Below are 222254 nucleotides of genomic sequence, written 5' to 3' on the forward strand. Positions count from 1 at the left end.
AAGAGTGGGAGGAGCTCGAGTCCGGCTACCGCCATGACACGGAACTCTGGCTCGCCACGCACCCGGACCACCCCCAAGCCGCCGAGACCGCGACCGAGTCGACCGCCAACGATCTTCCTGGGCCAACGGCTACCGCAACGTCCTCGGCATCACGTACCTGACTCTCGTGCCGGTCACGAAAGGCTGAATGCTGCGGAGGCATGACGTGGCGGCCAGGTCGGCACCGACAGCACCGGGGCGCTGCTCGACGGCACCAAGGCCCAGACTGCGCAGACGATGGGCAACGTGTTCACCGTCGTTGCCCTGACTGAGACCCCGGCCGCTGACACGTGTGCGAGCCAGAGAGCCACGTGGTGCTCCAGAGTCAGCCACAGACTCGCCATCGCGCGCCGGCAACCGGTGGTGCGGAAGCGGCAGTCGGCAGTCGACCACCGGGCACTGGACTCTGGCTTCCGGTCCGTCAGTTGCTGAACGCCAGCCTCATGCCGAAGACCCCGATGACCGTCCCGGTGATCCGGTCCAGGAGACGGCGGGCCTGTGGCTTGCGGAGCCATCCCTGTAGGACGCGGGCGCAGCCGATGGGGACGGCGGACCAGAGCAGACCGATCAGGACGTGGACCGCGGTGAGCAGGAGGCCCATGGTGAAGTGCGCCGTGCCCGGTGGGATGAACTGCGGCAGCACGGCGACGTAGAAGCGCCCATCTTCGGGTTGAGGAGGTTGGTGAGTGCTCCCTGCCGCCAGCCGCCGCCGAACGAGTCGGCGGCGGCGCCTGGGGCGGATGCCTGACTCGCATCGTCCGTGTCCGCTGGGGGCCGCCCGCGGAAGGTGTCGCGCAGCATGCGGGCCGCCATCCAGATCAGGTAGGCGGCGCCGATCCAGCGCAGTGCCGTGTAGGCGAGATGGGAGGCGGTGAGAAGGGCGGTCACCCCGAGGGAGGTGAACGCACCCCACACCAGGGTGCCGGTCTGGATGCCGGGGACCACTCCCCAGGCCCTCCTGCGCCGGCCGAGGGCCGAGGTGCGCAGGATCAGCGCCGTGTCGAGTCCGGGAGTCAGAGTGAGGAGCCTACTACCGGGGCGAAGGACCAGAGGGCGGAGCTTATTGCCATGGAGTGCCAGGTTACCTCGGCTGATCGCCTGCCTGGTGAGCGGGTGTGGTTCGACGTTCTTTGGCTGGTAGCCGGCCGCCTCACGCGGGGCGGTGGCGTCAGGATGAGCGTTGCGCCAGGTTCTCCAGGACGGTCACGGCACGGTCGGCGTGTTCGTAGGGGATGAACAGGTGGTCGTGGTGGAACCCGGCCACGACGTTGCAGCTCAGGCCCGCGTCGGCGAGCTCCGTCGAGACCGCGGCGGTGAGTCCGATCGCCGCGAGCGCGGAGTGGATGCGCAAGGTGATCCAGCCGGCCACGTAGTCGTACGCCAGACCCGCCGCGTCCGCCTCCTCGCGCGGTACGACGAGGGTCAGACCCTCGCGTTCAGTGACCGTGACCACCGGGGAGACGCCGGACGGCACACTGCCCTCGACGGTCGTGAACACGTACTGGCCCGCGTTGAGTTCGGGGCGCATGCCGCTCAGCAGTTTTCCGAGATCGCTCTCGCCCGTCATGTTCTCCACCCTTCTCTTCTGCGTTTCTCTTCTTCTCTTCATCTCGGCGTGGTGCTGAGTGGCCCTCGTCCTCCTGGCCCCCATCGTCCTCCTTGAGCTCCGTCGAGCCGGGGCGCAGGCCGCCCTGGCCTTGGGCGACGACCCGCGTCTGTTCAGCGCTGCTCGGTCGGCGTCGTGTCCGCCTCCCGGAACGCGAGCCGGAACAGTGCCCGCCGCGGCGCCGCCTCTGCCGTGAGGCGGGCTCCGTGGGCCTGGGCGATCTGGCGGGCCATCGCCAGGCCCAGGCCGGATCCGGGCGGCGCGCGACGCCTCGGCGCGGTAGAAGCGGTCGAAGACGTGGGGGAGTCTCGGGGGCGATGCCGGGCCGTGGTCGCGGACGGTCACGTCGCTGGTGGACAGGGCGACGTCGACGTCCGCGCCGGGCGGGCTGAACTTCGCCGCGTTGCCGAGGAGATTGGCCAGGAGCCGGGAGAGGCGGGACGGGACGCCGGGGAGCGTCGTCGTCAGCGCGCTGCGGGGCCACGGTCAGGGTGAAGCCGACCTGGGGCCAGTGGGCTCGCGCCGCGTCGACCGCGTGGGTGACCAGCGGGGCGAGTGCCACGTCCTCGACCAGCGCCTGGGGCGGTCCTCGTCGCGAATGGCCAGCTCGATCAGGTCGTTGACGAGGGAGGTGACCTCGTGGATCTGGCGGCGCAGGGACGTGGAGGCGCGGTCGCGCTGGGCGGGTGTCAGGCGTTCGGCGCGGCGGGGAGCTCGGCGTTGGTGCGCAGCGCGGTGAGCGGCGTGCGGAGCTCGTGGGAGGCGTCCGCGACGAGGCGCCGGCGAGCAGTCACCGAGTCCTCCAGTTCGCCCAGCATCGTGTTGAACGAGGCGGCCAGGCGGGCGACTTCGTCGCGTCGGCCCTGCGGCAGGTCGATGCGCAGCCGGGCGTCGTGCGTCGCCGCGATCCGCTCCGCCGTGGCCGTGAGGTGCTCGACCGGGGCGAGGCCGCGCCGTGACACCCAATACCCGCCGGCCAGGGCGAGCGCGACGCCTGCGCGCGCTGATCACGGCGAGCATCACGGTCGCCTGCCGCAGCGACTTCGTCGTGGTGTCGAACGCAGCGCCACCTGGAGGGCCTTGTCCTGGCCCGCGGTGTACGGCGTCGTGAGCATCCGTACACGCGTGCCCCTGGAGGGTGAGGTTCGTGTAGTACGGGGCGTGCGTGCCCGCGGCGACCTCGCGGGTGGTGTCCGTGACGGGCAGCAGATACGGCTGCGGATCGTCTGGCCGCGTCGGCCGGGACGAGCTGGGCGCAGGCGGGCGCGGCCAGATAGCGGCACTCGGCGGCCCGAGTACGCCGGGCGGCTCGTCGCGGTTCTGTTCGGGTGGCCAGGGTCGCGGCCTGGGTCAGCTGGAGGTCGAGCTGGTGGCCGAGCTCGTGGCGGATGACGGCGTACGCGGCGGCGCACACGCCCAGGGTGATCAGCGCGACGGTGGCGCAGGCGAGCAGCGCGAGGCGGGTCCGCAGCGGGAGGCGGCTCACGGCGTGCCGAGCCGGTAGCCGACACCGTGGACGGTGTGCACGAGGCGTGCCTCGCCGGGCGTCTCCAGCTTGCGCCGCAGATAACCCACGTACACGGCGAGGGAGTTGGAGTCGGGCCCGAGTCGCGGCCCCACACCGTCTCCTGGATGACGCCGCGCGGCGAGCACCTGTCCGGCGTTGCGCACGAGGACCTCAGGACCGCGAACTCGGTGCGGCTGAAGTCGAGCGGGCGTCCGGCGCGCTGTCCCGTCCGCGTCGCCGGGTCCAGGACCAGATCGCCGTACGTGAGGGTGCGGGAGTCGCCGGCTTCCGGTCCGGGAGCGGCGCGGCGCAGCTGCCCGCACCCGCCGCCAGCTCGTCCAGCGCGAACGGCTCACGCAGGTAGTCGCCGGCGCCCGCGTCCAGAGCCGTCCACGCGCTCGGTCACCGAGTCCAGGGCGGTGAGGACGAGGACGGGTGCGGTCTCCTATGGCGCGGATCCGGCGGCAGACCGCGAGTCCGTCGAGGACCGGCATCATCACGTCGAGGACCACCGCGTCCGGTTCCCGGCGGGCCAGTGCGGACAGCGCCTGCTGCGCCCGTCGGCCGCGGTCGTGACCCGGTAGCCTCTCGACGGTCAGCGCGTCCGCGACCGCCGAGCGGACGTCCGGGCCGTCGTCCACGACAAGGATCCGGGCCGCCTCTGTCCTGCGCACTTCCTGCTGTCGCTGGCACAAAGGCTGCCAAAGCCGGCTCTTAAAAGTCTCTTAGACCACTCCGTGACGCTCTCTCCTGTCATGAGAAGCAGCTCTGACGAGACCGCCTCGCGAACACCGCTGTCCGTCGTCATCGGCGCGGGCGGCACCGGCGGCCACATCTATCCTGGTCTCGCCCTCGCCGACGCGCTGCGCCGGGCCGTCCGGACGCGGTGATCTCGCTCGTCGGCACCGAACGCGGTCTGGAGACCCGGCTGATACCGCAGGCCGGGTACCGGCTGCACACCGTCGACATGATCCCCTTCGACCCCGCGCTCGGGGCCCGCCGCTATCTGCTCCCGGCGGCGCTGATGAAGTCGGGCGCGCAGTGCCGGGCCATTCTGCGCGAGCAGGGCGCGCACATCGCCGTCGGCATGGGCGGCTACCCCAGTGCCCCTGCCGTCGTCGGCGCCCGCATGGCCGGCCTGCCCAGCCTCATCCACGAGTCCAACGCGGTCCCCGGCCGGGCCAACCGGTTCGCCGCACGCCTCACCCGCACATCGCGGTCGCCTTCGACCGCAGCCGCGCCCATCTTCCGGGCGGAGAAGGGGCGTTGACGACGGGCATGCCGATCGCGGCGTCCTCGCCACCCTCGACCGGACGGCCCTGCGGGCTTCGGCCCGGGCCGCGCTCGGCGTCCCCTGACGGCGCCCGGCTCGTCTCGTCAACGGTGGCGGCAGCCTGGGCGCGGCACGGCTCACCGAGGCGTCGGTGGGCCTGGCGGCACGCTGGCGCGGACGCGACGACGTCCACCTGCTCATCAAGACGGGCCCGGCCGCCCTGGAGGACACGCGCCGCCGCCTCCTCGGCACCCCGGCCGTCGCCGTCCCCTACCTCGACCGGATGGACCTCGCCTACGCCGCCGCCGACCTGGTGGTGTGCCGCGCCGGGTCCGCGACGGTCGCCGAGCTCGCCACCACGAGGGTGCCCGCGGTCCTCGTGCCCTATCCGCATCGCGCCCGGCGACCACCAGACCCACAACGCCCGGGTGCGGTCCGACGCAGGAGCGGGCTGCTGCTCGCCGACGCGGACACCACCGCCGAGGCGCTCGCCGCCCTCGCCGAACCCCTGCTCGCCGATCCGGCGCGACTCGCCGCCATGTCGGCAGCGGCGCCCGCAGGACTGCGCACGCCAGGGCGGCCGATCTCCTGGCCCGCCACGTCATCGAACTCGCAGGAACACAGAGGGAGTTGCAGTACTCATGAATGCCACGTCCAGTTGGGCAGACCGCACCGTTCTCGTCACCGGAGCGGAGGGATTCATCGGCTCGACGCTGGTCGACCTGCTGCTCGCGGAAGGCGCGGACGTGCGGGCCTTCGTCCACTACAAGCCGTACGCCGAGAAGGGCCATCTGGCCCATCTGCTCGACGACCCCCGCGTTCAGCTCCTCGCGGGCGACGTCCGTGACCCCGGCCGGGTGTCTGGACGCCGTCGAGGGCTGCGACACGGTCTTCCACCTCGCGGCGCTGATCGGCATCCCGTACTCGTACGACTCACCGGGCGCGTACGTCCAGACGAACGTCGTCGGAACGGAGAACGTGGCGGAGGCCTGCCGCCGCCATGCGGTGCGCCGCATGGTTCACACGTCGACCAGCGAGGTCTACGGAACGGCGCGCACGGCCCCGATCGACGAGTCCCACCTCGCTGCAGCCGCAGTCCCGTACTCCGCTTCCAAGATCGGCGCGACATGACGGCACTGTCCCACTGGCACGCTCTTCGAACTGCCGGTGACGGTGGTACGCCCCTTCAACACCTACGACCCCGGCAGTCGGCACGCGCCGTCATCCCGACCATCCTGGCCCAACTGCACGCGGGTGCACAGGAGATCAAGCTGGGCTCCCGCACGCCGACGCGCGACTTCACCTACGTGACCGACACGGCGCGCGGCTTCAGCGGCGGCCGCCGACTGCGACTCCGGGCCCTGCGGGTCCTCAACCTCGACCGGCCGGGAGATCTCGATCGGCGACTCGCCCTCGCGCTGATCGCGGCCTCCGGGCGCGACGCGCGCGTGGTGGCGGACCCGTCCCGGCTTCGCCTCCCTCGGGCAGCGAGGTCCACAGGCATAGCTGTCCGAGCAACTCCCGGGCGCGGGAGTGGACGGGCTGGGAGCCGCAGGTGTCGCTGGAGGACGGCCTCAAGCAGACGTCGGAGTGGGTGGCGGCGCACTTGCACCTAGTTCGCCCCGGACCGCTACCAGGTCTGATCGAAGTCTCTCAACTACCGTCGCGGTGACATCGGTTCGGATACGGCGGATGGCCGGATTCTGAACCTGGCGTCCTCGCGATTTTGGAGACCGCGCGCGCTCGACCGCCGCGCCACACCCGCCACTGGGCATGAGGTTACCCGCCGGCACCCGCATCGCGCTGCCCCTCGCACTGGGCGATGATGTCCCGTCAGTACAACTCCTGTGGGGGGACGATGAACCATCGCACCAATTCCTTCTCGCGGCACTGCTCGCCGCCGCGGCCCTCGCACTCACCGCCTGCACCGCCGACAACACGCCGGTCGAGGCCGAAGCCCAGGCGGGCCCGACGAAGTCCGCCGCTGCGCCGTCTCGACGTGAGCACCGCGGAGCGGGCGGCCCACATCCCGCCGGAACCGACCGGTCAGGAGCGCGCATCGCTGCTGAAGATCCTCACGCCGCGGCCAACCCCGACATCGTGAAGTACGAGGACAAGGCCGTCGACGCCGCCCGCAACCTGCGCGCGGCCATCAACGGCGGTGCGGGCAAGCTGGATTGGTCGGCCGGTCGGCGCTTCACGTACAAGGACGTGACGACGCCGACCGCGCAGGGCGCGCAGATCAACTTTGACTCGCTCAGGCCGAGCAGGTTCTGTCAGTCCTGATCCGTGCGGGGCAGGATGCCCGAGCGGTCCGACGAGCGCGGCCCGGCCGGCGAGGGCGCCGATCGGGCCGCGGTGCGTGGTGGCGCGCGTCAGGCGGTCACCGCGGTCTTCGCGGTGCGCGTCATGCGGAGCGCGGAGACCAGAAGAAGACGCCGCCGAGGTGAAGCTAGCGTAGCCCGCGAGGCTGCTCAGTGAGGCGTCGTCGCCGCCGGCCTGGGCGATGAACGAGGCGCCGGCGAGCGTGGAGATGGCGCCGCTGGCGATCATCGCCCACTGGCCGCCAAGACCGCGACGCGGAGAGCGCCGACGACGAGCTGGATCGAGCTCCTGTCGTGATGGCCCTCCAGGCGCCCCAGACCCGCAGGACCGCGGACAGTGCCGGAGGTGGCGGCGAGTGCCAGGCCGATGCCGGTCATGCGCGCTCAGCGCGATGTTCAGGTGCAGTGCGGAGCGGGCCGCCGTTCGCCTTGGCGGACCGGACGTCGACGATCGCGGCCGCCGCGTCGAACGGCGGGTAGATCACCAGCAGGGTCACGCTCGGCGGGCCCAGTCTCGAGGCGACGCTCGAGAAGAGGAGCCCGGCCCACACCGCGGCGAACGCGAAGCGCAGGAAGCTACAGCTTGCGCAGGTACCGCTGGCGCCGGGAGTGGTGGAGACGCGATGAGGGTGTCCATGGGAGTGCCTTCCTGGGGTGGGGCGAGGATCCGGCTCTGGCAGCGCGCGACCGTGGCAATCCGTGCCAGGAGAACGTTCTGTCTCCCTAGAAATGATGCGCTCGCACTGGCCACTCCCGATCAAGCACCGAACGTTCTCCCCGTGTTGCGTAGAGTGGGGACATGACGCGGACCACCACCCACAACGGCGGCGCCGGCAAGACCTCGGAAGCGCGCACGCGGCTGCTCGGCACGGCGACTCCGGATCTTCTACGCGGAAGGCATCCACTCCAGTCGGCGTCGACCGGATCATCGCCGAGCGCAGGTGACCCGCGCGACGCTCTACCGGCACTGCTACCGGCAGGAGGACCTCGTCCTGGCCTACTCGACTTCAGGCCGACCAGATGATGCGCGGGCAGATCTCCGGCCCTGGAGGACGCCGGATCGGCGGTCGACGCGGTGCGCCGTCGCGAGGGCGACGCCACCGTGCGGCATCCGGTCCGAGGGGTTCCGGTGCGCGTCTCTCTCAACGCGGTGTCCGAGTACCCGGATCCGGCCCATCCGGTCTCCAGGCCGCACTGCGGCACCGGCAGTGCCCTCTCGACGACCGCCACGGGCCTGCTGGCGCGCATCGGTGACGCTCCCTGCGGACGCCGATGGGCGCCACATGGTCATGCGCTGAGGGACGGCGCGATGGTGGCGCGCTGCCTGTTCGACGCGGCGCTGATCTCCGAGACCTTCCTGCGGGGAGTCGAAGGCATCGTGCAGAGCCGGGTGCGGGCGGCGCCGTCGGTCGGCTGAGTCGGCGGGGCGAGAGGGTCGGCTTGGTAGCTCAACGCCGCCTCGCGCTCGGCTCTCCTCGTCAGCCGGCCCGGCTCGGCGCCGCGACGCCAGTGAGGCGTTCGGCCTCTGCCCACAGGCGCGCCGCGACGGACCTGTCCCGCGCGCTGCGGCGCGCGGGAACCGCCTTGGTCGGGCCGACCATGGCCCAGCGCGGGCCGTAGTAGCCGCCGGGCGTGGTGTCGGGGCTGGTCGCCGCGTACAGGAGGGTTCCGCGCCCTGCTCCGGGCCCTGGGACGGCACGATCTCGTACAGGATCGTCGACTCGAGGAGGCCGGGGCGGCCGCCGTTCAGGGTCGGGCCGGACGTCATCAGGTTGGTGCGGGTGTAGCCGGCGCGCGCCGGCCGACACCAGGGAGCCAGCCGTGTTCGGCGGCGAGGTCGGACAGGTGCAGCATCGTACTCAGCATGTCGGCGAGCTTCGAGCGCTGGGCGTGTCAGCGCGGGTGCTGTAGCCGCGGGCCGACTGCAGGTCGTCGAAGTCGATGCGGGCCCGGTTCGCGGTGCCGCTGCTCATGAGTGGTGCCACTCGCGGGGCGGGTGCGGCGAGCGGCAGGCAGGAGTTTCTCGGACGGTGAGGGCGAACGGGCCGAGGAAGTTGCTGCCCAGCTGGAGTTCGAAGCCGTCGGTGGTCTCCGTGCGCTGGGGCACGTCTCGCTGACTCCGGCGTTGTTCAGGAGCAGGTCGAGCGGCCGGCCCTCGGTGATGAGGTCGCCGGCGAACGAAGCGGACCGATCGGTCCGGCCGGCTGGTCGAGGCGGCGTACCTCGACCTGGGCGCCGGAGATGCGTGGCGAGTGATGTCGGCGCGGGCCTGCTCGCCCTTGGCCGAAGTGCGCACGGCGAGGACGACATGGGCTCCGGCGCGGCCAGCCGCTTGGCGGCCTCCTTGCCGGTGCCGCTGTTCGCGCCGGTGACGACGGCGAGCTTTCCGCGCTGGTCAGACCTGATACATGGCGAACCTCGTTAAGTACTGGCGGTATCTTGTCTCCGTTCCACGGCAACGTACCACCGGTCACTTATCAAAGTACCGCCAGTCTGTAATATGGCTGCGTGACCTTCCAGCGCGCTCGCACCGATGAACAACGCAGTCAGCGACGGCGTCAGATCCTGGACACCGCGGCCGCGATGCTCACGGAGATGCCGGTCGCGAAGCTGAGCCTGAACGAGCTGAGCCGACGCGTGGCACTGGCCAAGGCCAACGTGCTGCGGTACTTCGAATCGCGCGAGGCTGTGCTCCTCGACCTCCTCGACGCCGAGATCCGGGACTGGATCGCCGAACTGGAGACGTCACAGACCGAGCGGTGACGCTGTCGGCGGCGGCACTGCACGGAAGCGCGCGGAGACCGGCTGGCCGACACGCTGGCCACCTCCATGGCGCGCCGGCCGGTCCTGTGCGACCTGCTCAGCGCCCAGGGCGCGGTCACTGGAGCACTGCCTATCTCCACCGAGGTCGCCATCATCGCTGCATCCGGCACAAGCGCGCGGCCCGGGACGCCCTGCGATCCCTGATCCAGGATCAGTGCTGCGCCACGTACCCGAACTCGGCGCCGGGGGCTGCCGCCGCACTCTCGTGGAATCGGCCCTGCTGATGGCCATGACGGCGTGGCAGTGCGCGCCCGTCGGACGCCATGCTCGCCGCGTACGCCACGGCCGAACTGGCGAGCATGCGGCTGGACTTCGGACCGACCTGGTCCGCCGGACGACGGCGGTCACCACCTCGGGCCTGCTCGCCCGGCGGGAGCCGTCGGCCTGAGCCGCGGTCTGTGACTTCTCGATCTTTCGGGCGCGATCGAGCAAGATGCGGGTCCGCCGCCGCTTGCGCGGAACGGCGGGACCCGATCTGAGGAGCATCGGCCGTGGTGTGCACCCGTGCGGACCGGCCTCTCACGTGGTTCACGGCCGTACGTCTGCTTGTAACGACGCGCGCAAATGCCACGTTCTGCCAAGGGTGCTCTGGTTGACGGGTCTCCACGACATGGTTTCGGGGCGGCTCACAGGAACCCATGTTCCGGGCGGCCGATTGTTTTCGAGGCGGTGCATCCGAGGACCGCCCACCGCCGGTAGTAACGGAAAACAGGTGGTCGCCCCAGACCCTGCTGACCTGCCTTGACCAGGCTCCCGCCGCGCCCCGGCTCTGTTCATTACGGGCTCTGCAAGGGGCGCTGGCGAGCTTGACGGCCCTTCGGGGATCTGAGGACACGACAGACACCCGGGGGAGGGGCTGCCTGGTTGCACGCCCGAGCCACCGCGCCCATGCAGGTCATCCGGGGCCGTGGGAATCGCATCGTCGCGCGTTGATGGGCGAAGGGGAGGTCGTCCCGCACGGGAGCTCGGATGACAGGGGTTCGATGGCGCGCTGCCCGGGGCGCGGGGCGCGGCACGCGGTGACCGTCGTTTCTCGCCGACCCGTTCGAGCCAGGTCAGGAGGGCCTCGCGGAGGGCGTCGGCCACCAGTGCCGGTGTGAGGTGAGGCCCGCGAGGTTGTCGAGTTCGTACGGGTCCGATGCCAGGTCGTACAGCTCGGTCTCGACGTAGTGGACGGCCGCCGCGTCGTGCCACGGATCCGCGTCCGGCGCCGTGACGACGTACTTCGCAGCGGTCCGTGCGCACCGCCCGCGCCACCTGGTCCTCGCTGATCTGAACGAGGACCTCGGGCCGTCGGCCGGGGTCCGTGCCGCCGCCGGTGAGCGGCAGGGAACGAACGGCCCTGGACGCCGGGCGGCGCTTCGACGCCGGCAGCGGCGAGCAGCGTGGGCATGAGGTCCGCCGTGCGGGCCGGATGCCGGACCAGTCCGCCGCCGGTGAAACCGGGCCCGTCAGGGCGAGCGGCACCCGGACCTGAGGCGTCGTCGCCCGAGCGCTTGTACTCGCCGTTGCGGGTGCGGAAGTGCGAGCCGTGGTCCGCCGTCCACGCGAGGACCGTGTCGTCCGTGAGGCCGAGGCTGCGCAGGGCGTCGCGGAGCCGGCCGACGCCTCAGTCACCCGCTTGATCTGGCCCAGGTATCCGGCCAGGTGCGGTGGGCGCGCCCTGGGGCGCGTGGAGGGGCTGAGCGCCGCGAGGTCGGGCGGCAGCCAACCATGCCCTGCTGGTGTGCGGTGCTGGCTGTCCGGCGCGGGATAGCGTCGGTCGGCGTTCTGGCGTGCGCTCGATGAGCGAGACGAACAGGAGGAGCGGGGCGGTCGCGGTGGTCGGCGAGGATCCGGATCGCTGCGCGTCGATCAGTGCGTCGGAGCGGTAGCCGGGCAGCCGCACCGGCCGGTCCGACGTGTCGTACAGGACGGTGCGGTACGCGTCCGAGGTGAATTCGAGGGCCTCGACGCGAGCCACTCCTGGTAGCCGCCCGCGCCTCCGCGGAACCGGACCCGGCCGTTCGGGGCTCCGGCCAGATGCCACTTGCCGATGTAGCCGGTCGCGTACCCGGCCGCCGCGAACCAGCCCGCGAGCGTGGGCAGGTCGGCGCAGCGGCAGCCCGTTGCGGTGCACGCCCGCGCGGTCGGCGGTCGGCCCGCTGCAGCGCCGAACGCGGCAGGCGCGCAGACCGGGTTGGGCGTGATCGCCTGCTCGATGAGGGTGCCTTCGCGGGCGATCCGGTCGAACTGTGGCGTCAGTCCGGTGGGTCCGCCGTGCACGCCGGTCGTGTCCCACCGCTGCTGAGTCGGTGAGGATGACGACGACGTCGTGCGGTCGCGGCGCAGCGGGGCTCACGCGGCGGCCGTCGGGACAGGTCGTCGGGGTGCCGGTCGCGGCGGTGGAGGCGCCGGACGCGATGCCGTGCTCCGGCCGGGCACCGACTCCGGGGACAGGAGCGTGACGTACGGCCGTCGACGCCGACTCGGCACGTCCCGCCGATAGTGACCGGGCCAGCTGAAACGCTCGTGGTCGTCGGAGTCGTCGACGCCGTAGTGCCGGGTGGCGCGGTTGTCCCAGATGGCGACGTCGCCGACGCGCCACCGCCAGCGGACGGTGTTCTCGGGGCGCTCGACGTGCCGCTGGAACAGCTCCAGCAGGTCGCGGGAGTCGCGCCCGGTGAGGCCCTGATCCGCTGCAGCACGAAGTTGCCGAGGAGCAGCGTGCGCTCACCGGTCTCGGGGTGGACGCGGACTGACGGGGTGCTCGGTCAGGAACTTGATCTTGGCGAACACGTCGCGAAGCGGGCGAGCGGTTCCGGTATTTCGCGTCGGGGCGCAGGGCCGCGTAGCCGTAGTCGTTGGAGTGCACGGCGCGCAGGCTCTCGGCGAGGTTCCGCAGCTGTTCCGGCAGGTTCTCGTACGCCGTCGCGGTGCTGGGCCCACAGGTGTTGCGCCGTACGGCGGATCGTGCGGGCGTGCAGGATCGAGAACGCGGTAGGCCGGGACGAACGTCACGTCGCTGTGCCACTGGCTGCAGCACGGCCGCCGTAGTCGAGTTGATGGGGAACGAGTAACGGCCGTCGGCGGACGGGACGGTGGGGTGCGCGACCGGGGTGCCCAGCATGGCGGCCGAGGCGCCTCGCGGAGCCGGTGTCGAGGTGGTCCTGGCCGCGGAAGAAGATCGACCTTGTGGGCGAGGAGGGTGTCGCGGATCTCGGTGACGGTTTCGGGGGACAGGTCCCCGCCGAGGCGGAGCGCCTTCGATGACGGCAGCCCAGCCGGCCGCTCGAGGTCCGGGCGACTCGTGAGGAGGTGCGGGTGCAGGAGTGGGTGCGGTGGTGGTCATGAAGGTGCCCTTTCGAGGGTCAGGTACCGATTCGTTTCTGAGGGCAGCCACCGCAGTGCGCGTGGTCCGCTCTGGTGGGAGCGCGCTGGTGGAGTGGATGCCGTCCACGTGTGCGGGGAGCCGCCGAGGGATCACGGTTCCGCGTCCCTCGGGAGTCAGCGGAGGCGACTCAGGGACAGGCGCGGGGACACGTCGTCACGGGCGCATGGGTCAGGCGCGTGGCAACCGGTGCCGGACAGCGTCAACCGTCGACCAGACCGCTCCGACGCCGGTCGCGACGCCAAGGAGGGCGCTGAGCTGGGGAGTTGACGGCCGAGGGGGTGAGCGTCCGTGGTCCGGTGAATCTCACGGCGCCGCACTGTTGGCGGCTCCGCGGCCGGTCGTGGACGCGTAGGCTGCGTGACCGCTCAGCCGCCCCGCCCCGCCGTCAGCCAGGGACCCCACGATGACGCAAGCCGACGAGACCACGGCCCCGCCGCCGCAGCCCCCGCGCATGGCGGGGGACGGCCGGCGGGACGCCAACGCCGCGACGGTGCTGCGGACCGTCCTCGACCACGGGCCCGTGGCGCGCGGCGGCGTCGCCCGGCTCAGCGGTCTCAGCCCCGCCGCCGTCTCCCGGCAGTGCACCGACCTGAGCAGGCGCGGACTCCTGCGCGATCTGCCGGAACTCGCGTCGGGCGGCACCGTCGGCCGGCCTCAGATACCCGTCGACCTGCACACCGGCGAGCTCGGCGGACCGCTGGCGGCGGGGGTGCACATCGGGGTGCCGGCCTCCACGTTCGGGCTGGTGGATCTGCGGGGCCGCATCGTGGCCCGGCGCACCTTCCGGCACGACGGCATCGACCGGAGGACGGAGCTGCCCGGCCGGGTCGCCCGCGAGCTGGGGGAGTTCCTCGCCGGACGGCCGCAGGGCAGGCCGCTGCTCGGGGTCGGCGCGATGCTCGGCGGCTGGGTCGACCCCGGGGCCGGGACCGTCGTGCGGCACGACGCGCTCGGCTGGCACCACCGGACGCTGGCCGCGGACCTGTCCCGCGCACTCGACCTGCCCGTACGTCTGGACAACCACGCCCGGGCCATCGCGCAGTCGGAGATCCTCTTCGGCCTGCCCGCCGCGCGACGCAGCCTCGTCCACCTCTTCGTCGGCAACGTCGTCGACGCGGCCCTGGGCATCGCCGGTGTCGTGCACCGGGGGCCGCGCTCCGGAGCCGGGGACGTCGCCCACCTTCCGGTGCCGGACTCGACCGTGCCGTGTGCGTGCGGGCGCACCGGATGCCTGGAGGCGACCGCGTCCGACACGGCGCTCGCCGCCGTGGCCGTACGGCGCGGCATCATCCCCGAACCGGACTCGATGCTGCTCTGGGACGCGGCGGCCACCGGCGATCCGCGCGCCGACCGGCTGCTGCGCAGCAGGGCCCGCGCCGTGGGCCGGGCCGCCGCGCTCCTGCTCGACGTGCTCGACCCCGACCTCGTGGTGATCACCGAGCAGTCGAGCATCCTCAACTCCGCCTACCTGGAGGAGATCCGGGGCGCCGCCGTCGATCACTCGCACGTCTGTGACGACCCCGAGCGACTCGTCAGTCCCCATGCCGGGCCGGGCGTGCTGCCGGTCGCGGCCGGGACGGTCCTGCTGAATCCGCTGTTCAGGAGCCCCTTGCAGGGGTGAGCTGCTCACGATGCGGACAGGGTCTGTTGACCGCTACCGATCGCCGCTGCCATATTGCTCGCGTGAATCCGGACAAGCGCCTCGTCTCCCGCAGGCACGTCGACCTCTGTCGACAGGCCAGCGCGGTCTGTGCCGCCGTCCGTCTCTGATTCCCCCGGCCTTCGCGCATCACCGCTGATCCCGGCTCGCTGAACTTCCCTGCCGCGTCCTGCCGTTGACGCTGCCTCCGGCTGCTTCCCGGCAGGACGCTCGTGGCTGCCTCCGGGCGGCCGGCTCGCGCCTTCATTCCTGTCGCAGCGGAACAAATTTCCGAGGAACCCTTCTCGACGCCTCCGCTCGCGCCCTTCCCTTCCGAGGCAGGCCCCACGATGACCGACCCCTCTCCCCGTCCCTCGCTCCCGAACGCCCCGACCCGCCGCACCACCCTCCGGGCCGCCGGAGGAGGCGCCGCGCTCCTCGGACTCGGTCTGGCCGGCTGCCGCTCGGCCGTCTCCGACAGCAAGTCCGCAGGCGCGGGCGGCACGTCCGACGCGCCGCGACGCGGCGGAACCCTCGACATCGCGATCAACGCGGACTTCACACCCGCCCTGCTGTTCACCCAGACCGGCCAGTCCCTCCAGAACCGCCTCGTCTTCAACACCCTGACCCGCTACGACGACTCCCTGCGCCCGCAACCGGAACTGGCCACCTCCTGGACGTACGCGAAGGACGGCCGCAGCATCACGCTCCGGCTGCGCGACGACGTCACGTACCACGACGGCCGGAAGTTCACCGCGGACGACGTCGTCTTCGCCGTGAAGAACCTTCAGAACCCGCTCAGAGCAGCCCAGTTGAGGGCCACGGCCCTCGCGGTCAGCGGATTCGAGAAGCGCGGCGACCACGAACTGGTGCTCAAGCTGAAGCACCCCGTCGCCAACCTCTTCGACCTCTTCGAATTCATGATCATCACCGACCCGGACTCCGTCGAACAGGCCGTCACGGGAAAGAAGCTCAACGGCACCGGACCGTTCAAGCTCGCCAAGTGGAGCCCCGGCACCGGCCTCAGCCTCACCCGCAACGCCGCCTACTGGCAGCCCGGCCGCCCCTACCTCGACCGCGTCGAACTCCGCGTCGTCGCCCAGGCCGAAGCCCTCCTCTCCTCACTGCGCACCGGCCAGTCGCAGCTGTCCTACGACGTGCCGGGCAAGACCCTCGCCTCCCTCACGTCCGACGGCACCCTGCGCACCAAGGAGTACGCGGTCGGCGGCGGCGCGGCCTACCTCGGCGTCAACACCACCGTGAAACCGCTCGACGACCCCACCGTCCGGCACGCCCTCGCCTGGGCCGTCGACCGCGAACGGCTCGTCAAGCAGACCCTCGGCGGCTACGGATTCGCCTCCGCCGCCCCGTGGCCCAAGTCGTCTCCCGCCTACACCGAGGCCAACCGCACGCACTACACCTACGACCCGGGCAAGGCCCGAGAACTCCTCAAGTCGGCCGGACACAGCAGGCTCGACCTGCCGCTCCTGCACGTCAACACCCCCGGCGAGACGGCCAACGCCGAGTCCGTCCAGTACGACCTGAAGCAGATCGGCGTCCACACCACCCTGGAGCCGACCGACCCGGCCGTCTCCCAGAAGAAGCTCATCTCCCAGGGGATGCCCGCCCTGTGGGTCCAGGGACACGGCTTCGCCCAGGTCCAGCCCTCCACGCTCGCCGTCAGCGCCTACCCCTTCAACGAGGCCAAGAACACCTCGAAGTACCGCTCCGAGGAGTACACCGCCATCGTGCGGAAGGCCTGGACCGGCACCGGCCTGAGCGGTTCCGCGAGCCGCGCCCTCTACCAGGAGATCTCCGACGTCCTGCTCGACGCGGCGTTCGTCATCGACCTGGCCGTCCGCGGCCGGGTCGAGACGTCGAGCACGAAACTGCACGGCGTCACCATCAACAAGTTCGCCTACCTCAACCTCGACAACGCCTATCTGGCGAACGGGAGTTGACGTGCCGCGCTACCTCCTCAAACGCCTGCCGTCCGCGCTGCTCGTGCTGGCCCTCGCCTCCTTCGTCGTCTTCTCGATCCTGCGGCTCATCCCCGGCGACCCGGCGAGCTCGCTGGCCGGACCCGACGCGAGCGCCGAGACCGTCGCCGCGATCCGCACCCGACTCGGCCTGGACGAACCGCTGTTCACCCAGTACGCGCACTGGCTCGGCGATCTCGTACGGGGCGACCTCGGCCCCTCCTACGCCATCGGCGGGGACACCGCGTCCCTCATCGGCGACGGACTCGCCGCCACCGCCCAACTCACCCTGGGCGCCCTGGTGCTGGTCGTCCTGATTGGCGGCGCCCTCGGCATCGCCGGGGCCACCGCGCGCCGAGGCTGGGTGCGCGGCACCGTACGCGCCGTGACCACCGGCGCGCTCGCCGTGCCGCCCTACGTCACCGGTGTGCTCCTGGTCCTGGTCTTCGCCGTCGGCCTCGGCGTGCTGCCACCCGGCGGCCACGCCTCCTTCCTCGACGCCCCCGACCTCGCCGTCCAGTACCTCCTGCTGCCCGCCCTGTGCCTGGCGCTGCCCAGCGCCGCGATCCTCGGCCGCTACCTCAAGGACGGCATCGAGCATGCCCTCACCGAGGACTACGTCCGCACCGCCAAGGCCGCCGGAGTCGCACCCCGGCGGCTCCTGTGGCGGCACGCCGTCCCCAACGCGCTGCCGCCCGTCGTCACCCTGCTCGGCATGCAGACCGGTCACCTCCTCGGCGGCGCCGTCCTGGTCGAGGCCATCTTCGCCTGGCCGGGCCTCGGCCGGCTCGCCGAACAGGGCCTCACCCGCCGCGACTACCCCGTCGTCCAGGACCTGCTGCTCCTCCTCGTCGCGGTCTTCGTGGTCGTCCAGCTCCTCACCGACCTCGTGTACGCCTGGCTCGACCCACGGATCCGCTGGGAGTGACCACCGAAAATGACCCTCACCACACCAACTCCCCACCAGAGCACGGCACGTGCGCGCAAGAGCCGGCGCTCCCCGTACCTGACGGCACTCGCCACCGCGCGCGGCCGCACCGGCCTGCTGCTCGTCCTGCTGGTCGCCCTCGCCGGAGTCCTCGCACCCGCCCTGTCCGGGCACGCCCCCACCGACCAGAGCGGTGACACACTGCTCCCGCCGCTCAGCGCGGGACATCCGCTCGGCACCGACGACCTGGGGCGCGACCTGCTCAGCCGCGTCCTGTACGGCATCCGGGCCGACCTCGGCATCATCGCGGTCGCCGTGCCGCTGGGCGCCGCAGCGGGCTGCGCCTGCGCCCTGCTGGCCGCCGTCCACCCCGTCGTCGACACGGTCGTCCAGCGCGCCTTCGACCTGGTGCTCGCCTTCCCCGGCCTGATCCTCGCCCTCGCCGTCACGGCGGTGCTCGGCCCCGGCCGCACCCCCGTGATCGTCGTGATCGCGGTGGCCGAGATCCCGGTGTTCGGGCGGCAGCTGCGGGCCGGGATCCTCGTCCAGCGCGGCCGCGAGTACGTCGTCGCCGCGCGCGTGGGCGGCACCGGGCGGGCCCGGCTGCTGACCCGCCACATCCTGCCGAACGCCACCGACCCGCTCATCGTGCAGCTCGCGGTCTCCCTCACCGTCGCCGTGTTCATCGAGGGCGCCATGAGCTTCCTCGGCGTCGGCGTCCGGCCGCCCGCACCGACCCTCGGCGGCGTCCTCAGCCAGTCCATGCCGTACCTGTCCCAGCACCCCAACTACGCCGTGGGCCCCCTGCTCGCGGTGACCGCCCTCGTCCTCGGCCTCTCCCTCCTCGCCGAGGCCCTCAACCGGGAGGTGCGCCGATGACGGCCGAGCCCGCCCTGCTCCACGTCCGGGACCTGAACGTCGAGTTCGCCTCGCCCGACGGCACCCCCCTGCGCGCCGTACGGGACGTCTCCTTCACCCTGCGCCGCGGCGAAACCCTCGCGGTGGTCGGCGAGTCCGGCTCCGGCAAGTCCACCACTGCCCTCGCCCTGACCCGGATGCTGCCCGGCAGCGGCCGGATCACCAGCGGCGAAGTCCGCCTGGAAGGCGAGGAGTTGACGACCGCCCCGGAGGAGACGCTCCGCGCGGTACGGGGCAGCCGCATCGGCATGATCTTCCAGGACCCGATGACCTCCTTGAACCCGGTCCTCACGATCGGCCGCCAACTCGACGAGGTCCTGCGCGCACACGCGCCCCGCAAGGAGCGTGGGCGAGCCGGTGAGCAGACACACCGGGGCGACAGCCGCCCACGCGGCACCGACCGTCGACGGTGGGCGGGCGGCACGACCCGAGCCGCCCGCCGAGCTCGATCCGTCGAACTGCTCCGCCTGGTCGGCATACCCGAACCGGAGCGCCGCCTGGACGACCACCCGCACCAGTTCTCCGGCGGCCAGCGCCAGCGCATCCTCATCGCCCTGGCGCTCGCCGGCGAACCGGATCTGCTCGTGGCCGACGAGCCGACCACCGCGCTCGACGCCACCGTGCAGGAACAGATCCTCGACCTGCTCGCCGACCTCGGCCGCACCACCGGTGTCGCCGTCCTCCTCATCACCCACAACATGGGCGTCGTCGCCCGCTCCTGCGAACGCGTCCTCGTCATGTACGGCGGAACCGTGGTGGAGGAGGGGGCCACCCGCGACGTCCTGACCCGGCCCCGGCACCCGTACACCGCGGGACTGCTCGCCGCCGTGCCACGCCTGGCCTCGCCGTCCGGCACCCGCCTCACCGGGATCCCCGGCAGCCCGCCCGACCTGGAACTCCTCGGCACGGCCGGGCACCAGGGCTGCGCGTTCGCCGCGCGCTGCGCCGTGGCTCAGGAGCGGTGCCACACCGAACCGCCCGTGCTCGTGGCGGCGGGGGCGGGACGCGTCGCCTGCGGACCCGCCACCGACGGAACGTACACCCCGGTCGCCCTGCCCGAACCCGAGCGGATCGAACGCCCGGCACCCGGAGCCGTCGTCCTGTCCGCCGACGGCATCCGCAAGACCTACCGGCGCGGACGGCGCACCTTCGCCGCCCTCGACGACGTGTCGCTCACCCTCCGCGCGGGCGAGACCCTCGGCATCGTGGGGGAGTCCGGATCAGGCAAGTCGACGCTCGCCCGGGTCCTCGCCCACGCCCACCCCGCCGACGCGGGCACCCTGAGCCTGCGCGGCCACGACGTGACCCGGCCGCGTCGCCGCGCCCTGCACGACGTGCGCCGCGAGGTGCAGATGGTCTTCCAGGACCCGTATGCCTCCCTCAATCCGCGCCTGACCGTCGGCGAGATCATCGCCGAGCCACTCATCGCCTTCGGCCTCGCCGCGGAACGGGACGAGCGCGAACGCCGCGTCGCCGCCCTGCTCGGCCGGGTCGGCCTCGACCCGTCCGCGGCGGACCGCCGGCCCCGCTCCTTCTCCGGCGGTCAGCGCCAACGCATCGGCATCGCACGGGCGTTGGCCCCGGAACCCGCCGTCCTCATCTGCGACGAACCGGTCTCCGCGCTCGACGTCTCCGTCCAGGCCCAGATCGTCAACCTGCTCACGGACCTCCAGCGCGACCTCGGCCTCGCCCTCGTCTTCATCGCCCACGACCTCGCCGTCGTACGCCAGGTCAGCCATCGCATCGCGGTGATGCACCACGGCCGCATCGTGGAGACAGGGCCCGCCGACGCGCTCTGCGAATCCCCGACGAACCCCTACACCCGAGCCCTCCTGTCCGCCGCCCCCGACCCCGCCGAACTCGTCCCCGCCTGAACCAGGATCGGCCGTCCTCGCCGCCCCGTCCTCGCCGTCGTCCGGTCAGTCGCCTTCCCCCAACTGGGTCAGGGCGGCACGGAAGTCGTCGAGGGCCGGTCCGAACTCAAGAAGGGCGACGTGGAAGGTCGTCCGGTCGATCAGGGCCCCCGCCAGTGTGCGTGGTCCGGCCGCGGGATCGTGGCGAGCCAGCCGACGGGCCAACTCCACTCCGTCGTCGAACAGGGAGCGCACTCCTTCCGGGAACCGGCAGGCGTGCTCCTGCCAGGAGACGGCGGAGCGGACGGTCAACTGCCTGTGCAGCCATACCAGTTCGGCCAGGTACCGGTCCGGGTCCTCGGCCGCTCGCGAAGTCAGGGCGTCCACGTCTTCACGAAGGGCATCACGGCTGTCGAAGTAGCGACGCCTGACGTCGGGCGACCAATGGTAGGGAGTCGCACCCGACGGGGGACGGGGCTCACCGGGCGCGGGCCGGTCGCCGTCGGTGCGGGACAACATCAGCAGCACGGCCCAGAAGGACCTCTGATAGCCGCTCCAGGACTTCCGCTCACCGGTAGCGGCCAACTCCGTCAGCAGTGCCAGCGCCTCCTGCCGCACGGCGGCAGCCTGCTCTGACCGGCCCTGGGCGTCCAGTACCTGGGCGTACGCGAGGACCGCGTGCAGATGACAGGCGATCGGACCGCGGTCGTTCGCGGCGTCGCCGGCCTCCATAGCGATGAGAGTCTCGAAGGCGGCGCGCGTCTCGCCGGACCGACCGGCGTCATGGAGATTGGCGATCCACTGCAGGAGCGTCCAGGCCAGAGCCCCTTCGCGGGAGCCACCGGCCTGTTCCACCGTTGCCAACTCGGTCAGGGCATCGGCGGCCTCGGCATACCGGCCTTCCTCGGAAAGGCCGGTGGCCCAGGTACCCAGACCGCCGATCGTGGAGGTGCCCGGCCGTTCGGCCTGCGCGCGGCCGATGGCGAGCATCTCCGCGCGCAGGGCGAGCCCCTCGGAGCGGCGGCCCAGGTCGTACAGCTCCCACTGGCACGCGTCGAGGGCCCGGTACAGAACCTGCGCACGGCCGGGCTCGGCCGGATCGATGGCCCGCGCCGCGGCCACCGCCTCCTCACACAGCAGCAGTGAATCGGGGTGCTTCCGGCCGGTGCCGGTGTCGTACCTCATCCGCTGCAACGCCTCGGCCAGGAGTGGGAGATACGAGGCAGGGCTGACCTGAGCGAGAACCCGATAGGCGGCCACTTCCTCACGCGGAGTGCGACGTCCCGACGCGAGCAGGATGTTGCGTGCCCGCACGATGTCGTCCTGATCGACGTTCCCCGATGGATTCATGACGGAGATTCTGAGCTTCCCGGGGAGGGCCGAACAAGGCTGGAAGGCTGTGCCGTTCGTCCTACGAAAACACTCGCTGACCTGTCATGATGGATGTGATGTCACTTCCGCGCGGTTGACCCGGCCGTCGCCTACTCGGTGAATTGCGGATCCTTCTTCTGGTTGTAGACCTCCTTGCCGGACGCGTTGTAGGCGTGGACGTAGGGGCTCGGGCCCGCATAGTGCTGTTCGGGGGGCGTGTCGGGCGAGAGGGCGGCCGCGTAGACGAACGCGCCGCCGGCCATGGCCGCCGGGTACTCCTTCGGGTCGTCCCCGTAACTGATCGTGATCTTGGTGATGCCGGAGGTGTAGTGGCCGGCGCCGAGCATGAGGTACTGCCCCTTGCCCGCGGGTTCGCTGAGGGAGTCGAAGTACTCGACCGTCCGGCCGGTGCCCCACAGACGGTCGTTGATGAACGTGGGCGGAGAGTCCGGACTGGTGCCCTTGTCGCCCTTCGACTCGCACTGCACGTACTGGCCGGCGGAGTCGACGGCGATGACCACGCCGTCCGAGTTCTTCGAGGTGACGGGGGTACGGACCCCGATCACCGGGTGGTAGCGCGAGGCGTCCTTGCCCAGACAGGAAGCGAGGATCCTGGTGATGGTCGCAGCGCCGATCGGGGTGGTCGCCCCGCTGATGATGGTGAAGGCGTCCTGCGCGGACGACGCGTCGCCCGAGGACGAGGACGAGGACGAGGACGAGGACGGGGACGAGTCGGGTCCGCCCGACGCGGAACCGGTCGTCGTGCTCGGAGTCGGGGACGCGGTGCCCGTCGGGTTCCCGGCGGGACCGGCGACGAGCGGCTTGGCATCTCCTGCCCCGCCGAAGGCGGTCACGGCTGCGACGCTCACCGCGACGACACCGGCGGCGACGCCTACCGGCACCCCCCACCTGCGTCGCTGCGAAGCATCGTCCTGCTCCTCCGGGCCGATCTTCATCAAGAGCTCCTCTCGGGTCCGCCGGTGATGCGGCAGATCACGATCAGAAGGAGCCGCGGGAATGCCTCGTGCGTCCTTCACCGTGCGACCTCCTTCGCGTGGACGGGGTTCTGCGAACTGAACGGCGCGGGAAGCGTGGCGTCGCCGACGAGGTCGGCCCCGAGTCTGCGCCGCGCGCGATGCAGCCTGGACTTCACGGTGCCGACCGCGACCCCCAGCGCCACCGCCGCCGCCTGCTGATCCAGACCGGACCACACGCAGAGCTCGACGACCTCGCGTTCGTGCCGCGGCAACCGGGCCAGCGCCCGGTGGATCTCCGACATGCGACGCTCGTCGTCGACGCGCCCGGCGACGCGGTCCGCGTGGTCGGCCACCGACTCGTCGTGCGAGACGAGCCGACGCAGCAACGCCTCGGCTCTCCGCAACCGCCGCCTGGTGTTCGACAACAGGCGATCGGCGACGCCCAACAGCCACGGCAGGGCCGAGTCGCGGTCCAGCACCGTCTCCGACCGCCGCCGCCAGGCGTGCAGGAACACGGTCGAGGTGAGGTCTTCCGCCTCGGCCCAGTCGGCCGTCCGCCGGAACAGATAGTTGTAGACGGCCTTCCCGTGCCGGTCGAAGATCCGGCCGAACGCCTCCCGGTCGCCGTCGACGGCCCGCGCCCACAGCTCGCGATCGGATGTCCCTCCGACCGGTGCGCCGGGACCAGCGTCGTTCAGTTCCATGCTCTCTACGTGTCCGGCACTCGGCCCGAGGTTCCCGCTGAGCCCAACTGATTCCGGCGGAAGGAGTGGGCCCTCATTGCCGCACCGTTCCACGGGCGCCCAGCAGGAGTCGGCTCTGGTGCAGCAGCCGGCGGCTGACTTCTATCCGCTCACGGCTCGACTGGACCAGGAGGCGGCTTCGTTCGACCGAACTGCGCGACCTCCACAGCCGTTCCAGAAAGTCGTAACGGACCACGTGAACTGTCAGCTTCTCGACCCCCCGTTGCGCTGACACCAGGCTCTACCCCTTCACGGCCGCCGCTCCGCTGTCATCAAGACCTGGAGCTTCACTATCGAGGCAGTCGTCCATGACGGGTATGGGAAATCGTAGAACTTCTGACTTTCCGCCGGATGCGCCTGTTGCGCCCCGCGCTCCCCGGTGGGAGAGGTGCAGGTGTGGCGGAATTCGGCGGTCCGCTGGGCAACGACGGCGGCGGGGCGCGGGCGCGGGGCGCGATCGGGAGGCACGTACTTCCTGTGCGGCGTTCAGGTGACCTTGGGCTGGGCGAGCCGATCGATGCGGGCGAACCGGACATGAGTGGGAGACGTCAGGCTCGTCCCGGGGTCCGGTTCTCCCGGGTCTCCCGTTCCGGCGAAGGATCTTCAGATGCGTATCTCTGCTCGCGTTGCCACGGCCGTACTGTCACTCGCCGTCGTGGTCGTCCCCTGCACGGCGCAGGCCACCGAACGGCCGACGGCCCCGCCGCCCCCTTCCTCCGTCACGACTGACTCGTGCGCGGCGGACGTGGTGCGCGGCGGCAGTCCCGCGTCCACGGTGGACCGGGTCGCCGACTTCTACGGCGCGTACATCGACGCCGTCGACGACGGCACCGACCGCCTCCCGGACCAGCTGCGCGCCCACTACCTCACCCGCGACCTGCGGCGGCGGCTTGCGGGCTGGGAGCAGACGAACCATACCGACGGGGTGCTGCGCGCCCAGGACGTTCCCCGGCACTGGGAGGTGCGCCACCAGGGCGCGAGCGCCGGCCACGTCTTCTCGATCGTCACCCTGACCTGGGGCAGCACGCAGCACCCCACGTACACCCGGATCGCGGTCCGAAGCGATCTGCGCACCAAGCTGATCTCGGACATCAGGCAGGCCTGACCGACCACGGGCGAGGAGCGGTTGCGCACCTCGGCTTCGGCGGCGACACAGGTCGCATGAGTCAACGCCGGCGGTGGTTCGGGCGGCCCGTGGGATCGGTGGGTGGGGCTGTCGGCGGCTGGAACGTGCCGAACTGTTCGCCGGAGAAGGTGAATCGGCCACCACTGGTGGGCGCTTCCACGTCGGCCAGGCGCTCGCGTTGGGCGAGGAAGGGGACGTCCACGCTCAGTCGCTCAGGGGCTGAACGGGCACGGTCCGTGGACTGCATGACCATGAGCGGGTCGAACATCACGATGGTTCCGGCGATGACGAGGAAGGCCAAGGGTCCCACCAGCATGGGCACCAGCATGCCGAAGGACGAGCCGGTGGCGTAGACGGGGGCGCTCTGCGCATGCAGGTGGACGTGGAGGGCCGCCATGCCGGTGTAGTGCATGCCGGTCACGGCGACGCCCATGACGAGACTGGCGCCCAGACTCCAGGCGAGGCCCCTGTCCTGAACCGCGCACCACAGTGCGGCAGTTGCCGCCACGATGGCGATGGCGAGGGACAGCGCCACGGTGGGGGCGTCGTAGTCGAACGAGGAGTTGCGTACGGTCATGGCGGACATGCCCATGTAGTGCATGCCCGCGACGCCGAGGCCCGTGATGATGCCGCTGATCACGAGTGCCGGTACGGTCGCTCCCCGGTATCCGACGATGAACACGCCCACACTCACCACGGCGATGGCCACGGCCAGGCTCGCGTACGTCATGGGCCAGTCGAAGTCGACCGGCGCCTCCGCCACGCTGAAGCCCATCATGGCGATGAAGTGCATCGCCCAGATGCCCGAGCCGATGGTCGCCGCCCCCAGGGCGAGCCAGGCCGGGCGGCGCCGCGAGTCGCCGGACTTCAGGGAGCGGGTGGTGCAGCGCAGCCCCAGTGCGCTGCCGAAGTACGCCATGACGTACCCGACGGCGGGTGTCACTGCCCCGTACGTGAACCCGTCGATGGTGCCTTCCATGACAAGAGCAGCCTTCCTTGCCGGTAGTGCGGCCGGGTGGTCAGTTCCGGTCTCGGATGTGGTAACTGCCGCAGGATTCCATGCAGTTGGTGATCGTCGAGGAGTATTACAGGACAGTGTCCAGTATTCGGTCACGAATCCACCACGGCTGGGCCACGCTATCTGCACCGATGAGGTGATCTTGCGTTTATCGTCGATTTGCGTGTTTGCCCTGGCGCACGCGCACGGCTCACCACCCGCTCAGGAGGCGGTAGCCGGCTGCCGGCCCGAGGATCGAACCGTGGCCGCGGCCGGCGCGGGTGCTAGTTTCCTTGCCGTGTTGACTCATCAGGACGAGACCAGGGCGGCCTACGACGGGGTCGTCGACCTGTACGCCTCGATGTTCGCCGATCGGCTGGAGACGCAGCCGTTCGCACGGAACATGATCGCCACCTTCGCCGAACTCGTGCGCGCCACGGGGAACGTGCGGGCAGCCGACCTCGGGTGCGGTCCTGGCCATCTGACCGCCATGCTGCACGAGTTGGGGCTGGACGCCTTCGGGCTCGACCTCTCCCCGGCCATGGTCGACCACGCCCGCCGGGCCCACCCGGCCCTCCGGTTCGACGAAGCGCGGATGGAGGCCCTGCCGGTCGAGGACGGCTCGCTCGGCGGAGTGCTGGCCCACTACTCGATGATCCACACCCCACCCGCGGAAGTGCCCGCGCTGCTCGCGGAACAGGTGCGTGTCCTGGCGCCGGGAGGGCTGCTCATGGCGTCCTTCTTCGGGACAGACGGGCCGGAACCGGTCCGCTTCGACCACAAGGTGGCACCCGCCTACAGCTGGCCGGCGGACCGGTTCGCCGAGCTGTTGACCGGAGCGGGACTCGTCACGGTCTCCCGGTTGCTCCACGACCCCATGTCCGAACGGGGCTTCCTCGACACCCACTTGATCGCCCGTCGGCCCTAGCGGGGGCTCCTCGTGCGCGGGGTCTTCTCGGCGCGGTCCATCCGTCATCGCTTGACCGTGATGTGAGACTTGCCGCATGGACATGGGGCGTGAGTCGCGGTGGGAGAAGGACGCAATGACGGTGGAGATCGTCTTCGCCCTGGTGACTGCCCTCGTGCTGGGTGCGGCCGTCTTCGCCGTCCCGCTGGCTCTCGCATCAGCCTTTGACATCTCGGGATCGGCGAGGAAGGGCGTGCTGGTCGGGGGCGCGCTGCTCGGAGCGACGGCCGGGGCGTGGCGTCTGGTACGGGTGCTGGTCCGGTTCGACAGGCAGCGCCGGATGGGCCGTTGACCGCGGGGCGTCTGCGAGGTCGGGTGCGACATACGCGGTTGCGAGGCTGAGCGGCAACCCATGTGTGACGGTTCGTTGATCGTTTAGGCTGGCGGCCGGGTGCTGGGGAGCGCCCGACAGGGCCTGGGGGACCAGGGGTTGCAGGGGGGGACAGGGATGAGGACGACCGATGCACGGACGCGAAGCACACTGAGACAGGGCGCCCGGCCCGGCCGGGGCAGGCGGATCGGATGTCTGGCGGCCGTGGTGGTGGCGGCGCTCCTGCTGATCGGCGGCGTCACCGTCGCGCTCCTGGAGGCCACCGGGAACCTGCCCGGCAACTCGATGGACACCGTCTGGGAGACACCGGCCGACCCGGCGGCTGCCGAGCATGGCAACGGTTACTGGCAGGCTGGCGACACCCTGGTCCGCAGCCGCTTCGACGCGGTCACCGGCTACCACCTGAAGACCGGGAAGCAGCGCTGGACATACGTGCCGGAGGGGCGGTCCGAGATCTGCTCCACCTCCGCCCCCGACGCTTCGGTGCTGCTGGTGGTCCGCGGGGAGAACGTCAGCGCCGCCGAGGCTGCGGACGAGGGCTGTGCCACGGTCACCGCGCTCGACCTGAAGACCGGACGAGAGCTCTGGAGCAGTTCCCGCAAGGCATCGGCCAAGGCCGCCGCCGGCCGTCCGATGAGCGGCACCGTAGCCGCGGGCGGCGGACTCGGCGTCATCATCGCCGCCTGGACGGACGAGATCGGCAAGCCGGTCGCTGATGGCCGCAGGGCGATCCGCGCCGTCGACCTGCACACCGGCGCACGTCGCTGGACGGCCACCCTTCCCGAGGACTGCGGGCCGTTCAGTGTCGGAGCCGCGAACCGCAAGGTCGCTGCCGTGCTCAACTGCGGCGAGGGCAGGCGGGCCCAGTTGGAGGCCGCCACTTTCGACCCGGCGACCGGCGCGCTGCTCCATCACGAGCCGCTGGACGCACGTCGGCCGGTTGACCCGGTCTCGTCGTCGGCCCCGGTCAAGGCGGTGGTCCTGTCCACCGATCCGCTGGTGGTCTCCGTGCGTCCTTCCGGTGACTACGAGCCCGGCACCGACGCCTTCTTCTCGTTCGGCGCGGACGGTCGGCGACTGGCCCGGATCGAGAGCTCCGGGGACTACGGGAAGATCGTCAGCGGCAAACCCGCCAAGGTTGCCGTCGACGGCGAACACCTCTACGCGGTCGCCCAGCGTGACAGCAGCAGCATCACGAAGTCCCGGGCGGTCGCCATCGACCTCACGTCCGGGCGTCTCGTCTGGCAGGCGGACTACGCCCGGGGGAACACCCTGGCCCTCGCGGCCCGTGACGGCAGGGTCTCCGTGCTGCATGAGCGGGCCCGGCACCAATCCATGGAGAGCCTCTACGTCTTGGACGGCGCCACCGGCGAGGAGATCGACGACCGGAACTTCGCCAAGGACCTCGACCGCAACGACAGATGGCTGGCCGGACTCCTCGACACGGACGGGTTGGTGATCGTCTCTCGCTACGACACTGAGGGGCCCGGCCGTCCCTTCGTCGCCTACGAACGCTGGTGAGCGCGCCTGTCAGGGATGTCGGCCGCCGAGCAGGTCGTTGAGGCGAGGCGGGGCCAGACCGCTCCACCGTAGGTGACACGGCGTACCAGCACCTCGAACGGGCCCCGCCGGCCCCGCCGTTGCATCCAATCGGCCAGCAGCACGGTCGCGAACCAGGTGGCCGTGGCCAGGAGGGCCGTGGTGGCGACCGTCAGGGTTCCGGAGAGGTTCAGCAGGAACGGGGTGAACGTCACGGCCCAGACCACGGACTGTGCGAGGTAGCAGGTCATGGATCGCCGGCCGACAGCAGCGATCGCGCTCACCACGCGCCCCTGCCGTGATGCGACCCTCGTCGCCACCAGGGCCACGAGCGCCGCGTAGCCGAACCCGCCGAGGACACCTGCCGCATCGTGCAGCGGCCCGATCACCTCCAGCGCCTCCCCGCCGGGGACATCGACGACCCCGGCGGCCATCAGCGCGGCGGGCTGAGCCCCGAGGACCGCGATGGTGATCCCGACCGCGGCCGTGATCCGGAGCAGGGTCCGGTACCGCTCGGGTTCCTCCAGGATGCGGCGCCGCCCCGCCCACAGGCCGACCGCCAGCGGGCACAGGAACCCGATCGGTCCCAGAAGCGCCACCACGGGCGCCACCTCCATGCGGGCGGTGAACATCGTGCCCAGGCTCGGAGGCAGCATCGACGGGTCCGGCGGATCCGCGCTCACGGCCGACGAACCGTCGCTCGGTAGTGACACCAGCACGAGGAACAGCAAGGCGGTCAGGAGCAGCCACCGGTCCTTCCAGCGCACCATCCACGCCCCCGCGAGCAGCAGCACTCCGTAGGCGGCCAGGATGTCGCCGACGTACAGCAACATCGCGTGGGCCGTGCCGATGACGATGAGGGCCAGGCCACGCCGCCACAGCAGCCGCCGCACGTCCCGCGGCCGGGACGCGGCCTGCCGGCGCACGATGTGTGCCACCCCGTAGCCGAAGAGTAGGCCGAACATCGGGAACGCCCGGCCGTCGACGAACGTGGAGATCGTCCACGTGGTGGCCGAGTCGACCGCGGACCCGCCCTGCGGGAAGCCCCCGAAGACGTGCGAACCCCGAAGGAAGTAGTGGGAGTTGGCCAGCGCGATGAACAGCAGCATGAAGCCGCGCGCCAGGTCGGGAGCGAGCGCCCGCCCCGCCGGAGTCGTCGGTCCGGACCTTTCCGTCGTCATGACCCCAGTCAAGGACGCGCCGCACCCGTTCGGCATCGGCCGATGGTCGAGCGTGCACCGACTTTCGTCTACGAGCCGCAGGTGCCTCGACTACAGTTCGGCGTGGGCCGTGACTGGCGCTGAGGTGGAGCACCACCGGGGAGCGGTCTGACGAGATGTCGTTGCCGTGCGCCTGGGCGAGTGGTCAGCCACGCCTGGAGGGCAAGATGTCCGCGACTCAGACGGCCCAGCTCATGGACGGCACCGGCCTCGCCGCACGCCTCGTCGCAGAGGCGGCCGCGACGGCGGCGGAGATGTCACGCCGCACGGGAACCAGTCCCTGCCTGGCGACGGTGCTCGTGGGCGAGGACCCGGCCTCGGCGACGTACGTCCGTATGAAGCGGGCGCGGTGCGCGAAGGCAGGCATCCGGTCCCGGCACATCGGGCTGCCGGCCACCACCACGACCGCCGAACTCGTCGACACGCTCAACGGCCTCTCCGGCGATCCGGACGTGCACGGCATCCTGCTCCAGCACCCCTGCGGCCCGCACATCGACGAGCGAGCGGCGTTCGAGGCCATCGCACCGGAGAAGGACGTCGACGGCGTCACGACGCACTCCTTCGCCGCGATGAGCTTCGCGCTGCCCGGCTTTGTGTCGTGCACCCCGGGCGGGATCATGCGGCTGCTGGACGCGTACGACGTCGACCTCGCCGGCAAGCACGCCGTCGTGGTGGGCCGCAGCGCGATCCTCGGCAAGCCCGCCGGGATGCTCCTCCTGGCCAGGGACGCGACGGTGACCTACTGCCACTCCCGTACGAGGGACCTGTCGGCGCTCGTCCGGGAAGCGGACGTCGTCGTGGCAGCCGTGGGGCGGCCCCGGCTGATCCGAGGCGAGGACGTCAAGCCCGGCGCGGTCGTGATCGATGCCGGCTACAACCCGGGCAACGTCGGCGACGTGGACCACGAATCCGCCCTCACCCGAGCTTCTCTGATCACTCCGGTTCCCGGCGGCGTCGGGCCGATGACGATTGCCGTGCTGCTCGCGCAGACCGTGGCAGCGGCCGCGCACCAGCTCGGTGTGCGGCACGACTGACAGGCCGGCAGCGGCTCGTTGACGGCACGTCAGGAAGGCGCATCCGGGAAGGAGACGGCGGTAGAGCCGAAAGGGCGAAAGCCGGGGGCCGCGAGGAGTGTCGCTGCTTGAACGTCTCGCGCGTTCCTATGTTGATCGTATGAATCTGCAGCCATCTCGCGCCCGAACCAGTAGACGTGGCCGCCGTCCCGCGGGATGGCTTGCGGCGACAGGAGCCGGCCTCCTCGGCATGGTGGCGGTGGGTCTTGGCCTGCCCGGTCAGGCGGCGTCGGCGCAGCCGGTGGGAGTGCCGCTGGTCGACGAGACGTTCACCGGGGCCAACGCGATGGCAGGGTTCGAAGCGTTCGGTCCGGCGTGTCTGACCGGCGCACCCGAAGCGGCGGGGGCGCCGGGCACCGGAACCCACCCGCTGACCGGATGCCCGGCCGGTGCCACCGGGCCGGTCCCGCCCAACGACGCGGCGCCGCACGGGTATCTGCGGCTCACGGACGCGTCGAACGACCAGTCCGCCGCGGTCCTCTACAACCACGCACTGCCCGCCAACCAGGGCCTGGTCACCACCTTCGACCAGTGGCAGTACGGCGGCACCAGCCCCAACCCGGCCGACGGGATCTCGTTCTTCCTGATCGACGGCGCCGCGTCCCTGACCGCCCCGGGAGCCTTCGGCGGCAGCCTCGGCTACGCGCAGAAGCTGCCCGACGACGAGCCCGCCGCGACGCTGCTGCCGGGCGTCAACCGTGGCTACCTGGGGGTCGGCCTGGACGTCCTGGGCAACTACTTCGGCGACTGGGAACACCGCGGGAACGGCTGCGCGACCCGTTCACCGGCCGGCACCTCCTTCCGGATCCCCGGCCCGGGCGCCAACATGGTGACGCTGCGCGGCCCCGGCGACGGCAACGAGGGCTACTGCTTCCTCGACGCCACCACCAGCAACAAGACGACGACCGCGCCCTGGCCCTCCACCCTGCCGGGACAGCTGCACGGGCCCACCACGTCCGTGCCGTCCGGCTCCACCCCGCAGGAGGCCGAGGCCCTCCTCGAGCCCTCGCGCCGCACGGTGACCGTCGAGATCTCCCCGTCGCCGAACCCGGTGATCACCGTCTCGATCGACTTCCACGACGGCAAGGGCACCCAGCAGGTGCTCTCGCGGCCGGCTCCCCAACCCGTGCCGAGCACCTACAAGTTCGGCTTCGGCGCCTCGACGGGCCTGTTCACCGACGTCCACCTCATCCGGAACCTCACGGTGCACCCCGCCGCGCAGCTGCCCCAGCTCAACCTCGTCAAGCAGGTCTCGCAGGAACCTCCCCTGGAGACACCGCTGAAGCCCGGCATGAAGGTTCCGTTCGAGTACGTGGCGACCAACAGCGGCAACGTCCCGCTGACCGGCGTGAACGTGACCGACGACCGCGTCGACGACATCAAGTGTCCCAAGACCACGCTCGCCGTGGGCGAGACGATGACGTGCACCGGCACGTACACCGTCACCGAGGCCGACGGCACGGCCGGCTCGGTCACCAACACCGCGACCGCGCAGGGAGAGGCGAACGGCGCCCCCGTCGTCTCACCGCCCGACGACGTCACTCTGCCCGTGCAGCCGGGTCCTGGCGTGCGGCTGGAGAAGAAGGCGGACGACACCAAGGTGTACCGGGCGGGGGACAAGGCCACCTACACGTACACCGTCACCAACACCGGTCCGCAGCAGCTGACCGGGATCCGGATCACGGACGACCACGTGTCCGACGTGACCTGCGAGGAGACCACTCTCGCACCGGCGGGTGAGTCCGGTGACAGCACCACCTGCACCGGCACCTACACGGTCACCGAACAGGACGCGGACAAGGGCGCCGTCACCAACGTCGCCACCGCCCACGGGCTCGACGGCTCCACCCCCGTCGACTCGCAGCCCGACGAGGTGACGCTGGTCGTCGACTCCGGTCTCGGCCTGCATCTGGAGAAGTCGGCCGACGACACCACGACGTACCAGCCCGGCGACAAGGTGACCTACACCTACACCCTCACCAACACCGGCGACCGCCCGCTGACCGACATCACCGTCACCGACGATCTCGTGGACGACGTGACCTGCGAGGCCACCACCCTCGCGCCCGGCGCCCACACGACCTGCACCGGCACGTACACCATCACCGAGGAAGACGCGGAGCGCGGCACGGTCACCAACGAGGCCGCCGGGAGCGGACAGTCCGGCAGCACACCGGTCGTGTCACCCCCCGACCACGTGACGGTCCAGACCGAACCGGCCCCGTCGCCCACGCCCACCCCGACGCCGACTCCGACCCCCACCCCGACTCCCAGCCCCACGGTCACGCCGGAGCCGTCACCGACCCACACCGAGGAGCCGACCCCCAGCCCCGAGCCCAGCCACTCCGAGCCCCCGAACGGCGGCCACCTGGCGGACACGGGCTCAGGGACCACGCTCCTGACGAGCGGAGCAGCCGCAGTCGCCCTCGGTGTTCTGGTGAAGTTCGCACTCGTCATGCGTGCTCGTCGGAGCCGGTCGCGCGGCTGAGCATGGTCCCCGACGGACTCGGTTGACCCTCCGGACCAGGCCGGACCAGGCCGGACCACGCCAAGCGTGGCCCGGCCTGGTGGCCCGGTCGTCCCGACCGCCCCTACGACCGCGGTGTGCTGTCCGAACGCCACGTGGTGAGACGAGGACGCCCCGGCAGCTCGCCGCGACCGGTGGCCCACAACAGCGTGAGCCAGGGATCCGTGTCGTCCGGCACCTCGCGGAAGAGCCGGGCGAGCACCCGCGAGCAGAGCGCGGCCGGCGGGGTCCACTCAAGCCCGAAGCCCTCCGCCACATCGTGCATGTGCACCAGCATCTCTTGCAGCCCGAGCGCCGCGAACCCCTCGGGGCCCGACACTCCGGCCGCGTGGTGGGCGCGGACCTCGGGCGGCGTCGTACGCACCATGGCGACCAGCAGCGCGCCGCTCGCCTCCAGCACCTGCAGCAGACCTGCCGGACCCGCTGCACGCTCCGCGTAGAAGAAGACCGTGGGCGCTTCCGGCCTCTTCTGGTTCAACGCGAACGGCACATGGGTGTCCAACGGCGGTGACTGCGGCCCCAGTTGCACGGCGTAGTAGAACAGGTCGTTGGCCAGGTGCTCGACGGTCTCCCAGCAGTCCCACTCCAGCGAACCGGCCTTACTGCCCCACCCCTCCGCGGGCGCCTCCCGAAGGGCATCCACGGCGAGCCGCACGACATGAGCGACGTCGTCCGCCGTGATGGGAGGCAGGACTGATGCGGTTTCCGTTGATGGTGACATGGCGAAACCGTATCGCGAGGGGAGCGGACGGCCCCTTCCAGCCCGTGAGTTGGCCGTGGGCGGCACCGGCGGACGACGGCGTGCTCATGGGAGCCATGCCGACTCCGACTGGCCGAAGAGTTCAGAGGGCGGCGTGAGTCGTACGGTGCGAAACGCCCTGTCCATCCAGTCGCGATCGACAGCCACACCCATGGTCCGTTCCATGAGCGCAAACGACTCGGCACACAGTGTCTCCATGTGGAAGGCGACGCCTGCTGCCCAGGTGGGGAGCTCCGGCTCCGGGTCCATCCAGGCCGCATCCTCCATCTCGGACGGGTCGAACATCCCGTCCACGTGGCCGTTGCGGGCGTGCATGACCTGGTACCTGGCATTCACGTTCCAGTGGACGCTGAAGAACTCGCCTCCGTCAGCGGATGCACGTCGGGCGATCTCCGGGATGCTGCCGTAGTAACCCCATTCGATGGCGACGACGTGCCGGCCGACGGTGAGCAACTGAAGAAGCGCGTAGTCCTCGTAGAGATGAGCGGCCTGCTCGCGGACGGTCTCGTCGAATGTCATCAGCCGCGACCCTTCGGGATCGCCGCCGAATGCCCGGACCACGTCGTCCTCGGCCTTCCCCGCGACCACCGAGCAGGTGAGGCTATCGGGATCGTCAGCATCCACCCACGCATATCGAGCGACCAGGTCTTCCCAGCGCGTGCTGCTGCGCTTCAAAACCCAGGAGGTGTCAGGCGTCATGATGCCGCAGCGTACAGAGGGGTCAACGATGGGCGGAGAGTCAGGCAGCATCCGGATAGATGCCGTACTCGGCCAACCATCCGAGGAGCTCGTGACGGGAGGTCTGGACGAGCCGCCCCCCGGTGAAGCGAGCATCATCGGTCACCTCTGCCACACACTCGGCAGGGGCCTTGAATGACTCTGCTTCCTCGTCGGTGGTGAACTCGGCCTCGCCGAGCACCAGCCCCTCAAGGCGGCCTTCGAAGACGTCGACGCCCAACGGAGGGACACTGAGGCGGGACTTGGACAGCAGTGACGCCGGCAATGAGGCGAGCACTTCATACTCATCCGGAGACAGGTACGTGTTCGTGATCAGACCCTGAACAGCGCCGGGCCGACGGACCGGCACTTTCTGGGTCAGCTTGATCTCGGAGCGGCCGTCCGAGAATTCAGCCCTCCGTAACCGCAGGCGTGTTCCCAGCAGGTGTCGGTCGGTGATCACACGGCTCACGGTCACCCGTGACAGCGCCGGCCGGTTGGCCAGCAAGAACCGTCGCTCCCGCTCAACCTGGGCGTACTTGCCCGGGCGAACCGTCTGACCTTCGAGTCCACCCGCCTTGTCCGTCATGAGGACAGGCTCTCAGCTTGTCGGGGGCTGTACCTTTCGCGTCCTGCTTCCCGGCCTGTCCGCCGCTCAACAGGCCTCGTCGGCCTGTGCTCGGAACTCCGCACGACTCATGGCCCTTCCCTCGGCCCACCACTGCCCGGGTGTCAGACCGTCGGCGTCCTTGGGTTCGAACCTGGCGACGCCCTTGTAGCGCACCGTGTCGTGAGCCCGGTCGCGAGCAGGGCGAGTGCCACGATCGCACCGGCGCGGGACAGCGCGCGGCGTCTTGCCGGTGCTCGTCACGGCGCCCCCCGTTTGTTATGCGCCAAAGATAGACGCGGGGGCTCGTTCTTGAACTCGTTGCTCGCTCTCCGCTGGGCAGCGCGGGCAGCCTGGGTGGCCGGGCAAGTGGGCCCAGAGCGGTATGGCCTAGCGTTCCGTCGGTGAGTTCACCACGAAGGTGGCTCCGTCCGGATCGCACAGGACCGCCTCGTCCGCCGCTTCCTGCAGTACGCGACCGCCCTGGGCCTGCGCAGCCCACGCGCAGGCCTTCACGTCCTCCACCGTGAAGTGGACCTGCCAGCGTGGCCTGACGGTCGGATCGGGTGCGGAGTCGATCGCGCCCGAGTGGATCCGTGCCACCACGGTCCCCTGGCTGCGCAGCACGACTTCTTCGCTTTCGTAGTGGACTTCGCAGCAGCCGGCGTGCCCGGACGCCCAGTGCAGAACCTCGCCGTAGAAGATCGCCGCATCGAAGGCATCGCGGGTGTGGAGTTCCACGAACGTCGGGGCGGCGCGACGCCACTTCTCCCAGTCGGCCACCAGCTCTCCCTCCCAGACTCCGAAGACGGCTCCGTCCCGGTCGGCCAGTACGGCTGCCCTTCCGGGAGGGAACGAGAGAGGGCCCACCGCCGTCGTCCCGCCCCGCTCATGGCTGCGAGCCACGGCATCGTCCGCACTCGCCGCCGCGAAGAACGGCGTCCACACACCGGCCGCCGCCCCCATGGTCACGGCGGAGACACCGGCCACGGGAACGTCGCCCACGCTCGCGAACCGGTAGTCGTCACCCAGCCTTCCCTGCCGCCAGTCCCACCCCAGCACGGCGTGGTAGAACGTCTCCGCCTTCCCCAGATCCTGTGTGGAAAGGCTGACCCAGCAGGGTGCCCCGAGTACCGATCTGCTGACGAGCTGGGCGCTTTCGGATGCCATTGGCGTGTTCATCTCCGTACCGATCTGACGGGGGCCTGCTCAGAGGCCCGGGCAAGCCTCGCGACCGGCTGGGTCAAGCCAGTCTCAACGGCCGCAGCGCAGCCTAGAGCTTCCTGACGGTCACTGACGGTGAGGACATGCGGAAGGCTGGTGACTGTCGGCCGGTCTTGTTTGCGGGCCGCACCCGAGTGCCCCCATTCCGGCTCCTCAAAATCACCGTGGGGAAACCTGCCCGTCCTCTGACCAGCACCGGAGCGCAATGGCTGGCGGCTTTGACGCTCCTGGGTGCCGGAGGCAACGGAGCGGATGGAGAATCACTCGATGTTGCCCGGGCCGACGATCGCGCCGGTGGACTTCTCGAACCCTGACTTCTCGAACTCTGACTTCTCGAACGCACAGGGTCGGGACTGCTTGCGTCAGCAGGGGCGCCCGCCGCGCCGATGAGTTCCCAGGGCGGGGCCGGTCTGTACAGGTATGCAGACTCACACACTCGAGACAGCCGGCGCGGACCTCGTCTACGACGTTCGCGGGCCGCTGCCGACCGCCGATGGGCGCCCGCCCCTGTTCATGATCGGGCAGCCCATGGACGCCACGGGCTTCGTGGCGCTCGCCGCGCGCTTTCCCGAGCGGACCGTCGTCACCTACGACCCGCGCGGGCTCGGTCGCAGCACCCGCAAGGACGGCCGGGACGACCACACGCCGCAGACCCAGGCCGACGACGTGCACGCCGTCATCGAGGCGCTCGGGGCCGGGCCGGTCGAGATGTTCGCCAGCAGCGGCGGAGCGGTCACCGCACTCGAAGTCGTGGCGAAGCATCCGTCGGACGTGACCACCCTGGTCGCGCACGAGCCGCCGCTCATCACCCTCACGCCGGACGGCCCGGCGGCCGTGCGGGCCCGGGCGGGAGTGACGGACGCCTACGAGAAGCGTGGACGGGGAGCCGGGATGGCCGCGTTCGTGGCCATGACCTCCTGGGAGGGCGAGTTCACCGACGCGTACTTCGCCCAGCCGGAAGCCGATCCCGCCGCGTTCGGGATGCCCACGGAGGACGACGGCTCGCGTGACGATCCGCTGCTGTCGGACCGGTCTTGGGCCGTGAGCAGCTATCGTCCGGATGCCGCCGCGCTCGCCGCTGCGCCGACCCGCATCGTGATCGCTGTGGGGGAGGAGTCCGTGAACGTCGAGACCGGTCGCACCTCCGTCGCCACCGCCGATCTGCTGGGGCAGCAGGTGACCGTGTTCCCGAGCCATCACGGTGGCTTCCTGGACGGTGAGTTCGGATACCCGGGGAAGCCGGACGAGTTCGCGCAGCGCCTGCGTCAGGTCCTCGACGGCGAGTCGTAGGTCAGGGGCGGCGGAGCACGGCGGAGCGGGTGGAGGTCGGACTCCACCCGCTCCGCCGTAAGGACTTGCGCCCAGCCTCGCGTCAGCTGGGGTCACGCGGGACCGAGGGCCGTGCCTTGGAGGCGCGATCGCGCACCTTCTCCGCGGCCTGCTTCGCCTCGCCGCGCGCCTGCTCGACCTTGCCCTCCATCTCCTGCTCCCGGTTGCCGGTGACCTTGCCGGTCACTTCCTTCGCCTTGCCCTTGACCTTGTCCATGCCGCCTTTGCGGGCCATGACTGCTCCTAGTCCGAGTTGTTCCCCCGCTCCACGTAAACAGGTCTGGCAGCGCCCCGCCCGGCGGAGAGTCACGGAGGGTAGTTCCGACTGCTGGGGGCGTGGTGCCGCTGCCGCCAGGTGATACTCGGCGAGTGGAATGGTTCGAACATGCGAGTGCGGCAGAGACGGCCGGCGACTGGGACATCGCCATCGACCTGGTGAGTGCGCGCGCCGAGTGCTGCTCCACCGACTACAACGCCCACGGCAACCACCTGTGGCACATGGACCTGCTCGTCCGCGCGCAACGGCTGGACGAACTGGCGGAACGGGCCGGCAGTGACGTCCACGCGCGCCGACGGCTGAACCGGGCACTTCGCGCTCAGGAGCGCCGTCGAGGGCGTCTGTCAGTGGTAGCCGTGCTGTCGGTGAGCTGCCCGAGGCACGCGGCCATGCTCCTCAGCGGGACCAATCCCATGGACACCTAGACGTCGAACCGGACGGCGGTCGCAGTGCGCCCTCATCCCGTCGACTCGCCGGAGGGACGGCTCTACACGGATGTCGGGACCTGGCTGCCCTGGACCCGCACGGCGTAGCGCTCGACGATGCCCGCCGCGTAGAGCCCGTAGGGCAGGCCGTGGCGGCGCAGTGCGGCGGCCACCTGGAACACGTCGTGAGAGGGAAGCCCGCGGCCTGCGGTCCTGGTCAGCCGGTCGGCAAGCGTGGATCGGTAGGCGCGGTGCAGGGAGATGATCAAATTGGCCAGCTCCGCCGGGGGCAGGTGGAGCGTCAGCCGCAGCGCCGCGTCGAGATCGTGCGTCGAGGCGCCGGGTTCCCGGAGCAGGATCAGTTCCCGCACTCGCTGAGGGAGCAAGGACCGGGGCGCGCACCTGCGGGCGAGCTCCTCGGCCACGCTGTCGTGTCCCGCGGCCCGCAGTCCCGTGACGAGTTCGAGGATCTCGGGCAAGGGGCGGCCCGCCGCGGCGGCGAGTACCGGATGAGCGTCGAGGCCCTGGGTCCTCAGCTCGCTCACCAGTTCCGCGAGCGGGACGGCCGCGCGCCGCGCGCCGGCCAGGTCCAGGAGCCGGCGGGCCAGATCGTCGGCGAGGTCGCGCTGCAGACGGACCAGCAGGTGGGCGACCGATGCGGCGGGCCAGCGCTGTGCAGCGGAGCCCAGGAGCGACTCGATGTCCGAGTGCCAGCCGCGGGCCTGCAGGCGCGGCATCATTCCGGCGAGCAGGACACTGTCCTCACGCCGGATCGGCAGCGCCAGCAGGTACTGGGCCTGATCGCGCTTGCGCTCGCTTCGGAGGCTGTCCAGGGTGGTGAGCAGAGGTTCCACGCGGGCCATGTCGATGACTTCGAGCAGTTGGGCCTGGGCGAGCCAGCCCCGTCGGCGCAGCTCGCGGATAAGCCGCTCCCGGTCGGCGGTGGAGTCCGTCTCTCCGGCGATCTCAAGGAGTGCCGTCGCGGCGGTTTCGTGTCCGGTGATCAGGAGCTGGTCGGCGAGTTGGGCAATGCGTTCGGCCGGCCAGCCTTTGGCCGCGTCGCGCACGAGCCTCTTGGTGGCGCGGTTCTTGGTTCCGGCGACGGCCTGGGCGATCCCGTCGACCCGGGTCTGCCACTCGGCATCGTCCCGGTTGGGCGGAGGGGCCGGAGTGCCGGCCGAGGAGGGCGCGTCTGTAGGTGACGTGCGTGGTGAACTGGCCAAGGAAGCTGCGGTTTGCTGGAGGGACCTGGCGCGGGCCTGCTGCCAGATGTCCCAGTCCTCGGTCGGTACGTTCAAGGTGATGAGGAGCGATTCCAGGAGGCTTCTGGTCGGTAGCCGTTTCTCCTGCAACACGTCGGCGAGTGAGGAGTGCGGAAGCGCGACGCGTCGGGGGTTGCGGAATCGTCTGGCCCGGCGCTCCAGTTCCGCATAGGACACGGTGTTGATGTCCTTGAGTTCGCGCATCAGCCTGATGAGTTGCCCAGGTGTGCCCGCAAGGGCGGCAGCTTGCGACAGCTCCTCCGTCTGCTGCTGGATGTTCTGGGTGGCCGGGCTGTCCGGGATGGGGACAGTGCCCGCGCCGGCCCTTTCGGCGCTGGCTCGTTTCCATTGCTCCCGGATCTCGGTGAGCGTCGTGGTCAGCTTCGCGCCATCGCCGTGCCTCTCCACGTATTCGCGACATGCCAGGAAGTACGCCTCGGTGATGCGCGGGCTGGGAAGGGCACGTCCTGATGCGGCCTTGGACAGGGCAGAGACCGAGTAGCCGCCTTGTGCGGCCATCATGGCGAAGGCGGAGTTCGCGACGCCGGGTTCCTTGGACGCGGTTTTGCCGGCCTTGCGGTGGGCGTCGTGCAACAGAGCCGCGAGCGTGGCCAAGGAAGGACTCCCGGCCTCCTGACGCGCGTCGCGCAGCAGCTGTACGAGGTGCCCCAGGGCGGTGTCGGCTTCGGAGATCGGTGCTTCGTTCCGTCCCATTCCAGCTCCGCTAAGTGATCGACTTCGAGAGCAGCGCCGTGTCCACAGCCCGGGGCGCATCGGCCGACAGCCAGGCTGGCCCTTGCCGTCGGCGCTCGGCGGTCGGTTCTACAGGGAGCAGCGGGGGAGCCCAACTTCTCTACCTGCGCTGTGGTTGGACTCCCCGGCTGCGCGCCGGCCGACGCACTCCTGTCCGTCGGCTCTGGCCGTCACGCTCCCCAACGGGCAATCGGTTGCGGACTGCTCGGGCTCCAGGCCACCGGCGTTGCAAGGTCGAGGGCGACAAAGCCGGCAGCGGCGAGCAGAGCGACCGCGGAGGCAGGGGGCACACCAAGCAGCGTCAGGAGGCTGGCAAGGCTCAGCACGACCACGATGACGACGACCTGTGACGGCCCGATCGTGGTGTGCGGCCACCTCCGGCGGCTTCCCACGCACTGTGCCCGGCGAGTCTCCGGCGGCGGGTTGGAAGAGGGTGCGCGGCGGCGGTGAAGGTACATGATGGGAAGGCTCCGATCTGCTGGTCCAGGTCTTCACGGAGTTGCGTCGTTGCCGCGACACGAACCCCGGCCTGTCGCCATCATCCGCCAACCCCTGTTGGTCACCAAGGAGTTGCAGGGGTGCCGGGCTTCTGCGCGATGTGCCGGGTATGCGCTGCCGAGATGCTGCGCGGGGGCGTTGCCGCAGGTCGGCCCGGTCGGCGGCAGGGGCGGACCGGATTGTTGAATTCTTCATCCGGATTCATCCGGGACGCTGCGCAGAGGGTCGCTCGCGGCCGCAGACTGGAGGTGGCACCTAAAGGTGCCCCGCCCCGCCGCGTCTGCTGGTCCAGGCACAACACGGCAAGGGCGTTCGAGGGTGGGCCCCGTTGCCGCGGGGCCCACCTCCCTGCCGCAGAGGCCGTGCGTACGGCCCGCCCCGCAGAGAGTGCTGCGCCCGCCGCCCGAACTGGGCAGTGCGTGTTCCGAGTTGGAGCAGAGGGGCGCGGTCTGCCATGGTGCCGTCGCCCAGGGGTACGGTGAGGCTGACGGGATGCTGGCCGGGCAGGCCGAACGTGATCCAGACAGACGTCGTAGACCGCACCCCCACGGAGGACTCGACATGCTGCTCGCTGCGGACAAGGGCGACATCACCACGATCATCGGCGGCATCGCCCCCGACTGGGGTCCCTTCGGGACGCTGGGCACAGAGGCGAAGACGATGATCCAGGTCATCATGGCCGTCGCGATCCTGCTGTGCCTCGGCATCGCCATCTGGGGCGCCGCCAAGCAGCGGATCGGCGCGACGGCCCTGCGTGACACGTTCAGCGCGGAGCAGGGCAAGGGGCTGATCATTGCCGGGATCACCGGGGTGTTCCTCATCGGCTCCCTCGGCACCCTGTTCACCATCGTCTACGGGATGGCCGTCTGAGGTCGTCCGACTGTGCGGGCCCCAGCCGTCGGCCCGTGAAGGCCGACGGGCGGCTCGGCGGTGCAGGCGCGGGCGAGGGGCGGCTCGCAGGCGCAGCAGCAGGCGCGGTCTGAGGCGGGCGAGGGCCCGCGTGCGGCAGCGCCCGTAGTACCGGTTACCCTCTTGGTTCGTACTGCCCGACACGGGGTGCCCCGCGACAGCGCCGGGGCTGAGATCACACCCGTAGAACCTGAACCAGTTAGCACTGGCGGAGGGATGTCAGCGATGCCGATACCGCACGCTTCCACGCACCCGGCCACACCCGCGCCCCGGACCGCACTCGACGGGCGGATGCCCGCGGCACCAGGAGACCTGCGGATCGAGGCGCACGGCATCGCCCCCGTACCCGAAACCCACCGCTACGGAGGCGCCGGACGCCTCTTCACCGTCTGGTTCGCGCCGAACCTGACCATGAGCGGCGTCTTCACCGGCACCGTCGGCATCGCGCTCGGCCTGGACTTCGCCACCGCGCTCGCAGCGGTCGTCCTCGGCACGCTGGTCGGCGCCGTGCCGACCGCGTACCTCGGCACCTGGGGCAGCCGCACCGGATCCGGTCAACTCCCCCTCGCACGGCTCGCGTTCGGTGGGGGAGTGGTCCTGCCCGGTACCGTGCAATGGCTGTCGTCGATCGCCTGGGACGCGCTCATCGGCCTGTTCGGCGGGGACGCTCTCGCGCGGCTGTGCGGATGGCCGTTCTGGCTCGGGGCGCTGGTCATGATGGCGGCTCAGGGACTGCTCGGGGCGTTCGGCTACGAGGTGATCCACCGCCTTCAGCAGTGGATGACGGCCGTCCTCGCGGTCGCCTTCGTCGCGCTGGCACTCCGCCTCGCGCACATCGGGGTCACGCCCGAGGCACACGGATCCGTCCATGGCGCCGACCGCGCCGGAGCCTTCGCTCTGACCAGCACGATCGCCCTGAGCCTGGCCCTTTCCTGGGCGCCGTACGCCAGCGACTTCAGCCGCTACCTGCCCCGCGCCACCTCACCGGTCCGCATGTTCTGGTGCACGCTGCTCGGCGTCGTCGTGTCCTTCACGGGCGTGCAGGCGCTCGGCCTGTGGGGCGCCTCGATCTTCACCGACCAGACCGCGCGCGGCGTCGACACCGTGCTCGGCGGGGGAGTGCTCGGATCGGTGGGCCTGCTCGCCGTCGCTCTGGCCGCGCTGTGCAGCAACGCGATGAACGACTACAGCGGTTCGCTCGCCCTGCAGACCGTCGGCGTCCGCATCCCGCGCCCCCTGGCCGCGGCCCTCGCCGCACTCCTCGGCTTTCCCCTCGTGCTGTGGATGCATGCGGCCGACACGGCTGCCCGCTTCCAGAACGTGCTGCTGTTCGTGGGCTACTGGATCCCCGGTTTCGTGGCAGTAGTGGTCGTCGACTGGTGGGCGCGGGGCCGCGAGCGGGGCGGCGCCGACATGGATCTCTCCGTCGAACGCACGAGGACCCGCTCCGCTCTGCCCCCGCTCCTGGCGTTCCTCTGCGCTTTCGCCGCCACCGTCCCGTTCATGAACACGAGCCTGTACGTCGGCCCGGTCGCCGAGGCGTTGCACGGCGCGGACCTCGGCTACTACGTCGCGTTCCTGGTCGGACTCGCGGTCTACGCACCGTTCCGGCTGCGTCGGCGGACGTCGCACGACGGTCCCGCCGGGAGCTGAACTGGGCTGCCCGGCACGGCAGATGGGCTCACCGTGCGTCATGCGTCCCGGTGATGATCCACGGCGGTACAACCTTGTCCCCTCCAAGATCGTCTGAGGGTCGAGGAGTTGGAGCGTCCGGCTCCCCGACACCCCTGGGGGATGTAATGCAGAGAGCCTCCGTCGGCCGCGCCGTGCGGCTTGGCGCGTGCGGAACCGCCGTCGCCGGCCTGTTCGTGGTCGGCCTCGGCGCCGGGACCGCGATGGCTTCGGACACGCTGTGGGTGCAGTCCCCGTACGAGTTGAACGTGCCGCTCGGCGTGGACGGCGGTGAGCCCCCGGCCCGCTCGCTCGACCTCGGGCTCTACCACGACAACAGCAACGTCAAGGTCACCGACGGGCGGCTGACGGTCGACGTGTCCGGGCTCGCCGGCGTGGCGGACGTCGTCTGGCCGGCGAACTGCGCACCCGAGGGCACCGTCGCGGTGTGCACGATCGACGGCGTGATCCCGGTGACCAACGTCGACGCCGTGCACCTGGGGATCCGCGCCGCCGCCGGCGCGCAGCAGGGCGCGCAGGGCACGGTCACGTACAAGGCGACCGCCACCACCCCGTCCGGCACCATGAAGTCGCCGGACGGATTCACCACCACGGTCACCGTGGCGTCGGGGCCGGACCTCGCGCTCGCCGAGCCGGACCCGGTCACGGGTGCGGAGCCCGGCTCCACGACGACAGTGCCGTTCACCGTGACCAACGAGGGCAACGAGACGGCCCACGGCTACACCGTCACCATGAGCGCTTCCTACGGCCTCGACTTCGCCACCACGTACCCGCAGTGCGCCTACCGGCACGCCGGTGGCGACGAGGACGCGCCGATGACGCACGCCACCTGCACCTTCGACGACGAGATCGCCCCGGGCGCGAGCGTGCAACTGCCCGAGCCGCTGCGGGTCGACGTCAATGGCAAGGCGCTGAACGAGCGCCTCGACCTCGACGTGGCCCCGGCCGGTGGCGTCAGCGACATCGACGACCAGGACAACTACGTGGTGCAGTCCGTGCGTGCCGCCAACACCGCGGACTTCGCGGTGCAAGGCGCGGACGTCACGGGCGCGGCCGGCGAGACCGTCACCGCGGAGCTGCGCTTCGAGAACAAGGGCCCGGCCTGGTTCGGCAACCTGGGCTCAGGCGACCCGGCCGCGGTCGTCGAGTTCCGGGTGCCGCAGGGCACGACCGTCACCGGCGCCCCCGCGGACTGCCGCCCGCGCACGCTGACCGGCGGCTACTACCCGGACCGGGTCGGTGCCCCGCGCTACGACTGCAACCTGCCGTACTGGGTGTCGGAGAACGCCGAGCGCGCCTTCGCCTTCCAGTTGCGCGTGGACAGCGTGGTCCAGGACACCACCGGCCCGGTCGTGGTGCGTCCGGTCTTCGGGACGTTCGACTTCGACCCGGAGACGACGAACAACTCCGCGAAGGTCGTGGTGAACGCCGCCCCGCAGGCCTGACCGGCCGGATCGGCTTCGCGCCTGCCCGGGCTGCCCCGGGCAGGCATACGCCGTTGGGTTACGGATCCCGTCCTGCGGCCCGTCGGCGCCCGGCGAGGCGACATTGCAGAGGCCTGATTCTCGGAGTCGTCGCGACGATCGGAACCGTCTGGCGGCAGCTTGTGAGCTGGTGACCAGAACATGGAGCGGGCGGCGTGATGCGGACGGCCCGGCGCTCAGGGGAGCACGCGTGGCCTCGGAGAGCGCCGTGCGCGGGTTCCGGGGCTTCGTGGGCAGGTGCCGGTAATTGCGTCGCGTGCAACGGCGACCGTCGGGATACTGCCCCGGTGACCCGCACCGCACTGCCTCAGCTGCTGCGACCTCGTGCCCTGAGGCCCGGAGATCTCGTCGTCGTCGCGTCGCTGTCCGGGCCGCTCCACGCCGCCTACGAGGCGGACCTCGAACGGGCGGTGGTCGTGCTGGAGCGGATGGGATTCCGCGTGCGCCGGGCACCGCTCCTCGAAGCGGGCCGGCACCGTTGGTGGAGCGCGGCGCGGCCGACGGAGATCGCAGAAGAGTTCAACTGTCTCCTGCGGGATCCCGAAGTGCGCGCCATCATCGCGCACGACGGCGGCCAAACAGCGCTCGGCTACCTCGACCTGATCGACTTCGATGCGATCACCGCCGATCCCAAGCCGATCCTCGGCTACAGCGACATCTCGCTGCTGCATCTGGTGCTCTACGCGCGCACGGGTCTGGTCGGATTCCACACCGATCTGGCCACCCCCGGATTCGGCGGGCACTGGCAGCGCGTGCCCGCAGCACGCAGAGCGGAACTCACGCACCTCTACTCGACGTTGCTGACCAGTACGGAACCGATCGGTGCGCTGCCGACCACCCCGGGGTGGGAGTGCTGGCGCCCTGGACGTGCTGAAGGGCGCTTGCTCGGCGGGGTGATCAACCGTGTCGTGCTGGCGCAGGCGACGCCCTACGCGCTGCCGCTCGAGTGGTTCGACGGAGCGGTGCTGTTCTGGGAGGAGACGGGCGGCCACGCGTCGTACGTGTGGAGCTATCTGCACGTGCTGCGCCACTGCGGCATTCTCGACCGGATCTCCGGGATGGTCGTGGGCATCCCGGAGGCGATCGACGGGCTCGGCTCGTCCGGAGCGTCTCCGACCCTGCGCGAGATCGTCCTCGACGTCCTCGGTGACCGTGACGTCCCGGTCCTGGGCAACGTCGAGTTCGGTCATGCCGGTCCGAACCTCCCGATGCCGGTCGGCATCCGCGTCGCCCTCGATGCACAGGGGCGGGCGCTGTCGGTGCTCGAGCCGGCGGTGCGGTCGCATGCGTTGACGGGGCCGGTCGACTGAGCGACGTGCGGTGCCGGTGCCGGTGCCGGAGGCACGGTGTCGTCGGCACGTTTAGAGTGCACTACCGTTCAATGGAAATGGCGACGGCACGTGGATCGCGCACCTTCCGCTGCCGTCGCCCAGGAAGGGCTTCGCGTGCCGCGCACCCCCGAGGCCGCCGCCGCAGTGCGGGACGCCACGAAGCAGCGCATTCGTCGTGCCGCGGTACTTCAGATGGCCGAGCAGGGCTACCGCGCCACCACGCTGCGCCAGGTCGCCGGACGTGGCCGACCGACGGCGGGAGCGCACACGCGACGCGTTGGCGGAGCTGGCTGACGCCGAGCCTGCGGATCGCCTGCGGGCCCTGGTCCGGTCGGCCCTGTTGATGGCCGGCATCAGAGGCGGCCTCGTTCTCGCGGCGGAGGACCCCTCGTTCCCGTTGCGCGGGCTGGAGGACGTACTGCTCTCCCGCGTCCTGGGCGGTCGCTGACCTGCTGCCGGGTCAGGGGGAGTACGACGTGGAGTTCCGGATCCTCGGAACCGTCTCCGTCTCCGTGACCACTGAGAGCGGCGAACTGATGCTCGGTCCCGCAAAGCGACGCAGTCTGCTTGGTCACCTTGCTGCTCAGGTCCGACACGAGGAGGCGCGGGATACCCTGCGACATCTTGGTGATCACAGGCCCCGCAGCAGTGCGGGCCCGTCCCCATCATCCGTTCCGTCTCCGGGGGAATCCTTCATGCGCCTTGCCGCAGTCCGTCGTGGCTCCGTCCTTGCCGCTGTCGCCGCGCTCAGCCTGACATTGAGTGCCTGCAACGGTGACGAATCGGACGCGCATGCCTCGGGAGGCTCCGGCTCAGGAGCCGGTTCCGGCAATCATGCCGGTGCCAAGCCCTCGGGCTCGGCGGCGGCCGCATTGCCGTCACCCACCAAGGGCGGTACGGAGGACGGCAGTTCCGGCTCGGGTTCCGGGGTCGGCGACGGCGAGAAGGGCGTGGGTACGCCGGTCTCCGACTGCGGTACCGCCGATCTGGGTCTGCGGCTGGTGGTCAGTGGCGAGCACGCCACATCGAAGACCGCCCACAAGACGGCCCAGCTGTTCATGACCAACAGGAGCTCCCGGACCTGTCTCATCAGCGGCTTCCCCACGGTGTCCCTCGCCGACCAGGCCGGTCGCCGCGACCCGATCACCGCCAAGCCGCTGGACGGCGAGCCCGGCGCCGCTTTCCCTCTCCATCCGGGCAAGGCAGCGGTCTCCGAGCTCCGCTACAACGACGTCAACTGGGAGGGTTCCCCTTCCGGCCGCTACACCTGCGGCATGGAGGCCAATACCGTCACCGTGGCGGTCGGCGAGGGCGCCGGTGCGACGGTCGCCGCGGAGGGGCCGCAGGGCGGCAGGGCCACCGTCAACGCCTGTGACGACCTTGTCGAGGTCGAGGACATCCACGAGTACGGCGCTTGATGCGCCTCCGCTTGGACCGGTCACCGCAAGAACGCAAGAGGCCGGAGCCCCAGAGTGCGCCGTCTCCTCACGGCGTGTGGCCGGCATTCGGCGGGGGCTCGGCGGGCCGGTCGGCATCCTCCGCAAAGGTGGCTTGGTGGGCGGCTGTGCGGATGTGGAGTGCTGCTTTCCGGGCCTGGCGGGCAAGGCGGCGGTGGTCCTCCGCAGTGGACGTCTCGCTCTCGGCCAGACGTTCGTGATGTTGGGCCACCATGTCGTGGGCGTCGGCGAGCTTGGCCGCGGCGGTGAGATAGCGCGTATGGAGTTGCTGTACGAAGATCTCGAGATTGTCCTGCCGTGACGGTTCCGCGGTGCCGAGCAACTGGGCGGAGATGGCGAGCTCTTGCTGCGTGGCCCACTTCTCGCGTGCGTCGAGGATCTCCGCGCGGGCCAAGTTCGCGTCAGCGCGTGCCAGCCGGGCCTCGCTGGATGCGAGCAGCAGGCGAGCCCTGGCGCTCGCTTCCTGGGAGCGCTGCAGGAAGCTGGGTGTTGCTTCACCGCGTTGCCGACTCTGCCGGTCCGCTTCCGTTTCGCGGGCGTTCAGGTCCCGTTCGCGTTCGTCGGCGATGGCCTCCCGCTCGTCGGCGATGGCCTCCCGCTCGTCGGCGATGGCCTCCCGCTCGTCGGCGATGGTTTCGCGTTCGGTGGCGGCGGTGTCGCGTTCATTGGCGATATGGGTGCGCTCATCAGCGGCGTCTGCCCATGGGCCGATGACGTCGCTGAAGGTCGACCGGTCTGGCGGTTCAGTGCCCACTTGCCCAGTATCCCGAGGCAGGGCGCGGCCATCAAGCCGCCCCCGGGGCTCCCACCGCGATGCTCCGCAAGCAGCCGCTTCAGCGTCGGTTACGGAGCATTCGTGCCCCGCCGGGATGAAGGCGCGGCGGTTTACGCGTCGCACCGAGGTCGGGTCCCTGCGTAAGGGCCACGTCTCCGATGGCTGGCCTGGGGAGAGCCCCGCCGCGACGGGGGATGCACGGCGGGGCTCTGTAGCGCGGGTACCCCGACCACGGGGTGGCATGCGAGGGAAACTGCGCGGCTCAGTCCGCTTGTTGCGCTTCGCGCTCCAAGGGGGTCTGCGCCATCTTCCGTTCTTCCACGCCACAGCACTTGCGGTTCTGTGAGATGGCGACGAACGTCCGGCGCGCGGGAGTTGAGGGTCGCATGGATCGCCATGGGTGGCCTCGGCCGACAAGTTGGCTCCGGGAGTCCGCGCGCACTCTTCCGCCGCCCGTGCGCCGGTAGCCGTCAGCCGCAACGCTCCCGACAGGCCATGCCATGCCCGAATCGGCGCGCCGCCGGCACCACCCTGCCCGCGGCCTACTGGACGAACGGTAGGAACAGGTCCGCCGTGGCCTCCGCGTGGATCGTGAACTGCTCGCGCGCCTTCGCCGGATCGCTGTGCTCGATCGCCGTGACGAGCGCGCGATGCTGCTGGTCCGGCATCCGGCGCGACTCCACCCCGCCGGGATGGTCCGCGAGGAGCCGGGTCAGCTCGTCCTGGATGCCCTGCTCGGCCTCCAACAGCCGCCGGGAGCCGGAGAGTTCGGCGATGTGGAGGTGCAGTCCGGCGTCCAGGGTGCGATAGGCCTCCGCGTCGGCGACCGCCTGGTCCGTGGCGGTCTCCAGTTCGCGCAGTCTGGCGAGGCCCGCCTCCGAGGCGTGGCGTGCGGCGCGGGCGGATGCCTCTCCCGACACGGCGATCCGCCAGGCCGTCAGTTCCTCGATGTCGGCCTGGGTGTACGGGTGGAGCGCGGTCAACTCCCGGATCCGGCTGAGGACTTCGGGGACCACGAAGGTGCCGGCGCGATGCCCGCGGCGGGTCTCGATCAGCCCGTCCTCCCGGAGGACCGCCATCGCGTGCCGCATGGTCATCACGGCGACCCCGAACATCTCGGCAAGGGCCTTCTCCGGAGGGAAGCGATCACCTCCCACCAGGATCCGCGCGCCGATGAGCTCGTTGAGGCGCCGCGCGATGGCCTCCGCGGCGCCCGCCGAGCGCACCGGCGCAATGTGTTGTGCCCAGCCCTTGTCGTCCATGAAACCTATCCTCTAGATTTCGCACTTCCACCGCAAGTCGCGATCAGCAGGAGAGCCTATGAGCACGACTGAGCCCACGGCACCGGCACCCCTCATCGGGATACCCGTGCGCCTCAGTGACGGGGACGCGCCGGGCGCCGACCAGCGCGTCGTCGAGGCGAATCGCATCTTCGACGACGTCGTCGACCTGATCCGGTCCGCGGGCGCCCAGCCCGTCCTGCTCCGCCCGTCCGCTGACGGAAACCCGCTCGACGAACAGCTCGCCGACTGCCGCGGCTTCGTGGTGCCCGGTGGCGGGGACGTCGACCCGACTCTGTACGGGGCCGATCCGCAGCACCCTGCGCTGTACGACGTCAATCCCGCCCAGGACCGCCTCGACACGGCCGTCATCCGGTACGCCCTCGAGAACCGGAGGCCGTTCCTCGGCATCTGCCGCGGCATGCAACTCCTGAACATCATCCGCGGCGGCACGCTCCACCCCGACCTGCCCAAGACCTCTGTGGCCCACGACCCGGAGAACGGCGAGGGGTGGGCCGTCCACGACGTCGAGCTGTCCGCCGGCAGCGCGGCAGCCCGGGTGTTCGGCCGTGACCGGATACCCGTGTCGTCCGGTCACCACCAGGCCGTGGACCGCGTGGGCGACGGCCTGCGGGTGTCGGCCCGCGCCGAGGACGGATGCGTAGAAGCCATCGAGCCCTGCGACTTCTTCGAGGCAGCCGACTTCTTCGAGGGAGCCGATTCTTTCGAGGGAGCCGAGCCCGCGCAGGTCGGCGCGTGGACGCTCGGAGTCCAGTGGCACCCCGAGGCGTTCGTCCCCAGCGCAGAGCTGCGACTGCCGCTGTTCCGCGCGCTCCTCGAGCAGGTGCGCCCCGAGGCACAGGCAGGGGCCACGTCCTGATGAAGGCGAACGAGACAGCAACACGCCCTCTGGACGCGAGCGACTCGGGGGGCCAGGAGGTCTCGGCGGCCGACACCCCTGCGGGTGGCGGCGCAACGGCCCTGGCGCAGAGCCTGCGCAGCCGCCACATCACCATGATCAGCATCGGTGGTGCGGTCGGCGCGGGACTCTTCGTCGGCTCGGGCGTCAGCATTCAGCAGGCGGGCCCCGGCATCCTGATCGCCTACGCCGTCACGGCCGCCATCGTCATCCTGATCATGCGCATGCTGGCCGAGATGTCCATGCGGCGCCCGGACACCGGAGCCTTCGCCGTGTACGGCCGACTGGCCTTCGGCCGCTGGGCCGGGTTCGCGAGCGGCTGGCTCTACTGGGTGGGCTGGCCCCTCGGGCTGTGCGTGGAGTCCATCGCGCTCGCGCAGATCGTGCACGGCTGGCTGCCCGCCCTGCCGGTCTGGCTCACCGCGCTCACCGTGGTGGCCCTCGTGAGCGCGGTCAACCTCACCTCCGTACGCGCCTACGGCGAGATGGAGTTCTGGGTCGTCTGGATCAAGGTCGCGGTGATCGCCGCGTTCATCGCGGTCGGCATCGTCGCCGTCGCCGGCCTGCTGCCCGGCACACCCGCACCCGGCGTCGGGAACCTCGTCGACCACGGCGGTTTCCTGCCCATGGGGCTCAGCGGTGTCGTCATCGCCATCTCGGGCGCCATGTTCTCGTTCTCCGGCACCGAGATCGTGACCATCGCCGCGGGGGAGGCGCAGGACGCCGCTGCCGCCATCCGCACCAGCACGCGCACGATCCTGGTCCGGGTCTCCGTCTTCTACCTCGGCTCGCTGGCCGTGATCGTCCTGCTCCTGCCCTGGAACAGCACCGCTGTCGGGGAGAGCCCGTTCGCCGCCACGCTCAGCCACCTCGGCCTGAGCGGCGCGTCCACCGTCCTGAGCATCGTGCTCTTCGCGGCGCTCCTCTCCACGATGAACTCGCAGCTCTACGCCAGCTCCCGGATGCTCTTCGCGCTCGCCCGGGACCACGACGCCCCGGCTTTCCTGGCTCGCGTCTCCCGTCGCGGCGTGCCGTACACGGCGATCCTGCTGACCGTCTCGGTCGCGGTGCTCTGCCTGCTGCTCCAGGTCGTCCACCCGACCACGGCCTTCAGCCGGCTGGTGAACATCACCGGCGACACCGTGTACATCACCTGGATCGGCATCGCCGCGTCCCATCTCGTCCTCGGCCGCCGCGACCGTGCCGAAGGGCGCCGCCCCGCGTCCGGGACCGGGGTCTGGCTGTTCCCCTGGCTCACCTGGGCGACGCTGATCGCGCTCGTCTCGCTGTACGCGGTGATGATCTCGCTGCCGGACGCGCGCGAGGACGCCGTGCTGGCCCTTGGCTTCACCGTGGCCACCGCTCTCGTGGGCCTGTGGATGCAGCGAAAGCGGCCCGTAGAGCTCGGCGCCGATCGCGAGCCCCACTGCTCCTGAACCGGGCTCGCCGGAAGGGAACTCCCCACCGCATGTTCCGGGACGGCAAGCGCAGCGACGAACTCGCCGCGCTGCACGCCCCCGGAGCCGTGCGCGAGCCGAGCCCGGCGGACGAAAGCCGGGGTCAGCCCTTGTCCTCGTCCTTGCCGTAGCGGCGCTCGAACGCGGCGACCCGCCCCTCGGTGTCCACGGTGCGTGCCTTCCCGGTGTAGAAGGGATGGCTCTCGGAGGAGATCTCCACGTCGACGACGGGGTAGGTGGCGCCGTCGTCCCATTCGATCGTCTCGTCGCTCCGCGCCGTGGACCGGGTCAGGAAGGCGTATCCGGCGGTCTTGTCCCGGAAGACCACGGCCCGGTAGTCGGGATTCTCCACAGCCATGCCAACTCCTTCGCTTCGGACTGTGCCCATCGTCGTGCACCGGCTGGGCGTACGCCATGCGAGGACCTGTCGCTGAGCGCACGCTGGTCACGGCGCCCTGCCACGCGTTCGTCCGGACGAGTGTGGCGGGGCGCCGTGCCAGGCGGTGCGGTCAGTTCGCTCGGCGCCGTGCCAAGAAGAAGATCGCCGAACCGAGAGCGACCAGCGACACGGCTCCGATGCCCAGCCACCGCTTGTGCGCACCCGCTCCCGTGTCGGCGAGGGCCGGGCCGGTCGGGCTGGGGGCGGGCGGAGCCGGGGCGGGTGCCGTCGGGGCCGGGGACTCGCTCTTGGTCGGCGTGGGGGTGGGCGGAGTCGTGGACGGGCTGGGGGAGGGGCTGGGCAGCGCTTCGATGCGCAGGGAGGCGGCGTTCTCGACGCCGACCGGCTTGCGGCTGCCTCCGTTCGCCTCGGCCGTCAGCTCGGCGCTGACGGACAGCGGCCCGGTCGGCGCTCCGTCGGCGACGGCGAGGGTGAAGGCGGTGGTCGAGGTGCCGGAGGGGTTCAGGACCGTGCTCTTGGGCAGCGCGCCCACGAGGGTTCCGCCGGGGCCGGCGGTCAGGGGGATCCGCCGCCCTGCCACGGTCAGCGTCACCTGGTCGGCGCGGAGCCCGGCGGGGCCCTTGAGCGTGAGGGCCGTGCCGGTGTCCGGGTAGGCGGGGCCGTCGGCCGGGTTCGTGTACGTCACCGAGCCGTTGACCGGCGGGCCGCCCGCGGTGACCCGGTCGGCGACCTTCACCGCTGCCGTGGCCCGTCCTTCGACGGCGAAGTTGTAGGTGGTGCCGGCCACCGTGATGCCGTCCACGTAGGTGTCGAGCGTGGCGGTGTCCGAGCCCAGTCGGCCCACGCGGGCGATGACGCCGAGGGCGCCGTCCCCGGGGTCGGTGCAGGCGGCGGCGAAGGCCGCGAGCGTGGCGTCTCCCTGGGCGGGGAAGCCGGCCACGGCCCGCGACGTCCGCCACGAGGACGTTCCGTCCGGGGCGTAGGCCTGCCAGGTGTCCGGGACGACGCCGGTCCTGCCCGCGGTGTCGGTGTTGCGGCCGGGTTCGAAGCTGAGCGTGGTGAACGTCCCGCCGCAGATCATGGGGAACTGGAGGTTGGCGCTGGTGTTCCCGGCGGTGGATCCGGCCGAGTCCTGGTACGCCGAGTAGGAGATGCCCGAGGCCAGGAGCGAGGTGAGGGTGACCGGGGCGGGGAACGGGTGGGCGGCCTGCGAGGTCTCGCCGCCCCCGATCCCGAGGTGCAGACTCCCGTCGAGCCACTGCGCATCGGCGAACGGGGCGACTTCCTGGGTGCCGTTGGGGATTCCGGCGTTCCCAGGGTCGTCCTGGAGCCTGAACCACGGTCCGGACGGGCCGAGGTCCCCCGGATTGACGACCGTGACGTCAGCGGCGGCCGCGGGCAGGCAGTTGATGCTGCCGATGGACAGTGCGGCGGCGAAGGCGAGGAAGGCGCGCGTTCGTCTCTGACGTCTGCTCGTGGGCAGAACAGCATGTTCAGGCATGCGGCATGTGCTATCAGCTTCTTTATTGTCGACGGCCGCCCGTGATCCGGACACGCGGAGATGTCACGAGGACGGCCGCACGTCCGTTCGTTCTGCCACTGAGGAGGGTGCGGCCGGATCCGGTCCCCTCGGCAGTCGTGCGGCTACCGCGTCCCCGCCGCCCCTGGAAGGGGCTGTCGGCTCTACCGTCGAGCCAGCCAGGCCGCGATCTCGTCCACCACTGCGGCGGCCACATGTCCTGGTCGGGCGTACTCGGCCGGGGTGGGCCGGCCGCTGCCCGAAAAGAAGAGGTGGTTGGCGTCCTTGTGGATGCTGATCGTCACCTGGGAACGGTCCCCCAAGGCGCGCTGCCAGGCCGCCAAATCGTCGGCGACGGTCACTTGGTAGTCCCGCCCGCCTTGAAGGATCAGCATCGGGCAGCGCAGTCGGGCGGCCGTGGCCACGGGGTCGTAGGCGCGCAGGTCGAGCCAGTAAGGAGCGGAGAGCCCGAACGGCAGCAGTGTTGACGGAGTGTCGGGCCCGAGATCCGGGTCCGCTACCGCGGCAGCCTGGCTGACCAGCAGCGACACCATCTCGTCCGCGCTCGGGCCCGGAGCGAGCTCCGCGAGATACCGAGCCACCCGGACGGCCGCCTCGTGCATCGGCTGCGTGTCCGCGGCGAGCATCACCAGACCCGCGATCGACGGGTCGGCTGCGGCGATCCGGGGTGCCACCTTGCCGCCCATGCTGTGGCCGAGCAGGTGAATGTGGTCCGGGGCCACCTCGGGTTGCTGTCGCAGCAGTTGGACCGCTGCGAGGGCATGGGGCAGGTACTCGTCGGCCATATTGTGGTCCGACGGGAGCCGGTCCGGGTGCGCGAACGTCACCTTGTCGAAGCGCAGCACGGCCACCCCCTGGGAGGCGAGCCCCCACGCGAGGTCCTTGAGCGGCTTGTTCGGGCCGCTGCTCTCGTCCCGGTCGAACGGACCGCCACCACTGAGCAGCACCACGGCCGGCCACGGTCCGCAGCCCACGGGAAGGGTGAGTGTGCCGGGGACTGCTACTTCCCCGGGGCTGGGGCTGGGGCTGGGGCTGGGGCTGGTGCCGGTGCTGGGGCTGGTGCTCGCGTCGAGCAGGACGGTCCGCTCAGTGAACCGGTCGAGGTCTGCGTAGTGCGGTCGTTGCCACTCGGCGCCGCCGTGCGCGTCGAGTCGCAATCCCTGCAACAGGCCGTCGTCACCTACGGACGTGACCACGATGAATCCGCCGTCGGAGCAGGCCACCGGTATACGCACGCGCACGGGGTCGGTCTCGCCGGCCTCGGCCACCGGCTCTTCGACCGTCGTGATGCCACCGTGCCCGCCAGCCTCGGCGGTCCATGCGAGCCGTAGTTGCTCGGCGGAGACCGCGGCCCGCAACGGGGGAGCGAACAGTTCCACGGCTTCGCCGAACCGCTCTGCCTGCAGCAGCGCGGCGAAGCGTCGTGCCGTCTCCAGCGCCCCGCCCTTATTCATTCTCATACTTGAGAAAGGTAGCAGTCGTGAGAAGGTTGAGCATGGACTTCCTGGACCTGCTCGCTCACCCCATCCGATTGCGGATCGTGCACGCGATGGGCGGTGGAAGGCTGCTGACGACGTCTCAGCTGTGTGCACGCATCCCAGAAGCCTCCAAGGCCACCGTCTACCGGCACATCGATCTGCTGGCGGACGCCGGGATCCTTGAGGTGGCCGAAGAGCGCAGGGTGCGCGGCGCGGTGCAACGGCACTACCGGCTGCGGCAGGACCGGGCCGTGATCGGCCCCGACGTGGCCCGCACCCTCACTCCCGAGGATCACCGGCGGGCCTTCGCCACCGCGATGACCGCGCTGCTGGCCGAGTTCAGCGCCTATCTCGACCGGGACGGCGCCGATCCCGTGGCCGACCAGGTGGGATACCGCCAGCACGCACTCTGGCTCAGCCCCGCCGAGCTGGAGGAGCTGATCGGCGGACTGCGCGCGGCCATTGCGCCGAAACTCGCCAACGAGCCGAGTCCCGAGCGCACCCAGTACCTGCTCAGCCCCATCCACTTCCCGGTGGAAGGCCCTCAGCCGATCCCTGAACGACCGACGACGGAAGGCGAGCAGGAGACGGACACCTGACCGGCCGGAGGATCGCCCGGACCGGGGCCCGGCCGGCGTCGACTCCACCACGTGCCGGGTCCACCAGCCACCAGCACGCCACCGTAGGCACAAGGAAGGCTTGTCGTCAGAGTTGCGGCAGTCGGTCCGCACCTGTGGGAGTGCGTCGCTCCTCAAGCCAGAAGAGATAGACGCGGAGGTGCGACGCCAGCTGGCCGTCGAGGTAGGCGGCATAGTTCACGGCCGCGGCGGCCACACCTTGCCCGGACTTCGCGTCGTCGGCCTCCCAGTCGGCGCGCCGATGCGCCAGGTACTCCCTGATCCGTCCCCGGTCGTGCCACCACTCGCGGACCGCTGCCGGCGTCCATCGGGTGTCGCCGTCACAGCCGTAGCCGGAGAACGCCTCGGCCTCCGCTGCATCGACCAGCCGCTGAAGCTCCTCCGGCGTGCGGGGCTGCCGGTACACGTACTCGGTGAAGTGGTCGGCCTCGTAGAGCACGAGCTCCGGGGCGTGGATACGGCCCGTCCCGCAGTTGTCGGTGTCGGCCCCGTAGAACGGTCCGGGCACGTTGAGCCACTTCCGGTCCGACCACTGTCCCAAGAAGGCTCCGCGCGCATCGTCGAGCCCGGGCACCGGATCGAAGTAGAGGTCCACGGCGGAAGGTTAGCCAGGTGCCGAACGATTCACCGGACAGACGGCCCTAGTTCGGTGAGACGCCTAGTTCGGTGAGACGCCGAACCACTTCGTGGCGGCCTCCTCGAACATGTCGAGGTCCCGGTTCAGGTCCTCTCCGGCGGCCCAGGCCACAACTCCGTCCGGGCGTACGAGAACGGCGCCGAGGCCGAGGTCGTCACGGGCCTGCCCGGTCGCGTACAGGATGCGGTCGCGGCTCTGCCAGCCCTTGGCCGCACGCCGCAGCGCTGAGTCGCCGCGGAAGTCCAGGAGCACGCCCCCCCGGCCCTGGCGGAGCAGTTCGCCGAGGCGGGTGCCGTCCTCGAAGCGGAAGTCGGGGGCGGAGGTGCCGACGAGCGCGTGTGCGCTGTCCAGGTCGTAGCGGTTGAACAACCCTGTCGTCTGCCGGTAGGCGAAGGTCGTGCCGTCCTTGGTGCTCAGCAACTGGTGGACCAACTGCCGCAGCGCGGAAGCATTGGGGCCCGGCTTCATGGTCGCCACCTGGGCGCGCGACCAGTCCAGTACGGCGGCGCCGACGGGGTGCCGTTCACTGGTGTAGGTGTCGAGCAGGCGCTCGGGCGCGGTGCCCCGCACCGTCGAGGCGAGCTTCCAGCCGAGGTTGGCGGCGTCACCGATGCCGAGGTTGAGGCCCTGACCGCCGAGCGGGGAGTGAATGTGCGCGGCGTCCCCGGCCAGCAGGACCCGCCCGTTGCGGTACGTCGTCACCTGCATCGCACGGTCGGTGAAACTGGACGCAAGCCGAACGTCCTGCAATTCCACGTCAGTTGACGTGAAGCGGTGCAGGACGTCCTGGAGGTGCTCGCGGGTCAGCGGCTTCGACCGGTCGAAGGCGCCGCCGTCGAAGTCCATCATGCCCAGGTGCCCCTCGAAGGGCGTGCGCAGATACATGCCGTTCGGCGTGAGATTGAAGCCGAGCCGGAGCCTGTCGGGGCCGGGGTCGGCGAAGGTGACCTGCGCGACGTAGCCGGTGAACAGCGGCTCGGTGCCCACGAAGTCGAAGCCCGCGAGGCCTCGCACCGTGCTGCGCCCGCCGTCGCAGCCCACCAGGTAGCGCGCCCGGTGTTCCTGTCCGCCGGCGGTGACGGTGACGCACCGGTCGTCCTGCGTGACGGCGGTGACGGGTGCGCCTCGCCGGACGTCCACGCCGAGCGCGACGGCCCGCTCGTTGAGGACCGAGGTGACGGCCGCGAGGCTGGTCATGAAGCCCTCCATCGCCGGGCTGGGCAGTCGGAAGGAGAGCGCGGTCACGTCGATGCAGGCCGCGTCCAGGCTCATGCCCGCGAAGTGACTCACGTCGCGGGGGGCTGGTGCCTTGACGGCATCGGCAGGCGCCCCGACCTTCGCGGGATCGGCGTGCGAGGCGTCGATCAACGCGTCGAGCAGCCCGCGGCGGTGGAGCACCTCGGCCGATCCGGCGCTCAGTCCCCGCAGACCGAGCGGGAGTTCCTTCCACCATGAGGTGATCTCCTCGTCCTGCTCCAGGACCAGGACGGAACACGCGCCCAGAGCGAGCTCCGTGGCCAGGAAAGACCGACCGGGCCGCCGCCCGCGACAACTGCGTCATGCGTGAGGAACGCCTTTCCGAAGCATCTGCCAGGAGGGCCCGGCTCGTCGGGACGGGTGACGGGTCAGCCGAGCCGGGTGAGGCCGTCGATGACGACCGCGATGCCGGTGAGGAACTGCTCGCGGTCGTCGTGCTCGCGCATCTGGCCGGCGATGGCGTGCATGAACGGGTAGTCCTGGGGGTCGAGTTGCTGCCAGGCAGCCGCGGTCGCGGCGAGGAACTCGGCGCTGTCGGGTACGGCGGCCGACGTGTCACCGTCGAGCCGGGCGTTCTGGCTGACGGCCCCGAGGATGTAGTGCACGAGCGTCGAAGCGGCATCGAACCAGGACGCCTGCCGCACCCCCAGCGCTCCGACCTGCCGCCCGATCCTCTCGAAGATCCCCACCGTCACCGGCCCGAACGGCTGCCGGACCACCTGCGACGTCAGCCGCGTCGCCAGCCATTGATGCTCGGCGATCGCATCGAACAAGGCCAGCGCCACGACACGAATCTCGTCCGCGGGTGTGCCCGCGCTCTGCGCCGGATCGGCCGCCAGGGCGGCGACGACGATCGTCTCCGTCGCCGCGTCGAGAAGCTCGTCCCGACCGCCGACCCGGTAGTAGATCGCCCCGGCCCCGGTGGACAGGCGCTCGGTCAGCGCGCGAGTGGTCAGCGCACCCTCACCACCCGCGTCGAGCAGCTCGATCGCGGTGTCGATGATCTGCTCCCGGGAGAGCACCTGGTTCCGCCGCTGGGGTTTGGGGGGTCGCGTCGCCATGGTTCGACCGTGGCATATTTGGAGCGCTGAACCAAATTGGTTCGTTGATCCAAGATGAATCGAGATTCGGATGGCGGCTGGTCGTGCACTGCTCGCAGCGCTGAAGGCTCGTTGGCAGAAGGTCAGTTGACTCTCGCGTGGAGTCGGGCGGCGAAGCGATCCGGGGGTGTTCAACTCTGACTAACTGACTAACTACGCCTGACGGGCTTGCAGTTGGTCGGTAGGTTGCCTGTGTGACGAGCGTTCGGAGTGGGAGCAGCGGCGGCAGGGAGGTCTTCCGTGTCGTCGAGGAGCTGCGCAGCCGGATCGCCGGGGGCGTCTATCCGGTCAGTTCGCTGCTGCCGGCCCAGCGCCAGCTCGCCACCGAGTTCTCCGTGACGCGGGACACCGTGCAGAAGGCGCTGGAGCAGCTCAAGACGGAGGGCTGGATCGAGGCTCGGCAGGGAAGCGGTACACGGGTGGTACAGCGGGTCTCGAAGGAGCAGCAGGTCCAGTCGTACACCGCGAAGGCGGCGGTGGAGGGGCGGGTGTCGCTGCGGGCGTTCTTCGACGAGGCGTTCTCCGGCCCCGAGGTCGTGCTCGACGTCTACACGCTGACGTCGGAAGCCCTGGACACCCAGGTGCAGGGACAGATCGAGCGGATCAGGTCCGGGGAGGTAGCCCCCCGGCGCATCTCGATCCGGATGCTGCTTCCCTCGGAGTCACTCGATCTGCCGTATCCCAGGGCGCTGGAAGATCCGGACGGCGACCTGACCGCGCAGCTGAAGCGGCGGCTCATCGGCATCTCTCGCCGGCACAGCGAGTCCATACGCTTCGCGCTGCTGCAACTGGGGGCGGAGGGGCTGGTCGAGCAGGCCGACATGGAGATCCGCTACGTGGATCTCACCCCGACGTTCAAGCTCTATCTGATCAATGACACGCGGGCGCTGCACGGGCCGTACGAAGTGATCGAGCGGCCGATCGTGCTGGGCGACGAGGCGGTGCGGTCGCTGGACGTCCTGGGTCTCGGCGCGACGCTCACGCACTACGTCGTGGACCCCGGCCATCCGGACGCGCGCGGTTCGGTGTTCGTGAAGTCCTGGCAGACGTGGTTCAAGTCGGTGTGGACGACACTGGCGCGCTGAATCGGTCGTTGCCCGATCGCGAGATCCTCCCGCGATCGGCCCCTGACGTTCGCACGTCGTCGCGGGGGACGGCTGACCGCGGGCCGTGCGCGGCCTCAGTGCCGTACCGGCTGGTGAGGAGGGTGGGGCAGAGCGCCGGGTGGCCATCCTTCACCAGCCGTCGCTGCTCGTCCTGGACGAGCCCAGCACCGGTGTCGACCCGGTCAGCCGTGTCGACCTGTGGCGCCTGGTCTCCAGGGCCGCCGCCGACGGCGCCGCGATCGTCATGGCCACCACCTACCTGGACGAGGCCGAACGGGCTTCCACCTGCCTGGTCCTGGACAGCGGCCGGCCGCTCGCGAGCGGGGCACCCGCCGACATCCTCGACAACACACCCGGCACGCTGACCACCGCAGACTCCCCCACCGGACCACGTGAACTGTCCTGGAGACGAGGCCGGCAGACGCGCTCCTGGCACGCAGGCGGCCCCCGCCCGGCGAGCGGGCGATGGCCGCCGACATGGAAGACGCCGTGATCGCCTACACCCTCGCCGACCAGCAGCAGGAGCACTGACATGAGTGAACGAGCGCCCCTGATCCACGCCGACCGGGTCACCAAGCGGTACGGCTCCTTCACCGCGGTCGACACCGTCTCCCTCGACGTGTTCCCCGGTGAGATCGTCGGCCTGCTCGGCGCCAACGGCGCCGGAAGGACCACGCTGATCAAGAATCTCCTGGGCCTGACCGTCCCCACCGAAGGCGCCGTCATCGCCTTCGGCCGCCTGCCCGATCGCGCCACCCGCGGACGCCTGGGCTACGTACCCCAAGGTCTTGGCCTGTGGCCGACCCTGACGGTCGCCGAGAACATCTCCTTCGCGTCGGCCGCCTTCCAGGCCGAAACCCCCACGCTGGAACCGGCGCTGGCAGCCGTCAGGGCCGACTCGTCGGCGAGATCGGCCTGGGCCTGCAACGCCAACTCGCCTTCACCATCGCCCTCGCCCACCACCCCGAACTCCTCGTCCTGGACGAGCCGACCTCCGGCGTGGAGCCCCTGGCCCGTGCACGCCTGTGGGACACCGTCCACGACCAGGCCGATCAAGGCGTCGCCGTCCTGGTCACCACGCACTACATGCAAGAAGCCCAGCAGCGCGACCGCCTCGTGCTGATGTCCCACGGCAAAGCCGTCGCAGCAGGCAGCGAACGCGACATCATCGGCGACACCACAGCCTGCGAAGTCGACACCCCGCACTGGGCAGCCGCCTTCGCCGCCCTCGACGAGGCAGGACTCTCCGTCACCCTCAACGGCCGCCGCGTCCGCCTCGCCGACACACCACCTGACACCATCACCCGCGCCCTCCGTGGTGCGAACATCACCGCCGACGTACGCGAAGTCCCCGCCACCCTTGAGGAGAAGACGACCGTCATCGATCGTGCGGCAACCCCAGCCTGACCTGACGGCTTGTGCAGTCTTTTGGGTGGCCGCAGCCGGAGAAGGCCCCCTTCCGCGCCGTCGGCTACTTGCACATGGACGGTGCCGTGGCGGCCGGTACCTCGTCCTGCACCGAGTACGACACGGTCGTCGCGCCCAGCACCGCCGCCACGAGCGCCCCGGCCAGCACCGGCCACTGCCACCGCGGAGGCCTCAGCCTCGGCAGCCGGGCCGAGCGGGAGGTGCCCGCGGCCGATTCCACTCGGCGCAGCAGGGGGGCGGTGCCGGCGGTCCGGGCGACTCGCTGCTCGTGCGTGGGAGCCAGGCAGTCCCTCACGATCTCCCTCCAGGTGTCGGGGAGTTCGGGGGAGAGTCGCAGCTGCTCGGTGCCGCGGGCGTAGCGCGTGGCCGCGTCGCAGCGCGCCTCGGTGGTGCCGCCGGGTAAGGGGAACGTCCCCGTCAGGACGACGTGGGTGAGGACGCCGAAGGCCCAGAGGTCGGCGGAGGGGCGGATGCGTGTGCCCCGCTCGTCGATCTCGGGCCAGATCAGCTCGGGAGGGGAGTAGTCACGGGTGGCGAAGGCAGGTGCGTAGGCGTGGGTGCCCTCCAGTTCCGCAGCCGTGTTGAAGTCCGCGAGCCGGGCTGATCCGTCCTTCATCAGCAGGACGTTGGCCGGTTTGAGGTCTCCGTGCACCCAGCCCGCATGGTGCAGCTGGTGCAGGCCCTCGCAGACGCAGGCCAGCAGCGAGGGCCCCGCCTCGGGTTTCGGCGAGTGCTCCAGCAACAGGTCCAGGGAGCCTTCGGCCCGTTCCAGTACGAGGACGGTGGCGCCGTCGAGTTCCGGATGCTCCGGGTTGTCGAGCGTCAGGGTGTCGTACAGCTGGATCAGCCTGGGCGCACGCACCTTGCTCAGCAACTCCACTTCGCGTGCGACCAGTTCACGCAGGTGCTGCAGCTGGCGCGGTGTGCGCGTGCCGGTCGGCAGGATCTTCAGCGCCGCCCTGCCGGGGACGCCGGGACCCCTGTCGCCGGTGTGCCGGGCCGCGTAGACGGTGGCGAACCCGCCGGACGCGAGGGGTCGGCGCACCTCCCAGGGGCCGACGCGGTAGCCCCTCGGGACAAGGACGGCGTCCGGCCCTCCCGTCATCGGGCTGCCTCGCTCGACGCCGGGGAGAGCACCACGAGATCGTCCTCGCGGACGAGGTCGAACCGGAGGGCCAGGGAGACCAGCGACTCCTTGCGCCCGTTGAAGCGCCGGCCCGGTTCAGCCGTGTCCGGGTCAGGGCGCAGCCGTAGCTTGAGGGCGAGGTAGTCGATGTTCCAGTAGACGGCGGAGCGACTGACCGAGTGCCAGGTAGGACGCAGGCGCTCCACGAGCTGCGCGATGCCGGACAGCGGTGCGTGCGGCTCGCCGCGCAACCGGGGCTCGCACAGGGCGGCCAGGACCGCGAAGTAGCGCTTGGTGCGGTCGAGGACGAATGCTGGTGCGGTGACGGTTCCGGTGAGCCCGGCTCGGCTCACACTGCGGAAGGCGTGACGTGGTGCCCATACGTCGAAGGCGAGCAGGTCGCCCGCAGCAGGCAGGACGACGCGCGAGAACTCGAACGCCACGGGGGCGTCCAGCCGCCCCGGCGGGACCTTGACGTGTTCCCCCGCGCCCTCCGGGTTCTCCACCACGTAGGTCTGGTGCTCGCTGTGGTTGCTCAGCAGCCAGAACGTCCGGTGCGCGGTGATCTCGCCGGCGAACCGTGGCACCCCTTCGTGCGCGATGACGAGACCGCCCCGCGTCCTGGCCCTGCCGAAGAGGATCCTTTCACCTGCGGCGATCGTGATCTGCCTGTCTTCACTGCCGCACGACGGCGGCACGACAATGACGCTGTACACGTGGCGTCGTCCCCCTCCTCCGGTGCCCCGGAGGGATCACCCCGCGCCTCGGCCGGGGTCGGTCTGCTGTCAGCTGTCGCTCGGTCCCCACCTTGGTCACACGCAGATGCGAGGCGGCGAGCCCTTCGAACCACGCACGCCTGTGGATCTGCGTGCCACGCGCCTCCCGTAGCGCGTTGGATCGAGCATCGCTGACACGAGCACGGTCAGCCACCGCCTTCGGCCCTGCCTGAAAAGAGCAGGTCAGCAGCAGGGAATTGAACGCTCCGCATTCGATTCAGCGACCTGTACTGATCCGGGCCGCACCTCGACCTGCCGACGCTTCGTGTGGGGGAGGGGCGCTACCCCGGCGAAAGGTCAGGTCGGTGCTGGTGCGTCCATGCGGGTGCTCATCCGCATCTTCGTGGATCCGTGAACGGGCAGCCGTCGTTACTCGGGCATGGATGCACAGACCCGACACTTGATCCCTGCCCAAGAAGCTGCTGTGGCCCGCCGCCTGGAGCTGCTCACCCTCGAGGAGGCACACGACCTGCTGCGCCTGCTCCAGTTGATCGCCGAGGAGGGGCCGGACGAACTGAGCGAGGAAGCCGGCTGGTTCGCCCAGGAAATCGTCGCGCGGATCCCCGCCGAGGAGTAGCGGGAGCCGGCGCAGGGACGCCGGACGAACTGCCTGAGTCGATGCGCTGCGCCACGGGGGAGCAGCGCTACGGCCATCAGGTGAGGATGGTTCGATCCTGACTGGCGCCTCCACCGCCCCAGCGTGGCGCGGGCGCCAACTGCGCCTGCGGCACGCCGGTCCAACCGCTCTTCCAGCGGCTTGTACTTCTGGAAGAACGCTGCCGACTCCCGGGAGTACGCGGCCTGCAGCGGCAACCCGTGCCGCTGAGGTCCAGAACCGGGAGCCTGAGCAACTCCGCACTGCGCGGCGAGCACCGGCCAAGCCTGGTTGACCAGTCCACACGAAGACGGACAAGGGCCGCCTACCGGCAACCCGCCCCCTCGCCGACCCGCATGCGCAGTATCCGTATGCTCCCGGCCATGAGACTCTTCCGGTCGCGCAGCCGAGACGACGGCACACGGATGACGAGAACTCCAGTGGCTGAGGCCAAGGCGCTTTACGAGGCCGGGCGTTACGCCGAAGCGGAGGCCGAAGCGCGTGCCGTGGCCCGGTCGAGGTCACGCGATGACGAGTACGGGGCGGTGGCGCTCTTCATCGCCGCGATCGCCACGGGCGCCCAGGGCCGCCACACCGAATCCGTCGTCACCTACGACAAAGCGCTGCCGGCCTTCCGGCGGGCGTTCGGGGCCAATCACTGGCTGACCATGAAGCTGCGCTCGGACCGCGCCCAGCAGTTGGCCTCGCTGGGGCGGTACGCCGAGTGCGAGGCGGAGTGCGTGGCCGTCGTCGAGGCAGCGAGCCGCGGTGCCGGCCCAGACATGGCAAACCTGACGGCGGCCGCCCGCAACGGACTGATATTCGCCCTCAATGCGCAGGGCCGCCACCAGGAGGCCGAAACCCTGGCCCGGGAGGCGCTGGCCGCCCATCGCGCGCCCGACCGGACGTCCTTGGTCCTACGGCTCGGCCTGGCCCGCAGCCTCAACGGCCAAGCCCGCCACGAGGACGCCCTTGCCGAGGCGCACCGAGCCGACGAGCTGTACAGCGCCCTGCCCGAGAGCCAGCGTCACCCGGACAAGGGCGCCGTCGAACTTGCCCACGCCACAGCCCTGTTGGGGTTGCAGCGCACTCCCGAAGCCCGCCGCCAGGCCGCGGCCGCGCACCACGCCTGCCTGACCTCCTTCGGCCTGGAGCACAGCCGAACCGTCGAGGCCCAAACGCTGCTCGACCGCATCGACGGCACTCGTTCGTAAGATCGCTGGGCGCCGCGCGTTGTCTGGTTGGCCTCGAGTGTGCCGAGATGATCGGCCCAGTGCGGCCCCCGGACCGGATGGGCAGGCATGAGCGACTCGATCCGGTGGTTATCGCCATTTTTCCGGCTTAGGCGGTGATGTTCGGGAATCCTGCCGAGGTATCTCTGAGAACCACTGCAAGGAGCCCCCAGTGCGCCGCCCGCCCCGCAAGGCCTTCGCCGCCCTCATCGCCGCAGCCGCCCTCGCCCTCCCCCTCCTCACCCCCACACCCGCCTCGGCTGCCACCGCCACCAGCCGCTTCGCGAACTACCGCTACGGTGACTGCCTGCGCGAGAACTCCGACACCGGCCTCAAGGGCGACCGCTGCACCACCGGACGAGGCAGTCTCCTGTGGCAGTGGAACGGCCGCCTCAACACCAGCACCACTCTCAAGAACAACTTCTGGGTCCGCTGCCTCGACAGCAATGACCGGGGCGACGTCTACCCTCTGCGCTGTAACGGCGGCTCGTACCAGAAGTGGCGCACCGTCCAGCCCGCCGCCCGCAGCGCCATCATGCTCCAAAGCGTCGGCACGGACCGCTGCCTCTACCAGCAGGACAACGGCTACTACCGCACGGCCCGCTGCGACCGAGGCGCCCAGAACCAGCGCTTCACCATCGGCTGAACGGCTCTCCCGACCGCTTCAAGACGCCGTCGGCGAGCAGCTCTTCCTCTGTGTGCGGCCGGAAGGGACGGCGACGAGGACCTTATGGCGCACGACCGGCAGTCCTGTCGTCGTCGCGGGGCTCCCGCGGCCGACGGCACGGACGGATTCCCGGCCGGAGTGTACGTTCGTACGCTCGATGGGTAAGGTGACGCCCATGCCGACGGACTACTTTGCGCAGGACTCGCGCACCAACCTCGAGCGCATGCTCGCCGGGGAGCTCTACATAGCCGATGATCCGCAGATCGCGGAGCGGCAGCAGCGGGCCGTACGCCTGGCCGCCCGCTACCAGGCCGCGTACATCGAAGACGCGCACGCTGCCGAGCCGGTGCTGGCCGAACTGCTGGGGTCCGTCGGCGACGAAGCGCACGTACGCCCGCCTCTCAACGTCGACTACGGCAGCAACATCACCATCGGCGCGCGCACCTTCGTGAACTACAACCTGACCGCTCTCGACGTCGCCGCGATCGTTATCGGCGAGGACTGCCAGATCGGGCCGAACGTTCAGCTGCTGACTCCCACGCACCCGCTGGAGCCGCAGCCGCGGCGCGACAAGCTGGAGGCCGCGCAGCCCATCATCATCGGCGACAATGTCTGGCTCGGCGGCGGCGTCATCGTCTGTCCCGGCGTGACGATCGGGGACAACAGTGTGATCGGCGCGGGGGCGGTGGTCACCAAGGACGTACCCGCGAATGTCGTCGCCGTGGGCAACCCCGCCCGGCCGATCCGCACACTCTGAGGTACAGCACATGAGCACCGGACACACCGACCCGCAACGCCGCGAGCGCATTCTTGCCGCGACCCTCGACCACATCGCGGAGGAAGGTGTGGCCGGCGTCTCCCACCGCAAGATCGCCACGCGTGCCGGTGTTCCCCTCGGCTCCATGACGTACCACTTCAGTGGCAAGGACGACTTGCTCCGCGAGGCCTTCACCGACTTCGCCGACCAGATCGTGACCGTCTTCGAGAGGTACCTGAGCCGGGCCGAGACCCTTGAGCAGGCCCGAGAGGCCGTGACCGACCTGGTGCACACTCTGTCCGAAGGGCCTCGGCGCGACCTGGTTCTGGCCCAGGAGCTCTATACCCTCGCCGCCCGGCGGCCGGAGTACCAGGAACTGACCCAGGCGTGGATGCGCCGCAGCCGCCAGTTGCTGGAGCGGCACTTCGACCCTGACACCACTCGCCAGCTCGACGCCCTCATCGAGGGACTCACTCTGCACCGCGCGTTGGACAACGGCGCTCCGCACAGCCGCGCACTGACCGCCGAAGCGGTCAGGCGCATCACCACCGCCTGACGGCGGCCACCGAACAGCCCGTGGGGCGCACCCTGACCCGCGCCCCACGGGCCTCTGTGTGTGTCTCTGGGGTCGCGACCGGCAGCATCGCCTGGTCTGGCCTGGCCTGGCCTGGGGTGATCCCACGACCCTGGAGACCATTCGTTGGGTCCTTCTCAGAGCCCGCGGAGTGCCTCGTACAGGTCTCCGTAGGCGGTCCAGCAGTCGATACTGCCGTCGTCGTACAGGCTGCCCATGTACCAGTCGTCGTCATCGGCTGACTTCACCAGGCACAAGCCGTGGAACCCAAGGACGATCTCTGGGCGCAGGGCCTCGTGGGCTCCAGGGCCGGCCACCCACTTCACCGTCCGATCGGTGTCCAGGGCGACAGCCTCTTGATCCCCGGACACGTCACGGATCCTCTGAAGGGTCCACTGCGGGGGCAGGTGGGTGGTCGTCACTCCCAGATGGTCTCATCGCTGAGCGAACAAGCAGCCGGCATGGACGGGCGACCGGACCGCTACCGGGCGGAGATCACCGACCCTCGGACCGCGTTCGCCGACGATGCCGTACTGGTGGCTCTCCAAGCTTCCGTGCTGTACAGCGAGCGGTGGCCCGGAATCGACGTTGTCAGAGTCGAGTTCGTGTAGGTGCCGTCCTATGTGGGCAAGCTCGGCCCCCGTACGTCTCACGTCACGGCTGTATACCGCTCCACGTGCCACCCGACGGCGTCGTACACGGCACGCAGCAGCAATCCGTCCCCACGTCCTGGATGGCTTGCGACAAGCTCACCGAGCGGCAGTGTGCCCAGCCCCGGGGCGTAGTGATCAAGGGCGGTGCGGCGGATTGCCCCCGCTTGAGGGGGAGCCTCGAAGGGGGCGCGCTTCACTGGCGTGAGTCCGGTCATGCGCCCGGACCCCACGGTGACCCCGGGTAGAAATCCTGCCAACAGCGCATGTCCGCGGGTGATGTCGTCGGGCAGCAGATAGGAAGCGAACACCGGAGTGCGGCACGCATGGGCGGCGCTCACTGCCGCGTGATGGACGAGGATGTGGTCCGGATGGCCCGTCAGGCCGTCGCTCGCCACCGTGAGGACGATGTCCGGACTGACGTCCCGGATATGAGACGCAATCGCGTCGGCGAGGTCGCCGGGATTCGCCGAGGTCAAGGAATCACGAGTCCGGCGTGAACCGGTATCGATCCAGCGTCCCTCATCGATCCAGTCCCACGAGTCAACGCCCAGCGTCGCGCATGACGCCGTGAGACGAGGTGCCCGGCGTCGCCGTGCTTCCTCCGTGGACATGTTTGCGGATCCAGGTTCGGCGGCTTCCCCACCGGACGCGATCCTCAGCACGACCCGTGCGCCGCACTCGCTGAATGTCGCTATGGCGGCACCGTGGGCATACACCTCGTCATCAGGGTGTGCTGTCACCACGAGAACGGTGTCTCCCCGCCCCGCGCGAGGCTTCGTCTGCCATTTCACCGTCCGTACCCACCTCTCTTCGCCGGTGCGCGCCGGGTGGCCGGTTGGCTTGCGCCACGCTCGAAGGTCCGCACCTCCTCCTCAACTTGCGCAGCGGTTCCTCGGCCGGCGGTTGCTTGGGTGATCAGTGGTGCCTCACGCTCACCAGTGGTCTTTCTCGCGCCTATGGTGCAGACCTCAGCCCCGCTCACCGCCGTATCCAGCTCCCATCCCGTCTGCAGTCGACGGTGGACGGGATGTCGGGCGCGCAGCGTTCTCGTCGCCGCGGTCAGGCGGCGAACCGCTCGGGGTGGAAGTCCGCAAGCAGCGTGTCTCTCTGCCCGCTGAGGATTTCCGATGCCAGCAGGCGGCCGATCACCGGCCCGAGTGTGATGCCGCTGTGGGAGACGGCTTCGTAGTAGCCGGGTACGGACGACACCGCTCCCACCGAGGGGAATCCGTCGGCGGGGATCGGGCGGTTGGCCACGCGGGTCTGTGCGATGTGACCGCCGCCGAGATCGGGAACGACTTGCCGTGCCGATCCGTGGAGCAACTTTGCGAGCTCCGAGGGATCTTCGCCGGTGTCGATGAGCGCGTCGACCTCGCGGCTGTGGAGGACCACCGAAGAGTTCCCGTCAGGACGGATCTCGACGTGCGGAGCGTGCATGGCCCGGCGAACCGGGACCTGGGCGCAGCCGATCCGCGTGACGACGCCGGGCTCCCGGCGCATCGGCAAGTGCCGTGCGGCGAGCCCGGCCACGTCGGCGGCATCAGGGCCCGCCGCGTTCACGACGACGTCGGCATCGAGGCGGCTGCCGTCGGACAGGGCTACTGACCGGACACTCCCGTCGGCACGCGTGCTGATGTCGCGGACCTCGGTGCCGAATCGGTGCTCGGCGCCGGCTGCGACGGCCTGGCTCACCAGGCGGCTGACGAGATGACGTCCGTGCACCCAGGCTTCGTCGGGGTAGAACAGGACCGGAAGGTCGTCGGGGACGGTGAGCGCAGGTTCGAGGCGGCGACGCACCTCTGCTCCGGTGCACACTTCGACCGGGTAGTTCCAGCTGGTCAAGAGCTCCGCCGTCTTGAGGAGCCTCCCCTCTGCCGCGGGGTCGGCTGCCCACCGGAGGTGGCCGTCGGGGTACCACCAGGAGTCCGGCCCGATGGCCCTGGCGAGCTCGCGGTGTGCTTCCATGCCCGCGACGTTCAGGTCGAAGTAGGCCTTGCTCGCCGTCTTGTTGCTGGCATTGGCCCAGGAGAAGGACCAGTTGGTGACTCCTTCGCCTGGCCGGCCCGCGTCGATGAGGACCACGTCGACGCCGCTCCGGGACAGGTTCCAGCCCACGCTGGCTCCGAGGACGCCCACTCCGACGACAGCAACACGTTGAGGCTTCACGAACGCCTCCTTCCCCCTCCCGATCGCGGCAACCCGCCCCTCGCATGGCTGCCCCTGGGGCGTATCGGCCGGTGAGTCGGCAGACCGCGGGCGCCGGCCGGGGGCGTGTGGCAAGCCCACACCCTCCAGCATGTACGAACGTACACTTCCCGTGGTAAGAATTTAGACCACGTGGTAAGTATTTCTGCCGAGCGTCCCGGACCCGCGCCAGGACGCCGACCTCGTACGGGGACCCCACACCCGTCGGCGGCGCCGCGAACACGCCATCATCGAAAGGACAGGGTGTGGAGAGCATCACCAAGAACAGGCAGTCGACCGCCGTGCTGCGCGCCATGATCGAGCGCGCCTACGGAGCCGGACAGATCCCCGCCGGGGACGAATGGGCAAGCGAACTGGGCCACGGCTGGTTCAACGTCGCCTACCGCATCAGGCTGCGCGACGGCGCCGACGTCGTCCTGAAGATCGCCCCGCCCCCGCACGTGGAGGTGATGACGTACGAGCGCGGCGCCATGTCGATCGAACTGGCCACGCTGGACCTGCTGCGGACGCAGACCTCCGTGCCGGTATCCGCTGTCGACTTCGCCGACCGCAGCCACGAACTGTGCGACGCCGACTACTTCTTCATGCCGTACATCGACGCGGACAACCTCGGCATCATCGCCGAGACGCTGCCCGCGGCCGAACGCAACGCCTACATGGAGCAGCTCGGCGCCGCCAACCGGGAGATCAACTCCATCCGCGGCGACGGCTTCGGCCCGCTGGCCGGGCCCCGCGACCCGAGCTGGCGGCGGGTGTTCACCGGCATCGTCGAGGACGTCCTGGTCGACGGCGAACGCCGCGGTGTCGACATCGGCTGGGACTACGACACCGTCCGCTCGGTGGTCGCCGCCCACGCCGACAGTCTCGACGAAGTGACCGAACCGCGCCTGGTCGAGTGGGACCTGTGGGACAGCAACGTCATGGTCCGCGACGGTAAGATCGCCTGCGTCATCGACCACGAACGCGCCTTCTACGGCGACCCGTTGATCGAGGCCGGCTTCACCGGCACCCAGCTGGCCGCCTTCGGCGATCCGGCTCCCTTCATGCGCGGCTACGGTCAGGCCGAGCTGACCGGGACCCAGCAGGTTCGCCGTCGCCTGTACTGCCTCCACCTGATGCTGATCATGGTCATCGAGACCGTGTACCGAGGTCACACCGACACCAAGCAGTACGACTGGGCCCGCCCCCACCTCGACGAGGCCATGGCACTGCTCGGCCGCACCCGCCGGTGACACGCCAGCACGTCGCCCCCGCCGCAACTGCCGACCACACCTCCCGGCTCGGCACCGAGCCGGTGGGCCGGCTGCTGTGGCGGGCCTGTACCCAGACCACGGCCGCCGTCGGCGTCTACGGCATCTACGCCCTGACCAACGCCTGGTTCGTCGGCCACGGCGTGGGCGACACGGCGATGGCCGCGGTCAACCTGGTCGCCCCGCTGCTGCTGTTGCTCGGCGCGGTGTCCACCACCGTCGGCGCGGGCGGCGCCTCCCTGATCTCCCGTGCCCTGGGCGCGGGGGACCGGCAGGCCGCCGCCCGCGCCGCGGGCAACTCCTTCACCCTGTTCTGGGCCTGCGCCATCGCCACCACCGTGCTCGGCCTGACCTTCCTGAACCCCCTGCTCGCCGTCCTGGGCGCCCAGGGCGAACTCCGCGACAGCGCACGCCCCTACGCCGTCATCCTGCTGTGCGGTGCGCTGGTGTCCACCGGCTTCTCCGGCCTGGTGCGCGCCGAGGGCAGGATGGGCTACTCGACCCTGCTGTGGCTGGTGCCCGTCGCCGTCCAGATCACCCTCGACCCGCTGCTGATCTTCGGTTTCGACATGGGCGTACGCGGCGCTGCCCTCGGCACCGTCGGCGGCCAGGCCGTCTCCGCGGTGATGAGCCTGTGGTTCTTCTTCGCCCAGCGCCACCGCCCCTACCGCATCACCCTGGGGGATCTGCGGCCGCACGGGCCCACGCTGCGCGCCCTGCTGGGCATCGGCCTGCCCTCGTTCCTGGCCGGCACGGGCGTCACACTCCTGGCCGTCCTCGTCAACGCCACCCTCGCGGCCACCGGATCGGCCACCGCCCTGGCGGCCTACGCCGTCTGTGCCCGGCTGCAGACGTTCGTGATGATGCCGCACACCGGCATCAGCCAGGGCCTGCAGCCCATCGTCGGCTACAACAGCGGCCGCTGCCTCGACCACCGCGCCCGGCACGCCCGCAACCTCGCCCTGCGCGCCTCCCTGCTGTACGGGCTGCTCACCGCCGCGACCCTTGCCCTCCTCGCCGAGCCACTGGCCCGGCTGTTCCTGAACGACCCCGACACCGTCACCACCGCCGGGCAGGCACTGCGCGTCATCGCCCTCGGCATGACAGCCGCCGGAATCGGACCTCTGGTAGCGGCCTACGCCCAGGCCCTGGGCCGCCCGGCCCCCGCGTACCTGATATCCATCGGCGCCCTCCTCCTGATCAAAGTCCCGCTCATCGCGACCCTCGGCCAGCGAGGCACCGGCGGAGTGTGGGCAGCACTGGCGGCCGGCGAACTGGCCACCGCCGCCGTGGCGTTGGTGCTGCTGCGGCGGCTGCGTGAGACTACGCCGAAGGCTCCTTGAGGAGCTGCTGCACATAGGCACGCAGGATCCCGGCCATGTCCACCTCGCCGGGACTGGTCAGCCACTGCACCTGCAACCCGTCCATCAGCGCCACGAAGGCCACCGCCGCGGCCTCGGCGTCCACGCTCTCCCGCAACGCCCCCTGGGCGTCCAGCTCCTGGAGCGCACGCAGCACGTACTCGCGCGTCTTCACGTAATGCGCCTGGAAGTACTCGTGCGCGGGATGGTCCTCGGCGATGGCTTCGGCCGCCAGCCGCACGTACAGGTCGACCATGCCGTGACGCCGGGCATTGTGATCGGCCAGATCGACCAGATGCTGCACCGCGGACAGAGGCGAGGAGTCCAAGGGCCTGACCTTCGCGCTGTCCTCCTCGTCCCGGCGCTCCAACACAGCCGTCAGGAGCGCCTCGCGGTCAGGAAAGTAGTAGAGGAGCCCTACGTGACTGATCCCGGCCCGCTTCGCGATCTCCCGCAGCGAAGCACCGTGGTAGCCGACGTCCGCGTACACCGCGGCGGCCGCCGACACGATCAGCTCACGTCGCGCGCGTCCCTTCGCATACCCACCGGGATGGGCAGGCGCCTTGGCTTTACCAGCAGACATGCCCCCATCATCGCAGTCGCGATCAGCCGGTCCCGCATCGTTCGGCAGGGCACGCCCGGGGCGCTTCTCCGGCGGGCGGATCCGGGCACATGTCGAGGCGGCGTCAGCGTGGGGTCCGGCCGTCCTGGTGCTCAGGCACGGCGGCCTGTGGCGGTTTCGGGCCGGGACGACCGTGCCCGGTGGCCAGCGGCCATGCGTCGACGTCCTGGTAGCGCCGCGGACCTGAGTGGCCTCTTATGGTGCTGGCGACGAGGTGGAGGCGTCGGGCCTGCCAAGGGCGTCCGGTGAAGCCGTCGAGGGTCGCGGCCGCCGCCGTGATGGACGCGTTGTCGTAGCGGCGGGCGCGGGCAAGCGTGAGGTGGGGACGCAGCGGACGTTCGACGAAGGCGACGTCGCAGTCCCTGACCCTCGCCCGTACTGCTTCGGCCAGCTCGTGCAGGCGCTCGATGTCGCCCTCGACGCCGCTCCACAGCACTCGCTCGTCGAAGTGGCCGCCACCGAGCAGCGCCAGTTCGGGGGAGGGGTGGGCTGCTGCCAGGTCGGCGAGGGGTGAACGAAGCCGCTGGACGGTCTGCACCGGCAGCTCGCCCAGGAAGGCGAGGGTGATGTGCCAGTCCTCGATGCGGTTCCAGCGCAGGTCGGGATGGGCGGCGTAGGCAGGGCTCAGTGCGTGCGCCAGCTCCTGCTTCGCGTCGTCGGGCGGGGCAAGGGCGACGAACGCGTGCTGGGTGGCGGTCTGGGATGGATCGTTCACGGACGACTTCATACCTCATGCGCCCGCGGGGCCGAGGGTGGAGGGTGCCGCCCGGTTGCCTGGTGGAAGATCACTTCCACCAGGCAGCCCACTGAGACCTAGAGGCCTTCGATGATGCGGAAGTCGCGCTCGACGCCGTCGGACAGGGCGAGCAGCGCCTTCTGATAGGCGTCACTGGCGTGCGCCGCGACGGCCTGTTCGAAGCTGTCGAACTCGATCAGGACGGTGCGCTCGGCGATTCCGGCGTCGTGCGCGACGGTCCGCCCGCCGCGGGCGAGCACCCGCCCGCCGCCGGCCTCGACGGCCGGACGGGCCAGCTCGTTGTAGGCAGCCAGCTTCTCGGGGTCGGAGATGGTGCGGTAGGCGCTGACCCAGTAGCCCTTAGGCATGCGGAACTCCAGTGTTCGGGTAAGTGCACGTGTGAACGTGCGCGTCTGACGTCGGATCGACTGCTGCGAGCGTGCGCACCCGGTCGAAGATCGCCGGGGTGGTTCGCCGGGGTGGTTCAGGGGACGTTCTGGTCAGCGGCCCGTCGTGGTCTCGCCGCTGAGCAGGGGGTGCAGGAGCGGGATGTAGAGGTCGGCGACTTCGTCGGGGGACAGCTGGGTGAGGTGGTCGGCTTGGACGGTCGCGTACAGGGCTCCGAGACCGAGGAGTACGCCGATGGCCAGTTCGGCACGGAGTGCGGCGTCCGGTCCGGGGATGCGGCTGGCGAGCGCGTCGATGACCTGCGTGCGGAAGTTGGCCCGGGCCTGTCCGCCGAGTTCCAGGTGGTGGCGGGAGAAGGCGATGCGCAGGATCGGGTCGCGGGTCTGGCCGCGCTGGGTGGCGAGCAGGTGCAGGACCATGTGCCGGGCGAGGCCGTCCAGGGGGGCGTCGAACAGGGCGGTGGCGTCGGCGTCGAAGGTGAACACCTGGTTGAAGAGGTGCTCCTTGGTGCCGAAGTACTTCATGACGAGGGCCGGGCTGACGCCCGCGTCGTCGGCGATGGCGGCGATGGTCGTGTCGGCGTAGGCGTGGCGCGCGAACGCGCGTCGGGCGGCGTCGAGGATCTCCGCGCGCCGGGCATCCGCGTCACGTGGTCGTGCAGCCGCCGGGTCCGGAGTCGCTCCGGGTGCCGCCGACACCGGGGCCGGCCGGCTCCTCGACGTCGGTCGCGGGCGGCCGTTGCGAGGGGAGGCGGAGCTCGGGCCGGGCGTGCTGTTCAGCGGCGAATCGGTGGACACTGCGCAATCCCCTCAGGAGGTGAATGGCGTTCACCACTGTAGGTGAACGCCATTCACCTCGCAATGGAGTTCTGCGGACGGCACCTGCAACGTGCCTGTGCAGGCACTGAGTTGGCCGTGCTGTCCGTCGGCCGACACGGCTGCGCGGTGTCGCCCGTCGAGCAGGGAGCCGATACGCGCTCCGCGGGCCTCAAGGCTGGGAGCGGGTGCACGAGCTCAACCAGCGGCCGCCGGTGCTTTGCTGACCTCGGGGGCGGTCGGCTTCGCGGTGGCGGGTGGCGTGCGGTAGGCGCGAAGGGGCGCGTTGGTCAGGGTTACGGCGGCGATCGCCGCGACGGCGGACAGTCCGCCGAAGACCAGGGAGAAGGAGGCGGAGGTGGCTGATGCCAGCAGGCCGCCGCGGAAGTTGCCGAGTTCAGGGCCTGCGACACCGATGACGTGCTCTACGGACGAGACGCGCCCCCGGTATGCGTCCGGGGTCTCCAACTGGACCAGGGCGCTGCGGGTGACGACGGACACGGTGTCGGCCGCGCCCGCCACGGCCAGGCATCCGAGCGCCAGCCACAACGGTCCCGCCAGACCGAAACAGGCCAGCGCCAGGCCCCAGACGGCGGCTGCGGACAGCTGAACCAGGCCGCCACGGCGCCACCGCGTCACCGTGCCGGAGAGCAGACCGGCCGTGATTCCCCCGACCGCGACGGCCGAGAGGAACAGGCCGAGGGTCTGTGGGTTGCCCCCGAAGCGGGTTTCGTTGACCAGCGGGAAAAGGGCGATGGGCATGGCGAGCAGCGTTGCGGACAGGTCGGTGGCCATCGAACCCCACAGGGTCGGGCGGCGCAGGACGATCCGCCAACCGCCACGCTCCGGCCGGCGCCTGCCGCCTCCCGTCGCAACCCCTTCGGGCCGCATGGCAGGCAGACGGATCACCGCAAGTACGGAGACTGCCGCGGCCGCGACCTGGGTGGCGTAGGCGGCAGGGAGATCCCAGCGGGCGATGATCAGTCCGGCCAGCGCGGGACCGGCCAGCATCGATGCCTGGAAGGAGACATTGGTCAGGGCGAGACCGGCCGCGACCTGATGGTCGGGCAACAGCCGGACCGGGAAGGTGCGCCGGGCAGGTGCGCCGAGAGCGCTGCAGGTCGTCCCCACGGCCACCAGGGCGAGCAGCAGCAGAACGTTTCGGTTCTGCGCGAGGGCCTGGGTGCACAGCCCCGCGGCGGCCAGCAGTTGGCCCGCGGTGGTGGCCCGCACCACGGTCCGGCGGTCGTAGGTGTCGGCCAACGTGCCGCCGAGCAGCCCGAACAGCACCATCGGCAGACCGGTCGCCAGCCCGATGGCGCCGGTGCCGACCGGGCTGCCGGTGAGGTCCCAGACCTGGGCCAGTACCGCCACGTTGGCTATCTGGCCGCCGAGTTGAGAGGCGAAGGTGCCGATCCACAGGTCTCGGAACGACTGACTGCCGCGCAGCGGACGGGTGTCGAGGAACCGGACACGCGCGCGCCGCCTCATTGCGGCGGTTCGACGAGGTGATGGAGGATCCGCTGCCGCATGGACCGGCGCTGCAGTGCCTGCCGTACGTCTTCGACCACGGCGGTCATGGCGTACGGGACCTCGCTGTCCAGTTCGGCGACGGTCGCGTGGGTGGCGCTCCATTCCGCCTCCAGGAACGGCACCAGTGACCGGCCGCGCTCGGTCAGGTCGATGCGCCGGGTGCGGGCGTCGGGCCCGGGCTCGGAGGTGACCAGGCCCTCCTTGCGCATGGCGGAGATGGTCTGGCTGATCGCCGAGTGCGAGCGGTCCAGGGACTTCGCGAGATCGCGAATGGTGAGGGGTCCGGTGTGGGCGAGCCGGATCAGGGGATAGGCGAACCGCGGTCGCACCCCTTCGATGCCGCGGTCGAGGTAGACCTGCTCGATCTCGGCGTCCAAAACTGCCAGGAGCTCGTGCAGGGAGTGCCAGGGGTCGGGTAGCGCGGTGGGATCGGGAGACGTCACAGCGCTAATATAACAGCGCTGCGATAATGTGGATGCGTGCTCGGTGCGCGGGCGTCGTGATGGTCACGTGGATCTCTGCGGACCAGGCGTCCGCGCCCCTGTGATCTGACGGTCTGCGCCGCCTGTCAGGGGATTCACCGATGAGTTTCTGCGGGCCGCGAGGTCGGTACCGCCATGACTGATCTCAACAATCCGCCGGTCGTCTCCCGCCGGGACTGGCTGACCGCCATCGATGCCCTGCGTGTCCGGGAGAAGGCGCACACCCGGGAGGGCGACGCGATCGCTGCTGCCCGGCGACGGCTGCCCATGACCGAGGTGGACCCGTCGGCCCCGCTCGTCTCGGGCGAAGGGCGCGTCCCCCTGATAGACGTCTTCGCGGGCCGCGCCCAGCTGTTCGTTTCATACCATATGTGGCACGACGGCCACAGCGCCGCCGACCAGTGCGAGGGCTGCACCTTCTTCACCGGTCAGGTGCGCGAACTGTCCTATCTGCACCAGCGGGACGTCACCTTCGCCGTCTTCTGCCAGGGCCCCTACGAGGAGTCCGAGCGCTACCGCCGCTTCATGGGCTGGGACCTGCCCTGGTACTCCGTCCCCGCCGAGTCGCACGAACGGCTCCTCGCGGACCGGCACTTCGGCATGAAGGCGTGCTACCTCCGGGAGGGGGACCGCGTCTTCGAGACGTACTGGACCACTGGCCGGGGCGTCGAGCCCATGGCGCCGTCCTACGGCATCCTCGACATGACCGTCCGTGGACGGCAGGAGACCTGGGAGGACTCCCCGGCCGGCTGGCCGCAACCGTTCGAGACGCTCGGCCAGCAGTTCCGCAAGGACGGACGGCCGACCGCGCAATGGGCACGGATCACCGCCGGCCACGACGACGACCTCCATGGCGAAGAGCCCGGCACGGGGACGGGGGCTTCAGGCTGCTGCTGTTCGTGATCCCCCGTCCCGGCGTCGGTGGCAGCGCAGGTCCCACCGACGGATCACGTCGGTCTGATGCCAGGGAGCCGGTGAGGGGGAGGCGTTGCCGGCCTGGTGGGGCGTGGACCGGGCGGAGCTACCAGCTGCTCTTCCTCACCCCGGGAAGCAGGCCTGCGTGGGCCATCTCGCGTACCCGGATGCGCGACAGGCCGAAGGCGCGCAGGTGCCCGCGGGGTCGGCCGTCCACGGCGTCGCGGTTGCGCAGGCGGGTGGCGCTGGCGTCGCGTGGCTGGCGATTCAACTCGCGCTGGGCGGCGTCGCGTTCGCCGTCGCTGGTCAAGGGGGAGGAGATGGTGGCCTTGAGTACGGCGCGGCGGGCCGCGTGGCGCGCGACGGTGCGGCGGCGCTGGTCGTTCTTCGCGATCTTGCTCTTCTTCGCCATCAGACTGTGCCTCCGCGGGCGCGGATGCGGGCCACTGCGGCTTCGATGCCGATCGTGTCGACCGTCTTGATGCCCTTGGTGGAGAGGGTCAGGCGGACGTGGCGGCCTTCGCTGGGCAGCCAGTAGCGCTTGCGCTGGATGTTGGGGTCGAACCGGCGCTTGGTGCGGCGGTGCGAGTGGGAGATGCGGTGGCCGAAGCCGGGCTGGCGGCCGGTGAGTTGGCAGTGTGCGGACATGGTTCCTCCTTGGGTGAGGGGAGCACCGTATCAGCTAAATGAAAATGAAAACCAATACCGTGTATGGTGCTGCCCATGACTCGTACCGAACTGCGTCCGATCGCGGAGCCGGGGCCCGTCGCGGGTGCCGACAGCTGCCATGTGATCCGCGCGAACCGTCCCGCCGCCCCCGGCCGGCGCGCGCCACACCCGTACGGCCGCGTCGGCGGCCATCCCTGCCTCTCCCGCTCAACGGGCACCGTGGGCTGGGGCGAGCGGCCCGACGGGCGCGGACGGAGCGGGCGATGAGCGAGGGCCCGGCACGGATGCCGGTCGTGATCGTCGCCGGGCTGCACGCGGACGCGCGCAGGGCGGCCGTGGAGGAGATCCTGCGCGCGCATCCGAACTCGGTGGCGCTGCACCACGACCTGACCGGCGCCGTCGATCGTGCGGTGCATCGCACGGTGCGCGACGCGGTCGGCCCGCTGAGCAACGGCGAGGCGCCCCTGGTGAACGGCTGCGCCTGCTGCGCGTTGCGTGAGGACCTGGTGCCCGAGCTGCTGCGGCTTGCAGAGGAGGGGCAACACCGCCTGGCTGTCGTGGAGTTGTGGGACTCTGTCGAACCGCAGGCGATGGCGGCGGTCATCGCCGCCGCGGGTGCGCCGCTGGTCCTCACCGGGGTCGCCACGGCGGTGGACCCCGCGCTGGTCCTGCCGTACCTGGGCAACGGGGACGACCTGGCCGACGTAGGTCTCGCCGCCGCACCCACCGACCAGCGCACGGTCGCCGACACCTTCGCCCGGCAGCTGGAGTACCCCACCGTGATTGCCCTGGCCGAAAGCGGGCCGGACGGGGGAGGGCGCGAGGGCGCCGACGACAGTGACCGCGCGCTGCTCGACCAGCTCACACCGGGCGCGCGCACCATACCGGTGGAGGACGGAAGCGGGCTGAGTGACGCTCTGCTGGCAGGCTTCGACATGGCGGCGGCCGCCGCCCGGATGCATCCCGCATGTGCGCTGCTGCCGCAGGAGTGCGACGAGCACGGTGTCACCACCCTCGTCTGGCGCGGCGAACGCCCCTTCCATCCGGAGCGCCTCTACGCCGCCCTGGAGGACGTGACCTGTGCTGCCGCCCGCAGCCGTGGGCGCTTCTGGCTGGCGGACCGGCCCGACACGTTGCTCGCGTGGGACGCGGCAGGCGGCGCGCTGTGCGTGGAATCCGGCGGACCGTGGCTGGCCGCTCTGCCGGCGGCGGCCTGGGAGATGATCCCGGTCGAGCGTCGCGTCGCCGCCTCATTGGACTGGCATCCCGAGCACGGAGACCGTGGACAGTGCCTCACCTTCACCTCGCCCGGCCTCGACCGCGACGGCCTGCGAGCCCTGCTCGACTCGTGCCTGCTCACCGACGACGAGTACGCGACGGGCAGGGACGGCTGGAGCCAACTCCCGCACGCCTTCGACGGCTTGCTCGACCCAGTGGTCTGAGCGGGACCCCGCCCCTGCCCCTACGCGTTCTGCCGCATCCGAAGAAGAGAGGACCCGCCCCACCATGCCCCGAAGCCAGAGCAACCGCCGCCAGACGCTGAAGCGCCCGCGCGTCAACCCGCTGGACGCCGCCGGCATCACGTACGTCGACTACAAGAACACCGACCTGCTGAGGAAGTTCATCTCCGACCGTGGAAAGATCCGCAGCCGTCGCGTGACCCATGTCAGCCGCCGCCAACAGCGGCAGATCGCACGGGCTGTCAAGAACGCCCGCGAGATGGCACTGCTGCCTTACGGCTCCCGTTGAGCGCTCGGGGACGTAGCGCCGGCCGCCTCATGGGGTGAGGCGCACCCGGGAGTCGGAGCGGCGGCCGGGCCCAACTGCGGCTGCGATGCGGCGCGTTGGTGTGACCTGCGTCATACGTGGGGGTGGCGCGGCAGGTGCGTGGGCAATCTTCGAGCTGACCCGTGACGCAGGGAACGGGGATGCGAGGATGAGGCCGCCATGACTGTCGGGTGGATAGCACGCACGGTACGGGCCGCGGTGTTCGCGGCCGTCTGTGTGCTGCTCGCTGCCCTCGGCCATGCTGTGATGTCGGGGCACGCGGTGCCCTGGTGGGCAGTGGTGCTCGGGGCCTTCTTCATCGGCGCCGTCGTGTGGGGTCCGGCCGGCAGCGAGCGCCGGACCTCCACGGTCGTGACCCTCACCGTGACCGCCCAGGCAGGTCTGCACGCGGCGTTCTCGGTCGCACAGACCTGGGCCGATGCGGCGGAGTCACGGGCGTTCACGGGCACGGTGACGGACATGGACTCCATGGGGTCCATGCCCTCGACGGGTTCCATGGATGCGATGGGTCCCATGGATGCGATGGGTTCCATGCCTTCCATGGGTTCCGCGTCCTCCATGGCGTCCATGGGGCATGACATGGGAGGCATGCCCTCGGCCGGTATGGTCGCCGGGCACCTGCTGGCCGCCCTGCTGTGCGGCGTGTGGCTCGCGCACGGCGAGCAGGCCGCCTTCCGGGTCCTGCGGGCGCTGGCGGGCTGGTTCGTGGCACCGCTGCGACTGGTCGCCCTGCTGCTCCCCATGACCCCGCACCGCCCTCGCGTACGTCGGCGCCGTACCGGCACGGTCCGCAGGCCACGCCGGCTCCTGCTTGCCCACGCGATCACCTCTCGGGGTCCACCGGGACACCCTGCTGTCGTCTGAGCGACCGAAGACAGCTGGTTTCCCGTAGCCGAAGCCGTCACCGTGGCGCCTCGCGCCCTGACGGACGGCCGCGGACATCGGCCCGTACGGGCCGTACCCCTTTCACCGGACCGCGGCTACGCGCACGCGCCCGCGCGCCCGTATCTCGTCTGCGGCTCCGGATCCCGGTTCTCCGAGAAGGACACCAGGTGATCACTCCTGCCCTGCCCCTTTCCTCACGTCCACGTGACGCGTCGATGACGCCGTGGGCGCCGGCGGCCCGTGACGGCGCCTTCCGCGCCGGACGCTGCGTCGTCCTCGCCCTCCATCGTGACGTCCGTCGCCACGTCGTACTGATCAGCGCCGATGTGCAGGCTGTCGAACACCTCGCCCAGGCCAGGCAGTTGCCCGACCTCGACGACCGCATCGCAGGCTGCGAACTCCCCGCAGCACGGGCCGAGCCGCTCCGCGAAGCCCTCGCGGCCTGACCCGGCACAACGGGAGACCGGGCGCGACACCTCGTGCCCGGCCTCGGGAACACCCGTGTCCGTTCCGTTCTCCCTGTGCACAGCTGCCGCACCTGCAGCGCAATCGTCCGTCCCCACGCATCGCGCCCAGCGCGTCATCACCAGGAGTGCCCCCATGTCCGTGACCACGGACCCGTCCGCTCAGCCCACTCCATCCACCACCTCCGCTCCACCATCCGCCCCGTCCCCCTGGAGCGCCCTGCGCCCCGTGATCCTTCGACTGCACTTCTACGCCGGGGTGTTCGTGGCCCCGTTCCTCCTCGTCGCCGCGTTCACCGGCCTGTTGTACGCGGGCTCGTTCCAGGCCGAGAAGATCGTGTACGACCACGAACTGCGGGTCCCCGTAGGCAAGTCCGAGCTCTCCATCAGCGAGCAGGTCGCCGCCGCCCGCCAGGCCCATCCCGAGGGCACGCTCAGCGCCGTGCGCCCGTCGCCGGAACCGGGCGCGACCACCCGCGTCCTGCTCTCCGGAGTGCCGGGCGTGGACGCCGACCACACCCTCGCGGTGTTCGTGAACCCGTACAGCGGAGAGATCCGTGGCGCCCTCGAGCAGTACGGCTCCACCGGGGCCCTGCCTCTGCGCACCTGGATCGACGACCTCCACCGCGACCTCCACCTGGGCGAGACCGGCCGCCTCTACAGCGAACTGGCCGCCAGCTGGCTGTGGGTGATCGCAGGCGGCGGCCTCGTCCTGTGGTTCAGCCGCCGTCGCGCCCGCCGCACGATCCGCGGCACCAGCGGACGGCGCCGCACGCTCGGACTGCACGGCTCCGTCGGCGTATGGGCCGCGGCCGGCCTCTTCTTCCTCTCCGCCACCGGACTGACCTGGTCGACGTACGCGGGAACCAGCATCAGCGACCTGCGCGACGCACTCGGCCAGGCCACCCCGTCGGTCACCGCCACGGTGAGCGCGGGCCACGAGGACCATGCCGCCACCGGCTCGATGCCCGGCATGGACATGGGGCCGGAAGCATCGGACTCCACGCACGTGAAGGTGGGGCTGGACGCGGTCCTCAGGACGGCCCGCGCCCAGGGCCTCTCCAACCCCGTGGAGATCGTCCCGCCCGCCGACACCACATCGGCGTACGTCGTCAGGCAGATCCAGCGCAGTTGGCCCGAGAAGCAGGACTCGATCGCGATCGACCCCTCCTCAGGCGTGGTCACCGACACCCTGCGGTTCGAGGACTATCCGCTGCTCGCGAAGCTGACGCGCTGGGGCATCGACGCGCACACCGGCAACCTGTTCGGCCTCGCCAACCAGATCGCCCTGGCCGCACTCGCCCTCGCCCTGATCCTCCTGATCCTGTGGGGCTACCGCATGTGGTGGCTGCGCGGCCGCGGCACGTCCTTCGGCCGGCCGATCCCACGAGGGGCGCTGAGCGCACTGCCCTGGTACGTGACCGTCCCGGCCGCACTGCTGGTTGCCGCGCTCGGCTACTACGTACCGCTCCTCGGTATCCCGCTTCTCGCGTTCTTCGCGGTGGACCTGGTGCTTGGTGAAGTGGCCCGTTGGGATCAGCCTCGGGAGAAGACGAGCAGCGGCTGATCCGTGCCGCGGTTGGCAGCCACGGCCGTCGGCTCTAGGGTCGGCGGCCATGACGGTTCTGATCACGGTGTGGGGAGCATCTCCCGGCGTGGGCAAGTCGACGCTCTGCGCCGGGCTGTCCCGTTGGCTGGCGGATGAGGGACTGCGGGTGGACCACTTCCGGGAGGAGGAGATCCTGTCCCGGCCGCAGTTCGCGGCGGTGGCCGAGGAGTTCAAGGCGACCGGCACGGTCGCGTTGGGCACGCTGATTGCCGGGACGGCGAAGTTCGTCGACGCGGTCCTGGCGAACGGCGACGACGTGGTGGTCGCGGACGCCCTGATGCCGTTCGTGCCCACGCTGCTGGCCATGGGGCACGAAGAGGCAGCCGTCGACGGCTTCATGACCGACCTCACCGCGGTTCTCGCACCGGTCCGGCTGGTCATGGTCTTCCTCGATGGTGACGCCGAGTCCGCGTTGTTTCGGGCCGCGGCGAGGGACGGCGAGCAGTGGCTGGACTGGTACGTGGGGAAACTCGCGAGATATCAGGTGAGTCCTCCCGTGACCGATGTGGCCTCGGCGGTGCAGTACCTACGGCGTGAGCGTGCAGTGACGCTCGGGGCGGTCCGCCGGAAGGGCTGGGATCTCGTCGTGATCGAGCGAGCTGACGAGTTGCCGCCGGATGAGGTGTTGAGACTCGCGCGACAGGGCCTGAGGCCGTGGGTCGGGGCAGCCGCAGGCGGGGGGAAGGGCGGACGTGGTGAATGACGCCCGCCGGCACACCGGGCGGCTCGCGGCCAGGGCCTACGCGAAGTCGGAGTAGGCGAGGTGGGTTGCGCAGACCCGGCACCGGAAGAGATGTGCCCGTCTCTCGCCGTCCTTGTCCAGTGAGCCCAGGAAGTGCTCGACCTGGTTCGACGGCCAGCCCCAGCCGATCGCCTCGCGTCGCAGCGTGTCCAACGCCTCCGGAAAAGCGGTGAGTTCGTCGGCTCCGGCCGAGCCGACGAACGCGGCCCCATCGCCACAGTGGAAGTACCACTGTGGCTCCTGCCATGCGCGGAATCCCGGTGTGCGCCGGTCGACCGCCGCGAAGATCCCAGCGGGTACGTCGTCGTCGCCCAGGCCTGTTCCCGCCGTGAAGTGGGCGTCGAACCGGTCTGCAGCACTGCCATCTGCAATGCACCACGGGCAGAGCCGCCCCTCAAGGGCCTCGGTCGCGTAGACCGGACCTGTGTAGACGCGTCCGCGTTCCCGGCCGCAGCAGATACAGGCTGAACTCGAAGCTGCGATGACGCCCGTGGCGACGGGGTCCGGGTGGTAGGGGAACGTGGGAAGCAGCTCAGTCACAGGCCAGAACCTAGCAACCGATACGCACGGCCCGCGGCACGGGGCTGCAGGGCCCGTACGCCCGTCCCCGTCCACCACGACGGGGATCGCGGACAACCCGCCGAGGCGAGGAGTCGCGCTCCAGCGGGATCATGGGCGGGTGAGCAATACGCACTCCTCCACAGTCCTCGTCCCTCTCGACGAGCCGCCCGTTCCCGTCGCGGTCGGTGTCGGTATTCACGGGCCGGCGGGGCACGTGGACGACTTCCAGTTGCCGGATCTGTGGCAGTTCCACCTCTACGACTACGAGGCCGACCTCACCGTGGACGGTGTCGCGTACGAGATCCGCCCCGGCAGCGTCAGCCTGGTGCCGCCGGGGACGCCGGTCCGGTATCGGTACCGGGGTCGTTCCGAGCACCTCTACGTGCACCTTCGGCTCGGGGCGGCCGCGGAACCCCGAGAGGTGGCGACCGTTCAGCACGCCGGACGTCAAGTGGCCCTGCTCGAAGGGCAGTTGCGGCAGGCTCTGGCGGCCTGGCCGAGTACTCCGGGGCGAGCGGTGGCCGAGGTGTGGGCGGCCCTGTGGCGGGTGGTCGAACTGGCGCCGGCGCAGGGCGGAGCCGCTCCGGCCACTCACGCGGCGGTGGTGGCGGCGGTCACGTTCATCGAGGAACGCCTCGCGGAGCCGCTCACCGTGCCGGAGATCGCGCGGGCGGCCGGCGTCTCGCACAACCACCTGACCCGGCTCTTCCGCGCGGCAACGGGGGAGACCGTGATCGGCTACCTCCGGGTGCGCAGGATGGCGCAGGCCCGCCACCTGCTGCGGGCCAGCACGCTGTCCATCCCCGCCGTCGCCGCGACCGTCGGCATCCCGGACCTGCAGGCGTTCAACAAGGCGTGCCGCCGTGAACTCGGGGCGTCCCCGAGGGCGGTGCGAGCCGATCTCGGACGACAGTGATAATTGACCAGTAGTGGGTGAGCACGGCCCACCTGTTCCTCCCCCGTCACTCCTAGCGTGACGGTCATGGAAGAAACAGCGAAGACGACCCCGGACGCGGGCAGGCGCCTGCTGAGCTCGGTGCAGATGGCCCGCTTCGTGGCCCGCGGCGCCCTGCGCCTGGACGCGGTGGTGCCGCCCGAGATGAACGCGGAGGCGCTGGGCGTCCTGGCGGACGGCGTGCCCGGCGTGCCGTACGGAACGCCGCTCTCCAAGGCGTACGACCAGGGCTCGTTCGTGGCCAGGCTGCTTGAACTCCCGCAGGTGGCAGGCGCAGTGCACAGTCTGGTCGGTCCCGAGCCGACCATCGACCACCACGCCGTGCACATCCGTGAACCCCGCGGCGGCGAGGCGCAGCCGCTGCACGCCGACGCCATCATCGACGTACGCACCGACGCCTTCGACGTCCAGCTCATGTACTACCCGCAGGACGTCACCCTGGAGATGGGCGGCACGCTCAGCGTGCCCGGCAGCCATCTGCGGCGCACCAACGAGTCGGACACCGGTCGCTACCAGAACCTGCGCGGCCAGGACCGTCTCGTCTGTCCGGCCGGGACCGTGGTGTTTCTGCACCACGGCATCTGGCACGGTGGCCGCCGCAACGAAAGTGACGTCGTCCGCTACATGTTCAAGGTCCGCTTCAACCCGCAGGTCCGCCAGCGACTCCTGTGGGACACCTCGGACCTCGACGATCCGCAGGTACGCGGCGAACTCGACGCGCACTTCCCATGGTACGAGCAGGCCAGCGGCCGCCTCGAGCGTTACAACCGCGTCCTGCTGTGGCGCGAGCTGACCGGTGACGACACCTTCGACCTCGACCACTGGGTGACCAGGGTCGCCAACCGCCCTCAGGAGCCCGCCGCATGAGCACCGGAGCGACGACCACCGACTCGACGACCACCCACTCCGCATCCACCGGCTCGACGCTGCGGCAGCAGGTGCTCGTGCTGTACCTGGCGAACTCGGCCCTGGACTCCTGGGTCGTCGGCTGGTCCCGCTACGACGGGACCGGCCGTACCACCCCTACCTCGGGCGACAGCGACGAGCCGCCCTACGAGACGGGGGTCGCGGCTCTCCTCGACGGCTGGCGGCTGATCCAGGCCTCGCAGCTCGTCCCGCCGTCCCCTGGCCACGAGTACGACGTCTCCTTCCTGAAGCACGAGTTCTTCTTCGAGCGGATCGTGGACACGGCGCAGCCGCGGTCGTGACCGGTGACGACCTGCTTCTCGTGGCTCCAGTGACCCCACCGTGCCCGGCCGCCCTGACATCCGGCCGGGCACGTCCCGTGGGTCACGCCTGCGGCATCGGCTCCGTCGTGAAGTGAGCGTGCAGGCGGCGCCGGTGACCGACCTCCCGGACGGGACCCGACAGGGCGACCCGCGCCGTCAGCAGCGGCGTGGTGCTCGACGCGCTCAACCGCAGCTCCAGGTCGCCGGGCTCGACGATCCGCCGGCCCGCACGCCCGGTGAACGACGCGAGGTCGGCCGGCACGGTGGCCCGGACCCGTACGGCTTCGCCCGGCGCCAGTTCCGGCAGGCGGACGTAGCCGACGAGCCGCTGCACCGGCTGCACCACGGAGGCGACCGGGTCGTGCAGATACAGCTGCACCACTTCGGTGCCGGGCACGGCGCCGCTGTTGCGGACGGTGCAGGCGAGCGTGAACTCGCCATCGGTGGCGGCGAGTTCGGTGTCGACCCGCAGCTCGCTCCAGTCGAACGTGGTGTACGTCAGGCCGTGACCGAAGCCGAACGCCGGAGCCGGGTCGAGGTTGGACACCTCGGTGGCCTGGCCCAGGCGGGGAGCGAGGTAGGTGGACGGCTGGGCGCCCGGCCGGAGGGGGACGCTGACGGGGAGTCGTCCCGAGGGGCGCACCCGGCCGCTGAGCACTCCGGCCAGGGCGGTCGTGCCCTCTTCACCGGGGAAGAAGGTCTGCACGATCGCGGCGCTCTCCTGGACCGCGCGGCCCAGGGCGTAGGGCCGGCCCGCGAGCAGGGTCACGACGACCGGGGTGCCGGTGTCCATGAGCGCGTCGAGGAGCTGCTCCTGGGCGCCGGGCAGCGAGAGGGACGCGGCGTCGCAGCCCTCGCCGCTCGTTCCGCGCCCGAAGAGGCCCGCCCGGTCGCCGAGCGCGGCGATGACGAGGTCGGCCTCGCGGGCCAGGGCGATCGCCGCGTCGAAGCCTTCGGTCCCGGTGGCGTCCGCCGCGGCGAGACCGGCGGTCGTGACGATCTCGCTGTCGGGGAACTCCGCAGCCAACGCCTCGCGCAGCGTCGGCAGGTCGATGCCGAGCGGCGTTTCGGGGGTACGGCTGCCGACGTGCACGGGGAAGGAGTAGCAGCCGAGGACGGCCGTGGGCGTCTCGGCGTTGGGGCCGATCACGGCGATGCGCGCGGGCGCGCGGCCGCCGGTGAGGGGCAGCGTGCCGTCGTTGGACAGCAGGACCACCGATTCCTCGGCGACGCGACGGGCCAGGGCCCGGTTCGGTGCGCCGTCCAGGTCGACGGTCCCGCGGGCGTGCTCGGGAGAGGTCCCCGCGAGGGCGTGCGGGGTCGGGTCCCAGTCCGCGTCGAGCAGGCCCGACTCGATCTTCTGCAGCAGCACCCGGCGGGCGGCCCGGTCCACCAGGGACTCCGGGACGGTGCCCTCGGCGATGGCCTTGCGCAGGGGCTCGCCGAACGTCTTCACCGTGGGCAGCTCGACATCGACGCCGGCGGCGAGCGCCGCTCCCGCCGCGTCGCCGAGCGAACCGGCGACTCCGTGCAGCGTCTTGAGGAACGCGATGCCGAAGTAGTCGGCGACGACGGTGCCTTCGAAGCCCCAGGTGTCGCGGAGCAGTTCGGTCAGGAGTCGCTCGTCGGCCGCCGACGGGATGCCGTCGATGTCGGTGTAGGCGTGCATGACGGACCGGACGCCGCTCTCCCGCACGGCCATCTCGAACGGCGGGAGGATCACGTCGGCGAACTCCCGGCCGCCCATGGACACCGGCGCGAGGTTGCGGCCGGCGCGCGAGGCCGAGTAGCCGGCGAAGTGCTTGAGCGTGGCGACGATCCCGGCGGACTCCAGACCCTGCACGTAGGCGGTGGCGACGGTGCCGACGAGGTAGGGGTCCTCGCCGATGGTCTCCTCGACGCGGCCCCAGCGGGCGTCGCGTACGACGTCCAGGACCGGCGCCAGACCCTGGTGCACGCCGACCGAGCGCAGGTCGCGGCCGATCGCCGCGGCCATCAGCCGGACCAGGTCCGGGTCGAACGTGGCGCCCCAGGCCAGCGGCACGGGGTACGCGGTGGCACCCCACGCGGCGAACCCGGCCAGGCACTCCTCGTGGGCGAACGCCGGGATCCCGAACCGGTTCGCGGCCACCACGCGGCGCTGGGTGCGCGCCAGGGACAGCGCACCGAGCGCGGGGTCGACGGGGGCGGTGCCGAAGGGGCGGGTCAGCTGGCCGAGCCCGTGCGGGAGCAGCTCGTCGAGGTCCACCACCTCTTCCATGTCGTGCTGGTGCGGAGCGACGTCGCCGCCCTCGGCGGAGGCGCCCACCCAGACACCGAAGAGCTGGGCGATCTTCTCCTCGAGGGTCATCTCGGCGAGCAGCGCGTCGGCACGGGCCGCGGCGGTACGGCTCGCGTCACGCCACGGCGGAACGCGGGTCGCGTCGGATTCTTCAGCCGGTGCGGCCATGTGGTCGGTCACTTTCCTCCGACTCCCATCAGCCCCTGGACCAGGGCACGACGGGCGAACAGGTAGACGATCAGGATGGGGAGCATGGACAGCACCACCGCGGCCAGCAGGCCCGGGATGTCGACGCCGTGCTCGGTCTGGAAGTCGTAGAGCCCCATGGTGATGACCTTGGTGCTCGCGGACTGGGTGAGGACCAGCGGGAAGAGGAAGCCGTTCCACGCCTGCAGCGCGGTGAAGACGATGATCGTCGACAGGCCGCTGCGGGACAGGGGGAGGACCAGGCGGAAGAAGATCCGCCGCGGCGACGCGCCGTCCATCGTCATCGCCTCGTAGAGCTCCGGCGTGATGTCGCGCATCGACCCGGTGAGGATGAGCGTGCACACCGGCATGGCGAAGGCGGCCGTCGGCAGGATGACACCGATGAGGTTGTCGTAGAGCCCTGCCTGGCTGATCACGTAGAACATCGGGACGATGACGGCCTGCGCGGGGATGGCGAGGCCGAGCAGGAAGAGCCGGAAGACGCCGCTCGTGAGCCGGCCGCGCCCCCGCACGATCGCGTACGCGAGCGGCGGCACGAGCAGCAGGACGATGCCGACCACGCAGACGGTGACGATGACGGTGTTGACGAAGTACTGGCCGAAACCGTTGTTGAAGTCGTCGATGTAGTTGTCGAGCGTGAAGTGCCGCGGCAGCGACAGGGGGCCGTTCGCCGCGTAGTCCGCGCGGGACTGGAAGGTGGCGACCAGCATCACGTACAGCGGAAGGCCGACCAGGAAGAGCCAGATCAACGACCCGAAACCGGCGAGGAAGTTGGGCCTCTCCCGGCGTACGGTCCGGGGTGCGGCGTGTGTCACAGGCCCTCCATGGTGCTGCGCATCTTGTCGTAGCCCGACAGCCGGACCATGACCAGCGAGATGACCGTGGCGACCAGGACGAGGAGCAGCCCGATGGCGGACGCCGTCCCGTAGTCGAAGCTCTTGAAGGCCTTTTGGTACATGTAGTACGCGCTGATGGTGGTGTCCGTGCCGGGGCCGCCCTGGGTGAGGATCAGGACGGTGTCGAACGTGGTCAGGCCGCCGACGACCATCAGGATCATCGAGGTGATGATGCTGTTGCGCAGCTGCGGCAGGGTGATGTGGAAGAACTGGCGGACCGTGCCCGCGCCGTCGATCTGCGCCGCCTGGTACAGGACCTGGGGCACGGCTCGGGCCGCGCCCTGGTAGATCAGCGTGTGCAGGGGTGTGAACTGCCAGGTGCTGACGAAGACGAGGACGCCGATGGCGCTGGCCTGGTGGCCGAAGAGGTTGCCGTCGCCGAACAGCCAGCTGGCCTGCGCCGGTACGCCGAAGTTCGGGTCGAGGACGGCGCGCCACAGTACGGAGACCGCGGCGACGGACAGCAGCAGCGGCACGAAGTAGATGGCCGACAGGACGGCTCGGTTGCGCTGGTGGCCGGCCGCCCAGACGCCGAGGAGGATGCTCAGCGGGGTCTGCACGGCGACGCCGAGCACGGTCAGCAGGACGCTCAGCCAGAGGCTCTGGATGAGCACCGGGTCGTCGAAGAGCTTCTTCCAGTTGTCGAGCCCGGCGAACTCCGGGTCGCTCAGGCCGTTCCACGTCGCGAACGACAGAACGGCCACCAGGATGAGAGGGACAAGGGCGAACAGGCCGAAGAAGACCGCGGCGGGGGCCGCCCAGCCGAAGCCGGGGCGGCCCACGCCGACGACGCCGTCACGGCGGTCGGTGGGCGTCGTGCGCGGTGCGATCTTTGCGTTCTTCTCGTGCTGTTCGTTCAGGACGAGGGTCTTGGTGCTCATGACGTCGGCAGTGCCTGCATCGCCTTGATGAAACCGCCCTCGTCCAGCTGGCCGTTGAAGAACTGCTGGATCGCCTGGTACATCGAGGTCGCCGCGGACTGCGGGTAGGCCTGGTCCCACGACAGCTGGAAGGCGGGGGCCTTCTCGACCAGCTCGTACTGGAACTTGGCGTAGCCGGGGCTGGCGGCCTTCTGCAGGAAGAGGGGGGTGTTCGTGGTGGTGGGCAGGTTGCCGATGCCGAGCTGCGCCTTCACGAACTCGTCCGAGTACTGGAGCTTGAGGAACTCGGCGACGGCCTCGGGGTGCTCGGTCTTCTTGAGGACCGAGTAGAAGTTGTTGGTGTTGCCGACGAGGTCGCCGGCGTCGCCCTTGCCGCCCTTGACGGTCGGGAAGGCGGTGTACCCGAGGTCCTTCTTGGCGAACTCGGGGTGGGCGTCCTGCTGGGTCGAGTACTCCCAGGAGCCCATCAGCTCGAATCCGGCCTTGCCGGTCGCGAGCAGCGTGGGGGAGCCCTGGTCGGTGAACTTCACCGAGTCGAAGTTGGTGCCGAAGGCTCCGGCGTCCACCAGGTCCCGGATCATGCCGAGCGCCTTCTTGCTGTCGGCGCTCTCCCAGGCGGCCTTGTCCCCGTCGAGGGCCTTCTGGAACAGGCCGGGCCCGGCGACGCGGTCGAAGAGGTACTCGAACCACATCAGGGTCGGCCAGCGGTCGCCGCCGCCGAGCGCGATGGGCGTGACGCCCTTCGCCTTGATCGCCTTGACCGCGTGCAGGAGCTCGTCCCAGGTCTTGGGCGGCTTCACGCCGGCGTCCTCGAGGACCTGCTTGTTGTGGAAGAACAGGACCGGCTGGGTGCCGCGCATCGGGACGCCGTACGGCTTGCCGTCGATCTCCGCGCTGTTGAAGACCGAGGGGAGGAACCGCGTCTTGAGCTCCGGGTCCTTGGCGATGAAGTCGTCCAGCGGCATCAGCAGGTCCGCGTCGACGAACGGCTTGATGCTGCCGCCGCCCCAGTTGAAGAAGACGTCGGGCGCCTGCTTGCTGTTGATGACGGTCTGCAGCTTGGCCTGGTAGTCCGCGCCGGGGATGGTGTCCAGGACCGCCTTCACCTTCGACTGCTTGTTGAAGGTGGCGATCAGCTGCTTCTCGACCTTGTTGGCCGCGTCCCCGTAAACCAGGATGTGGATCTTGCCGTCGTCGCTGCCGGCCGTGTCGGAACCGGTGCCGCAGCCGGACAGGGAGAGCAGCAGGGCCAGCGCCGCACCGCCGACTATCGCGGTTCTGGGCATCCGTGCGCGTAGGGTCATTGCCTCGCCTCTCGAAACTGTTTCGGCAACATCGCCGAAAGTTCACGAGTCGGGACGCTAAATCTCACCCGGTGGGCGGTCAACCCCGCTACGCCGAGTTATCAAAGCGTTATGACCCTGAGGCGCCTGACCATGCCTTATGCTCCAGGGCATGCGTGATGACGAGGAGTTGGGTCGCGTCACCCTGGCAGAGGTGGCCCAGAAGGCTGGCGTCTCCATTTCGACAGTTTCGAAAGTGCTCAACGGCAGGCAGGACGTGGCCGCCCCGACCCGGATCAAGGTGGAGCGCCTCCTGGAGCGGCACTCCTACCGGCGCACGACCCGCGCCGCCCGCGAGGCGCCGCTCATCGAGCTGGTCTTCCACGAGCTGGACAGCATCTGGGCGATGGAGCTGATCCGCGGCGTGGAGAACGTCGCCAAGGCCCACCAGGCCAGCGTGGTGCTGACCGAGAGCGGCACCCGGCACGCGCCCGACCCCGACTGGATCGAGGGGGTCATGCAGCGCAGGCCGCGCGGTGTGGTGCTCGTCTTCTCGGCGCTTCCCGCCGAGGTCAAGGCGCGGCTGCGCTCGCGCTCCATCCCGTTCGTGATAGTCGACCCGGCCGGCGGCCCCGAACCGGACGTGCCGTCCGTCGGCTCGGCGAACTGGAACGGCGGGCTCGTCGCCACCCGGCACCTGCTGGAGCTGGGGCACCGCCGCATCGGGATCATCACCGGCCCCGACGACATGCTGTGCTCCCTGGCCCGCCTCGACGGCTACCGCTCGGCGCTCAGCATGGCCGGCATCCAGGCCGACCCCGAGCTCGTGCGCTACGGCGACTTCCACGTCGAAGGCGGCTTCAAGCGCGCCCTGGAACTCCTCGACCTGCCCGAACCGCCCACGGCGGTCTTCGCGGGCAGCGACCTGCAGGCGCTCGGCGTCCTGGAGGCGGCCCGGGTCCGGGAGTTGCGCGTCCCGCAGGACCTCTCGGTGGTCGGCTACGACGACGTGCCCGTCGCCCAGTGGGCGAGCCCGGCCCTGACCACGGTGCACCAGCCGCTGCGGGAAATGGCCGAGGAGGCCGTGCAGATGCTCATGCGGCTGAGCGTCCAGGAGCCGGTGACCACACGCCTCGAACTCGCCACCAGCCTCGTCGTCCGCAAGAGCACGGCGCCGCCCGCCCTCTGACGCTCCTCGGCTGCCCGCGGCGATAGCGGGCGGTCCCGAGGGCGCAGTCCAGGGCGTCGCTGCAGAGCCGTCGCGGGTCTGGATCGCCTCGCCGCGCAAGCCGGAGTTATGTGCCGGTGCCGGGCGGGCGGCCGGGCACGCGTACGCCGCCTCCCGCTGTCAATCGCCCGGCTCCGCCCGGCAGTTGCCCGCCGGCGCTCCCGGACCGGGCCGTCCCCGTGCGCCAAGTCGGGCTCTCCCGTGCGCGGGCGGCCGATTCCACGACCCGTGCGGATCACTCGAACCAGGCGCTCCCCCGTCGCTGGGACTCTGCTCGCCTCATCGAAAATATTTCGCTCCTGTCGCGCCATTGTTTCGAAGCCGTGGTGTCCCCCAAGATCTGTCCAGCGCGCGTCAACTGGCGTGCTGAACAGAGCTGGAGGACTGTCATGGGCCGGAGCGCATCCGATCATCCTCGCCGGAGAACCGTTCTCGGCGCCGGAATGGGTGTCATGGGCGGAGCGCTCGCTCTGACGAGTTTCGAAGCGAGTACCGGTACGGTCGGAAACGCGGAGGCGGCCGCGGGCGGGGCACCCCAGCTCACCGACGGCGGCTCCTACGTCTCGTTCAAGCCGGGCCCCGGGGCGTTCACTCTGGTGCGTCACGGCAGGGCCACCGCCGTCGTCGTGGATGCGGACGACCATTCCGGAGCGGTCCGGGTGGCCGGCGACCTGTGCGACGACATCGAGCGTGTCACCGGCGTCCGGCCCGCCCTGCACAAGACACGTGACGGCCAGGTCCCGGCCGGTGAGCACGAGGTGATCCTGGTCGGCACCTTGGGACGCAGCGCGCTGATCGACCGCCTCGTCGACGACGCGACGCTCGACGCGACGGGCGTGACGGGGCGCTGGGAGACGTCCTTGCAGGCGGTCGTCGACCATCCCCTGCCCGGTGTCGAGCGCGCCTTCGTCATCGCGGGCAGCGACCCGCGGGGCACCATCTTCGGCGTGTACGACGTCAGCCGGGGCATCGGCGTCTCGCCCTGGTACTGGTGGGACGACGTCCCGCCGACCCGCCGCGACGCGCTGTACGTGGAACCGGGGCGCTACACGCAGGGCGCGCCCGCGGTGCGGTACCGCGGCGTCTTCATCAACGACGAGAACCCCTCCCTCGGCACCTGGGCGCCCGGCCACTTCGGCCCCGGGAAGGCCGACGGTTACCCCGGTGGCCTGAACGCCGACTTCTACGCGAGGGTCTTCGAGGTACTGCTGCGCCTCAAGGCGAACTACCTGTGGCCGGCCGTGTGGGGACGGGCGTTCGCCGAGGACGACCCGGACAACCACACCCGGGCCCAGGAGTACGGCATCGTCATCGGCACCTCCCACGAGGCGCCCATGATGCGCGGCATCGAGGAGTGGAACCGGCATGCCGTCCCCGCCGTCCGCGACGCCGACGGGAAGATCACCACACCTGGCCACGACCCGTACGGCGGCACCGGAGAATGGTCGTTCCGGCGCAACGCCGAGGCCATCAAGGAGTACTGGCGCGACGGCATCCGCCGCATGGCGGACCAGGACTTCGAAGGCGTCGTCACCCTCGGCATGCGCGGCAACGGCGACGTCAGCCTCCCCGACGGCGACGGCATCGAGCTCATGCAGGAGATCGTCGCCGCGCAGCGCGCCATCCTCGCCGAGGTCACGGGGAAGGACCTCACCGACATCCCCCAGGTGTGGACGCTGTACAAGGAGGTGCAGCGCTACTGGGCGCGCGGACTGCGCGTGCCCGAGGACGTGACCGTCGTGCTGTGCGACGACAACTGGGGCAACATCCGCCGCCACCCCGACCCCGCCGAACCCCCTCGATCGGGCGGTTATGGCCTGTACCACCACTTCGACTACGTCGGTGCCGGTCGCAACTACAAGTGGGTGGACACGGCATCGCTGCCGAACCTGTGGGACCAGCTGCGGCAGGCCGTCGCGTACGGCAACCACCGGCTGTGGATGGTCAACGTGGGCGACCTGAAGGGCAATGAACTGCCCACCCAGTTCTTCCTCGACTACGCCTGGAATCCCGCCCGCTGGGAGGTCGACGCACTCGACGCGTGGCAACGGGGCTACGCGCGGCAGAACTTCGGCGAGGCCCAGGCGTCGGCGATCTCCGAAGTGCTCACCGAGTACGAGCGGTTGCAGTCCCTGCGCAAGCCCGAACTCCTCAACCGGCGCATCACCCTCGCGCCCGGCAAGGATCCGGCCACCGACGCGTCGGCGATCGTGTACGACGACACGGCGACGCCGTTCTCCCTGGACCACTTCCGGGAACTGGAACGCGTGACGCAGCGGTGGCGCGACCTCGCCGACCGCGCGGACCGCATCGCACGCCGACTGCCCGCCGACCGCCAGGACGCCTGGTTCGAGCTGGTCGGCTACGAGGTCGCGGCGACGGCCAACGTGTACGCCCTGCGGGAGGCCGAGTTCACCAACCTCCGGTACGCGGCCCAGGGCCGGGCCGCCACGAACGCGCTCGCGGCCCGCACCGAGGCCGCGCTCGACCGCGACCTCGCCCTCGGTGAACGCTTCAACTCCCGTATAGCCGACGGCAAATGGAAGGGGTTCCAGACGCAGCCGCACATCGGCTACGGCGACGTCGCACGCTACGGCCCCAACGCCCCTTGGCAGCAGCCCGAGTTGAACAACGTGGCCCTGCCCGACGAGATCTACCCGGCGGTACGCCGCATCGACATCCCGGCCGGCGCCGCCCTTGGCGTCGCCCTGTCCGGCACCGACGCCTGGTGGCCCCAGGCGGACGAGCCCGCCGTCCTCTCCCCGCTCAGCCGCTACGGCACCGCCCCGAGCCCGTACGTCGAGGTCTTCAACCGCGGCGCCGCCCCCTTCGCCTACCGCGTCGAGGCGTCGGTACCGTGGCTGCGCGTCGACCACCCGCACGGCCGCATCGACCGCCAGACCCGCCTCACCGTGACCGCCGACTGGCACCGGGCACCGCGCGGCGCCGCACGGCCGACGCTGACGGTGCACGGCCCGGACGGCGCCCGCGTCACCGTCGTCGTCCCCGTCGAGAACCCCGACACCAGCGGGTTGCGCGGCTTCGTCGAAGCGGGCGGATACATCGCCATCGACGCCGAGCACACCGATCGCAGGATCGGCGCCGACGGCGTCGACTGGCAGCAGGTCGACGGCATCGGACGCGATCTGGCCGGTCTCACCCCCGTACCGGTCACCGCCCCGAGCGTCACCGCGGGCGGGCGCTCACCGCGACTCGAGTACGACATCAGCCTGCTGGACGACCGCGAAGTGACGCTGTGGGCGTACCTGTCACCGCGTAACCCCACACTCTCCGGCCAGGGCCTGCGCTACGCCGTCTCCTTCGACGACGACGCGCCCCAGACCGTCGACATCATCGCCGCCACGGGCTCCGACGACGGCGCCATGAATCCGCAGTGGGCCCGCAACACCTCCGACAACATCAACCGCACGGCAACCCGGCACACCCTCACCGCCGGAGTGCACCGGCTGCGGTTCTGGATGGTCGACCCGACCGTGGTGGTGCAGCGGCTGGTCGTCGACACCGGCGGGCTGCCGGACACCTACCTCGGCCCGCCCGAGAGCCACCGCCTCCGCTGAGGCGGTCCCGCACCACCGCTCCGTTCCTTCCTGATTCCTCAACCCCTCTACCAGGAGGTTCCTTTGTCATCCAGACGCACAGCGCCGGCACTGTTCGCCGGGGCGGCCACCCTGCTGCTCCTCGGCTCGGCATCGGCGACGGCCGCGCCGGCCCACGCCGACCACCACGCCACCCTGCGCGCCCTCGCGGCACCCCACGACCTCAAGGTCGGCACGGCGGTCGACGTCTCCGCGCTCTCCGACGACACCGCCTACCGGGCCGTGGCAGGGAGTGAGTTCAACTCCGTGACCGCCGAGAACGTCATGAAGTGGGAGGTCGTCGAGCCCACCCGCGGCACGTACGACTGGTCGCAGGCCGATGAACTCGTCGACTTCGCCCGGCGCCACCACCAGTCGGTGCGCGGCCACACCCTGCTGTGGCACAACCAGCTCCCGGCCTGGCTCACCTCCGGTGTCGCCGACGGCTCGATCGACGCCCCCGAACTGCGCCGCATCCTGCGCGACCACATCACGGCCGAGGTCAAGCACTTCAAGGGCCGCATCTACCAATGGGACGTCGTCAACGAGATCTTCGAGGAGGACGGCTCCTACCGGGACTCCCTCTGGCTGCGCACGCTCGGCCCTTCCTACGTCGCCGACGCGTTCCGCTGGGCACACGCGGCCGACCCCAAGGCGAAGCTCTTCCTCAACGACTACAACGTCGAGGGCATCAACGCGAAGTCCACCGCCTACTACGACCTCGCCAAGAAGCTGCGCGCACAGGGCGTTCCCGTCCAGGGACTGGGTATCCAGGGTTACCTGGACATCCAGTACGGCTTCCCCGCCGACGTCGAGCAGAACCTGGAGCGGTTCGCGGCGCTCGGTATGCAGACCGCGTTCACCGAGGTCGACGTGCGCATGAACCTGCCGGCCGGCGACACCGAGAGGGCCCGGCAGGCCGACGACTACCGCCGTCTCCTGGACGCCTGCCTCGCCGTGCGCTCCTGCACGTCGTTCACGGTGTGGGGCTTCACCGACAAGTACTCCTGGGTGCCGGGCACGTTCCCCGGGCAGGGCGCCGCCAACATCCTCGACGAGAACTTCGTGGCCAAGCCGGCCTACACCGCACTGGCCGATGAGCTGAAGACGACCCGAAGGACCGGTCACAGGCCGTGAGGTGATCCTCCGCAGAATCGGCCGGGGCAGGCGGTCTGGGCCTGTCGCGAGCGTGGACCTCGTGCGTCGGTGATCCCGTGCTGAGGCACGGGAGCAGGACCTGACGAACAATCAGGGCCCGGCTCGGGCCGATACGGCGGCAAGGTTGCGAGCCGGGCCGCCTCGGGTGCTCCCGAGGCGGCCTCCGAAGCGCGGCCCGTCTCCGGGAACGGCGGTTCCCGGAGGCTAGGCCGGGTCAGCCGCGGTCTGCCCGAACGACCGGTGGGCCACGCCCTGCAGATGGGTGCGCATCGCCGCTTCGCACGCCGCCGCGTCGTTCTCCTCGAACGCCCGCAGCACCGCGGAGTGTTCGGCGAGCGCCTCCTCCGTGTCGTTGATGCGGCCACCGGTGAAGCGCCGGAAGCGCTGGACGTGCGCTCCCAGCGGGTCGATGGCCGCCGAGAGGAAGCGGTTGTCCGCGGCCGCGGCGATGGCGGCGTGGAACGCGGAGTCGGCCTGCATGTAGGCGCGGAAGTCGTCCGTCTCCTGCTGGTCCGCCGCGGCCGCCATCTCCTTGTGGTGCTCGGCCAGGATCCGCGCGGTTCCCGCCGCGTCCCGTTCGCAGGCCTGGCGCGCACTGTAGGGCTCGATGAGCAGCCGGGCCGCCATGAGTTCACGGAATCCGCTGTCGTCCAGCAGCGGAGCCACGGTGTAACCCCGGTGCGGCACGCGCTGCACGAGCCCCGTGTTCTCCAGCTTGGCCAGCGCCTCACGGAGCGGTGTCGGCGAGACGCCCCAGTCCTTGGCGATGGTGTCGATGCGCAGCGGCGTGCCAGGATCCAGGCCTTCGTCGAGGATGAGAGCCAGCAGCGCCTCGTACGCCTCGTCCATCAGGACCGTCCTGCCGAGCCCGGCCGGACGCACCTGCCTGCCGACTGCTCCCATCGTCGTCGCCTCTTTCCGATGTGGGCCCTGCTGTGGGGCCTGTTGTCCCAGCTGAACGCGCCCCATGCCGCGGCAGTCAGCTTATCCGGGGGAGGGGTCCGCCCGGTGCGGGGACCTGCTGGCGTCGGCTCACTTCGCGGTGCGCGGAGAGAGCAGCGTCACGAGTGCGGAGTCGTCCTGCGCGCCCAGGCCCTGGCTCATGGCGAGCTGGTAGAGCTGGTCCGCGGCGGCCGCGACCGAGGTGGCCACGCCGGCCTTCTTGGCGAGGGACACCACGATGTTCATGTCCTTGCGGATGATGTCGAGCCGGGACCGCAGCTCGGGACCGCCGGTGCCGTCCTCGGCGACCTCGTACTGCTGGACCATGCGCGGTCCGCGGTCGGCGAGCATGAACGACGCGGCCGCGCCCTGGCCGAGGACGTCGACGGCGCGGTCCAGATCGATGCCGAGCGCGCGGGCCAGCGCGAGGGACTCCGCGGCGGCCGCGGTGTGGATGCCGCACAGCAGCTGGTTGACGGTCTTCATGATCTGGCCGTCGCCGGTGCGCGGGCCGACGATGTGCAGGGTCGAGGCGAGCCGGTCCAGGACGGGGCGGGCGGCGTCGAGCGCGGTGTCGTCGGCACCGACCATGATCAGCAGATCGCCGGTTCCGGCCCGCAGCGCGCCACCGCTGACGGGGGCGTCGACGAGGTGCACGCCCTGTTCGGCGAGACGGGCCGCCACGGCCTGGACGGCGTCGACGCCGACGGTGGAGGTGACGACGACGACCGCGCCCTCGCGCAGCGTGTCCGCGGCGCCCTGCTCGACGAGGCCGCCACCGAACAGGCAGGACTCCAGCTGCTCCTGGTCGCGTACGGCGATGACGACGACGTCGGCGCCCTTCGCGGCGACGGCGGGCGTCGCGGCGGGGGTGGCGCCGGCCTCGGCGGCGAGGGTGCGGCGCTCCTCGAAGACGTCGAAGGCGTGGACCGGGAAGGCGCCGGACAGGCGGGTGGCCATGGGCAGGCCCATGGCGCCGAGGCCGAGGACCGCGGTGACGGGGGCGGAGGCGGTGGTGTCAGTGGACATGAGGAGCTTCTTCCGTGCGGGCTGCGGCCGGACGGGGCCGCGGGAACAGTGTCTCTCCGCGTCTGGTGAGCGACGGCCACGACCCACCTGAGGGCCGGGGCCGTCGCGGTGTCAGACGAGGACGGCGTACATGAGGAGTGACATGGCCAGGCCCATCACGGCGACGATCGTCGAGAGCACGGACCACGTCTTGATGTTCTGGGCGACGCTCATGCCGAAGTACTCCTTCGACAGCCAGAAGCCGGCGTCGTTGACGTGCGAGAAGAACAGCGAGCCGGCGCCGACGGCCAGCGCGATGAGGGACGCCTCCACGGTCGGGGCGCCCGCTGCCATGGGCGCCATGATGCCTGCGGCGGCCGTGGTGGCGACGGTGGCCGAGCCGGTGGCCAGGCGGATCAGGACGGCCAGCAGCCAGCCGAGGACCAGGATCGGCATGTGCGCCTCGGCGGCGGCCTTGCCGATGGCGTCCGCGACGCCGGTGTCCACGATCAGCTGCTTGAAGCCGCCACCCGCTCCGACGATGAGGAGGATGCCGGCGACGGCCGGCAGCCCTGCGGTGACGATGGTGCGGACCTCGGCCCGGCTCCGGCCCAGACCCCAGCCGAAGACGACCATGGCGAAGAGCACGGCGATGAACATCGCCACGAGCGGGGTGCCGAGGAAGTCGAGCAGGTGGTTGTACCAGGCGTCGCCGGGGAAGGCGATGTCGGCGATCGACTTGGCGAGCATCAGGACGACCGGCAGGGCGATCGCGCCGAGCGAGGTGCCGAATCCGGGGGTGCGGGCCTGCGTGCCGTCCGTGGCCCGGGCCGTCATCAGCGACTCGACCAGCTCGGCGGGAGCCTCGGTGCGCACGTGCCGGGCGATGAACTTCGCGTACAGCGGTCCCGCGACGATGACGGTGGGGATCGCGGCGATGATGCCGAGCCCCAGCGTGGTGCCTATGTCGGCCTTGAGCGCGCTGACCGCGACGAGCGGGCCGGGGTGCGGCGGCACGAAGGCGTGCAGGGTGCCGAGTCCGGCCAGGGCCGGGACGGCCAGCAGGACCAGCGGCGTACGGGTGCGCTTGGCCATGACCACGATGATCGGGATCAGCAGGACGAGGCCGACCTCGAAGAACATGGGGAGGCCGATGATCGCGGCGATCAGTGCCATGGACCACGGGAGGACGCGCGGGCCGGAGCGTGAGCCGATGGTGTCGACGATGCGGTCGACGCCTCCGGAGTCCGCGAGCAGTTTGCCGAGGATCGCGCCGAGGGCGATCAACGCGCCGGTGGAGCCCAGGGTCGTGCCCATGCCGGTGCTGAACGATTCGACGACCTTGGCCAGTTCGGTGCCCGAGCCGACGCCCAGGACGATGGATCCGGCAATCAGGGCGATGAAGGGATGGAAGTCGAAGAGCGTGATGAGCGAGACGATCACGGCGATGGCGACGGCCACCATGACGATCAGTCTCGTGTCGTGCCCGGTCCACGGTGCGGCCGCCAGTGGCACGGCGAGCGAGGCCATCATGCGGGGTTGTCCTTACGTCGTTGTAAGAGGTGCGGGGGAAGGAGGGCGAAAGGGGCCGGAGTTTCTCCGGCGGCGGAGAGCCGGGGTGATGCGGTGCGGACCGCGGCTCAGCAGCCGGAGCGGACCTCGCCCGTGACGTCGGCGGCGCCGGTGTCGTAGGCGTCGAGGGTCTGGACCTTGTCGCCGGAGGGTGACGAGGCGTCGAACCGGTAGCCGAGCCACTCACGGACCAGGCGGCGGGCCAGTTCGAGACCGATCACGCGCTGGCCCATGGTGAGGACCTGGGCGTTGTTGCTCAGCACGGCCCGCTCGACGGAGAAGCTGTCGTGGGCGGTGACGGCGCGGATGCCGCGCACCTTGTTGGCGCTGATGGCGACGCCCAGGCCGGTGCCGCAGAACAGCAGCGCGCGGTCCGCGGTGCCGTCGGCCACGAGGCGTGCCGCGGCGACACCGATGTGCGGGTAGGCGGTGTGCTCGTCCTCTCCGACGCCGACGTCCTTGACGGAGGCGACGCGCGGGTCGGCCTCCAGGTCGGCCTTGAGGGCTTCCTTGTACGCGTAGCCGGCGTCGTCGCTGCCGATGACGATGTGCAGCGGGGCAGGGGTGGTGTGGTCGGGGTGACCCATCGTCGATCCTGTTCTCGGGGTGCGGGACTGCAAAGGCGCAGTGGGGGAGTGGTGCGGGGGTGGTGCTCGCTACGTCGCTGCTCGGTGCCGGCCGGGGTGCTACTTCGCCAGCAGCTCGGCGACGGTGCGCGCGCAGAGGGCCAGCGAGAGGGCGCCGGCGTCGGGCGTGCCGACGCTGCGCTCGGCCAGGGGCCGGGCGCGGCCCAGGCGGGGGGTGAGCGCGGCGGTCGCGTCGGCGGCGACGGTCGCCTCGGCGGCGGCCCGGCCGAAGGCGTCCACCGCGTGGTCGGCGCGACCGACGGCCGCGGTGAAGGTGTCCACGAGCGGGGCGAGGGCGTCCACGAGCGTCTTGTCGCCGGGCTTCGCGCCGCCGAGGGACGTGACGGCGTCGAAGGCGGCGCGGGCGCCGGTGGCCGCGCGTACCGCGTCGACCGGTCCGGTGTCGCCGAGTTCCTGGGCGAGGGCACGCAGCCCCACGCCCCACAGCACCCCGGAGGTGCCGCCCGCTTCGTCGGCCCAGGCGTCGGCGGCGGCACTGAGCAGTGCGCGGGCGCCCGCCGCACGGGAGTCGGCCTGCTCGGCGGCGCGCACGGCGGCGTCGACGCCCTTGGTCATGCCGCGCCCGTGGTCGCCGTCGCCCGCCACCGCGTCGATGCGGCCGAGTTCGGGGGCGGCGTCGTGCAGTGCGGTCCGAAGGGCGCGCAGGGCGGCGAGGATCGTGGTCGCGGCCCGGCGCGAGGGCTCGTCGCCCTGGACGACGGGGAGGTCGGGCACGGCCTCGGGCAGCGTGCGCGGCGCGGCCGGGACCTCGGGCAGCGGGACGCGACGGAAGCCGGGGGCGTCGGCGGGCGCGCACCACCAGCGCTCCAGGTCGTCGTCGAGCCACATCAGGGTCAGCGAGCAGGCGGCCATGTCCAGGCTGGTGACGAGTTCGCCGACCTCGGGCCGCACGACGGTGAGCCCGGCCGCGCCGAGGGCCTGGGAGACGTGGCCCCACAGGAGGAACAGCTCTTCGTACTTGGTGGCGCCGAGGCCGTTGAGGATCGCGGCCACCCGCGTGCCGGCCGTGGCCGGGCGCTCGGCGAGCAGCCGGTCGACGAGGATGCGGGCGATGGTCGGGGCGTCGGCCATGTCGGTGTCCTCGACACCGGGTTCGCCGTGGATGCCGAGGCCGATGGCCATCTTTCCTTCGGGCACGGTGAACAGCGGGGCGTCGGCGCCGGGCATCGTGCAGCCGGCGAAGGCGATGCCGAAGGAGTACGTGGCGGCGTTGGCGTGGCGGGCCGCGGCTTCCACGGCGTCCAGGTCGAGGCCTTCCTCGGCCGCGGCGCCCGCGACCTTGAAGACCGTGAAGTCGCCTGCGATACCGCGCCGTTCACCGTCCCGCTCGGCGGCTGCGCTGGCGACGTCGTCGGTGACGAGCACGGTGCGGGTGTCGGTGCCCGCGTCACGCAGTCGGGCCTGCGCCATGCCGAAGTTCATGCGGTCGCCCGCGTAGTTGCCGAAGCAGTAGAGGACGCCGCCGCCGGCGTCGGCGGCCCGTGCGACCGACTCCGCCTGGCGGCTGGAGGGCGAGGTGAAGATGTTGCCGACGACGGCGCCGGCGGCGAGTCCGCTGCCGACCAGTCCGCTGAAGGCCGGGTAGTGCCCCGAGCCTCCGCCCACGACGACGGCGACCTGACCCGGGGGAAGCGGCCTGCTGCGTATGACGCCGCCGGGCACGAGGGTGGCGTGCTCGGGGTAGGCGGCGGCGAATCCGCGCAGCTGGTCCTCGCTGAAGCGGGCGGGGTCGGCGTACAGCCTGGTCATGGCGGGAGGTTCCTTGTCGGGAGGCGGGGGCGCGCGGCGGTGCGCGCAGGGCGGGGTCCAGCGCGCCCGGACCGGTGGCGGGTCCGGGCGGCTGGGGGCCGACGAGGCGGCGTCGGTGGCCGGGCCGGGGTCAGGCCGCGGGGCCGCTGGGCAGGATGCGCCGCAGGTACTCGCGGTTCGCGGCGGAGACGCTGAGGCCGTCGCCGCCGTAGTGCTCCACGCAGAACGCGCCGTTGAAGCCGTGGGCGAGGGCGATCTTCACGGCCTGTCGGTAGCTGACGAACCCGGACTCCATGGGGGCCGGGGACGTCAGGACGGTGCCGGTGGCGGGGTCCTCGACGCGGTAGTAGCTCTTCACGTGCCAGTAGTTGGCGTGCGGCAGCGTCTTGGTGACCATCGACTCCCAGGACTCGATGGGGCGCTGCATGCGGATGAGGTTGCCCAGGTCCGGGTTGAGGCCGACGTTGTCCCGCTCGATGTCGGTGAGCAGGGCGACGGCCGAGTCCGCGGTGCCGAGGTAGGTGTCCTCGTACATCTCCAGGGACAGTTCGACGCCCACCGAGGCGGCGTGGTCGGCGAGTTCGCGCAGCCTGGTGACGGCCTTGTGCCACATCTCCTTGTCCCCGGGCGGGTCCTGGGGGCCGGGGACGGTCCAGAACCAGAGCACGGCCTGCTGCGCGGGGGTGAGCGGCCGGTGCAGGCCGAAGGAGACGAGCGGGACGCCGAGGGCCGCGGCGGCGTCGATGGTGCGGTGCGAATAGGCGAGGTTGGCGTCGCCGTCGACGGGGTCGATGACGCTGCGGCGGATCGCGGAAATGGCGGGTGCGGTCAGGCCCACCTCGGCGATCGTGGCGCGCAGCTCCTCGAGCCGGGCCGGGGCGAGGTCGCCGGGACGCAGCCAGCCGTCGGTCAGGTCGACCTCGGTGAACCCGGCGTCGACCACCTCCTGCAGGCTCTGCGCCCACTGGTCTGAGGTCTGGTCCTGGGTGGAGACACCATCAGGTCCGGTGTTCGGAAACTGCAGGAGGGCGGCGGCGATCGGCCAGGTCTCTGCGGTGTGAGTCAGCATCGGTTCCCTTTCTCTATTTCCTATAGGATCTACGATCCGGTCGCCTGTCAAGGGTGATCCACCTCGCACCCGGCTGCCGCGGCCGACTCGGAACGATCTGTTCCGTTTCTTCGAAGAAGTTGCTCGACACCCCTTGACCTGAGGCTTTTCTTGAGCACATGCTTCCGGCGTCTTTTTGTAAACGCTGTGAACTTATCTGCCGGTCAGCCCGGACGCCTGAGGGTGCCGCTGCCGTGCAGGCCCGACGCGGGAGCCCCATGAACCCCTGGAACGACACTTCGCTCTGCGCCGACGAGCGGGTCAGGACCCTCCTGGCCGCGATGACCCGGGCCGAGAAGCTCGCCCAGCTGGGCAGCTACTGGACCAAGGCCAACGTCGGCAGCGGCGATGCCCGGGTCGCCCCCATCGAGGAGGCCCTCGCCGCCCGCGCGAGCGAGTCCACCGCCATCGCCCACGGGATCGGACACCTCACCCGCCCCTACGGCACCCGCCCGCTCGCCCCGGAGGAGGGCCGCGCCGAGCTCGTCCGCCTGCAGCGGCTCCTGACCGCCACGCGCCTGGGCATCCCGGCCATCGCGCACGACGAGTGCCTCACCGGCTTCGCCGCCTTCGGCGCCACCGTCTACCCGACCCCACTGGCGTGGGCCGCCACCTTCGACACCGCCCTGGTCGAGCAGATGGGCGCCGCGATCGGCCGCGACATGGCGTCGGTCGGAGTCCACCAGGGGCTCGCCCCGGTCCTCGACGTCGTGCGCGACTACCGCTGGGGCCGCGTCGAGGAGACCCTCGGCGAGGATCCGTACCTGACCGGCCTCATCGGCACGGCCTACGTGCGCGGCATGCAGTCCCAGGGCGTCGTCGCCACCCTCAAGCACTTCGCCGGGCACGCCGCCTCCCGCGGCGCCCGCAACCACGCCCCCGTCTCCATCGGCGCACGGGAGATGGCCGACGTGATCCTCCCGCCCTTCGAGATGGCCGTGCGCGACGGCGCGGTGGGCTCGGTGATGAACACCTACACCGACCAGGACGGCGTCCCCGCCTGCGCGGACGAATCCCTCCTGACCACGGTGCTGCGCGACCAGTGGGGATTCGACGGCACCGTCGTCTCCGACTACGGATCCATCGCCTTCCTGCAGACCATGCACCGCGTCGCCGCCACCGAGGGCGACGCGGCCCGCCTGGCCCTGACCGCCGGCATGGACGTCGAACTGCCCAACACCCGCTGCTACGGCGACCCGCTCGCCCAGCAGCTCGACGACGGACAGGTCGCCCCCGAACTCCTGGACCGCGCCGTCGAACGCGTCCTGCGCCAGAAGCTCCGGCTCGGACTCCTGGACGCCGACTACAGCCCCGAGGCCGATGCCGGACTCGGCACCCCCGTCGACCTGGACTCCCCGGCCAACCGCACCCTCGCCCGCACCCTCGCCGAACGCTCCGTCGTCCTGCTCGCCAACGACGGCGCCGCCCTGCCCCTGGACGCCGCCCGCACCCCCGCCGTCGCCCTGATCGGGCCCGGCGCCGACGACTCCGGCACCTTCCTGGGCTGCTACTCCTTCCCCAACCACGTACTGCCCAAGTACCCCGGCCACCCGGCGGGCCTCGCCCTGCCCAGCCTGCGCGAAGCACTCACCGCCGAACTGCCCGGCATCACCTTCACCTACGAGCAGGGCTGCACGGTCAACGGCGAGGACCGCTCAGGCCTGCCTGCCGCCGCCCGCGCCGCCGCCGCGGCCGACCTGGCCCTGGTCGTCGTCGGCGACCGCTCCGGCATGTTCGGCAACGGCACCTCGGGCGAGGGCTGCGACGCACCCAACCTCCAACTTCCCGGCGTACAGGCACAGTTGGTCGAGGACGTCCTCGCCACGGGCACCCCGGTCGTCCTGCTCGTCATCTCCGGCCGCCCCTACGCGCTCGGCGGACCGGCCGAGCGCTGCGCCGCCGTCGTGCAGACCTTCATGCCCGGCGAAGAGGGCGGCCCCGCGCTGGCGCGCGTCCTGTCGGGCCAGGTCTGCCCGAGCGGCAAGCTGCCCGTACAGATCCCGGCCACCCCGGACAGCAACCCGGGCACCTACCTCACCCCGCCGCTCGGCCGCTACAGCGAAGGCATCAGCGTCCTCGACAACACGCCGCTCTACCCGTTCGGGCACGGCCTCTCGTACACCACCTTCGCCTACGAGGACCTGCGGATCGCGGACGGTGGACGGGTCCCCACCGACGGGTTCATCGAGGTCTCCTGCCTGGTGCGCAACACCGGGCGCCGTGCGGGCCGGGAGACCGTCCAGCTCTACTACGACGACCCGGTCGCCCAAGTCGCCCGCCCCGTACAGCAGTTGGCAGCCTTCGACGTCCTCGACCTCGAACCCGGCGCGCAGGCCCGGGTCACCTTCACGGTGCACGCCGACCAGACCTCGTACACCAAGGACTCCTCCGGTGACGGCCGGCGGCTCGTCGACCCCGGCATCATCCGCCTCATGCTCGGATCGTCCAGCGCCGACATCCGACTGCGCGCCGACGTCGAACTCACCGGCCCCCAGCGCGTGGTGGGCGCCGACCGCCACCTGCGCCACTCGTAACCCGAGCCCCCGCCACCACGAGAACGCCCGCCACGTCCGGCGGCGGCCGACCACCGAACGTCGGCCGCCGTGCGCGGAGTGCTGCCCACACCGGCACGCACACAGATGACACCGACCCCTCCCCCCACCACACACGCCTTGCACCTGCATGTCCGCTCAAGTTCCGCATGCCCACAAGGAAGTAGTCCTCGCCGTGACCCCCAAAACCCTCCACAGTGACACCGCGACCACCGCGACCCCACCAGACACGGCCACCACCGGCACGCCGGCCGGAGTCCCCGCCCCTCGCATCCGGCTCGTCGTCGGCATGGCAGCAGGCCAACTCGGCATATTCCTGGCCCTGTTGACGCCCATCCTCGTCAGCCTGCAGCTCAAGATCCAGTCGATCCTCCCCGAGGACGACCAGGTTTCCGCGCTCGGCATCATCACCACCACCGGCTCGGTCGCGGCCATGCTGGCGAACCCGTTCTTCGGACGCCTCAGTGACCGCACCGCCAGCCGCTTCGGCCGCCGCAGGCCCTGGCTCGCCCTCGGCATGCTGGGCCTGCTCGCCGGACTGCTGATCATCGCGACGGCGGGCAACGTCGCCGTCATCACCGTCGGCTTCGTCATCGCCTCCGCCTCCGCGAACGCGGCACTCGCCGCCTTCGTCGCGACCGTCGCCGACAACGTCCCCGAGTCCAGGCGCGGCAAGATCAGCGGGCTGCTCGGCATCATGCAGAACCTGGCCCCCACCACGGGCACCTGGATCGCCAAGTACTTCACCGACCAGATGCTGCTGCTCTTCCTGGTCCCCAGCGTCATCGGCATCCTCCTGGTGATCGGGTACATGCTGGTCCTCCCGGACAAGCCGCTGGACCACAAGCCCCCGCGGGAGGGCTTCAAGGCGGTCCTGCGCACCTACTGGGTCAACCCCAAGCAGCACCCGGACTTCGCCTGGACCTGGCTCTCCCGCTTCCTGCTGACCCTCGCCAACTGGATGTTCACCACCTTCCGCCTCATCTACCTCCAGCACGAGATGGGGCTCACCGCCGCGTCGGCGACGGAGACGCTCGCGATCGGTGTCCTCATCTACGGACTGGTCGTGATGAGCGCCTCACAGACCGCCGGCTGGCTCTCGGACCGCTTCGGACGCCGCAAGCCCTTCATCGCCGTCGCCGCGGTGCTGTTCGGTGTGGGCATGCTGATCCTCAGCCAGGCCGACACCATCGCCCTGTTCTACTGCGCGGAAGTGGTCCTCGGCCTCGGCTTCGGCACCTACCTCGGCGTCGACCTGGCGCTCGTCATCGACGTACTCCCGGACACGGAGAATCCCTCCAAGGACCTCGGCATCTTCAACATCGCGATGTCCGCCCCGCAGATCTTCGCCCCGGCACTGGGAGCGCTGCTCATCTCTCTCGGGGGCGGCCACAACTACGCGATCCTGCTGATCACGGCGTCGCTGGTGTGTCTCGGCGGGGCGCTGGCCATTCTGCCGGTGCGGAAGGTGCGCTGACAGCGCCGTACTGAGCCCGCCGTCCGTCGGCCTCGGGACCGGTCCCGAGGCCGACGGACGGGTCAGGCCACTCCCCAGCGGCCCCTTGATCGGCTCCGGATGTGCCGGACCCACGGCGTGACCTTCCCCCGTTGTCATCTAAGCTGCATGGCGTCTCGTGGGGGCGGTGGGTCCGCGCGTGGACAGATGACCCCGGGGGAGAAGCGAGGGATGCCGGTGATCTGCGTCGGAGGCATGATCGGGATCGGCAAGACGAGTGTCGCCGAACTGATCGCCAAGGATCTCGGCAGCGAGGTCTTCTACGAGAGCGTCGAGGACAACCCGATCCTGCCGCTCTTCTACACGGCGACCCCCGAGGAGATCCAGGCCAAGCGCTACCCCTTCCTGCTGCAGCTCTACTTCCTGCAGACGCGGTTCGCCGCGATCAAGGAGGCGTACAAGCGCGGCGACAACGTCCTGGACCGTTCCATCTACGAGGACTGGTACTTCGCCAAGGTCAACCACGACCTGGGCCGCATCAGCTCCCTCGAGATGCAGGTGTACGAGGGCCTGCTCGACGAGATGATGCGCGAGATCGACGGCCTGCCCTACCGCAAGGCCCCCGACCTCATGATCTACCTGCAGGCGGACTTCGAGACCGTGCTGCACCGCATAGGGCTGCGCGGACGCGACTTCGAACAGGACGAGAGCCTCGTCGAGTACTACCGCACCCTGTGGTCCGGCTACGACGACTGGGTCCACAAGCACTACTCGGCCAGCGAAGTCCTCGTCATCGACATGAACAACACCGACGTGGTGAACAACCCCGAGGACGCGGCCCGCCTGGTCCGCGAGGTCAGGGACGCCCTGGCGCAGACCGGACGCCCGGCGGCATGACCCGGCCCGGCTCAGACGGCAGGGAGCGTTTCACCCCCATGACCGCACAGTCCGCACGCGCTGAACGCAGGGGTCCCGACACCGTCTCGACCGCCGACGTCCCGCCGTTCAGTCCCTCTCTCGTCAAAGCGGTGTTCAGGGACGTGACGTCGATGCACGTCGCCAGGTCGGCCGCGTGGGCGGCCGCTTCGGTGACGCGGACAGTGCTGACGGAGATCATCGCCGGCGCGCGGACGGTCGCGGCGGAGGAGTCCCGGAGGAAGCTGCTTCCCGGGGACCTCCTCTCGGCCATCGATCGGAACGTCGAGCTGGAGGTGGGGGACAAGTGGTACGGCCACAGCCCGACGTTCAAGGGTCTGACCGGTGACTTGTACGACGCCGAGGGTGTTCTCGTGCCGCCGCGCAGGCGCAGCAGGTCGCGCAAGCCGAGTGCCGTGGTCGGCGCCCACCGGTTCGAGGCCGGGGTCAAGAAGCTTCTGCGGAGCCAGGGGGTGACGGCCGTCCCGGTCATGGTCCGTGACCTCGACGGAATCGCGAGCGTGTTGATGACGCGCCTTGCCCAGGATGCGGCCATGGTCGTTCGCGAGGGCGGGATCAAGCGTTTCGGCTCGGTCTCCCTGGGGTTGCCGGAGGAGCCGGCCTCGCCTCCCTTGCTGGACGATTCCGTCCGGGCCTTGTCCGTCCGTAGTGGCGACAGGCGGACCATCGGCAGGAATGACGTCCTGGCCGCCGCCACGATGCAGTTGTTCGGCGGCAGCCTCAGGCAGCGAGCCCTCGCCGACGCGAGCGAGGCGACGCAGGCCGCTTTGACCGACTGAGCGGGTGCGACCGACGTCGCCGCCAGTGCCTGGGTGGGGCCTGGGTGGGGCCTGGGTGGGGGAGGACGACGTCGCGGTAGGTCTCGGTCGCCTCGCTTGTGTGACGCGCCGTGGCTACTGCATGTCCAGGGCGGAGGCGACCTGTTCCATCACGTGCTGCCAGTGCGCTCGTTGCTGTTCGCGCTCTTCCGCGCTGGCCAGATGCTCCTGGTGGAAGCGGAGCATCGTCCGGGCTCCGTCGGCTGCGGGGGCGAGCGCGACCTGGACCGTGGTGGTCCCGTGGGTGAGGCGAATACGGTCCGCGGGACGATAGCTGCGCACCTCGCCCGTCACGCCTTCGGCCGTCCGGTAGGGGGTGCCGTGCTCCGGGGTGAGGACCGCGCCGGTGCCGAGCCAGAGGGCGATGCCGTCGGGGCTGCTGATGAAGTCCCAGACGACCGTTGTGGGGTGGGGCAGGGTGCGGGAGACGCCGATCTGCCAGCCGGCGTCCTGGGTGAGTCCTGTGGGCATGAGAGTCATCCTTCCTCGGTGAGGCGGGCGCGGAGCGCTCTGACCTTGTGACGGTTGCCGCAGTGCTCCATGGAGCACCAGCGGCGGCGGCCGGGGCGTGAGGTGTCGACGAAGACGAGGTGGCAGTCATCGGCGGCGCAGGTGCGGATGCGGTGTGCGAACGGTCCGGTCAACAACTCGACGGCGTCTCGCGCGACGGTGGCCGCCAACTGCGTGCCGGTGGAGGTGCCGGTCCACTGTCGCGTCCCGTCCGGCGCGATGGCGGGGGCCATGGCCGGACGGGCGGCTGCCTCATTGATGGCTTGCAGGTCGCCGGGCGGGTGCGGCTCGTCGCGTGTGTGGGCGATGACCACCCGGAACAGGGCGTCCCGCAGCACTCGCATGTCGGTCACCTCCGCCGCGGAAATGTCCAGCGCGGGCGTCGGGGTCAGTCGCGACCGGTCCGCCCAGGTGGCCAAGTCGGTGGGTTCGTGCAGGACTTCGTATCGGCGGTAGGGGCCGGGGCCGCCCGTGGTCAGCAGTTCCAGGCACAGTGCGCCGGGGTCGAATCGGTAGGCGACGCCACTCTGCGAGTGCAGCGTCAGCCCCGTGGCTGCCGAGGAATCCATGTAACTACTATAACTGGTTACAGAGGGCTGGGGGAGGGGTTGGCCAACGACAGCGTGACTGCCGGCGTCATCGCGGACGGGTGGCCTGCGACCGGGTCGCCCAGGCCCACACTTACTTTCTGGTGAGTACAGCACTAATTAGTCCGTACTGGTCAACTCCACTGGCCCTGAACAGGATTGAGGCATCGACGGAACGTGCTGTACGACGTGAGGGAGCACTGCCATGCCACAGATCCACGACACCGACGTGAGCATCCTCGGACTCGGCGCCATGGGGAGCGCGCTGGCCGAGACCCTGGTGAAGGCCGGGGTGCGGACCACGGTGTGGAACCGCTCGGCGGGGAAGGCGGAGGCACTCGTCGCGCGGGGAGCGACAGAGGCGGCCTCGGCCGCCGAGGCGGTACGGGCGAGCCGCCTGGTGATCGCCTGCCTCTACGACCACGACTCGGTGCACGAGGTGCTCGCCCCGCTCGTCGACGACCTGGCCGGGCGGGCCCTGGTCAACCTGACCACGACCAAGCCCGAGCAGGCCCGGCAGTCGGCCGCCTGGGCGGCGCAGGCGCAGATCGCTTACCTGGACGGCGGGATCATGGCGGTGCCGTCCATGATCGGTCAGCCGGGAGCCTCGATCCTCTACAGCGGTTCGGAGGAGGTGTTCCGCGAGCATGCGCCGCTGCTCGACCAGTGGGCGACCAGTACCTACTTCGGCGAGGACGCGGGGCTGGCGTCGCTGTACGACTTCGCGCTGCTCTCGTCGATGTACGTGATGTTCGCGGGGTTCATGCAGGGCGCGGCCATGCTCGCGCCTGCGGGGGTCTCCGCCGGCCGGTTCGCGGAGCTGGCCACGCCGTGGCTGACCGCGATGAGCGGTCAGCTCGAGGGGTACGCCAAGGTCATCGACGGCGGTGACTACACGGTCCTGGGGCAGCAGAGTCTGACGTTCTCCAACCTCGGTCTGTTCATCGAGGCGATCACCGACCAAGGAGTGAGCCCCGAGCCGGTCGCGATGGTCCAGAGGCTCATCCAGCAGCAGGTGGACGCCGGTCGCGGGACGGAGGGGTTCGCCCGGATCATCGAGAGCATCAAGCATCCCCGGGTGTGACCAGACAGGGGCTGAGCGGCACGGTCTTGGTTCGGCTGTGGAAGGGAACCACGCCGGCCGGCGGCGTCCACGCCCTGCCCCATCAGCAGAGTCGGCCCCGACCGAGCTACTCCGGCAGCCAACGGCGCTGCAAATCTTCGGTCGGTAGCCATACGGGCAGGAGCGCGGGCAGCCCCGCTGCCGCGCGCTCGGCCCAAAGGTGGATGAAGGCCGTCGTGCGCATCTCCCGTGGTGTCGGCTTCTGCGCTCCCGCATCGGTCTTCGGAGCCGATGAGGGGGCCTGCCACGGAGGCAGGAGGTAGGTCGAGGAGAATTCCTTGTGCGCGTCACGAACAAGCGCCTGGTGGAGGATGGTGGTGAGGACGGTCTCGTCGAGGCAGCGCGTCACGGGCGAGGTGACCTCCCCGTGCAGGTGGTCGGCGTGGTTGACGCCCTCGGCGACGGGGATGTTCGCCTTCCGGCCGACCTGGGCGAACAGGCTCTGATCGACGACCCATCCGAGGTACTCCGCGGCGAGGATCATATTCTCGACGTCCGAGTACAGGTAACGGTGCAGCCCGGACAGCGCGGCGGCCTGGAACACGACCAGTGTGCTGAGGGCCTCGATGTTCCGGTGGCTGTGCAGTTGAGGATCTCCGGGCACCGGCTCCAGCGAGAAGTACCGGTCACGTTCCACGTCTCGGAAGATTCCGGTCCCGTACTTCTTCCTGCGGCGTGCGAGGTTGCGGACCGTGTCGCCCGGCGACGACGTGAACGTCCAGTCCACGTCGAACTCCACGCCCTCCCGGTGAGTGACGTGCTTGGGGTGCCGGCCCCCGTGGGCGTTGCTGCAGGCGTTGACGTAGACACTGAATCCGGCTTGGCAGACGAGTCGGCAGAAGTTCTCGAAGGCCCGCCAGCTCTCCGGGAGCGCATAGAAGCTGCGGGCGTGCACGCGTTCGCCGCCGGCGTCCAACACGGTTCCGTAGTACGGCAGTGGCTTGTCTTCCGGGCCGGTGGTCGAGGGCTTTCCCAGCCGTGCCCGTCGGTTGTCCGGCGGGCCGTGGACCCAGAACTGGATGGCCGCCACCCGCTGGGTGAGTTCGGCCGCGGGAACCCGGATCCGGGGCGGCAGGTCGGCCTTGTCCTGCTGGAACCGGGTCACTGAGTCCAGCCTGGTGGTGACCATCGACTGCACGGCATCGAGCGTCGTCACGAGGACGTACTCCTCGTCGGACGAGAGGGTACGTCCGCCGGCAGCGCCGCTCAGCACCATCTCGGCGTGGGCGGCGCGGGCTGATGCCCGCGCTCCGACGAGCACTCTGATGTGACGTTCGGCGATCACGGTGTACGCGGCTGTCCCGTGGAAGTGGTGGTACGCAATCCGTACGGGGACGGAGCAGAGCACCACTACACCGGCCACGAAGTTGGCCAGGCGGGCGTCGAGCGGCGCGGGGAGGGCTTCGGCCAACGCTTCGTCGAGTTCCAGGAAAGTGGGTGTGAATGCCCTGAGTGCGTAGTCGACGTACATCGGGTCGCCGGGCTCCTGGGACGTCAGTGCCGTTCCACCTGGGTAGCGGCGCAGGAAACGGTCACCTGTGAGAGCCGTCGTGAAGGCGTCGGGACTCAGCAGCGGGGCGAAGAAGCCGTCCAAGAAGGCCACGGCGTCCTCCGTCTCCTTGTAGGCATCCAGACCTGGGTCGCCCCGTTCCCAGATGCCCTTCAGGCTCAGTCGCAGGGCGTTGGCCTCACGCGTGCAGCCGCCGCCCCGGGACGCGGGCGCCGCCACTTCCAAGAGACGTCGAAGCTGTACGGCGATCGCCTCGGAGGCTGCGGATTCCTCGGCCAGATCCTGCTTCTCCAGCGAACGCTGGTCAGTCGCCCGTCGCGTGCCCACCGGTGGATCCCCCCGTCGCGTTCTTGGGCGAGGGCAGTACACAACGTCCCGCTGCCGGTTCGATGAGCAGGCCGTCGGCAGTGACCAGTACGTCGTCGGTTCGTGGTGCCGGCCTCGTCGCCCCTGCAATGGCCTTCGCCAGGTCCTCCATGCCCTTGGCGAACACTCCGGCGCTCGGCGTGCTGCCCTTGGCGAGGTCGGCGACCGCGCTCGCCTGGATCGGAATGAGCAGGCACAGGCCGGCCCGCTGGACGTCCTCGACGCGGTACATGTTCCGGAACGGCCGGAAGCTCTCGACGTCGGGCGGGCTCGGGGGCACACCAACCCCGTTGTGGACGACGTGCAGGAGGGCATTGACGAGACGGACGACGAACGTCTGCCCCAGGCGCTCCCAAAGGAAGCGCAGATACTGCTCGGTGTAGTAGTGCCGGTGGCAGCGCAGGTGCTCCTCCTGCGCGGCGATCAGGGCCATGATCTTCGGATCGTCCGGCTGGGGAACCGCCGCATCCACCAACAGCGCCTCCGTCATGCAGAGGAATCCGGGAATGCGGCGGAACAACTCCGACATGGCGTGATCGTCGAGCAGGGCCTTGCGGCCCGCGTCGTCCAGGCCGGTGCCCCACAGACGACCGACTGTGGTGGCCAGTGACTTGAAGAGTGTGTACCTCCGCTTCTTGTACTCCTCCTTCTGGAACTCCGCGGCTTCCCGGAGGGTGTAGACGGAGTGCAGGACGAGGTACAGCTGCAGGGCGTCCGCACCGACGGCCGCGGCGGCGCGAGCGGCAGGGATCTCGTCAGGTGCACCGGACTTCGCAGTCGTCTTCCCGTCCTTGAAGGCACCGATGTCCCGCGAGCCCTGCGGCGTCTGTTGGACGTCCGCGATGATGTCTTCGACATCGTTCTCGTGGTGGTAGGGCTGCCAGCCCGACCGGTTGCCGAACAGGTACTCGTCGATGCTGTCCAGGGACTTCTCCAAGCGGTCCTGCTGCTCCAGGCGCTCCTGCCGCACTGTCCCGAGCCGACGCACGGACTCGACGATCGAGGGCAGGGAGTCGCGCAGGCCGTCGTCCAGCAGATACTCGGACAGGAACTGCGCGTTGGCGGCGACGAAAGACTGAGCCGCACCCGGGGTGCTGAAGTCCAGCGGCGCCAACTCCGCGACGACCAGCGGCTGTGTCTGATCCTGAGTCGTCGTCACCCGGAACCGCTTGCACACCTCGTAGAGATTCAAGGCGAGTGATCGGTCCAGGTAGGGATTGCGCAGAACGCGCGTCTGGCGGCTCTCGACGGTCCCCTCGGTGACGCCCCGAACCTGGACCTTGGCCTGAGTGGCGATCTTCTGGCTCGACTTGACCGTGGTTTCGTGCACCTCGTTCACCGTCGAGGAGAGCGTGTTACTGATCGTCCCGGACGACGTCGCGTTCGCCGAGATGCCTACCCCGCCCAGGGAGAAGCTGCCGTTCCCTGACATTGACCAGTTCGCATTGCGAGCCGAGGTGTGCGCGACAGTGAGAGCCTCCTTGTCGCTGGACGTCCCCTCGGTCGCCGCCTCGACGGTCGAAGCCCGCTCCCGGCTCGCCTCGATCAACGACCGGTCGGTTCGGTGGAGTTCGACAGTGAGTACCTCACCCGGGGCGAGCGAGAGGGTGCTCGTGAGGTCCCCGACGAGTACGTCCCGCAGTGTCCAGCGCTGGGTGAACTTGGCCTGTACGGAGACGCTGAGGCGAGCAGTCGTGCTCCAGCAGCCCAGCGTGACAGGGAATCCTGCCTCCGTCGGATCGCCTGCCGACGTGATCTGTCGCTGGAAGCCCAGATGCTGGTCGGGCCAGGCGCGCTGCTCGGGCGAGGAGCATGGTGCCAGTGGTCCGGTGGATTCGTGGGGCGTCGACGAGTCCGAGGGGGGAGACGGCTCCTGTGGCGCGTCGGACTGGCAGGGTGTGCGAGGACGGGACGGAGAGCGGGGCTCTGTCATGGGTCAGCCCATCCTGTCCGGCTCGGGGAGGCGGCGCCAAGGTCTGGTCGTATTGCAGCACCGGAACGCGTCGGTCAGAAGGCGTGAGCCGAGGACTATCGGGCGCCGGCGCACTCGAACCCCTCCTTGAGGAAGACACCGCCCGCATGCCCAGGAGAACGAGGCACTGAAGCTGCCCGGCCGGCACGGGATCGTCTTCGACAGGACGCTGCGATGGCGTCGGCGTTTAATGAACGTAGACGAGATCATCTCCCTCCCGGGAGCAGCACATGTCCGCGACCCGATCCACGCCGAAGGGGGGAAGGAGCCGGGCGGGGAGACTCCGGGCGTTGGGGGAGTGGTGTGCGCGGCATTTCGTGATCGTCATCATCGTCTGGCTGATCGTCCTGGCAGCGCTCCAGGTGCTCAACCGGCAGTTCGGCGGCACCTACTCGGACGACTTCTCGCTGCCCGGCGTGCAGTCCTCCAAGGGGCTGGACGTGCTCCAGAAACACGATCCGGCCGCCGGTGGCTACAGCAGCCAGATCGTGCTGCGCGACGAGGGGAAGCCCTTGTCGTCGGTGAGTTCTCAGATGGGGCAGACGGTCGGCGACCTGCAGAAGCTGCCGCACGTGCTCTCGGCGCAGGACCCGCTGCCGCCACCCGGCTCGCAGCCCACCACGAGCCAGTCCCAGCAGCCGAACGTCGGTCCGCTGTCGGACGACGGGAAGACGGGCTACATCACCGTCCGCTTCGACGTGCAGCCCTCCACCCTCGGGGACGACTACCTGAACGGCGTGGACAGCTCCGTGCAGCCCCTGCGGGCGGCCGGTGTCGACGTCGAGTACGGCGGCCCGCTCGGTGAACTGGCCAGGCCGCCGGCCGACGACCGGACCAGCGAGGCGATCGGCTTCGCGGTGGCGATCGTCGTGCTGCTCATCGGCTTCGGCAGCGTCATCGCCGCCGGACTTCCGCTGGTCACCGCGCTGCTCGGCGTGATCGGCGGGCTGGCCTGCCTGGGACTCCTGGCCGCCGCGTTCACCTTCGCGACCGTCTCACCGACACTGGCGACGATGATCGGGCTGGGCGTCGGCATCGACTACGCGCTGTTCAGCATCACCCGCCACCGGCAGAACCTCATCAACGGCGCCGATCCGGTGACGGCCGCGGGCCACGCCACCGCGACCAGCGGACGGGCCGTCCTCATCTCCGGTTGCACCGTCATCATCGCCCTGGCCGGGCTCTCCGTCTCCGGCGTCTCGTTCATCAGCAAGCTCGGCCTCGCGGCCGCCGTGACCGTCGTCTCCGCGGTCGCGGGCGCGCTGACGCTCGTGCCCGCACTGCTCGGGCTCATCGGCAGGCGCATCGACCGGTTCCGCGTGGGCAGAGTCGTGGCGGAAGCCGACGCGGAATCCGAGGAGCCTGCCCACGGCGCCTGGCACCGGTACGCCCAGCGCGTGGAGCGACGCCCCCTGTGGTTCCTGACGGGCGGGCTCATCACCGTCGTCATCCTGGCCATCCCGTTGTTCTCGATCCAGCTCGGGCACATCGGCGACGGCGCCGATCCGACGTCGTTCACGGACCGGCGAGCGTACGACATCATGTCGGACGCCTTCGGGCCCGGCTCCAACGGGCCGCTGACCGTGGTGATCGACCAGACGTCCGTGTCCTCCGGCCAGCGCCCGGCGCTGGCCACCCAGGCGCAGAAGTCGCTCGGTGGCGTCGCGGGCGCGGCCGTGGTGACACCGCTGACCGCCACCAAGGACGGAGACGTGCTGGTCGGCACCGTCTTCTCCAAGGAATCCCCGCAGAGCCAGGCCACCACCGACCTGACGAACCGTCTGGTCGACGACACGCTCCCCCAAGCGGTGTCCGGCACCACGGCCCAGGGCTACGTCACCGGAACCACGGCCGCCCAGGTCGACTTCCGCGACATCGTCGCGCACCGGCTGCCGTTCATCATCGCCGTGGTGGTCGCCCTCGCCTTCCTCATCATCCTGGCCGTGTTCCGCGGACTGCTGGTCGCGCTCAAGGCGGCGGTGCTCAACGTGCTGTCGATCGCCGCCTCCTACGGTGTCGTGGTCGCCGTCTTCCAGTGGGGCTGGGGCGGTCCCGCTCTCGGGGTGTCGGGCACGGTCCCGATCGAGAGCTACGTGCCGATGATGATGTTCGCGATCATCTTCGGGCTCAGCATGGACTACGAGATCTTCCTGCTGTCGCGGGTGCACGAGGCATGGCTGCGCACGGGCGACGCCAAGGCGAGTGTCGCGCATGCGCTGGAGATCACCGCGCGCGTGATCACGTGCGCCGCCCTGATCATGGTGAGCGTCTTCGCCGCGTTCGTCGTCAGCGACAACATCGTGGTCAAGATGCTCGGACTCGGCCTTGCCGTCAGCGTGTTGATCGACGCGACCGTCGTCCGGCTGCTGCTCGTCCCCGCCGTGATGACCCTGCTCGGCGCCCACGCGTGGTGGACGCCGCGCCTGCTCGACCGGGTGTTGCCGCACATCGACACGGAAGGGGATCCGGCGTCTTCCCCGGCGACGACTCCGCAGGCGGATCGGCCCGAGACTTCAGCTGCCGTGGATCCGGACCGGAGTGCTCACTGAGTGGTCAGGGGGTCCGCAGCGTCTGGGACGGAGATTCCCCGAACCGGGCCCGGTAGCGCGCTGCGAACCGTCCCAGATGCGCGAATCCCCACTGGTACGCGACGTCGGTGACGGTCACCTTGCCCGGCGCCGAAGTCCGCAGCTGCATCCGTACACGCTGAAGGCGCACTTCGGTGACGTACGCCATCGGGGACATGCCTATGTGCTTGCGGAACGCCTCCTGCAGGGACCGCAGGCTGACCTGGCTCACGGCCGCGAGCCGCCCCGCGTCATAGGGCTCTTCCGGGCGTTCCCTGACGAGGTCGATCACCCGCTTGACAGCGGCCGGCCGCATCTGTGGTGGCGGGGCTTCCAATTGGGCACGGAAGGAGTGATCGGTGGCGAGCAACAGTCCTTCGAGCAGGGTCTGTTCCAGACGTCCCGCGACGAGAGGGTGCCGCAGCATGCCCTGCGGGGTGTCGAAGTCCAGCAGGCTCCAGCGGGTCAGGTTCGCCCAACTGTGGCCAGGGCCACGGGTGATGTCGATGTACGGCTGGAAGTGCGGCTGGTGGCCCAGGGGTTTGCCCAGCAGGGTTTCGAGCTGTCGATGGGTGGCGAGCTTGTCGACCTTGATGGCGAGGACCCGACAGTCGGGGGACCAGTCGTAGACGCGGATGTCCCGAGCGGGGTCGTAGATGACGGCTGTGCGTGGCGTGGTGTAGACGGGCGCGGCGGGGCCTTCCTGGACGCCGAAGCTGCCTTCGAGCGGAACGCAGACGTGGTAGTAACCCGGTTCGCAGTAGCCCGTCTTGATGGTGGTGCCGAAGCTCACGTCGCCGATGGTCAGGGCGCCGAGGTCGGCCATGCTGATGCGGGTGACGAAGTCGTGCGCGTCGGCCCCTCTCACCTCGAGTCGCAGGTCGTAGTAGACCTCCGAGAGCACGTGGCTCGCTTCCTCGACGGAGCGTGTGACGAAAGTGCTTGCCTCGGCCGCCTGGCCGTGTGTGGACGCCATGTCCTGCCCCCTTATGCCAGGGCGTCAACGATCCTACGCGCGGGGCCGCCCGTTGGGGTGGTGGCGGTTCCTGGAATTGGCTCGACCGCACCTTCGGATGTGTTGGCCGGTCCTCTTCGCTCGGCGGCTGAACGGTTTCGGTTCCGCGCCTACGCGCGCCGTTCATGGCGCGGCGGCGGTGCTGGATGGGGTGGGGCAGCGGTCTGACACGACGGTTGTGCCGCGCGGCGCCGGGGGCGCCAGGCGTCGCAATCCGCGCTGTTCGGCCCGGCTCTGGTGAGCAGTGGGGCCAAACAGCGCAGCTGAGTGCACCGGCGAGGTGGAGGCGGTCGTGAACGTCAACGGTCCTGGACGGACTCGTCAGCGCTCCCTGGCTCGATGCCGATGCCGATGCCGATGCCGGTACCCGTCCCCGTCCCGGTCCCGGTCCCGGTGCCAGCGTCAGTGCCGGCCCCGGGAGTGGTCATGCGTTCCCGATCTTGCCGAACTCCTCGATGAGCACGGGATACTGCTCCTTACCGTGTCCGGCGGCGATTGCCCGGTCGGCCATGGTCTTGAGCAACTTCGGCAGTTCGGCGTTCACCCCCACTGCCTCGCTCTCCTCGATCAGGTGCTCCATCGCCCGAGCGTCGGTCTCCAGGGCCGAAACCTCGGCGGGGAACGAGCCATTGTCGATCTGCTCGGCGTATCCAGGCAGCCACTCGGCCACGCCCGCGGCGATCTGCCGCGCGAACGGCGCGTACGTCGCGGCGTCGACGCCGGCCGTTCTGAGTATGGCCGTGCCCTGGAGCCAGGCGTTGAGGACGCTCCACATCATGGCCAGGCCTGCCACGTCGTAGAGCGATGCGAGCCCAGGGTCCGCGCCCAGGTAGGTGACGGTACCGAGCGCGCCGAGTGCCGGTTCATGAACCTCGAAGTCCGTCTGTGAGCCGCTGTGCAGAAGCACCGCGTCGGCGGTGCCGATGGCCGGCGGAATGGCCATGATGGCGCCGTCCAGATAGCGGGCGCCACGCTGCTCGGCCCATCGGGCCGCTTCCCTCGCCTGGGTCGAGCTGCCCGAGCTGACGTTGATCAACGTGGTTCCGCCCAGCTCGACTTCGTCCCCGCCGAAGAGCTTGTAGAAGGCCGAGTAGTCGGTGACGCAGATGATCGTCAGAGATCCTGCTTTGAGCGCGTCGGTAATGGTAGGCGCCAACTGTGCTCCCTGGGCCACCAGTTGGTCGGCCTTCGAGGGAGTGCGGTTCCATACGGTGGTGGGGTGCCCGGCCTTGAGGAACGCGGCGGCGAGCGCCTGGCCCATCAAGCCGAGTCCGATGACGGTCACGGGTGTTCCGGTGCTGTCGTTCATGGCAGCATCCTCAACGTTGATACCGGTGTGAAGGTCAAGTGAGGCTGCGATGCGGATCGGGGAACTGAGTGGTCGGACGGGAGTCCACACTCATCAGCTGCGCTACTACGAAGCTCAGGGCCTGCTGGAGGCGGAGCGGCGTGCGAACGGTTATCGCGAGTACGACGAGACTGCGGTGCTCCGAGTGCGGCAGATCCGGCATCTGCTTGGTGCCGGTCTGTCTTCGGAGGACATCGCGTACATACTGCCTTGTGCGCTCGGTGAGGCACCGGAGTTGCCCGGCTGTCCCGAGTTGCTGGCTGCGATGCGGTCACGACTGCAGCGACTGAATGATCAGATGGCCGTCCTTGCCCAGTCTCGCGATGCTCTTGTCACCTACATCGACGCGGCCGAGCGAACGGGCGGCGAGAACTACCCACCCATTGACGGGACCGAACTGGATTACGTCACCGTCTGAGAGATGTCGACCCGGCATGGTGCGGCGTCGATGAGCGCTTTGGCGTCAGTCCGGAAGTCCGGGGAGGGTGGGCCCTGCTGATGTCCGCGAGTGCCGAGCCCGGATCGCGTTCCTCGGCGAGATCGCCGATGCTCACCACGCCGATCAGCGGGCCTTCGCTGACCACGGGCAGGCGTCGTACCGCATGCCGTCGCATCAGGGCCACCGCGTGGTCGGCCTGCTCGTCCGGACCCATCAAATCCCCACCAGATGCGGCATGAGCTGCACCCCGTCCTCCGGGTCGTCATCAGTGCCGCCGATGCGGTGTTCGTACGGTCGGCACATTCCCTGCGGCGGGCCTGTGAGTACCCCGCGCACCTCGGGCCCGCCGGACTTCCGCAGAGGTGGAGGAGATGTTCGTCCGATTCGACAAGGCCACCCCCGGCAGTGCGGAACGCAAGCGCATCGTGAACTCGTTCACGATCGAGCTGGTCCGGCACTCGGTGGCGGAGGAGGAACACCTGTACCCCGCTGTCCGCAGGCTCGTCCCGGCTGGCGACGCACTGGCCGACCAGGAGATCAAGGACCATTCCGAGGCGGAGAAGCTCCTCAAACAGGTGGAGCAACTCCCGCCGGACGCGGCGACGTTCGACGACCTGGTCGCCCGGCTTCAGGCCGAGGTGTCTGGGCATGTGCAGGACGAGGAGAACAACCTCTTCCCCCGCCTGCGGGAGTCCTGCGACGACCGAGAACTCCTCGAACTCGGTGACAAGATCCGCTCGGCGAAGAAGGCCGCGCCCACGCGCCCGCACCCGCACCCGCACGCCCCCAACACACCGCCGGGCAACAAGCTGCTCGCGCCCGGTACCGGTCTGGTGGACCGGGTGCGCGACTACCTCACCGGTCGCGGCCGGTGAGGTAACCGTCGGCAGCTCAGCCGCTGGGAGACGTGAGGTGCCTGGCGGTGAGGTGCAGGGACCGCACGGCCTTCTGGCCTCGGTCGGTCGCGGGGGCGAGAGAGTCCCACCAGTTGTCACCCTCTTCGATGCGGCGCAGCAGGATGCCTTCGCGTACGGCCCAGGGGCAGATGGTCAACCGGCGGACACCCATCCGCTTCATGACGGTGTGGCCCACGAGGGCGCCCGCGAGCGACTGGGCGGCGCGTGGCCGGGAGATGCCCGGCAGGCGGGATCGTTCCTCGGCGGGGAGTCCGGCGAGGCGACGGACAGCCTCCCGTACGTCTTCGCGCAGCAACTCGCGTCGCAGGCCCGACGTGGACGGTGCTGAACAACTCCGACCCGCACATGCCCAGGGACGGCCTGAGCCAGCTCGGCACTGAAACGCCGCTCGGCCGTCCGGCCCAACCCGAGGAGATCGCCCCGGCGTACGTGTACCTGGCGTCCGACGCGGACTCCAGTTTCACCGTGGGTGAGGTGATTGTGGTGACCGGTGGGGAGGCGGACACCCGCTGACCTGCTGCCGGAGCAGGCCGTCGAGCCGTTCGGCGGCCCGCACGGCGGCGTCTGCACAGCAGTTGTTGAACAGGACGTGGACCCGCTCTGCCCGTCGCGCCAGGCCGCGCAAGCGGGGCAGCCACTCGGCGAGTTCGCCGTCGTCGTATTCGTGCCGGAAGCGGTCTTCCTTGCTGCCGTGCCCCCACGACGTGCTGCGGCCGTGGAACCGTACGACGGACAGCCCGGACGTCGTGATGACGGTGACGGGCGGCAGGGAGGAGGGAAGCCCTTGGACCATGTCGACGGCGACGGCGGTCATGCCGTGGTGGGCTAGCAGTGCGCGCGTCGACTCGGCCTGCCCTGTACGCCACCAGGAGGGATGGCGGAACTCCACGGCGACCGGCCAGCCGGTCGTGCGTCGCGCAGTCTGTGCCAGGATCCGTTCGGCCCGGGCCCCGGGCCGTAGCCACGGCGGGAACTGGAAGAGCACGCTGCCGAGTCGTCCGGCCTCGCGCAACGGTCCGACGCCTTCGGTGAACCGCGCCCACACCTCGTCGAGCAGTCCGTCGTCCCGCGCATCGGCCGGCCACCCGTCCGGCATGACGGCCGCGCGCGTGGGATGTCCGGTCAGCAGGGAGAACGCCTTGACGTCGAAGGTGAATCCGACGGGTGTGCGCTCCACCCACGACCGGCTGACGTGTTCTCGTGGCAGGGCGTAGTACGACGCGTCGGCCTCGACGACCCGAAACCGTTCGGCGTAGTGCCGCAGCCGCCCCTCGGCACCCCGACGCCCGGCCGGATACCATCCGCTGCGCACCAGCGCCGGATCGGTCCACGAGCAGGTGCCCACGAGAATCTCACCCATGGGGGACCGGTACCCAGCCCGCCGAGTCGGTCCCACTCGACGGCGACGTGGGCAGGCTGGTGGGCGTCAGTGGTGGCCACGCGCAGTGTCGGATGCTCCGCCGAAGAGACGGGCCACCGCCCGGAAGGGAAGCGTCACGATCGTGGCGATGGCGCCGCCGATGGACCTGATCACGTCTGCAATGGCCTTCAGCACAAACTCACCTTCTTCGTCGTCGCGAACGGACCGCTGTACGTCTGAGCGATCCGCGTAGCGGCGGGTGCCCATCGGGCACCTGGGGAAACGTGCGTACGGGTGTGCACGGTGCTGATCTGGCTGGCCAGCCGATCTGTCCCGTAGGCGTGGGTTTCGCACGTGATCGGTCCGGTACCCGGAGCGCGTCCGCACGGGTCGGCGTCATGCCGGAGCCCGGCGACGAAGCTCATTTCGGGACGCACTACATGTGGGGAGGCGCGGCACCATGCGCGCTCTGACTTGGCAGGGGAAGCGTGACGTACGGGTCGAGCAGGTCCCCGATCCACGCATCGAGAAGCCGGACGACATCGTCGTGCGTGTCACGTCGACCGGCATCTGCGGCTCCGACCTGCACCTCTACGAGGTCTTCGGACCGTACCTCGACCCGGGTGACGTCCTGGGGCACGAGACGATGGGACTGGTCGCGGAGATCGGACCCGAGGTCACCGAAGTCGCCGTCGGGGACCGCGTGGTGATTCCGTTCAACATCTCCTGCGGCACCTGCTGGATGTGCCGCCGCGGACTCCACTCCCAGTGCGAGACGACCCAGGTCACCTCCATGGGCAGCGGCGCCGCACTGTTCGGCTACACCAAGCTGTACGGCCAGGTGCCGGGCGGGCAGGCCGAGTACCTGCGGGTCCCCTTCGGTAACACGCTCCCCATCAAGGTGCCGGACGGCCCGCCGGACGACCGGTTCGTCTACCTGTCGGACGTGCTGCCCACGGCCTGGCAAGCCGTCGAGTACGCCGACATCCCGGCAGGCGGCAGCGTCACCGTGCTGGGCCTCGGCCCCATCGGGGACATGGCGACACGCGTCGCCCGGCTGCGCGGCGCGGAGCAGGTCATCGGGGTCGACCTGGTCGACGCCCGTCTCGCGCGCGCTCGGCAACGAGGCGTCACCGCCCTGGACCTGCGCGAGCACGACAAGGATCTGGGCGACGCGGTACGGGACCTCACGCAGGGCCGCGGCACGGACGCCGTGATCGACGCGGTCGGTCTGGAGGCACACGGCAATCCGGTCGCGCAGGCTGCTCAGTGGGCCACCGGACTGCTGCCTGACGCGATGGCACGCCCCTTGATGGAGAAGGCGGGCGTCGACCGGCTCGGCGCCCTGCTCACGGCGATCGACGCGGTATGCCGGGGCGGCACCGTGTCCATCAGCGGCGTCTACGGCGGCGCCGCCAGCCCGCTGCCCCTGCTGAAGATGTTCGACAAACAGCTGCAGGTGCGCATGGGGCAGGCCAACGTATGGCGCTGGATCGACGACATACGCCCCCACCTGACCGACGACGACCCCCTGGGTGTCGACGGATTCGCCACGCACCGTCTGCCGCTGGAGGACGCGCCGACGGCGTACGCGACCTTCCAGGCCAAGGAGGACGGGATGGTGAAGACCCTCCTGAAGCCGTGATCGACGATCGAGGTCGGCCCGGATCTGGCGCCACTGCCGGAGTTTCGTGAACTACTGGGAGGCGCCTGCAGATCCGTCGGCGGCCAACCGGGTCGAGATCGTGAACTGGTTGACTGTTCGTCGTGGCTGAGATGATCGAGATACCGGATGCGGAGAGCGACTGGGAGTCCGCCACTGAGCTTCAGGCGGGTGGGCGCAATCCGGTGCGGCAGGCGTCCATGTTCCAGAGCGCGACGTGGCCGTTGAGCTCGTTGGCCCTGCTCTCGGTGGACCTGGAGGCGGTGGCGCGGCGGCTGAGGCTGACCCTTGAGACCTCGTGGGACGGGCACGGCCGCGTGAGGGCGGCGTTCTTCGTGCTGAACGGGACGGACTTCGTCGTCACCCACCACGAGGGGGACGCTCCGGGGACCCACGTGTGGACCCGGAAGGGCGGGCCCGTCGATCCGGCTGCCCGCGTGGGCAGCCTCCTCGCCGTTCTCGGCGTGGGGCCGGAGGCGGTCTCGTACTCCACCTGGGGGATCGGCACGGATCTGTCGCACGTACCCGCCGCCTGGGGACGTGGCCGGGGCAAACCGACGCGGTCCCACCAGGACCTCTGGGACAGCTTCAAGAGGCGCCCGGGCATGTTCGTCGGCCGTGTCACTTTCGCGGCAGTGGTCGGGTTCCTCAACGGCTATGACACCGCCTCGGACAGCGCCCTGCTGGACGGGTTCAGGGAGTGGCTCGCAGCCAGACTCGGATATGGCGAGAACCTGGTGTACTGGGCCTTGGCCAAGAAGCTGATCTTCCCCGACGGCCACCCGGAGGAGCCCTGGTCGCCCGAGACCGACCAGTTCGCAGTGACCGGCCTGATCGAGTTGATCGACGAGTACTTCGACGACCTCGCCGCTGATCCCAAGGAACGTTCCTGAACGGTCTGATCGAGGGCTCCGGGGGCCGTGCTGCGGAGCGGCCGGCACCTTTGCTCTTCCTGGCCGAGTGGGGGAGTGGAGGGCGGGTCGCGCAGCGCGGCCGTGCCGGTCATCTGGGTCGCAGTAGGCGGTCAAGCTCGCTGCGGATCTCCTCCGGAAGGTCGTTGCCCTGGCCCCAGGCCAGGACCAGCTCGGCCAGCCGGTGAAGCTTCGTGTTGGTGCGCATGGAGACTTCTCGCAGGACGTCCCATGCCTCTGCAGGCGTTTTCTCGCTGACGGCCAGGATGACGCCGATCGCCTGATCGACATCGGCGTGGGAGTTGACCGCGTGCGCCAGCTGTCCGACGGTTTCTTCCAGCTCCTCCACCTTTGCTTCCAGATTCGACGGGACATCGGAGTGCTCGGACGGGTCGGGCTGCAAGCTCGCCTCCAGTACGGGAATGGGGGTGCCCCTCACCGTTGCGTGTTCGGCGCCTGTCTGCAAGCACTAGCGCGCTGCGGGGTGCTGGTGGAGCGGTCGGTGTCCGCCGGCGAGCTCGCGGGGGCGCAGCGAGGCAAGCGCTGTTGGTTGCGCATTTGGATCAATCTCCAAGATCTACAGGGAAGTTGACTGGAGCTCTTTCCTAACGCGGCGGTGGTGGACATAGTGGCCGAGCGGAAAGTGGAAATTGTTTTCCGCTCTGTAAAAGTTCGCCCTAGTAGGAGTGCCCGTGCCGCACACCAACGCAGGCTTCGCCCGTCGCGCAGGTCATCTGCTGCGCACCAGCCTGTTCGCCCAAGTCCTGCTCGCCTTGCTCCTCGGTGTCCTGGTCGGACGCCTGTGGCCGGAGGTCGGGTCCTCGCTGCAACCTCTCGGCGACGGTTTCGTACGCCTCATCAAGGCGATGATCGCGCCGTTGGTCTTCTGTGTCGTCGTCGCCGGCATCACCAAGGCCGGTGACCTCAAGGCGTTCGGACGGATCGGCGTGAAAGCCCTGATCTGGTTCGAGGTGGCGACCAGCATCGCCCTGGTGGTCGGACTGCTGGCCGGCAACGTGTTCGCACCAGGCGCCGGCATGAACGTCGATCCGTCCACACTCGAGCAGAACGCGGTGGACGACGCGACGGGCGGCGGCCACCTGCCCTCCACCGCGCAGTTCATCCTCGAATCGCTGCCGGACAGCGCGGTCGGCGCGTTCGCCGACAACTCCCTGCTGCAAGTCCTCGTCCTGGCCTGCCTGGTGGGCGCCGCGCTCCTTCACCTCGGGCAGTCCAAGGTTCCGCAGATCCTGCCGTTCATCGAGCAGGCGCAGGACGTCGTGTTCACCATCGTCGGCTACATCATGAAGCTCGCCCCGCTCGCGGTCTTCGGAGCCACCGCGCATCTCGTCGGCGAGTACGGGGTGGGCGCCATGTCGACGTACGGCAAACTCATCGCCGTCTGCTACGGCGTCGCCCTGCTCTTCCTGGTGATTCTCGGGTGCGCACTGAAGGCCATCACCGGACTGAGCCTGTGGAAGTTCGTCCGCTACACCCGCGAGGAGCTCCTGCTGGCGCTCGGAACCGGCTCCAGCGAGACGGTGATGCCCCGGATGATGCAGAAGCTGCGCGCCGCGGGATGCCGGGACGACGCGGTCGGCCTGGTCCTGCCGACGGGCTACTCGTTCAACCTCGACGGCGCCTCCATCTACCTCTCGATCGGAACACTGTTCATCGCCCAGGCCATCGGCGTCGACCTGACACTCGGCCAGCAGATCACGGTGGTCCTGGTGCTGATGCTCACCAGCAAGGGAATGGCGGGCGTTCCGGGGTCGGCGTTCCTCGCGCTGTCGGCGACGGCATCCGCTCTCGGAGTCATCCCCGCGGCGGCCGTCGCGCTGCTGCTCGGTGTCGACCGCATCATGGACTCGATGCGCGTGGCCACCAACCTCCTCGGCAACTGCGTCGCCGTCTTCGTCGTATCCCGCTGGGAGGGAGCTCTGGACCGGGTGACGGCGAAGCGCGTGATGAACGGCCTGGAGCCGGGCAGTACCACCGACCGCGCCGACACGGCCGCCCTCGGGAAGGCACCCGGATCGGCACCGGCGGCGCCACGGGGTTCCGACGCTGGGACCGGCAGCTGAGCTGACTCAAGGTGTGCTGCAGCGGGCCCGGCGTCTTGAGGCGCCGGGCCTTTGCTGCACGAAGAGAATCCAAAGTCTCGGCTGTGTCAGCCGCAAGACCATCCATCGTCACGGCCCGCCAATCGCCGGATGACAGGCCTTACATCGCGCTGGGGCGAGTCACTGAGCGACGGACAGGGGCACTTGCCCGTCCGGACCAGACTGACCTCGGAGAGCCAACAGGCCAGGCGCCCGCCTCTCGCCTTCCTAGACCGAGCAACAGATGGAACCGGCGAGGGGGCAAGATGGCGCGGTGTCCGACTCTCTGCGTGAACTGTGGCTGCGCGGCATCGCCTTCAACCCGACCGCGCCATCCGACGTACTGATACGCCTGCTGGATCAACGGGCCGGGGAAGCCGGCCTGCTCATGTGCGAGGGGCGTGACCTGCCGGACGCCGTCGTCGACGCCGCTCTGCACCATCCCACCGAGCTCATCCGCCGCGCGCTCGCCCGCAACCAGCACGTCGACCCGGCGCTACTCGCCCCCTTGGCGGCCGACCCCTCGGGTCTCGTCCGCGCCAACCTCGCTGCCGGTCCCCGCGACTTCCCCCGATGGGTCCGCCCGTTGCCGGACGGCATCCTGGTGGCCCTCTTCACCGCCCGGGACGCCGGCGAGGACGGCAGGCTCACCGCGGACGAGATCATCGGGGAGCTCGTGTCGTCGCGGCAGATCCCGCTGTCCTTCCCCCGCCGCATGGCCGGCCACGAGCACCCCGCACTCCGCGTACAGGCCGCCCTGAGGTGGACGTCCCTCACCCCGGCGCAGCGGGTGCGACTGCTCGCCGATCCGGACCCATCGGTCCAACAAGCGGCGCAGGACGCGAGTTGGGCGCTGGACCCGGAACGCGTGGAGGCAAGGCTGCCGTCCCTGGACGTGCGCAACGCTTGGGTGTTCCAGAGCTGTGCCCTGTCCGACGTACTCGTGGAGCAGTGCTTCGCCGACGGCACGGAGCACCTGCTGACCGGGAACCAGTACATCCCGGCCCACGCCGTCGCCCGGCTCGCCCGCCACCCCGAGCCGAAGGTCCGTGCGCTGGTCGCCACGCGGCCCGACCTGGGGCCGGATCTGGTGGCGGAGCTGAGGCGGGACCCGGACGACAGGGTGCGGGCGCGCGCTCGCCTCCAGTCCTCCTCCCACACCTGGACCGAGTACGAGACGATCCAAAGGATCATCGGCCACGGCCCGGACTGCCTCTGCCCGCTCACCGAACCGTTCGCCAGGTCGACCACCGATCCGACCTACGGTCCCTCGCCCGACTGGTTCGCCGCCTGTGCGGTGTCCGAGGAACCGAACCTCCGCCGGGCCGCGGCGAGTTGGCCGGGCCTGTCGGCGGAACTCGTCGAAGTGCTCGCGCAGGACGGCGACGAGGAGGTACGCATCCGACTGGCCTGCCATCACCCCCTGGCCCCGCCCCACCTCCTCCTGGACGTCTTCGTCAACCGTCCGGCCCACCGCCCGCACCTTCTGAGCCTTCCCGCTTTCCCGCGCACCGGCTGGGCCCACCTCATCGACCACCCGGATCCAGAGGTGCGGGCACTGGCCGCATCCGACCCCGCCCTGCGAGAGCCCCCGGTGCAGGACCCCGACGCGACGGTGTGCCGGGCAGCGGCGACCAACCCGAACCTGGCACCCGCCACTCTGGAAAGCCTCCTCGCAGACCCCCGCACCGCCGAGGGCGCTGCGGCCAACCTGGCCCTCTCCGCTTCCCGCCTGCACGCACTCCTCGACCGCTGTCTTCAGGGCATCGTCACCCGGCAGGGCGCCACCCACCCGTGACGGTGGCGATCGGCGACGGGCCGGCTCATCCCACCCACCGACCGTTCTCCTCGCACGGGGACGCCTACCTCTTCCCGGAGTTGAGACGCTGGGCTGCTGTGGAGCCGCGCGGGTCGAACGGCAGGACGCCTGTCGCGTCGAGAGCGGCGTGGACGGTGGCGATGGCTCGCGTCTCGTCGGGGCGGTGCTCGATGGACAGCGGCATGGCGCCCAGGCCGATGGCGCCGACGGTGGTGTGGGAGATGGTGCGGCTCTGCATGGTGGCTTTCGTCCTCAGTCTGTGGGAGCGGGGGAGAGGGCGAGAGTCTCGGCGACGGCGCCGGGCAGCCAGTCGGTGGTGCGGGAGAAGGAGAAGCCCAGCGCCTTCGCGCGGGTGTTGCTCATGGCGTAGTGACGGTCGAAGGAGAACGGGGAGACTTCCTCGCCCGCGCGGACGGTCCGGCGGACCGCCTCCCGGCCGGCCTGCGCGGCGACGGTGTCGGTGAGGTCGTGGACGGTGAGCGGGCCGTCGGAGCAGGCGTTGACGGGGCCGGTGAAATCGGCTGCGCTCGCCCACATCAGCAGGTCCGCCAGCTCCTCGTAGTGGATGAAGACCGTGGGCAGCGCCGTCGCGTGCACGGCGATCTCTTCGCCCCGGATGATGCGTTCGGCATAGTGCGCCAGCCGGCCGGTGAACTCCTGCGCGCCGCCGCCGAGTACATGGGCGCTGCGCACGGTGGCGAAGGCGAAGCTGCCGGCGTGGGTGAAGACGGCCTCGGCCTGCCGCTTGCCCTCGGCGTAGTGCGCCTCCAGGTAGGCGTCGTCGTGCCAGGGCAGGTCCATGGCCACCTGCCAAATGCTCGGGTCCACGCTCTCCTCCGTGACGGGCGTCCCCGGGGGCACGGTCGGCAGGGCGGCGGTTGCGGGGTCGTAGACCTCGATCGTGGAGGTCATGACGTAGCGCCGGGTGCGGCCGGCGAAGGCGCGGGTGGCGACAGCGGCTTGTACGGGGGTGTAGCAGACCTGGTCCACCACGACGTCGAAGGTGCGGCCGTCGAGCGCGGCCGTCAGCGCGGCCTCGTCGTTGCGGTCGACGACGAGGTGCTCGACGCCGGCAGGTGCCGGGGCGGAGCCGCGGTTGATCACCGTGACCTGGTGCCCCGCGGCCTGCAGGCGTTCGACCAGGAGCTTTCCGAAGTACCGGCTTCCGCCGATGACGCAGATCCTTTGCATGCGCCCAGCCTGGATCCCTATCGTCATCAGCAGAAGCCCCGACTTGCTGGATACGCATTAAGGAAAACTGTTGATCGATGTGCAACGGCTCCGCGTCCTGCGGGCGGTAGCGGAGCACGGCAGCTTCAACCAGGCGGCCGCCGCTCTCCGGCTCACGCCCTCGGCCGTCTCCCAGCAGGTGGCCGCCCTGGAACGCGGCCTCGGTGCGCAGGTCGTGGCGCGCAGCACGCGAGGCGTCACCCTCACCCAGGCGGGCCGCATCATGGTCGGCGCCGCCGAATCCGTCGCGGCGGAACTGGAGTACGCACAGCAGCAGGTCGCCGAGCTCCGCACCGGCCGCACACAACTCACCGTCGCCACGTTCACCAGCGGCGGCAGACTCCTGCTGCCCGCCGCTCTCCCCCACCTCACTGCGGCCCACCCCCGCACCGTGGTCCACGTCAGGGAAGGCGAACCCGAGGACACGCTTCCCCTCGTCCGTCAAGGCGCCGTGGACGTCGCCCTCGCCTACCACTTCGACGGCCCGCTCCCCGTCGGTCCTGGCCCCAGTTCCAGCCTGGAGTGGACGCCGCTCCTGGAAGACCCCCTGCACGTCGTCCTGCCGCAGGGACACCGACTCGCCGACCAGGACGCGCTCGACCTCACCGATCTGGCAGCCGAACCGTGGGTGCTCGGCTGCCTGAAGACCGAGGCCTACCTGCGCCGCTTCGCCGAACACGCCGGCTTCGACCCGGAAATCCGCGGCACCACCACCGACTACTTCTTCGCCCGCTCCCTCGTCGCCGCAGGCATGGGAATCTCCCTGATCCCCGCCATCGCACTCACCCCCGACATCCCGGGTCTGAAGAGCGTTCCGATCAAGTCGCCGGGCCCGATCCGGCACATCGGCGTCGCCACGATCAGCAGCCGTGACCGGCCCCATGTCACGACGCTCGTTCGCACTCTTCGCGAGCAGGCGACGCAGCACGAAGGACACCGATCCGTCCTGGGCCCGCATAAGACCGACGAGGCGGCACACTCGCGGTCCGTCGACTGAGAGCGCAGCGTGGGGGAGGTGGTAGCCGTCGGTGTGCCTCCTTCGAGAGAGCACGGATGCGCAGCGCCGACAACTGTCGTGAGCTCCAAGAGACGTAGTCGTACGCCCACTCACTCCGCCGGAAGCAGCGGCAGCCTACGTCCGCCGACTGGGGCGGAACACCCGGAAGTATCGGCGAGGGCGAGGCTCTTCCTCCGTCTTCTGCGGTTCTGCGGCGTCCGGTTCGGATCGAGCGGTATCTGCAGGCTGGGCGGGCTTGGCGGTTGCGGACAGGTGGGAATGGCCCAGGCTGTGAATGCTGGAAGCCTGTATGACATCTCCCTTGAAGTGGCCGTTCGCGATGTTGCGTACGGGCGGCTGCTCGCCCGCCATGTGTACGTCGTCGGTTTGGGACGGTGCCTCATTGGCCGGTACCGGGGGCACACTGCCGCTACTGATGGTGCCTGTCTGGACGAGGTCACCGTCGATGGTGCCGTTGAACTCGTTGTGTACAGACGGCTGTTCGCTCATGTTCGGGAATGTACGGTCTGGCTTTGAGTGATCACCATGGTCAGCTAACGGCTGCGTGCACGACAAGCAGGTGACCATGAGACAGGCTGTCGGAATGAGATCACGAACTGGTGGCATGTGGTGGGGAACGACCGTCGAAGCGCCGGACCCTCGCAGCCTGGCGAACTTCTACGCCGACCTCCTCGGCTGGCACATCGGCCACGAAGAGCCTGGAACGACGGTCCTCGCCGCCTCCCCGCAGGGACCGTTCTTCGTGTTCCAGCAGGCGGACGGGTACCGGGCTCCGGTGTGGCCGCCGGTCACCGGCGAGCAACGCCCGATGATGCACTTCGACTTTCAGGTCGGCGATCTGGAATCGGCGGTGGCCGAGGCGGTCGCCCTGGGCGCCGTCGTCGCGGCGCACCAGCCGCAGGAGAACGTCCGGGTGCTGTTCGACCCCGCCGACCACCCCTTCTGCCTGTGCTACGACGAAGGGTGATCAGGTGGGCGTGATCCGGATCGGAGCCGGGCATCGCACGCACCGTCGGGGCCAGGTCCTGAGGCCCCTATCTCCTTCGTCAAGCAATCGTGATGATGACGGGCATGACGGATGAGGGTCAGGGCTTGGATCGTGAGAGCCGCCAGGACTGGACGCAGCTGCACTTCGCCGCGGATGAGCAGGATGCCGCAGCTGTCGGCTCTCTCCTGGCGGCGGGTGTGGAGGTGGACGCACCCGATGGGCAGGGCAATACGCCGCTGTGGCTCGCCGTGTTCACGTATCGAGGTGATGGCGCGGTGTTGTCGCGGCTGGTCAAGGCCGGTGCCGATCCGGACAGGGACAACCTTCATGGTGTGAGCCCCCGGCGTCTTGCCGGCTGGCGGATTGGTTCAGATGTCGCGATGCATCTCGGGGAGCCTCCTTCCTCGTAGTGCAATTTCTGAAGGTCAGGCCGCCTTGGTGGGATGGGGTTCGTAGAAGGTTCCGTCGCGGAGGATCGCGAAGAGGACGGCGGGCTCATTCCTCCACCACGCGGCCCTGAACCCGCCCGGCCGCCTTCAGAACGATGTGGCCGGGCGGTACTTGGCGTGCCGTCCCGCTACGAGGTCACCGGCGGATCCGTGCGGGCGTCGTAAGAGCTGCGGGCATCATCGATCCGGGCGAGGTGCGCGACGCTCCATTCGAGCAGGGGCGCGGTGGCCTTGCGCAGAGTGAGGCCCATCTCGGTGAGCTCATAACTGACGTGCGGCGGCATGACGTTGTGGACCGTGCGGGTCAGGATCCCGTCGCGCTCCAGGCTGCGCAGCGTCACGGTGAGCATGCGCTGACTGATTCCGTCGATGGCCCTTTTGAGCTCGGTGAAACGGCGCGGTCTGTCCCGGAGATTGCGCACGACCAGCAGCGACCACTTGTCTCCGACGATGTCGAGCACCACTCGGGTCCGGCACGCGTCGCTGGGCGGCTCTGACGATCGTGAGTCGCTCTGTGTCGCGCCCATGGTTACCTCCAGAGAACCGGGTCACAGAAATGTGCCTTATTGCCTGCGGCGCGTCGTGTGCCCCAGCATGTTTTTGGTACTCAAACAGTACCGAGGCACGAAAGGTAACCGCTAGAGCCGCAGGTCAGCGGCGTGCGCGTGGTCGTGTCTTGCTGCTCCTGCGAAGGAAGATCGATGTCCACATTTCTGCTGGTACACGGTGCTTGGCACCACGGACGGTGCTGGGAGCGGGTGGTGCCGCTACTGGAGGCCGCCGGACACCGGGTGTTCGCGCCCTCCCTGACCGGCTTCGGTGACAAGGCGCACCTGCTCGGCCCAGAGGTGGGTCTCGATACGCACGTCGACGACGTGGTGGGGCTCATCACCGAGGAGAACCTCAGCGACGTCGTACTCGTCGGTCACAGCTACGCAGGGCTGGTGATCTCCTCCGCGGCCAACCGGATTCCGGAACGCATCGCGCACCTGGTCTACCTCGACGCGATGGTCCCGGAGGACGGTGAGTCCGCCGTCGATGTCCAACCCGTGACACGGCAACTGATCGAGCTCGCCGAGAAGTCGGAGAGCGGCTGGCGCGTGCCGCCGATGCCCGAACAGCCCGCGCCCCTCGGCCTGTTCGGCGTCACCGACCCGAACGACGTCGCCTGGCTGCGCGGGATGCTCTCGGACCAGCCGGTGCGCTGTCTGCAACAGTCGGTGCGACTGGACAACCCAGCCGTCGACGCGATCCCGCGTACCCATATTCACAATGTCGGCGCCACGCCGACGGGCATCACCCGTCGCCCCATTCCTCCGATCCAGCCCAACGGCACTGCCGCCCAGGTCTGGGAGCTGCCGACCGGCCACGACTGCATGATCACCATGCCGGACGAACTCAGCGGGCTGCTCCTCAAACTCTCTTAGTCAGACCGGCAGTTGAGGGCACGGTCTTGGTGCACGGAGAGGTCGCCGCTCACGCCAGGGGCGCGGCGACCTCTCCGCTTCGGCTCCAGCGGGCCTACTCGGTTCCGGCGGCCGACTCAGGCAGCTTCGGGGCGCAGCAGAGGGGTGCGGCATGATGAGTTCCGTGGACTTCGAGCCGTACCGGGGTGAGCTGGTGGCGTTCTGCTACCGGATGCTGGGTTCCTTCCACGAGGCCGAGGATCTCGTGCAGGAGACCATGCTGCGCGCCTGGAAGGCTCGTGACCGGTACGACCCGGCGCGCGCGTCGGTGCGGACCTGGCTGTACCGGATCGCGACCAACGCATGCCTGACCGCTCTGGAAGGCCGCGCGCGGCGTCCGCTGCCCTCCGGGTTGGGGGCGCCGAGCGACGACCCCGGCGCGCCGCTGCTGCCGGCGCTCGACGTGCCCTGGCTGGAGCCGTTTCCTGACGCGCGGTTCGACGTGGAGAAGCGGGCCGATCTGCGGCTGGCCTGGGTGGCGGCGGTGCAGGTTCTGCCGGCCCGGCAGCGGGCGGTGCTGGTACTGCGCGAGGTGCTGGCGTTCTCCGCCGCAGAGGTCGCCGAGCAACTGGGCACCACGGTCGCGGCGGTCAACAGCACGCTGCAGCGCGCCCGTTCAGCCCTGTCCGGCGTGGGCGATGCCGCGGCGGTCGCCGAGCCCGACGATCCCGAAGTACGCGCCGTCATCCAGCAGTACGTGCAGGCTTTCGAAGCGGCGGACGTACCCGCTCTGGTGCGACTGCTGGCGGACGGGGCTGTGCTGGAGATGCCGCCGGTTTCGTTGTGGTTCCGTGGCAGTGGGCATTACGGCCGGTTCATGGACCGGGTGTTCGGGATGCGTGGCACGGGGTGGTGCGTGCAGGTGCTGACGGCCAACGGGCAGCCCGCGCTGGCCGCGTACGCACCGGAGCCCGGCGGCGGCCACCGGCTGCACTCCCTGCAGCTATTCACCGTCACCGGCGGGCGCATCACGCACAACGTCGTGTTCGCCGATCCGTGCGTCCTCGACGCCTTCGAGCTGCCCCAGAAGATTTCCGTAGAAGATTCCGTGGACGATTTCCGCAGCGGGCGATGAGTCCTGGCGATGCCGCCGGTACGTACCGGTGAGCATCCGACCGAAGGGAACCTCATCGTGAGCGTCATCGTCATCGAGTTCATCACCGTGGACGGGATCGTGTCCGACCCGGACGGGTCCGCCGGCACACCGCTGGGCGGCTGGGCCTTCAGGCACGGCCCGGACACGGTCGCCGGCGACAAGTTCCGCCTCGGATCGACCCTGGACGACGGGGTGCTGCTGCTGGGACGCACGACCTGGCAACTGTTCTCACGGCTGTGGCCGGGCCGCGACGATCCGTTCGCCGCGCGGATGAACGCCGCGCAGAAGGTGGTCGCCTCCCGCACGCTGACCCCTGCCGACACCATGGCGTGGGCGAACTCCCAGCTCATCGACGGCGACGTGGTCGACGCCGTCAAGCACGAGCGGCGCGACGTGATCGTCACCGGGAGCCTGGGCGTCGTGGGTCAACTGCAGGCGGCGGACCTGGTCGACGAGTACCGGCTGCTGACCTTCCCCTCCGTCCTGGGCACCGGCCGGCGGCTCTTCCCGGCCGATGGCCCCCGAGCCGAGCTGACTTGCCTGGGTGCTGAGCAGGTCGGCTCCGCCGTCCTCACCCGCTACCAGAGGGCTGCCCGCTGACTCAGGTGTGGCGCCCCGGTGCCCTGCTCGAAGTGAGCGCGCGCGGTGGCTCGCTTCGCGCAGGGCACCGGGGCGGACATGCTCAGTTGCAGAGGTGACCCCAGCCCATGTCGGGGCGCCAGGTCTTGGTGCTCGCGGTCCCGCCCTTCTTCTTCCAGGTGAACTTCGCCTGGACGTGGAAGCTGTTCTTCGGCCACCTGCACGGGTTGACCGACGCGGTGCCTGCCAGGTCCTCGGTGCTGTGCCACCCGTCGTCGTCCTTGGCGGACTTCACTGTCACCGTCTCGGTTCCGTTGAAGCGCAGGAGCTTCACGTCGTTGACCTTGACCGTGTAGTCGCCGCCACCGGCGACGTCGGTGATCTTCGCCCGCGCCCGGTACGTGTCGGCCTCGTCGTCCCACCACACCGTCGCGCAGCGCTTGACCTGCTTGCCGTAGCACTCCCAGGCGCTGTCCGCGGACGCCATGGACGGCGTGAACACGATCGAGGCGCCCGCGGCTGCGAGGGTGAGCGCACCAGCCGTACCGATCCGGCCGAGTTGCTTGAGCGTCATGAGATTCCCTTCTGATGCCCGCGGCCGGTTGGTCGGCCGTCGGGTCGCCAGGGTTGGCGACGGGAACGCTAGCCGGGGGATCCGGGGTGAACCGTGAGGCGTGCGGGGCTGTTGCGCCGCCGTGACAACGTTCGGATTCGGCTGTCATCGAGGGAGAGCTCAGGCTGCTGCCTCAGGTGCCGGACGGTTCTGCTTCGTGCCTTGCCGCGCGGCGAGCAACGCCCAGGCGGCCAGAGGGATTTGCAGGGGCAGGCGGCCGTAGGCGATCGCCTTGAGCGGGGTGGAACGGTTCCGCCAGTCATAGGCCATCTGCACGTTGGCGGGGAAGACCGCGGCGATCAGCGCCGCGGCGGCCAGTCCGCCCGCCCTGCGGGTCCGCGGGCTGGCGAGGGCGGCCGCCACGACGAGCTCCGCGGCACCGCTGGCGTAGGTGTACGCCCGGGCCGGCCCCGGCAGCCCTCGGGGGACGATGGCGTCGAACGGGGCCGGAGCGAGGAAGTGCAGCGCCCCCATCCCGCCCATCACGCGGGCAAGTGAGCGAGCGGGATCGAGCGACACAGAACTCTCCTGGGGGTCGGTCTGGACGGACCCGGTCAGCCTACTTACTCGCCGGTAAGGGTGGGAAGGGGCGCAGATCACCACCTGTGCGCCCAGACGCGGGATCCGATTCAAGCTGCAGCCAGAGTCTTCGCGGCGCCCCGCAATGGCCGGAACTGTCTGTGACCAGGAGGGCGGGTCAGGTGACAATACGGTCCGACCAAACGTGTTGTGTGACATAGTCGCTTCGGGGCTGTGACCTGGTTCCGGAAGCTCAATCAGCAGGAGGAGTGCGCATGTCCGTCGAGTGGGGGCCGGTACGACAGTCCCGCACACACGAACTGGTGCTGGAGAGCATTGAGAAGCGGGTGGTGGCCGGTGACCTCAAGGCCGGCGACCGGCTGCCGCCGGAGCGTGAGCTCGCACCGGTGCTCGGCGTCAGCCGCTCCGCCCTGCGGGAGGCGTTGCGCGTCCTGGAGACGATCGGCGTACTGGTTGCCCAGGCGGGCCGCGGCCCCGACGCCGGGGCCCGCATCGTGCGGCACCCGGACGACGCCCTCGGCCGGCTGCTGCGCCTGCACGTGGCGCTGGGGAGCTACAACCTCCAGGACGTCCTCGAGTCTCGGGTCATGCTGGAGCGGCAGAATTTTCAGGGAGCGTCCGAGAACGCCGCGCAGGAGGACCTCGATGAGGCTGAGCGGATCCTGCGCCTCATGCGGGCGCCCGAAGTCGGGGCGGCGGAGTTCAGCGATCTGGACACCCAGTTCCATGTCCTGATCGCACGGACCTCGGGCAACCAGCTCGTCTCCACCCTCACCTCCGCCGTGCGCGAATCGGTGCGGCCGATGATCCTCGAGGCGCTGGAAGCCGCCGAGGACTGGCCGGCCGCTGCCGCTGCGCTGAACGACGAACACGCGGAACTGCTGCGCCTGGTGCGAGCCGGCGAGGGGGAGCGAGCGGCTGATCTGGCGGAGAAGCACATCCGCGGTTTTCACGGCAGGCTGGTTGTCGACGAGGCCTGATCCGGGCCGATGCCTGCGCGTATCAAGTGTGAGTGGAGACAGGTGGTCGAGCCGCGAGCGGTACCCGGGGCGTAAGCGGTCGATGGGACGAGCGGACCCGGCCGACTGTACGGCCGGGTCTCACTCATCGGTGCCGGGGCGGATCGTCCAGCACCGATTCGTCGTGTCGCTGGAGTTAGGGCAGCATCCAGGAGAGCGCCGGTGTCGACTGCAGCCAGACCAGGACGCCGAGCACGGCCAGCATGACCACGCTGTAGCCGACGACCTTGCCGAGCAGGATGCGCTCCGAGCCCGGCTGTCCCACGGCAGTCGCGGCGATCGTCAGGTTCTGCGGGCTGACCAGCTTGCCGACCACACCGCCCGAGGAGTTCGCGGCGACGAGGAGCGTCGGGTCGATGCCTGCGGCCTTGCCCGCGCTCTGCTGGAGCGTGGCGAACAGGGCGTTCGCTGAGGTGTCCGAGCCGGTGACTGCGGTACCGAGCCACCCCAGGGCGGGGGAGAACAGGGCGAAGATCGAGCCGACGGCGGCGAGCCAGGTGCCGATCGCGACGGTCTGGCCGGACTGGTTCATCACGTAGGCGAGTGCCATCACCGTGGCGACCGTGGCGATGGCGCCCCGCATGTTCTTCACGGTGCGGCCCGCGGCCAGCAGGCCCGTGCGCCCGGACATCGGGAACCGGTCCCGGTCGCCCGCCAGGGAGTAGACGAGGATGACCAGCAGGCCGGTGATGATGAGCAGTGTGCCGGGATTGCCGAGGACGTCCAGCTTGTAGACGGAGCTGGTGGAGGGCGTGCCGTCACCGGTCAGCAGCTTGCCGTCCAGTCCGGGCCAGCCGAACTGGATGGCGGCCTTGCCGAGGAGCGAGGGCATGTCGACGCCCACGGTCAGCTTGGCGACTCCGAAGATCACGATGACCAGGAGGTACGGCAGCGTGGCCAGTGTCACGCGGCGTGCGGTCAGCGGTTCGGGCTCGACCTGGGAACGCTGGTCGTCAGGGGTCTTGGGGGTCCATACGCGCAGCATCAGCACCGCGGTCGCGAAAGCGGCCAGCGACGAGACGACATCGGTGAGTTCGTACGCGAAGTACGAGGAGCACAGGAACTGGACGACGCCGAACACGGCTCCGGTGACCAGGGCGATGGGCCACAGCTGGCGGAAGCCGCGCACGCCGTCGACGAGGAAGAGCAGCAGCATCGGGACGAAGAGGGCCAGGATCGGTGTCTGCCTGCCGACCACGGCGGCGATGTCCTCGGGGGCGATGCCCGTGAGGCCGCCGGCGGTGGTGAGCGGGATGGCCATGGCGCCGAAGGCGACCGGTGCGGTGTTGGCGACCAGGACGGACACGGCCGCCTTCTGCCAGGGCAGCCCGATGGCCATCAGCATGGAAGCGGTGATCGCGACGGGGGCGCCGAAGCCGGCGAGCGCTTCGAGCAGACCGCCGAAGCAGAAGGCGATGAGGATCGCCTGGATGCGCAGGTCCCCTCGGCCGACCGCGCTGAAGGACCGGCGCAGGTCCTCGAACCGGTTGCTGACGACGGTGAGTTCGTAGAACCAGATCGCGGCCACGACGATCAGCATGATCGGGAACAGGCCGTTGAATATGCCCTGGGTGGCGGACAGGAAGCTCAGCCCCGCGGGCATGCCGTAGCCGAGGGTGGCGACGAGCAGCGCGGTGACCAGGGAGCCGAGCGCCGACTGGAAGGCCGATCGCTTGGCCACCATGAGGAGCAGGAAGAACACGGCCAGCGGGACCAGGCCCAGCAGGGCGGTCCCGGTGAGGCTGCCCCCGACGGCATGGACGTCAGGGGTGTAGGCCGCGAGTACGGCCGGTAGCGCGGTAGTCACGTACGTGCTCCTTTTTGAGCTGAGCGACTCCTGCGACCCCCGCGTGCCTGGCCCTGTGCCGGGAAGCGCGGTGTCCGTCTGTGCCGAAGACCCCCGCGGATCGTCCCGGATCATCACGGTCTGGCACACGGCGTGGCGCACGTCGCTGCGAACGGGCATCAGTAGGTCATCAATGAAGTCCCATGTCAATAAGGTCGGACCGAACTGTTCTCTGTTTGAGTTCTGGCCCGTCAGTAGTATGGTCCGACCGTACTTTTTCGTTTGCTGAGAGGTGCCCATGCGCGTCGGACTCTTCGCCACCTGCCTCGGGGACACGATGTATCCCGACGCCGTCAAGGCCACTGCGGTGCTGATCACCCGCCTCGGCCACGAGGTGGTCTTCCCGCCCGGACAGACCTGTTGCGGTCAGATGCACGTCAACACCGGCTACCAGCGCGAGCCCGTTCCCCTCGTACGGAACTTCGCCGAGCAGTTCGGTGATCCGTCGATCGAAGCGGTGGTGATGCCGTCCGGCTCGTGCGCGGGATCGGTCCGCCACCAGCACCCGCTCGTGGCCGAGCGTTATGGAGACGCCGCACTGCGCGACGCCGTCACCGGCATCAAGGCCAAGACCTACGAGCTGTCCGAGCTCCTCGTCGACGTGCTCGGCCTGACCGACGTCGGCGCGTACTTCCCCCATCGGGTCACGTACCACCCGACCTGCCACTCGCTGCGCATGCTGCGGGTGGGCGAGAAGCCGCTGCGCCTGCTGCGCGCCGTGGACTCCATCGACCTGGTCGAGCTGCCCGAGGCCGATGCCTGCTGCGGGTTCGGCGGCACCTTCGCGGTGAAGAACGCGGACACCTCCAGCGCCATGCTCCACGACAAGGTGGACAACGTCCTCGCCACCGAGGCGGACGTCTGCACCGCCGGCGATTCCTCCTGCCTGATGCACATCGGCGGCGGACTGTCCCGCATCAAGGCAGGCACCCGCACCCTGCACCTGGCACAGATCCTCGCCTCCACCCGCACCTCCCCGTACGCACCCCCGAAGACGGAGGCCACCGCCCGATGAGCAGCACCTTCCTCGGCATGCCCGCCGCGCCGCCGCGTGCCCCGTACGGGGCGGGCAACCTGCGCGGTGAGCAGAAGTTCCCGAAGGCCGCCCGGGGCGAGCTGCGCAACGGGCAACTGCGCGGCAACCTCCACAAGGCCACGCACTCCATCCGCGAAAAGCGGCTCTCGGTCACCGCCGAACTGCCCGACTGGGAACAGCTGCGGGACGCCGGATCGGCCATCAAGACAGCGACCATGAACCGGCTGCCCGAACTGCTGGAGCAGCTGGAGCGCAAGGTCACCGAGCACGGTGGCACCGTGCACTGGGCGCGCGACGGAGTCGAGGCCAACGAGATCGTCACCCGCCTGGTCAAGGAGACCGGCAGCGACGAGGTCATCAAGGTCAAATCGATGGCCACCCAGGAGATCGGCCTCAACGAGCACCTGGAGACCCAGGGCGTCACCGCGTACGAGACCGACCTCGCCGAGCTGATCGTCCAGCTCGCCGACGACAAGCCCTCCCACATCCTCGTCCCCGCCATCCACCGCAACCGCGACGAGATCCGGGACATCTTCCGCGCCTCCATCCCCGGCGCCGATCCCGACCTCGGCTCGGACCCGGCCCAGCTGGCCGCCGCGGCCCGGGCGTACCTGCGCGAGAAGTTCATGACGGTGCCCGTCGCCGTCTCCGGCGCCAACTTCGGCATCGCCGAGACCGGCACCCTGTCGGTCGTCGAGTCCGAAGGCAACGGCCGGATGTGCCTGACCCTGCCGAAGACGCTGATCACCGTCATGGGCATCGAGAAGGTCCTGCCCCGCTATCGGGACCTGGAGGTCTTCCTCCAGCTGCTGCCGCGGTCCTCCACCGGCGAGCGGATGAACCCCTACACCTCCCTGTGGACCGGCGTCACCCCTGGCGACGGGCCCCAGGAGTTCCACCTGGTGCTGCTCGACAACGGGCGGACCGCCGCGCTCGCCGACCGGATCGGACGCGAGGCCCTGAACTGCATCCGCTGCTCGGCCTGCCTCAACGTCTGCCCGGTGTACGAACGGACCGGAGGCCACTCCTACGGCTCCACCTACCCCGGCCCCATCGGCGCCGTACTCACCCCGCAGCTCGCCGGAATGCACGCCACCAAGGACGATCCGAACAGCTCGCTTCCGTACGCCTCCAGCCTGTGCGGAGCCTGCTTCGACGCCTGCCCGGTGAAGATCGACATCCCGTCACTCCTGGTCGAGCTGCGCCACCAGCACACCGAGCAGGCGGGGGCCAGTGCCGAGAAGCTGGCGATGAAGGCCGCGGCCGCGGTCATGAGCCGGCCCGGACTGTTCACCGCCGCGCAGAAGGCGGCCGGCGTCGGCGGCCGGGTGGTGGCAGGCCGCGACCGCAAGATCTCGCGCCTGCCCGCACCCTTCGACGGCTGGACCGACAGCCGGGACATCCCGGCCCCTCCCCAGCAGAGCTTCCGCTCGTGGCTGGCCTCGGGAGAGGGCGAGGCCACGCTGCAGGCGGCCGCGGAGGAGGGCGCCCGGCTCAGGGACGACCCACGCCACGAGGCGGCCACCGACATCCACGAGGAGGGAAACCGATGACCACGACCGCACGCGAGACGGTGCTCGGGCGGGTGCGGGACGCCCTGACCCTGGCAGGTCCGGCCGACGCGGAGGTGGCCGTGCCGCGCGCCTACCGCACCGGCCGCACCCTGCCCGACCCGGAACGCCTCGACCTCTTCGTGGACCGCCTGGTCGACTACAAGGCGAGGGTGCACACTTGCACCGCCCAGGACACCTCCCGGGTGATTGCCGAGGTCCTCCGCGAGCACGGAGCCCGCCGGATCGGTGTGCCCGCCGGCCACGACCCGGCATGGATCGCCGAGTACGACGGCGAGACCTTCCAGGACACCGCGGCCTTCCCCGCGCCCGAACTCACCGACCTGGACGCCGTGGTGACCGGGTCGGCGGTCAGCTGCGCGGAGACCGGCACGATCTTCCTGGACGGATCCCCCGACCAGGGCCGACGTGCGCTGTCGCTCGTCCCCGACGTGCATGTCTGTGTCGTGGACCTGTCGTCGGTGGTGGTCGGCGTGCCGGAAGCCGTGGCACGCCTGGTCCCGGAGCGCCCGACGACGATGATCAGCGGTCCGTCGGCGACCTCCGACATCGAACTGGAACGTGTCGAGGGCGTGCACGGCCCGCGCACCCTGGAAGTGGTGATCCGTACCGACGCCTGAACCACCGGCCTGCGCGACGACGACGTTCAGGCGCGGTAGACCTGCTCCAGAAGAGTCACTCGGCCCTTGGCATCGAAGGTCAGGTTGTAGCCGAGGCCTTCCCGCTCGGGGCTGCTGATCGTCTTGAGTCGGCTGACGAGTTGGGTCTGTGGGTAGTCGGCGGGCTGCTTCTCGTCGCCGAGCGGGGCGCACAGGATGGTGCGGGCGTTCGGGGTGAGTGCGACCGTGATGTAGGGGCCGGTGCCGGGTTCGACGGTCCAGGTGTCGAACTGCTCGTTCACTTTCTTCTCTGCCGGGCGGACGGACACGTAGGTGCGTCCGCCCGCCGTCCATGCGTCCTTGACCTGGACGAACTGCTGGGTGCCCGCCCAGCGCGGATCGTCCACGGGAGCCGAGGCCGAGGCGGAGGACGTTCTCCTGGCAGCGGGCGCACTCTTCGAGGCGGCCGGCGCGGGCGTGGACGCGGCAGCCGGCGAGGCCTTCGGGGCTTCAGCCGAGGCAGACGCCGACACATCGGAAGAACCTGCCATGTCCTCCCTGGCAGTGGCCTTTTGGGAGGAGCCGGACGGCCTGGAGGAGGACTCGGTCGGCGAACCGCAGCCCGTCAGGACGGTGAGCGCGGCGACGGCGAGCGCGGCCGCGGGTACGACAGCGGCGCGGCGGAAGGTGGCGGAGACGAACACGGTGAAGATCCCCCATCGGTCAGGTTGTCGACGTAACACCACCTGTACGCGCCACCCGGCACCCGGGTTGCACCCTCTGGAAGAAATTCTTTCCCCTCCGCCACGGTCCTCGGCAACCGTGCCTCGTCATCGCTCGCGGTCAGGCGCGGTAGACCTGTTCGAGGAGGGTCACTCGGCCTTGGGTGTCGAAGGTGAGGTTGTAGCCGAGGCCCTCGCGCTCGGGGCTGCTGATGGTCTTGAGTCGGCTGACGAGTTGGGTCTGTGGGTAGTCGGCGGGCTGCTTCTTGTCGCCGAGCGGGGCGCACAGGATGGTGCGGGCGTTCGGGGTGAGGGAGACCGTGGTGTAGGGGCCGGTGCCGGGTTCGACGGTCCAGGTGTCGAACTGCTCGTTCACTTTCTTCTCTGCCGGGCGGACGGACACGTAGGTGCGTCCGCCCGCCGTCCATGCGTCCTTGACCTGGACGAACTGCTGGGTGCCCGCCCAGCGCGGGTCGCCCGCCGGAGCCGAGGTCGAAGCGGAGGACGGGGTCGACGGCGACTCTCTCGAAGTCTGCGACGCAGTCGCGGACTTCGAGGTCGCGGCGGACGGTGACACCCCGGCGGACCCGGTCCTGCTCTCTTCCGGGGTGACGGCGGAACGCGACGCCTCCGGAGCCGACGTCGTGACCGCTGGCACCGGCCCCGGCCTCGTCGCCACCTCCTTCGGCTCGCCGGTCGTCCCGGTCAGCCCGAGACCGCCCAGCACCACCCCCGCAGCCAGCAGAACGCCTCCCGCCGCGACGGCGGTTCGCCGCCGACGCGTCCGCTGCTCCCCGCGCGCCCGCACGGCGGCCGCCGGCAGCGGCGTCACCAGCCGGCCACCCGCCTCCGCCAGCTCGGACAGCTGCTCCTGCAGCATCGTCTCGTCAGCCATGGTGCGCCCCCGCCGGTCGCGAACTCCGCGGATCCAGCTCCGTATCCTCCAACAGCCGCGCCAGCGCCGCCCGCCCGCGGCTGAGTCGCGCCTTCACCGTGCCCTCCGGACTCCCGGTCTCTGCAGCAACCTGCTCCACGCTCAGATCACACAGGTGATGCAGGACGATCGCCCGCCGCTGGGCCTCCGGTATCTGGCGCAGCGCGTTCACCAGCGCCACATGGTGCGGCTCCGGCGGCGGCACCGGCGCGGGAGGCCCCTGCCGACGCGCCGACAGCAGTGCCGTCCGCACCCGCCGCCACCGGCTCACCGCCAGCCGTGACGCCACCGTCCGTACCCATGCCTCCGGCGCGTTGTCGCGGTCCAGACGCCGACGGCGTTCCCACGCCCGCGCGAACGCCTCCTGCACCACGTCCTGTGCCTCCGCCAGATCACCCGTCATCGCGTACAGCTGACCGACCAGCCGCCCGACACTCGCCGCGTAGAACTCGTCGAACTCCTGCTCGTTCATTCCGACGCCCGGCCGGTCAGCCGACGCTCGAACGTCGCGGGTGATCTCGGGCGCGGTTCCGCTGGATCCGGCAGCGGCGTGCGGGCCGACAACCTCCCGGAGGAGCGCGGTCAGCCTCCACCGCTCGGACAACACCAGCCTCCGCCAGGCCCGTTGGAACCACGGCCGTTCCAGCCGCACGGTGCCACCCCGATCAAGGGACATCAGCTGCTTCGAACCGGAAGGTGCTCTATACAACGAAAGCGCTGTCATTCCTTCATTTCCCCGGGGCGAGTTGCGCGCGAAGATGAGAGGCAGTGGGCCAACTGCCGTGCGAATCATGCCGGATGCACGCCGACGGAGTCACCGCGCACGTCGAGAAACTTGTCGTCCGTCACCGCGACCGAGCAGGGGATCGTCAGCGATGCGAGGCGCGGTCCTCAATGACCAGGCCCGAGAAGAGTTCCCGTTACCATCCGTGCCATGGACGCGATCAAGGTGGACCTCGCCGTCATCGGCTTCGGCAAGGGCGGCAAGACGCTCGTCGGAGCACTGGCCCAGGCGGGCAAGCGTGTCGTACTGATCGAGCAGTCCGACCAGATGTACGGCGGCACCTGCATCAACATCGGCTGTGTTCCGACCAAGGCGCTGGTCTTCCAGACCGAGCACCCCGACCGTCGCGTCGACCAAGCGACCTGGTTCAAACAGGCCGTCACCAAGAAGACGACTCTGGTGGAGGCGATGCGGGCAAAGAACTTCCAGCTCTTCGACTCACCGGAGACGTCGACCGTCATCACCGGCAAGGCCCGTTTCGCCGACGACCACACCCTGATCGTGACTGCCGGCGGGGACGAACTCACCGTCGAGGCCGCCACGATCGTGATCAACACCGGCGCGGTGCCGTTGGTACCGCCGATCCCTGGCCTGGCCGACTCGAAGCACGTCGTGACGAGCACCGGGATGCTGGCGTTGACCGAGCAGCCCCGCGAGCTGGTCGTCCTCGGTGGCGGGTACGTCGGAGTGGAGTTCGCCTCGATGCACGCCGCTTTCGGTACCAAGGTCACGGTGATCCAGCGGGGCACCCAGCTGCTGCCCGCCGAGGACCCGGACGTCGCTGCCCAGGTGCAGGACCTTCTGACCGCGGCTGGTGTCACCGTACTCACCGACACGACCGTCGAATCGGTCGTCGATGACGGCGACCGGGCGGTGGTGACCTGCCGCACGGCTGACGGGGCGGCCCAGACGGTGGACGGTGACGTCGTACTTGCCGCGCTGGGCCGGCGCCCGATGACCGACGGGCTGGGCCTGGCGGAGGTCGGCATCGAGGTCGGGCAGCGTGGCGAGGTCGTCGTCGACGAATACCTGCGCACGTCGCTGCCGCATGTGTACGCCGTCGGTGACGTCAACGGTGGACCCCAGTTCACCTACATCTCGCTGGACGACTTCCGGGTCGTGCTAGACCAGCTCACCGGCACCGGCAAGCGCTCGACCGCAGATCGCGCCTTCGTGCCGCACGTTGTGTTCACGACCCCGCCGCTCGCGCGGGTCGGGATGACCGAGGCGCAGGCCCGCGCCACCGGTCGGCCGCTGAAGATCGCGGTGCGCAAGGTCGCGGACATGGCCATCGTGCCGCGCGCCAAGATCGTCGGCGACGCGCGTGGTGTGATGAAGGCGATCGCCGACGCGCAGACCGACGAGGTGCTGGGGGTGACGATGCTTGCCCACGACGCCCACGAGACGGTGAACACGCTCGCGGTAGCCCTCCGTCTCGGCGCAACCGCGAGTGCGCTGCGCGACGGCATCTACACCCACCCGTCGATGACCGAGGCGTTCAACGACCTCTTCGCCAACCTGGCCTGACAGAGCCGTGCCTGATCCTCCGGTCGCCGTACGGCGCGGCGCGGTGTGCTGCTGACTGCTGTCACGGCCGATGATATTGCGCCGAGTTGATGACGTTTCGCATGCACGGTACACGTCAAATGCTAGCCTCCACCCCTTATCCGCAAAGGGGAGGCGCCGAGTGAAGCGGCTACTGAGTTTCGCGTCCGTACTGGCACTGTTGACCGGAATCGCCATTGCCTCGACAACGTCCGCCTACGCCGCCACGGACAGGAGCGGGGCGGAACGGTTGAACATCCCGAACAGCAGTGCATGCAGGGCAGGCCGCACCGTCATGCAAGGAATGGTCGCGGGGCCGGGCGGCCAGCTCTACATCGTCTTCACGAAGGCGGGTGGCGCGGAGCCGGTCCTGTCCAGATGGTTGCGCGACGGCTCGACCTGGGACGGTGCCAGCTGGACCTGTGCCGGGGCGCCGACCTCCATCCCCGCACTCGGACACGGCAACGACCTCGCCTACCACTCCAACTATCAGGGTCAAGGTCCTGCCCTGATCGCCACCCAAGGAAGCCAGTCGGCCTACCCGAGCGCCGATGTGACGATCATTCACCTGGACTCGTCGGGATCTATCGGCGCAAGCCAGGTGGTCCATCTGCCCATCGGCAACATCAGCGGCCTCTGCTACAGCGCGACGGCGGCCGACGGAGCGGGCAAATATGCTGCCCGCCGCGCGGGCAACCTGTGGACCCATCCCGGTGCCGGTTCGCTGACGAGCGGATGGACTCTGGTGAAGAGCAACCTGACGAGTCACGACAATCGTTCCGACCAAGGCATCGACTGCTCCGAGAACTACATCTGGAACACCAAGTCCATCAACACGTCAACGCCCGAGACCGGATGGAACTGGGTGTACCAGTACAACTGGTCCGGAGGTGACGTGGAGAGCGACATCGGAATTCCGGGGAACAGCCTGGCCGACGAGATCGAAGACATTACCCACGTCGGGAGCGACTTCTTCGTCGGCGTCAACCGAAACGGCGGGAGCGCCGACCTCGTGAAGGTCTTCATCGAGTGAAGCCTTACCCGTGACACCGGCTTGGGTGCCCAGGCTGAAGCAGGAGAGGGGCTCCTGCCTGTGCACGGCGCGTCGTGGAGCGTGCCGTGCACACGGCGGTTTCGGTCGCGGCTGGATCAGGTCTGCGGGCGCTGATCGGGCGCAGCTGGTTCGTCGGTGTGGTGCCGCAGCAGGCGGGTGACGGTGGGCGCGATGGCGGCCAGGGTCAAGACGTGGTCGACCTTTCCGGTGCCGATGGCTGCCTTGGGCATGCCATGGAACTCAGCGGTCTCGGGGTCCTGCACGATGACAGTGCCGTCGTGATCCTTGACCGCCTCCACACCCCGGGCGCCGTCGCTGTCCGCGCCGGTGAGGACGCAGGCGATGATCCCCGACCCGTAGGCCCTTGCCGCCGACTCGAAAAGCGGATCGGCTGCGGGGCGGGCGTAGTTGACCCGATCCTCATGGGTCAGAAACAGGGTTCCGTCGTCCCGCACGCACAGGTGATGGTCGGGTGGAGCGACATAGACCGTCCCGGCCTGTGGTGATTCGTTGTCCTGCGCCAGCTTCACGGTGAGGGACGTAGCTGGCTGAAGGATGCTCACGATGCGGGTCTCGCGGGTGCGGTTGAGGTGCTGGGCCACCAGCACCGGCACTGGCAGGTCGCCGCGCAACCCACCCAGCAGCGTGCCGAGACCTTGGATGCCGCCGGCGGAGGAAGCGATGAGTACCGCTGACCAGTGGCCGTGACGGCCTTGAGGGCTGTGCTGCACCTGCGCAGGCTATCGCGGCAGGCCGGCCGGAGCGGATATGGCCTCCGCCCGGGCGCGGCTGCTGTGCGGCCATTGGTCTGTATGGGCCGGTTGGAGCGGGAGCCACCGGAGCCACGCAGCGTCCAGCCTGCGATCACGAACCGGTTCTGCCCCTCACCTCGACCGCGGGCCCGAGGTTCGGTGCCGCGCTCCTGGCCAGCTCTCCGGCGTGGGCCACGTCAGCGCGGTCCGCCACGACGATGGTCACCGCGGAGCCGGACACGGCGTCCCGTCGCAGGGTCGCGCGGGTGACGGAATGCTGAGCGAGGACCGCCTCGTACGCGGCGATCGCCTCGGCAGGGAAGGCATCGTGGAAGTCGGTCTCCACGAAAAGCCCCGGCCCGGTGACCTTCAAGGACGTCACACCGGTGAGTGACCGGTGCCGACCGCCCTCGGTGAGCATGTCCTTGAACACCGTCAGCGCTCCGGCGGCATCGACCGCGGTGGCCTCGATCCGCCAGCGGACGGTTGCTTCTTTCCACGGCGCATCATGGATGTCGGCGCTCTTCACCTTCTCGTCGGCCGTCAACGACCGCCAGAGCGCGAGGACTTCGCCCGTCCGCCCCTCGTCAGCGGCGACGGTGAAGGTGATGTCGTGCGCCGTGATCCGGCCGGTGACCTTGTCGTGACGGACGACGTACTTCCGCAGCTCACCCGCCAACTGCGCCAGACGATCGGCTGAGGTGCCCTCGTCGACCGTCAGGGTGCCGATGGACGATCCGAGGAACGGCAGGGTGTTGTTCTTGGTGGTGTGGATCTCTGCCACGTCCGGAGTGCCGGTCCAGCTCGTCTCGAAATCCGCGGCGAGCGCCGAGCCCTTGTCGACAGCACATCGGGTCCTCGCGGTCCGGGCCACAGCCCGTAGGGTGCCCGTCACGGACCATCGCACGGGGATTCCTTTCGGTGCCGTCTTCTTGAAGAGCGACCAGCTGTTCTGTCTCAAGCCATGCCCGCTGCTGTCGCGACCGGCGACAGCTTATGGCTCCTGGCGTCAGCGGCGGGCGAGTTCGGCTTCCTGCCCGTTCGGTCCCGGCACGGGGCGTGGCGGCCGAGGATGCTCGGGGAGGCCGACGGCAGGCGCCAAGTCGTTGCGGCCGGGGGCAGCCCTCGTGTCGGGAGGAGAGGTGGGGGGCGCAGGCGTTCCGCTTCAGCGCTCGGTGTGGACGAACTAGAGTTCCTGGTGGGCACCTTGGGGCTACGTGGCTGCTGAGTGGAGTCCGGGGCCGGATCCAGGGGGCGTCGGACGTCACCGCGCATTCCGTCGACCGGGCGTCACCGAGTCCACCCCCGGCAGAACCACCGATGGGAAGCAGGGCGCATGACCGTCAGTCTCACCATGTACGACACTTTGCTGCTGGGCAGCATCTCCCCAACTACCGGGCTCCCGGTGCCGCCTCTGTATCCCGTCCACATCGCGGGTGCCGGGGTGGAGCGCCGCGTCCTCGCGCAGGTGGAGCGCGAACTCCCACCGGGCGGCATTCCCGCGTACCGCGGCGCCCGCAAGAAGGGGGCCCGTTCGTTCCTCCTGTGGGCCGACGAGGGGCGTGCGCAGCCCCTGGCCCGTCTGGTCACGCAGTCCGTCGAAGGGCGCCAGGTGACCTATCAGGTGCTCGACGCGCACGGACAGATCATCGGCACCATTGCGCGGCGGAAGGCGTTCAGGGGCGGCGGGTTGCGGGTCCGCTGGACGGTGTCGCAGGCCGGTGGGCCGGATGCGGTGGGATACAAGGGACGGCTGTTCTGGTGGGCCTTCTGCTGGCTGTTGACTCCGCTGCTTCCGTTCGCCCTCGTCGCCGCCGTGCTGGGTTCCGGAGACCTTCCGCGGGCGCCACGGCGTGTGAGGTGGCGTGCGGACGGCGGGCTCGTCATGGAGGACAAGCCGTCGGCGAAGGCGGTACTGCTTCACCTTCCAGGCCTTGATCCCCGGGTCGGAGCCGCGCTGGTGGCGTTGCTGGCGTCCTACAAGGGTTGGTATCGAACGGCATGGGACGACCAGAGGGAATAGGTGCGGTTCTGCCGGCTGGTCCAGTGTCAGGGGCGACCTCCCCCTTTCGCGGCGCGGCTGCCTGATGGCGTACGAGGTCGACCATGCCTCGAGCCGAGGTGGGAAGAGTCTTTCCGGCTTGTCCTTCACGACCGTCACTGTGAGGGAACCAGCGAGCCGAGTCGTGTCGATCGGATGAGGGCCGGCAGGCGGGCAATTGCGGTCTGCGAACGGCCCGGGATTGTTGACGACGGTCGACAGGCGTCCGAGTTCGAGCAACTCCAGGCGGAGTTGGCCGACCGGTGCGTTCCTTGATGACATGAGCCATCAAGAGGAATCGTTTCTTCGTGGAGGCCGAACCTCCGCCGTCGTCACTGAACCCAGGGCAGAACCCGAAGAGAATCCACCGGTCCCATCCGGTGTCGAGCCGTCCGGGACGCCCATATATGACGCCCTCATCGCTCAGTGGCGTGTAGCGCGCAAGCAGATTCCGCGTGCATCGCCTTCCGATCGTTCCAGTGCTGCGCCGTAGCCAGCGACGGCCGGTCACCCGCGGCTCGAACGAGTAATCGCAGCGGTCGCCGGCGAAACCTCGGAGGGGAGTGGGCGTTGAGTCCGGCGGAGCGACGAGCGCGTGCGGCGCCGAATGCGAGTTGATGAGGTGGGCCACTTCGTGGGAGAGAGCAGTGACAGGACCCGACGCGGAGCGGACGAGGTCCGGAAGGCGTGAACGTCGAACAACGATGCCGAGCACCGCACTCGCCGCCATCAGGCCGAATCGCCTGCTGCGGCATGAAGGAAGGCAGTGTCCGAGCCCGTGCGGGGGAGTTCTCCGGCACGTGCACGCCCGCAGCGGTCCAACCTCGGATCCACTCCCAGGCGGGGTCCCGCAGGATGCTGCTGCGCGCTCTGGACATGAGTTTCCTGCCGATCCCGTCCGTCGAGGCAACCTCGGCGCAGCCGGATGGGACACCGGCAGGGGCCGACGGATCGGCGGTGCTCACGCCGGCGGCAGCATTCGATGCCCTGTACGTCTTCGCCGCACCCGGACTGATACGGGAGACATACGTACTGACCGGGGCACGTCCCTTGGCCTTCGAGTCGGTCGAGTACGCGTTCCGGCATGCGTGGGAGCGATGGCCCGAGGTCGCCCGTGACGTGGACCCGGTGGGCTGGGTGCGCGCGCAGGCCCATGACTACGCGCTCTCGCCCTGGCATCGCATCCGGCGCGTGTTCTCCGGGCGTCCCGCGATGCCTGACGGTGTCCCGTGGGCGCCGGTTCTTGAACTCCCGCCCTGGCAGCGGCGGGTGGTGGTGCTGTGTGACGGGCTGGGGATGAGCGTCTCCGAAGCGGCTGCCGAGATGGAGGCCAGCACGGGGGCCACGCGGGGCAGACTGGCACGCGCGCATGCCGCTCTGGCCGAGTGCGGCACCGGCTGTTCAGTGGATGAGGTGCGGCGGTCCGTCGCGGACTGCGTCGAGGACACATCGGCCAGCACCGTGGTCCATCCGGAGTCTGTCCGGGAGTGCAGTGAGCGGCGCGTGCGCACGATGGTCCGGACCGTGTACCTGGTGGTCGCTCTGCTGGCGGCTCTTGTCGCGTTCTGCATCCTGTCCACGCCCTGACGGGGCTGCGGTTCTGGCCTCGGCCGGGGCGGTCAGTCGGTCACGAGGGGCATCCTCAACATCTTTTTTTGACATGCCCACTTCCAATCAACGCGCGTAGCTGCCACAGTTCCTTCGACCGAAACCCGCCAAGCATGGAGCCCCCACCATGAGACGTGTACGTGCGACGTCCCTTGCGAGTTCATTCCTCATTGCGCTGACCATCGCCTTCACCGGTGCGGGCCAGGCGCAGGCCGCCGCCACCTCGTACGTCGCCCTCGGCGACTCCTACTCCTCCGGGGTGGGGGCCGGGAGCTACCAGAGCGGGAGTGGCGACTGCAAGCGCAGCAATCTCGCCTACCCGCAGCTGTGGGCCAACGCCAACTCCCCCTCCTCCTTCTCGTTCGTGGCCTGTTCCGGGGCCACCACCAGCACGGTGCGCAGCAGCCAGCTCGGCCCGCTCACGAGTGCCACCCAGCTGGTGTCAGTGACCGCAGGCGGGAACGACGTCGGGTTCGCGGACGTCATGCAGACCTGCATCCTGGGTACTTCGGCGACGTGCCTCGACCGGGTCGCGACGGCGCGTTCCTACATGAGCAGCACGTTGCCGGCGAGGCTCGACGCGCTGTACGCAGACATCGCGAGCCGGGCGCCCAGCGCCCGTGTCGTGGTCATCGGGTACCCGAAGTTCTACGACGTGGAGGCGATCTGCGCAGGCCTCTCGGACACCAAGCGCACCGCCATCAATCAAGCCGCCGACCAGCTGAACTCGGTCATCTCGCAGCGTGCGGCGGCCAGGGGGTTCCGCTTCGGTGATGTCCGGCCCCCGTTCACGGGACACGAGATCTGCTCCGGCGACTCGTGGCTTCACAGCCTGGACATCTCCATCGGCGAGTCCTACCACCCGAAGGCGGCCGGTCAGTCGGGGGGTTACCTGCCCGTCCTGAACGCCAACGACTGATCCTTCGCACCGCACGCCGTGTCCCCTGTGCTCCGACTCGGTGCAGGGGACGTGGTGCTTCAGGGCGCGGGCGGCCGGCCGGACGGGCTGGGTGAGGAAGCGAACTGGGGCGTGGGGCTTGCCTGTCGGGGGTGGTGCCGGAGGCGAGGGATGCGGCCGTTCCCGCGGTGGCTTCACCACGAAGGTCCACCTGAGCGCGGATGATCGCTAGTGTCCGGTCGTTCGGAGCCACTGCAACGTTGCGACGATCTCTGCGCCGAGGCCCTCGCACAACACGAGCAACTCGCGACCGGCGTCGCAGTCGAAAGGTCCTTCATGGGGGAGCGAACGGAGGGCGTCGTGGCAGGCCGACTCGATGACAGAGTTCCGAGTGGCCAGATAGCCCTGCCCGCTGCCCTTGTCCGCCCGATCGGCAAGGTACTGGCGGTGGGACTGCTCCCGAGGGTGGGAACAGAGGGAGCCTTCGACGAGGCCGTCGAGGTGGTTCGCCAGGCCGGATGTGGTTTCGACCACGCGCTCGATCTCGACCGAGCGAGGGTTGTCGAGCCACCCGCCGAAGGTCAGCAGGCTGTCGATGGTCTCCAACTGGACGAGCTCGACCGTGTCCGGATCTACTTCGGACGCGAACAGTTGGGCCGTGCGCAGCTCTGCGACGGCCTGCAGATATGACCGATCCACCGCTTCACCGGGAGCCTCTGCTGCCAGGCGGAACAACGACTCCAGTACGGATGCGTCGATCCCCCACGCTTCGTCCAACTCGAACGCGAGCAGCGGCGCACGCCATGGCCACAGGGCCAATGCAGCGGACAGACGCCGCTGGTCAGAGGACAAGCTCGCCCACCGCTCGTTCCGCACGCCCTGCGTCTGCCCTTTCGATCCGCCTTCGCTGCCTACCCGCTTGCTCATCCGGCAGTGTAAGTGCCGCCGACGGATTGCCTGTTCGGCAGGTCAGCGCCCAGTGATCAGGGCTGCTTGGGACCGCGGTGGGGGAGGGGCCGGCTGTAGACGACGTTCGTGGTCGTGCTGCCGAATCCGGCCAGCTCGTCCACGAGGGTCTCCAGGTGCTCCATGGAGGTCGCAGCCACTTTGAGGGTGTAGCAGTCGTCGCCGGTGGTGCGCAGGCACTCCAGGATCTCGCGGCGTTCGGCGAGCATGTCGTGCAGTGGCTGGTGGCGGTTGCCGGGGTACTTGAGGCGGACGATGGCAAGTACCGGGTAGCCGACCTTGGCCAGGTCCACGGTCGCGTGGTAGCCGGTGATGACGCCCAGCGACTCCAGGTTCCGCACCCGCTCGGTGGTGGCCGACGGGCTCAGGCTGACGCGCGACCCAGCTCGCTGAGGGAGATCCGGGCCTCTTGCTGGAGCTGCTCGATGATCGCCCAGTCGATGTGATCGAGGTTCACGGCCATGGCCCGAGGCTACCGGGAGATTCACTGGAGGTAGCGGGAACTACCGGGAAGATGTTGTTCCCCGAGGCGCGATCACCGCCATAGCCTCATGACATGCAACTTGGCGTCAACGTACCGAACTTCGGGCCCGGCACCGACCCGGGCGTGCTGCGCGAGTGGGCGCGGGTCGTGGCGGGGAACGGGTTCGATCTGCTGATGGTGTCAGACCACGTGGCCGTCACCCCGGATGTGGCGCAACGGTATCCGGAGCCGTTCTACGACCCGTTCACCACGCTGTCCTGGCTGGCCGGGATCACGGGTGGCGAACTGCGCCTGGGCACGACCGTGTTGGTGCTGCCGTACCGTCATCCCCTGCTGGTGGCACGGATGGCGAGCAGCCTGCAACGGCTCAGTGGCGGGCGGTTCGTGCTCGGCGTGGGGGTCGGGTGGGCGCGACAGGAGTTCGACGCGCTCGGGGTGCCCTTCGAAGCGCGGGGCCGGCTGACCGACCAGTACCTGGGGGAGATGCGTCAGGCGTGGAGCGCGGAGGACCGAGCCGCGCCCGCGGTGTGGGTCGGCGGGCACAGTGCGGCGGCGATCCGGCGGGCGGTCAGGTTCGGAGACGCCTGGCATCCGCTGCGGCTTTCGGTGCCGCGGATGCGGTCGGTTCTCGCCGACCATGCGCTGCCGGGGTTCGCGCCGCGGATCGCGCTGCGGCTGACCGACGCTCCGGTCGAGGATGCCGAACGGCCGGCCGGTGTCGGCGACGTGCAGCAGATTGTGGGTGACCTGGTCGAGCTCCGCGGACTCGGTGCCCGGACGGTGGTTCTCGACCCCTACCACGGGGACCCAGCTGAGACCCTCCGGCCCGAGACCGCGTGGCGGGCGCTCACCACGGTTGCCGAGCAGTGGAGGAATGCCTCGTGATCACCCCTGCAGACGAGACGCTGCTGCGGCAGGCCATCGGTATCGCGGCGCACGCGGTGGAACTGGGCGACGCGCCGTACGGCTCGCTGCTGGCCGGGCCGGACGGGGCGATCCTCGCCGAGGCGCACAACACGGTCCGGCGGGACAACGACATCACGGCCCATCCCGAGTTGAAGCTGGCCCGGTGGGCCGCCCGGGAACTGGATGCGGACACGGCTGCCCGCACCACCATGTACACGAGCTGCCAGCCGTGCGGCATGTGCGGCGGCGGCATCATCCGCTCCGGCATCGGCCGGGTCGTGTACGCGCTCTCCACCGAGCAACTCGTCGAACTCAACCCGGAGTCGGGCCACTGGCCGTCCCTGACCCAGGACGGTCCGGCCCTGCTCGATGAGGCGCGCGCACCGATCAACGCCTACTACGGGCCAAGTCCGTCGGCCGGCACCTGAACCGCAGGCCTTCTCATACGCGTACCGCCAGTGCCTGGAACGTGCATTGACGGGAGATCAGCGGATCGTCCGGGTGCTCCTGCTTGACCACGGCGGCGACGCAGCAGCCTTCGGGTGGGGTTGGACGGTCGTGGCGGTAGGCGCGCTGGGGACGTCGGTGAGCGGGGCGGTGGTGCCGTACGGGCTGGGGCCGGTGCTACGGGTGCTGCTCAGGGTGGCCTGCGGGCTGGCCGGGGGCACCGCGTTCAGCCTGCTGATGGACGTGACGCGTCCCGCTGGCCGGTGAGTGGCGACGCAGAGTGAGCGGCGTGCCCCGCCTGCTGAGGCTGTCGTGGGCGTGGTCGTGGGCGTGGGCGTGGGCGTGGTCGAGGGCGCGGCTCGCGGTGGCCTGTCTCGATTCAAGATTGCATAGTCTGCATTTTTGCGTAGTATGCAAAGTGTGGATGAGAAGGTTGCTGCTGAGGACAGTTGGCGAGAGCGCAAGAAGCGGGCCACCCGCGCTGCCCTCGTAGAAGCGGCGGTGCGGCTGGCCGCGGAGCACGGGGTGGAGCACGTCACCGTCGACGCGATCAGCGAGGCGGCCGGCGTTTCCGCGCGCACGTTCTTCAACTACTTCGACTCCCGCGACGAGGTCTTCGTCATGGTGGGTGCGGAGTCCAGTGCCCGGGTCCGGCGAGCCGTCCTCGACGCGCCGGGTGACCACACGCCGCTTGAGGCGTTGCGTGACGCCATGGCGGTGGAGCTGCAGGAGATCGAGCAGCAGCAGGAGTTGTGGCGGTTGCACGCCGAGGTGTTGCGCAAGTCGCCGGAGCTTCTGGCGCGCAGCCTCGGTGCGCACATGTCGGAAGAGATCGGGTTGGCGGAAGCGGTCGCTGAGCGGATCGGGGCCGGGTCGCCCCTGTTCTCATCGGATCAGGAATCGGCTTCAGCGACCGGGACCGAGGCCGAGACGGAGCAGCGGCGCAGGGCGCTCGGGCTGTACCCGCGTCTGGTGGCCGCCGTCGGCGTCACGGCCGTCCGGGTCGCCGTCGAGCACTGGTGTGTGCGCCAGGACGAGATCGCCTTCACGGACGTGTTCCGGGAGACGTTCGAGCACCTGGCGGCCGGGCTGCCCACTCCACAGGTGCCGGCCTGATCCGGCCGAGACCTCCCCGCTTCCTTCTCCATCCCTCACGGGTGCACCCCTCGCAGGGGTGAGGTGTGCCCTTTCTTGCCGAACTTCGAAAGAGACGACGTGACGACAACAACGGTGCCGCAAGAGGCGCCACCGACATCCATGTCCAACCGGCAGATACTCCAGGCCATGTCCGGGCTGATGGCGGGCATGTTCGTCGCCATCCTCGCGGGGACCGTGGTCTCCAACGCGCTGCCGCGCATCATCGCCGACCTGGGCGCCAGCCAGTCCTCGTACACCTGGGTCGTCACCGCCGAACTGCTGGCGATGACGGCGACCGTCCCGCTGTGGGGCAAGCTCTCCGACCTCTACAACCAGAAGCTGCTGCTCCAGCTGTCACTGGGCATGTTCGTCGTCGGCTCGCTGCTGGCGGGCTTCTCCCACGACGTCGGACTGCTGATCTTCAGCCGGGTCGCCCAGGGCATCGGCGCGGGTGGCCTGACCGCCCTGGCGCAGGTCGTGATGGCGGCCATCATCCCGCCGCGCCGACTGGGCAAGTACGCGGGCATCTTCGGCGCCGTGTTCGCCGTCGGCACCGTGGCCGGGCCGCTCATCGGCGGCGTTCTCGTCGACACGTCGTGGCTCGGCTGGCGCTGGTGCTTCTTCATCGGCGTGCCGTTCGCGCTGCTCGCGATCGTTCTGCTGCAGCGCACCCTGAAGCTGCCCACCGTCCGCCGCGAGGCGAAGATCGACTTCCTGGGCGCGTTCCTCATCGTCGCCGGTGTCTGCGCGCTGCTGATCTGGGTGTCCCTTGCGGGCAACCAGTTCGACTGGGCCTCCTGGCAGACCGCCGCCCTGACCGGCGGGGGAGCGGTGCTCCTCGTGGCCGCCGTGGTGGTCGAGACGCGGGTGCCCGAGCCGATCATCCCGCTGGGAATCTTCCGCAACCCCACGGTGTCGCTGACCACCCTCGCCAGCCTGCTGGTCGGTGTCGCCATGTTCGGCGGAACCGTCTTCCTCTCCCAGTACTTCCAGGTCTCCCTCGGCAAGTCCCCGACGATCGCCGGCCTGATGAGCCTGCCCATGATCCTGGGTCTGCTGGTCTCCTCCACCATCGCGGGACAGATCATCAGCGCCACCGGACGCTGGAAGGTCTACCTCATCGTCGGCGCCGTGTTCATGGCTGTGGGCCTCGGACTGCTCTCCACGATCGGAGCGGACACGCACTTCGGGCTGCTCAGTGTCTACATGGCGGTGATGGGCATCGGCGTCGGCATGCTGATGCAGAACCTGGTTCTCGCCGCGCAGAACGACGTGCCCGCCGCCGAACTCGGCGCCGCCACCTCCGTGTTGTCCTTCTTCCGGAGCATGGGCGGCACCATCGGCACCAGCGTGCTGGGCGCCATCCTCGCCAACCGCGTGGCCAGTGAGATGACCAAGGGGCTGCAGGAGGCGGGTGTACCGGCCGGTGCCGCCCAGGGTGGCGGACACGGCGTGCCTGACATGACGACCCTGCCCGCGCCGATGCGGGAGATCGTGGAGCACGCCTACGGAGTCGCCACCGGTGACCTGTTCCTGGTGGCCACCCCGTTCGCGGTGCTGGCGCTGATCGCGGTGCTGTTCATCAAGGAGAAGCCGCTGAAAAACACCAGCGGCATGGAGCGCCTGGCGGAGGAGGCCGACACCGTCGCAGGACCCAAATCCGCTGCGGTCGGCTGATCCTTACGGCGTACCAGTCGTCTTCTCGGGAGGGGTACCGGTTCGCCGGAACCCCTCCCGAGCTCGTGGACGGTCCGGACGGCTCAGCTCACGTCGCAGCTCCGATGGTGCGCCGGCGCCGGCCCGCCGCAGTGGATCCGCCCGCAGCGGTGCGAGGGCCGGTGGGCGCCTTCGAAGAGGAGGTGGCCGCCTTGGAGTTCGATGCCCGCGGTCCGGACGCGAGTCCGCTCTTTCGCCATCATGCGCGCGGACTCTGGTGTCGTCGAAGGCCACGTCAAAAGGATCAAGGTTCTGAAGCGTCAGATGTTCGGCCGAGCCGGCTTCGACCTCCTGCGTAAGCGAGTTCTGCCAGCGTGACGACCTAGACAGGGTCGTCGTACACATCGATCTCGGAAGGCACGCGAGCGAGCAATGGATCGAGGTGCCCCTCCATGGCGGCAAGCCACTTGTCGAGGTCTTCTCCGGAGTCGTGGAAGAACCAGGAGTTGAAGCTTTCCAGGGCGTCCAGGGCGGGTTCGCACTCGTAGCGGAGTTCGCAGTGAATCTGTACGTAGTGGTCGTGCTCACCGCCGTCGTCGCTGATGTCGAACTGTCGCGTGAGGTCCACTGTGAACATCGGACGCCCGCTGAAGGCGTACGTGCCGTACTGGAGGAGCAAGCCGTCTGAGTCGGGGGTGGGCGCGGTGGCAAAGCGCCGCCAGGCGAAGCGGATGAATGCCCGCCATGCAGCCCGCGTAGTCAACTCGGCCTTCGCCGCTCGCTCGACCTCCAGCTCGGCATGCAGGACATCGAGGGCTTCCTCCATCCGCGGTCTGCCGTGCATGTCAGCTCTCCTCGATTCGTGAATCAGCACCCTAACCTCGTAGGTCCGAATCAAATCCAGTCCTGACCAGCAAGGCGGCCGGCTCCCGGCCCGCAACGCTCAGTCGCTTCTGCATTGATGGCCGATACCCGCACAGTCGCTTCGTAGAGCCGAGTCTGTGAGTGGGCCCGAGTCGGTGGTGGAGCCCGGTGCAGCCGACTGAGTCGGCACCCGTTCAGTGACGGTCGTCGGGGCGGGATCAGGTCAGGCCCTCGCGGAAGGCGATGGCCGCGGCCTCCGTGCGCGTCGCCGCGTCCAGCTTCGTCAGGATGTGGGAGACGTGCACACCTGCCGTGCTCGGCGAGATGTGCAGCCGGGCGGCGATCTGCCGGTTGCTCAGCCCCTCGGCGATCAACCGAAGCACCTCACGCTCGCGTTCCGTCAGACCGTCCTGTGCGGGCCGCGGCCGCAGGAGCTGGGTGATCTGCCGGGCCAGGGGAGCGGCGCGCAGCTCCTCGGCCAGGCTGGCGGCTTCTCTGAGGTGGGCCGTCGCGCCGGGGCGGTCGCCCGCGGTCAGGACGGTGCGCGCGCTGTGGAACAGGCAGAGTGCCAGTTCGTACGGCTGGCGCAGCTGCCGCCAGGTGGTCACCGCGTGGTCCCAGCCGTCGTCCTCGATCAGTGCCCGGAGCATGGTGTGCCAGGCCTGGTCGAGTTTCCCGTCCACGCCGAGTGCGGCGTCGGCCGCCGCGAGTTGGGCTTGTCGGTCCGCGACCCGCTGTCGCTGTCCCGCGTCGGCGCGGGGGGACAACCGAGCCCGCTGCACCAGGGCGCCGGCAATCAGGACAGGCCGCGCGTCGCTGCTGTAGATCTGGTGGAGTGCCGGGTCGGTGAGGGCTCGCTCCAGGAGCAGGTCGGCCCGCTCCGCGTCGCCCTGGGCGAGGGAGAGCAGGCAGAGCAGCTGATGGCGGGAGAACAGGCTGCCTGCGGCGGAGTGCTCGACGGCGGCCGCGGCCTCGGCTGCCGCGGGCAGGTCTCCGCGCAGCAGCGAGAGGTATCCGGCGAGGGTGCGCAGGCCGCGCTCCGACTGTGGTGGTGGGCCCGTCCGAAGGGTCTCCTCCAGGAGGGTGTTCGCCTCGTCCCACCGCCCGGCCAGGATCAGGCCGTGTCCCGCGTAGCGGGCGAGCTCGGCTCCACGGCTGCGGCCGAGGCCGTAGCGGCGGGCGAGGCGCATCCCCTCGTCGGCGACCTCGATGGCGCGATGGTGGCGGCCCGCCCTGGTGTGCAGCGTGGCCTCGTACATGGGCACGGTCATCAACAGGTCGTTGCTGTCGAGCCGTTCGGCGAGTGCGCGGGCCTCGGTCAGCATGCCGAGGTCACGGGTCATGGACCCGACGCCGAGCAGCCCGCGGATGGTGATCGTGGCGTCACCGGTGGCCCGGCCGATGGCGAGCGCCTCCTCGAACGACTCACGGGCCCGGTCCACCTCGGGCAGCAGGCCCATCGCCAGGACGCCGAGCAGCCGCCCCCGTTGTGCACTGCCGGGAGGCAGCAGCTTCAGGGCGTGTTCCCAGTCGGAGACACCGGTGGCGTTCAGCCGGTGGCGCAGCCTGCCACGGTGCTCCAGGAGGAGGGAGGCCCGCTCGGGTTCGCGTTTCTCGTCCAGCGCGGCAAGGCCGGCGTCGGCGTGGTCGATGCCGCGGGCGTAGTCACCGCTGAGCATGCACGCCTCGGCGGCTTCAGTCAGTACGTCGATGCGGTCGACGCCCGGTCCGGCGTCCGGATCCCACAGGTCGAGAACCATGCCGAGCAGGCGGACTTGCTCGGCGTAGGCGTACGACCTTCGGGCCTGGTCGGCTCCTCGGCGGGCGGCCGAGAGTGCGAGGGCGCGGTCCCCGGCGGCGAGGGCGTGGGCGGCCAGTTCTGCCGGGGCGTCGCCGGCGCGCAGGGCCTCGGCGTAGCGGCCGTGCAGGCGCGCACGTTCGCCGGGCAGCAGGTCCTCGTACACCGCGTCCCGGATCAGGGCGTGGCGGAAGGCATAGCCGTCGTCGACGGTGACCAGCAGGCTTCGGTCGACCAACTCGCGCAGCAGCACGTCCAGTTCAGTGCCGTCCTGCCCGGCCACCTCGGCCAGGAGGCGGTGGCAGACGCGTCCGCCCGCCGCTGCGGCGATGCGCAGTAGTTCGTGCGCCGGTCCCGGCAGCGAGCGCGGGCCGGCCAGGAGCAGATGGCGGGCGTCGTCCGGGGTCCGCTCGTCGGCGCGGGCGAGCGCCTCGACGAACAGCGGGTTGCCGTCGCTGCGGTCGTGGACGCGGCGTACGGCGGCCGGGCCGGGCTCGGTGCCGAGGATGGCGGCGAGCTGGCGTCCGACGTCCTGTTCGCCGAGGCGGTCGAGGCGCAGCCGAGTGGTGCGCGGCCGACGGACGAGCTCCGACAGCAGCGGTCCGGCTTCGGGTGGCCGGTAGGTGACCGTCAGGAGCACTCCGGGCCGGGTGAGGTTCCTGGCGAGGAAGCCGAGCAGTTCGCAGGTGGCGGCGTCCGCCCAGTGCAGGTCCTCGACCGTGACGACGAGCGGCCGGTCGGCGGAGACCCGCTCGATCAGCGTGAGGACCTCCTCGTACAGCCGGTGCTTGCCGCTCTCGGTGTCGTCGCCGGACTCGCCGAGTTCGGGGAACCAGCGGGCCAGTTGGCGGTAGGGGCCGGGCGTGACGCCTTCCACCCGGAGCAGCGTGCGCAGGACCGTCACGAACGGTGCGTACGGCAGGGCGTCGCGGCCCAGCTCCGCGCAGACGCCCGTGACCACCCGCACCTGCGGTCCCAGCGACCGTGTGAACTCGGCGAGCAGCCGCGACTTGCCGATCCCCGCCTCCCCGGCCACCAACGCCACCGCGGGACCGTGCTCGACGGCGGCGTCGAGGGCCGCTCCCAGTTGGTTCAACTCCTCGATCCGGCCCACGAACACAGGACTGACCACACGTCGCGTCACCACGGCACCAGCATATAAATAGGGAGATCGCTCGATGCGCCGCGGCTGTTTACCCGGCCAGGCTCGAAGCATGACAACGACCTTTCCCCTGCGGACCATCGCCGCCCACGAGATCGACGCCTGGGCCCGCATGGTCACCACGACCTACGGTCAGGACTGGCGGGAGGGTGGACTGCGCAACGCCGCCGTCTCACTCGAACCCGACCGCACGATCGCCGCCTACGACGGCGGGGAGATCATCGGCGGTACGTCGGTCTACGGACGCGTCCTGACCGTGCCCGGCGGGATCACGCCCGTCGCCGGCATCACGCTGGTCGCGGTCCTGCCGACCCACCGCCGCCGCGGCATCCTCACCGCGATGATGCGCAAGCAGCTCACCGACCTGCACGAATCGGGCGGCGAGCCGGTCGCCGCGCTCAACGCCGCCGAAGCGACGATCTACGGCCGCTTCGGATACGGCCTCGCCAGCCAGGTGGCCGAGATCCGGGGCGACAAGCGGTCCATGGCCCTGCGCCCCGGCACCGACCTCGGCGACGGGACGATCCGCCTGCTCGGCCGTGCGCAGGCCAGGCCGATGCTGGAGAAGGTCTACGAGACCGTACGCGGCACCGCCGTCGGATGGGTCGACCGGACCCAGAAGTACTGGGAGGCGCGGCTCGCCGACGACGAGCGCGCCCGCGACGGCGGCACGCAGCTGCGCTTCGCCGTCCACCTGGAGCCGGGGGGAGAGGCCACCGGCTACGCCCTGTACCGCTCCAAGCCGGGGCTCGCGCAGATCATCGAGGTCGCGGCCGCTTCCCGGCAGGCGTACGCCGCCCTGTGGCGCTTCCTCATCGACCTCGACGCCCACGCCTCTCTCGCCTACGACGGCGCCGTCGACGAACCGCTGCGGCATCTGCTGGCCGACCCGCGAGCGGCCCGCACCACCGTGACCGACAACCTCTGGGTCCGCCTGGTGGATGTGGACCGGGCACTGACGGCACGCCGCTACTCGGCGCCGCTGGACCTGGTCCTGGAGGTGCAGGACACCTTCTGCCCATGGAACGCCGGGCGCCGTCGGCTGTCGGCGGACGGCGACTCCGTCACGTACGAGCCCACCCGGGACCGGGCCGACCTGCGCGTGAGCGCCGCGGAACTGGGCGCGGCGTACATGGGCGGCACCACGTTGGCGGCGCTGGCCGAGGCGGGGCGCGTCGAGGAACTGCGGCCGGGCGCCGTGGCCGCGGCCTCGCTCGCCTTCCGCGGTGCACGCGAGCCCTTCCATCCGTCGGGGTGGGCCTTCCCCGCGTTCTGACGACGGCCCGCATGACGCGCACGGCCCGCACGAGCCGCACTGCCCCGCACGACCCGCACGACCCGCACGACAAAGGGAGAACACCTATGGACACCCACCGACTCGGCCGCACCGACGTCGAGATCACCCGACTGGTCTTCGGCGGCGGCCCGCTGGGCGGCCTGTTCGAACCGCTGGACGACGCCACCGCCGCCGAGGCGCTGGACACGGCCTGGGAGTCAGGCATCCGCGCCTACGACACCTCGCCGCACTACGGCATCGGCCACTCCGAGCGTCGTATCGGAGACCTGCTGCGCCGCAAGCCCCGCACCGAATTCACCTTGTCCACCAAGGTCGGCCGACTGCTCGTGCCCCAGGAGGCGCATGGCCGCACGGACGAGTCCTTCGCCGTTCCTGCCACCCACCGCCGGGTGTGGGACTTCACCCGCGACGGCATCCGCCGCAGCGTCGAGGACTCCCTCGCCCGTCTCGGCCTGGACCGGATCGACATCCTCTATCTGCACGACGCCGAACGGCACTTCGAGGAGGCGCTGCGCGACGGGTACCCCGCACTCGCCGAACTCCGTGCCGAGGGTGTGGTCGGGGCGATCGGCGCGGGCATGCACGACACCGACAAGCTCACCCGCCTGGTGCGGGAGGCGGATCCGGACGTGCTGATGCTCTCCGGTCGCCACACCCTGCTGGACCACAGCGCCCTGGACGGGCTGTTGCCGGCCTGCACCGAGCGTGGGGTGTCGGTGGTGGCCGCCTCCGTCTTCAACTCCGGCCTCCTGGCCACCGACCGGCCGGCCGTGGGAGCCCGCTACGACTACGGCCTCGCAACTCCCGCTCTGCAGGCGCGTGTTCACCGCATCGCCGACGTCTGCGAGGCACACGGAGTGACCGTCCCGCAGGCCGCCATGGCCTTCCCTCTGCTCCACCCCGCGGTCGCCGCCATCGCGGTCGGCATGCGTACCGCGCAGGAGGTACGTCGCAACGTCGCCGCGTTCGACGTGCCCGTCCCGCCGGAGCTGTGGACCGAACTGTGTGATGAGGGCCTGCTGGAGGAACACGCCCTGCAGGCCGCGACTGAATGACTCGCGGCCTGGTGGCCGGGGCTGGTTTCCCGTCGGCCGGTGCGTGAGCCCCAACTCGCTGATCTTGCCGAGTGCTCGACCGTGTGCGGTCCTCGTACCCGGGCCCCGTGCGGGGGTCGTCTATGCGAGCGTGCAGACGAGTCCGATGGTGATGAGCGTGCTCGCCAGGCTGATCATGATGTAGCGCAGGCGCAGCGCGGGGCCCTGCGGGGGCGGGGTGTCGAGGGGGCACTGGCACAGCGCCTCACACGGCGTGTGCGGCGGGCGGGGTGTGTCGATCCAGTACGCGTCGGCGAGCCGAGCGTACGCCGAGGGTGTTGCACCGTTGGGTCCCATGCTCTTGCCAACGCGATCGCCTTGGCGCGGGCCACGGCCGGTCAACGAGAACGTGCCCGATCCACGCATCCGGTCGGTATCGGTTCCGCGGAGGTTTGAGGGTGTTGGATCGTTCGCGGCGCTGCCCCTCCGAGGCCTCCTGATAGGCGGCTTCTGAGAATGAGGGCGAGGGAGGGCAGGAGCAGCACGGCGACAACTATCACGGCGGAGGCTCCTCCCGGCTGGCTGCGCCGGCCGGGTGCCCTGGCCCGGGGGAGTCACGAGGCTTGATGTGTGAAGACCCTGTGAGTATGGGGCCTGTTGCGCTGCTGTCGAGTGCGGGTTCCGGGGTTGTGCTTGTGGGTGGTGGTTTGGCTGGTGGTGTGGGGGATAGCCGCTGGGGTGCGGCCCTGGGGCGGTCGTATGCGGGCCGACCCCGTGGCTTGTCCTCGTGTGTCTGGTAGTTGGGGCTGCCCGGCACACAGCGGTGGCCCCGCTCCTCCTCGGGGGCGGGGCCACCGCCGGCTTTGGCGGGGAGTGGTGGCGGCAGCAGCCGATCGGATGAGCAACAGTTGGCTGTGGGGCCGGGTGTTACGGGCGGTAGGGCTGTCTGGCCCCTTGTCGGAACGGGTGTTGCGGTTCGAGGATGGAGATGCGGAGCCGTCTCTCGGGTCAGGAGGCGGTCCAGGGGCATCGCTTGGGCAGTCAGGCGGTAGGGCGCATCGCCATGCAGGAGAGGCGATGGCCGAGCTGCCGGCCGGGCTGCCTGGCTCTCGTGGAACGGTCGGCGCTTTCCCTCCTCCACCCGGAATCCAGCGGCGTTGGAAAAGGGGGCGCACCTGTTGGTTGAGGCCGACGGATTCTGCCTCCTCATGATGCGAGGGTAGTGGCGTTCCGGAATTCTTTCGGAAAGTTGGCACGTTTTCGCCGTGAATCCGGATTCGGCCGTTTACTTGGCGTCCGCGCTTCTCGGTTGGATATGGCCGGCCATCTGGTCAGCGCCTGGACTGCGGGCCGTGCCTCAGGCCGGGATTTCGCACGCTCCGACGCCGATGTGCAGCGGGCCTTCGCCCCCGCACCGCACGCCGGTGATCTGCCCGAGGACTCGTAGCGGACGCAGCGAGTTCGGCGGGCGTGTGGTACCTGGTACTGAACTTGGGCAGCGCGGTGGCTGTCGCCAGAATGGGCGCACCGAACAACAGGCTGGGCTGGTGGCGATCGCCAGGAGCAACAACCCGCCCAGCGTGCCGCCTCGATGGAGACGGCCGGCCGACACGTCGGTGAGTGTCGGAGAGTTCGATGGCCAGTCCATCGGCCGGGGCGGACGATGACGGCTCATCGTCCGCCGCGTACCCGGTCCGCCAGCCCGCCCGGTCCGAGCGGCCCCGTCTGAGCCTCGGGCGGACAACCGGTGCCGCGCTGGAAATGATGGCGTGCCAGGCGCGTGATGACCGGAGGCAGCAGCCCGCGTCCCGTCTGGGCGAGTCGTACCCACCGCGGGACGTAGACGGCCGTCTTCCGGTTCTCGATCGCGTCGGCGAGCCGGCAGGCCAGCGTCCGGGTCGCCCTTGCGCCTGGCGAGCGGCGGCAGCATGGAACGCACCGCGTGGAGAGCGGGGGCGGTGTCAGAGGCGCGAATCATGTCCGTGTCCACCCAGTTCAGGTAGGCGACGCCGACCGCTGTGCCACGGTGGGCGGTTTCGGCCCGCAGCGCGTGCGCGAAGGCTTCCGCGCCGGACTTGGAGGCACAGTAGGCGCTCATCATCGGGACCGCGCCGATGGCCGCGAGTGACGCGATCTGGAGGTAGTAGCCGCGGGTGTCCAGCAGGTCCGGCAGAAAGGTGTGGGCTGTCAGCGCGCTGCCGACCAGATTCACTTCGATGACCCTTTGCCACTCCGGTGGGTCGACCGTGCTGTAGAGGCCTGCCTGCGCGATTCCCGCGTTGGCCACGACGACGGACGGGCGCCCCAGGGAGGAACGAACTGACCGGGCGGCCGCCTGCAAGGCTTCGGCGTCGGTGACGTCCACCTCCAACGCCAGCGAAGCGGTGGGGAGTTCGGCCGCCACTTCGATCAAAGAGGCCCGCTCATGCCCCAGGAGAGCGACGCGAACGCCGCGGCCTGCGAGTTCCCGTGCCAGGGCGGCGCCCACGCCGCGTGCGGCTCCGGTCACCACGGCGGTACGGCCGTCGAGCACGCTGCGGCTCATGGCGTCCACCTCCTCGTGCACGGCTTGTCCCGCTCGGAGTGCGACAAGTCACCCGTGCTTGTGGCCCCGGCGGTCCCGCCGGGCGAGCACACGCTGGACCGCGGCGAGGGCGGTCGGTGCGGTGCGGTGGAGGGCGGCGTGTGCCGCGTTGGCCCCGGGCGCGCCGTGGACACCTCCGCCAGGATGTGCGCCGGCCGACGCGAGGAAGAGGCCGGGCACGGGTGTCTCCGCACGGCCGGTTCCCGGGGTCGGCCGAAAGACGAGCTGCTGGTGCAGGGCGGAGGTACCGCCGTTGATGGCTCCCGCCTGGAGGTTGCGATCGAGGGACTGCAGAGTGGGCGGCGCCAGGATGCGGCGGGCCCGCACCCGGGCGCGGAAGCCGGGAGCGAAGCGTTCCACCTGTCGTTCGACGCGATCGGCCATGACCTCTTGTTCCTGCGGGTCCCAGGCCCCGGTGAGCTTCTCGTCTCCGGCGTCACCTCGAACGTGCTGGGGGATGTGCGTGTAGGCCCAGGCCGACTCGGTGCCCTGGGGCGAGCGGCTGGCATCGGAGGTCGTCATCTGGCCGAACAGCAGGAACGGCCGGTCCGGCACCTGCCCCATGGCGATCTGAGCCGCGAACCGGGTGAGCTCGTCCACACCATCGGCCAGGTGCACGGTGCCGGCCCCCGCGGCTTCCTCGGTCTGCCAGGGGGCCGGGGCGTCAAGTGCCCAGTCGACCTTGAAGGTGCTGAAGTCCCACTCGAACCGCTTGAGATCGTCCAGGAGTTGCGGCGGCAGGTGCTCCGGGGCCACCAGGTGCCCGTACAGCGCCGGAACGGATACGTCCGCGATGACGGCACGTACGGCCCGGACCGCTTCCCCGTCCGTGGTCCGTACGCCGACGGCGCGGCCGTCTCGTACCAGGACCTCCTCCGCGGCGCGGCCGCACTGCACGGTGCCGCCCTGCGCTTCCAGGCGCGCTAGCAGTGCCTTTGTCAGTTCGCCGGAGCCGCCGACCGGGACGGGAAATCCGTAGGTCTGGCCGAGCATGGCCATGAGCCAGCCGAACCCGCCGCTGCCCGCCGCCTCGGGCGCCAGGTCTGCGTGCAGGGCGTTGCCGGCGATCAGGAGGCGGCCTCCTTCGCCCGCGAACTCCTCCGCTCCCAGGCGGCGGGCCGGCAAGGCCAGGGAGCGGGCCAGGCGCAGTCCGCCGGCCGTACGCAGCCGCAGGGCAAGCCGCGCGCCCGACCGCACCGGCGGGAACGGGGTGAACAGCGCTCCGAGAAGGTCCGGACGGACGCCTTCCCACACGTCGTGCAGATGGCGCCAGGCGTCGCCGTCGCCCGGTGCGAAGTGGTTGAGGGAGGCGGCTGTGACGTCGAGATCGCGGTCGAGGACGGCGCACCGGCCGTCCGTCAGGGGGTGGGCCAGCACGTGCGGTGCGTGGCTCCAGCGCAGGCCGTGTTCGTGCAGGCGCAGCCCGCGCATGATCGGGGATGCCGCGGCCAGCGGATAGAACGAGCTGAAGAGGTCGTTGACGAAGTCCGGGTCGACACCGCGGTCGTGCCGGACGGCGCCCCCGGCCTGCGGCTGCTCCTCCAGCACCGTGACGCTCCATCCCGCGTCCGCGAGCAGGTTGGCCGCCACGAGTCCGTTGGGCCCGGCGCCTATCACCACGGCGTCAGACATGTCGCTCGCCAGCTTGTGCGCGGTCCTGCGGCTGGGTCTCGGTGCGGGCCTGCTCGGCTTCGCAGACGCGGGCCAGGCGGGCGAGCATGGAGCGGTGCCGCAGTTGGATCACGGCTTCCACTCCCACGTTGTGCAGGGCGCCCGCGGCGCCGTGCAGAGGGTGCTCGTCGACCGTGACCAGACAGTGCTCGCCCCACGGCCGTAGGTCCAGAGAGATCCGCGCCGTGCCGAGAGGGCCTGCTTTGGCCTCCAGTTCGAGCAGGGTTCCCTGCTCGCAGTGGCGGACGACCGTTTCGTTGGTCAGACGCGCCGGCCCCAGGGAAATGCGGTACTCGAGAATGGCGCCGACCTCCGGCCATGTGCCGCTGACCGGCCGGGACGAGGAGGTTCCCACGACCCAGTCCGCGTACCGGTTTCCGTCGCAGAGCACGTCCCACACTGTGGAAGTGCTCGCTTTGATCATGCGGTGACGTCGGGCCATGGGGTCCCCTGTGGGCGTGGTTGCGTGACGGTGGCCTTGCGCCGGGTGCCCAGGTTCAGGCGTTTCAACGGCCCGGTGCTCGGTTGTGGCGGGCGTGTGCCGCTGGCCTCGCTCAGGGGGATCGTCCGTTCGGGGTTGCGGAGCCGGCTGATCAGCGGCCGAGGGCCTTGGCCAGTTGCTGCTTGTTCATCGACGAGCGTCCTTCGATGTTCCGCTTCTTGGCCTCTGCGTACAGCTGGTCCTTCGTGGGCCCTTGGGAACCGCTGTGGGACCGCTCGCCGCCGCGCTGCGAGGCGGACTTCTTGTCCTGGGTGGATGTCTTGCTCGCCTGCTTGGACTCGCCGGAGCGGGCCCGCTCCTTGTTCACCGTGCGTGCCGCGATCTCCTTGGCACGGCTCTCGGAGGCGCCGCGCTTCTTCGCGCTGTCCTTGACGTGCTCGTACTGGCGCTCGCGCTTCTTGCTGGAACCTTGCGGCATGACGTTCTCCTTCCAGTCCGGCTCGCGGTCCGTCAGTTCGCTGGTCTTCTCTCTGATCTCTGATCTCTGAGCCGGACTGCCGGTGTCAGTTCGTCCTCGGGTTCGGGATCGAGGCGGACTCGATGCAGTCGGAACCGTCAGGCGTGAGACTCGCGCGTGATGTGCAGGGGGTCCGGCGGGCCGTTCAGTACCCCGCGCACCTGGGGCCCGCCGGATTGCCGCAGTCGTACTGCAGCGGGGAAGCGGCCCCCGGGTACCCGCTGCGCGCCTCTCAATCCGGCGAATGTGCCACGCAGCCGGTCGCGGTTACGTGCCCACGTGTGCCCGGCCCGATGGGGTGAGGCGCCGCACACTGGGCGGCCCGTCTTCTCGGCTGCCCGAAAAGCGGTGTCTGTTCGCCCGGGCCCCGGTGATTTGGACGGCGGCCGCCGGGTACACGGGGCGCTCGCACCGGCCCGTCTGCGTGGTTCCCCGCGTCTGGCCCGGGGCCAGGCCGTGGGCCGTGTGAGATCGAGTGAAGGACCCAGACGGGTCCAGCCGTCGGCGTCGCGTCGACGACGTAGTGAGGAGCAGGGCATGACCGACTTCGGGTACTTCCTGGCGAGCGAGGAGTTCACGCCCGCCGAACTGCTGGAGCAGGCACGCGCCGCGGAGCAGGCGGGCTTCACCTGCCTGGCCCTGTCGGACCACTACCATCCGTGGACGGGCGACCAGGGGCAGAGTCCTTTCGTGTGGTCGATGATCGGCGCGCTCGCACAGGTCTCCTCACTGCCTGTGACGACCTTCGTCACCTGCCCCACCGTCCGGATGCACCCGGCGGTCAACGCCCAGGCCGTCGCCACCTCGGGCGTGCTCACCGGCAACCGCTTCCGGTTCGGTGTCGGCAGTGGTGAGGCGCTCAACGAGCACATCCTCGGGGACGCCTGGCCGGCCGTCGACGTACGCCTGGAGATGCTGGAGGAGGCGGTCCACGTCATCCGGAGCCTGCAGACCGGCGACGAGGTCACCCACCGCGGCAAGCACTACACCGTGGAGAACGCCCGCCTGTACACGGTGCCCGAGGAGCCTGTTCCCATCTACGTCTCGGGATTCGGGCCCAAGGCCGCCGCGCTGGCCGGCCGGATCGGGGACGGATTCGTCACGATGACGCCGGATTCCGATCTGGTGGGTCAGTTCAGGCGCGCGGGCGGCGGCCAGAAGCCCGTCCTCGGCGGGGTGAAGGTCTGTTGGGGCGCCGACAAAGAGGAGGCGGTGAAGACCGCCCACCGGCTGTGGCCCACCCAGTTCCTGCCGGGCGAACTCGGCCAGGTGCTGCCGAACCCGGCCCATTTCGAACAGGCGTCGACGCTCGTGACCGAGGAGACCGTCGCCGACGGCATGGTCTGCGGCAACGACGCCGACGAGCACGCCAAGGCGATGCAGGCGTACGTCGACGCGGGATTCGACGAGGTGTACGTCGGTCAGATCGGCCCCGATCAGCAGGGCTTCTTCGACTTCTACCGCAGCAGCATCCTTCCGCGACTGACCGGGCCGTGAACCGGTGCGCGCCGCGCCGCCGGTCGTGAACTGCCGTAGCGGCAGCGGTTCCTGGACAAAGGTGGGGGCCCAGGAACGTAGACGAGCCGCACATGAGGGGTAATCCGGGGGACTGCCGAGGGCTGTGACGGGTACGCAACGCGGACGCGGATTCCGCTCACCTGTCACCGACGAACCATGGGAGACAAACATGGACCTCGCGTTCCTCACCCCGCTCACCGACCGCTCCGGCCCCTGGGCCAGCGTCTACATCGACACATCCCGCCACTCGGCCTCCACCGCGCAGGAGCGGTCGGTGGAGGCTGCCGGAGTGCAGCGCTCACTGGCCGCCGTCGGCGCCGACGAGCCGACCTGCCGCGCCGTCCGGGCGGCGGTCGACGACCTGCAGCACACGTCGGAACCCATGGGCCGCGCCCTGTTCGCCGCGCAGGGAGAGGTGGCGCTGGATCTGCCGCTGAGCACGGCGCCGGTGCCGTCGGCCGGCTGGGGAGCATTGCCCCGCACGACGCCACTGCTCGATCTGGTCGGCGAGGACCCGCTGTGTCTGGTCGCCCACGTCGACCGCAAGGGGGCCGACCTCGAACTGCACTCCGCGCGCGGGGACATGACCGTCGGTACCGTGTCGGGGCGGCAGTGGCCCGTCCACCGCACGGCGACCGCCGACTGGTCGGAGCGGCACTTCCAACTCCGAGTGGAGAACACCTGGGAACACAACGCGGGGGAGATCGCCGAGGCGGTGGCCGACCGCCAGGCGGAGACACAGGCCGAACTGGTCGTCCTCGTCGGCGACGACCGGGAGTGCGCGTCGGTCAAGGACAAACTGCCCGGCCCGCTGCGCGACCGCACCATGCGGGCACGACACGGTGCCGGAAGCCGGTTGCTGGGTGTCGAGCTGGAGCAGGCGCGCGCCCAGCACGTCGCCCGCCGCGTCTCCCACGAGATGGAACGGTACGCCGAGGCGTTCGGCCGTCAGGAAGGCGCGGTCGCGGGAGTGCCCGGCCTCGTGGACGCGGCGCGCGAACACCGCGTCGAGGAGCTCCTGGTGAGGCCGGAAGGACCCGACCCGCACCGCGAGGTGTGGGTGGGACAGTCACCGGACCAGGTGGCCGTACGACGCACCGATGCCATTGCCCTGGGCGCGAAGGACCCGGTGTCCGCACGCGCCGACGACGCGCTGATGCGTTGCGCCGCCGCGAGCGGGGCCGCCGCCCTGTCCGTGAGCGCGGCCACCCCGGACTCCGGTCCGGCGGGCGGACTTGGCGCGCTGCTGCGGTGGACGGAACCTGCGACTGACGTAGCCGGCTCCTGAAGGAGAGCCCTCTATCCCATGGGATCAGCGCCTATGGGGCCCATCGGCCGGGCCGGTCGGGGCTGCGGGCCGCAGTCGGGCCGTCGGCGGGGCCAAGTAGGGTTCGTCTCCTCGTGGTTGTGTGCGCCGGGTGTGCTTGAAGGCGCAAGGGGAAAGATGCGTTGTCCCGCGCCCGTTCTGCCTGCGCAGACAATCGTTGAGGCATTGGCTGCGGAGGGACGAGGGTGGAGCTGCGGGACATCGAGATTAGGCCGACCTCCTCGCCCTGTTCCGCAAGCGGCACCCTGACATCGAACTGCGCATCAGGGAGATGAACTTCACCGACCCGTTCGGCCCGCTGCGCGACGGTTCGGTCGAGGTCGCGTCGGCCTGGCTGCCCGTCCGGGAACCCGGCCTCACTGTCGGGCCCCTGATCGACACGGAGCCTCTGCTGCTCATGGTGGCCACCGACCACCCCTTGGCCCAACGGGACACCGTAAGGATGGAGGGTCTCGCGGACTGGGCCCTGCCCTACTCAGGGCCGCCCACTCCCGAGTGCTGGCTGCAGACGCTCGTGCCCACCCACACGCCCAGCGGGCGCCCTATCCGGCGCGGCCCGAAAGTCACTACCTTCCAGGAAGTGGCCGCCGGCCACGCCGTCAGCCTCGTCCACGGGGATGCCGCTCGCTACTACCGCTGGCCGGGCCTGCGCTTCCTGCGCCCCGACGACCTCCCACGGGACAGTGGGCCCTGATCTGGCCGACCGCAGCCGAGACGGACCTCATCCGCGCTCTGGCGCGCGCGGCACGGGACACCGGCCCGCGCACGGGCTGAGACCGCAACGTCGCCTCGCGGGGCCGTTGAGGCCCTGGGGGAACTCTGTGGATCTCTGCCCGGCTGTGGTGACTCAGCCGACCGCAGGGTCAGGTCAGGACCAGCCAGCGTCGGCCGTCGAGGAGTTCCCGCGCCGCATCGAGGTGGCCGGCATGGCAGGCGGTCTCGGTGATGACATGGAGCAGGACGTCGCGATGGGTGTGGAGATGTGGTTCGCCGAAGAGGTGGTGGGGCCACCAGGCCAGGGGCGCGTCCACGGGGGTGGCATTGATGACGGTGTCCGCGAGGCTGGTCTGCGTGCGGTATCGGTCGAGGACCTCGGCGGCTGGAACCTCTGGCCCCACCTGCCATGCGTCATCGTCGTTGCTCAGGGACTCGATGACGTCCTCGTCGCCGCGCACGACCGCGTGGAACCAGAACTGCTCGACGTCGAGGGCGAGATGCTGGACCAGGCCGAGGCAGTCCCATCCGGAGGGCAGCACGGGTTGGCGCAGGGCATCCGCATCGAGACCGTCGAGTATGCCGAGAACGTGGCGGCGCTGTTCGTGCAGGACCGACAGGAGTGTCTGGATCTCGGGGGAGGGTGACGTGGTCACTGGGCGATCTCCCAGATGTGGCCGCCGGGATCACGGAAGCTGGCGGTCCTGATGCCCCAGGGCCGGTCCATGGGGCCGCTGAGCAGGGTGACACCGCGGGCGGCCAGTTCCTTGCACATCGCGTCCACATCGTCGACGGGGAGCGTGAGTTGGAGACGGACTCCGGCGTCAGGCTGGGCGACGCGAGCGGGTGCGATGAGATCAGGTGCTGCGGTGGTCCTGAGCAGGTTGATGATGGTGTTGCCGAATTCGAAGACGGCCGAATTGTCGTTCTCGAAGGCCACCGGCAGTCCGAAGGCTTCCCGGTAGAACCGCTTCGTGGCGTCCAGATCCTCAGTGAAGAGAGTGATCGCGCTGATGCCTGTGGGCCATGAGGGGATGCCTGCCGTGTCTGTCACAGCTACAGGACTATCCACGAGCGGACGAGCCACGTACAGAGGCCGCACGGAGTGATCTTCATCGATAACTCCGCGGTTATCTGACGATGCGAAACCCGTCATTGTTGGTCCTGTGCTCTCAGGGCACGATGAGGCGCGAACGTGCCAGGCAGAAAAGCCCGCAACGGCAGGTCAAGGCGCAGTGCGGTCCGGAGGCGGTGCCTCAGGAAGGGACGCGCCGCCGGGTCTGATGACGGCCTTGCTGTCTGTGCGGGCGTCGATCCAGCTTGGGACTGCGTGTCATGCGGGGGGAACGGGGGCCTTCTCGTGCGCAGCGCGCGACGGTCAATCATGGGTGTGATCTGCGGAGCTGCAGCAGGTGCGATCCTGCTGGCCGGATGCTCCGGTGACTCAACGGACGGCACGGGTTACAGCCGTCCGGTGCGGGACGAGGCATCCGCCGCCCCCGCAGCCAATGCCTACGACCCGCCGCGCAAGTTCACCGGCGGCGGGGTGCGGCTGTCCGCCACGGAGGCCGAGCAGACGGAGACGACGCTGTGGAGGACGAAGGCGTTCGTCCTGACCGAGACCAGCCTGAGCGCTTACGACACCCGGGGCAGCGGCGTCCCGGCGTGGTCCGTGAGAAAGCCCGTGGGCATGTCGACCGGCGTGGACGAGCGCGCCCGCGTATGGGAGAGCACCCAGCCGTCTGTGGTCAAGCAGGGTGGACGGACTCTGGTGCTGTTCGCCTTCCAGCAGTACACCGAGGGCACGGGCACCGCCAAAGGCAGATCTACGGTGAGTCTGTGGGCCGTGGACGCCGACAGCGGCAAAGTGGCCTGGACCGTCGCCGTCCCGACGCCCAAGGGAATGAGCTTCAACGCGGACTCCAGCCCGTCCGTGGTCGGGGTCGAAGACGGCATCGCCGTGCTGACCGCCCGCACCACCCCCGACTACGACGACGTGTACGACGACCCACGCGACAAGGGCGTCATCCTGGACGCACGGACCGGCAAGGACGATGGCACCTTCTCCGCCGGACATCTGACGCACGTGAACGAGTACGGCGGCCTGGACATGGACTTGACTGTCTACGAGGCTGCTGGCTGACACGATCCCTGGCATCCGGCGAGGGTGACCGGGCACGCCCCCAGAGGGATGCACGGTGAGGCAGGCCGAGGGGGAACCGCGTGAGGAGTCGTCGCGCCAGAACGACGCGCATGCTCTGGAGTGTCGGCGCCGCCGTGGCCCTGTCGCTGCTGACGGCCGGATGCAGCCCGCCGGAACTCCAACTGGTGGCCGTGGGCAAAGGCCCGCAGGGCGACGTGCGGGCCCTGCTGCGACCCTGCTCCAACGCCACACACATGGAGGAAGTCAGCATCCTGCACGTCGCCGATGAGACGGACCGCGGGGATCCAGAAGTCCTGGGCGACTGGTCGGCCCGCCCACCGCGGTCGGTCACGGGGGAACAGGAGATCAGCCTCTACCAGCCGCCCAAGAACTGGCACGGCGTGGAACAGAAGCCCAGGAAGCTGTCCGCGGCCGGGTTCTACTCGGTGGAATTCGTGATCGGACGGAAAGACAAGCAGTCCATCGTCGTCAAGTACCAGGGAATCGGCCGCTTCGAGGCCGCCGATGTCGAGGGCCTTGCTCCCGGACAGTGGGGGGCCGATGGCAAAGTCATGAGCCGTGCCCAGTTCCGGGAGCACGCCGACGACGTGTGCTGACCTTCATGTCTCCGCCGGTCAGCGGCCGGTCGGCCGGGCGGGCTGAGCCCGTTGATTCCACCGCGCGGCGGGCGGAGCACCCCCGGCGCCCGGAAGGCGCGCCACCTGTAAGGGCCGGGTCGGCCCCGTGGCCGGAAGTCAGGCGGAGAGCGGGGAGAGGGCTGCCCCGGCCAACTGCCCGTATGCTCGGCGCACCGCCGGGACCAGGAGGGCGGCGGCCTTTGGGTCGGTCTGCTCCCCGGCCAGGCGCAGGATGCCCCCGCTGCGGCGGTCTGTCGGTACGTGTTCGCCGCGCGCTGTGACCAGCGCGTGGAAGTGCGGGTGGTTCTCGCCGAAGACCATCAGATACGTGGCGGGTGCCCCGGTCACCTCCGTCACGGCGGCCACCAGATCGCGGGCCCGGCGGGCGAACGTCGCGAGTTCCGCCTCGTCGAGCCCGGTGATGCGCTCGGCGTGGCGGCGCACCCGCAGCACGAACCAGCCGGGCACGTCGTAGCCGGGCACCGTCTGCGCCGACCACAGGGCATCGCGGAACACGACGGCACTCTCTGCTGCTTGTTCCAGGCCGCACATGAAGCAGTCGCTGGCGCTGTTGGACGCGCTCAAGCGATTCTCCTCGACGAAGGGTGGGGTGGTGTGGCGGGATTCAGGCCGCCCCGGTGAGCACCAGCATCGGATCGGGCTGGGGGTCTTCAGGCCCAGGACCGGCAGGTCAGATCCTCCACGGCGCTGCCGGAGCGGCGGGCGGCCAGCATCGCCTCGGGGTCGAAGGCCGGACCGACGGCGTCCTCGCTGTACTCGGGGCCGCGCATGTAGCCGGTGGCGTCGTCCGGGTCGGCGAAGTTGTCGATCTGCATCTCGACGAAGCTGCCGTCAGGGGTCCCGGTAGTACATCGACGTGGTGACGCCGTGGGCGATGCACACCGCGGGGGTGACGCCCTTGTCGCGCAGCATCTCGTAGCGGGCGAGGAGATCGTCGAGGTGGTCGAAGGTGTAGGCGACGTGATGTGCCGCGCCGTCGTGGGTGTCTTATGCGCTCAGCGGGACCGGCGGGGTGAGCAAGGCGACGCGGTGGTGCTCTCGTCGTAGGTGATGAAGCACAGGCTGTCGTTCTGGAACACCACGTGGCCGGCCAGAACGGTGCAGTACCAGTCGCGCATCTCGGTGGGGTTGCTGGTCTGGAACACGACGTGGGCGAACTTCGGTGTGGCGGTCATCCGATTCTCCTCGATCGAATTCTGACGGGCGTGCGCCCGCGGTGGAGCGCCGGGCGGTCTGCGCGCGGTGTCGGTCACCGGCCGGCCGGGCGGAAGGGCGGCCCGGTCGCCGGGGCGCTCCGGAGGTCAGGCCTGTGTGATGAAGCGCTGGCGGAGTCTTCGCCGATGCCCTCGATGGTGCTGACCAGTCTCGTCGCCGGGGCGAGCCAGCGCTGTGGGTCGCGGCCCAGTCCGACCCCGGCCGGTGTCCCGCTGAAGACGACGTCTCCGGGCAGCAGCGGGATCACCGCGGACAGCCGGGCGATGAGTTGGGGAACGGAGAAGAGATCAGGTCAGCCGGTGCGGCTTCTGCATCTCTTCTCCGTCCATCGGTGCAGCGCAGCCCCAGGTCGTCGCGGTTGTCGAACGCACGGGGTGACCAGCCACGGCCCGGTCGGGGCGAACTCGAACGACTCGCCCAGCGCTGAACTGGGGCGAGGCCTTCCAGTTGCGTGATGCGCTCGGAGATGTCCTCGACTCCATCGGTCAGCCCGGCCACGTGGTCCCAGGCACCGTCGGCCACGACGTGGTGGGCGCGGGTGCCGATGACGGCGCACGAGTTCGATCTCCCAGTCGGTGTGACCGCCGGGCGGCAGGACCACCTCGGTGATCGGTCCGGTGATGCTGGTGGCGAACTCTGGTGAAGACCGGCGGCATGGTGTCGGGCAACGCGAATCCCGACTCGGAGGCGTGGTCGCGGTAGCTGAGGCCGGCGGCGACGATCTGCCGTGGCGCGGGCGCCGGCGCGCCGAGGTCCGCGGGGTCGAACGGGCTGCCCTCGGGCAGCCGGGCCCCGGCCGCCCATGCCCGGAACTCCTCCCAGCGGTCGTAGACGGCCTGCGGGTCCGCGGCGAAGCGGCCGTCACTGGCCCGCTCGACGTCGACGGCACGATCGTCCACGACGAGGACCAGTCGGCCGGAGAGGTTGGCGATACGCACGGGACTGCTCCTGTGTTCCTTGGGGAGTGCCGACCGGGTCGTTCCTGTCGGCGATGGCGTGTCGCGCGGAGCGCGAGGCGGGAGGCGCTCGTCGGGCGAGGCCTCGAGGCGCGTCGCGGCACCGATCACAGTAGGGCGCTATAGGCGTGATAACAGCAAGGTGTCGGGCCGAGGAATCTCCTCCGGACCGCACGGGTGGGTGAGGCCCGCTCAGGAACCGGCGGTACGGCGGCGCAGCAGCGGAGCGATCCGGTACGGCACCAGGCGGCGCATGACGAGTGCCGTGCTGGTGCGCTCAACCCGGGGATGCCGAGGATGCGTCCGCCACGCGGTACAGGTCGTCGGCGTCGGCCGCCACGACGTGCACCAGCAGGTCACACTCGCCGGACAGCCCGTCCACTTGCACCACCTCGGGGATCGCGGACAGGGCCCGTGCCACCTCGTCGAGTCGGCACTGGCCACCTGTGTGGTGACGAACGCGGCGAGCGGATAGCCGAGCGCCGCCGGGTCGACTCGCCGCTCGAACGAGCGTCCACGGCGCCGCTGCGGTCCAGCGCCGTCGCCGGGCCTGCACGGTGTTGCGGCTGAGCCCGTCTGGCCTCGGCGATGAGCCACCGTCGTGGACCGGGATGCGCGGTGAGTGCCAGCAAGAGGCGGGCGTCGGTCGGGTCGATCCGTTCGAGTTGGGCACGGTGCGCACCTTCCGGGGCTGAGCAGCCGGGTGACTGGGCATTCTGCGTGATTTCTCGTGGGTTCTGTGTGCCGCCGTGGCCGGTGGTCTCTCGGCCGCAGCCGATGCGGAGCGCCCGTCGGCGTGATACTTCCCTGTTTCACAGCTGGTCCCGCATCCGTCCGCTGATGTGCCGAGCGCGAGGAGACCGTTCCGTCAGCGACCACCGCACCAGCCGCCTTCGGGCGGATCTACGGACGCCGCCCTCGGCTTGCCGCACGAGATCGTGAGGACCGCGTGTTGTGGCTGTCGAGCGCGATCGTCCACCACGCCAACCGGGTGCGCGTACCCGTCGGGACTGAAGGTCGGCGGCCACCAGGCGTCGTGCGCGTCGATGGTGTCGATCATGACGGCGCTGTGGTTCCGTCATCTGCGTCCCGAGGACCGCGTCTCGGTCAAACCGCACGCCTCGCCGGTGCTGCACGCCCTCAACCACCTGCTCGGCGAGCTGGACGCCTCCCGGCTGTCCACCTGCGCGCCTTCGGCGGTCTGCAGAGCTATCCGAGCCGCTCGAAGCGACCCCGATCCGGTCGACTACTCCACCGGCTCGGTGGGCATCGGCGCCACGGCGACGATCTGGGAGCGCTCGCCCGCCGGTACGCGCTCGGCGGCGCTCCCGCCGGCCGGCAGTACGCGCTGGTGGGCGACGCGGAACTGGACGAGGGAGCCGTGTGGGAGGCGGTGCTCGACCCGCAGGTCGCCGAACTGGGCGAAACCTTCGTCTGGATCGTGGACCTCAACCGCCAGTCCTGGACCGTGTCGTGCCGAACATCGCGGCGGGCCGCCTGCACGGCACGTTCGCCGCGGCCGGCTGGCAGGCGCTCACCTCAAGTACGGCACTCTGCTGAGAACTGTTCGCGCGCCCCGGCGGACAGGAACTGCGGATCGCATCGACGCCATGTCCAACTCCCGAGTACCAGCGCTCGCTGCGCTGCCCGCCGCCGACCTGCGCGACCGACTGCCGGCACCGGGCCGGTGCCCCGGCGATCGCCGAACTGCTCGCGGACACGGACGACTCGACCTCGGATGGCCGCCGTCACGCTTCTCTCGGCGGTCACGCTCGCCGCCACTCTGACGGCGCCCTGTCCGAGGTCGAGCGACGACCGGCCCACGGTGATCTTCGCGTACACGGTCAAGGGGCACGGCCTGCCCACCGAGGGGCATCCGCAGAACCACTCCTCCCGCTGACGCTGGAACAGATGGGCGACCATCGCCGACCGGGTCGGCGCGGACCTCGCCCGCCCCTGGCAGGGCGCTCGCGCTGCGGACCTGCGTGGCCGCCCGCCTCTGTGCGGAGACCGGGGCACGGCTGCGCCGATCGGACCGTTCCCGAGACGCACGCGGCGATCCCGGCGGACATCGGCCGGACGCCGACAGTGGTGCGGCGACGACGCACGGCGGCCCTGGGCCGGGTCCTGCTCGAGTTCTGACCCTGGCCAGCGCCCCGAGGTCGCGGGCCGGGTGGTGACCGTGAGTCCCGACGTCAGCTCCTCCACGAACCTGGGCGGGTGGGTCAGCAAGGTCGGCGTGTCGGTCGCCGCGAGCGTGTGGACTGGTTCGCCGACGACACGGAGACCATCCTGCACTGGCGCGAGCGGCCGACCGGCCAGCACATCGAACTCGGCATCGCGGAGACCAAACCTGGTCGGTCTCCTCGGCGAGCTGGGAGCCACCTGGAGCCGGTCGCCAACCGTTGCTGCCGATCGTGCTGTACGACCCCTCGTTCAACGTGCCCTGGAACGCTTGGTCGTTCGGCATCTACGCCGGCGGGCAGTCGATTCTGGTCGGCACCCCGTCCGGCGTGACCCTCGCGCGAGGGCGGAGCACGCCAGTCGATCACCACGCCGTCCCATGGGCCTGGAGCAGCCGGGTTGTACGACCTGGGAGCCGGCGTTCGCCCTCGACACCGAGTGGACGCTGCTGGCCGCGCGCTGTCCCGGCTCGGCCGCGCCGACGGCGGTTCCGCCTACCTGCGCCTGTCGACCCGGCCCGTGGACCAGACGCTGCGCGCGGGTGCACCGATCCGGCGGCCCGGGAACGCCGGCGCCGTCGGGTCGTCGCCGGTGCCTATCCGCTGCGGCGCACACCGGAGCCCACAGGTCTCATCGCCGCCATGGGCGCCGTCGGTGACTCGAGGCGCTCGCTGCGGCGGACCGCCTCCAGGGACTCGGCGTCCTGCCGACGTGGTCTGCGTGACAGCCCCGGCCTCCTCTACCGGGCCCTCGACGCACGCCGGGCACGGTGAGGCGGCCGACTGGATCCTGGACCAGGTCTTCCCGGCGGAACGCGCACACCTGGTCACCGTTCTGGACGGACACCCGCACACCCTCGCTTTCCTGGCCACCTGCACCGCGTGCCGGCCCGCAGGCTTGGGGTGACCCGCTTCGGTCAGTCCGGTTCGCTGGAGGAGGTCTACCGGCATCACGGCATCGGCGCCGACGAGCATCGTCACCGCGGCTCTCGACCTGACCAGTGACGTGCCGTCCGGGACCGGCCGAGGCCGGTCCCGGACGGTTGCGCGCTCAGCCGACCGGCGCGTACTCCGTGCCGCCGACCCATCCGCGCCGGATCGCGCGGGTCGCGGTGATGTCCGCCAGGGTCGCCGTCGACCAGCACCAGATCGGCGCGGCTACCGGGGCGGACGCCGCCGCGGTCCCGCAGCCCGAAGGACTGCGCGCGGGCGAGGCTGGTCGTGGCGCGCAGGGCCTCACGGGCGTCAGCCGGCGCGTACCAGCGGCTCCAGTTCGTGGCTGCAGGCTGCGCCGAACGCAACGGCTGCACGGGAATCCCGGGCGTGTGGTTGGAGTCGGTGCCCGCCAGGATCGGACGCCGGCCCGGCGCAGCGCGGCCACACTGCCCTCCGCGGCCGCGTGACTCACCCCGGCACCCTCGAGGGCGGCGAAACCCTCCATCATCGTCAGGGTGGGGACGGCGACCGTAGCCCGTGGCGGCGTAGCGCGCTGCCGTCGCGTCGGAGAGCGGGCTGTCGAGCGGAACGTGATGGATCATGTGCGCACGCCGCGTCCAGCGCACGGCCCACCGTGAGCGCCGAGGTCGCGTGCGCCATGACGAGCCTGCCGAACGAGTGGGCGCCGCGGTGACGGCGCTTGACGGTGGCGGGGAGAGACCGGGCCGTCGACGATGACCTTGATGTAGTCGAACCCTCGCCGATGCGGCGCGGACGAAGGCGAGCGCCTGGTCGGGACCGGTCAGGACCGCGTTCGCCGGGAAGCCGGGGATCTGGCTCTGCGGGCTGCCGGGTGCCACGGCGGCGGTGCCCTGCGCTGCGGATGTCGGTCGAGCCGGGCCTTCTGCGCAGTGAGTCGACGAGCGACGGCGGGAAGCAGGCCATGTCCGAGGCTCCGTCGCGACGCCCCAACCGGCCAGCTGCTGCAGGGTGGTGACGTCCTGGAGGTGGATGTGGGCATCGATCAGGCCGGGCAGCAGGGTGGCGCCCGCGCAGTCGATCACTCGCGCCCCGAGGGCGCTCAGCCCGATCAGTCCGTTCTCGATGACGACGGTGCGCGGCGCGGTGAGCCGGTCGCCGTCGAAGACCCGGACGTCGGTGAGCGCGACCTTCCCGGTGACGTCGGCGGTGTGTTCCTGCGCGTGGGCGACGGTGGGGCCGGCGAGCGTCGGAAGGGCCGTGGCCGCAGCTGGCTGCCGCGGCTGTCCTGAGGAAGTCACGCCGGTTCGCGTGCGGGATGCACATGGTGGTGCCTTTCTGCGGGAGGGATGCGGAAAGTGCGGCGTTCGTACTATGGCAACTCCATCGCTATATGTGATAACAGCGAAGAGTCGATGAGGTCAGGTCAGGTGAAGGTGAAGACGGGTGCTGTCGCTGGTGGTGGCTGTCGCTCTGCCCGCCCCTCAGCCGCTCAGGACAGAGCGTGAGAAGGCGATCTTCTCGTTACGGGCGAGGTGCTGCTCGACCGCCGCGGCGACCTCTCGGGGTCGCTGGGTGCGGAAGGCGTCGAGAAGGGCCTCGTGCGCCTTGCCCCGCCGCTCGTGCTCGGTCGGGTCGGGGTCGAGCCGTCCGAATCCGATGCGATGTGCGCTCGCCGCCCGCCACAGCGTGGTCAGGACGCGGATGTCCCAGACGGTCGCGGCCGGCGCCAACAGGGCGAGGTGGAAGGCGTGGTGGTCGTCGTAGATGTCGGCCATGCCGTGCTCCCGGGCGCCGAAGTCGGCTGCCTGGGACGCCAGTCGGTCCAGGTCCTCGTCCGTCAGCAAGGTGCAGGAGCGCCGAGCGATCTCCGGCTCCAGAGCGCGCCGCAGACGGTAGATGCCGTGCAGGTCGTCGAGGTCGAGCGGGGCGATGACACGCGCTGCGGCCGGGCCGCATGATGACCAGGCCCTCGCTCTCCAGGCTGCGCAGCGCGCCTCGCGGATGGGGATGAAGCTGATGTCGAGCATGCCGGCCATCTCGCGCAGCGAGTACTCCGCGCCGGGGGCGAGCGCGCCCGCCAGGATCGCGCGCCGCAGCTCCTCGGTGGCCTGTTCTGGCCACGGACCGTGAAGTGATGGGCTGCACGGTCCCTCGGGGAGTGTCGCCACGCTGTGTCCTCGCTTCGGCCGCGATGGTCGATATCAACTATAGCGAGGCCACCGTGCCGCCCTCCAGTAGGACGGGCGGCCTCACAGCCGCAGGATCCGCTCGGCGCTGCCGTGCGCGATCTTTCTGCGCTGAGTGGGCGTCAGGGGCGCACGGCGCAGGAAAGTGACGGCCTGTTCGCTCTTCTCGAAGGGGTGGTCGATGGCGAAGAGGACGTGGTCGATGCCGACGACGTCGATGGCGGCGCCTGAGCATGGTGTCGTCCATGACCCCGGACGTGGTGACGGAGATGTTGTCCCCGAAGTACGCGGAGGGTGCCTTCTGAGAGGGACGCGGGTGGTGATGTTGCGGATCTGGACGTCGAGCCGGGGGACGTGGAACGGGAGGAACTCGCCCATGTGGCCGACGCATGAGCCGGGCTCCGGGAAGTCGTCGAAGACGCCGCCGAGGAGGATGCGCAGCGCGTGTCCGCCCGCCTCGGCCGCCCAGCTGTAGAGCGGGCCGACCAGTTTCGGGACGGTCCTGAGCAGCCCCCACCGCCCTGTCGGCGCCGGAGTGGGGTGCAGGTAGAGGGCGGCCGAGTTCTTCCAGGGCGGACCACACCGGGCGGAACTGCGGTTCGTCCAGGTAGTGGCCGTTGGTGTGGCCGCTGACCAGGAAGCCGGCCATGCCGAGATCCCGTATCGCTCGCCTGGCCTCGGCCACGGCCGCGCCGGGGTCCTGGAGGGGCAGCGCGGCGAGACCGCCGAAGCGGGTGGGATGGGCGGCGATGATTCCGGCGAGCGCGTCGTTGGCGGCCTGCGCGTCCCGTACGGCGACGGCTGCGTCGGGCTGCATCTGTACCCCGGGCGGGTGAGGGACAGCACCTGCACGGTCGCCACACCGTTGGCGTCCATGTCGGCGAGGCGGTACTCGGTGATGTCCGGGAGCCGCTCGGCCACTCGCGGGTGACCTCGGGCTTGAAGGGGATCGCTCCGCCCAGCGCGGTGCCCTGGGTGATCAGACCGGGCAGCATGACGGCCTCCTCGATCGCGACGATCCTGAGCGGCCCGGACGGGGACCGTCCCGCGGACGCCCGGGCGGTGTCGGGAGCCGCCAGCTGACCGGCGCCGGTCAGCGCCGCTGTTCCCGCTGCTAGTGCTGAGGATCTGGCGTCGGGTCCATGGATGTCTGCTCATGCGCTGTTTCCTTCTGAGAGAGGGGGATCCGGGCAGGAGGAGGCTCGGGTCGGCGGAGGGAGGGTCGCCCCGGCCGCTGGGCAGATACCTCGGACAGGGCATGCGGCCGGGGCGGAGTTCTCGTGGGTGACGGGGCGTCAGGCGCGCTGAGGTGGCGCGGGCGTCGTCCGTGGGACGTCGAGGCCGCGCAAGGTGTCGATGAGGGAGCGGAAGTTCGCGGGGAGTGAGTCCCCCAGCCAGCCGATCACCTGGTCCGGGCGGACCAGCGCCATGCGGGTGCCGAGGAGGTTGGCGCAGCGGGCCTGCTCGCCGGTCAGATGCACGACGGTGAGCGCCGCGTCCTGAGCACCGCGAGGTCAGGGCGGCTGCCTCGTGGACCGCGGTGTCGCCGACGACGAGGAGGGTCAACCGGTTCCCGAGGACGTCGTAGAGGGAGCGGCCGTCCGGAAGGGAAGGCGCGCGGCAGGCGGGATCCGACCCGGGCCTCGGTGCCGGGTGCACGGCTCGGTGGTTGTGTCTCTGTGGGAAGCACTGGTGAGGCGGCGATGTGCTGCCCGAGGACCAGGTCAGGGGAGTGGAATTCCGCCTTCTGGTCTGCTGGATGCGCAGGCCTGCTGCCCGCCGGGCCGATGCGCCGGCCTCGTCCGGCGCGTCCAGGTTGTCGGCCAGCAACTCGGTCGACAGGACCCGCATGTTGGCGGTCGCCTCGCGGATGACGCGTTCTTGGACGAGGGCGGCGTTCGGCCTCGTAGCTGTCGAGCAGGGCCGGCCCGCCCCAGCCCTGGAGCACCGCCGCGATCTTCCAGCCGAGGTCGACGGCGTCGCCGATGCCGGTGTTCAGCCCGTGGCCGCCGAAGGGCGGGTTGAGGTGCGCGGCGTCGCCCGCCAGGAACACCCGCCCGTGCCGCATGCGGTCGACGATCTGCATGCGCGCGGTCCATGGATCGGTGGACAGGACCGTGGCCCGTACCGGGCCGCCGGCGACGGTGTCGAGGAAACGCAGTGCGTCGCGCTCCCCTTCCGCCCGGTCCACGCCGAAGGCGATCGCCCACCAGGTGTCCTCGCGGTCCAGCGGGCCGAGCAGTGCCGGAGCGTCGGGGTGGACGACCCAGTACTGCACGGCCGGCCCGTGCCTCACCCGTTCCGACAGGCCGGGGCACGTGAAGACCATGCCGAAGTTCGGGCGCAGGGCCTGACCGCCGACATAGCGGGCACCGAGTTCGTCGCGGACGATGCTGCGCGGACCGTCGCAGCCGATCACGTAGTCGGCTGTCACGACGGTCCGTTTCCCGGCGTCGTCCGTGACGGTGACGGACACCAGGTCGTCGCCCTGGCTGACGGCGGTGACCTTCGGGCCGAGGACGAGCCGGCAGCTGGGAGTTCCCGGACGGCCTGGCGCAGTACGTCTTCCAGGACGTACTGCGGGGCCTGCTGGCCGACTTCGGCGAACCGGTCCCCGTCGGGCGCGAGGCCCAGGACACCGGTGAAGCGCGACAGTTCCCTGCCCGCGAGCGAGGTGCAGAACACGACGTCCTGAGACCAGGAGACGGGCAGGGGCGCATGCTTGCGCAGCCGGTCGGCAAGGCCCCATCGGCGCAGGTGCTCCATGGTGCGGACGTTGAGCGTCTTGCAGCGTGGTCGCGCCCGGGACACCGTCCGGCGGGGTTCGACGACGACGCACGCGATGCCGCGCCGGCCCAGTTCGACGGCGGTGGCCAGTCCGACAGGGCCGCCGCCCGCGATCAGGACCTGGGTGTGCGGTGGAAGGCTGTGGGTGGGGTCGACGACGGCCGGTTCGGGGGCGGTCATCAGTGCACGACTCCGGCCTGCCGCCGCGCCGCCGCCCACTGCGCGCACTCCGCGGCGAACGCGAACTGCCGCAGGTGCAGGGCGTGGCCGAGCGTGTGGTGATCGATGCGGTGCCCCGTGCCGCGGGCGACCGTGGCGTCGATGAACAGGGGCTGCCGTGAACAGGTCCGCGAAGCGTCGCGACGTTCTGGGGGCCGCTGCTCAGCAGGGCGTCGAACTCGGCGAGCGCGTTGTGGACGGGCACGCGGACGTTCGGTGCCAGGCGGGGCAGATGGTCCCGGGAGCCAGGCCGGTGCCTGGACCAACTCCCGCTACGGGCACGGGCGCGTAGGACGTGTGCGCTCGCTCCACGGCCTGTGTGGGTGTGTGCCGGACCGAACATCACCGCGTCCCGTTCCGCGTGGGGCAGGTCGACCGTCTCGTCCGGGGGAGGGAGCCGAGGGCCTCGGCGGCGCCGCCGGGCGGGATGACGGCTCCCATGCCGGTCGCCGAGACCCCGATGAGCGGGAAGCCGGGATCGTCTGCCGCGATCATCAGTGCGATCATGCCGCCGATGGAGTGGCCGACCAGGAGCACGGCGTCGGCCGTCAGGCGCTCGGCGGCCTGCGTGACGGCGTCGCCGAGCAGTTCGGCGTGGCGGGTGAAGGTGTTGACGTCCGGCGCGAGGAGCGTGCTGCCGCCGTATCCGGGGCGGTCGAAGGCGAGCCACCGGGTGTCCGTGCGCGACGGCGGTGTCGAGGAAGGACCCCTCCGGGGAGCCTGCGACGTCGAAGTAGTGGGCGGTGTACGTGCCGCCGTGAAGAGCGGCGATCAGGGGTTTCCCGGTCGGTTCGGCGGGTGCGGCGACGAGCGCCGTGATCTTGTGCCCGTCGATCTCGAGGGTCAGAAGGTCGCGTTGCTGGGCCATGTGTGGCCTCCTGCCAGGTGTGATCCGGCGTGCCGCGCGGCGGGAGGGCGGCGCGTGGTGAACGACAGCGCTCAGGTCGGGGGGCCCGTGACCCCGGATCCGCGCGTCTGGTGCGGGCGGCGGCGGGGTGCTGCGAGCGTAGGCGTTATATGTAATAACAGCAAGGGTCGAGGGCGCCGGAAGCGCGGCATCGCCCTCACCCGTGCTGATGCGGCAGATAGTCCTGGGTGATCTGCTTGTGCTCCAGGAAGTCCTCCACGGACGCCAGGCCGCCGAGGCGGCCCACGCCGCTCGACTTGTAGCCGCCCTCCTCGAACTCCACGGTCAGATTCGCCCAGCTGTTGAACGAGACGAGACCCGCGTCGAGTTGCCGGGCGACCCGCACCGGCCGGTCGGCGTCCCTGCTCCAGACACAGGCACTGAGGCCGTACTCGGTGTCGTTGGCGAGGGCCACCGCCTCCGCCTCGGTGTCGAAGACCTGGACCGTCTGCACCGGCGAACGTCTCCTCCTGGACGATCGCAAGCGAGAGTCGGGCACGGTGAGCGGCGTCGGATGGTAGAAGGCGCCGCCGGCCAGCTCGGGGCGGGTGCTCGGACCGCCTCGGACGATCGGTTTGGCACCAGCCGCGACGGCCGCCTCCACGGCGGCGTCGACCCGGGCGACCGCCGCCTTGTCGATCGGTGGTCCGATCTGGCTGGCGGCGTCGGACGCCGGCCCTGGCCGTACGCTCTCAGCCGTGCCGCGAGAGCGGCGGTGAAGGCGTCGGCGATCTCCCGCTGCACGAGGATCCGGCTCCCCGTCATGCAGAACTGGCCCGCGAAGACGGTGCATGACTGCACGGCCGTGGCGAGGGCGGCCTGCAGTCGGCGTCCGCGAACACCAGATGCGGCGTCTTGCCGCCCAGCTCAGGCCCACCCTCTTGAAGCGGGCCGCGGCGCCTGCGCGACCATGCGGCCGGTCGCGGTACTCCCGGTGAAGCTGATCACCGGCACCTTAGGGCGAGTCGACGAGCAGCCGGGCGACTTCGGAACCGGACTCGACGACGACGTTCACCACTCCCTCGGCAACTCGGGTACGGAGGCGAGGATCTCGCCATCAGCGCCGCGGTCCTGGCCGCCTGTCCCGGCATCTTCACCACGGCCGTGCAACCCGCCGCGAGCGCCGGTGCCAGCGCGCGGATGCACAGATAGGCGGGGGAGTTCCACGGCACCACGATCCCCGCGACGCCGATGGGCTGCCGGATCGACATCGCCATGCGGCCGGGTTGCGGGTCGGTGACCCGGCCGTGCGGATGCGCGGCGAGACCGCCGCGAACCGCAGCGCGCGCAGGATGAAGTGCGCCTCGAAGCCCGCCTCGTGCCGGAGTTGCCGTTCTCCCTGCACAGAGTGGCGATCACCTCCGGCATCCGAGCGTCGTAGGCGTCGGCGAGGTGCTCAGGGCGGTCGCCCGCACCATCGGATCCAGCGACCACGTGCCGTCCCGGAACGCGCGGTCGGCCGCGTCGACGGCACGGTGGCCCACGTCGGCGTCCGCGTCCGCGTACGTCCCGATGACTCTCGCCCGTCGCGGGGTCGATGCTGTCGCGCGACGCGAGCGAAGCACCCATGCGCCTTCGATCCAGTGCCGTACCGCGTTCTCGTCGGTCATGCCGGCGACTCCTTGCTCGGTCGGGCCCGGCGGAAGGGTGACGTGCTGTGGGGAGGACTACAGACCGAGCAGGCGCTCGGCGTTGCGGTGGGCGATCTTCGAGCGGTCGGCTCGCTGACCGGCGCCGTGCGCAGGAACGCGGTGGCCGTCGCCATGTCCTCGAAGGGATGGTCGGTGCCGAAGAGAACGTGGTCCGCTCGAGTGCGAGCAGCGCGCACAGCAGGGGCGGGGCCGAGCGAGACCCCGCTCGTCGTGATGTGCAGGTTGCGCCGGACGTACTCCGACGGGCGGCCCAGGGCCAGTTCGACCCCGTGGTGAGCGTGGTAGTCCCAGCGCGAGTCCAGCCGCCACAGCAGGTACGGCGGGCCCTCGCCCATGTGCCCCAACAGCACCCTGGCCCGAGGGAAGTCGTCGAAGACGCCGCCGAAGACCAGGCGCAGGAAGTGCGTCGCGGTCTCCGTGCCCCAGCTCCACATCGGGCCGACGAGTTCGGGGTGCCCCTCGATGACGTGCGGGGTGCCGACACCGTTGGCGGGATGCAGGTAGAGCGGTACGTCCAGCCCTTCGAGCCGCTCCCACACCCCGCGCAGGGCGGGGTCGTCGAGGTAGCGGCCCTGTGTGTGCGCGTTCACCAGCACTCCGCGCAGGCCCAGTTGGGAGACGGCGCGCTCCAGTTCCTTCGCCGCTGCCTGCGGATCCTGCAACGGCAACGCCGCGAAGCCGGCGAAGCGGCCGGGGTGGTCCGCCACCACCGACGCGAGCAGGTCGTTGACCGCCGCGGCCCGGGAGACCGCGGTTCCGGCGTCCGACTCGGCCTGGATTCCCGGGGCGTTGAGGGAGAGAACCTGCATGTCGAGACCCGCCGCGTCCATCTCCGCGAGCCGCTCGCCCGTGACGTCGAGGAGCCGCCGGGACGCCTCGCGCCACTTCTCCGGCTGGAGGATCGAGGCCGACGAGGCGCCGTACGCCGCCAACTCCGGGTGACGAAGTGTTCCTCAAGGCCGATGGTCCGCATCGCGACTCCACTGTCGGGTTTCATTTATATGCATTGACTTCATGGATGGTGAAACCTAGGTTCCGTGGGTGTCAACCCTCGGGAACGTCCGACTGACGGTCCGACGGAAGGTCCGAGCGAAGGGAGATACCCGATGACGGGTGCGGGGCACGATGCCGTGGAGCCGGGACCGGACACGGTGCCGGTGGACGTGGCCGTGGTGGGATACGGGCCGGTGGGCATGGTGACGGCCGCCCTGTTGGGGCGGGCGGGGCATCAGGTCCGGGTGTCTCGAGCGGTACGAGGGCTCGTACAACCTGCCGCGTGCGGCCAGCTTCGACGACGAGACGATGCGCACCCTGGCACGGCTCGGCGTCGCGGACGACCTGCTGCCGCGAGTGCGCGTGCAGCCCACGTACGAATGGCGCAACGGCAGTGGCGACCTGCTCATCGAGCAGCGCTTCGCCGCGACCGGACGCAGCGGGTGGGCCGAGTGGCACATGATGTACCAGCCCGATCTGGAGGCCGCGCTGGACGGAGTCTGTCGTTCGATGCCGAACGTGGACGTGCGGCACGCGCACACCGTCGTCGCCCTGGAACAGCACACGGAACACGTCGAGCTCACCGTCGAGGGTCCCGGCGGGCGCGAGACGACGAGGGCGCGGTACGTGGTCGCTTGCGACGGGGGCAACAGTTTCGTGCGGTCGGCCCTCGGCATCGGCCTGCACGACTACGGCTTCTCCGAACCGTGGATGGTGTGCGACTTCCGGTTCCGCCGTCCGGCGCCGGTGCCACCGGCCTCCAACTCGGCGACCCTGCGGGCCCGACCTCGATCATCTCGCTCGGACCGGAGCACCACCGCTTCAGCTTCATGCTCGACTCCGTGGACGACTTCCCGGTCGAACGCGATCCGCAGCGGGTCTGGAAACGCGTGGCGCCCCACCTCACACCCGATGACGCCGACCTCATCAGGGTCGCCACCTACACGTTCAGGTCGCTCATCGCGCGGGACTGGCGCGCGGGACGAGCGCTGCTCGCGGGTGACGCGGCGCACCAGATGCCCCCGTTCCTCGGACAGGGCATGTGCTCGGGCTTCCGCGACGCGCAGAGCCTCGCGTTCAAGCTGGACCTGGTCCTGCGCGGACGTGTGCCGGACACCGTCCTCGACACACGTATCAACAGGAGCGTGCACCTCACGTGCGGACGGTGACCGAGAAGGGCATCGAACTGGGGCACCTGCAGACGCTGCGCGACTCCGGTGCGGGCCGCGGAGCGCTCGACCGGTCCTCCTGGCCCGGCGCGCGGAGGCGAAGGCGCCCGAGGCGGTGCGCCTGCCGGGCCTCGTCGAGGGCCTCCTCGCGCGGAACTCGGGTGCCGGCCGGGGGCAGCTGTCGGTGCAGGCGGTGGTGGACGACGGCTCGCGCCGCGACCGCCTGGACCAGCTCGTGGGCGGCGGCTTCCATGTGCTCGTCATCGCCGAACAGTTGGCGGCCCTGGAGTCCACCAGCCTGTTGGACGAACTGGATCGCGCGGAGGTACGCGTCGTCGTACCCGGTGAACAAGCTGCTCCGCACCGGCGTGCGGCCATCGTCCATGACGTCCGGGGCACCTACCGCGCCTGGTCTCGCCGACCTCGGCTGCGCGGCCGCCGTGGTCCGCCCCGACTCTACGTCTTCGGCACGGCGACCGGCGGGGACGCCGTGCCCGCTCTGCTCCGGGAGTTGCTGGCCGCGGTGAGCGGTGGCACTGAGGTCGGAAAGGCGCGAGCGGAGGCCTGATGTCGCAACTCCGCGGCCTGCTCTGGGAGGGGAGGGGCCGGTCACTATCATCGCCGCTGTGACAGATCAGCGCCCTCCGCATCCGAAGCCGGTGATGCCTCGCCGGCCCGCCAGGGCATTCAGTCCGTCGAACTGGCCATGACGGTCCTGCTGGCCCTCGAGGAGGGCCGGGGCCGATGAGCCTGACGCAGATCGCCGCCGGCGCCGGCATGCAGCCGAGCAAGGCCCACCGCTACCTCGTCAGTCTCGCCCGGGTGGGTCTCGTCGCCCAGTCACCCAGTTCCGGGCGGTACGACATGGGGCCGTCCATGCGGCGACTCGGCGTCGAGTCGCTGCGCAGGATGGACGAAGTCGCCCTGGTCAGTGAGCATTTGACCGAGCTACGGGACCGCACGTCGCACGCGGTCAACCTGGCGGTGTGGGGCGATCACGGGCCCGTCGTCGTGCGCTGGGAGTACGGTGCGCACGCACTGCCGATCACGGTCCGGGTCGGCGCCACCATGCCGCTGCTGACCTCGGCCATGGGCGGAGCCTTCCTCTCGCCCATCTGCCCGAACAGATCACCGAACCCGTGCTGTGCGGGCAGTTGCAGACGGAGGCGCTGGACGCGGCGGCCCGGGCGACGGTGGCCCGGATCAAGGAAGAAGTGCGGCGCGAAGGCGTGGGACCGCCACGGCCGGCGGGGTCATTCCTGGTGTCACCTCCCTGGCCGCCCCGGTCTTCACCGCGGGCGACTCGTTCCCGCTCGTCGTCACCCTGGTGATGCCGGCACGCGGTGTCTCCGAACAGGAACTGCCCGGCTTCGCGACGGAACTGTTGAACGCGACCCGGGCCATGTCCGAGATGCTGGGGCACTCTCGCGCGGCCGTCGGGCTGAGACGCTCGATGCACCCTGGCGAGCCGTCCTCGGACGAGGGCGGCGCGGGAGCCTCAAGCGGTCGGGCGTTGCGGTGGGTCAAGAGGCGGGGACGGTGCTGAGGTAAGCACGGACCGCGCCCGATGTTTCTCCCTCCCGGCTGAGCACCATCAGATCCGGTCCCGTCAGTGAGCCGTGAAGTGGTCGGTACGCGAGACCCGGCAAGGCGATGCGCTCTGTGGCGGTGGGGACGAGGGCCACCCCCGTGCCCGCGGACGCCAGCGCGAGGACGCCGAGGGTGCTGCCGACCAGCCGGGCCCGGGGCCGGCCTTCGGCCACGGCGGGCCAGAGCCGGGAAAGGATGGTCTCGCCTTCGTCTTCACTCGCGAAGACGATGAGGTCATGGTCGGCGAGATCGGCGGTGGTCACCACGGCGGCGGACGCCAGTTCGTGGTCGGAGCGCAGGGCGACCGACATCGGGGTGGGCCCGCGGCGGCTGACACGCAACCCCTTGGCGTCCTTGAGGCCGAGGTCGGGGCAGTATCCGATGTCGAGTGTGCCATCGCGAACTCCCTGGACCTGAGAGGCAGGCGGAAGCTCGGTCAGGTGAGGTCGACTCCTGGCTGCGCGCGGTGGAAGTCCCGTAGATCGTCGGCGAGGACGCCCTGCAAGGCCGCGACGCCCGAGAAGCCGATGCGTACCGCTCCGTCTCCCGTGCACCGGCTGCCGTGCGACATGCAGCGCGCGGTCGGCCTGTGCCAACGCACGGCGGGCCTCCGGAAGAAGCAGCTCTCCGGCCTCGGTCAGCTCGACGCGTCGGCTGGTCCGGACGAACAGAGGTCCGCCCACCTCGCGTTCCAGGGCCTGCACCTGGGCGCTGAGGGTGGACTGGGTGACGTGCAGCAGGGCCGAGGCGCGGCCGAGTGTCGTTCGTCGGCGACAGCGACGAAGTAGCGCAGGTGTCGCAGCTCCATTGATTGTGCCTCACTCATCGGCAGAAACGATTGATCCATCGTATCTTTCGGTTGGACCAATCGTTCACTCGGGCAAATACTGACGCATGAACGCGACACTTCAGGACCGACAAGACATCGCCGACCTCATGACGGGATGGATTCACCGTGACCTGGGCGAGTGGGACAGGTTGAAAGGACTCTTCCACCCCGACGGCCGGATCGAGATCACCTGGGCTTCGAAGGACCCGCGTACGAGTTCGTGGACGCCTCCGCGCGCATGGGCGCGTCGGCCTTCCGTACCAAGCACTGATCACGGCGCCCGCCGTGACCTTCTCCGCTGACGGAACCCGGGCCGTCAGTGAGACCAACGCCGTCTCATCATCGGCGAGAACGTCGACCTGGGCTCTCGGATGCAACGGCCGCCAACCGATTCATCGACCGCTTGAGAAGAGGGACGGTGCGTGGCGCATCAGTGACCGCAAGAGTGTCTACGACTTCGGCACCTTCACCTTCCTGTCGGCGTCGTCGACATCGACAGGGAGGCGGCCGCCCGGCATCCGCGGGAGTACGCGGCCTCGCCTACCTGCTGGAGTGCGCCAGCGGCTTCCCGGTGAGCCGAGTCTTCGCGACCAAGCGCAGCAGCCTTGAGCGGGACATCAAGACGTCTGCCTCGCGTGGCTGCGAGGCGGAGGGCCGCGTGGCGTAGTGGGCCGGGGCTTGTCCCGGGCAGCGACGGGCGCGAAGGTTCGCCCGCCGCCCGCCGCGTCCGGCGGGCGCAGGGGTCAGGGGCGCGCGGCGCGGGCAGCGGGTTCCGCTCGGCCGCTGTGGCCGGGCGGCACGGGTGAGGGTGTCCCGTCCCCGGCGGGATCGCCCACGGCAGTCCGACTGGCATGCCGAAGGCAGTGAGTGCCGCGGCGACGGCGGCTGCCGCGGCGCAGACCAGGAACGCGGTGCTGAAGCCGCCGCCCAGGGCATCCAGGGCTAGGCTGTGGGCCGCTGACCCCGGCGTGCCCGGCGGCAGGCTGTTCACGGCGAGAGGGCCGCCCGCCGAGGCGACCTCTCGTGCGGCCGTGTGGTCTCAGCGGCCGGCGGGTGACCGCGCCGGACAGGTTCGTCGTGAGCGCCGAACCCGCGCCGCGAGGGCGACCGCGCCGACGACGACCGGGCCGAGGGCGCGAATCCGCGTCGCGCAGCATGTTGCGGTGGCGCTGGCCATGCCCGCCAGGTGCGCACGCTGCCCACGGCCACGGCCGTGACGGAACCGATGGTCAGGGCGAATCCGATGCCGATCAGCAGAGCGGGCGCCGTGAACGCGCCGAGCCGCGGGTCGGTGACGTCTCAGCCGGGCGCACAGCAGGCAGCGCCGGCCGCCACTCAGGACGAACCCTGAAGTCAGGAGCCAGACGGGCGAGCGGTGCAGCAGCCGCGAGACGACGGGGATGAGGAGGAAGGCAGGACCCCGGCAGGAGCAGGAAGGGGAGCGCCACCCGAATCGGGTCCTGGTGCTGCATCGGGACCCAGCCACATGCTCGTCGCGAAGCAGACGCCGAGGAAGGCGAGCATGCCTTCGATGACCGCGGCGGCGGACGACACGGTGAAGGCTCGCCGCGGAACAGGCGCAGGTCGAGGATGGGGACGGCGCCCCAGCTCGACCACGACGAATGCCGCGAGGAACATCGCGCCGAAGGCCAGGGAGAGAATGACGGGCAGGGTCGTCCAGCCCGACTCGGGGCCTCGACGGCGCCGTACAACACCAGGATGAGGCCGGGCGCGAAGGTGACCTGACCGGCTATGTCGAGCTTGCGGCCCTCGGGTGATTTCGACTCCGTCGCCAGCGCCGCGGTGAGCACCATGCCGCCGCACGAGGGCGAGTCCTACTGAGCACCCAGAAGCGAGCCGCGCCACTGTCCCGATCCTGGCGAACATGCCGCCGAGCAGACACGGCTGCACCCGCGGACAGGAAGCCACTCCAGACCGCGACGGCATGCGCTCGCTGCCGTGCGTCGCGGGCGACCGCGGTGAGTGCCGTGAGCGAGCCGAGCGATCAGCGGCGCCCAGTCCGTTCAGGGCGGCGCCGAGCCAGAGCACCTGAACGGTCGGCGCGAGCGCGGCGACGAGTGCTGCCGGCGGCGATCAGCGCGGTGCCCGCGAGGACGAGCCTGCGGCGTCCGAACAGGTCACCCAGGACGCCGAAGGTGAACTCGAAGCACACCACCGCGATCATGAACGCGTGATGTGATCCAGGTGAGTTGAGCCATGGCGCGCTCAACTCCGCTGGAACAGCCCGTTCAGTGAGGCCGGCAGGGCGTTCGCGACCTGGGCCACGACGACCGCGCCGCTGGCTGCGGCCAGCGTTCCGGGTAGCCCGGTGTCCGGGTGGCCCCGCGGTCGGGTCCGGGGACGTCGTCGTCCCGTTGTTGAGTGTCATCGCTCGTTCTCCCTGACTGGGGACTTCGGGTCTCGTGGAAGCGGGAAACCCGAAACGTGGAAGCGCTCGGCTCCGCGCACGTGGTGGGGAGAGGAGACACGGCGCGCGTCCGGCGTGGTGCCGTGGAGAATGACACTTCGCTTTACGTCGCGTCAATGAACTATGCGGAAGCTAATGTGACTGTTCTTCGCGTAAGGCGGTGGCCAACTGCAACAGCGGGTGCGCCCTGCAGGCGTGGTGTGCCTCGCCGGTACAGCGAAGTCCCCGAAAGCCGGTATGGCCAGGGCGTGGTGGCCGTCGACCGGGCCCACCGGGCATCGCCGCGAGCTGCGCCACGGTCGCGCCGCCCTCCACCTGCAGGATGGTCGCCAGCTCGCAGCGCGTGGTCCACGCCGGCGACGGTGCAGGGCGGCGGATTCTTCCGCAGCTTCGTCCATGTCGACTTCTCGCACGATTCTGCTGTGCGGAATCTGCAAGCTTCATCAGTGGACGCCGTGCACGCTGGCCCCGTGACGGACGCCTCCTGCCCAGGACATCGCCCCGCACCTCGGTGGCGTGCGCCGCCGTCCGATCGTCAGGCCGTCCTCGGCACCCGAGGTCAGAGCGCGTCGGCCAGAGGCAGCCGTGCGGTCGAGCGATCGGACGTGGCGGGTGGTCAGCCGGCGAGTTGCTGGCCGAACTTGGCGCCCTTCTCGTCGCCGAGCCTGATCGGCGAGAACGTGGCGGCTCGCGGTGGTCAGGCCGGTCTTAGAGCCGCGGAGGTTCCACAGGGCGCCCGAGTCGGTGAAGGTGCCGTCCTCGCCGGGGCCGTGGCGGTCAGGTCGGCGTGGCCGTCCTTGTCGAGGTAGGTGAGGTGCACCTGGCGGCCGAAGTCGTCGCCGCTCTCGGCGATGCCGGGTACTCCGGCGGTGGTCTGCGGTAGGCGACGGCGCCCTTGCCGTCATGCCGCCGTTGGCCTTGACGCGCCCTTCTGAGCAGCACGACCGCACCGGTTCCGGTCGTCGCGCCCAGGCTTTCGCCGGACGCCGACGGCGACCTCGGCCCTGCCGTCGCCGTTCACGTCGCCTCGCGCTGAGGGAGGCGCCGAACGCGTCGTCGTCCTCGCTGGCCCCGGGGACGCCCGCGGTGGCCTGCGATGACCTTCTTTGCGCGCGCGTTGGTCGGTCCTGCCGAGCTGCCGTACTGGATCGTGATGCTGCCCGGGTGGGAGTCGATGACTTCGGTGACGGCGCCGATGTCACGAGTGATCAGATCGCCGCACCCGTCGCCGTCGACGTCGCCGACGGTGCCGCTGTAGGCCGTGCCGAGCTTGGTGGAGCTGTGGCTGACGCCGGTGCGGCCGCCCTTGAAGAAGCGGGCGTCGTGCGTCATCTCCTCGATCCGTGCGTGCTGACGATGTCATCGATGCCGTCGCCGGTGAGGTCCCCGGTGATGAAGGAGCGAAGGCCGGTGGGCCCGTCGCTAGTGACGATGCTGTCCGTGGACGCGGGCTTGCCGGTGCGGGTGATCGGGCCGTAGTCGATGGTCATTCCGGAGACGTCGGGGTCGTCGCTGGGCACGTCGTTGACGACCAGGTCGCGCTTGCCGTCGCCGTTGAAGTCCCCGTGGCGAACTCGGAGTTCGCGTAGGGCAGGAGGGTGTTCGCGCCGGTCAGCCCGGAGGCGGAGCCCCACAGGACGTGTCGCCTTGTTGCCGCTGTCGTCGCCGCCGGTCACGAGCAGGTCGGTGTAGCCGTCGGCGTCGAGGTCGGCGGGGACCATCTGGTAACCGAAGGCGAACGTGTCCTGGAGGTCGCCGGGGACGCCCGGGGTGGCGCGGCTGATGAGCTGGTGGCGCTCGGTGCCGGGGCCGGAGGCGGTGCCGTACACGATGGAGAGGTAGCCCGCGTTCTCGACGCCGTCGACAGTGCCGTGGGGTGCGGCGACGGCGAGGTCGCGCGAAGCCGTCGTGGTCGAAGTCGGTGACCGGGGTGCGGGGCGGCTGCGGGGCCGCGGCCGCGGTGCCGGCGGTGACCGAGACGGCGAGAGGTGCGGTCAGGGCGGCGACGGCGATGGCGCTGACGAGAATGCGGCGGGGCACGGTTCCTCCTGTGGGGTACGTGGGTGACGGAGGAGGAGACAGGCCCTTGTGGGCGAAGGTTGTCTGCTGCCTGAACTCCGTTACGTGATCCGGACTTTTGCCGTGCGACACCCGCTGTTCACCCGGAAGCCCCGGCGCTCGTCGGCTGCCGGCGCGGCGCATCCGTCTGCCGGAGCCGCGGCGCAGCAGCCGGTACTGGTCACCGCCGCCAGGGGCTGGTCTCATGCTCGGGGACCACACCACCAGGAGGAACCCGTGGTACATCCGCAACGGCTCTCCCCGAGGAGCAACTCGCCGATGCCAAAGCGCTGTTGAGCCTCCCTCGGATCGTCGTGATCTGCGGCTCCATCCGCTTCATGACCGAGATGATCGACGCCGACCTGCGGGAGGCCCAAGCCGGCAGGATCGTCGTCAAGCCGGCCTGTGACGTGAAACCGCACGAACTCCGGTCCGAGCCTGCCAAGTCCGAGGCGCTCAAGGTTCGACTCGACGACCTGCACCGCGCGAAGATCCGGCTTGCCGACGAGGTGCTCGTCGTCGGCGATTACATCGGAGACAGCACCCGAACGGAGATCACCTACGCCCGGTCGCTGGGCAAACCCGTGCGGTTCACGCACCCCGAAGTGGACCCTGACGCCTGACCGCCACCCCGGCTGGCGTCCTGTGCCTGTCCGGACGGTGCTCATCTCTACGCGCCCGAGGCACACGTCGACAATCCAGTGCCCGAAGACCTTGCCCACCGCGAGCTGTGGGAGTGCCCGGTGCAGTACGCCGAACTGGCCCGCACCGCGCTGGCGGCGCTCGGCGAGAACGAGTAGTGGACGGTCCGGGATCGCCCTGCGGCTTTCACGGACCCGGCAGCCTGCATGCAGTGAGGGGGTCACACGCGCGCACGAGGACAAAGTCGGTTGACATTCAGGGGTGGAATGTCGGACGTTCAGCCGTGACCCACCGATGCGCCACAGGGACAGGGGACAGGCACGCAGATGACTTTCGGCGGAGGGGACCCGAAGGCAGGGCGCGGGAGGCGTCCAGCAGCGCCTGCCGCGGTGGACGCGGGCTCGCGGTATGAGCCGAGGCGACTGGCGCCGGCGAAGAGTGTCTTGGAGCAGGTGCACACCGCAGGGCGGGTCAAGGACTGCGGGAAGACGGTGGAGTTCAGTTGGCCCGGGGTGTACTTCGAGGGCCGTTTCCGCGGGACCGGGCTCGGGGTGGTACTCGATTGCGCGGCCGCCGACTACGACGTCCAGGTCGACGGGGCCACCGTCGCCACTCTGGTCACACCCGGCGACACCACGCACTGGATCCACGGCCTCGGGGACGGCGAGCACACGGCCCGGGTCGTCAAGCGCAACGACACCCCGGGGGACACCAGCACGTTCGGAGGCTTCGTCGCCGCGCCCGGGGGCGCCGTACTGAGCAAGCCGGCGCCCCGGGGCCGCCAGATCGAGTTCATCGGGGACTCCATCACGGTCGGCTACGGCAATGTGTCGGGCAGCAGCGTCTGCAACCCGGAGCAGGTCAAGCGGAACACCAACAGCGACGTGAGCCACGGTGCGCTCACCGCCCAGCAGTTGGACGCCGACTACCAGATCAACGGCTTCTCCGGCCTCGGCATGGTGCGCAACGTCGCCGGCATCTGCCCGGACGTCACGTACCGGACCTACTACGACCGCGCCCTGCTGAACGTGGACGGCGACGTCTGGCAGAACCCGGGGACATGGCGCCCCCAGGTCGTGGTGGTCAACCTCGGCTCCAACGACTTCACCGATCTCACCCCCGGCGAACCGTGGACGCCCGACAGCCTCGCGGCCGCCTTCCGCACCGCCTACGGCGAGTTCCTGCGGAAACTCCGGATTCGCAACGGGGCCGGCACCACCCTCGTAGCCGTCGGCTTCGACAGAAACGCCGAGCATGTGCGACAGGTGGTCGAGGCGCGCAACGACGCCGGAGACAGTGAGGTCCACTACTGGTTCTTCGATCAGTCGGGCCTGGACTTCCTCGGATGCGACGGGCACACCTCGGCTCACGACGATCGGGTGATCGCCGACCGACTTGCCCCGTTCCTCAGGAGCCTGCCGACGGGATGGTGAGCGGCACGGGCACCCGTGCTGCTCCAGGGAGCGCAGGGCGACGCGAGCCGGTCCTGCATCCATGGGCGCCGCCAGAGACGAATCAAGGGAAAAGATCAACTCTGCCTTGGTGCTCGGAGGAATCCGCATGGTCGCAGGACAGCAGATGCGTGATGTCGTGGTCGTCGGGGCCGGCCTTGCCGGCCTGGCCTGCGCCGGGGACCTGCATGCCGCAGGTGTCGGTGTCCGCGTACTGGAAGCGGGAGACGAAGTCGGCGGCAGGATGCGTACCGACCGGGTCGACGGCTTTGTGGTGGACCGTGGGTTCCAGGTGTTCAACACCTCGTACCCGCAGGTCCGTCGGCGCCTCGCCCTCAAGGACCTGAGGCTGCGGCCCTTCACCCCGGGAGTGCTGGTCGACAGCCCCACGGGGCGGGTGCGTTTCGGGGACCCGTCGCGAGCCCCTCGCGTGGTCTACGACATGTTGCGCGAGCGGCCGGTGAAGCTGCGGGACCTCGCTGGCCTGGGTGTCCTGTCCGCCCGGGACATGCTGCTGCCGGTTCGCCTGATCAAGCACAGCGCAGACAGCGTCGACGGCACGGCCCGCTCCGCGCTGACGCGCGCCGGCATCTCGGACGCGCTGGTCGAGGACTTCTTCCGGCCGTTCCTGTCCGGTGTCTTCCTGGAGGACGAGCTGGAGACTTCTTCCCGGGTGTTCCATCTGGTGTGGCGTTCCATGTTGCGCGGAACGCTCTGCCTGCCCGCCCAGGGCATCGGCCAGGTACCCGTCTCCTTGGCACGGGCCCTGCCCAGCGGCGCGGTGGAGCGCGAGAACCCGGTCGCCCGGCTCGTCGACGGCGGGGTGCTCACCGCGGACGGCAAGGAGGTTCCCGCCCGCGCGGTCGTGGTCGCGACCGGACCCGGACCCCTCGCCGATCTGCTGCCCGAACTGCCGGTGCCCGCTTACCGGATCGTCACGACCTACTACCACGTGGCGCCCCGCTCACCGCTCGGCGAGCCGACGCTGCTGGTCGACACGCGGCGGCGTTTTCTGAACACCTGTGTTCTCAGCGACGTGGCGCCGGAGTACGCCCCCGCCGGGCACAGCCTGGTGGCGACCTCGGTCCTCGGCCGCGACGATCAAGGGCGTGAGGGGCAGGTGCGGGACGCGCTCGCCGAGGTGTACCGGACGGACACCAGTGGCTGGGATCTGCTGACCGCCCGCACGATCACGGATGCTCTTCCCGAGATGACTCCACCCCATCCGCTGTCCCGGACGACCCGGGTGGCTCCGGGGCGGTACGTGTGCGGGGACCACCGCGCGACCGGATCGGTCCAGGGAGCCCTGGCCTCGGGAGCCCGGGCGGCCCGCGAGGTGCTCGCGGACCTCATGCCCCGGGCGTGAACGTCATCGGAGCCGGCAAGCGTGGCGTCAGGGCGGGGAGTCACCGCGCTGGGCGTGCAGACGCAGAACCTCCGCCACATCGCCGAGGCGGTCCAGACCCGACAGGGACCTCGCCACACGATGGTTCTTGGACAGGCGCGCCTGGTGGCGGTGGAGGAACGACCAGTAGCCGACGGTGAACGGGCACGCGCGTTCCCCGGTCCGCTCGGTGGGACGGTAGGCGCAACCGGAGCACAGGTCGGTCATCTTGTGCAGGTAGGAGCCACCGGAGGTGTACGGCTTCGTGGTCATGCGTCCGCCGTCCGCGTACTGCGACATCCCGATCACGTTGGGGACCATGACCCAGTCGTAGCCGTCCACGAAGCAGCGGTGGAACCAGTCGGTCACCGCCGCGGGGTCCCAGCCCTGCTGGAGTGCGTGACTGCCCAGGATCATCAGCCGGGGAATGTGGTGCGTCCAGCCGGTGTCCCGCACCTGCGCCAGGACGGTGCTCAGGCACCGCGCCTCGACGGCGTCCGCGTCCAGTTCCAGGAACCAGTCGGGCAGGGGCGCGTGGTGGCGCAGGGCGTTGCGGTGCCGGTAGTCGTCACCGAAGTACCAGTACAGCTGCCACACGTATTCGCGCCAGCCCGCGACCTGGCGGATGAACCCCTCCGCGCTGTTGATGGGGACCTGGCCCTGCCGCCATGCGTCCTCCGCCTGTTCCACGCAGTCGGCGGGGTCGAGCAGGCCGAGGTTCAAGGAAGCCGACAGCAGGCTGTGACTCATCACGGGGTCGTGTGCGAGCACCGCGTCCTCGTAGGGGCCGAACGCCGTCAGCCTGTGCTGCACGAACCTGCGCAGGGCCGCCTGTGCCTCTCGTTGCGTCGCCGGGAAGAGTCTCGGGCCGTCGCGTCCGACGAAGCGGACGGACTCCTCGGCCTCCCAGGCGTCCAGGTCGTGCCGCACCTGCTCGTCGATGTCGTCCTCGCGGGGGCGGTACGGCTTGGGCGCGTTCAGGACACGTGTGCCCTTGGGCGGTGGCTCCCGGTTGTCGTGATCGTGGTTCCACCGGCCGCCGGCGGGGTGGCCGCCGTCGAGCAGCAGCTCGTGCTCCCGGCGCACCCAGCGGTAGAAGTCCTCCTGCCGGAGCTGCCTCGCGTCGTGTTCGCCGGCCCAGGCGCGGAAGTCCTCGTGGGGGACGAGGAAGCCTCTGGCGGGCAGCACCGTGGCACCCGGGAACGACCTGACCAGGCGCAGCGCGGCGTACGACGTGGGGTGGCGCACGGTGAACCGGCCGTCGGGCACGGCTTCGCGCAGACCTTCGCGGTACGTCTCGGCCTGGACGTAGCGCACACGGTCTCCGAGTTCCGCGGCTCGATGGCGCATGGCGGACAGGACCAGATGTGCCTTGGCCCGGTGAAAGCGGCGGCGTCGGAAGACCGAGCGGGACTCGATCATGACGATGGGCGCATCTGCTTCGTCGGGGAGGAAGTTCCTTCCTAGTTGATCACCGAACATGAGGTGGGGAGTGGGCATGGCGAGTGGTCCTCGGTGCGGTGGTGAGGGTGGCCGTCGGCCGGGTTGGTTTCGTCGGCTTCTGTGCGGCGGGTGTGCGGCCTGATGCCGCGTCGGTGCCGGGTGACGGGGCGGGGGTCAGTAGGGCAGGTTCGGCCTCGTGCGGAGCGTGCAGCGGCGTTCGGCGTAGGCGAGGTCGTCGCGCCACAGTCGTCCCGCTGCCTTGCGCATCAAAGGGCGCAGCGCGACGGACGCGTGGCGTGCGACGGAGAAGCCGGTGCGGTCGGAGGTGGCGATCACGGCCTCCACCACGGCCGTGCGGGGCGCGGGATGGTCGGGCGGGGTCAGCGGGGTGGCGTGTGTCTCGACGACCGAGTCGCTTCCTTCGCCGTCCGTGATGTGCATGACGACCGTGCGGGGCTCCGGCGCCGTGAAGACCGCGCGGACGGGGACGACGAGCCGCGAGGTGAGCTTGAAGGAGACGTCCACGGCGAAGCGGTCGGAGTCGTCGGCGTCTCCCTGAGGGCTGCCGGTCACTTTCAGGTCGACGAACGAGTAGGGGTGGAACCAGGCGCCGTGCCAGGGGTCGAGACGGTTGGCGACGATGTCCTCGGGCTCGCAGCGGCCGACGCCGGTGTAGACGGCGGCCACGGAGCGCGCGAGTTCAGGTCGTGCGGGAACGACGGGGTGTTCCAGGGGCTGCTCGCCGCCCGCGCCGTCGAGACGGACCCACAGCAGGACCCCGTCGTCGTGGACCGGCAGGGTCCGCCAGCCGGGCATGCCCGCGCTGCCGAGCGCGAGCCCGTGCCAGTGGCAGACGAGGGTTCCGCAGCGTACGGGACTGTCCTTGAGCGGGGCGCCCAGGTGCGGGCAGGCGCCTGGGCCGGCGGCCGGACGGCCTTCCGCGTCGCGCCATACGACGAGTTCGCGGCCGGCCACGGTACGGCCGATCGGCGCCTTGGCCGGCACGTCACGGCTGGCGCCCACGACGTACCAGTTGCCTGAGGGACGGGTCTGGGAGCGCTTGAGCGCGGCCTCGATGACGGAAGCCTGTGCTGCGCGCCAGGTGGGCTCCTGGCGGTCCCATGCCTGCGGATTCCTGCGCAGGGCCAGGGGGAATCGGGGGCGGGAGGGCCGGTTGTTCACGCTGCCTCCCGGTGGGCGGGGGAAGCGAGGCCGAAGGCGTCGCTCACGGGGGCGTTCGGGGAGGTCGCGGCATGGGGGGCGGTCACGGGGCGCGTGGCGCCGTGGCGGATCCGGGCGTGCAGGATGCGGGCCAGTCCGTCGAGAGCGACCGCGGCGCGGCGACGGCGGGGGACGACGGCGCGGCGGTGCAGGACGCGGTAGCCGTCGTCGGCGATGGCGTCGAGGATGCCCGAGTAGAGGACGAAGGCGCTGCGGATGCAGGGGCGGGACACCGGGGACAGCATGGCGATCCCCGGGACGGCCTGCCGGTAGACGTCCCGGGTCAGCGCTTCGAACGCTCTGAGCGCCTGCGTGACGCGCTGGTCCTGACGGCCGGTGTCGCGGCTCCACCGGAGTCGGTCGCGGTCCACTCCGTGGGCGGCGAGCAGATCGGCGGGGAGGTAGACGCGTCCGCGGTCGAGGTCCTCGCCGACGTCGCGCAGGAAGTTGGTGAGCTGGAAGGCCACGCCGAGGTCCGCGGCGTACGGTTCCGCCTCGGGGCGCGGAACGGTGGTGCCCAGGACGGGGAGCATCTGCAGTCCGATCACGGCCGCCGAACCGTGCATGTAGCCCCTGAGGTCGGCGTACGTGGGGTAGTCGGTGACCGTGAGGTCGTCGCGCATCGCCTTCATGAAGTCGTGGAAGTGGCGGGGGTCGATCGCGTAGCGCTGCGCCGTGTCGGCCAGGGCCTGCACGACGGGTTCGCTGCTGCGGCCCGTGCGCAGACCGCTGTGCAGGCGGGCCGCCAACTCCTCCAGCGCGGCGGCGCGTTCGTGCGGGGAGCCCTGGTCGTCGAGGGAGTCGACGATGTCGTCGGCCCAGCGGGCGAAGCCGTACAGCGCGTGCACGGCGGGCCGCCGGTGGGCGGGCAGCAGCCGGGTGGCCAGGAAGTAGGTCTTGCCGTGGCGGGCGTTGAGCCGGCGGCAGTGGGTGTAGGCGCTGCGCAGGGTCGGGTCGGTGATGCCTGCGGCGTCCAGTTCTCGGGCGGTCACGAGGGCGTTCCTCCAAGGGTCTTGAGCCTGCGGCGGGCCCGGGAGGGCGGGGGAGTGAGGGAGCCGGTGATGCGGGCGGCGGCGAGCTTGCCGGAGAGCAGCACGGTGGGCACGCCGACGCCGGGGGTGGTTCCGCAGCCGGCGAGCACCGCGTTGGCGGTGCCTCGTACGAGGTTGCGGGGGCGGAACGGTCCGGTCTGGGCGAAGGTGTGCGCGGCGGAGAACGGGGTGCCGGCGGCGTGTTCCTGGGCGTGCCAGTCGGCGGGGGTGACGAGGCAGTGTTCGTCCAGCGAGTCGCTGATGCCGTCCAGGCCGCGTCGTTCCAGTTCGGCGAGGAGTTCGCCGCGGTAGCGGGGCGCCAGGTCGCCCCACTGGGCCGCGCTGGGTCCGATGTCGGTGTTGGGGCAGGGCGCCAGGATGTAGTGCAGGTGCCGTCCGGGGGGAGCCAGGGTCGGGTCCGTCGCGGTGGGCCGGGTGATGAGCAGGGACGGGTCGCTCATCAGGCGTCCCTGGTGGGTGAGTTCGTCGAAGGTCTCGTGCCAGGCCGAGCCGAACGAGATGGTGTGGTGGGCCAGTTGGGGCCAGGTGCGGTCGGTGCCCGCGTGCAGGATGACCGCCGACGGGGCGTGCCGGATGGACGCAGGGCGGCGCGGTGTGCGGCCGAGCAGACGGTAGGTGACGGGCAGATCGGGGGTGAGGACGACGGCGTCGCAAGGGATGCGTTCGTCGCTGGTGACCACGGCGGTGACGCGGTCGCCGCGGCGTTCGAGGCGTTCCACGGTGCGGCCGAAGCGCAGGTCGGCGCCGGCTGCCCGGGCGGCGTCGGCCATGGCCTGGGGGAGGGCGTGCATGCCGCCCCGGGGGAAGTAGACCCCGGCGACGGTGTCCATGTAGGCGATGACGGCGTAGGCGGCCAGGGCGCGGGCCGGTGCCACTCCGGCGTACAGGGCCTGGAAGGAGAAGACGCGGCGCAGCCGTTCGTCCTTGATGAACCGGCCGATCTGGGCGTCCATCCGGCCGAAGCCGCCGAGCGCGGCCAGGCGTGCCAGGTCAGGGGTGAGCAGTTGCAGTGGTGAGTCGAAGTTGGCGTCGATGAAGTGCTTCATCTGCGCTTGGTAGAGACGCTGCAGCCAGTGCCGCAGCCGCTCGTAGCCGGCGGCTGCCTGCGGGCCGGCGAACTCCTCGACGGCGTGCCGCATGGCCTGCGCGTCCGTGTGGACGTCGAGGGTGCTGCCGTCGGCGAACGAGGCCCGGTAGGCGGGGTGGAGCGCGATGAGCTCGACGCGGTCGGCAAGGCGTTCGCCGACCGCGGCGAAGGCTTCGTCGGCCAGCTCGGGCATGGTCATCACGGTCGGGCCGGTGTCGATCCGGTAGCCGCCTCGGGTGAGACGTCCCGCACGGCCTCCAGGACGGTCGTCGCGCTCCACGAGGGTGACGCGGCGTCCGGCGCCCAGCAGATGGAGGGCGGCGGCGAGGCCGGACAGTCCCGCGCCCACGACGACCACGTGGTCGGTCTTTCCGCCGACGGTCTTCACCTCGACGCTCCCTCGACGGCGGTGGGCCGGCTCCCGGCCGCCGCAGCGAGAGGCATGGGCGGGGCCGCTCCGGCCACTTGTTGCAGGAGCAGGCGCAGCCGGGCATGGGCGACGGGGTCGAGCGGGGCCGTGCCCAGGTGGCGCATGCTCTGCGCGACCAGGCGGCGGACCTTCGCCTGAACGGTCTGCCGGGCGCCGGTGCGTTCGAGGACGTGCCGGACCTCGTCCAGTTCGGTGGCGTCGAGGTCCGGCCGGCCCAGGCAACGGCCCAGGACCTGCAGAGCGTGTCGGTCGCCGTCTCGTTCGGCCTGGGCGTGGGCCAGCGCGACCAGGTAGGTGGGTTTGCCTGCGCGCAGATCACCTGCGGCCGGCTTGCCGCTGCGATCGGCGGACCCGAAGACGTCGTCGAGGTCGTCGCGCAGCTGGAAGGCCAGCCCGGCGGCGCGGCCCGCCGAGCACAGCGCCCGCAGGGTGGCCTCGTCCGCGCCGCCGAGGATCGCACCCAGCTGCAACGGGCGCTCCACGGTGTACAGGGCGGTCTTGAGACACGCGGCGCGGATCGCGTGGCTCAGGGAGCGCGTCTGTGTGTGCTCGCCCTGCACGTCCAGGTACTGCCCGGCGACCATCTCCATGCGCATCTGCGACCAGGTCTCGCGGATCCGCGTCAGCTGGTGGCCCGGCAGGTCGAGGGCGGCCGCCTCGTCGTCGGCCCAGGCCAGCGCGAGATCGCCGGCGAGGATGGCGGCGGATTCACCGAATCGGGTGCGGTGCCCGCGCGCGGAGTCCGCGTACTGCGACGCGAGGGCGACGTGCATGGCCGGGCGGCCGCGCCGGCGGGCCGCCTCGTCCATGAGGTCGTCGTGCACGAGGGCGCAGGTCTGGATCAGCTCCAGCGCCGCGCCCAGACGCAGGGCCGCGTCGATCTGCCGCTCGTCGGGCAGTCCGCACGCACGCAGCCCCCACCAGAGGAACTGCGGGCGCGTCCGCCGCCCGCCGCGCACCGTGAAGTCCGCGACGCGTTGGGCGACGTCGGCACCGAAGGTCGCGTCGACGGCACTGGCCTGCGCGGCACGCCCGGCGAGCAGGGGGGCCAGGCGACGTTGCACCGCCAGCGCCACGTCGGCGTCGATCTGCCGCACACACGCGGACAGCCGCGGACGACGCTGTCCGGCCCGGACGGCGTCGCCGCCTCGGTCCGCCCGGTCGGGACCGTGGTCCGCCCCGTGTGGTGGCGCAGCCGTCGCGGTGACGCCAGCTGCCTGATGGGCGGGCATGTCGGCTCCTTGGGTGGGATGGTGACGGGGAAGCTTTGTAGGCGTTTCCCTGCCTCCCACGTGATCGGATGCGCTGGATTGCAGCAACCGGAGCACCTTTTCGAATCTCTTCCTGCTGCTCGCGGGAACCTGATTCATCACCCGGATCCCGCATCCGCGCCGGATGCGGCGACAGAAGAGCAGCGGAGTACAGAGACGAACCCGGGGTGGTGTCCATGCGGTGCGACGTTGTGATCATTGGTGCGGGAGCCGCCGGTCTGTCACTGGCGGAGCGCCTGTCCGCAGCGCCGGCCGGGCACGGCCTGTCCGTGCGCCTCATAGACGCCCCCGCAGGCCCGTTGCGGCCCAGGGACCGGACGTGGTGTTTCTGGGAGCAGGGAGAGGGCCGCTACGACGACGCGGTCACGGCCTCCTGGAACCGGATGCGGGTGCGCGGCCCAAGAGGGCATCTGGTGGACGCGAGCACCGGTGCGCTGCGGTACAAGATGATCCGCTCTCCTGACTTCGAGGACGTGATCGGACGGCGTCTCGCCAAGTACGACGCGTTGGTCCGTATGGAGGGGACCGTCGAGAGCATCGAGGCCGGCCCGGACGGTCCGCGCGTGCTGGTCCGTACCGCCGACGGCCGCTACGAGAACTGCAGCGCACGCTGGGTGTTCGACTCACGGCCGCTGGGCAGTCTGCCGCGGGCCCGCACGACCCTGCTCCAGCACTTCCGGGGCTGGTTCGTCCGCACGGACCAGGCGGTCTTCGACCCGCACTCGGTCGAGCTGATGGACTTCCGCACGCCGCAGCCGGAGAACGGTCTGGCCTTCACCTACGTGCTGCCGACGAGCGCCCGCACAGCGCTGGTGGAGTACACGCAGTTCTCCGCGTCCGTCCTGCCCGCCGACCGCTACGACAGCGCCCTGCGGGCCTATCTGCACGACGTCCTCGCGGTGCGGGACTTCCGCGTCGATGCGCGCGAGGAGGGCGTCATCCCCATGACCGACGCCCGCTTCGCGCGGCAGAGCGGCCAGGGCGTGTTCCGGATCGGCGCGGCCTCAGGTGCCACGCGTCCGTCCACGGGATACACCTTCGCCGCCATCCAGCGGCAGACCGCGGCGATCTGCGACGCTCTGCTGAAAGGACGAACCCCGGTGCCGCCGGCCCCTCACTCGCGGCGGTCGATGGCCATGGACGCCGTGGTGCTGCACGGCCTGGCACGGGGCCGCATCGACGGCGCCGCCTTCTTCACCCAGCTGTTCTCACGCGTTCCCGCGCCGCGCCTGCTGCGCTTCCTCGACGGCGACACCACGCTCTACGAGGATCTCTCGATCGGCCTGAACAGCCCCGTCCTGTCCCTGCTGCGCAGCGCGGCGGAGCTCCCTGCCCTTCCGCTGCAACCCCACCCCGCACCCTGACCCGACCAGGCCCCCCGGCGAGGAGATCCATGCCCACCCTGCGCGACGCGACCCTCGCGTCAGCCTTCGACCATGCCGCGCGCAGCTACGACGCCCTGGTCACGGCCAATCCCGGCTACCACGCACACCTGCGGCGCTCGGCGCGCCGACTGGGCCTCGCCTCCAACGGGCAGGGACTGCGCGTCCTGGACCTCGGCTGCGGTACGGGCGCCTCCACCGCCGCGCTGCTGTCGGTGCTGCCCCAGGCGCAGATCACCGCCGTGGACGCATCGGCCGGCATGCTGGCCCAGGCGGCCGGCAAGCACTGGCCCACCGGCGTCACCTTCGCCCACACCTCGGCCGAAGAACTGGCCACGGCCGGGATCAACGGCCCCTTCGACGCGGTGTTCGCCGCCTACCTGTTCCGCAACACCGCCGATCCCGACCGGATCCTCACCTCCGTGCGCGGCATGCTGAAACCCGGCGGCCGCCTGGCGGTTCACGAGTACACCCTCAGCGGCAGACGACGTCATCGCGCCCTGTGGTCCGCGGTCTGCGCCGGACTGCTCCCGGTCACCACCGCGCTGGGGGACGGCGCCCTGTACCGGCATCTGTGGCGCAGCGTCGTCGAGTTCGACACCGCCGACCACTTCGCCCGCCGCCTGGCGGCCTCAGGATTCGACCGGGTGAGGATCCTGCCGCTGCCCGGCTGGCAGACCGGCATCACCCACACCATCGTCGGCCAGGTGCCGCAGGAACGGACTCACGGATGAACGGCCGACGCAGCACGCCTCCGGGAGCCCTCGATCGGCTGGCGACGCTCATTCCCGCCACACCCGGAGCAGCCGAGGCCATCGGGACGCCACCGTCCACGGCGGTCGTCGGAGGCGGCATCGCCGGGCTCGCCGCCGCCGTGGCCCTCGCCGAACGCGGCGTGAAAGTCTCCCTGTTCGAGCGCGAAGCCACCCTCGGCGGACGCGTGGCAGGCTGGAGCACCGAGCTCGCCGACGGCTCGTCCGTCACGATGAGCCGCGGGTTCCACGCCTTCTTCCGCCAGTACTACAACCTGCGATCGCTGCTGCGCCGCACCGATCCCCGCCTCGAACGGCTGACTCCGCTGCCCGACTACCCGCTGTGGCACGCGAACGGCATGCGGGACAGCTTCCGCCACGTTCCCAGGACGCCGCCATGGAGCGCCCTCGGCTTCGCCGTACGAAGCCCCACCTTCTCCGTCGGCGACCTGCCCCGGATGAACGCCCGAGCGGCCCTTCCCTTGCTCGACGTGCGGGTACCCGAGGTGTACGACCGGCTGGACTCGGTCAGCGCGCACGACTTCCTGGACGCGATCCGGTTCCCGGAAGCGGCCCACCACCTGGCGTTCGAGGTGTTCTCACGCAGCTTCTTCGCCGATCCGCGGCGCCTGTCCGCCGCCGAGATGGTCCTGATGTTCCACATCTACTTCCTGGGCTCCGCCGAGGGCCTGCTGTTCGACGTGCCCAACGAACCCTTCCCGACCGCCTTGTGGGACCCGCTCGCCCTCTACCTCGAGAAGCTGGGCGCCGAGATCCACGTGTCCGAGCCGGTCGACCACATCGCCTCCTCGCCCGACGGCGGCTTCACCCTCACCGCCGGGACGCACAGTGAGCACTACGACGCGTGTGTCCTCGCCCTGGACACCACCGGCCTTCAACAACTCCTCGCACGCAGCCCCGGCTTGGCCGCCCCGTCCTGGTACGACCGCATCGCCCGCCTGAAGACCGCGCCTCCCTTCCTGGTGTCCCGCCTGTGGCTGGACCGGCCGGTCGCCGCCGACCGGGCCGGCTTCCTCGGCACGAGCGGCTACGGCGGCCTGGACAACGTCAGCGTCCTGGAGCGCTGGGAGCACGAGGCGCACAACTGGTCGCGGCGCACCGGCGGTTCGGTCGTCGAACTGCACGCCTACGCCGTCGCGGACAAGGCCGACCACACCATCGAGCAGGACGGCCTCATCGACCAGTTGCACCGGGTGTATCCGGAGACCAAGGCGGCCCGCATCATCGACGCGCGCCACGAATGGCGCCAGGACTGCCCCTTGTTCTCCGTGTCGGGCTACCAGGACCGCCCCACCGTGCACACCAGCAACCCCCGCCTGATGATCGCCGGCGATCTGGTGCGCACCGGACTTCCGGTGGCGCTGATGGAACGGGCGGCCACCAGCGGCACCCTCGCGGCCAACGCCTTGCTGGAGCAGTGGCGGCTGCGGGGGCACGAGCTGTGGACCGTTCCCGTGCGCGGACGCGGCCCCGTGCTGCGGCAGCTGGCACGGTGGACGAAGACGTCATAGGACCGCTGGGCTCCGGCGAGCGCAGCGGTACGGTCCACGCGGCTGCGTTGCGGTGTTGCAACCGTGGACCGTGCGGACACGTGCCCGCCGCCCGACTGGACCCGAGCCGGCGGCCACTTCCAGTGCCCTGACCGGAAAGGGTTCGCAGTCGGCCAGGGACAGTGACGTCGCCTCGATAGGCTGCACGGCGTGATCGACTCATACGCGAGTGCCGATGATGCTGCCGTCGCGATAGCCGGGGCGCGGGCCGGCGCGGACGTGGTCCGCACCATGTACGGCCGGCGCCTCCATCGCATCGACAAGGGTGCCGGGGACTTTGCCACCGACGCCGACCTGGACGCCGAGAAGGCGATCCTCGGCATCATCCGTGCCGCGCGGCCCGATGACGCGGTGCTCGGCGAGGAGGGCGGGCAGCACGGCGATGCCGACGCTGTGCGCCAATGGCTGGTGGATCCCCTGTGCGGCACGCTGAACTACGCCGTCGGCAGCATGCTGGTGGCCGTCAACGTGGCGCTGCGCGACGGGGCGGCGGCGGTGGCCGACCCGTTCAGCGGCGAGGTGTTCTTCACCGACGGAGAGAAGGCCTGGGGGCGCCGCGACGGGGCCGACGACGTACTGCTGACGCCCACGCCCGTCACCGGCCTGGTGGACGTGAACCTGGATCCGCCGTTCCCCGGTGCGCCGGGATTCCGGGCCGTGGATCTACTGGCCCACCCTGAGTTCGTCGAACGGTTCCGGCCGCGCGTCGTGTCCACGACGCTCGCGCTCGCCTGGGTCGCGGCCGGCAAGCGTGCCGCGTACGTCACCGATGGCGGTGACCTCTCCCAGAGCGTGCACTTCGCGGCCGGCATCGCTTTGTGCCGGGCTGCCGGATGCACGGTCACCGCGATCGACGGTGCCCCGATCGGTGAGAAGGGACGCGGGCTCGTGGCCGCCGCCGACGACGAGACCCACCGGCTGCTGATGTCGATGATCCGCAGCCGAAGCTAGTGCAGCGACCTCAGCCAGCACGCCCCCAGCAGTCGAGGCAGACGTCACCGGACATCCAGCCGTCCGGACGACTGTCCCGGCGAACCCTCCCCGGCCGCGGCACTAGCGGGACAGACGGGGTGTCCCTGGGGCGAGCAGGTTGACCGCCTCGCGCAGCCCTTGCGGTTGTGCCGCTCCCTCGACCGTGATGCCGCGCCATCCGGGCCCCGCGAGCAGCAGAGCGGCCTGCTGCCGTGCGCCGGCGGCCCCCCACGCCATGCGCGTGAGATGGACGGCGAGCGGTGTGTTCGCCAGGGACCGTGTCTGCGACCAGAGCAGCACGGAGACCGGGCCCGTGCGGCGCACGGCCGCGATGAGCGCCTCGGAGGGCAGGGCGGCGCCCAGCATGCGCACGGGCTGCCCGCACTGCAGCAGGGCCGCGTGGACCGCCTCGATGGGCAAGGTGTGCTGCTCGCCCGGGACGCACGCCAACAGCACGGGCGGGCCGCCGCGGGGAGTCCGGGCGGCGTCCAGCAGAAGCCGTGCGCTGCGCAAAGCGGTGGAGACGTGCCAGGACAGGAAGTGCTCGACCTCGACGTAGCGGTCCCCGGCGGACTCCCACTTGCGGCCGACCGCATGCAGGGTCGGCATCATGAGCTCCTCCCACGCCGCGATCACTCCGTGTTCCTGAATGAAGGAGTTCAACTGCTCGTCCACGACGTCGGACTGCAGACGCAGCGCGGCCCGGGCGAGACCGCGCCACTGGGCACGTGCGGCGCTGGTCGGCGGGCCGCCAGAGACAGGGCCGACTGTCTGTGCGTCGGCAGGCTGTGGCACGGCGGGTGAGGCAGGTACTGGGTCAGGCCCCGGCCCCGTGTGCTGGTTCGTGACAGTGGCGCGTGCCTTGGCCGCGCGCGCGGCTTCCGAGGGAGGGACTCCCGAGGCCGTCAGCCGGCACATGTCCTCGACCAGCGCGACATCCTGGGCGGACCAGCGCCGGTGGCGGCCTTGCTCGTGCCGTGCGGGACCCAGGCCGTATCGCTGGCACCAGGAGCGAAGCGTGGTCGGTGAGAGGCCGAGGCGACGGGCCAGCACCCCCGAAGTGATACCGGCGTCCAGCGGATCAGGGCCCGCCAGCAGCGGTTCAGGAACTCCGTCGACATGCATGGTTCAAGAATAGCGATGCAGAAGCGATGCGCGGTAGGCGAGCGGACGGCCGCGGCCGCGATCGATGCGCATCCGCATCCGATACGCCAAGGCGGACGGAACGCCCGGTGACGGGGCCATACCCGTTTCGCTCCGCCCCGCAAGCCAGGCCGCCAGAGGTGACCGATGCCAGGCCAGTCCCAGATCCGCCATCCATCGTCCGCAGACCTCGCGCTCATCGCCCTCGGAGACGGCACACCCCATGCCACCGAACGACACCTGAGCCGCTGCGCGACCTGCTCGACGACGCTCCAGGAGTTCTTCCGGGTCCTGGAAGCCGGCCGGGCCGGGCCGGCAAGGCCGGCTCTGCCTCCCGCCGACGTCTGGGAGGAGATCCGCAGACACCTGTAGCGGACAGGCCTCGCTCCGGCTCCCATCAATCGACGCAGTTTCGATGCAAGTCGATTCCGCGCGTTCACGTCGCCATATTGAAGATCACCTCATCGGCGACGAAAGGGCACGGCCCATGCGCGCGCAGAGCAACTTCCGGACGCAGGACAACGACCGCCTGTGGGCGCCCCTCGAAGAGTCACTGGCCGACGAGCAGATCGCCGAAGGAGTGCAGCGCGGCGACGAGGCCTGCCTGGAGGCCGCCTATCGCCGCTGGGGCCATCTCGTGCACACCTTGGCGTATCGGTCACTGGGCGACACCCGCGAGGCCGAGGACGTCACGCAGCAGGTGTTCCTGGCCGTCTGGCGCGGCCGCGCGGGCTACCACCGGGAACGGGGCGCCTTCGCCGGATGGATCGTCGGCATCACCCGCCGCAAAGTCGCCGATGCGCTCACCGCACGGACCCGCCGAGCGGACCTGGTGTCGGCTGCGGAGCGCACACTGAGCCTGCGACCGCAGACCACGGACGACATGGCGCGCAAGGTCCTCGACCAGGTCGTGGTGTGGCACGAGCTCGCGCAACTGCCCACGGCTCAGCGACGGGTTCTCGAATTGGCCTTCTACGGCGATCTCACGCACACGCAGATCGCCGCGGTGACGGGATGGCCTCTGGGCACTGTGAAGAGCCACTCCCGACGAGGGCTGAACCGACTGCGCCTGCGACTCGGTGAAGCGGGTACGGATTGAAGCGACGCGGCTGCTGGCACCGACCTTGATTTCACTTTGAGTGCGAAGCATTGTCGATGAGAATCCTGGCGGGATGAGCCGTTATCCCGCCAGGAAATTTGCTGTTGTCTCACTGCCCGGTTTCGAGCCCTTTGGCGCTTTCCAGCATCGGCGTTGCGGCTGACGGGTTGTGCGGCAACGCCCGACGCGACTGGTCTTCCTTCGCCGCTTCCTGCGGATGCCGCTGCCGCCAGTAGGGATTGTCGTGAGGCAAGCGGCTCGACACCCGGCCGTACATGCCGAACGTGAGAATGATCAGCCCCATGGCAAAGCTGAAGAGCACGTTGGACATGCCGAAATCGAGCACATTCGCACCCTTGTCAAGGATGAAGATGTGGGCAAATCCGCTGAGCAGGAACAACGTGCCCACGACCATGTTCAGCGTCGACGCGAAGTTCCCTCCGATGATGCCGCCGCCGATCAGGGCGAGCCCGACGATGACGGAGATCAGGCTCAGGGTGCCGTTCGTACTCATGCCTGCGATGTGGCTGCCGTCCGTGTCGAACGGTCTCAGCGCGTCGGCGAATCCGAGGCAACCGAATACCAACAGCACGATGCCGCAGAAGGCCGCGCCCCAGCGATATACCGCTGCCAGTCGGTGGTCGAGCGGAAGCTCGTCTTTGAGTTCCATGATGAGGTCGCCTTTCTGCTGACTCGTCTTGCCTCTCGAGCCGTACTTCAGCGCGATAGGTCCGGACGGTTGCACAGGCGAATTGTAATTTTCGACCGCTGCCCATACGGCAGTCGGTCCAGGGCCTCAGTCGGCGACCTGCCCGGTCGACTTGGCATCGCTGCGGAAATAGAACTGGTAGTGGGTGTTGTCCTTCACATCGGTCGCGATAGTCGTCCAGCTGCCCGCCGCTGCGCGCTTGTAGTCGCTCTGGCATTCCCTGCCGCCGCTGGAAGGCTGGAAGCACACCTTCACGTACCGGGTGGTGTCCGTCTTGATGTTGATGTCCGCGCAGTTCGCGGTTGTCACCATGTAGAAAGAGGTCGGGTAGTTCGGGTAAAGGTGGGTGCCCGACGCCTTGGTGTAGCTGCTCGCGCTGCCGTAGCAGGACCGGGCGGCGGCCCCGGCTGTGCCGGCGGAGGCGCCGACGAGTCCGCCGGCGACGACGGCACCGGTCACGAGCGAGGCTGCGAACCGGGTGCGGACATACATGAGGGGATCTCCTTCGGTGTGGGCGACGGCCAAGGCGCCACTGCACCACAGAAGTTGCGCCCACCGACCCTGCAAAGTTCCAGGTACCGGTGGTGCCTCGCGGCAGCGAGCATGAGGGTTCGATCACGTCGGACATCGGGGGATTTCCCATGCGCAAGCACAAGCGGCTCGTCACGTTCGCCCTGACCGGTGCACTCGCGGCTGCCGGCCTCGTCGGTGGCACCGCCACCACTGCGGGGGCGGCGGCCCGGTCCTGCTACGGCGAGGCCTGGAGCTACAGCAAGCCGTCCAATACGAACTTCCAGCCGGCGGGTGTCCTCTACTTCGCGACGGACAACTGCGCCGACATCAACATCAAGACCAACACCAACCGCAAGGTCAAGGTCTGCTTCTACGCCAGCGGGGGCGGGCTCAACTACTGCCAGTCCGAGTACAAGACCACCACCGCGGGCGAATGGAAGGCCATCGCCACCGACGTCATCGACGGCACCAAGTTCAGGTTCCAGTTCGCCAGTTCGGCCGCATCGACGGGTATGCGGGCGCACTGAGCGAGCTGCGGTTGTCAGTGCACGGCTCCACCGGCCACGCGCACCACGCTGGCGGGCACGTTGTCCGACGCGACGCGAGGGACCGCCCGAGTCCTGAGCCGGTTCAGAGGGGCGAGACTCGAGCGGTCGCCGGTGCGCGGTGCGTCAGCGGTCGTCGCTGAACGTGCGGCGGCGAAGGTGGATGAGGACACCGCCGATCAGGGCCAGGGAACCGGATCCGGCCAGAAGGACGGCGCGATCTGCGCCGGAGGAGTTCGTGGCGGAGTGAGCCGTGGCGTGCGCGGTGGTGTGTGTGGGGGAGTGCGCGGTGGTGTGCGCGCTCGTGTGTGCCTGTCCGGCGTGGTTCGCCGTCACGGCGCGGGCGGACCCGCCGTCGCCGGTCAACCCTGTGACCTCTCCGTTGCCCCCGTCGAAGACGAGGTCGGAGCAGGAGAAGAAGTTCTCCTGGCTGTCCGAGCGGATCCACTGGATGAACATGATGTGCCGTCCCGTACGGTCCGGCAGCTGCAGGTCCCAGTAGTAGTGGCCGGCTTCGGTACCCGGTCCGCCCGAGTGCGGTGGGTTCTGGACGGTCTGTACCTTCTCCAGGTCGGCCCAGCCCAGCGGTTGCTCCGGGTCGAAGCCGTCCTTGGTGACGTACACCTCGAACCGGCCGGGATGGTGGGCCCAGTTGCTGTAGTCGACCTCGATGGTGGTGTTCGCGGTGAGATGGGTGACCGGCCAGTCGGTCCGGGCGGCGTTGTACGGCGAGAAGTCGTAGGGGCTACGGTCGCCCGCGCTGCACAGCGTGCCGTCGTCGACGTATCCCTCGCCGCGGCCGCCGGCGTTCGAGTCGAGCACCGCGAACCAGTTGTACAGCGGCGTGGTGCCCGCCTCCTGGACAGCAGCCCTGCAGGCCGGGTTGGCCGGCATCTGGGTGGAGGAGTTGGCGAGCAGGTCCTTGTAGCACAGGTAGGTGCGCGATCCGGGCACCATGGCCACGCCGTGCGCGGCGGCGGTGCCGGGGACGGCCATCACGGCTGCCGCGGCGATACCGGTGGCGGCGGCCAGCGAGGCCAGTCTCGCGGCGAGCGCTGATGGGCGGGCGCGGTGGCGGAGGCGAGGTCTGGCGGACGGACGGGGAACGGTCATGGGAACGTCTCCTTCTGGGAGTCTCCGATGAGCGGCTCGCTCTGTCGTTGCCACCGAGCGGGAAAAGGTTGCCGCGCTCGCGCAAATGGCCGGATCTGGGTCTGGGTCTGGATCCGGATCTGCGCGGCCCGGTCCGACGGAATCCAGATGCAGAACCGTGTACCGATCGGCCCGCGAGTGGCCCGGCGACGCCGCGCGCAGGGGGTGACTCGGACGAGGGCCTTGCGGCATGCGCCGACTTCCGCCGGCACGTCAACGCGGACATCGAGCGGCTGCTCGTGCGGACCCGGCAGCCGTTGCGGGCGGCGCTCCTCTGATCCCACCGATGCCCGGGCCGAGAGGCCGTGACCGGCGGGCTGCCCTATCGTCGAGCCGTGGCGAAGCCGGAGCGGAGATCAGCGTGCGCGACCGTGGCGATGGCCCTGTGCGGCGTTCTCCTGTGGGGCTCGGTGACAGCCGGTCAGGCAGCAGCGGCCGCGCCCCGCGACCCCTGCGCGACACGGCCGAGCGTGTGCCCCGATGTCAGATTCCTGTACGACTACGCCTACGGCCTCGGGTTTCATCCGTTCACCGAACCGCACGCCGTCCGTGAACTGCTCACCGACCACTTCTGGTTGTTCCCGGTGAGCGGCGGGTGCCGTCACGGTGATCTCTACGTCGG

General features: G+C 70.2%; 212 protein-coding genes, 1 tRNA gene, 19 pseudogenes and 2 riboswitches (2 of these 234 only partly in view). Of the genes and pseudogenes, 112 read left to right on the plus strand and 120 right to left on the minus strand.

Annotated features, from left to right (window positions below; genetic code table 11):
* Positions 1–187: pseudogene (locus tag RBJ77_RS32830) on the plus strand (cyclopropane-fatty-acyl-phospholipid synthase family protein); it begins 588 nt to the left of the window's first position.
* 273 nt (positions 188–460) lie between these two features.
* Here the strand turns inward: RBJ77_RS32830 and RBJ77_RS32835 are convergent.
* From RBJ77_RS32835 to RBJ77_RS32855, 5 genes and pseudogenes are all read right to left on the minus strand, one after another.
* Positions 461–640, minus strand: coding sequence for a LysE family transporter (locus tag RBJ77_RS32835; RefSeq protein ID WP_372348304.1), 180 nt, complete (start codon positions 638–640; stop codon positions 461–463).
* Positions 607–1134, minus strand: coding sequence for a LysE family translocator (locus tag RBJ77_RS32840; protein ID WP_372348607.1), 528 nt, complete (start codon positions 1132–1134; stop codon positions 607–609). Before RBJ77_RS32840 ends, RBJ77_RS32835 begins: the two co-directional genes overlap by 34 nt.
* A gap of 73 nt (positions 1135–1207) precedes the next feature.
* A complete protein-coding gene (locus RBJ77_RS32845; RefSeq protein ID WP_372348305.1) occupies positions 1208–1606 on the minus strand; it encodes an ACT domain-containing protein in 399 nt (132 codons plus the stop codon).
* A 152-nt stretch (positions 1607–1758) separates the two neighbouring features.
* Positions 1759–3131, minus strand: a pseudogene (locus tag RBJ77_RS32850) (sensor histidine kinase).
* Entirely contained in the window at positions 3128–3826 is a 699-nt protein-coding gene (locus RBJ77_RS32855; RefSeq protein WP_372348306.1) for a response regulator transcription factor, read from the minus strand. Before RBJ77_RS32855 ends, RBJ77_RS32850 begins: the two are co-directional and overlap by 4 nt.
* 81 nt (positions 3827–3907) lie before the next feature.
* Between RBJ77_RS32855 and RBJ77_RS32860 the strand changes: the two genes are divergently transcribed.
* From RBJ77_RS32860 to RBJ77_RS32875, 4 genes and pseudogenes are all read left to right on the plus strand, one after another.
* The gene (locus RBJ77_RS32860; RefSeq protein ID WP_372348307.1) at positions 3908–4042 is read left to right on the plus strand and encodes a glycosyltransferase; all 135 of its coding nucleotides are present in this window, start codon (positions 3908–3910) and stop codon (positions 4040–4042) included.
* Positions 4039–4422 carry a glycosyltransferase gene (locus tag RBJ77_RS32865; protein ID WP_372348308.1) on the plus strand — a complete coding sequence of 128 codons (384 nt, stop codon included), beginning with the start codon at positions 4039–4041 and terminating at the stop codon, positions 4420–4422. Before RBJ77_RS32860 ends, RBJ77_RS32865 begins: the two co-directional genes overlap by 4 nt.
* 154 nt (positions 4423–4576) lie before the next feature.
* A pseudogene (locus tag RBJ77_RS32870) lies at positions 4577–4918 on the plus strand (glycosyltransferase); the annotation flags it as partial.
* Positions 4919–5066: 148 nt separating this feature from the next.
* Positions 5067–6068 (plus strand): annotated as a pseudogene (locus RBJ77_RS32875) (GDP-mannose 4,6-dehydratase).
* A gap of 44 nt (positions 6069–6112) precedes the next feature.
* On the opposite strand, the gene RBJ77_RS32880 reads toward RBJ77_RS32875, so the two are convergent.
* Positions 6113–6190, minus strand: a tRNA-Trp gene (locus RBJ77_RS32880).
* An 8-nt stretch (positions 6191–6198) separates the two neighbouring features.
* Here RBJ77_RS32880 and RBJ77_RS32885 point away from each other — a divergent pair.
* The gene (locus RBJ77_RS32885; protein ID WP_372348309.1) at positions 6199–6711 is read left to right on the plus strand and encodes a hypothetical protein; all 513 of its coding nucleotides are present in this window, start codon (positions 6199–6201) and stop codon (positions 6709–6711) included.
* Positions 6712–6800: 89 nt separating this feature from the next.
* Here RBJ77_RS32885 and RBJ77_RS32890 read toward each other — a convergent pair.
* Positions 6801–7386: pseudogene (locus RBJ77_RS32890) on the minus strand (hypothetical protein).
* Between the two features lie 492 nt (positions 7387–7878).
* Here RBJ77_RS32890 and RBJ77_RS32895 point away from each other — a divergent pair.
* Complete coding sequence (locus RBJ77_RS32895; RefSeq protein ID WP_372348310.1) at positions 7879–8166, plus strand: hypothetical protein; 288 nt, start codon at positions 7879–7881, stop codon at positions 8164–8166.
* A 552-nt stretch (positions 8167–8718) separates the two neighbouring features.
* Here RBJ77_RS32895 and RBJ77_RS32900 read toward each other — a convergent pair.
* Entirely contained in the window at positions 8719–8856 is a 138-nt protein-coding gene (locus RBJ77_RS32900; RefSeq protein ID WP_372348311.1) for a hypothetical protein, read from the minus strand.
* A 401-nt stretch (positions 8857–9257) separates the two neighbouring features.
* Between RBJ77_RS32900 and RBJ77_RS32905 the strand changes: the two genes are divergently transcribed.
* Positions 9258–9512, plus strand: a complete 255-nt coding sequence (locus RBJ77_RS32905) for a TetR/AcrR family transcriptional regulator (RefSeq protein WP_372348312.1) — start codon at positions 9258–9260, stop codon at positions 9510–9512.
* Between the two features lie 1914 nt (positions 9513–11426).
* Here RBJ77_RS32905 and RBJ77_RS32910 read toward each other — a convergent pair.
* Both RBJ77_RS32910 and RBJ77_RS32915 read right to left on the minus strand, forming a co-directional pair.
* Entirely contained in the window at positions 11427–11837 is a 411-nt protein-coding gene (locus tag RBJ77_RS32910; RefSeq protein WP_372348313.1) for a sulfatase-like hydrolase/transferase, read from the minus strand.
* Positions 11838–11909: 72 nt separating this feature from the next.
* Positions 11910–12215, minus strand: a complete 306-nt coding sequence (locus tag RBJ77_RS32915; protein ID WP_372348608.1) for a TauD/TfdA dioxygenase family protein — start codon at positions 12213–12215, stop codon at positions 11910–11912.
* Positions 12216–13348: 1133 nt separating this feature from the next.
* Between RBJ77_RS32915 and RBJ77_RS32920 the strand changes: the two genes are divergently transcribed.
* From RBJ77_RS32920 to RBJ77_RS32945, 6 genes are all read left to right on the plus strand, one after another.
* Complete coding sequence (locus RBJ77_RS32920; protein ID WP_372348314.1) at positions 13349–14566, plus strand: ROK family protein; 1218 nt, start codon at positions 13349–13351, stop codon at positions 14564–14566.
* Between the two features lie 62 nt (positions 14567–14628).
* The gene (locus RBJ77_RS32925) at positions 14629–14715 is read left to right on the plus strand and encodes a putative leader peptide (RefSeq protein WP_372348609.1); all 87 of its coding nucleotides are present in this window, start codon (positions 14629–14631) and stop codon (positions 14713–14715) included.
* A gap of 219 nt (positions 14716–14934) precedes the next feature.
* Positions 14935–16545, plus strand: a complete 1611-nt coding sequence (locus RBJ77_RS32930) for an ABC transporter substrate-binding protein (protein ID WP_372348315.1) — start codon at positions 14935–14937, stop codon at positions 16543–16545.
* A 1-nt stretch (position 16546) separates the two neighbouring features.
* Complete coding sequence (locus tag RBJ77_RS32935; protein ID WP_372348316.1) at positions 16547–17491, plus strand: ABC transporter permease; 945 nt, start codon at positions 16547–16549, stop codon at positions 17489–17491.
* Positions 17492–17500: 9 nt separating this feature from the next.
* A complete protein-coding gene (locus RBJ77_RS32940; RefSeq protein WP_372348317.1) occupies positions 17501–18370 on the plus strand; it encodes an ABC transporter permease in 870 nt (289 codons plus the stop codon).
* Complete coding sequence (locus tag RBJ77_RS32945) at positions 18367–20283, plus strand: ABC transporter ATP-binding protein (RefSeq protein WP_372348318.1); 1917 nt, start codon at positions 18367–18369, stop codon at positions 20281–20283. Before RBJ77_RS32940 ends, RBJ77_RS32945 begins: the two co-directional genes overlap by 4 nt.
* Positions 20284–20328: 45 nt before the next feature.
* Here RBJ77_RS32945 and RBJ77_RS32950 read toward each other — a convergent pair whose 3' ends face one another.
* The 3 genes from RBJ77_RS32950 to RBJ77_RS32960 all read right to left on the minus strand — a co-directional run bounded on the left by RBJ77_RS32950 (position 20329) and on the right by RBJ77_RS32960 (position 23314).
* On the minus strand, positions 20329–21447 hold the full coding sequence (locus tag RBJ77_RS32950; protein ID WP_372348319.1) for a hypothetical protein: 1119 nt from the start codon (positions 21445–21447) through the stop codon (positions 20329–20331).
* 296 nt (positions 21448–21743) lie between these two features.
* Positions 21744–22589 carry a hypothetical protein gene (locus RBJ77_RS32955; protein WP_372348320.1) on the minus strand — a complete coding sequence of 282 codons (846 nt, stop codon included), beginning with the start codon at positions 22587–22589 and terminating at the stop codon, positions 21744–21746.
* Positions 22590–22666: 77 nt separating this feature from the next.
* Positions 22667–23314, minus strand: coding sequence for an RNA polymerase sigma factor (locus RBJ77_RS32960; protein ID WP_372348321.1), 648 nt, complete (start codon positions 23312–23314; stop codon positions 22667–22669).
* A 646-nt stretch (positions 23315–23960) separates the two neighbouring features.
* Here RBJ77_RS32960 and RBJ77_RS32965 point away from each other — a divergent pair.
* Complete coding sequence (locus tag RBJ77_RS32965; RefSeq protein WP_372348322.1) at positions 23961–24458, plus strand: hypothetical protein; 498 nt, start codon at positions 23961–23963, stop codon at positions 24456–24458.
* A gap of 61 nt (positions 24459–24519) precedes the next feature.
* Here the strand turns inward: RBJ77_RS32965 and RBJ77_RS32970 are convergent, their stop codons facing one another.
* Complete coding sequence (locus tag RBJ77_RS32970) at positions 24520–25458, minus strand: MHYT domain-containing protein (protein WP_372348323.1); 939 nt, start codon at positions 25456–25458, stop codon at positions 24520–24522.
* A gap of 316 nt (positions 25459–25774) precedes the next feature.
* Between RBJ77_RS32970 and RBJ77_RS32975 the strand changes: the two genes are divergently transcribed.
* The 3 genes from RBJ77_RS32975 (at position 25775) to RBJ77_RS32985 (ending at position 28295) form a co-directional block, all read left to right on the plus strand.
* Positions 25775–26404 (plus strand): class I SAM-dependent methyltransferase, encoded by a 630-nt coding sequence (locus tag RBJ77_RS32975; protein WP_372348324.1) that lies wholly within the window; start codon positions 25775–25777, stop codon positions 26402–26404.
* A gap of 76 nt (positions 26405–26480) precedes the next feature.
* Entirely contained in the window at positions 26481–26735 is a 255-nt protein-coding gene (locus tag RBJ77_RS32980; protein WP_372348325.1) for a DUF6332 family protein, read from the plus strand.
* Positions 26736–26984: 249 nt separating this feature from the next.
* Positions 26985–28295, plus strand: coding sequence for a PQQ-binding-like beta-propeller repeat protein (locus tag RBJ77_RS32985; RefSeq protein WP_372348326.1), 1311 nt, complete (start codon positions 26985–26987; stop codon positions 28293–28295).
* Here RBJ77_RS32985 and RBJ77_RS32990 read toward each other — a convergent pair.
* The gene (locus RBJ77_RS32990; RefSeq protein WP_372348327.1) at positions 28280–29494 is read right to left on the minus strand and encodes a DUF418 domain-containing protein; all 1215 of its coding nucleotides are present in this window, start codon (positions 29492–29494) and stop codon (positions 28280–28282) included. The two genes, RBJ77_RS32985 and RBJ77_RS32990, sit on opposite strands and share 16 nt — an antisense overlap.
* A gap of 99 nt (positions 29495–29593) precedes the next feature.
* Positions 29594–29679, plus strand: a riboswitch (ZMP/ZTP riboswitch).
* Positions 29680–29700: 21 nt separating this feature from the next.
* Between RBJ77_RS32990 and RBJ77_RS32995 the strand changes: the two genes are divergently transcribed.
* Both RBJ77_RS32995 and RBJ77_RS33000 read left to right on the plus strand, forming a co-directional pair.
* Positions 29701–30567, plus strand: coding sequence for a bifunctional 5,10-methylenetetrahydrofolate dehydrogenase/5,10-methenyltetrahydrofolate cyclohydrolase (locus RBJ77_RS32995; RefSeq protein ID WP_372348328.1), 867 nt, complete (start codon positions 29701–29703; stop codon positions 30565–30567).
* Between the two features lie 229 nt (positions 30568–30796).
* Positions 30797–33094: a hypothetical protein gene (locus tag RBJ77_RS33000; protein WP_372348329.1), complete on the plus strand. Its 2298-nt coding sequence runs from the start codon at positions 30797–30799 to the stop codon at positions 33092–33094.
* 103 nt (positions 33095–33197) lie between these two features.
* Here the strand turns inward: RBJ77_RS33000 and RBJ77_RS33005 are convergent, their stop codons facing one another.
* The 4 genes from RBJ77_RS33005 to RBJ77_RS33020 form a co-directional block, all read right to left on the minus strand.
* Entirely contained in the window at positions 33198–33854 is a 657-nt protein-coding gene (locus tag RBJ77_RS33005) for a hypothetical protein (protein WP_372348330.1), read from the minus strand.
* An 84-nt stretch (positions 33855–33938) separates the two neighbouring features.
* On the minus strand, positions 33939–34592 hold the full coding sequence (locus RBJ77_RS33010; RefSeq protein ID WP_372348331.1) for a DUF6461 domain-containing protein: 654 nt from the start codon (positions 34590–34592) through the stop codon (positions 33939–33941).
* A 40-nt stretch (positions 34593–34632) separates the two neighbouring features.
* Complete coding sequence (locus RBJ77_RS33015) at positions 34633–35199, minus strand: hypothetical protein (RefSeq protein ID WP_372348332.1); 567 nt, start codon at positions 35197–35199, stop codon at positions 34633–34635.
* 408 nt (positions 35200–35607) lie between these two features.
* Positions 35608–36399 carry a VOC family protein gene (locus RBJ77_RS33020; RefSeq protein WP_372348333.1) on the minus strand — a complete coding sequence of 264 codons (792 nt, stop codon included), beginning with the start codon at positions 36397–36399 and terminating at the stop codon, positions 35608–35610.
* A gap of 462 nt (positions 36400–36861) precedes the next feature.
* Between RBJ77_RS33020 and RBJ77_RS33025 the strand changes: the two genes are divergently transcribed.
* Positions 36862–37731, plus strand: a complete 870-nt coding sequence (locus RBJ77_RS33025; RefSeq protein WP_372348334.1) for an alpha/beta fold hydrolase — start codon at positions 36862–36864, stop codon at positions 37729–37731.
* Positions 37732–37813: 82 nt separating this feature from the next.
* Here the strand turns inward: RBJ77_RS33025 and RBJ77_RS33030 are convergent, their stop codons facing one another.
* Positions 37814–38005 (minus strand): CsbD family protein, encoded by a 192-nt coding sequence (locus tag RBJ77_RS33030; protein WP_372348335.1) that lies wholly within the window; start codon positions 38003–38005, stop codon positions 37814–37816.
* 134 nt (positions 38006–38139) lie between these two features.
* Between RBJ77_RS33030 and RBJ77_RS33035 the strand changes: the two genes are divergently transcribed.
* Positions 38140–38472: a hypothetical protein gene (locus RBJ77_RS33035; RefSeq protein ID WP_372348336.1), complete on the plus strand. Its 333-nt coding sequence runs from the start codon at positions 38140–38142 to the stop codon at positions 38470–38472.
* A 62-nt stretch (positions 38473–38534) separates the two neighbouring features.
* On the opposite strand, the gene RBJ77_RS33040 is transcribed toward RBJ77_RS33035, so the two are convergent.
* Positions 38535–40448, minus strand: a complete 1914-nt coding sequence (locus tag RBJ77_RS33040) for a hypothetical protein (RefSeq protein ID WP_372348337.1) — start codon at positions 40446–40448, stop codon at positions 38535–38537.
* Between the two features lie 1098 nt (positions 40449–41546).
* On the opposite strand from RBJ77_RS33040, the gene RBJ77_RS33045 reads away from it, so the two are divergent.
* The 5 genes from RBJ77_RS33045 (at position 41547) to RBJ77_RS33065 (ending at position 47819) form a co-directional block, all read left to right on the plus strand.
* Positions 41547–41855, plus strand: a complete 309-nt coding sequence (locus tag RBJ77_RS33045; RefSeq protein ID WP_255981080.1) for a hypothetical protein — start codon at positions 41547–41549, stop codon at positions 41853–41855.
* Between the two features lie 172 nt (positions 41856–42027).
* A riboswitch (TPP riboswitch) is annotated at positions 42028–42128 on the plus strand.
* Entirely contained in the window at positions 42111–43547 is a 1437-nt protein-coding gene (locus RBJ77_RS33050; RefSeq protein ID WP_372348338.1) for a cytosine permease, read from the plus strand. (Overlaps the previous riboswitch by 18 nt.)
* A gap of 146 nt (positions 43548–43693) precedes the next feature.
* The gene (locus tag RBJ77_RS33055) at positions 43694–45031 is read left to right on the plus strand and encodes a hypothetical protein (RefSeq protein WP_372348339.1); all 1338 of its coding nucleotides are present in this window, start codon (positions 43694–43696) and stop codon (positions 45029–45031) included.
* Between the two features lie 326 nt (positions 45032–45357).
* Positions 45358–46380 carry an LD-carboxypeptidase gene (locus tag RBJ77_RS33060; RefSeq protein WP_372348340.1) on the plus strand — a complete coding sequence of 341 codons (1023 nt, stop codon included), beginning with the start codon at positions 45358–45360 and terminating at the stop codon, positions 46378–46380.
* Positions 46381–46877: 497 nt separating this feature from the next.
* Positions 46878–47819: a DUF4232 domain-containing protein gene (locus RBJ77_RS33065; RefSeq protein WP_372348341.1), complete on the plus strand. Its 942-nt coding sequence runs from the start codon at positions 46878–46880 to the stop codon at positions 47817–47819.
* A 67-nt stretch (positions 47820–47886) separates the two neighbouring features.
* On the opposite strand, the gene RBJ77_RS33070 is transcribed toward RBJ77_RS33065, so the two are convergent.
* Together RBJ77_RS33070 and RBJ77_RS33075 are read right to left on the minus strand one after the other, a co-directional pair.
* Positions 47887–48612, minus strand: coding sequence for a hypothetical protein (locus RBJ77_RS33070; RefSeq protein WP_372348342.1), 726 nt, complete (start codon positions 48610–48612; stop codon positions 47887–47889).
* Positions 48613–49175: 563 nt separating this feature from the next.
* On the minus strand, positions 49176–49895 hold the full coding sequence (locus RBJ77_RS33075) for a FadR/GntR family transcriptional regulator (RefSeq protein WP_372348343.1): 720 nt from the start codon (positions 49893–49895) through the stop codon (positions 49176–49178).
* Positions 49896–49953: 58 nt separating this feature from the next.
* Here RBJ77_RS33075 and RBJ77_RS33080 point away from each other — a divergent pair, with 58 nt between their 5' ends.
* Positions 49954–50793, plus strand: a complete 840-nt coding sequence (locus RBJ77_RS33080; RefSeq protein WP_372348344.1) for a gamma-glutamyl-gamma-aminobutyrate hydrolase family protein — start codon at positions 49954–49956, stop codon at positions 50791–50793.
* Entirely contained in the window at positions 50793–52268 is a 1476-nt protein-coding gene (locus RBJ77_RS33085) for an amino acid permease (RefSeq protein ID WP_372348345.1), read from the plus strand. Before RBJ77_RS33080 ends, RBJ77_RS33085 begins: the two co-directional genes overlap by 1 nt.
* Positions 52269–52392: 124 nt before the next feature.
* On the opposite strand, the gene RBJ77_RS33090 is transcribed toward RBJ77_RS33085, so the two are convergent.
* From RBJ77_RS33090 to RBJ77_RS33100, 3 genes are all read right to left on the minus strand, one after another.
* On the minus strand, positions 52393–52647 hold the full coding sequence (locus tag RBJ77_RS33090) for a type B 50S ribosomal protein L31 (RefSeq protein WP_372348346.1): 255 nt from the start codon (positions 52645–52647) through the stop codon (positions 52393–52395).
* Positions 52648–52798: 151 nt separating this feature from the next.
* Complete coding sequence (locus RBJ77_RS33095; RefSeq protein ID WP_372348347.1) at positions 52799–54190, minus strand: hypothetical protein; 1392 nt, start codon at positions 54188–54190, stop codon at positions 52799–52801.
* 182 nt (positions 54191–54372) lie between these two features.
* Positions 54373–55689: an alpha/beta hydrolase family protein gene (locus RBJ77_RS33100; RefSeq protein ID WP_372348348.1), complete on the minus strand. Its 1317-nt coding sequence runs from the start codon at positions 55687–55689 to the stop codon at positions 54373–54375.
* Positions 55690–55709: 20 nt separating this feature from the next.
* On the opposite strand from RBJ77_RS33100, the gene RBJ77_RS33105 reads away from it, so the two are divergent.
* Positions 55710–56306: a helix-turn-helix domain-containing protein gene (locus tag RBJ77_RS33105; protein ID WP_372348349.1), complete on the plus strand. Its 597-nt coding sequence runs from the start codon at positions 55710–55712 to the stop codon at positions 56304–56306.
* A gap of 106 nt (positions 56307–56412) precedes the next feature.
* Here the strand turns inward: RBJ77_RS33105 and RBJ77_RS33110 are convergent, their stop codons facing one another.
* The 3 genes and pseudogenes from RBJ77_RS33110 to RBJ77_RS33120 all read right to left on the minus strand — a co-directional run bounded on the left by RBJ77_RS33110 (position 56413) and on the right by RBJ77_RS33120 (position 59300).
* The gene (locus tag RBJ77_RS33110) at positions 56413–56940 is read right to left on the minus strand and encodes a ferredoxin (protein ID WP_372348350.1); all 528 of its coding nucleotides are present in this window, start codon (positions 56938–56940) and stop codon (positions 56413–56415) included.
* 63 nt (positions 56941–57003) lie between these two features.
* Positions 57004–58544: pseudogene (locus RBJ77_RS33115) on the minus strand (FAD-dependent oxidoreductase); the annotation flags it as partial.
* Between the two features lie 63 nt (positions 58545–58607).
* Positions 58608–59300, minus strand: a complete 693-nt coding sequence (locus RBJ77_RS33120) for a TetR/AcrR family transcriptional regulator (protein ID WP_372348351.1) — start codon at positions 59298–59300, stop codon at positions 58608–58610.
* A 233-nt stretch (positions 59301–59533) separates the two neighbouring features.
* Here RBJ77_RS33120 and RBJ77_RS33125 point away from each other — a divergent pair, with 233 nt between their 5' ends.
* The 5 genes and pseudogenes from RBJ77_RS33125 to RBJ77_RS33145 all read left to right on the plus strand — a co-directional run bounded on the left by RBJ77_RS33125 (position 59534) and on the right by RBJ77_RS33145 (position 61852).
* Positions 59534–60424: a winged helix-turn-helix domain-containing protein gene (locus RBJ77_RS33125; protein WP_372348352.1), complete on the plus strand. Its 891-nt coding sequence runs from the start codon at positions 59534–59536 to the stop codon at positions 60422–60424.
* A 139-nt stretch (positions 60425–60563) separates the two neighbouring features.
* Positions 60564–60938 (plus strand): hypothetical protein, encoded by a 375-nt coding sequence (locus RBJ77_RS33130; RefSeq protein WP_372348353.1) that lies wholly within the window; start codon positions 60564–60566, stop codon positions 60936–60938.
* A gap of 39 nt (positions 60939–60977) precedes the next feature.
* Positions 60978–61325 (plus strand): annotated as a pseudogene (locus RBJ77_RS33135) (ATP-binding cassette domain-containing protein); the annotation flags it as partial.
* Positions 61241–61468: pseudogene (locus tag RBJ77_RS33140) on the plus strand (hypothetical protein); the annotation flags it as partial. The pseudogenes RBJ77_RS33135 and RBJ77_RS33140, both read left to right, overlap by 85 nt.
* Before the next feature lie 63 nt (positions 61469–61531).
* Positions 61532–61852 (plus strand): hypothetical protein, encoded by a 321-nt coding sequence (locus RBJ77_RS33145; protein ID WP_372348636.1) that lies wholly within the window; start codon positions 61532–61534, stop codon positions 61850–61852.
* 67 nt (positions 61853–61919) lie between these two features.
* Here the strand turns inward: RBJ77_RS33145 and RBJ77_RS33150 are convergent.
* Positions 61920–62978 (minus strand): annotated as a pseudogene (locus tag RBJ77_RS33150) (serine/threonine protein kinase); the annotation flags it as partial.
* Positions 62975–63715, minus strand: coding sequence for an FHA domain-containing protein (locus tag RBJ77_RS33155; protein ID WP_372348354.1), 741 nt, complete (start codon positions 63713–63715; stop codon positions 62975–62977). The gene RBJ77_RS33155 and the pseudogene RBJ77_RS33150, both read right to left, overlap by 4 nt.
* Before the next feature lie 484 nt (positions 63716–64199).
* Between RBJ77_RS33155 and RBJ77_RS33160 the strand changes: the two genes are divergently transcribed.
* The 5 genes from RBJ77_RS33160 to RBJ77_RS33180 all read left to right on the plus strand — a co-directional run bounded on the left by RBJ77_RS33160 (position 64200) and on the right by RBJ77_RS33180 (position 67582).
* Complete coding sequence (locus tag RBJ77_RS33160) at positions 64200–64352, plus strand: DUF6417 family protein (protein WP_255979103.1); 153 nt, start codon at positions 64200–64202, stop codon at positions 64350–64352.
* A gap of 443 nt (positions 64353–64795) precedes the next feature.
* Entirely contained in the window at positions 64796–65584 is a 789-nt protein-coding gene (locus tag RBJ77_RS33165) for a tetratricopeptide repeat protein (protein WP_372348610.1), read from the plus strand.
* Positions 65585–65774: 190 nt separating this feature from the next.
* Complete coding sequence (locus RBJ77_RS33170) at positions 65775–66248, plus strand: hypothetical protein (RefSeq protein WP_372348355.1); 474 nt, start codon at positions 65775–65777, stop codon at positions 66246–66248.
* 196 nt (positions 66249–66444) lie between these two features.
* A complete protein-coding gene (locus RBJ77_RS33175) occupies positions 66445–67026 on the plus strand; it encodes a sugar O-acetyltransferase (protein WP_372348356.1) in 582 nt (193 codons plus the stop codon).
* Between the two features lie 10 nt (positions 67027–67036).
* Entirely contained in the window at positions 67037–67582 is a 546-nt protein-coding gene (locus RBJ77_RS33180; protein WP_372348357.1) for a TetR/AcrR family transcriptional regulator, read from the plus strand.
* Between the two features lie 155 nt (positions 67583–67737).
* On the opposite strand, the gene RBJ77_RS33185 is transcribed toward RBJ77_RS33180, so the two are convergent.
* The 3 genes from RBJ77_RS33185 to RBJ77_RS33195 form a co-directional block, all read right to left on the minus strand.
* A complete protein-coding gene (locus RBJ77_RS33185; protein ID WP_372348358.1) occupies positions 67738–68022 on the minus strand; it encodes a hypothetical protein in 285 nt (94 codons plus the stop codon).
* Between the two features lie 227 nt (positions 68023–68249).
* Positions 68250–69044: a PIG-L family deacetylase gene (locus tag RBJ77_RS33190; protein WP_372348359.1), complete on the minus strand. Its 795-nt coding sequence runs from the start codon at positions 69042–69044 to the stop codon at positions 68250–68252.
* A 268-nt stretch (positions 69045–69312) separates the two neighbouring features.
* Positions 69313–70419, minus strand: coding sequence for an NAD(P)/FAD-dependent oxidoreductase (locus RBJ77_RS33195; protein ID WP_372348360.1), 1107 nt, complete (start codon positions 70417–70419; stop codon positions 69313–69315).
* 284 nt (positions 70420–70703) lie between these two features.
* Between RBJ77_RS33195 and RBJ77_RS33200 the strand changes: the two genes are divergently transcribed.
* A complete protein-coding gene (locus tag RBJ77_RS33200) occupies positions 70704–71690 on the plus strand; it encodes a phosphotransferase family protein (RefSeq protein ID WP_372348361.1) in 987 nt (328 codons plus the stop codon).
* On the plus strand, positions 71687–73051 hold the full coding sequence (locus RBJ77_RS33205; protein ID WP_372348362.1) for an MATE family efflux transporter: 1365 nt from the start codon (positions 71687–71689) through the stop codon (positions 73049–73051). The genes RBJ77_RS33200 and RBJ77_RS33205 overlap by 4 nt, the downstream gene beginning before the upstream one ends.
* Here RBJ77_RS33205 and RBJ77_RS33210 read toward each other — a convergent pair.
* The 6 genes from RBJ77_RS33210 to RBJ77_RS33235 form a co-directional block, all read right to left on the minus strand.
* Complete coding sequence (locus tag RBJ77_RS33210) at positions 73032–73652, minus strand: TetR/AcrR family transcriptional regulator (RefSeq protein WP_372348363.1); 621 nt, start codon at positions 73650–73652, stop codon at positions 73032–73034. The two genes, RBJ77_RS33205 and RBJ77_RS33210, sit on opposite strands and share 20 nt — an antisense overlap.
* A gap of 103 nt (positions 73653–73755) precedes the next feature.
* Complete coding sequence (gene thpR / locus RBJ77_RS33215; RefSeq protein WP_372348364.1) at positions 73756–74406, minus strand: RNA 2',3'-cyclic phosphodiesterase; 651 nt, start codon at positions 74404–74406, stop codon at positions 73756–73758.
* A 98-nt stretch (positions 74407–74504) separates the two neighbouring features.
* Complete coding sequence (locus tag RBJ77_RS33220; protein WP_372348365.1) at positions 74505–74795, minus strand: DUF1330 domain-containing protein; 291 nt, start codon at positions 74793–74795, stop codon at positions 74505–74507.
* Between the two features lie 132 nt (positions 74796–74927).
* Positions 74928–75533: a TetR family transcriptional regulator gene (locus tag RBJ77_RS33225; protein WP_372348366.1), complete on the minus strand. Its 606-nt coding sequence runs from the start codon at positions 75531–75533 to the stop codon at positions 74928–74930.
* A gap of 315 nt (positions 75534–75848) precedes the next feature.
* Positions 75849–77141 (minus strand): MFS transporter, encoded by a 1293-nt coding sequence (locus tag RBJ77_RS33230; RefSeq protein WP_372348367.1) that lies wholly within the window; start codon positions 77139–77141, stop codon positions 75849–75851.
* Entirely contained in the window at positions 77138–77626 is a 489-nt protein-coding gene (locus RBJ77_RS33235; protein ID WP_372348368.1) for a MarR family winged helix-turn-helix transcriptional regulator, read from the minus strand. The genes RBJ77_RS33230 and RBJ77_RS33235 overlap by 4 nt, the downstream gene beginning before the upstream one ends.
* Positions 77627–77800: 174 nt before the next feature.
* Here RBJ77_RS33235 and RBJ77_RS33240 point away from each other — a divergent pair, with 174 nt between their 5' ends.
* On the plus strand, positions 77801–78568 hold the full coding sequence (locus tag RBJ77_RS33240) for a DUF899 family protein (RefSeq protein WP_372348369.1): 768 nt from the start codon (positions 77801–77803) through the stop codon (positions 78566–78568).
* Between the two features lie 118 nt (positions 78569–78686).
* Here RBJ77_RS33240 and rpsN read toward each other — a convergent pair whose 3' ends face one another.
* A complete protein-coding gene (gene rpsN / locus RBJ77_RS33245) occupies positions 78687–78992 on the minus strand; it encodes a 30S ribosomal protein S14 (protein ID WP_372348370.1) in 306 nt (101 codons plus the stop codon).
* Positions 78992–79228, minus strand: coding sequence for a 50S ribosomal protein L28 (rpmB, locus tag RBJ77_RS33250; RefSeq protein ID WP_372348371.1), 237 nt, complete (start codon positions 79226–79228; stop codon positions 78992–78994). Before rpmB ends, rpsN begins: the two co-directional genes overlap by 1 nt.
* A 284-nt stretch (positions 79229–79512) precedes the next feature.
* Between rpmB and RBJ77_RS33255 the strand changes: the two genes are divergently transcribed.
* The 6 genes from RBJ77_RS33255 (at position 79513) to RBJ77_RS33280 (ending at position 84698) form a co-directional block, all read left to right on the plus strand.
* Positions 79513–80691 (plus strand): GTP-binding protein, encoded by a 1179-nt coding sequence (locus RBJ77_RS33255; protein WP_372348372.1) that lies wholly within the window; start codon positions 79513–79515, stop codon positions 80689–80691.
* Positions 80692–80755: 64 nt separating this feature from the next.
* On the plus strand, positions 80756–80998 hold the full coding sequence (gene rpsR / locus RBJ77_RS33260; RefSeq protein WP_372348373.1) for a 30S ribosomal protein S18: 243 nt from the start codon (positions 80756–80758) through the stop codon (positions 80996–80998).
* 198 nt (positions 80999–81196) lie between these two features.
* On the plus strand, positions 81197–81901 hold the full coding sequence (locus RBJ77_RS33265) for a hypothetical protein (RefSeq protein ID WP_372348374.1): 705 nt from the start codon (positions 81197–81199) through the stop codon (positions 81899–81901).
* 188 nt (positions 81902–82089) lie between these two features.
* Positions 82090–82368 (plus strand): hypothetical protein, encoded by a 279-nt coding sequence (locus tag RBJ77_RS33270; protein WP_372348375.1) that lies wholly within the window; start codon positions 82090–82092, stop codon positions 82366–82368.
* A gap of 154 nt (positions 82369–82522) precedes the next feature.
* The gene (locus RBJ77_RS33275; protein ID WP_372348376.1) at positions 82523–83953 is read left to right on the plus strand and encodes a PepSY-associated TM helix domain-containing protein; all 1431 of its coding nucleotides are present in this window, start codon (positions 82523–82525) and stop codon (positions 83951–83953) included.
* 49 nt (positions 83954–84002) lie between these two features.
* The gene (locus RBJ77_RS33280) at positions 84003–84698 is read left to right on the plus strand and encodes a hypothetical protein (RefSeq protein ID WP_372348377.1); all 696 of its coding nucleotides are present in this window, start codon (positions 84003–84005) and stop codon (positions 84696–84698) included.
* Positions 84699–84734: 36 nt separating this feature from the next.
* Here RBJ77_RS33280 and RBJ77_RS33285 read toward each other — a convergent pair whose 3' ends face one another.
* On the minus strand, positions 84735–85277 hold the full coding sequence (locus RBJ77_RS33285) for a CbrC family protein (protein ID WP_372348378.1): 543 nt from the start codon (positions 85275–85277) through the stop codon (positions 84735–84737).
* A 139-nt stretch (positions 85278–85416) separates the two neighbouring features.
* Here RBJ77_RS33285 and RBJ77_RS33290 point away from each other — a divergent pair, with 139 nt between their 5' ends.
* From RBJ77_RS33290 to RBJ77_RS33300, 3 genes are all read left to right on the plus strand, one after another.
* Complete coding sequence (locus RBJ77_RS33290; protein ID WP_372348379.1) at positions 85417–86214, plus strand: helix-turn-helix transcriptional regulator; 798 nt, start codon at positions 85417–85419, stop codon at positions 86212–86214.
* 66 nt (positions 86215–86280) lie between these two features.
* Positions 86281–87120, plus strand: a complete 840-nt coding sequence (locus tag RBJ77_RS33295) for a phytanoyl-CoA dioxygenase family protein (protein ID WP_372348380.1) — start codon at positions 86281–86283, stop codon at positions 87118–87120.
* Positions 87121–87179: 59 nt separating this feature from the next.
* On the plus strand, positions 87180–87461 hold the full coding sequence (locus tag RBJ77_RS33300) for a hypothetical protein (RefSeq protein WP_255976683.1): 282 nt from the start codon (positions 87180–87182) through the stop codon (positions 87459–87461).
* Between the two features lie 82 nt (positions 87462–87543).
* Here RBJ77_RS33300 and RBJ77_RS33305 read toward each other — a convergent pair whose 3' ends face one another.
* From RBJ77_RS33305 to RBJ77_RS33320, 4 genes are all read right to left on the minus strand, one after another.
* Positions 87544–89832: a beta-glucosidase gene (locus RBJ77_RS33305; RefSeq protein WP_372348611.1), complete on the minus strand. Its 2289-nt coding sequence runs from the start codon at positions 89830–89832 to the stop codon at positions 87544–87546.
* Positions 89833–89939: 107 nt separating this feature from the next.
* Complete coding sequence (locus tag RBJ77_RS33310; RefSeq protein WP_372348381.1) at positions 89940–90785, minus strand: carbohydrate ABC transporter permease; 846 nt, start codon at positions 90783–90785, stop codon at positions 89940–89942.
* Positions 90782–91747 (minus strand): carbohydrate ABC transporter permease, encoded by a 966-nt coding sequence (locus RBJ77_RS33315; RefSeq protein ID WP_372348382.1) that lies wholly within the window; start codon positions 91745–91747, stop codon positions 90782–90784. Before RBJ77_RS33315 ends, RBJ77_RS33310 begins: the two co-directional genes overlap by 4 nt.
* Entirely contained in the window at positions 91744–93051 is a 1308-nt protein-coding gene (locus RBJ77_RS33320) for an ABC transporter substrate-binding protein (RefSeq protein ID WP_372348383.1), read from the minus strand. Before RBJ77_RS33320 ends, RBJ77_RS33315 begins: the two co-directional genes overlap by 4 nt.
* A 139-nt stretch (positions 93052–93190) precedes the next feature.
* Between RBJ77_RS33320 and RBJ77_RS33325 the strand changes: the two genes are divergently transcribed.
* The 3 genes from RBJ77_RS33325 (at position 93191) to RBJ77_RS33335 (ending at position 98991) form a co-directional block, all read left to right on the plus strand.
* Positions 93191–94219, plus strand: coding sequence for a LacI family DNA-binding transcriptional regulator (locus RBJ77_RS33325; protein WP_372348384.1), 1029 nt, complete (start codon positions 93191–93193; stop codon positions 94217–94219).
* 482 nt (positions 94220–94701) lie between these two features.
* Positions 94702–97836, plus strand: coding sequence for a glycosyl hydrolase 115 family protein (locus RBJ77_RS33330; RefSeq protein WP_372348385.1), 3135 nt, complete (start codon positions 94702–94704; stop codon positions 97834–97836).
* Positions 97837–97899: 63 nt separating this feature from the next.
* Complete coding sequence (locus tag RBJ77_RS33335) at positions 97900–98991, plus strand: endo-1,4-beta-xylanase (protein WP_372348386.1); 1092 nt, start codon at positions 97900–97902, stop codon at positions 98989–98991.
* A gap of 225 nt (positions 98992–99216) precedes the next feature.
* Here RBJ77_RS33335 and RBJ77_RS33340 read toward each other — a convergent pair whose 3' ends face one another.
* The 6 genes from RBJ77_RS33340 to RBJ77_RS33365 form a co-directional block, all read right to left on the minus strand.
* A complete protein-coding gene (locus tag RBJ77_RS33340; protein WP_372348387.1) occupies positions 99217–99915 on the minus strand; it encodes a GntR family transcriptional regulator in 699 nt (232 codons plus the stop codon).
* A gap of 129 nt (positions 99916–100044) precedes the next feature.
* Positions 100045–100983: an NAD(P)-dependent oxidoreductase gene (locus RBJ77_RS33345; RefSeq protein WP_372348388.1), complete on the minus strand. Its 939-nt coding sequence runs from the start codon at positions 100981–100983 to the stop codon at positions 100045–100047.
* A 111-nt stretch (positions 100984–101094) separates the two neighbouring features.
* Entirely contained in the window at positions 101095–102492 is a 1398-nt protein-coding gene (locus tag RBJ77_RS33350) for a gluconate:H+ symporter (RefSeq protein WP_372348612.1), read from the minus strand.
* 110 nt (positions 102493–102602) lie between these two features.
* Positions 102603–103121: a ribose-5-phosphate isomerase gene (locus RBJ77_RS33355; protein WP_372348389.1), complete on the minus strand. Its 519-nt coding sequence runs from the start codon at positions 103119–103121 to the stop codon at positions 102603–102605.
* Positions 103122–103220: 99 nt separating this feature from the next.
* Positions 103221–104930 carry a dihydroxyacetone kinase family protein gene (locus tag RBJ77_RS33360; RefSeq protein ID WP_372348390.1) on the minus strand — a complete coding sequence of 570 codons (1710 nt, stop codon included), beginning with the start codon at positions 104928–104930 and terminating at the stop codon, positions 103221–103223.
* Between the two features lie 130 nt (positions 104931–105060).
* Positions 105061–105999, minus strand: coding sequence for a sugar phosphate isomerase/epimerase family protein (locus RBJ77_RS33365; RefSeq protein WP_372348391.1), 939 nt, complete (start codon positions 105997–105999; stop codon positions 105061–105063).
* Between the two features lie 257 nt (positions 106000–106256).
* Here RBJ77_RS33365 and RBJ77_RS33370 point away from each other — a divergent pair, with 257 nt between their 5' ends.
* The 4 genes from RBJ77_RS33370 (at position 106257) to RBJ77_RS33385 (ending at position 111761) form a co-directional block, all read left to right on the plus strand.
* Positions 106257–108572 (plus strand): beta-glucosidase, encoded by a 2316-nt coding sequence (locus RBJ77_RS33370; RefSeq protein WP_372348392.1) that lies wholly within the window; start codon positions 106257–106259, stop codon positions 108570–108572.
* 193 nt (positions 108573–108765) lie between these two features.
* Positions 108766–110067: an MFS transporter gene (locus RBJ77_RS33375; RefSeq protein WP_372348393.1), complete on the plus strand. Its 1302-nt coding sequence runs from the start codon at positions 108766–108768 to the stop codon at positions 110065–110067.
* Positions 110068–110277: 210 nt separating this feature from the next.
* A complete protein-coding gene (locus RBJ77_RS33380; RefSeq protein WP_372348394.1) occupies positions 110278–110943 on the plus strand; it encodes a deoxynucleoside kinase in 666 nt (221 codons plus the stop codon).
* 38 nt (positions 110944–110981) lie between these two features.
* The gene (locus RBJ77_RS33385; protein ID WP_372348395.1) at positions 110982–111761 is read left to right on the plus strand and encodes a hypothetical protein; all 780 of its coding nucleotides are present in this window, start codon (positions 110982–110984) and stop codon (positions 111759–111761) included.
* 114 nt (positions 111762–111875) lie between these two features.
* Here RBJ77_RS33385 and RBJ77_RS33390 read toward each other — a convergent pair whose 3' ends face one another.
* Entirely contained in the window at positions 111876–112271 is a 396-nt protein-coding gene (locus RBJ77_RS33390) for an SRPBCC domain-containing protein (RefSeq protein ID WP_372348396.1), read from the minus strand.
* Positions 112272–112276: 5 nt separating this feature from the next.
* Positions 112277–112879, minus strand: a complete 603-nt coding sequence (locus tag RBJ77_RS33395; RefSeq protein ID WP_372348397.1) for an ABATE domain-containing protein — start codon at positions 112877–112879, stop codon at positions 112277–112279.
* 223 nt (positions 112880–113102) lie between these two features.
* Between RBJ77_RS33395 and RBJ77_RS33400 the strand changes: the two genes are divergently transcribed.
* Positions 113103–113981: an NAD(P)-dependent oxidoreductase gene (locus RBJ77_RS33400; protein ID WP_372348398.1), complete on the plus strand. Its 879-nt coding sequence runs from the start codon at positions 113103–113105 to the stop codon at positions 113979–113981.
* A 106-nt stretch (positions 113982–114087) separates the two neighbouring features.
* On the opposite strand, the gene RBJ77_RS33405 is transcribed toward RBJ77_RS33400, so the two are convergent.
* Both RBJ77_RS33405 and RBJ77_RS33410 read right to left on the minus strand, forming a co-directional pair.
* A complete protein-coding gene (locus tag RBJ77_RS33405) occupies positions 114088–115857 on the minus strand; it encodes a hypothetical protein (RefSeq protein WP_372348399.1) in 1770 nt (589 codons plus the stop codon).
* Positions 115835–117445: a hypothetical protein gene (locus RBJ77_RS33410; RefSeq protein ID WP_372348400.1), complete on the minus strand. Its 1611-nt coding sequence runs from the start codon at positions 117443–117445 to the stop codon at positions 115835–115837. The genes RBJ77_RS33405 and RBJ77_RS33410 overlap by 23 nt, the downstream gene beginning before the upstream one ends.
* 653 nt (positions 117446–118098) lie before the next feature.
* On the opposite strand from RBJ77_RS33410, the gene RBJ77_RS33415 reads away from it, so the two are divergent.
* Entirely contained in the window at positions 118099–120417 is a 2319-nt protein-coding gene (locus RBJ77_RS33415; protein ID WP_372348401.1) for an MMPL family transporter, read from the plus strand.
* A gap of 4 nt (positions 120418–120421) precedes the next feature.
* Here the strand turns inward: RBJ77_RS33415 and RBJ77_RS33420 are convergent, their stop codons facing one another.
* Complete coding sequence (locus RBJ77_RS33420) at positions 120422–121411, minus strand: AraC family transcriptional regulator (RefSeq protein WP_372348402.1); 990 nt, start codon at positions 121409–121411, stop codon at positions 120422–120424.
* Positions 121412–121874: 463 nt separating this feature from the next.
* Positions 121875–122759, minus strand: coding sequence for an NAD(P)-dependent oxidoreductase (locus tag RBJ77_RS33425; RefSeq protein ID WP_372348403.1), 885 nt, complete (start codon positions 122757–122759; stop codon positions 121875–121877).
* Between the two features lie 49 nt (positions 122760–122808).
* Here RBJ77_RS33425 and RBJ77_RS33430 point away from each other — a divergent pair, with 49 nt between their 5' ends.
* Positions 122809–123216: a MerR family transcriptional regulator gene (locus tag RBJ77_RS33430; protein WP_372348404.1), complete on the plus strand. Its 408-nt coding sequence runs from the start codon at positions 122809–122811 to the stop codon at positions 123214–123216.
* Positions 123217–123280: 64 nt separating this feature from the next.
* On the opposite strand, the pseudogene RBJ77_RS33435 reads toward RBJ77_RS33430, so the two are convergent.
* Positions 123281–123445 (minus strand): annotated as a pseudogene (locus tag RBJ77_RS33435) (CBS domain-containing protein); the annotation flags it as partial.
* A 163-nt stretch (positions 123446–123608) separates the two neighbouring features.
* Here RBJ77_RS33435 and RBJ77_RS33440 point away from each other — a divergent pair.
* Positions 123609–124112: a hemerythrin domain-containing protein gene (locus tag RBJ77_RS33440; protein WP_372348405.1), complete on the plus strand. Its 504-nt coding sequence runs from the start codon at positions 123609–123611 to the stop codon at positions 124110–124112.
* A 16-nt stretch (positions 124113–124128) separates the two neighbouring features.
* Here RBJ77_RS33440 and RBJ77_RS33445 read toward each other — a convergent pair whose 3' ends face one another.
* Positions 124129–124449, minus strand: coding sequence for a hypothetical protein (locus RBJ77_RS33445; RefSeq protein ID WP_372348406.1), 321 nt, complete (start codon positions 124447–124449; stop codon positions 124129–124131).
* A 50-nt stretch (positions 124450–124499) separates the two neighbouring features.
* On the opposite strand from RBJ77_RS33445, the gene RBJ77_RS33450 reads away from it, so the two are divergent.
* Positions 124500–124667: an SDR family oxidoreductase gene (locus tag RBJ77_RS33450; RefSeq protein WP_372348613.1), complete on the plus strand. Its 168-nt coding sequence runs from the start codon at positions 124500–124502 to the stop codon at positions 124665–124667.
* On the opposite strand, the gene RBJ77_RS33455 is transcribed toward RBJ77_RS33450, so the two are convergent.
* Both RBJ77_RS33455 and RBJ77_RS33460 read right to left on the minus strand, forming a co-directional pair.
* Complete coding sequence (locus RBJ77_RS33455) at positions 124615–125514, minus strand: DUF72 domain-containing protein (protein WP_372348407.1); 900 nt, start codon at positions 125512–125514, stop codon at positions 124615–124617. The two genes, RBJ77_RS33450 and RBJ77_RS33455, sit on opposite strands and share 53 nt — an antisense overlap.
* Positions 125515–125580: 66 nt before the next feature.
* Entirely contained in the window at positions 125581–125709 is a 129-nt protein-coding gene (locus RBJ77_RS33460; RefSeq protein WP_372348614.1) for an LPFR motif small protein, read from the minus strand.
* 265 nt (positions 125710–125974) lie between these two features.
* Between RBJ77_RS33460 and RBJ77_RS33465 the strand changes: the two genes are divergently transcribed.
* Both RBJ77_RS33465 and RBJ77_RS33470 read left to right on the plus strand, forming a co-directional pair.
* The gene (locus RBJ77_RS33465) at positions 125975–127159 is read left to right on the plus strand and encodes a zinc-dependent alcohol dehydrogenase (RefSeq protein ID WP_372348408.1); all 1185 of its coding nucleotides are present in this window, start codon (positions 125975–125977) and stop codon (positions 127157–127159) included.
* Between the two features lie 122 nt (positions 127160–127281).
* A complete protein-coding gene (locus RBJ77_RS33470; RefSeq protein WP_372348409.1) occupies positions 127282–128070 on the plus strand; it encodes a hypothetical protein in 789 nt (262 codons plus the stop codon).
* A 109-nt stretch (positions 128071–128179) separates the two neighbouring features.
* On the opposite strand, the gene RBJ77_RS33475 is transcribed toward RBJ77_RS33470, so the two are convergent.
* Positions 128180–128527, minus strand: a complete 348-nt coding sequence (locus tag RBJ77_RS33475) for an ANTAR domain-containing protein (protein ID WP_372348410.1) — start codon at positions 128525–128527, stop codon at positions 128180–128182.
* Positions 128528–128780: 253 nt separating this feature from the next.
* On the opposite strand from RBJ77_RS33475, the gene RBJ77_RS33480 reads away from it, so the two are divergent.
* Both RBJ77_RS33480 and RBJ77_RS33485 read left to right on the plus strand, forming a co-directional pair.
* Positions 128781–130172 carry a cation:dicarboxylate symporter family transporter gene (locus tag RBJ77_RS33480; RefSeq protein ID WP_372348411.1) on the plus strand — a complete coding sequence of 464 codons (1392 nt, stop codon included), beginning with the start codon at positions 128781–128783 and terminating at the stop codon, positions 130170–130172.
* Positions 130173–130464: 292 nt separating this feature from the next.
* On the plus strand, positions 130465–131988 hold the full coding sequence (locus RBJ77_RS33485; RefSeq protein ID WP_372348412.1) for a hypothetical protein: 1524 nt from the start codon (positions 130465–130467) through the stop codon (positions 131986–131988).
* Between the two features lie 133 nt (positions 131989–132121).
* On the opposite strand, the pseudogene RBJ77_RS33490 reads toward RBJ77_RS33485, so the two are convergent.
* A pseudogene (locus tag RBJ77_RS33490) lies at positions 132122–132247 on the minus strand (aldo/keto reductase); the annotation flags it as partial.
* A 14-nt stretch (positions 132248–132261) separates the two neighbouring features.
* Positions 132262–133200: an NAD-dependent epimerase/dehydratase family protein gene (locus tag RBJ77_RS33495; protein ID WP_372348413.1), complete on the minus strand. Its 939-nt coding sequence runs from the start codon at positions 133198–133200 to the stop codon at positions 132262–132264.
* A 70-nt stretch (positions 133201–133270) separates the two neighbouring features.
* Here RBJ77_RS33495 and RBJ77_RS33500 point away from each other — a divergent pair, with 70 nt between their 5' ends.
* Positions 133271–134236 carry a LysR family transcriptional regulator gene (locus RBJ77_RS33500; RefSeq protein WP_372348414.1) on the plus strand — a complete coding sequence of 322 codons (966 nt, stop codon included), beginning with the start codon at positions 133271–133273 and terminating at the stop codon, positions 134234–134236.
* Positions 134237–134371: 135 nt separating this feature from the next.
* Here the strand turns inward: RBJ77_RS33500 and RBJ77_RS33505 are convergent, their stop codons facing one another.
* Positions 134372–134746 (minus strand): hypothetical protein, encoded by a 375-nt coding sequence (locus RBJ77_RS33505; RefSeq protein ID WP_372348415.1) that lies wholly within the window; start codon positions 134744–134746, stop codon positions 134372–134374.
* Positions 134747–134822: 76 nt separating this feature from the next.
* On the opposite strand from RBJ77_RS33505, the gene RBJ77_RS33510 reads away from it, so the two are divergent.
* A complete protein-coding gene (locus RBJ77_RS33510) occupies positions 134823–135224 on the plus strand; it encodes a VOC family protein (protein WP_372348416.1) in 402 nt (133 codons plus the stop codon).
* Positions 135225–135328: 104 nt separating this feature from the next.
* Positions 135329–135655, plus strand: coding sequence for an ankyrin repeat domain-containing protein (locus RBJ77_RS33515; RefSeq protein WP_372348417.1), 327 nt, complete (start codon positions 135329–135331; stop codon positions 135653–135655).
* A gap of 167 nt (positions 135656–135822) precedes the next feature.
* On the opposite strand, the gene RBJ77_RS33520 is transcribed toward RBJ77_RS33515, so the two are convergent.
* A complete protein-coding gene (locus RBJ77_RS33520; RefSeq protein ID WP_372348418.1) occupies positions 135823–136221 on the minus strand; it encodes a winged helix-turn-helix transcriptional regulator in 399 nt (132 codons plus the stop codon).
* Positions 136222–136395: 174 nt separating this feature from the next.
* On the opposite strand from RBJ77_RS33520, the gene RBJ77_RS33525 reads away from it, so the two are divergent.
* From RBJ77_RS33525 to RBJ77_RS33535, 3 genes are all read left to right on the plus strand, one after another.
* Entirely contained in the window at positions 136396–137121 is a 726-nt protein-coding gene (locus tag RBJ77_RS33525; protein WP_372348615.1) for an alpha/beta fold hydrolase, read from the plus strand.
* Positions 137122–137275: 154 nt separating this feature from the next.
* The gene (locus tag RBJ77_RS33530; protein ID WP_372348616.1) at positions 137276–138235 is read left to right on the plus strand and encodes a sigma-70 family RNA polymerase sigma factor; all 960 of its coding nucleotides are present in this window, start codon (positions 137276–137278) and stop codon (positions 138233–138235) included.
* A 57-nt stretch (positions 138236–138292) separates the two neighbouring features.
* Positions 138293–138856: a dihydrofolate reductase family protein gene (locus RBJ77_RS33535; protein ID WP_372348419.1), complete on the plus strand. Its 564-nt coding sequence runs from the start codon at positions 138293–138295 to the stop codon at positions 138854–138856.
* An 82-nt stretch (positions 138857–138938) separates the two neighbouring features.
* Here the strand turns inward: RBJ77_RS33535 and RBJ77_RS33540 are convergent, their stop codons facing one another.
* Both RBJ77_RS33540 and RBJ77_RS33545 read right to left on the minus strand, forming a co-directional pair.
* Positions 138939–139409 (minus strand): hypothetical protein, encoded by a 471-nt coding sequence (locus RBJ77_RS33540; RefSeq protein ID WP_372348420.1) that lies wholly within the window; start codon positions 139407–139409, stop codon positions 138939–138941.
* Between the two features lie 159 nt (positions 139410–139568).
* A complete protein-coding gene (locus tag RBJ77_RS33545) occupies positions 139569–139967 on the minus strand; it encodes a hypothetical protein (RefSeq protein WP_372348421.1) in 399 nt (132 codons plus the stop codon).
* Between the two features lie 275 nt (positions 139968–140242).
* Between RBJ77_RS33545 and RBJ77_RS33550 the strand changes: the two genes are divergently transcribed.
* A complete protein-coding gene (locus RBJ77_RS33550) occupies positions 140243–140968 on the plus strand; it encodes a FadR/GntR family transcriptional regulator (RefSeq protein ID WP_372348422.1) in 726 nt (241 codons plus the stop codon).
* A 175-nt stretch (positions 140969–141143) separates the two neighbouring features.
* On the opposite strand, the gene RBJ77_RS33555 is transcribed toward RBJ77_RS33550, so the two are convergent.
* Positions 141144–142814 (minus strand): L-lactate permease, encoded by a 1671-nt coding sequence (locus RBJ77_RS33555; RefSeq protein ID WP_372348423.1) that lies wholly within the window; start codon positions 142812–142814, stop codon positions 141144–141146.
* Between the two features lie 277 nt (positions 142815–143091).
* Here RBJ77_RS33555 and RBJ77_RS33560 point away from each other — a divergent pair, with 277 nt between their 5' ends.
* From RBJ77_RS33560 to RBJ77_RS33570, 3 genes are read left to right on the plus strand one after another with little or no spacing between them, the layout of a single operon-like run.
* Positions 143092–143868, plus strand: coding sequence for a (Fe-S)-binding protein (locus tag RBJ77_RS33560; RefSeq protein ID WP_372348424.1), 777 nt, complete (start codon positions 143092–143094; stop codon positions 143866–143868).
* Positions 143865–145442 carry a LutB/LldF family L-lactate oxidation iron-sulfur protein gene (locus RBJ77_RS33565; protein WP_372348425.1) on the plus strand — a complete coding sequence of 526 codons (1578 nt, stop codon included), beginning with the start codon at positions 143865–143867 and terminating at the stop codon, positions 145440–145442. The genes RBJ77_RS33560 and RBJ77_RS33565 overlap by 4 nt, the downstream gene beginning before the upstream one ends.
* Entirely contained in the window at positions 145439–146080 is a 642-nt protein-coding gene (locus tag RBJ77_RS33570; protein ID WP_372348426.1) for a lactate utilization protein C, read from the plus strand. Before RBJ77_RS33565 ends, RBJ77_RS33570 begins: the two co-directional genes overlap by 4 nt.
* 26 nt (positions 146081–146106) lie before the next feature.
* On the opposite strand, the gene RBJ77_RS33575 is transcribed toward RBJ77_RS33570, so the two are convergent.
* The 3 genes from RBJ77_RS33575 to RBJ77_RS33585 form a co-directional block, all read right to left on the minus strand.
* Positions 146107–146466 carry a hypothetical protein gene (locus RBJ77_RS33575; protein WP_372348427.1) on the minus strand — a complete coding sequence of 120 codons (360 nt, stop codon included), beginning with the start codon at positions 146464–146466 and terminating at the stop codon, positions 146107–146109.
* Positions 146467–146902: 436 nt separating this feature from the next.
* Positions 146903–147676: a hypothetical protein gene (locus RBJ77_RS33580; RefSeq protein WP_372348428.1), complete on the minus strand. Its 774-nt coding sequence runs from the start codon at positions 147674–147676 to the stop codon at positions 146903–146905.
* Positions 147669–148187, minus strand: a complete 519-nt coding sequence (locus RBJ77_RS33585) for a SigE family RNA polymerase sigma factor (RefSeq protein ID WP_372348617.1) — start codon at positions 148185–148187, stop codon at positions 147669–147671. Before RBJ77_RS33585 ends, RBJ77_RS33580 begins: the two co-directional genes overlap by 8 nt.
* Before the next feature lie 462 nt (positions 148188–148649).
* Between RBJ77_RS33585 and RBJ77_RS33590 the strand changes: the two genes are divergently transcribed.
* Together RBJ77_RS33590 and RBJ77_RS33595 are read left to right on the plus strand one after the other, a co-directional pair.
* Positions 148650–150026, plus strand: a complete 1377-nt coding sequence (locus RBJ77_RS33590) for an FAD-dependent oxidoreductase (protein ID WP_372348429.1) — start codon at positions 148650–148652, stop codon at positions 150024–150026.
* Positions 150027–150186: 160 nt separating this feature from the next.
* Positions 150187–151077 (plus strand): hypothetical protein, encoded by an 891-nt coding sequence (locus tag RBJ77_RS33595; RefSeq protein ID WP_372348430.1) that lies wholly within the window; start codon positions 150187–150189, stop codon positions 151075–151077.
* A gap of 116 nt (positions 151078–151193) precedes the next feature.
* Here RBJ77_RS33595 and RBJ77_RS33600 read toward each other — a convergent pair whose 3' ends face one another.
* Together RBJ77_RS33600 and RBJ77_RS33605 are read right to left on the minus strand one after the other, a co-directional pair.
* Entirely contained in the window at positions 151194–151829 is a 636-nt protein-coding gene (locus tag RBJ77_RS33600) for a chemotaxis protein CheB (RefSeq protein ID WP_372348431.1), read from the minus strand.
* Positions 151830–151962: 133 nt separating this feature from the next.
* Entirely contained in the window at positions 151963–152724 is a 762-nt protein-coding gene (locus RBJ77_RS33605) for a hypothetical protein (RefSeq protein ID WP_372348432.1), read from the minus strand.
* 462 nt (positions 152725–153186) lie between these two features.
* Here RBJ77_RS33605 and RBJ77_RS33610 point away from each other — a divergent pair, with 462 nt between their 5' ends.
* From RBJ77_RS33610 to RBJ77_RS33620, 3 genes are all read left to right on the plus strand, one after another.
* Positions 153187–153873: a hypothetical protein gene (locus RBJ77_RS33610; RefSeq protein WP_372348433.1), complete on the plus strand. Its 687-nt coding sequence runs from the start codon at positions 153187–153189 to the stop codon at positions 153871–153873.
* A gap of 873 nt (positions 153874–154746) precedes the next feature.
* Positions 154747–155478, plus strand: coding sequence for a sigma factor-like helix-turn-helix DNA-binding protein (locus tag RBJ77_RS33615; RefSeq protein WP_372348434.1), 732 nt, complete (start codon positions 154747–154749; stop codon positions 155476–155478).
* 148 nt (positions 155479–155626) lie between these two features.
* The gene (locus RBJ77_RS33620; RefSeq protein ID WP_372348435.1) at positions 155627–156418 is read left to right on the plus strand and encodes an SGNH/GDSL hydrolase family protein; all 792 of its coding nucleotides are present in this window, start codon (positions 155627–155629) and stop codon (positions 156416–156418) included.
* A 207-nt stretch (positions 156419–156625) separates the two neighbouring features.
* Here the strand turns inward: RBJ77_RS33620 and RBJ77_RS33625 are convergent, their stop codons facing one another.
* Positions 156626–157324 carry a hypothetical protein gene (locus tag RBJ77_RS33625; RefSeq protein ID WP_372348436.1) on the minus strand — a complete coding sequence of 233 codons (699 nt, stop codon included), beginning with the start codon at positions 157322–157324 and terminating at the stop codon, positions 156626–156628.
* Positions 157325–157380: 56 nt separating this feature from the next.
* A pseudogene (locus tag RBJ77_RS33630) lies at positions 157381–157826 on the minus strand (Lrp/AsnC family transcriptional regulator).
* A 93-nt stretch (positions 157827–157919) separates the two neighbouring features.
* Between RBJ77_RS33630 and RBJ77_RS33635 the strand changes: the two are divergent.
* From RBJ77_RS33635 to RBJ77_RS33655, 5 genes are all read left to right on the plus strand, one after another.
* On the plus strand, positions 157920–158732 hold the full coding sequence (locus RBJ77_RS33635; protein WP_372348437.1) for an LLM class flavin-dependent oxidoreductase: 813 nt from the start codon (positions 157920–157922) through the stop codon (positions 158730–158732).
* Entirely contained in the window at positions 158729–159181 is a 453-nt protein-coding gene (locus tag RBJ77_RS33640) for a nucleoside deaminase (RefSeq protein ID WP_372348438.1), read from the plus strand. The genes RBJ77_RS33635 and RBJ77_RS33640 overlap by 4 nt, the downstream gene beginning before the upstream one ends.
* Before the next feature lie 73 nt (positions 159182–159254).
* Positions 159255–159467, plus strand: a complete 213-nt coding sequence (locus RBJ77_RS33645) for a hypothetical protein (RefSeq protein ID WP_372348439.1) — start codon at positions 159255–159257, stop codon at positions 159465–159467.
* A 144-nt stretch (positions 159468–159611) separates the two neighbouring features.
* Positions 159612–160316 carry a TetR family transcriptional regulator gene (locus RBJ77_RS33650; RefSeq protein WP_372348440.1) on the plus strand — a complete coding sequence of 235 codons (705 nt, stop codon included), beginning with the start codon at positions 159612–159614 and terminating at the stop codon, positions 160314–160316.
* Between the two features lie 141 nt (positions 160317–160457).
* Complete coding sequence (locus RBJ77_RS33655; protein ID WP_372348441.1) at positions 160458–162014, plus strand: MDR family MFS transporter; 1557 nt, start codon at positions 160458–160460, stop codon at positions 162012–162014.
* A 361-nt stretch (positions 162015–162375) separates the two neighbouring features.
* Here the strand turns inward: RBJ77_RS33655 and RBJ77_RS33660 are convergent, their stop codons facing one another.
* Positions 162376–162837: a hypothetical protein gene (locus tag RBJ77_RS33660; protein ID WP_372348442.1), complete on the minus strand. Its 462-nt coding sequence runs from the start codon at positions 162835–162837 to the stop codon at positions 162376–162378.
* Between the two features lie 238 nt (positions 162838–163075).
* Positions 163076–165802: an AAA family ATPase gene (locus RBJ77_RS33665; protein WP_372348443.1), complete on the minus strand. Its 2727-nt coding sequence runs from the start codon at positions 165800–165802 to the stop codon at positions 163076–163078.
* Positions 165803–165869: 67 nt separating this feature from the next.
* Between RBJ77_RS33665 and RBJ77_RS33670 the strand changes: the two genes are divergently transcribed.
* Positions 165870–167093 (plus strand): GNAT family N-acetyltransferase, encoded by a 1224-nt coding sequence (locus RBJ77_RS33670; RefSeq protein WP_372348444.1) that lies wholly within the window; start codon positions 165870–165872, stop codon positions 167091–167093.
* Positions 167094–167179: 86 nt separating this feature from the next.
* Positions 167180–168169, plus strand: coding sequence for an aldo/keto reductase (locus RBJ77_RS33675; protein WP_372348445.1), 990 nt, complete (start codon positions 167180–167182; stop codon positions 168167–168169).
* A 120-nt stretch (positions 168170–168289) separates the two neighbouring features.
* Here the strand turns inward: RBJ77_RS33675 and RBJ77_RS33680 are convergent, their stop codons facing one another.
* The 5 genes and pseudogenes from RBJ77_RS33680 to RBJ77_RS33700 all read right to left on the minus strand — a co-directional run bounded on the left by RBJ77_RS33680 (position 168290) and on the right by RBJ77_RS33700 (position 173323).
* Complete coding sequence (locus tag RBJ77_RS33680; protein ID WP_372348446.1) at positions 168290–168505, minus strand: hypothetical protein; 216 nt, start codon at positions 168503–168505, stop codon at positions 168290–168292.
* Positions 168506–169819: 1314 nt separating this feature from the next.
* Positions 169820–170693, minus strand: a pseudogene (locus tag RBJ77_RS33685) (SDR family oxidoreductase).
* Positions 170694–170741: 48 nt separating this feature from the next.
* Positions 170742–172364, minus strand: coding sequence for a phytoene desaturase family protein (locus tag RBJ77_RS33690; RefSeq protein WP_372348447.1), 1623 nt, complete (start codon positions 172362–172364; stop codon positions 170742–170744).
* Positions 172357–172845 carry an SRPBCC family protein gene (locus tag RBJ77_RS33695; RefSeq protein ID WP_372348448.1) on the minus strand — a complete coding sequence of 163 codons (489 nt, stop codon included), beginning with the start codon at positions 172843–172845 and terminating at the stop codon, positions 172357–172359. Before RBJ77_RS33695 ends, RBJ77_RS33690 begins: the two co-directional genes overlap by 8 nt.
* A gap of 151 nt (positions 172846–172996) precedes the next feature.
* The gene (locus tag RBJ77_RS33700) at positions 172997–173323 is read right to left on the minus strand and encodes a plasmid stabilization protein (protein WP_372348449.1); all 327 of its coding nucleotides are present in this window, start codon (positions 173321–173323) and stop codon (positions 172997–172999) included.
* A 576-nt stretch (positions 173324–173899) separates the two neighbouring features.
* Between RBJ77_RS33700 and RBJ77_RS33705 the strand changes: the two genes are divergently transcribed.
* From RBJ77_RS33705 to RBJ77_RS33715, 3 genes are all read left to right on the plus strand, one after another.
* Positions 173900–174859 (plus strand): TIGR03557 family F420-dependent LLM class oxidoreductase, encoded by a 960-nt coding sequence (locus RBJ77_RS33705; protein ID WP_372348450.1) that lies wholly within the window; start codon positions 173900–173902, stop codon positions 174857–174859.
* 190 nt (positions 174860–175049) lie between these two features.
* A complete protein-coding gene (locus RBJ77_RS33710) occupies positions 175050–176168 on the plus strand; it encodes a Vms1/Ankzf1 family peptidyl-tRNA hydrolase (RefSeq protein ID WP_372348451.1) in 1119 nt (372 codons plus the stop codon).
* Between the two features lie 310 nt (positions 176169–176478).
* Positions 176479–176901: a LysR substrate-binding domain-containing protein gene (locus RBJ77_RS33715; protein ID WP_372348452.1), complete on the plus strand. Its 423-nt coding sequence runs from the start codon at positions 176479–176481 to the stop codon at positions 176899–176901.
* A 169-nt stretch (positions 176902–177070) separates the two neighbouring features.
* On the opposite strand, the gene RBJ77_RS33720 is transcribed toward RBJ77_RS33715, so the two are convergent.
* Positions 177071–177577, minus strand: a complete 507-nt coding sequence (locus RBJ77_RS33720; protein WP_372348453.1) for a DUF664 domain-containing protein — start codon at positions 177575–177577, stop codon at positions 177071–177073.
* Positions 177574–177975: a VOC family protein gene (locus RBJ77_RS33725; RefSeq protein ID WP_372348454.1), complete on the minus strand. Its 402-nt coding sequence runs from the start codon at positions 177973–177975 to the stop codon at positions 177574–177576. Before RBJ77_RS33725 ends, RBJ77_RS33720 begins: the two co-directional genes overlap by 4 nt.
* 420 nt (positions 177976–178395) lie before the next feature.
* On the opposite strand from RBJ77_RS33725, the gene RBJ77_RS33730 reads away from it, so the two are divergent.
* Both RBJ77_RS33730 and RBJ77_RS33735 read left to right on the plus strand, forming a co-directional pair.
* Complete coding sequence (locus tag RBJ77_RS33730) at positions 178396–179064, plus strand: hypothetical protein (RefSeq protein ID WP_372348455.1); 669 nt, start codon at positions 178396–178398, stop codon at positions 179062–179064.
* Between the two features lie 134 nt (positions 179065–179198).
* Positions 179199–179681: a hypothetical protein gene (locus RBJ77_RS33735; protein WP_372348456.1), complete on the plus strand. Its 483-nt coding sequence runs from the start codon at positions 179199–179201 to the stop codon at positions 179679–179681.
* A gap of 138 nt (positions 179682–179819) precedes the next feature.
* Here RBJ77_RS33735 and RBJ77_RS33740 read toward each other — a convergent pair whose 3' ends face one another.
* The 8 genes from RBJ77_RS33740 to RBJ77_RS33775 form a co-directional block, all read right to left on the minus strand.
* Complete coding sequence (locus RBJ77_RS33740) at positions 179820–180287, minus strand: hypothetical protein (protein WP_372348457.1); 468 nt, start codon at positions 180285–180287, stop codon at positions 179820–179822.
* 86 nt (positions 180288–180373) lie between these two features.
* Positions 180374–180538 carry a hypothetical protein gene (locus RBJ77_RS33745; protein ID WP_372348458.1) on the minus strand — a complete coding sequence of 55 codons (165 nt, stop codon included), beginning with the start codon at positions 180536–180538 and terminating at the stop codon, positions 180374–180376.
* A gap of 16 nt (positions 180539–180554) precedes the next feature.
* Positions 180555–180635 (minus strand): hypothetical protein, encoded by an 81-nt coding sequence (locus tag RBJ77_RS33750; protein WP_372348618.1) that lies wholly within the window; start codon positions 180633–180635, stop codon positions 180555–180557.
* Between the two features lie 83 nt (positions 180636–180718).
* Positions 180719–180898 (minus strand): hypothetical protein, encoded by a 180-nt coding sequence (locus RBJ77_RS33755; RefSeq protein ID WP_372348459.1) that lies wholly within the window; start codon positions 180896–180898, stop codon positions 180719–180721.
* Between the two features lie 74 nt (positions 180899–180972).
* Entirely contained in the window at positions 180973–181185 is a 213-nt protein-coding gene (locus RBJ77_RS33760; RefSeq protein WP_372348460.1) for a fumarylacetoacetate hydrolase family protein, read from the minus strand.
* A 238-nt stretch (positions 181186–181423) separates the two neighbouring features.
* Positions 181424–181876 (minus strand): hypothetical protein, encoded by a 453-nt coding sequence (locus RBJ77_RS33765; protein ID WP_372348461.1) that lies wholly within the window; start codon positions 181874–181876, stop codon positions 181424–181426.
* Positions 181877–182171: 295 nt separating this feature from the next.
* Entirely contained in the window at positions 182172–182276 is a 105-nt protein-coding gene (locus tag RBJ77_RS33770; RefSeq protein WP_372348462.1) for a hypothetical protein, read from the minus strand.
* A 486-nt stretch (positions 182277–182762) separates the two neighbouring features.
* On the minus strand, positions 182763–182954 hold the full coding sequence (locus tag RBJ77_RS33775) for a hypothetical protein (protein WP_372348463.1): 192 nt from the start codon (positions 182952–182954) through the stop codon (positions 182763–182765).
* Positions 182955–183632: 678 nt separating this feature from the next.
* Here RBJ77_RS33775 and RBJ77_RS33780 point away from each other — a divergent pair.
* Together RBJ77_RS33780 and RBJ77_RS33785 are read left to right on the plus strand one after the other, a co-directional pair.
* Positions 183633–183794, plus strand: a complete 162-nt coding sequence (locus RBJ77_RS33780; RefSeq protein WP_372348464.1) for a hypothetical protein — start codon at positions 183633–183635, stop codon at positions 183792–183794.
* 2232 nt (positions 183795–186026) lie between these two features.
* Positions 186027–186284: a hypothetical protein gene (locus RBJ77_RS33785; RefSeq protein WP_372348465.1), complete on the plus strand. Its 258-nt coding sequence runs from the start codon at positions 186027–186029 to the stop codon at positions 186282–186284.
* 192 nt (positions 186285–186476) lie between these two features.
* Here the strand turns inward: RBJ77_RS33785 and RBJ77_RS33790 are convergent, their stop codons facing one another.
* The 5 genes and pseudogenes from RBJ77_RS33790 to RBJ77_RS33810 form a co-directional block, all read right to left on the minus strand.
* The gene (locus RBJ77_RS33790; protein ID WP_372348466.1) at positions 186477–187163 is read right to left on the minus strand and encodes a GntR family transcriptional regulator; all 687 of its coding nucleotides are present in this window, start codon (positions 187161–187163) and stop codon (positions 186477–186479) included.
* Between the two features lie 37 nt (positions 187164–187200).
* A pseudogene (locus RBJ77_RS33795) lies at positions 187201–188004 on the minus strand (amidohydrolase family protein); the annotation flags it as partial.
* A gap of 472 nt (positions 188005–188476) precedes the next feature.
* A complete protein-coding gene (locus RBJ77_RS33800) occupies positions 188477–188662 on the minus strand; it encodes a hypothetical protein (RefSeq protein ID WP_372348467.1) in 186 nt (61 codons plus the stop codon).
* Positions 188653–189657: an FAD-dependent monooxygenase gene (locus RBJ77_RS33805; protein WP_372348468.1), complete on the minus strand. Its 1005-nt coding sequence runs from the start codon at positions 189655–189657 to the stop codon at positions 188653–188655. The genes RBJ77_RS33800 and RBJ77_RS33805 overlap by 10 nt, the downstream gene beginning before the upstream one ends.
* Complete coding sequence (locus tag RBJ77_RS33810; protein ID WP_372348469.1) at positions 189612–190148, minus strand: FAD-dependent monooxygenase; 537 nt, start codon at positions 190146–190148, stop codon at positions 189612–189614. The genes RBJ77_RS33805 and RBJ77_RS33810 overlap by 46 nt, the downstream gene beginning before the upstream one ends.
* A gap of 2 nt (positions 190149–190150) precedes the next feature.
* On the opposite strand from RBJ77_RS33810, the gene RBJ77_RS33815 reads away from it, so the two are divergent.
* A complete protein-coding gene (locus RBJ77_RS33815; protein WP_372348470.1) occupies positions 190151–190309 on the plus strand; it encodes a hypothetical protein in 159 nt (52 codons plus the stop codon).
* Positions 190310–190529: 220 nt separating this feature from the next.
* On the opposite strand, the pseudogene RBJ77_RS33820 reads toward RBJ77_RS33815, so the two are convergent.
* From RBJ77_RS33820 to RBJ77_RS33840, 5 genes and pseudogenes are all read right to left on the minus strand, one after another.
* Positions 190530–190850: pseudogene (locus RBJ77_RS33820) on the minus strand (alpha/beta fold hydrolase); the annotation flags it as partial.
* A gap of 401 nt (positions 190851–191251) precedes the next feature.
* Positions 191252–191859, minus strand: a pseudogene (locus tag RBJ77_RS33825) (aldehyde dehydrogenase family protein).
* Positions 191860–192038: 179 nt separating this feature from the next.
* Positions 192039–192344: pseudogene (locus RBJ77_RS33830) on the minus strand (aldehyde dehydrogenase family protein); the annotation flags it as partial.
* Between the two features lie 105 nt (positions 192345–192449).
* The gene (locus RBJ77_RS33835; RefSeq protein ID WP_372348471.1) at positions 192450–192704 is read right to left on the minus strand and encodes a hypothetical protein; all 255 of its coding nucleotides are present in this window, start codon (positions 192702–192704) and stop codon (positions 192450–192452) included.
* The gene (locus tag RBJ77_RS33840) at positions 192701–193678 is read right to left on the minus strand and encodes an amidohydrolase family protein (protein ID WP_372348472.1); all 978 of its coding nucleotides are present in this window, start codon (positions 193676–193678) and stop codon (positions 192701–192703) included. Before RBJ77_RS33840 ends, RBJ77_RS33835 begins: the two co-directional genes overlap by 4 nt.
* 337 nt (positions 193679–194015) lie before the next feature.
* On the opposite strand from RBJ77_RS33840, the pseudogene RBJ77_RS33845 reads away from it, so the two are divergent.
* The 3 genes and pseudogenes from RBJ77_RS33845 to RBJ77_RS33855 all read left to right on the plus strand — a co-directional run.
* Positions 194016–194435, plus strand: a pseudogene (locus RBJ77_RS33845) (FAD-dependent monooxygenase); the annotation flags it as partial.
* 20 nt (positions 194436–194455) lie between these two features.
* Positions 194456–194908, plus strand: coding sequence for an FAD-dependent monooxygenase (locus RBJ77_RS33850; RefSeq protein WP_372348473.1), 453 nt, complete (start codon positions 194456–194458; stop codon positions 194906–194908).
* Positions 194909–195023: 115 nt separating this feature from the next.
* Entirely contained in the window at positions 195024–195476 is a 453-nt protein-coding gene (locus RBJ77_RS33855; protein WP_372348474.1) for a hypothetical protein, read from the plus strand.
* Positions 195477–196431: 955 nt separating this feature from the next.
* Here RBJ77_RS33855 and RBJ77_RS33860 read toward each other — a convergent pair.
* From RBJ77_RS33860 to RBJ77_RS33885, 6 genes and pseudogenes are all read right to left on the minus strand, one after another.
* Positions 196432–196938: a LysR family substrate-binding domain-containing protein gene (locus tag RBJ77_RS33860; protein WP_372348619.1), complete on the minus strand. Its 507-nt coding sequence runs from the start codon at positions 196936–196938 to the stop codon at positions 196432–196434.
* Positions 196935–197069: a hypothetical protein gene (locus RBJ77_RS33865; protein ID WP_372348637.1), complete on the minus strand. Its 135-nt coding sequence runs from the start codon at positions 197067–197069 to the stop codon at positions 196935–196937. The genes RBJ77_RS33860 and RBJ77_RS33865 overlap by 4 nt, the downstream gene beginning before the upstream one ends.
* Positions 197070–197133: 64 nt before the next feature.
* Positions 197134–197310: pseudogene (locus RBJ77_RS33870) on the minus strand (LysR family transcriptional regulator); the annotation flags it as partial.
* Positions 197311–199332: 2022 nt separating this feature from the next.
* Positions 199333–199512 (minus strand): hypothetical protein, encoded by a 180-nt coding sequence (locus RBJ77_RS33875; RefSeq protein WP_372348475.1) that lies wholly within the window; start codon positions 199510–199512, stop codon positions 199333–199335.
* A 1260-nt stretch (positions 199513–200772) separates the two neighbouring features.
* Entirely contained in the window at positions 200773–201087 is a 315-nt protein-coding gene (locus RBJ77_RS33880) for a hypothetical protein (protein ID WP_372348476.1), read from the minus strand.
* The gene (locus RBJ77_RS33885) at positions 201084–201584 is read right to left on the minus strand and encodes a hypothetical protein (RefSeq protein ID WP_372348477.1); all 501 of its coding nucleotides are present in this window, start codon (positions 201582–201584) and stop codon (positions 201084–201086) included. The genes RBJ77_RS33880 and RBJ77_RS33885 overlap by 4 nt, the downstream gene beginning before the upstream one ends.
* A gap of 519 nt (positions 201585–202103) precedes the next feature.
* Between RBJ77_RS33885 and RBJ77_RS33890 the strand changes: the two genes are divergently transcribed.
* The 3 genes from RBJ77_RS33890 to RBJ77_RS33900 all read left to right on the plus strand — a co-directional run bounded on the left by RBJ77_RS33890 (position 202104) and on the right by RBJ77_RS33900 (position 205272).
* Entirely contained in the window at positions 202104–202436 is a 333-nt protein-coding gene (locus RBJ77_RS33890) for a hypothetical protein (RefSeq protein ID WP_372348620.1), read from the plus strand.
* A 462-nt stretch (positions 202437–202898) separates the two neighbouring features.
* Positions 202899–203888, plus strand: coding sequence for an SGNH/GDSL hydrolase family protein (locus RBJ77_RS33895; RefSeq protein ID WP_372348478.1), 990 nt, complete (start codon positions 202899–202901; stop codon positions 203886–203888).
* A gap of 127 nt (positions 203889–204015) precedes the next feature.
* Positions 204016–205272 (plus strand): NAD(P)/FAD-dependent oxidoreductase, encoded by a 1257-nt coding sequence (locus RBJ77_RS33900; protein ID WP_372348479.1) that lies wholly within the window; start codon positions 204016–204018, stop codon positions 205270–205272.
* Positions 205273–205299: 27 nt separating this feature from the next.
* Here RBJ77_RS33900 and RBJ77_RS33905 read toward each other — a convergent pair whose 3' ends face one another.
* The 5 genes from RBJ77_RS33905 to RBJ77_RS33925 all read right to left on the minus strand — a co-directional run bounded on the left by RBJ77_RS33905 (position 205300) and on the right by RBJ77_RS33925 (position 211755).
* Positions 205300–206790 carry a cryptochrome/photolyase family protein gene (locus RBJ77_RS33905; protein ID WP_372348480.1) on the minus strand — a complete coding sequence of 497 codons (1491 nt, stop codon included), beginning with the start codon at positions 206788–206790 and terminating at the stop codon, positions 205300–205302.
* 117 nt (positions 206791–206907) lie between these two features.
* A complete protein-coding gene (locus tag RBJ77_RS33910) occupies positions 206908–207915 on the minus strand; it encodes a DUF5914 domain-containing protein (protein ID WP_372348481.1) in 1008 nt (335 codons plus the stop codon).
* Positions 207912–208946, minus strand: a complete 1035-nt coding sequence (locus RBJ77_RS33915) for a phytoene/squalene synthase family protein (protein WP_372348482.1) — start codon at positions 208944–208946, stop codon at positions 207912–207914. Before RBJ77_RS33915 ends, RBJ77_RS33910 begins: the two co-directional genes overlap by 4 nt.
* Positions 208943–210481: a phytoene desaturase family protein gene (crtI, locus tag RBJ77_RS33920; RefSeq protein ID WP_372348483.1), complete on the minus strand. Its 1539-nt coding sequence runs from the start codon at positions 210479–210481 to the stop codon at positions 208943–208945. Before crtI ends, RBJ77_RS33915 begins: the two co-directional genes overlap by 4 nt.
* Positions 210478–211755 (minus strand): polyprenyl synthetase family protein, encoded by a 1278-nt coding sequence (locus RBJ77_RS33925; protein WP_372348484.1) that lies wholly within the window; start codon positions 211753–211755, stop codon positions 210478–210480. The genes crtI and RBJ77_RS33925 overlap by 4 nt, the downstream gene beginning before the upstream one ends.
* A gap of 215 nt (positions 211756–211970) precedes the next feature.
* Between RBJ77_RS33925 and RBJ77_RS33930 the strand changes: the two genes are divergently transcribed.
* From RBJ77_RS33930 to RBJ77_RS33945, 4 genes are all read left to right on the plus strand, one after another.
* Positions 211971–213158, plus strand: a complete 1188-nt coding sequence (locus RBJ77_RS33930) for a lycopene cyclase family protein (RefSeq protein ID WP_372348485.1) — start codon at positions 211971–211973, stop codon at positions 213156–213158.
* Positions 213159–213187: 29 nt separating this feature from the next.
* A complete protein-coding gene (locus tag RBJ77_RS33935; protein WP_372348486.1) occupies positions 213188–213910 on the plus strand; it encodes a class I SAM-dependent methyltransferase in 723 nt (240 codons plus the stop codon).
* Positions 213907–215460: an FAD-dependent oxidoreductase gene (locus RBJ77_RS33940; protein ID WP_372348487.1), complete on the plus strand. Its 1554-nt coding sequence runs from the start codon at positions 213907–213909 to the stop codon at positions 215458–215460. The genes RBJ77_RS33935 and RBJ77_RS33940 overlap by 4 nt, the downstream gene beginning before the upstream one ends.
* A gap of 189 nt (positions 215461–215649) precedes the next feature.
* Positions 215650–216450 carry an inositol monophosphatase gene (locus tag RBJ77_RS33945; RefSeq protein ID WP_372348488.1) on the plus strand — a complete coding sequence of 267 codons (801 nt, stop codon included), beginning with the start codon at positions 215650–215652 and terminating at the stop codon, positions 216448–216450.
* Positions 216451–216552: 102 nt separating this feature from the next.
* Here the strand turns inward: RBJ77_RS33945 and RBJ77_RS33950 are convergent, their stop codons facing one another.
* A complete protein-coding gene (locus RBJ77_RS33950; RefSeq protein ID WP_372348489.1) occupies positions 216553–217596 on the minus strand; it encodes a MerR family transcriptional regulator in 1044 nt (347 codons plus the stop codon).
* Positions 217597–217761: 165 nt separating this feature from the next.
* Between RBJ77_RS33950 and RBJ77_RS33955 the strand changes: the two genes are divergently transcribed.
* Together RBJ77_RS33955 and RBJ77_RS33960 are read left to right on the plus strand one after the other, a co-directional pair.
* Positions 217762–217986, plus strand: coding sequence for a hypothetical protein (locus tag RBJ77_RS33955; RefSeq protein WP_372348490.1), 225 nt, complete (start codon positions 217762–217764; stop codon positions 217984–217986).
* A gap of 115 nt (positions 217987–218101) precedes the next feature.
* Entirely contained in the window at positions 218102–218713 is a 612-nt protein-coding gene (locus RBJ77_RS33960) for a sigma-70 family RNA polymerase sigma factor (protein ID WP_372348621.1), read from the plus strand.
* A 109-nt stretch (positions 218714–218822) separates the two neighbouring features.
* On the opposite strand, the gene RBJ77_RS33965 is transcribed toward RBJ77_RS33960, so the two are convergent.
* Positions 218823–219383, minus strand: a complete 561-nt coding sequence (locus RBJ77_RS33965) for a DUF4383 domain-containing protein (RefSeq protein WP_372348622.1) — start codon at positions 219381–219383, stop codon at positions 218823–218825.
* A gap of 126 nt (positions 219384–219509) precedes the next feature.
* The gene (locus tag RBJ77_RS33970) at positions 219510–219914 is read right to left on the minus strand and encodes a hypothetical protein (RefSeq protein WP_372348491.1); all 405 of its coding nucleotides are present in this window, start codon (positions 219912–219914) and stop codon (positions 219510–219512) included.
* A gap of 149 nt (positions 219915–220063) precedes the next feature.
* Between RBJ77_RS33970 and RBJ77_RS33975 the strand changes: the two genes are divergently transcribed.
* Positions 220064–220462 carry a hypothetical protein gene (locus RBJ77_RS33975; protein ID WP_372348492.1) on the plus strand — a complete coding sequence of 133 codons (399 nt, stop codon included), beginning with the start codon at positions 220064–220066 and terminating at the stop codon, positions 220460–220462.
* Positions 220463–220606: 144 nt separating this feature from the next.
* Here RBJ77_RS33975 and RBJ77_RS33980 read toward each other — a convergent pair whose 3' ends face one another.
* Complete coding sequence (locus RBJ77_RS33980) at positions 220607–221593, minus strand: lytic polysaccharide monooxygenase (RefSeq protein WP_372348493.1); 987 nt, start codon at positions 221591–221593, stop codon at positions 220607–220609.
* Positions 221594–222102: 509 nt separating this feature from the next.
* On the opposite strand from RBJ77_RS33980, the gene RBJ77_RS33985 reads away from it, so the two are divergent.
* Positions 222103–222254, plus strand: the start of a protein-coding gene (locus RBJ77_RS33985) for a hypothetical protein (RefSeq protein ID WP_372348494.1). It continues 286 nt past the right edge of the window; only the first 152 of its 438 coding nucleotides appear in the window; it begins with the start codon at positions 222103–222105; its stop codon lies beyond the right edge, outside the window.

It is taken from the genome of Streptomyces sp. KL116D (genome assembly GCF_030766975.1).
In the GTDB taxonomy this organism is placed as follows: Bacteria; Actinomycetota; Actinomycetes; order Streptomycetales; family Streptomycetaceae; genus Streptomyces; species Streptomyces longispororuber_A.

What these genes read in the sequence shown, in the direction of transcription:
- RBJ77_RS32835 (WP_372348304.1), bottom strand. Translation starts at nt 640, where the DNA reads ATGGGCCTCCTGCTCACCGCGGTCCACGTCCTGATCGGTCTGCTCTGG.
- RBJ77_RS32845 (WP_372348305.1), bottom strand. Translation starts at nt 1,606, where the DNA reads ATGACGGGCGAGAGCGATCTCGGAAAACTGCTGAGCGGCATGCGCCCC.
- RBJ77_RS32860 (WP_372348307.1), top strand. Translation starts at nt 3,908, where the DNA reads ATGAGAAGCAGCTCTGACGAGACCGCCTCGCGAACACCGCTGTCCGTC.
- RBJ77_RS32885 (WP_372348309.1), top strand. Translation starts at nt 6,199, where the DNA reads ATGAGGTTACCCGCCGGCACCCGCATCGCGCTGCCCCTCGCACTGGGC.
- RBJ77_RS32920 (WP_372348314.1), top strand. Translation starts at nt 13,349, where the DNA reads ATGACGCAAGCCGACGAGACCACGGCCCCGCCGCCGCAGCCCCCGCGC.
- RBJ77_RS32930 (WP_372348315.1), top strand. Translation starts at nt 14,935, where the DNA reads ATGACCGACCCCTCTCCCCGTCCCTCGCTCCCGAACGCCCCGACCCGC.
- RBJ77_RS32940 (WP_372348317.1), top strand. Translation starts at nt 17,501, where the DNA reads ATGACCCTCACCACACCAACTCCCCACCAGAGCACGGCACGTGCGCGC.
- RBJ77_RS32945 (WP_372348318.1), top strand. Translation starts at nt 18,367, where the DNA reads ATGACGGCCGAGCCCGCCCTGCTCCACGTCCGGGACCTGAACGTCGAG.
- RBJ77_RS32950 (WP_372348319.1), bottom strand. Translation starts at nt 21,447, where the DNA reads ATGAGGTACGACACCGGCACCGGCCGGAAGCACCCCGATTCACTGCTG.
- RBJ77_RS32955 (WP_372348320.1), bottom strand. Translation starts at nt 22,589, where the DNA reads ATGAAGATCGGCCCGGAGGAGCAGGACGATGCTTCGCAGCGACGCAGG.
- RBJ77_RS32960 (WP_372348321.1), bottom strand. Translation starts at nt 23,314, where the DNA reads ATGGAACTGAACGACGCTGGTCCCGGCGCACCGGTCGGAGGGACATCC.
- RBJ77_RS32965 (WP_372348322.1), top strand. Translation starts at nt 23,961, where the DNA reads ATGCGTATCTCTGCTCGCGTTGCCACGGCCGTACTGTCACTCGCCGTC.
- RBJ77_RS32970 (WP_372348323.1), bottom strand. Translation starts at nt 25,458, where the DNA reads ATGGAAGGCACCATCGACGGGTTCACGTACGGGGCAGTGACACCCGCC.
- RBJ77_RS32980 (WP_372348325.1), top strand. Translation starts at nt 26,481, where the DNA reads ATGGACATGGGGCGTGAGTCGCGGTGGGAGAAGGACGCAATGACGGTG.
- RBJ77_RS32990 (WP_372348327.1), bottom strand. Translation starts at nt 29,494, where the DNA reads ATGACGACGGAAAGGTCCGGACCGACGACTCCGGCGGGGCGGGCGCTC.
- RBJ77_RS32995 (WP_372348328.1), top strand. Translation starts at nt 29,701, where the DNA reads ATGTCCGCGACTCAGACGGCCCAGCTCATGGACGGCACCGGCCTCGCC.
- RBJ77_RS33000 (WP_372348329.1), top strand. Translation starts at nt 30,797, where the DNA reads ATGGTGGCGGTGGGTCTTGGCCTGCCCGGTCAGGCGGCGTCGGCGCAG.
- RBJ77_RS33005 (WP_372348330.1), bottom strand. Translation starts at nt 33,854, where the DNA reads ATGTCACCATCAACGGAAACCGCATCAGTCCTGCCTCCCATCACGGCG.
- RBJ77_RS33010 (WP_372348331.1), bottom strand. Translation starts at nt 34,592, where the DNA reads ATGACGCCTGACACCTCCTGGGTTTTGAAGCGCAGCAGCACGCGCTGG.
- RBJ77_RS33015 (WP_372348332.1), bottom strand. Translation starts at nt 35,199, where the DNA reads ATGACGGACAAGGCGGGTGGACTCGAAGGTCAGACGGTTCGCCCGGGC.
- RBJ77_RS33020 (WP_372348333.1), bottom strand. Translation starts at nt 36,399, where the DNA reads ATGAACACGCCAATGGCATCCGAAAGCGCCCAGCTCGTCAGCAGATCG.
- RBJ77_RS33025 (WP_372348334.1), top strand. Translation starts at nt 36,862, where the DNA reads ATGCAGACTCACACACTCGAGACAGCCGGCGCGGACCTCGTCTACGAC.
- RBJ77_RS33030 (WP_372348335.1), bottom strand. Translation starts at nt 38,005, where the DNA reads ATGGCCCGCAAAGGCGGCATGGACAAGGTCAAGGGCAAGGCGAAGGAA.
- RBJ77_RS33040 (WP_372348337.1), bottom strand. Translation starts at nt 40,448, where the DNA reads ATGGGACGGAACGAAGCACCGATCTCCGAAGCCGACACCGCCCTGGGG.
- RBJ77_RS33045 (WP_255981080.1), top strand. Translation starts at nt 41,547, where the DNA reads ATGCTGCTCGCTGCGGACAAGGGCGACATCACCACGATCATCGGCGGC.
- RBJ77_RS33050 (WP_372348338.1), top strand. Translation starts at nt 42,111, where the DNA reads ATGTCAGCGATGCCGATACCGCACGCTTCCACGCACCCGGCCACACCC.
- RBJ77_RS33055 (WP_372348339.1), top strand. Translation starts at nt 43,694, where the DNA reads ATGCAGAGAGCCTCCGTCGGCCGCGCCGTGCGGCTTGGCGCGTGCGGA.
- RBJ77_RS33075 (WP_372348343.1), bottom strand. Translation starts at nt 49,895, where the DNA reads ATGGACGACAAGGGCTGGGCACAACACATTGCGCCGGTGCGCTCGGCG.
- RBJ77_RS33080 (WP_372348344.1), top strand. Translation starts at nt 49,954, where the DNA reads ATGAGCACGACTGAGCCCACGGCACCGGCACCCCTCATCGGGATACCC.
- RBJ77_RS33085 (WP_372348345.1), top strand. Translation starts at nt 50,793, where the DNA reads ATGAAGGCGAACGAGACAGCAACACGCCCTCTGGACGCGAGCGACTCG.
- RBJ77_RS33090 (WP_372348346.1), bottom strand. Translation starts at nt 52,647, where the DNA reads ATGGCTGTGGAGAATCCCGACTACCGGGCCGTGGTCTTCCGGGACAAG.
- RBJ77_RS33095 (WP_372348347.1), bottom strand. Translation starts at nt 54,190, where the DNA reads ATGCCTGAACATGCTGTTCTGCCCACGAGCAGACGTCAGAGACGAACG.
- RBJ77_RS33100 (WP_372348348.1), bottom strand. Translation starts at nt 55,689, where the DNA reads ATGAGAATGAATAAGGGCGGGGCGCTGGAGACGGCACGACGCTTCGCC.
- RBJ77_RS33120 (WP_372348351.1), bottom strand. Translation starts at nt 59,300, where the DNA reads ATGGCGACGCGACCCCCCAAACCCCAGCGGCGGAACCAGGTGCTCTCC.
- RBJ77_RS33145 (WP_372348636.1), top strand. Translation starts at nt 61,532, where the DNA reads ATGCAAGAAGCCCAGCAGCGCGACCGCCTCGTGCTGATGTCCCACGGC.
- RBJ77_RS33165 (WP_372348610.1), top strand. Translation starts at nt 64,796, where the DNA reads ATGACGAGAACTCCAGTGGCTGAGGCCAAGGCGCTTTACGAGGCCGGG.
- RBJ77_RS33175 (WP_372348356.1), top strand. Translation starts at nt 66,445, where the DNA reads ATGCCGACGGACTACTTTGCGCAGGACTCGCGCACCAACCTCGAGCGC.
- RBJ77_RS33180 (WP_372348357.1), top strand. Translation starts at nt 67,037, where the DNA reads ATGAGCACCGGACACACCGACCCGCAACGCCGCGAGCGCATTCTTGCC.
- RBJ77_RS33210 (WP_372348363.1), bottom strand. Translation starts at nt 73,652, where the DNA reads ATGTCTGCTGGTAAAGCCAAGGCGCCTGCCCATCCCGGTGGGTATGCG.
- RBJ77_RS33220 (WP_372348365.1), bottom strand. Translation starts at nt 74,795, where the DNA reads ATGCCTAAGGGCTACTGGGTCAGCGCCTACCGCACCATCTCCGACCCC.
- RBJ77_RS33230 (WP_372348367.1), bottom strand. Translation starts at nt 77,141, where the DNA reads ATGAGGCGGCGCGCGCGTGTCCGGTTCCTCGACACCCGTCCGCTGCGC.
- RBJ77_RS33240 (WP_372348369.1), top strand. Translation starts at nt 77,801, where the DNA reads ATGACTGATCTCAACAATCCGCCGGTCGTCTCCCGCCGGGACTGGCTG.
- rpsN (WP_372348370.1), bottom strand. Translation starts at nt 78,992, where the DNA reads ATGGCGAAGAAGAGCAAGATCGCGAAGAACGACCAGCGCCGCCGCACC.
- rpmB (WP_372348371.1), bottom strand. Translation starts at nt 79,228, where the DNA reads ATGTCCGCACACTGCCAACTCACCGGCCGCCAGCCCGGCTTCGGCCAC.
- RBJ77_RS33255 (WP_372348372.1), top strand. Translation starts at nt 79,513, where the DNA reads ATGAGCGAGGGCCCGGCACGGATGCCGGTCGTGATCGTCGCCGGGCTG.
- rpsR (WP_372348373.1), top strand. Translation starts at nt 80,756, where the DNA reads ATGCCCCGAAGCCAGAGCAACCGCCGCCAGACGCTGAAGCGCCCGCGC.
- RBJ77_RS33265 (WP_372348374.1), top strand. Translation starts at nt 81,197, where the DNA reads ATGACTGTCGGGTGGATAGCACGCACGGTACGGGCCGCGGTGTTCGCG.
- RBJ77_RS33275 (WP_372348376.1), top strand. Translation starts at nt 82,523, where the DNA reads ATGTCCGTGACCACGGACCCGTCCGCTCAGCCCACTCCATCCACCACC.
- RBJ77_RS33280 (WP_372348377.1), top strand. Translation starts at nt 84,003, where the DNA reads ATGACGGTTCTGATCACGGTGTGGGGAGCATCTCCCGGCGTGGGCAAG.
- RBJ77_RS33295 (WP_372348380.1), top strand. Translation starts at nt 86,281, where the DNA reads ATGGAAGAAACAGCGAAGACGACCCCGGACGCGGGCAGGCGCCTGCTG.
- RBJ77_RS33305 (WP_372348611.1), bottom strand. Translation starts at nt 89,832, where the DNA reads ATGACCCTCGAGGAGAAGATCGCCCAGCTCTTCGGTGTCTGGGTGGGC.
- RBJ77_RS33315 (WP_372348382.1), bottom strand. Translation starts at nt 91,747, where the DNA reads ATGAGCACCAAGACCCTCGTCCTGAACGAACAGCACGAGAAGAACGCA.
- RBJ77_RS33320 (WP_372348383.1), bottom strand. Translation starts at nt 93,051, where the DNA reads ATGACCCTACGCGCACGGATGCCCAGAACCGCGATAGTCGGCGGTGCG.
- RBJ77_RS33325 (WP_372348384.1), top strand. Translation starts at nt 93,191, where the DNA reads ATGCTCCAGGGCATGCGTGATGACGAGGAGTTGGGTCGCGTCACCCTG.
- RBJ77_RS33330 (WP_372348385.1), top strand. Translation starts at nt 94,702, where the DNA reads ATGGGTGTCATGGGCGGAGCGCTCGCTCTGACGAGTTTCGAAGCGAGT.
- RBJ77_RS33340 (WP_372348387.1), bottom strand. Translation starts at nt 99,915, where the DNA reads ATGGGAGCAGTCGGCAGGCAGGTGCGTCCGGCCGGGCTCGGCAGGACG.
- RBJ77_RS33345 (WP_372348388.1), bottom strand. Translation starts at nt 100,983, where the DNA reads ATGTCCACTGACACCACCGCCTCCGCCCCCGTCACCGCGGTCCTCGGC.
- RBJ77_RS33350 (WP_372348612.1), bottom strand. Translation starts at nt 102,492, where the DNA reads ATGGCCTCGCTCGCCGTGCCACTGGCGGCCGCACCGTGGACCGGGCAC.
- RBJ77_RS33355 (WP_372348389.1), bottom strand. Translation starts at nt 103,121, where the DNA reads ATGGGTCACCCCGACCACACCACCCCTGCCCCGCTGCACATCGTCATC.
- RBJ77_RS33360 (WP_372348390.1), bottom strand. Translation starts at nt 104,930, where the DNA reads ATGACCAGGCTGTACGCCGACCCCGCCCGCTTCAGCGAGGACCAGCTG.
- RBJ77_RS33365 (WP_372348391.1), bottom strand. Translation starts at nt 105,999, where the DNA reads ATGCTGACTCACACCGCAGAGACCTGGCCGATCGCCGCCGCCCTCCTG.
- RBJ77_RS33370 (WP_372348392.1), top strand. Translation starts at nt 106,257, where the DNA reads ATGAACCCCTGGAACGACACTTCGCTCTGCGCCGACGAGCGGGTCAGG.
- RBJ77_RS33380 (WP_372348394.1), top strand. Translation starts at nt 110,278, where the DNA reads ATGCCGGTGATCTGCGTCGGAGGCATGATCGGGATCGGCAAGACGAGT.
- RBJ77_RS33385 (WP_372348395.1), top strand. Translation starts at nt 110,982, where the DNA reads ATGACCGCACAGTCCGCACGCGCTGAACGCAGGGGTCCCGACACCGTC.
- RBJ77_RS33390 (WP_372348396.1), bottom strand. Translation starts at nt 112,271, where the DNA reads ATGCCCACAGGACTCACCCAGGACGCCGGCTGGCAGATCGGCGTCTCC.
- RBJ77_RS33395 (WP_372348397.1), bottom strand. Translation starts at nt 112,879, where the DNA reads ATGGATTCCTCGGCAGCCACGGGGCTGACGCTGCACTCGCAGAGTGGC.
- RBJ77_RS33400 (WP_372348398.1), top strand. Translation starts at nt 113,103, where the DNA reads ATGCCACAGATCCACGACACCGACGTGAGCATCCTCGGACTCGGCGCC.
- RBJ77_RS33415 (WP_372348401.1), top strand. Translation starts at nt 118,099, where the DNA reads ATGTCCGCGACCCGATCCACGCCGAAGGGGGGAAGGAGCCGGGCGGGG.
- RBJ77_RS33420 (WP_372348402.1), bottom strand. Translation starts at nt 121,411, where the DNA reads ATGGCGTCCACACACGGCCAGGCGGCCGAGGCAAGCACTTTCGTCACA.
- RBJ77_RS33425 (WP_372348403.1), bottom strand. Translation starts at nt 122,759, where the DNA reads ATGAACGACAGCACCGGAACACCCGTGACCGTCATCGGACTCGGCTTG.
- RBJ77_RS33430 (WP_372348404.1), top strand. Translation starts at nt 122,809, where the DNA reads ATGCGGATCGGGGAACTGAGTGGTCGGACGGGAGTCCACACTCATCAG.
- RBJ77_RS33440 (WP_372348405.1), top strand. Translation starts at nt 123,609, where the DNA reads ATGTTCGTCCGATTCGACAAGGCCACCCCCGGCAGTGCGGAACGCAAG.
- RBJ77_RS33450 (WP_372348613.1), top strand. Translation starts at nt 124,500, where the DNA reads ATGCCCAGGGACGGCCTGAGCCAGCTCGGCACTGAAACGCCGCTCGGC.
- RBJ77_RS33455 (WP_372348407.1), bottom strand. Translation starts at nt 125,514, where the DNA reads ATGGGTGAGATTCTCGTGGGCACCTGCTCGTGGACCGATCCGGCGCTG.
- RBJ77_RS33465 (WP_372348408.1), top strand. Translation starts at nt 125,975, where the DNA reads ATGCGCGCTCTGACTTGGCAGGGGAAGCGTGACGTACGGGTCGAGCAG.
- RBJ77_RS33495 (WP_372348413.1), bottom strand. Translation starts at nt 133,200, where the DNA reads ATGCAAAGGATCTGCGTCATCGGCGGAAGCCGGTACTTCGGAAAGCTC.
- RBJ77_RS33505 (WP_372348415.1), bottom strand. Translation starts at nt 134,746, where the DNA reads ATGAGCGAACAGCCGTCTGTACACAACGAGTTCAACGGCACCATCGAC.
- RBJ77_RS33510 (WP_372348416.1), top strand. Translation starts at nt 134,823, where the DNA reads ATGAGACAGGCTGTCGGAATGAGATCACGAACTGGTGGCATGTGGTGG.
- RBJ77_RS33515 (WP_372348417.1), top strand. Translation starts at nt 135,329, where the DNA reads ATGACGGATGAGGGTCAGGGCTTGGATCGTGAGAGCCGCCAGGACTGG.
- RBJ77_RS33520 (WP_372348418.1), bottom strand. Translation starts at nt 136,221, where the DNA reads ATGGGCGCGACACAGAGCGACTCACGATCGTCAGAGCCGCCCAGCGAC.
- RBJ77_RS33525 (WP_372348615.1), top strand. Translation starts at nt 136,396, where the DNA reads ATGTCCACATTTCTGCTGGTACACGGTGCTTGGCACCACGGACGGTGC.
- RBJ77_RS33530 (WP_372348616.1), top strand. Translation starts at nt 137,276, where the DNA reads ATGAGTTCCGTGGACTTCGAGCCGTACCGGGGTGAGCTGGTGGCGTTC.
- RBJ77_RS33540 (WP_372348420.1), bottom strand. Translation starts at nt 139,409, where the DNA reads ATGACGCTCAAGCAACTCGGCCGGATCGGTACGGCTGGTGCGCTCACC.
- RBJ77_RS33550 (WP_372348422.1), top strand. Translation starts at nt 140,243, where the DNA reads ATGTCCGTCGAGTGGGGGCCGGTACGACAGTCCCGCACACACGAACTG.
- RBJ77_RS33560 (WP_372348424.1), top strand. Translation starts at nt 143,092, where the DNA reads ATGCGCGTCGGACTCTTCGCCACCTGCCTCGGGGACACGATGTATCCC.
- RBJ77_RS33565 (WP_372348425.1), top strand. Translation starts at nt 143,865, where the DNA reads ATGAGCAGCACCTTCCTCGGCATGCCCGCCGCGCCGCCGCGTGCCCCG.
- RBJ77_RS33570 (WP_372348426.1), top strand. Translation starts at nt 145,439, where the DNA reads ATGACCACGACCGCACGCGAGACGGTGCTCGGGCGGGTGCGGGACGCC.
- RBJ77_RS33580 (WP_372348428.1), bottom strand. Translation starts at nt 147,676, where the DNA reads ATGGCTGACGAGACGATGCTGCAGGAGCAGCTGTCCGAGCTGGCGGAG.
- RBJ77_RS33585 (WP_372348617.1), bottom strand. Translation starts at nt 148,187, where the DNA reads ATGAACGAGCAGGAGTTCGACGAGTTCTACGCGGCGAGTGTCGGGCGG.
- RBJ77_RS33590 (WP_372348429.1), top strand. Translation starts at nt 148,650, where the DNA reads ATGGACGCGATCAAGGTGGACCTCGCCGTCATCGGCTTCGGCAAGGGC.
- RBJ77_RS33610 (WP_372348433.1), top strand. Translation starts at nt 153,187, where the DNA reads ATGACCGTCAGTCTCACCATGTACGACACTTTGCTGCTGGGCAGCATC.
- RBJ77_RS33615 (WP_372348434.1), top strand. Translation starts at nt 154,747, where the DNA reads ATGCTGCTGCGCGCTCTGGACATGAGTTTCCTGCCGATCCCGTCCGTC.
- RBJ77_RS33620 (WP_372348435.1), top strand. Translation starts at nt 155,627, where the DNA reads ATGAGACGTGTACGTGCGACGTCCCTTGCGAGTTCATTCCTCATTGCG.
- RBJ77_RS33625 (WP_372348436.1), bottom strand. Translation starts at nt 157,324, where the DNA reads ATGAGCAAGCGGGTAGGCAGCGAAGGCGGATCGAAAGGGCAGACGCAG.
- RBJ77_RS33635 (WP_372348437.1), top strand. Translation starts at nt 157,920, where the DNA reads ATGCAACTTGGCGTCAACGTACCGAACTTCGGGCCCGGCACCGACCCG.
- RBJ77_RS33650 (WP_372348440.1), top strand. Translation starts at nt 159,612, where the DNA reads ATGCAAAGTGTGGATGAGAAGGTTGCTGCTGAGGACAGTTGGCGAGAG.
- RBJ77_RS33655 (WP_372348441.1), top strand. Translation starts at nt 160,458, where the DNA reads ATGTCCAACCGGCAGATACTCCAGGCCATGTCCGGGCTGATGGCGGGC.
- RBJ77_RS33660 (WP_372348442.1), bottom strand. Translation starts at nt 162,837, where the DNA reads ATGCACGGCAGACCGCGGATGGAGGAAGCCCTCGATGTCCTGCATGCC.
- RBJ77_RS33670 (WP_372348444.1), top strand. Translation starts at nt 165,870, where the DNA reads ATGACAACGACCTTTCCCCTGCGGACCATCGCCGCCCACGAGATCGAC.
- RBJ77_RS33675 (WP_372348445.1), top strand. Translation starts at nt 167,180, where the DNA reads ATGGACACCCACCGACTCGGCCGCACCGACGTCGAGATCACCCGACTG.
- RBJ77_RS33680 (WP_372348446.1), bottom strand. Translation starts at nt 168,505, where the DNA reads ATGGGACCCAACGGTGCAACACCCTCGGCGTACGCTCGGCTCGCCGAC.
- RBJ77_RS33690 (WP_372348447.1), bottom strand. Translation starts at nt 172,364, where the DNA reads ATGTCTGACGCCGTGGTGATAGGCGCCGGGCCCAACGGACTCGTGGCG.
- RBJ77_RS33695 (WP_372348448.1), bottom strand. Translation starts at nt 172,845, where the DNA reads ATGGCCCGACGTCACCGCATGATCAAAGCGAGCACTTCCACAGTGTGG.
- RBJ77_RS33700 (WP_372348449.1), bottom strand. Translation starts at nt 173,323, where the DNA reads ATGCCGCAAGGTTCCAGCAAGAAGCGCGAGCGCCAGTACGAGCACGTC.
- RBJ77_RS33705 (WP_372348450.1), top strand. Translation starts at nt 173,900, where the DNA reads ATGACCGACTTCGGGTACTTCCTGGCGAGCGAGGAGTTCACGCCCGCC.
- RBJ77_RS33710 (WP_372348451.1), top strand. Translation starts at nt 175,050, where the DNA reads ATGGACCTCGCGTTCCTCACCCCGCTCACCGACCGCTCCGGCCCCTGG.
- RBJ77_RS33715 (WP_372348452.1), top strand. Translation starts at nt 176,479, where the DNA reads ATGAACTTCACCGACCCGTTCGGCCCGCTGCGCGACGGTTCGGTCGAG.
- RBJ77_RS33745 (WP_372348458.1), bottom strand. Translation starts at nt 180,538, where the DNA reads ATGCAGATCGACAACTTCGCCGACCCGGACGACGCCACCGGCTACATG.
- RBJ77_RS33750 (WP_372348618.1), bottom strand. Translation starts at nt 180,635, where the DNA reads ATGCTGCGCGACAAGGGCGTCACCCCCGCGGTGTGCATCGCCCACGGC.
- RBJ77_RS33755 (WP_372348459.1), bottom strand. Translation starts at nt 180,898, where the DNA reads ATGACCGCCACACCGAAGTTCGCCCACGTCGTGTTCCAGACCAGCAAC.
- RBJ77_RS33775 (WP_372348463.1), bottom strand. Translation starts at nt 182,954, where the DNA reads ATGATCGACACCATCGACGCGCACGACGCCTGGTGGCCGCCGACCTTC.
- RBJ77_RS33780 (WP_372348464.1), top strand. Translation starts at nt 183,633, where the DNA reads ATGGCCGCCGTCACGCTTCTCTCGGCGGTCACGCTCGCCGCCACTCTG.
- RBJ77_RS33810 (WP_372348469.1), bottom strand. Translation starts at nt 190,148, where the DNA reads ATGACCGCCCCCGAACCGGCCGTCGTCGACCCCACCCACAGCCTTCCA.
- RBJ77_RS33835 (WP_372348471.1), bottom strand. Translation starts at nt 192,704, where the DNA reads ATGACCGACGAGAACGCGGTACGGCACTGGATCGAAGGCGCATGGGTG.
- RBJ77_RS33865 (WP_372348637.1), bottom strand. Translation starts at nt 197,069, where the DNA reads ATGTCGCACGGCAGCCGGTGCACGGGAGACGGAGCGGTACGCATCGGC.
- RBJ77_RS33875 (WP_372348475.1), bottom strand. Translation starts at nt 199,512, where the DNA reads ATGATCGCGGTGGTGTGCTTCGAGTTCACCTTCGGCGTCCTGGGTGAC.
- RBJ77_RS33880 (WP_372348476.1), bottom strand. Translation starts at nt 201,087, where the DNA reads ATGACGCACGACGCCCGCTTCTTCAAGGGCGGCCGCACCGGCGTCAGC.
- RBJ77_RS33900 (WP_372348479.1), top strand. Translation starts at nt 204,016, where the DNA reads ATGGTCGCAGGACAGCAGATGCGTGATGTCGTGGTCGTCGGGGCCGGC.
- RBJ77_RS33905 (WP_372348480.1), bottom strand. Translation starts at nt 206,790, where the DNA reads ATGCCCACTCCCCACCTCATGTTCGGTGATCAACTAGGAAGGAACTTC.
- RBJ77_RS33925 (WP_372348484.1), bottom strand. Translation starts at nt 211,755, where the DNA reads ATGCCCGCCCATCAGGCAGCTGGCGTCACCGCGACGGCTGCGCCACCA.
- RBJ77_RS33930 (WP_372348485.1), top strand. Translation starts at nt 211,971, where the DNA reads ATGCGGTGCGACGTTGTGATCATTGGTGCGGGAGCCGCCGGTCTGTCA.
- RBJ77_RS33935 (WP_372348486.1), top strand. Translation starts at nt 213,188, where the DNA reads ATGCCCACCCTGCGCGACGCGACCCTCGCGTCAGCCTTCGACCATGCC.
- RBJ77_RS33940 (WP_372348487.1), top strand. Translation starts at nt 213,907, where the DNA reads ATGAACGGCCGACGCAGCACGCCTCCGGGAGCCCTCGATCGGCTGGCG.
- RBJ77_RS33950 (WP_372348489.1), bottom strand. Translation starts at nt 217,596, where the DNA reads ATGCATGTCGACGGAGTTCCTGAACCGCTGCTGGCGGGCCCTGATCCG.
- RBJ77_RS33955 (WP_372348490.1), top strand. Translation starts at nt 217,762, where the DNA reads ATGCCAGGCCAGTCCCAGATCCGCCATCCATCGTCCGCAGACCTCGCG.
- RBJ77_RS33960 (WP_372348621.1), top strand. Translation starts at nt 218,102, where the DNA reads ATGCGCGCGCAGAGCAACTTCCGGACGCAGGACAACGACCGCCTGTGG.
- RBJ77_RS33965 (WP_372348622.1), bottom strand. Translation starts at nt 219,383, where the DNA reads ATGGAACTCAAAGACGAGCTTCCGCTCGACCACCGACTGGCAGCGGTA.
- RBJ77_RS33970 (WP_372348491.1), bottom strand. Translation starts at nt 219,914, where the DNA reads ATGTATGTCCGCACCCGGTTCGCAGCCTCGCTCGTGACCGGTGCCGTC.
- RBJ77_RS33975 (WP_372348492.1), top strand. Translation starts at nt 220,064, where the DNA reads ATGCGCAAGCACAAGCGGCTCGTCACGTTCGCCCTGACCGGTGCACTC.
- RBJ77_RS33980 (WP_372348493.1), bottom strand. Translation starts at nt 221,593, where the DNA reads ATGACCGTTCCCCGTCCGTCCGCCAGACCTCGCCTCCGCCACCGCGCC.